This window comes from Paenibacillus sp. FSL P2-0322, assembly GCF_037975315.1.
GTDB classification, from domain to species: Bacteria; Bacillota; Bacilli; order Paenibacillales; family Paenibacillaceae; genus Paenibacillus; species Paenibacillus polymyxa_B.
The window spans coordinates 1,546,200-1,776,885 of the sequence record NZ_CP150243.1; the positions used below are offsets into that span (position 1 = coordinate 1,546,200).

Below are 230,686 nucleotides of genomic sequence, written 5' to 3' on the forward strand. Positions count from 1 at the left end.
ATACATGCTGCTCGTCATGGCTGTGAGTTATGGAGTGATACTGCTGTTTGTACGCTGGTGTGATGCGCAGACCTCTAAAGGAGGACGAAGAGGATGATCGTTATACTTGGGCTTACGGCTATTGTGTTTATGTATTTAATCTACGCACTCCTGAACCCTGAAAAGTTCTAGTCAGCTATAGGGGATAGAGCGGGCGGGAACAACAGATCTGAATATTAAGCATCATAGGTAGCGGGTTTTCGCAAACGTGTGCACACAATTGGTGCTCTGGAAGCAGGTCTGTTGTTCCAAACGCAGGAGCATTTTGAAGGAGGAATAAAGGATGGAGCTGCTTCAAATTGGAATTGTGATCGTCATATTGCTGCTCTTGGTAAAGCCAGTGGGCACCTATATGTATCATGTATTCTCGAATGAACCCAATCGGACGGATCGGATTTTTGGCGGAACAGAAAAGCTGATTTATAAGATAGTAGGATTGAAGAAGCTGGAGAGCATGCGTTGGACTACGTATGTTATGAGTTTCATTGCAACGAATGTCGTGCTTGTGGCGATCAGCTACTTGCTGTTGCGTTTACAGGGAATGCTTCCTGGTAATCCGGCTGGAAACAGTAATATGGAAGCATCACTAGCTTTTAATACGGTAATCAGCTTTATGACGAATACGAATCTCCAACATTATAGCGGAGAAAGCGGGCTTACGTATCTGACACAGATGGCGTTCGTCACGATGATGATGTTCACTTCGGCTGCTTCCGGTTTTGCGGTTGCTGCGGCTTTTATGAGAGGATTGACGCGGCGCGGTGAAGGGATGGGCAATTTCTTTCAAGATTTTATTAAAGCCATTATAAGGATTTTCCTGCCGCTGGCCTTTGTGCTTACGCTGGTGCTGGTTGGATTGAAGGTACCACAGACGCTACAGCCTACGGCGGATCTTACGACGCTGAGCGGAACACAGCAGCAGATTTCTATGGGGCCCATTGCTTCTCTGGAGTCCATCAAGCATTTGGGGACGAATGGAGGCGGTTATGCGGGAGCTAACTCTGCGCATCCTTTTGAAAATCCAAGTCCTTGGACGAACGTGTTGGAAATTTTGGCAATGTGGGTAATGCCGGCTTCGTTGCCGTATACCTTTGGATTGTTTGCCCGTAATCGTAAGCAGGGCTGGATTATTTTTAGCTCCATGATGGTATTGTTTCTTATTTTTCTATCTATTACGTACGTGTCTGAAAAGACAGGTAACCCGTTAATCCAGACACTGGGTGTGGATGCTTCTCAAGGAAGCATGGAAGGGAAAGAGGTTCGTTTCGGCATTGGACAATCGGCTTTATTCACTGCGGTCACAACAGCGGCAACGACAGGTTCGGTCAATAATATGCATGATACACTAACCCCACTGGGTGGCATGGCTGCTTTGGGAGAAATGATGCTAAACGTCATTTTTGGCGGCAAGGGTGTCGGGCTGATGAATATGCTGATGTATGCGATTCTGGGTGTGTTTATATGCGGACTGATGGTCGGGAGAACTCCGGAATTTATGGGAAGGAAAATTGAAGGCAAGGAAATGAAGCTGATCGCGATTGCCATTTTGGTACATCCGTTCCTCATTCTCGCCCCAACTGCGCTTGCGTTTATGAGTCATTGGGGATACGACGCGGTCACTAACCCTGGCTATCACGGGTTGACTCAGGTGCTCTATGAATATGCGTCATCTGCTGCAAATAACGGTTCGGGATTTGAAGGTCTTTCGGATAACAACGTATTCTGGAACATGACAACGGGGCTGGTTATGTTCTTCGGACGATATGTATCTATGATTGCATTGTTGGCTGTGGCGGCTTCATTGAATGCCAAAGCACCGACTCCGGTGACGACGGGGACACTGCGTACGGACAACAAGTTATTTGGAGCCATTCTGATCGGGGTCGTGCTGCTGATTGGTGCGTTGACCTTTTTACCCGTTATCGTATTGGGACCTGTTGCTGAATTTTTGACCATGTGAAGAAGAAAATGAGAATGGATGAACGGGGTGTTTGATCATGAAGGAACAACGCAAACACATGCTGGACAGAAGCATCTTGAAGCATGCGATCAAGGATAGCTTTATAAAATTAAATCCGATGATTATGATGAAGAATCCTGTCATGTTCGTCGTGGAGATCGGTACATTGGTCGTGCTGCTAATGTTACTGCTTCCCGGTTATTTTGGAACTGGCAAGGAAATGGGCTTTAACCTGGCCGTGTTTGTTATTCTGTTGTTTACGTTGCTTTTTGCTAATTTTGCCGAAGCGCTCGCGGAGGGGCGGGGTAAGGCACAAGCTGCCTCTTTAAAAAAATCCAAGCAGGATACGCAAGCTAACAAGCTCATCGGAAATGACATTCAGGTGGTTAGCTCAACCGAATTGCGTAAGGGGGACGTGGTTATTGTCTCCCAGGGCGAAATGATCCCAAGCGATGGTGAGGTCATTGAAGGTCTGGCTTCGGTGGATGAATCTGCAATTACGGGCGAATCGGCTCCGGTCATCAAGGAATCGGGTGGTGATTTTTGCTCGGTAACCGGCGGGACGCGAGTGGTCAGTGACCGGATTAAGGTGCGGATTACGACAGAGCCGGGCGAGACATTTATTGATAAAATGATTTCGCTCGTGGAAGGCGCACAGCGGCAAAAAACGCCGAATGAGATTGCACTGAACACTTTGCTGATTAGCTTAACGATTATTTTTCTAATTGTAGTGGTTACGCTAGCGCCGATTGCCCGTCATTTTAACATTGATTTGCCTGTTCCTGTGCTGATTTCGTTGCTAGTCTGTCTGATTCCAACCACGATTGGAGGACTGCTGTCAGCCATCGGGATTGCCGGTATGGACCGGGTCACCCAGTTTAACGTGCTGGCCATGTCAGGCAAGGCGGTAGAAGCTTCTGGGGATATCAACACGATGATTTTGGATAAAACAGGTACAATCACCTTCGGGAACCGAATGGCGAGTGAATTCGTGCCTGTAGAGGGCGTGGAGAAGGCAAAGTTAGTGAAGTGGGCAGCGATTAGCTCTATGAAGGATGAGACGCCAGAGGGTCGCTCGGTTCTCGAGTTGATGCGCAAACAGGAGCATACGCTGGATGCATCCTTGGCAGCAGGTGGAACCTTTATCGAATTCAAGGCGGAGACCCGGATGAGTGGTCTGGATCTGGCCGATGGACGAAAGGTACGCAAAGGCGCGGTGGATTCTGTTCGGCAATGGATCGTCTCGCAAAACGGCAGTGTTCCAGCTGATCTGGAGGAAATAGCGAATCAGGTAGCCTCTGAAGGAGGTACACCGCTGGCAGTCGCGCTGGATGATCAGATATACGGCATTATTTATCTGAAGGATACAGTGAAGCCAGGCATGAAGGAACGGTTTGATCAGCTCCGGGAAATGGGTATCCGTACGATCATGTGTACCGGAGATAATCCACTGACAGCAGCTACAATTGCACGAGAAGCGGGTGTGGACGACTTTGTAGCTGAGAGCAAGCCGGAGGACAAAATAGCGGTTATCCGACGTGAGCAGGAACAGGGTAAGCTGGTTGCTATGACCGGAGACGGCACCAATGATGCACCTGCGCTGGCGCAAGCGGATGTCGGTCTTGCCATGAATAGCGGCACAGTCGCGGCCAAAGAAGCGGCTAATATGGTGGACTTAGATTCCGATCCGTCCAAAATTATTGAGGTGGTCGCGATCGGCAAGCAGCTGCTTATGACGCGCGGAGCATTGACAACGTTCAGCATTGCAAACGATGTTGCCAAATATTTTGCCATCATCCCGGCGATGTTCATGCTGGCCATTCCACAAATGGGCGCTTTGAACGTCATGGGGCTTGGCTCCCCGCTGTCCGCTATTTTGTCGGCGCTGATCTTTAACGCGGTTATTATTCCGCTTCTGATTCCGCTGGCCATGAAGGGCGTGAAGTATAAGCCGATGAGCTCGGATCGCCTGCTGGGACGGAATTTGCTGATTTACGGTCTGGGCGGTATGGTCGTACCGTTTGTTGGCATTAAGGCCATTGATTTGTTGGTGCATTTGTGGATTTAGCGCAGAAAGGGTGAACGACATGAGTGGTTTTTATCGGATGATGTCTGGACGCAGATTTGCTGCGCACGAAAAAGCCGAATCTGGCGGGCAAGGTCATAACAAACGTACAGGGACCGGGACAGTGTCGGAAGGACAACCGGAGAGACAAGAGATGCGAGGAAGTACAGTTATTGGAGTGGCTTTACGAACTTCAGTGCTGATGATTCTCTTGTGCGGTTTGGCATATCCGCTAGTCAGTACAGGAGTAGCACAGGTTCTGTTTCCACAGCAAGCAAACGGCAGTATGCTTCGTGACGCGGAGGGGCGGGTGGTCGGCTCCGAACTGATTGGGCAGTCCTTTGCCGATTCGGCGTTTTTTCAAGGTCGGGTATCGAGCGTTGATTACAATGGGGCTGGTTCAGGCTCAAGTAACTACGCGCCATCGAATCCAGTCTTGATACAACGAGTCAAGGACTCTATTGCGGATTGGCAGAAGCATAACCCGGATGTACCCGTCAGTCAGGTTCCGGTGAACCTGATTACGAACTCCGGCTCCGGTCTGGACCCGCACATCTCGCCACAGGCGGCACGGGTGCAAATTCCGCGTATTAGTGGCTTGACGGGTATCCCGCAGGATCAACTGAGAGCACTGGTGCAGGAGCAGACAGAAGGCCGCAGCGCCGGGGTGTTCGGCGAGCCGCGTGTGAACGTGCTCAAGCTGAATCTCGCGCTTGAGGCGCAAATGAAGGTAGAGCAGCCTGCCAAGCCATAGATGGATCAAAAAAAAGGTATTCCTGAGCGATAAGCTTGAGGGATACCTTTTTTTCAGGAATTGGAATGCTCTAAAATAGAAAAATATACAAGAAAATGTTTTATTCCTTATGAGGATATGAATTCTTGTTCACTTATTTACTTAGCTTTACATTGCTTGATGAATTTTTGGCTTTCTTTAAGGCTGAAGCGAGTACGAACATGTATATAAATACAATAATACCTATGATTAAATAAGAGAACTTAATATTCATTAGATCCGTGAGAGTACTGCTCAAAATAGGGCCGATCATTAGGCCAATTGAGTATGCCGTGTTATAGAGTGCAAAAGTAATTCCATAAGAATGAATTCCACTTCGTTGAGAGATATCAGCAAGTTGAGGTAAGCAGGGAGCAAGGACCATACCCATGCTAACTCCTAAAACAGCTAAAATAACAGCTTGAAGCGATAATATTGCTGGAAGTACAGTCAGAGGAAGTGCAATGGATACCATAAGTAGACCGAGGAGAATTCCATTTTTATAGCCGATTTTACTAGAAAACTGTCCTATAAAAGGTGTTGCCAGGCCATAAGCAAGCGTGGGAATAGCAAATAATAATCCAATAATTCCTGGGTTAGCGCTAAAATTGTGCTGTAGGTGTAACGGTAATGTTGGCTCAAGTACGCTTGGGATGGATGCGCCGATAATCACCACTCCAATAACCAAAAGCAAATCTTTATTTTTCATGAACGAGAAAGGGGAAATATACTTTTCATTTTTCGCTTCCGGAATATCATGCAGGAGAATTAGTCGAAGTACAGCATCGATGACGGCCAAGGAGATGGCAAAGTAAAAAGGAAGCTGGTAACTTCCCCATTGATACAACCAACCGCCAATTGTCGGTCCAAGAAGGGTTCCGGCGGCTTGACCGGATAATGCCAAGCCCATGGCTTTACCACGTTCTTCAGAAGGGTATAGATCAGCCAAGAGAGCGAGTCCTGCTGTCCAGGTCATTGCGGCTGCAATTCCCTGAAAAGCGCGTGCCACTACAAGCAGCCAGAACGTGTGGGCTATGGCAAACATTAAAGTGGAGGCTATGAGTCCAATTAACCCCCATAATAGAGGTGTCTTTCTCCCAATCCGATCTGTTAATAGGCCAAAAACAGGTGTAGCTATAAATAATGCGATTGCATAACTGCTGAATAAAAATCCTATTTCAGTTTGAGTTGCGCCCAGAGAATCTGCATATCTTGGCAAAATGGGAACGACTAATCCATAGATTAACATATCAATGAATACAGCTAATCCGACAACAATTAGTGCAGCTTTTTGCTTATTTTGTGCTCCTTTACTCAGTTTCATTATTACATCCTCCTCATAAATTTCTTCTGATTTCCTCTTTAATTTGTTTAACAAATTTTAATTGAAGCTCGCATTGATCATAAATATTTCTGAAAATTAACATGACGTTTACGGGGATATCCATAATTTCAGCTTTTTGTTCTTGCCCTAGTTTCATTTCCTTATAGATTTTTTCGATGGCTTGCTGCTGAAAACTTAAAGCTTCTTCAATTTCATGGAGCCCAGCCTCATCCATAAAAGTTAAAGCTGTGTACAGTGCTGTTGGAAACACAACAGAAGATTCTTTAAATGATTCGATTAAAAGCCGACTAAACTCATTTTTTCCTGCCTTCGTGATAGCATATATAGCTTTGGACCGGTTCCCTGTCTGTTCTAATGTTTCTAACTGTACAATTCCTTCTGAATCCATTTTTTTTAAGGCATGATATATGGAAGCTGGTTGCACATAAGCCCATTTATCCGTTTGTGCTGATTGCATTTTCTGCTGTATTTCATATCCTGACATTGCTCCATATTGTAACAAGAGCCCAAGAACCATTACACGTGTCGTACTCAAGATGACATCTCCTCCATAACTTTATTGCTAAATGTTTTATACTAAATATTTAGTAAAGGATTATAGTCGGATTATATCATTACAATCTAATGATGTAAAGGTTTATTCCCTACATACATTCCTCACTGTACCTCATCAAAAGGAGAGCCATACTAACGAAATTAATCGGCTTTGGCCTTGGAGACACTATGGTTGGCCTCAACATCGGAGTTAGATAAGCGGTCCAAATAATCCCTTTATTATAGGATAGTTTTTTACTGATAAAGTCTGATGAATTTATAATAGTTTGCGAATATAAATTTAACCTGGAAAACATTAAATTCATATTTACTTTACGAAAATATGGAGGTAGAATATTTCTTGTGAAACATACTAAATATTTAGTATTTTATGTTTTTTAAAAAATGTATAGTTATTAATGTTTTCTATTAGAAAGGAGGGAACATATGAGCAGTTTATAATGATGCTTACATTTACATCGGAAAGGTACTTTCTGCAAGGGGAGTGATCCGAAATGTTAAGCAAGGTGATCAAGGATATCCGCTTTATTAGAGAAATGGATCCAGCAGCACATAGTTGGATTGAAATAGTATTATGTTATCCAGGTTTTCATGCTTTGATAGTCTATCGTTTATCCCATTTACTTTTTGAGGTTCATTTGTATTTGTTTGCACGAATATTATCTAATTGGGGCCGTTTTTTTACGGGAATCGATATACATCCAGGTGCGAACATGGGGGATGGGATTTTTATAGATCATGGTATTGGAGTTGTAATAGGTGAAACCGCTGTAATAGGGAACAATGTGACAATATACCAGAATGTTACTTTAGGAGGCACTGGGAAAGATGTGGGGAAAAGACACCCTACTATTGGAAACTGGGTTGTCATAGGTGCTGGGGCCAAAGTGTTGGGCCCTATCAAAATTGGCGATTACTCAAAAATAGGAGCAGGTGCAGTAGTATTAAAAAATGTTCCCGCCAATTGTACCGTTGTTGGTGTTTCGGCAGGCATAGTGAAATGGAACGGATATTCAATCATAAAAAACAACCAGCATATTAAGTCAGTGGTCAGATATTTTAAATGATCATATTTAGAGGAGGAACTATGATGCATAAGCAAATCCCTGTTCAATTGTCTAAATTAATCCAGGATGAAGCTGATTATTTCTGGTCTCCATCCGTTCGTTGGTGTAAAACAGAGGACGCCGTTGAAATTGAGCATTCAGTATTCTCTGGTATAGCACTTGAACTATTTCCTGAATTGTACTATATAACGCAAAAAGGTATAAAGCTGGAATCTCTTATCGAGCATTATTCTCATTTAAATCAGGAATTTCTTGTTGATTTTATTAAACATCTAATTAATGAACGTATATTAGTAAGTTCTATATTATCCCCTCAAGAGCTTCTTTATCCACATAATTATCTCGTACACAACCCTCACCACGAAGACACTTTCATCGATCCGGAACGATACAATCGCTTCAAACAAAAAAAGCTTGAACGCACATTTTCGAATGTTATGGAGTACGATCTTCCCTTAGAGGATGTTTCTTTTCCGGAAGAAATTGTAAATCGTAGATCTTTTCGTAATTTTGATATAAACCGTAAACTTCCATTTAAAACATTTTCAAAGCTAATCTCTGTTTTTAAACAGACTATAACCGATCGGGAGATTCGCTATTTCTATGCAACCGATGGCGGCCTATATCCAATTGATATATTCATTTATGTAAAAGATGCCCGGATAGAAAAGGTGAAGGCTGGTTTATATTACTATAATCCTGTACGTAATATGCTTCAAATGGTAAGCAGCGCCTGTGTTATCACACAGGAAGCGCATTATGCCCAAAATCAAGAAATATTTAGCACATCGGCTTTTTCTGTATTTATGGTTTATAACAGCGAGGTTACAATGCCGAAATATGGTGGAATGGGCTATTTGTATGCCGCTATTGACTGTGGAATTATGGTGCAACTGTTGACCCAAGTAGCTGAGCTGGAGCAGGTGGGGTTGTGTTCTATTGGTGATATGAATTTCCGTAAAATTAAAAAATATTTCAAACTAAATTCCAGTCAGGTTATGCTGCATTCCATTGAAGTTGGGCTCAAGTAAATAGAACGATGGAACCTCGGCAGGGAGGAAAAACAATATGACTATCCACAGTCTATTTGAAAAGCAAGTAGTAGCTAATTCAGATCGTCTCGCTGTTGTCAGTTGTGAAAAATACCTAACTTATCGACAATTAAATGAAAAGTCCAATCAATTAGCTGAAATATTGGTTGAGCACAATGTTAGTACTGGTTGTATTGTCGGAATTATGATGGAACGATCCGTCGATATGATCATTGCAGTATTAGCAGTCCTTAAATCTGGAGGAGCTTATTTGGCACTTGATCCAGGGTACCCTGAGGAGAGAGTTGAATTCATGCTGAGTGACAGCAATGTGAAGTTGCTACTTACACAACAGCACTTAAAATCTCCTAATCATCCGGGACTAAGTAAATTAACAGTGACTGAACAGCTGTATTCCAATTGTTCGACCAACAATTTGGAGCGGAATATTTGCTCAAGCGATCTCGCCTATCTAATCTATACATCAGGCTCAACAGGGCAGCCTAAAGGAACCTTATTAGAACATAAGGGAATTGAAAATTTACAGTCAATTTGGGCAAATAAATTCCATATTACTTCAAAGGATCGAATTGGTCAGTTCGCCAGCTTTTCTTTCGATGCCTCTGTTTGGGAAATTTTTATGGCACTTTTTAATGGGGCAACCTTATATATTATTCCTCAGGAAATAATACATCAGACCCTCGATTTTGAGTCCTATGTTTTAGAAAATATGATTACTGTACTAACATTGCCTCCAAGCTATGCTGTTTATTTGGAGGCTTCGCGTATTACGAATTTAAGGTTGATGATAACAGCAGGATCGTCATCATCCGGTAATTTGGTAAATCAATGGATTCCGTATACAACTTATGTGAATGCATATGGACCCACCGAAGCGAGCATATGCGCTTCTTTATGGGTGGCTCCTTCAGCATTTTTTGAAGGTAATTCGGTTCCTATAGGCTTGTCATTGCCGAATACGAATTTTTATATTCTTGATGAGCAACTGAAGCCTGTTGATTGTGGAGAAATTGGAGAACTTTTCATAAGCGGGTGTGGGCTAGCAAGAGGCTATTTGAATCGTCCAGAGCTTACAAAACAAAAATTCATCCAACATCCAACAATTCCAGAAACAACAATATATAGAACCGGAGATTTAGTACGGATGCTTTCTGATGGAAATTTGGAGTATCACGGAAGAACGGATCAGCAAGTAAAAATACGTGGGCATCGAATTGAATTGGAAGAAATTGAAGTCATCCTTCTTAAACACAAGGAAATCACAGAAGTAGTGGTGCAGACTATTCAGGGCGAGCAGGATCAGTTGCAGTTGTGCGCGTATTATGTAGCTCGAAATGCGATAAACACAACTGAGCTGCGTCAGTTTATCAAGCAAGAATTGCCGATTTATATGATACCAACCTATTTTGTTTATTTATCTGAACTTCCTATGACCATTAATGGAAAAGTGGATCGAAAAGCTCTTCCCAGTCCAACTAGGGATTTATCGGGGCAACTTAATCATCAGCAGCCTCGCACTGATTTAGAGAAACTTTTATGCTTACTAATGAGTGAGGTTCTTGGTGTAGGCCAGGTGGGCATAAATGATAACTTTTATGATTTGGGTGGTGATTCAATTAAAGCCATTCAATTATCTGCAAAGTTGAACTCTCATAATCTAAAGCTCAGTAGCCATCATCTTTTAAAACAACCTACTATTGCACAATTTGGTCAGTCCATTCAACAGATTCTCCGTAAAGGTGACCAAGGTAAAGTTTTAGGGAATGTCCGCTTTACCCCTATTCAGCATTGGTTTTTTTTAAAAAAGTTAACTGATAAACATCATTGGAATCAATCTGTTCTGTTTTATAATCCAGCACGTTATGAACCAGAGGTTTTGTTCAATGTTTTGAAAACGTTGGTTGAGCATCACGATGCGCTTAGAATGACTTACCAAATGGAGGGTGGCATTCTAAAGCAGATGAACATGGACATGAATCCTGAAGTATTCAGCTTCAATATACTCAACGTGCCGCATGAGGATGAAGAACAATTTATTATCAACCAAATCTCGGAGATTCAAGGGAGTAAAAATCTAGAAAGAGGTCCATTAGTACATTTAGAGTTGTTCAGATCCAAGGTAGGAGATCATTTGCTGCTGTCCATACATCATTTAGTGATGGACGGAATTTCACTGCGTATATTAATCGAAGATTTGACAAAGTCCTATGAGCAACTTATTGAGGGGAGACAGGTTGTACTACAGGAGAAGACAGATTCATTTCAAAGATGGGCTGAGGCATTAGAAAATTATTCATGTAGTGAGGAGGTAGTAAAACAAATTCCCTATTGGCTGGATTTTGAAGCAAGAGTTAATCAGGAATCGATACTGTGGAAGAGAGAACTAGTACAGAGGTCAACACAAAGGAACAAACGTAATTTAAAATTTGCTCTATCAAAAGAAAATACAAAATGGCTTCTTGGTCAAGCTCATCATGCGTATAACACCGATATAAATGACGTTTTGATATCTGCTTTAGGAATGGCTTTGCATGATTGGCTTGAAATCAGGCAGATTGTAATCAATATGGAATCCCACGGTCGTACTGATATTTTACCTGATATGAATATTACTCGTACAGTCGGTTGGTTTACATCTCAGTGCCCCGTACTTCTATGCATGCATGATCCTGACGATTTGTCTGAGTGGATTACAAAAACCAAAGAGAATCTTAGAACTATTCCAAATAAAGGATTGGACTATGAGGTACTAAAATATCTTAGCCCGGAACGTCTGAGAGCACCTTTAATATTTTCTATTGAGCCAGAAATTAATTTTAATTATTTAGGTCAACTTGACCAAATCTCGAATTCTCCATATTTCCAACTCTCTCCTTACAGTAGTGCAGCTTCCTTTGGACCTGAGGGATTAGGGAATATCAGTCCTAATAATGAACTGTGTTATGCACTTGAAATAACAGGATATGTCGAGGGAGATCAATTGCATCTTTCTATCGGCTATGATAGTGCACGAATTAGTGTACAAGAAATCCAACATTTGGCGGAAGGATATGAAAAGCAGCTTATCAGGATTATTCAGCATTGCATAGACAAAAAGGAGCAGGTGCGTACTCCAAGTGATTTTACATTGAAAAATTTAAAAGAAGAGGATTTAAATATGATTTATGATGTGCTTCTCAATTCGTTAAATATCTAAACCACTAGATTAGGCGGGTGAATAGAATGAATCCGTTTTCGAAAGAACAAATTCAGGATATATATGCGTTGTCACCTATGCAAGAAGGCATATTATATCATTCTCTATCAGATGCTGAGCCTAACACTTATGTAGTACAGCTGATCCTAACTATGGAAGGTCATCTTAATGTTGAACTTATGCGGCAAAGTTTTTCGACACTCATCCAACGGCACAATGTATTAAGAACAACTTTTTTATTGGAAAAAGTCAAACAACCACTTCAGGTAGTGCTAACGGAAAGGCCTCTTCAATTTGTTTTTGAAAGCAGAGCTGATATATCAAGTCTGGATGAAAAACGGTGGATTCAGCAATATTTAGAAAAGGATCGTCAGCGAGGATTCAACTTGACGAGAGATCCGCTCATTAGGCTATCGATGCTGCAAACAAGCCCTAGGGAATATATTTGTGTACTCACTTTTCATCATATTCTAATGGATGGATGGTGTTCAGATTTACTCCTTTGCGAATTATTTGAGATCTATACTTCTCTAGTTGAAGGACAAAGCAAATTCACTTATATGGAGCATTCTTATAGTCAGTATATAGAATGGTTGGAAAAACAAGATCAAGAAAGTGCACTTAAATACTGGAAAGACTATTTAAACGGATTTGAAGAATGCTCTGTCCTGCTAGGTCAAACACATAGTAATGGAAAAAAATCTATTCAAGATTATAGCTTGGGTAAATATTCTATTCAATTGGAGCATCCGCTGTCCGAATTTTTAAAAGAGTTGGCCCGAAACAATCAAGTCACATTAAACGCAGTCTATCAGAGTCTGTGGGGGATGGTGCTACAAAAATATAATAATAGTAACGATGTTGTATTTGGTTCTGTTGTAGCAGGAAGGCCCCCGGAAATATCAGCAGTTGAGCAAATGATAGGATTGTTTATTAATACAGTTCCTGTACGTGTACAATCAGCGGGGGACCTAACTTTTGTTTCACTAATGCAGCAAATTCATCATCTAAATTTAAATTCCCAGCCCTACGAGCATTTGTCACTATCACAGATTCAAAATCAGTCGATTGGACAAAGCTTGTTTAATCATATTTATATGTTTGATAATACGCCTTTAAGTTCCACATGGAAACATATGTTAGCTGAAGTAAATGTAAACATTAAGGATGTTGATGTTATAGAACATACTAATTATGACTTAAGTATTACAGTGCTTCCGGGTGATGAAACAAATATAACGTTTATCTATAATTCCAATATTTATTCTGAAGATACAGTGAGAAGAATGGCAAATCATATGTATAATGTTGCAATGAAAATTTGTAGTGAGCCTTCCGTTTACTTGAAAAATATTTGTATTTTGAGTGCTGAAGAGGAGACCGAAATTATTGCATTGAATAGTGCAAAGATTATGGAGAGTAACGGAAAAGAAACACTTGCAGATTTATTTGAAAGGCAAGTTGAAGTTTCGCCACTTGCAACGGCCCTTACATGTAGAGAAACACATATATCTTATGGAGAGTTAAATAAGCAAGCCAACAAGCTTGCCTACGTTTTACAAGATATGGGTGTTCAACCTAATCAACTAATTGGATTACTTACAGAGCGTTCACCAGAGATGATTAGTGGGATACTAGGCATCTTGAAATCAAATGCAGGCTATACACCTCTTGATCCGGAAAATACAATCGAGCGATTAAAGGTTATTGTACAGGATGCTAACTTATCAATCATTGTAGTTTCGCAATCGAATCTTTCTTTAATTACAAAGCTAATGGAACAACTGGAGGGTTCCGCAAGACGTCAGATTTTAGTTCTTGAGGACGTACTGGAACAAACAAATGATCGTGATAAGAGTAATCCACTACGCATATCAGAGGCTAACCATTTGGCTTATGTGATGTATACTTCCGGTTCGACCGGTATACCTAAAGGGATCATGATTGAAAATATCAATGTGATGAGAATTGTGAAGGGCTCGGATTATGTACAAATTGCACCACAAGACACTATTCTTCAATTGTCTAACTTTGCTTTTGATGGTTCTGTTTTTGATATATTTGGGAGTCTTTTGAATGGAGCAAGACTTGTTTTAGTAGACAAAGAGACAATGCTTAATGCATCTGAGTTAGCTCAGTTAATTTTAAAAGAGAATGTCTCCGTTTTTTTTGTGACAACTGCTCTGTTTAACACACTCGTTGACCTTGAAATTCATTGCTTGACCAATGTAAGAAAGGTGCTTTTTGGTGGCGAGCGAGCATCAGTAGCACATGTAAAAAAAGCATTTCAGTTAATGGGGAAAGATAAAATTATTCATGTATATGGCCCGACAGAAAGTACGGTTTATGCGATGTATCATGAAATTCAAGAAGTTAATGAGGATATGTATACAATTCCGATCGGGCGACCCATTAAGAATACGGAGGTGCTTGTTCTTAATGGGGAAAATCATCAACAGCCGATTGGGGCAATTGGGGAACTGTGCATTGCTGGAGAAGGTCTCGCACGAGGATATCTTAACAATGACCCATTAACTCAAGAGAAATTTTTCTATCTGTACGAAAAACGATTATATAAGTCAGGTGACTTAGGACGACGGCTTGCAAACGGAGAAATTGAATTTCTGGGGCGTAATGACCATCAAGTAAAGATTAGGGGATTCCGAATTGAATTGGGTGAAATTGAAAAGTGTATTCTTGAAAATCAAGCTGTAAAAGAAGTATTCATCATGGAGCAGTCAGATAAACAAGGGGATAAGCGCTTATGTGCGTATTTTGCTGCAGATCAAGAAATGAATACCGAAAAAATCAGGCATTGGGTTGCTGAAAGACTGTCGAACTACATGATCCCTGCCTTTTTTGTACAAGTTAAGAAGCTACCTCTAAACGCAAATGGCAAAGTGGATCATAAGAAACTTACAATGCCCGATACAAGTCAGCTCTTTCAGGATCAAGCTATACTTCCAAGAAACAGCACTGAAGAGACGGTGGCTCACGTATGGGAAACGGTGTTGGGCATTGGGAACGTAAGCGTGGTCGAAGACTTTTATGCATTGGGAGGGGATTCAATAAAAGCTATTCAAATTTCAGCGCAACTCCGAGCGAAAGATATTAAAGTAACTACCAAAGATATATTTCAGCATCCAAGTGTAGCAGACTTAAGTACCTTTATTATAAAAGGACAATCGAAGCAGATGCAGTCTGTGAATGCTGCTGCGATTCAAAATGGCTATGACGAATTAGGGATTTCTGCAAGTGATCTGCACGAACTTCAAATAGAGTTGAATTCTAAGATCAATTAACAGGAGGGAACTAGTCATGTCGTCTAAACAACTTTTACAAAAGATTTATTCGCTAACACCAATGCAGGAAGGAATTCTGTACCATACATTGCGTGAAGAAAATCAGGGTAATTTTATAGTTCAGCTTTTTTTCAGTGTGGAAGGGCCTCTCTCACTAGACATTATGAATAAGAGTATGCAATTGCTTGTACAGCGACATGATGTTTTCCGTACGCTTTTTAATGTTGATAAAGCGAAGCGACCCATTCAAATGGTCGTAGACCATCTGGAAAATAGAATGATTTTTCAAGATTTGACTGAAATGAATCATAATAGTCAGATGGAATTTATATCTCATTATGCTAGTGAGGAAAAAATTAAAGGTTTCGATGTAACTGCTGAAATGCTTGTTCGGCTTACTGTATTTCAGACGGACCTGCAACATTTTCGGTTACTTCTAAGCTTTCATCATATTATTGTGGATGGTTGGAGCTTGAGTGCGATAGTACAAGAGCTTTTTGAAATATATAGTGCCTTATCTGCACAACGATCACCTGATCTAAAGGAAATCCACTCTTTTCAAAATTATATCGAATGGCTTAAACAACAGGATCAAGATTCTGCAAGTTTATACTGGACCCAGTATTTAGAGGGGATTGAACAGTCCACTGGTTTACCATGGAAACCAAAACAGAAAAAGGAAGGTTATTTGCAGGAACAAGTTAAGTTTACCTTCGATCGGGAAATGACTAAAAAACTTAAGGAATTGGCACTTGCCTATCGTGTAACGATGAACGCTGTTATTCAAGCAATCTGGAGCATCGTGCTAAAAAGATATAATAATACCAATGATGTGGTTTTTGGGACAGTCGTTTCAGGAAGGCATGCAGCGGTTTCCGGAATCGACCAAATGATCGGAATATTTATCAATACCAATCCAGTAAGAATAAAGTTCGAGCAAGATATCCATTTTGAAGACCTGTTGTCATTAATCCATGAGCAAATGATTGAGTCCCAAGAGCATAGTCATTATCCTCTGATGAAGATACAAGCGCCTACGCCTCTGAAAGAGAATTTAGTTAATCATATTGTAGTTTTTGAAAATGTACCTTTGGAATTCAATTTATTAGACGGACAGCATGTACATGAGTTGAAAATCTATGATTTTGAATTAAAAGATCAGACAAACTATGATTTCAATATCATTGTGATACCCTCTGAGGAAATATCTGTATGCTTAAAATATAATGCATTTTGCTATTCAAATGAAGATATTCAAAAGATTGCTGGACATATTCGTGCGGTCACAACTGCCATCACTGAAAATCCACATATACTTGTTAGAAATATTTCAATTCTCACACCAGATGAAAAAGAACGCATATTAACAGAATTCAACAACACAGAACATGTTTTTTCTGACCTGAAAAATTTACACGAATTTTTTGAGGACAGAGCTATAGCTTATCCTGACAAAACCGCCCTGATCCTTGGTGAAGAAAATATGAGCTATGAAGAGGTTAATAAACGTGCCAATCAATTAGCCAGAATACTACGACGCAAGGGAGTATGTAGTAACCAGAGCGTTGGAATAATGGTTGAAAGATCATTTGAAATGATCATAGCTATATTGGCGATTCATAAGGCTGGTGGTGCTTATATACCTATTGATCCCGACTATCCCAAAGACCGTGTTCGTTATATGCTGCAAGACAGTGGAACTAACCTTGTCTTAACAAAGACAAGATGGAATGAACGCCTTGTAGGTTTAGAAATAGAAATCCTGCTCATGGATATAAGTTTGTCTGATAACGAGGATAACACCAATCTTAATTGTGTTAATCATCCTGATGATGTGGCCTACATCATATACACATCAGGTTCTACCGGCAAGCCGAAAGGGGTAATAGTTCAGCATCGGTCCGTTGTCAACAATATGTTGTGGATGCAACGAAAGTATTCGATCACAGAAGCGGATGTTATCATGCAAAAAACAGCTTACACTTTTGATGTGTCCGTGTTTGAATTGTGCTGGTGGTATTTTCAGGGCGCAGCGACTCTATGTTTGTTGGAGCCTGGAGCTGAAAAAGATCCTGAGAGCATAATCCATACAGTTGAACAAAAAAAAGTAACTGTAATCCACTTTGTTCCATCCATGTTACATGCATTTTTAGACTATTTGGAATATGGGGAAGGACATATTCAGCGTTTATCATCTATACAAAAAGTGTTTACCAGTGGAGAAGCACTGACATGCAGGCATGTTCAACGGTTTAACGATGTATGGAGAAGAGATAAAAGCATTGTTTTCTCTAATCTATATGGACCGACTGAAGGTACTATACACGATTCTTATTTTGATTGTCCTTCTGATTTTAAGATGGATTCCATCCCAATCGGCAAGCCGATAGATAATATTCAAATGTATATTATAGACCAGGATGATCAATTACAGCCAGTTGGTGTAGCAGGAGAATTATGTATTTCGGGTACAGGCGTAGCAGCAGGATATGTGAATCTTCCTGAAGCAACAGAAGAGAAATTTGTAAGAGATCCATTTAGAATCGGTCAACATATGTACAAAACAGGCGATTTAACAAGATGGATGAATGATGGAAATATTGAGTACATGGGGAGAAAAGACTTTCAGATCAAAATTCGGGGGTACCGAATTGAAACTGGAGAAATAGAAAACGTTCTACTACAATATCCAGGTATTCAGCAAGTATTAGTTACATTATGTATGGATGACAAAAATAATGGATATTTATGCGCATATATTATTGGATCTCAATCTATTGATGAAAATGATATAAAATACTATCTTATCCATTACGTTCCAGATTATATGGTGCCGTCTTATTTTATAAAGTTAGACAGATTTCCACTATCGCAAAGCGGAAAGATTGATCGTAGGAATTTACCAATACCGGACATCACAGTAAAGGTATCTACAGGCTACACACCCCCAAGAAATCATATTGAAAGAGTGACATCAGAGATATGGAAAGAAGTTCTGGGTGTAGAAAAAGTGGGTATTCACGACCATTTTTTTGCGCTTGGGGGAGATTCTATCAAAGCCATTCAAGTGTCATCACGTTTACAACGTCATAAGGTGCATATCGGAATTAAAGATATTTTTGCGAATCCGACGATTGCACAATTAACTCAGGTGTTGGCTGTACAAACAAAAGTTGTAGATCAGAGTGTCGTTGAAGGGATCGTTCCGCTTACGCCTATTCAAAAGTGGTTTTTTGAACATCAGGGGATACAACGGCATCATTGGAATCAGTCTTTTATGTTGTATAGAAAAGAAGGATTTGAACCTGACATCCTTCAAGAAACGATGAATTATATTATTTATCATCATGATGCTCTGCGTATGATGTATGCAAGCGAGCAAGACTCTATTGTACAAACAAATCAGGAAATGAAAGGGTCAGCTTGGTTGCAGGCTGTAGATCTATCAAGTGAAGTTGATGTAAGGGATCGTATCGCAAATTTTTCAGAAAAGATTCATATGAGTATGGATTTAACTACAGGCCCTCTACTGAAATTGGGACTATTCCAAACCATTGAAGGGGATCATCTCCTTATTGTTGCGCACCATCTAGTAATCGACGGTGTTTCTTGGCGAATATTGCTGGAAGATATCACACAGGTTTATAAACAGCTTAGTTCTGGAGAAAAGCCTTCATTACCGTATAGGACGACTTCCTATAAGAGCTGGGCTAGCGCACTGGAGGAGTATGCGAACAGTCCGGTATTACTTGATGAGATTCCATACTGGATGAATATGGATCAGCGGCATATTGAGCCTCTGCCTAAGGATCACACATGTTCAACCAACTTTATCAAGGATACGAGATCGATTAATATGCAACTATCCAAGCAGGACACAGACAATCTGCTTCGTCATTCCAACCAGGCTTACAATACGGAAATTAATGATATATTGTTAGCCGCATTAGGGAGTGCATTCCGAGAGTGGACAGATCATACCCAGATTCTTATCGGTTTGGAGGGGCATGGGAGAGAAGATATAGTCCCTGATAATAATGTCTCTCGGACGATCGGTTGGTTTACAACAATGTATCCTGTAGTAATTGATCTTCCGTTATCTTGCTCTGTACAGGATACTGTTCAACATGTAAAACAAACATTGCGCCAAATTCCGAAAAAAGGGATCGGATACGGTTTATTAAGATATGTTACTGCTCTGGAACACAATAAAGTAATGAAGTGGAAACTTCGTCCTGAAGTTTGCTTTAACTATTTAGGTGAATTTTCCCAAAGTATAGATCAGGGAGTTTTTACTCTTTCTGATATGTCTCAGGGACAAATGCTTGATCCGCAATCAGAGCGAAGTTATTCCATTGATATAACGGCAGCAGTCATGGAGGACGAGCTAAGAATTTCTTTTATATACAATAAGCATGAATATGATGAAGATACACTGACCGAAGTTGCCCTGAATTTCAAGAAACATCTCTTAGAAATTATAAATCATTGCATAACATGTGGAACAAGAGAGCTTAGTGAAAAAATATACCCGACAGCGCTTCCCGATTTAGCACAAATATACGCTCCTTTTGCGCTAACTGATATTCAGATGGCATATTTTCTAGGTCGAAATGATGAGCTTGAAATGGGCGGCGTTTCCACTCATGTGTATACCGAGGTGGAGACTGACGTTGACATAGTACGTTTTAATCAATGCTTGAATAAAGTCATTCAGAGACACCCGATGCTAAGAGCAATTATCATGCCAAGCGGCGAGCAGGTTATTCTTAAAGACGTGCCTGAATATCAAATGGCTATAGAAGATCTTCGATTCCTGACAAGAAGAGAACAAGAGGAACGAATTCATCTGGAACGAAGCCGGATGTCACACCATGTGTTTGTTCCTGAACAGTGGCCGATGTTCGAATTTAAGGCTTTTCAGCTTGAGAATAATAAATGTCTATTATGTATGGGCAGGGATTTACTCATTGCTGATGCAGCAAGTATGGATATTATCGGTCGTGATCTGATGTATTTCTATCACAATCCGAATGCCGAATTGCCCCAATTGGACTTCAGCTTCCGCGATTATGTTCTTGCTTATTTAGATTTGAAGCATTCTGAAATATATGAGCTGGATCGAAAATACTGGCTTAATAAAATTGAAGATTTTCCATTAGCGCCTGTTCTCCCTTTACAATGTAATCCAGAACAAATAACAGCACCAAAATTTCAAAGAAAAGAGAAGATATACAATCAACAACAGTGGATTTCTTTAAAAAAGCTGGCTTTACAAAATGGAGTGACCCCATCTGCTTTGCTCGCGACCATTTATTCATATCTTCTTTCCATGTGGGGGAATCAGGAAAATATATCCATTAATCTTACAGTCTTCAATCGGTACCCTTTTCATGAACAGGTAGAACATATTGTGGGTGACTTTACATCAAACCTGTTGCTCGGCATTTCATTTAAACCTGGTACGTCATTGTGGGAAAAGGCCAAAGATGTTCAGTCTGTATTAATTGATGCATTGGAGCATCGCCACTATGAGGGTGTTGAGTTTATTAGGGATATTGTGAGACATCATGGGATTAGACATGGAAAGGCTGTAATTCCGTATGTTTTTACCTCTGTGCTTTCTGAAAATAAAACAGAACGCATACCCGGTCTTGAACAATTAGGAAACTTGAAAACAGGAATAACGCAAACCTCACAGGTCTATATTGATTTTCAGGCTACGTTAGTAGCGGATGAATTATGGTTATTTTGGGATTATGTAGAGGAATTGTTTTCGCCAGAAATGATTGAAGGTATGTTCAGACAGTTTACGCAAATCATTGATTCTCTTTTGATAAAAGCTATTTATTCTTCAAATCTGGAAATTGAAATAGAGAATGAGGAAGCTATCCGATTATACAACAATACGAACAAGGCTTTACCGCCTAGCACCTTGCATGGGTTGTTCGAGGAGCAGGCAACGCGTACTCCAGAAGCAGTGGCCTTAATGCATAAGGATGAATGCTTTACGTATGGAGAACTGCAGAAACGTTCAAATCAAATAGCTCGTTACTTACAAGAGCAGGGTGTATGTCGTGGTGATTATGTTAGCGTATTGGCGAGTCGGAGTATAGCAACTGTTGCTAACGTTATAGGTATTTTAAAAGCCGGAGCAGCTTATGTACCGGTGGATCCGGACTATCCGGAAGAACGGCGCCAATACATTCACGAGCACAGTCAATGTAAGCTAACTGTAGAACCGGAGTTGTACGATACAGCCGGCGTAGCAGGATATTCAGACGAAGCTCTTCCAATGGATTATCATCCGGACGATGTGGCGTATGTGATCTATACATCGGGCAGCACAGGCCGACCGAAGGGCGTGATCACAACACACGGAGCAGCAGCCAATACGATTCAGGATATTAATCATAAATTCGGCATCCATGAGCAGGACCGAATGATAGGTTTGTCCTCCATGTGTTTTGATCTGTCTGTATATGATCTGTTCGGTGCCTTGGCAGCCGGAGCGGCATTGGTATTGATTGACGATCAACGGGATGTTGATGATGTCATCTACACGATAGAGCATCAAGGGATCACCCTATGGAATTCCGTACCGGCTATTATGGAAATGGTGCTCGCCAACGTCACGGCTAACTTTTACAATAATGGAATTCGAACGGTGTTGCTCAGTGGGGACTGGATACCGCTACAGCTGCCTGAGAAAATAAAGCGACATTGTCCGCATGCAGAAGTGATTAGCTTGGGAGGAGCAACAGAAGCCTCAATTTGGTCCATCTACTACCCAATCGAGGAATGGGATGGACAGACCGCCTCGATACCTTATGGCAGACCGCTGGCGAACCAGCAGATGTATGTGCTGAACTATGAGTTAAAGCCTTGTCCGGCGGATGTACAAGGGGAACTGTACATTGGTGGGATGGGGCTTGCGGCAGGTTATCTAAATGATGAACGGAAAACCCAGGAATCGTTTGTGGAACATCCAGAGCTGGGCCGATTATACCGAACCGGAGATTATGGAGTATGGCGTCCGGCAGGCTATATCGAATTTCAGGGACGAAAGGATCAGCAGGTCAAGATCCGGGGGTATCGGGTAGAGCTGGGAGAAATTGAAGGACGCCTGCTGGCACATGAATTCATCAAAAATGCAGTGGTGATGGAACAAAGGGATGACCGTAATCACGCATTTCTATGTGCATACTATGTTCCAGATGAGGAGGAAGTGACCCCGGAGGAACTGCGAATATATTTACAACGGGAACTGCCGAATTATATGGTGCCGTCGCATTATATGGAACTGGAGAAACTACCGTTATCTCCTAATGGCAAGGTGAATCGAAGAGAGCTGCCGATCCCGGATGTGGAGCAGCAAATGGATTCGAAATACGAAGAAGCACGAAATGAAACAGAGCAGAAACTGACGGAAATATGGAAAGAGGTATTGGGAGTCGAACGAATTGGAATCCATGATCATTTCTTTGAACTGGGTGGAAATTCGATTCTGATGGTGCAAATCCGAACAAGAATAAGCAGGGAAATGGGAAACGATTTGAATCTACGAGACTTTCTGCAGCATTATACCATAGCGAAGCTGTCAGAACGGATGAAGGAAGGTGTAGATACACAAGCGGCCATCGTGTATCCGGAGTTAATACCTGATCCGGAGCATATGTATGAACCGTTTCCGCTAACGGACGTGCAAATGGCCTATCTGATGGGACGCGAAAACCATTTTGAGCTGGGTGGAGTGTCAACGCATGGATATACTGAAATCAAAACAGACTTTGATTTAGACAGACTTAATTGTGCATTACAACAGGTCATTAAACATCAACCCATGATGCGCGCAGTCGTATTTCCTACCGGAGAGCAGGTTATTCTGGAGAACGTACCGGAATATCGAATAACAGTGGTTGACCTTACCCATTTGAGTTCGTCTGAGCAACAAGAACGGATAGTGTCAGAAAGAGAGAGAATGTCTCATTATGTATTTCCAACAGACCAATGGCCGCTCTTTGAATATAAAGCTTTTAAATTATCTGAAGGAATTCATTATTTGTTTGTCAGCTACGATATGTTGATTACGGATGGAGCAAGTATTCAGCTGATCGGCAAGCTGCTGGTTAAATTCTATCATGAGCCCAATTGGATGCCATCACAGTTACAGAGCACATTCAGGGACTATATTTTGGCATTGCAGCATTTTAAAAATTCAGAAACCTATACAAAGGACAAACTGTATTGGTTGAATAAATTGGAGGATTTTCCTTCAGCTCCGGAACTTCCTTTGAAAGCGGATCCGTCCGGTGTGACTAAGCCTCGTTTTTGCCGTCTGGAGCAAGAAATCGATAGAGAAACCTGGGAGAAAATTAAAAAGCAGGCGTATCAGTACAATATAACGCCTACGGCCGCTCTTCTTACTGCTTATGCAGAAGTGATGGCTTTTTGGAGTAATCAGCCTCATTTAGCCGTGAGTTTGACCGTTTTCAACAGACTGCCGTTTCATCAAGATGTAAAAGACATGATTGGAGATTTTACTTCCGTAATTTTAATAGAAATTGATTTCAGATCCGAGAAAGGGTATTGGGAGAGAGCTAAACGGATCCAGGAACGCCTTTTAGAATCACTTGAGCATCGGCATTATGATGGTATTGAATTGATACGGGAAATATCTAAATACCATAATTATGGTAATCGTGCTGTTATGCCTGTTGTTTTTACAAGCATGCTGCTGGGGAGCAAGGAAAGAGGCGAAGTTAGTTGGTATGAACTAGGTGAGATACAATTGGGGGCCGGACAGACGTCTCAAGTGTATTTGGATCATCAACTTTTTGAGGACAATGGTTCGTTGAGAATCGTTTGGGACTATGTTGAGCAACTATTTGATGAAAATGTAATTCATTCAATGTTCAAGCAATATATTGATACACTAACTCTGAATACTAATTGCATGAGAATTACTGAACAAGAAACGAAGTTGATGGAGAGCTACAATAATACAGAGAAACCGATACCATACACTACCTTGCATGGCCTGTTCGAGGAGCAAGCAGTACGCACTCCAGAAGTAGTAGCATTAATGCACAAGGATGAATGCTTTACGTATGGAGAACTGCAGAAACGTTCAAATCAAATAGCCCGTTACTTGCAAGGGCAGGGTGTATGTCGTGGTGATTATGTTAGCGTATTGGCGAGTCGGAGTATAGCAACTGTTGCTAACGTTATAGGTATTTTAAAAGCCGGAGCAGCTTATGTACCGGTAGATCCGGACTATCCGGAAGAACGGCGCTACTACATTCACGAGCACAGTCAATGTAAGCTAACTGTAGAACCGGAGTTGTACGATACAGCCGGAGTAGCAGGATATTCAGACGAAGCTCTGCCGACTGAGTATCATCCGGACGATGTGGCGTATGTGATCTATACGTCGGGCAGCACAGGCCGACCCAAGGGCGTAATCACAACTCATGGAGCAGCAGCCAATACGATTCAGGATATTAATCATAAATTCGGTATTCATGAGCAAGACCGGATGATAGGTTTGTCCTCTATGTGTTTTGATCTGTCCGTGTATGATCTATTTGGTGCTTTGGCAGCCGGAGCGGCATTGGTATTGATTGACGATCAGCGGGATGTCGATGATGTAATATACACGATAGAGCATCAAGGCATCACCCTATGGAATTCCGTACCGGCTATTATGGAAATGGTGCTCGCCAACGTCACGGCTGACTTTTACAATGATGGAATTCGAACGGTGTTGCTTAGCGGGGATTGGATACCGTTGCACTTGCCAGAGAAAATTAAGCGACATTGTCCACATGCAGAAGTGATTAGCTTGGGAGGAGCGACCGAAGCCTCGATCTGGTCCATCTACTACCCAATCAGGGAATGGGATGGACAGACCGCCTCGATTCCTTATGGTAGACCGCTGGCGAACCAGCAGGTGTATGTACTGAACTATGAGCTAAAGCCTTGCCCGGTCCATGTACAAGGGGAACTGTACATTGGTGGGACGGGGCTTGCAGCAGGTTATCTGAATGATGAACGGAAAACCCAAGAATCTTTCGTGGAACATCCAGAGCTGGGCCGATTATACCGAACCGGAGATTATGGAGTATGGCGTCCGGCAGGTTATATCGAATTTCAGGGACGGAAGGATCAGCAAGTAAAGATTCGGGGGTACCGAGTAGAGTTAGGAGAAATTGAGGGGCGTCTGCTAGCACATGAATTCATCAAAAATGCAGTGGTAATGGAACAAAGGGATGACCGTAATCACGCATTTCTATGTGCATACTATGTTCCAGATGGGGAGGAAGTAACCTCAGAGGAACTGCGAATATATTTACAGCGAGAACTACCGAATTATATGGTGCCGTCGTATTATATCGAACTGGAGAAAATACCATTATCCCCAAATGGCAAGGTAAATCGAAGAGAGCTGCCGATGTCGAATGTGGAGCAGCAAATGGAGTTGAAATACGAAGAAGCACGAAATGAAACGGAACAGAAACTGACGGAAATATGGAAAGAGGTATTGGGAGTCGAACGAATTGGAATCCATGATCATTTTTTTGAATTGGGTGGAAATTCGATTCTGATGGTGCAAATCCGAACAAGAATAAGTAGGGAAATGGGAATAGATTTGAATCTACGAGACTTTCTGCAGCATTATACCATAGCGAAGCTGTCAGAACGGATCGAGGAAGGCGTAGATACACAAGCGGCCATCGTGTATCCGGAGTTAACACCTGATCCGGAACATATGTACGAACCGTTTCCGTTAACTGATGTACAGATGGCTTATCTGATGGGACGCGAGAACCATTTTGAAATGGGTGGAGTGTCGACACACGTATATATTGAGTTAGAAACTTCATTGAACATGAATCGGTTTAATCGAGCTCTACAAAAAGTTATTGAACGTCATACTATGCTTCGGACGATTATTTTGCCGAGCGGACAGCAGAAAATATTAGATCATATGCCAGAATACCAAATTGAGATTATCCCGATTGAGGATCTCTCCAAGGAAGCTCAGGAACAGAGAATACTGACGGAAAGAGAGCGCATGTCTCACTACATTTTCAAGACTGATCAGTGGCCTCTATTCGAGTATAAGGCTTATCAATGTTCTGCAGAAACGTTTTATCTTTTTATTGGTTATGACATGTTAATAACGGATGGGGCGAGCTTTCAATTTATTCACCAGGAAATTATGAAATTTTACCATGATCCAGACTTAGATCTGGCAGGTGTGGATATTACTTTCAGAGATTATATGATGGCTTATACGGCATTCAAATCTTCGGAAATATATAAGAGGGATCGGCAGTATTGGATGAACAAATTGAATAACTTTCCTGATCCACCTTCCTTGCCGTATATTTCCTTTCCAAGCATGATTGTACAACCGCGCTTCAAAAGGGCAACCAAACACTTAAATAGGGAACTATACGAAAAGCTAAAGCAAGTTTCACAAAAGAATCACCTGACACCAACTGCAGTACTATGTACTGTATTTGCCAAAGTGTTGTCTTACTGGAGCAATCAATCTCAATTAGCGCTCAATTGTACTATTTTTAATCGTTATCCATTTCATAAAGATGTATATAAGATGATTGGCGACTTTACGTCTGTTATGTTGCTTGACATCACGCTTGAAGGAGGGAAATCTTTCTGGGAGCAAGCTGAATCCGTGCAAAACGTGTTGATGGAGGCGCTCGAACATAGACACTACGACGGAATTCAATTTATCAGAGAGATTATACGCCAACGTGGTGCTGAAACCCATAAGGCAGCGATGCCCATCGTATTCACAAGCATGTTACTGGATACAGGAAAAGGTACAGATGAGTCTATTTATTTTATGGGGGATGTAAAGACAGCGGTTTCTCAAACCTCTCAAGTTTTTTTAGATTATCAGGTTCTGGAAGTAGATGGCGGACTCACGATCACTTGGGATTATGTTGAACAACTGTTTGATTCGGAATTAATTAAAGCGATGTTTGACCAGTACTTTATGCTGCTGGAATTTTCCTTAAACTCAGATGCGGCAAATAGGTTCCCATGGGGACGTGAAAATCATCATCTGATTTCAGCTTTTAATGATACTTGTGAAGAAATTCCAAGCTCTACACTCGATTCCTTGTTTGAACAGCAGGTTGTTCGTTGGCCAGAGGCATTTGCGGTGATTTATAAGAACAGCCACATCACTTATCAGGAGTTAAATGAACGTTCGAATAGGGTGGCTCGCTATTTACATGAACATGGCGTGTGTCGTGGAGATTTTATTAGTGTATTAGCCAATCGGAGTATTGAAACCATTGTGAATATAATAGGTATATTGAAGGCCGGAGCGGCTTATGTGCCGATTGATCCTGATTATCCGGAGGAACGTCGTGAATATATTAGGGATCACAGTGGTTGTAAATTAACGTTGGAACCGGATCTATACGTTAAGGAAGGATTAGCAGTTTATTCTGGTGAAGCACTCCCGGTCGAACATGATCCTGATGATGTAGCCTACGTGATTTATACTTCAGGCAGTACAGGCCAACCTAAAGGAGTCATTGTTACACATGGGGCAGTAGCTAATACGGTGCAGGATATTAATCGTAAATTCAATGTGAATGAGCAGGATCGTATAATTGGATTGTCATCCATGTGTTTCGATTTATCGGTTTATGATCTATTTGGAGCGTTAGCGGTTGGAGCGGCTATCGTACTTATTGATGATCAACGTGATATTACTGAAGTCGCCAAGACACTTGAGGAACATAAAATTACAATTTGGAACTCCGTACCAGCTATAATGGACTTGATGTTGAACCATGTGCTTGGAGAAGAAGAGGAAAGATGTTATTACTGGAATAATATCCCTTCGTCGTCTGGATCGCGTAAGAAAAACAGTTCTTTGCGTTTGGTCATTCTTAGTGGAGACTGGGTACCTCTCAGTCTACCGGATAAAATTCGCAGACAATATATTCACGCGAACGTAGTAAGTATGGGCGGGGCAACAGAGGCTTCTATTTGGTCCATTTATTATCCTGTATATGAAGTACATGAAGACTGGGCCTCCATACCTTACGGTATGCCATTAGCTAACCAAACTTATTATGTATTGAATTACGATCAGGAACTCTGTCCAGTAGGTGTAAAAGGTGAGCTTTATATTGGAGGCGCTGGTTTAGCCAAAGGTTATCTTCACGAAGAAGAAAAAACGGCATCTTCATTCTTAAATCATCCGAAGTTTGGCAGGTTATATCGCACTGGAGACCAAGGAATTCTGAATTCAAAAGGATATGTTGAATTTTTGGGACGTAACGATCAGCAAGTAAAAATCCGTGGTTATCGTGTAGAGCTTGGCGAAATCGAAAATCAAATTCTTCAAATTATTGGAGTAAAGGAAGCAGTGGTTTTGTATACCCCGGATTCGAGAGGAAATAAAATACTGTGCGCGTATATTGTGACCCAACCAAGTTTGAGCATCCAGGATATTAAAGAAGGTATTAGTCGTACATTGCCAAATTACATGGTGCCTACCCATTTTATTGGTCTTGAACAAATTCCTTTAACACCTAATGGTAAATTAGACCGAAAAGCACTGCCAGAGCCATCGGCTAAAACCATATTTCAAAAGAAATATGAAGCTCCAGTGACGGAGATGGAGTGTATTATGGTACGAATCTGGGAAGAGATTTTAGAGTACAGTTCCATTAGCATAGACGATTCTTTATTTGAACTGGGGGTGGATTCGACAAGTGTAATTAAATTTGTGGCGAGATTAGCTACAGGGCACGGAATAGAGCTTCCAATTCGACAGATATTTGTGACACCAACTATTCGAGAGATGGCGTCCCTAGTTTCTTCACCTGAGACGCAGATTAGTGACCTTTCTAACGAAAGAATGTTGTTTAATCCACAGGGAGAAGGAGACCGAAACATATTTTGTTTTCCGCCGGTAGTTGCTTTAGGGGTTGTATATCAAAGGCTTGCTGAATTCCTTGGTTCCTATCGATTGTACAGTTTCAACTTTCTTGAGATCGAACAGAACCGTCTCATTGCAGAATATATCCGTCTTATAAAAGAAGTTCAGCCAGAGGGACCTTACGTATTTCTAGGGATTTCAGCGGGAGGCAATTTGGCTTTTGAAATTACAAAAGCTCTTGAAAAACAGGGGGATAAGGTTCGCCAGCTCATTTTATTGGACTCATTTTACATTACAGAAATAAATTCAGAGCGGCTTACAACGGAAGAGAGTCGTAAATATGCGAAAGAAACGGTAGATCTTATGTTAGAAAAATATCCACAATTGCAAAGTGAAGGAGATTTTTTCCATCATCATGTTGGCGAGAAGATTCAAAGATACTATGCGTATTTGGATAATTTAATGAATTCTGGACAAGTTGCCGCTCATATTCATGTTATTAAATCTCTTCAGAGTCAAAGTAAACATATACGTGGAGATATCCGAATGTGGGAGCATTCTACAAGTGGAGAGTATTCCATTTGTGATGGTTATGGAGATCATGAAAGCATGCTTGATGCTACATTTGTTGAACAGAATGCAGAGTTGATTCTAAACACATTGGAAAAATAAACGATAAAAAAAGAGGTGTTCCTTGGCTGTTTTGGCCTGTGGAATACCTCTTTTTAATGGTTGTATCCAAACGGTCTGTCAACCTGATATCGTTTGTACAATGAGCACTACATTCAAGATGATAATGACAGCGGTCACGATCCAGGTTAATACTTTTTGCCACATTTTATTTGCGAATTCACCCATAATTTTTTTGTCGCTGGTAAAGAGAAGTAATGGAATGATAGCAAAGGGAAGCTGGATGGACAGGATGACCTGGCTCAGCACAAGCAGTTCCTCCGCACCTTTTTCCCCTGCGATGGCAGTGACGATGACCGCTGGAATGATCGCGATGAGGCGGGTCACCAGACGACGCAACCAAGGTGAAAGACGAAGATTGAGAAAGCCCTCCATCACGATTTGTCCAGCTAAAGTGCCTGTAACGGTTGAATTTTGACCTGAGGCGAGTAACGCCACCCCAAATAGTATGCTCGCCAGTGTGGTTCCCAGTAGTGGCGAAAGCAGATAATAGGCATCACTAATTTCGGCTACATCTGTTCTTCCTGCCGTATGGAATACAGCAGCTGCCACGATCAAGATGGCGGCATTAATAAATAAAGCGAACATCAGCGCTATACTGGAATCCCAAGTTGCAAATGTAATAGCTTCCCGTTTACCTGCTGAAGTCTGCTCAAATTTGCGAGTTTGTACAATAGAAGAATGCAGATACAGGTTATGCGGCATTACCGTAGCACCCATAATACCGATGGCAATATACAGCATGCTTGGATTCGTCAAAATTTGCGAGTCAGGTACAAAGCCGCCCAATACGCCGCCCCATTCCGGTTGTGCCAAAAGGAGATTAATGCCAAAACAGCCGGCAATCGTCGCCATCAGCACAATGACAAGTGTTTCCAATGCCCGAAAACCTTTGTTTTGCAGCAGTAAAATGAGCATAACATCAAATGCTGTAATGATAACTCCGTATAGTAACGGTAGACCGAACAGCAACTTCAGCGCAATGGCTGAACCGATGACCTCGGCCAAATCCATGGCTGCAATGGCAATTTCGCACAATAGCCATAAGCCGATCGCGACAGGACGACTATAGGCATCACGGCACATTTGAGCTAAATCTTTACCTGTGGCGATGCCAAGCTTGCCAGATAAGGCTTGTAACAGGATGGCCATCAGGTTGGAGATTAGAATGACACTAAGCAGCGTGTAGCCGAATTTCGATCCGCCGGCGATGTCTGTGGCCCAGTTGCCGGGGTCCATATAGCCGACTGCGACCATATAGCCGGGTCCAGCAAAGGCAAGAAACTTCCGAAACCAGGTCCCGTCTTTCGGGACGCTCAAGGAACGATTCACTTCCGACAGTGAAGCGATTTCCGCGAAGTTGCCCTTTGTATTTTTCATACGCTTCACCTTCTTTATTGATGTTGAAATATATTATTAGTGACATAACGATTGTGTTATCCCTATTGTACACCCACAATAGTTTTTGTCTAGTGCAACTTTTGTGTGGTCAAGCAAGTTAATCGTATTTTTGAAGCAATATAGCCATCGTATAAAGCTGAACAATAGAAAAACCAAACTATATCACTCTGATGGGAGCAGCTTGGTCGTTTTGGATTTTTTTTAAATTACATCTTTTAAATATTGCGGGAGAGCCGTGCAGCCAGTTCCTCAATTTCTTCCGAGGATAGTCCTGGGGAGAACATTTCTGGCTTTTCCTCCAAATCGGGGATGGGAGCTCCTTCGGGAGGACCGTCTTTAACATACAAAGGTTGTCCATCTTCCGGGTGAACGCCGTTCCATATTTTATCAATTTCCTTGTAGTCATTCGGACTGAAACGATAAATAGCCCAGTGCAATCCTTTTTCTTCGAATTTACGCGTTTCAGAAAAGGCTTTATTCTCCAAGTTCGGAATCGGAAGCATTTTGGTCATTTCTACGCCTGTAAGCTTTTCCAACGCTTTGACCTAGGCCATCACATGGACTTCACCCCGCACCAGCAAGTAGCCTACGATCTCGCGTGCGACAGGGGTGTCAGTCATGGAAGTCTGAGCAGATACAATAAAATGATGCGAGTAAACCTTCAAGACACATGTTGACAGCCCATCAAGTTAGGGGCTTATAACATATAGTGTAAACAAGGTGAGGTGGAATTAAACGGTAAATAAATCAGTCAACTTCCATGTTTTAAATGATTCATTTTGTGTAGTTCGTTTAAAGTACATACGAGAAGGTAATCATGTCTTAACATGACGATGGATTCCTGCGAAAAGCAAATGTTATAGAGAAGGAGAGATGAAATCATGGAAGCATTATACACAGCATCAGCAACGGTACATGGTGGAAGAGACGGTTCAGTCGCTTCATCTGATGGGGTTTTGAAGCATAAGCTCAGTACGCCGAAGGAACTGGGTGGCGCAGGTGGAGAAGCTACGAATCCGGAGCAATTGTTTGCGGCAGGTTATGGTGCCTGCTATGAGAGCGCATTGGCTAACGTGGCCCGAAAGGCTAAGGTGAAGGTGGATAATGTTGAGGTCACCAGCCACGTATCTATCGGCAAGGACCCAAGCGATGGCGGCTTCCAGCTGGCGGTACGTCTGGATGTGAAAATACCTGGTATTGAACGCGCCCAGGCCGAAGATTTGGCACGCCAAGCACATGATTTTTGTCCATACTCCAAAGCAACACGCGGTAACATTGATGTCGAGCTCAATGTCATTTGACTGCATTTCTATAACTTTTACACTCTGGCCGCCGATTTATTGGCGGCTTTTGCACATAGATCTTGATTAGCTGAGATTCGCGACCATTTGACATCATCGCCAAAATTCATTAAGATGGCTTAGGTGATTCTGGTCATCAGGTACGAAACAAATTTGAAAAATACGGGTGATATGATGTCTTACAGACCGAATATTGTTAATTTCACGCTGGCTGGCAGCAACGAAAAAGAAGGGCTTTATGAGTTTAAAATGAGTTTGGCCGATGGAACGGAGTGCCGCGTTTTTTCTCAACGTAATCCGGAGTGGACCTTGACGAATATTAGTCGACTGCTAACGACGCCTTGCCCGGTATGCCATAAGGATTTTATCTGCAAGTGTATGGATAAGTTCCATGAGGAGTTTTTAGAGCAAATTAATACGAAACAGCTGTTTGAGAAAGCATTGAGCTAGTTTTTCGAACAGGTAAAGACTATACATTTCTAAACAAGCGTCGGATACTTTCGGCGTTTTTTTGTTTATATTCATATGGTTGCGTTGCTGGTATTCATGCCGTTGATTTCTCTGGAGGTGAAATGCATTTATGAACCAGTCTGATCATGCCCATTCAGATCATTCCATTGTGTTGGTGGATGGGGTATGCCACTTTTGTCAGGGAGCGGCCCGCTTTATTATCAAGCGTGACCCTAAGGGAACATTTCATTTTGGTTCCCTGCAATCTGAGGCAGGACAAGAACTATTACGTGCAGGAGGACTATCTACAGATCAGTTGGATACGTTCGTGCTGATTGAAGACGGTACGTATTATACAAGGTCAACCGCAGCTTTGCGAATTGCCAAACGTCTTCGTTTTCCATATCCGCTGGCCTATGTGTTCATCCTGGTTCCCCGCTTTGTGCGCAATGCAGTCTATAACTGGGTGGCGCGTAACCGATATCGTTGGTTTGGCAAGGATGAAGAGGATCAATGTCAGATCCCCCCACCAGAAATTAGACAACGATTTTTTTAGAGGTTGTTCAAAAAGTCGTCTTTCCATAACGAAGCTAATCAAGAAGCGGATTCGACGTCGAATCTTGAATTCAGCCGGGCCTTCCGTTGCTCACGTAGATCTGTCTACGCTCCGCTACTCAGTCCCTAGCTTCATCCAACCTTCTCGGTCCTGAAAAGCCGACTTTTTGAACACGCACTTTTAGTTGCTTTTTTAAGTTTCTTTTTTGGAGCGATGTCTACGAATTAGTAAGATCACAGCGATCACGATCAGTATCAGGCTCGTAACAGCTACATACACGATATGTCGTACATTGGGTACGTTAACAGACAATTTTAGCTCGTTAGATTCCAAAGGAGCAATGTCCCAATATAGTGTTTTTCCGTCTTCCGACACACGGTCCGCATTATTGGTAGCAGGTTGGATGGGTAAGGATAGGCTGAAGTTAAGATCCAGCTGCCGCTCCAGTAATTTGCGCGCAAACACATTCATTTGCTCAAATTTGTCACTCAGTCCTTGAGCTTCTTTAGGAAGCATCCGTGGTAGATCGAGCTTCATGGTAAGATCAATATTCGTTGTGAAAAAATGTTGACTCACAGCACGCTTTATTTCTAATCCCTCAGGTAGATTTAATCCCTGACTGGGATTTTTTTTGTTTGTGCTCCAATCTCCTTGATAATGTCCCTTGATTTGATATCCCTTTCTTCCCTGTTCAGCTAGCGGCTGTACATCTACATTGTTGCTTTGAATACGCTTGACTAATCGATCTAGCAGCCCGGGATTGTCCAACATCATCAGTGTCTGGTTGTTTACACTGAACGTTGCATCCATATCTACACTTTGATCGAGATGAACATCTACATGGATGTCACCTCGAGCACAGGAAGTTAGGGCAAGCAGACAGCACACCAGCATAAAAATGAGCAGTATTTTTCGTATCCGAACTTGCCGACGTTTGTTCCGATAAGGGCTGTATCCTGTTGGCTCCATGACCTGCACCTCTTTATATGTATTCTTTGGTTTAATGACTGGATATCTTCTATATATTACACATTGGGAGAACGAAAATCGAACGGTATAACGAAATACACAAGAATTATATTTTATAAAATGTTTCCCTAGGTAAAAACTTTAGTGTATACTCTAAAATATAGTATTGATAAAAAATAATTGAATCAAGGAAATAGTTTGTCCCAAAACGAATATTCAAAGGAGGATTTTAAAACATGAACAAGCAGTTTAAGAAGGCTTTGCCGCGATGGGTAACGACGGTTGGAGTGTTGTCTCTAGCTCTAGTTCTAGCGACTGCATGTACCGATGCTAAGAAGAAGGAACAGGGAACTGCGAGAGAGGCGGGACAAAAAATAAAGGCTACGGCTACCATCGGTATGATCTCTGACATTGTCGGCAAGGTCGGCGGTGATCATGTGGAGGTCACGGGAATTATGAAGTCAGGCGTTGACCCGCATTTGTACAAGGCTTCTCAGGGAGATATGCGCAAGCTGGATCAGGCCGACGTTATTTTTTATAACGGGTTGCATCTGGAAGGAAAAATGCAGGACATTCTGGAGAAAATCAGCAAGCAAAAACCCGTCATATCCGTGTCCAAAAACATCGCCCAGGATCACTTGCGTGCAGGTAGCCCGGAAATGGGATCTGAGCATGATCCACATATCTGGTTTAACGTACAGAATTGGATGTCTGCGGTAGAAACCGTCAGAGATGAATTGTCGGCGCTAGACGCTGTTCATGCGGAGGAATATAAGGCCAACGCAGAAAGCTATCTTACTGAGCTGCGAGAGCTGGATGATTACACGAGAGAGCAGATTGCCAGTATACCGGAAGCCCAGCGCGTGCTTGTCACGGCACATGATGCTTTCGGCTATTTCGGAGATGCCTACCACATTCAAGTGAGAGGACTTCAAGGTATGAGCACAGAATCAGAAGCGGGTTCTCAAGATGTGACCAAGCTGCGAGATTATCTGGTCGAACATAAAATCAAGGCTATATTCGTAGAATCTAGTGTTCCGAGAAAGGCTATAGATGCGGTTATTCAGGGGGCCTCTCAGCAAGGTCATATAATTAAGGTGGGTGGCGAGCTGTATTCGGATGCCATGGGTGAAGAGGGCACAGAAGATGGAACATATATTGGAATGGTCAAGCATAACGTCAATACGATTGTTAAAGCTCTTAAATAAGGAGGCAGAGATACATGGGGCATTCACCACTTGTTGTTCGTGATTTATCGGTAGCTTATCAAAAAAAGCCCGTTTTGTTCGATGTTTCCTTTGAAGTGCCGGAAGGCAAGCTGATTGGTATTATCGGTCCGAACGGGGCTGGGAAATCTACGCTGATTAAGGCAGCGCTTGGACTGATTCCAAAGCTTAGGGGCGAGGTGCTGGTCTATGGCAAGCCCTACAAGCAACAGCTACTCAAGGTTGGCTATGTACCACAGCGGGAGTCGGTGGATTGGGATTTTCCGACGAACGCATTGGATGTGGTTATGATGGGACGGTATGGCAGATTAGGCTGGTTTAAGCGTCCGGGAGCAGCAGATCGTCAGGCTGCGATGGAGAGTTTGGATAAAGTTGGAATGAGCAAATATGCAGACAGACAGATTAGTCAATTGTCTGGCGGTCAGCAACAACGTGTTTTTTTAGCCAGAGCACTCGCGCAGGATGCTCAGCTTTATTTTATGGATGAACCGTTTGTCGGTGTGGACGCTGCAACAGAAAAAGCCATTATTTCATTGCTCAACGATCTGAAACAGCAGGGTAAAACCGTGCTTGTCGTTCATCATGATTTATCTACAGTCACGGATTATTTTGATCAGGTTATGCTGTTGAACGGGCATCTGATGGCGTTTGGAGAGACGACAGATATTTTTACCGAGGAAAATCTGCAGCGTACGTATGGCGGGCGTCTGAGTATACTCAAAACAGGCCCAGATTCCGGTACGATACTCGGAGTGAGGTGAGCAGTATGACAAGCTTGGCAACGCTTTTGACCGACCCAAACATGCAGTGGATTTTGCTGGGCTGCATTTTGCTCGGTTTAAGCAGCGGGGTGATTGGCAGTTTTATGTATTTGCGCAAGCAGTCGCTCATGGGAGATGCTTTGGCACATGCGGCTTTGCCGGGGGTATGTGTGGCTTTTATGATCACAGGTACAAAATCAGTGTTTGGATTTATGATTGGGGCCGCTATTGCGGGGATTGTTGCTACCTTTGCCATCAGTGCATTAACCCGGTATTCACGAATTAAAAGCGATTCCGCGATTGCAGCGGTGCTGTCGGTATTTTTTGGCTTCGGCATTATGTTGTTGACCGAAATTCAGCATAGTGGCGCAGGCAACCAAAGCGGATTGGATAAATTTCTATTTGGTCAAGCTGCGGCAATGGTATTGTCTGATGTCTATACGATGGCGGTAATTTCGGTGGTACTCATCGGAATATGTATATTATTTTTCAAGGAATTTAAGCTGCTCAGCTTTGATCCCGGCTTTGCCCGCGGACTTGGTTTTCCGGCAGGTTTGCTGGATAAGTTGTTGATGCTAATGATTGTCATTGCGGTGGTTGCTGGCATTCAGGCCGTGGGAGTCATTATGATGGCTGCCCTGCTGATTACCCCGGCCGTGTCGGCAAGATACTGGACAGAGAAGCTGGGTGTCATGGTATGCCTATCAGGCTTGTTTGGTGCTATAGCAGGCCTTGGTGGGACGGTCATTAGCTCTCTGGGACAAAATCTGCCTACAGGACCGTTATGCGTGTTGTGTGCGACTGTGGTGTTTGGAGTGAGCTTGATTTTTGCGCCGCAGCGCGGGATGATCTCCAAGGCTATCGTTCGGTTGAACGCCAGAAAAAATCTGGAGCAGACAGTCGGAACACAGCCAAGGGAGGAGCGTGCCCTATGAGTTCATTTTATGTAATTTTGACGGGAATGTTAGTGGCAGGGGGATGTAGTATCGTTGGGTGCTTTCTCGTGCTCCGAAAAATGGCTATGATCGGTGATGCAATCAGTCATGCGGTATTGCCGGGGATTGTCATTGCCTTTCTCATCAGCGGATCGAGGGATTCGGTGTGGATGATGTTTGGTGCGGCTGTGCTGGGTCTTCTAACGGTGTACCTGATTCAGCTATTCCAACAAAGCGGTCTGCAAAGTGATGCTGCCATTGGCGTGGTGTTTACGACATTGTTTGCTATCGGTGTTTTGCTGATCAGTGTGTTTGCTTCCAATGCCCATCTGGATATGGATCACGTTTTGTATGGGGAAATTGCTTATGTGCCGTGGAATACGTTAGAAATAGCCGGCTTCGATGTCGGTCCGAGGGCTGTGTGGATTACGGGCGCGATGTTTTTGATCAATTTGCTCGTGATAGGGGGCTTTTTCAAGCAATTTAAAATCACTTCCTTCGATCCCGCCTTGGCAGCTTCATTAGGCATTCCAGTTGTTTTATTTCATTATCTACTGATGAGTCTCGTCTCACTAACGACGGTGGCGTCATTTGAGAGCGTGGGTGCAATTCTGGTGGTTGGCATGCTCGTTGTACCGCCTCTTACCGCTTATTTGCTGACGGAGAAGTTGTCCCATATGATTGTATACAGCGTCGGATTTGGGGCGATCAGTTCGGTCGTAGGCTTTTACACAGCAAGTGTATTGGATGCTTCTATTGCAGCATGTATGCTGTGTGTATCGGGTGTGTTGCTGCTTTTAGCTTTTCTCTTTTCCCCGTCTCACGGTGTGGTATGGCAAAAGTTATTTCAACAACGGGGGCTCGTTGGCGAAGATAGCAAGTGATTGTAGGAAGTGATCCCATATGAGTTACCCAAAATAGCGTGCATTCAGGCATAAGAGACCTGAATGCACGTTTTTTTGCGCTTATACTGCCCTGTGCGGCTTTTTTTGGGGCAAGCTTGATTGATCATCTTGAATTGATTGGGACACGGGAGTACATTCATTACAACCATATAAGAATGGACGGAACAAACAAGCGGCACGCTGTGGGGAGGAACGAAAGTGGAGAGCTTCAAACGTAAATCACCAGAGGAAATACTGGATTCGATTAACAAACTGCATCGAGGCAGACTCAAAATATACATGGGTGCGGTCAGTGGCTCGGGCAAGACGTATCATATGCTGCAGGAGGGACAATCGCTGCAGCATGAAGGTATTGATGTTGTGATTTGTGCGGTCTCAACCATGCAGCGGCCTGTGACCGTGGAACAGGTCGGCACGCTGGAGCGAGTGCCTAGCATTCATTGGATAAAAGATGGTGAGGAGCAAAAGGATCTGAATGTGGAAGCTTTGGTGGCACGAAATCCCGAGGTGGTACTGGTGGATCATTTGGCACATCATAACCGGAAAGACGCCCTATTTCCAACACGGCTGGAGGATATTCGGTATTTGCTGGAGCAGGGAATTAGCGTCATTACGACGGTCAATGTTTATGAACTCGAGGGAATTACGGAGTGGGTGTATCAGCTGACAGGCTTTGAAGCGGAATATACGGTTCCGGTTGATACACTGGAGCTGGCGGATGAAATTCGTCTGATTGATGCTACCCCGGAAATGATTTTGGAACGGCTGGCGAAAGGCTACATGCATACGCCGAATCCTGAGATGTTTCACCGGGGAAATCTGGGTAAATTGCGTGAGCTTGCCCTGCGATTGGTAGCAGAGGATGTGAACGATTCGCTGGAACGGCACCGGGAGGAGTTAGGCTTACACGGGGCGTCAGGAGCAGCAGAGCGTATTTTGGTACCTGTCCAATATCATTGGAATGGGTCCATTTATGTACGTAGGGGGGAACAGGTCGCCAAGCGGTTGGGTGGAGATATGCTAGTGGTCTCCTTTGTCAGCTCGAAGCGCAAACTGTCCAAGGAATCAGCTGCCTTCAAGCGTTCAATTGAGAAATTGGCTGACAAGATCGGATCAACATTTGAAGAAATCCCGCTTTTTTCCCGCAGAAGGTTGCCTCGTCAACTGATTCATTATGCGGTGACGCACAATGTTACCCGAATTGTTATGGGGCATTCTCGGCAGACGCCGTGGCAGGAGCTGATGAAAGGATCGCTTGTGAACGGGATTTTAAAACGAATGAAAAATATGGATTTGCTGCTGATTGCGGACCGGGCCGAGCAGGAGGGTGAGCGGATTTTGCCAACAATGAGACAGGAGGAGGGAGATAACGATCCGTATCATCGTTTGAGCGTTGAGGAAGCACAGGCTGAGGCAGCCAAAATCCTGCGGGGCAAGCTCAAGGTATACATTGGCGCTGCTCCGGGGGTCGGCAAAACATACACGATGCTGAGAGAGGGGAATGATCTGCTGGAGAGTGGGATCGATGTAGTTATCGGATTGCTGGAAACGCACGGAAGAGCAGAAACACTGGCACAAGTAGGCTCTCTGAAGATGATACCCCGTCAGTCCATCGAGCGCCATGGCGCACACTTGGAAGAAATGGACACGGAATCCATTCTCAGGCGTAATCCCGAGGTGGTGCTTATTGATGAGCTGGCACATACCAACGTTCCCGGAAGTATGAGATCTAAGCGCTATGAGGATGTGCTTACCATTTTGGAACAAGGTATTTCTGTGATATCCACAATGAATGTACAGCATCTGGAGAGCTTGAATGATGCGGTAGAACAGATTACTGGTATACGAGTGAGAGAGACTGTTCCCGACCATATGATGCGTCTGGCCGATGAAGTACAGCTTGTTGATGTGGCTCCCAAATCGTTGCAGCAGCGTATGCGTGAGGGCAAAATATACGATCCTGCGAAGGTGGAACAGGCACTTAGCCATTTTTTTAAACTGGGCAATCTGATTGCGTTGCGTGAACTTGCTTTGCGGGAATTGGCAGATGACGTAGATGAGCGGCTGGAATCCTGGGATCGACACGAATCACTTCGGGGACCGTGGCGCAGGGAGGAAGTGATCTTCGTAGGCGTGACGCTAAGCGAAAATGCTGAAAGGCTGATTCGCCGCGGTTTTCGTATCGCCTTTCGTCTGAAGGCTGTGTGGATTGTGACTTATGTTCATGTCGGTGAGCGTATGCCCGAGAGACTGAACCCTCGTCTGGAACAACTAAAGTTGCTGACCCACCGACTGGGGGGAACCTTTGAGATACGGCTTGTTTCCAGCCGAAGCGAGATTGCCGACATTTTGATTGCTCCAGTGGAAGGATATTCAGGTACGCAGCTCATCGTGGGGCAGTCTTCCCGAAGTAGCCGTTGGGGGAAGGCTGCGGTTGTGCCGAGGATTCTCCGTCAAGCACGTCATATGGATGTTCTAATTGTGGCGGATTATGATCCGGATATTAAGCTGGAGGTAGATCGTTAATTCGCCCAGTAAATTCATAAATAGTCATATGATGGTTACCGATGGTTCGCTGCTTCCATAGTATATTCTATCTCAAAGAAATGGAGGCGAATTAAAAATGTTTAAACATTGTCATTTGCGTAAGCCAAAAAAACGTATCTTTAAGAAGATCATTAAGGTGACTGTCATTAAGTTTAAACCTAAATTTAAACATGATCACCGGAAACATGAAGATTTTGATAAGAAATGTCATTGCCGGAAACGTCGCCATCACCGCCATCATCGTCATCATGACTGTCATCGTCGTCACCACAAATTCTACTAAGATGAAGATGCTAGGAGGCGGGGCTAGACTGCCCGCCTTCTCCTAGTACGAGGATTTTGGAAGATACTTGCACAAAAAATACTTGCTCTAATATAAGCGCTATGCTATTCTACCAGTAAATAGATTGCACGTGACGGAAGCACCGTTCACCAACCGTATGTACTTACGGATGGATGAACGGTGCTTTTTTGCGTTGTTGTGTTAGGGAAAGGGATGAGCGTTATAGTTCCAGTGAAAGTGGTATTGGCCGTAGAAAGCCGGGATTATATTGAGCCGCTGCTGAATTATGTTCACGGAAGCGAGTACGCCAGAAGGCTGAGAATCACGGCTTTTTCGCAACCGGAGGCATTTCATCAATACATGATGGAAACCAGTGGAATGAAAAGACCGGATGTGGTGGTAGGTGAAGCGGCTTTTTTGAATCTATGGACAGACAGGGAAGCTGCTGATATTCCTTGTTTGGTATTGCATGAGGGAGAACAAGTGAGCGAATATGGACAGCCTTTATTAAAGTATCAGCCTTTATCTGAGCTGGTCGGTTTTATTTTGGAAACGGCTAGACAGAGGTCGAACGGTCGGAAAAGTGTAAACAGTCGGGAAGGTGGAATGATTATCGGCATCGTAGCAGCTTCCGGTGGACTAGGCAAGACAACGGCCGCACTCAATATGTCCAAACAGCTGGGGAATGAGGGATATTCGGTATTCTATCTGAATCTGGAGACGGTGGATTCAAGCTCGTTGTTCACTGGTTCAGGCAGTGCTAGCGGAGCAGAAGGAGAAGGGCTGTCCAGGCTGCTCTATGATCTCAAGGCGGAGGGGAGTGAGGACACTCCATTATCCATGGCTTCCTACTGTATTCGTCGCCCTGAAATTCAGGCGGATACTTTTCAGCCTGTCTATAATCGCAAGGAGCTGACGGACATGACTTGTGATGAAGCGAAAGAGCTGATTCGAACGGTTGCCGAAAGTGGGCAGTATGATGTAGTGATCGTAGATGGCGATTCTGAAAAAGGTGATCGGGCTCAAGCCGTGCTTGAAGCTAGTCATAAGCTGATTTGGCTGCTGGCAGACGATTTAATGAGCATGCACAAGTGCGGATTATGGCTGGATGTTTTAGAAACCACGCAGCCTGAAGGGCTTGAAGACATGATATGCAAAACCAGCTTTGTGGTGAACCGCTATATGGGAACTATGATCAACTCATTACCTCGTGACTTCATGGAGCTAAACGGAGCGTTACCCTATATACCTTCATGGAAGCAGATGCAGCACCATGAGCTACTGCTTAGTTCACCGATTTATCAGCGGGAAATTCGTCATCTGTGCCACGAGCTGCTGAATGTGGACAGTGTAACACATCCGCCCGCCGTTTGGTCTTAAAAGGGGCTGATGAACATGAATGAGGAACGGTTTAAGGCATTGCGAGCAGATATCCGAAACGGGCTGGACGTAACGTCTTCGGTAAAGGATGCAGATCTGGTACTGCATATTGAAAATCGAATTTTACACGATGTAGAGCTGGTGGGCTTAACTTCCCGTGAGAAGCATGCACTCGTCCGCAAGATTTTTAACTCTTTCCGTGGGCTGGATGTACTCCAGCCATTGATTGATGACCCGACCGTTACGGAAATTATGATTAACAGTCACCGGGAAATTTTTGTGGAACGGGCTGGTGAAGTGATGCAGGTACCTGATCAATTTGAGTCCCGCGAGCGGCTGGAGGATTTAATCCAGACGATTGTAGCCGGGGTGAACCGAATTGTGAATGAGGCTTCCCCCATTGTGGATGCCCGGTTAAAGGATGGGTCACGCGTAAATATTGTGTTGCCTCCAGTTGCTCTCAAGGGTCCGACGATGACAATACGGAAGTTTCCCGAGCGTCCTATGACGATGGATGACTTGATACAAATGGGTGCGCTTGATGCAGAAACCGCTGCTATGCTCAAGGACTTGGTACGTAGCAAGTACAACATTTTTATAAGCGGAGGAACGGGGTCTGGTAAAACAACTTTTCTGAATGCATTATCCCAGTTTATCCCGTCGTCTGAACGGATTATTACCATTGAAGACTCAGCAGAGCTGCAAATTGTGACGGTCCCTAATCTAGTTTCCATGGAAACACGGAATGCGAACACCGAGGGGAAGGGAGAAATCACAATTCGTGATCTGATTCGTTCCTCCCTGCGTATGCGGCCCAACCGCATTGTGGTGGGTGAGGTCCGGGGAAGTGAGGCATTGGATATGCTGCAAGCGATGAATACAGGACACGATGGATCTTTGTCAACTGGGCATGCGAATAATATTCGCGATATGGTCAGCCGGCTGGAAACGATGGTGCTCGGAGGGGCAGAGCTTCCGCTTGGAGTAGTACGGCAGCAGATCAGCTCGGCCATTGATATATTCGTTCATCTGTCACGGATGCGCGACAAATCCAGACGAGTACTGGAAATTAGCGAAGTGATTGGTTTTGAAAATGGTGAGGTGACGCTTAATCCCCTTTATCGTTTTCAGGAACGAGGAGAAAGTAAGGGGCGAATCGTAGGAGGTCTGGAACGTTGTGGCGAGGGTCTGCAACATACTTTGAAGCTGCAAATGGCCGGGATCAATCCGGAAAGCTGGCACAGGGGAGGAGTATCAGCGTGAAGCCAGGAAAAACGACTGCCAAGCAAGTATCACATGAGATCCCTTCTCTGCCAGATTATACGGTGTATACATTATCGACAGTACAAAAAAGTCTGTGCATATTGTTTAGTGGCGTGCTGTTTGCGATGATCGGCTATCTATTTTATCACCAATGGATATTATCGTTGCTGTGCGCTGCCGGGGCTGGGGTGACGCCTCGTTATTTTAGGCAATTTTTGCTGCATCGACGCAGGTCTGCTCTAAGCATCCAATTCAAGCAGGCTTTATATTCACTCTCGTCTTCTCTTTCAGCGGGAAGGTCGGTGGAGAATGGTTTTCGTGAGGCTGTAGAGGATTTGAGGTTGCTTAGTCCGGATGGAGATCACGACCTGATTTTTGAATTTAACATTATTACCGCCTGTCTCGAAATCGGACAGCCTGTAGAGGCTGCTTTGCAGGATTTGGCCCGTCGGGCGCAAATGGAGGATATTACGAATTTTGCGGACGTATTTGCGGCTTGCAAGCGAACCGGAGGTGATCTGGTGGAAGTTGTACGACGAGCTTCAAGTGTCATTGGTGAGAAGTTGGAAATTCAGCAGGAGATCGGTGTAATGATTGCACAGAAACGTTTTGAATCGAGGGTTATGTTTGCGGCGCCTTTTTTGTTTGTATTGTTTATGACGATGACAGCGGGTGATTACATGATGCCCTTATACAGCGGTACAGGTATGATTTTATCAACCTTTTGTTTATTGGTGCTTGGTGGGTGTCTTGTGTGGATCAACCACATTATGAAGATTGAAGTGTAAGGAGAGATGGGTGTGGTGATGTTGGTTTGTCTGGTCATGCTGGTTCTGCAAGTGGGAGGTTGGGTGGTGCTGAACCAGATGCATGGTGCTAAGTATGCGCATTTTCGCCATATGAAGCTGGAGGGACTGCGGCTGCAAAGACTTTCAGTCCCATTTGTACACATGATTCATGCTTCACGTGCTACTCACAGGCTGCCTTTGCTGATGTTCAAGCTCCAGCGTTCGGTGCAGAAGCTGTATGGTATGCGCAACAGCGGAGAAAAAACGATGCTTTTTCTGGCAGAAATGTTGGGTTACGGATATATGATGGCTGCTGGTGGAGTTATAATATCGCTCTTGATGGGTGGGGATGCGACCGGGCTGGTGCTCGGATTGGGACTTGGCATTCTGGTACCCATCGCGCTGATCAAGGATTTGCATGGGAAAGTACAGAAGCGGGATCAGCAAATTTTAATGGAATTGCCTGAACTGTTGAGTAAAATGATGCTTTTAGTAGGTGCAGGTGAGACGGTACAACGGGCATTGCTCCATTGCGTGGAACGTAAAGGGGCGGATACGGAACATCCGTTGTATCGAGAACTGAGGCAGACGGTGGCGGAATGGGAAAGTGGCTTTTCCTTTCAACAGGCATTTGAGCACCTGAGCAAACGTTGTGGTATTCAGGAAATGACAGTATTTACGACGACAGTTTTGTTGAATATGAGGCGCGGCGGGAGCGATTTTGTGATGGCTTTACGTGAGTTATCCCAGACATTATGGGGCAAGCGGACTTCAATTAGCCGCACAAGAGGGGAGCAGGCTTCATCTAAGCTAGTATTCCCGATGGCGCTGATTTTGCTAACGGTAATTGTGCTGGTGGGCGCTCCGGCTTTAATGATGATGAATATGTAGGAGGAATACAACGATGATGACATTAGTAACAGGCAGTATTCGTAAGTTGTACAAGGATGAGGATGGTCTGGGTACGTTAGAAATGATCCTGATCATTGCCATTCTGATTGCGGTGGCAATTATTTTCAAGGATCAGATCAAGAAAATTGTAGAAGGGCTTTTGAAAAAGGCGGATAAAAAAAGTAACGATTTTATGGATTCATAATGCTGCGCAAATTGGCACAAAAAGAGGACGGGAGCTTCTCCTTGGAAGCTTCCCTCGTCTTTCCCATTCTACTGCTGGTCATTTTTGTGATGTTATTTTTTTGCCTGTACATATATCAAAAATCTATATTGGTGCAGGTCGCTGCTACTGCTTCGGAAAGGGCCGCTTACAGTTGGGATAACAGCTTCAAGGACCCACGTACGGGAGCATTTACACAAGGGCAACGGGATTCTCTCTATTGGCGCCTGAAGGATGATGGTATGCTGGGAGCCCTGTTTGGCTGGACCGGAGCCAACAATCAGGAAAGTGTACAGGTTCCGGGCGGCAATGGCGGAGGCTCGTTACCTGCTCAGAAGCTGTCCAATGCAGAAAATAGAATGCCTGCGGGCATGCAGGGGCAGATGACATATGAGAACAGTATGATTCACCGTAAGGTGACCACAAAGTTAAATAAGATAGTGAAGGTACCTTTGTTGAATCAGTTTTTAGATCAGACAGATTTGCAAGGGAAAATGAGCTCTGGCGTGGTCGAACCTGTGGAATGGATTCGTACGGTGGAGTTGGTCCGTTATTATGGTGCGAAGTTTATGGGCAGAGGATCAGGTGAAAAGGTAGATTCGGCAGTTGTAGGGAAAGTACTGATGCAATATGGTCAAAACGGTCAGTGAGAAGTAAGTAACGGGAATGTAACTGGAAAGGAGGAAGCAGGTGTTTGGTAAGGGACACAATACAAAGGACAGGGAATCAGGTGCTGTCACGGTCTTTTTAATTCTGATTCTGGCGGTCATGTTCGGTTTTATTGCTGTATTTATTGATTACGCGAGAATTGCTGCATTGCATGTGCAGACCGAACGGCTGACCCATGCGGCGGTTCGTTCAGTGATGTCTGCTTATGATCCGACATTACAACAGGAGTACGGTTTGTTTGCTTATGGCGAAGGCGGCGGAGAACAAATTATGGTTAAAGTGCTGAATGACAGCGCGCGGCGTACGGCACACGCGGATACACTCCCGCTGATGAATACGAAGCTGGATTCAAGTTCCCTGCAAATGGAAAGAGAGCTTGGTAAATATGCCATATTTAACGAACAGATCCGTGAAGAGATGAAGTATAAAGCACCTGTCGATTTTACGTTTGAAGTGCTCGAAAAGCTAAAGCCGCTCTCTCAAAACATGAAAGAGGCTTCTCATACGGTAGATTTGCTGAAAAGGCTGCAAAAGCTGTACGACAGACGAGAGGCCCAACTGGATGACATGCTGGAGAAGCAGCGTAAGGCAGGAGCTTATATGGAAGAGGTTCGCAAGCGGATTATTAAACAGAGGGGCACCTATATGCCCAGTCAGTATATATGGGACCCGCTTGAGGTTGTAGCCGATATTGCCGCTCAATATAAGCATTACGTACATGTATATGAAGACAATAAGAAGAGTGTGGACGACGTTAAAATCATGCAGATGGAAAAATATGCACGTAGAGCGAGGGCAGCGCTTGATCGCCTGCGTCAGATCATGGTTCAGGCTGGAGAAGAACATGATAAGCTGCTTCTGGAAGCCAAGGAACCGTTAAATGAGGCCCGACAGATTAATGAAGAGATGCGCAAAGTCATTGCCCAATATAAGCAGAGGGCGGCCAATGCAGGCTACGATGAGGTTTCAGCAGCCCCTACTCCAAGCGGAGCAGGCTCCAACGCAGATCCGTCGGTAGGAAGCGCACGGCAAAAAGCAGAGGATTTGTTGATTCCAGATAAGGAATTTGAGCAATGGGAAGCAGAAATCGAAAGGCAACGGACTTCTATAAATACTGCTAACAATAGAATAACGAGCATGATGCGTACCTTATCTTTTTATACAGATCCATTTTTGAATGCAGACATGCTCAAGCAAGAAGTCGCATCAACGCTCAAAGAGATAGATAAATACTTGAATGCGTATGCTTGGGCGGGACCTGCCAATGTACTCGACGGTGAAGCCAAAATGATGGATACGCGACGTGGACCGGACAAAGAACGCAAGAAAATGGAAAAAGAGGCGAAAAACAAGCTCAAACAAGCCTATCGGATCATTGAGGTTCTTTCCAAAGGTAAACAAAGTGCAGAAAAATTCCAACATCTGGAGCGCTATTACAATGAAAGTATTTCGTTTAACCAGTCTACATCCAGTCCATCTGTATCCGCTGATTTGCCCTATGACACCTATGATGCAGCGGGAGCTTCAATGGATAGTATGGATGGTCTATACGGGTCGGCATCCAATTTACTGACTCAACTGGGAGACGAGTTTTACCAGAATGAATATGCGCTATCTTACTTCCATCATGTGGATTTTAGCCGTTTTGGTAGCTTGACCGGATCGGGTGGAAATGTGGGAAATGCTGCACAGATTTTGGGAGATCAGCTGGAGGTGAATAATCAGGAAGTTGAGTACATCCTGTATGGGTTCCATAATCCGACGGGCAATCTGGCATCCGCCTATGGAGAAATTTTCGCTATGAGACTTGCCATTCGAACAATGGAGGGATTGGTTAAAAACAGCTCAAAAGGTAATCCGCTGGTCGTTTTGGCGGCGGCTTTGTTATATGGAGTAGAAAAAGCAATAGAAGATATGATTATGCTGGCACAAAAGGGGGACGTGCCATTGTCTGATTTTCTGAAATTTCGAATGACATACAAGGATCATTTGCGATTGTTCCTGATGCTCCATAGCAATAATGAACGAAAAATGTCCCGTATGCTTGCTCTGATCCGCCTGAATACAGATGTCAATCCTGCTGAGCGGCAAACGTATGCAACGGTTGAGGTCAAGAATGGAATGAGGCTGTGGTTTCTACCTGGGGTAATGAAGATGCTCGGGACCGCCTCAAAAGAAGGCGAGAGTATTAAGGGAAGTGTGTACTATGTCACGAAAACAGCGCATTTTTCCTATTAATCGGTGTTTACGGAAAGTTTGTGGGCAGAAGCAATGTGAACAAGGGAGTATTGTTTTAGAAGCGTCACTGGTGTTGCCAATGTTTCTGTTTTTTATTATTTTTCTCATTTATATGGTTCAGATGACGCTGGTATCCACAGCCTTGCAGAACACCGCTTCAGAAGCGGTCAAGCAGGTTTCGACTAAAATCTACCCAGTTTCTCTAGCCGTGGAGGCGGCGTCCGCGAAAATAGATGCAGTCCGTGAACCGCTGGATGAATTGCCCAAGTTATCTATGAGTGAATATGCAAGCCAATTCGCTGCCCAGTTGCCACCTCCAATTGGCGATTGGGTAGAAAGCGCTGTTCAGGGCGGTCAAAAGCCGATGGAGGAACTGCGGGGGCGATTTACGGAAGCTGCACTCGATCCTGTTCTGAAGCCGATGCTAAAGCCTTTTATGGAGGAAAGCATTCTGGAGTATGACCGTATTCATATAACGAGCGTACATGTACCTGCTCTTACAGGAACTAAGGACCCTTATTTTAGAGTAGAGCTATCGTATGAACTGCCGATGAAGGTCCCCTTTTTGTATCGCAGCATTGTGCTTCAGGCAGCGGCAGAGGAACGTCTCTGGATTGGGAACACAGGGGAGGGGACAGGTACAGGAGAGGCAACAGCGGATAAGGATGCGCAGCATTCCATACAGTTGCTCGTCAAGCCTGAACCTGCTGTGAAGGGTGTGTACAATTTGATCAAGGCCAAGATTGAGCCTGGGACGACTGCTAATCTTTCTGTACTTTATAAGTCGGGCCAAAGCACGGCCCAGCATTTGGGCTGGACCTCTGCCAATGCGGACGGGATTATTGAATGGAACTGGTTTGTGGGAACGAACACAACACCCGGTCAATGGAGCTTTGTGATTGAAACAGAGGATGGTCAACGTATAGAAGTTCCGTTTACCGTGGAAAAGCCAGCTGATGGATAGATAGAATCGACTCGACATAGACGGACAGGAATACCTACGATGGAAAGTGATTTGGTAGTCTGCTAGTTCTATTTTATAAAGGGGGAAGATCGCATTGACGTGGATGTATATTGTATGCGGAGTTCTGCTCGCGATCGCGTTAGTTACGGATTTACGTAGCATGAAAATCCCTAATAAGCTTACATTGCCCGGCATAGTGGTAGGCTTGGTGTTCAATACTCTGTTTGGAGGGTGGCACGGTTTTTTATTTGCTGTTGCTGGACTGGGTACCGGATTTGGTTTCATGCTGATTTTGTACTGGATGGGAGCTGTTGGTGCAGGGGATGTAAAGCTGTTCGGCTTGATTGGAGCATGGACAGGTGCCGCTTTTGCATGGCAGTCAGCTTTATATTCGATTTTTTTTGCAGGTATTATTGGCATAGGAATTTTGCTATGGAAGAGAGAAACCATCATGAGACTGCGGCGCGTGGCTTTTAATTTAGGAGGATTTTTTCTATTTCGCAGCGGCAAAGCGCTGACCAGTGGGAATGAAGCACACCTCAGGTTTCCTTTTATGACGGCAGTCATTCCGGGAGCGATCAGTGCTTATCTTTACTTCTTGCCATGACATGTCCGCTGGGGGAGATCATGCTACCTCTCGGAGATAGGAAATTGTTAAGGAGGTCATGAATTGTTTGGTTTAAGCAGGGATTTTGCCCGGAACGGCGGGACATTTATGATTCTAAACAAGGAAGACGGGCTCAAGACCGATGATTTAAATTCCGTACAGACCGGCATGATGACTGGTAATCGGATTCCCGGTCTGCTGGAACTTAGAATAAAAGAAGTCGATTTTCAGATAGAGTTACATTACGACATTTCGGGGCAACGCATGCTTTCCCAGTTATGGAAAGGTGGGAGCGTGTCGACTTCTGATTTCTACCGGATTCTTTTTGAAGTGGCAGATGCCCTCCATCGCAGCCCGCAATATATGTTAGATATCCGCCAGTTTATTTTGCACGAGGATTATATTTTTCTAAGTGGTTCAGGTACAAGGGAAACCGCCAGTTTAACCTATGTTCCTTTACGCAGTGTACAGTATACAGGGCAAACAGGCAGTCAATTTAAGCAGATGGTTATTCGTTTAATGACTCGTGTAGCCCACTTTCAGGGAGAATATATACAACGCATTCTCGATCTGTGTGATAGAAATGAATTTGAATTGGGCTTGCTAAAGGAACTGCTATTGCAAGGAATGAAGACTGGTACAGAGAGTGCTAGCGTGAAGGGAGAAAGTATGGAAGGGCGAGCTTTTTCATCAGCCGACCCTATCATATCTGCTCATACATCTCATACCTCACAGGGGAATTATACTGATCGTGGCGGAACATACGGGCAAGAGCATAGGGAGACTCTGCAGGAGATTCAGGAGCTTAAACGGATCAATCGGCTCAAACCGTCCGTGAAATCAGAGGAGAATTCTGAGCTTGTAACAGAAAACGAAGTAGAAGATGTGGAGCCTGGATTGCGAAAATATAAAACCTACATTACTCTCGGATGTCTGCTCGCTTCGGCCATCGTGTGGCGTTATATTTATCTGGATCATCCAGAGACGGTACCGTTGATCATTTCCGTTGTGCTGACCTTGGTACTTGCCGTTGTTGCTTATATAAGCTGGACGGGGAAATGGGAGCGCAATCGAGCTTCATCTCATATGTACAGCGATTCAGTACCTGTATTGGATTCGGAATGGTTAGGAACTACTTCTTCCCCAGCACAACGCAAAAATGATCGTTATCAAGTAGATAAGCTGACCGGGTTTGTAGCGGGACGTCATCATCAAGACAAGCAATCTTTCGATTCGAGTGATCAAGGGCAGGAGAGCTGGAGATGGACTTTTCCAAACTCAGAATCGAAAAGCGTGGGAAACCGAGTTACGGAAGATAGGGAGAACACTTCAGCAAACTATGACCTACACGAGCCATCGTGGAAAGGTGCGGAACGAGGAAATGAATTGGAAGCCAGCGATACCAGTGAGGCTTATTATAAGTCTCTCTCTGGGGTAACGGAGCTGCTAAATGCTGTATCTAAGCAGGAAACGATGCTGCTTCGTCCAGATCAAGAGATACAGATTTCACCTGTTCAGCAATCACCGATTGCTTGCCTGGATCGCAAGCCACCAGGTAGTGGAGGGACCGAGCGCATCCGGTTGCAGCCAGACCAATTCGTTGCAGGCAGCTTTATCATCGGGAGAGATCCGCAATTGGTCCAGTTTGTGGAGCATACGGATGGAGCTTCCCGTTCTCATATTGAGCTTTGCATAGTTACAGGAGAACATAGCCACATTGTTAAGGATTTATCCTCGACGAACGGAACTGTTCTGAATGGAGAGCCTATGGTGCCTTATAAGGAGTACACAATGAAGGATGGAGACACTTTTAAAATTGCCGGAGTCTCTTATACTTATCGGTTGGATTCTTTTAAATCCTCCAATGCATCATAAATGAAGGTTAGACGGAATTGTCCGTCTAGCCTTTTTGAATTGTATGAAAAAGCTTGCTAACTGCATTGTCGAGCTAGAAAGGATTTATGGTTGAGGAACATAATGTGAAGGCGATGATTACTACTACTACGCTGATAAAATGTATCTTATAACAAGGGTTATAATACTTTAGGCATAGCAAATCTGATTATCTCAGTCCAATTGTCACAGAATATAAAAAGGGAATTTCAGGATAATAGATGGATGTCCCTAAACATCTCCTTCTGATAAGATTATTTCCATCAAAATTAAAGTGGGCGTGGTAGAATGGGGAGAATATTAGTTCCACCTGACAAGCTAATGGAAGTGGCTGACCAGTTCTTGCATGGTAAACACGAAATGGAACGGATGTTGAATTTACTGAATGGAAGAATTGATTTTGTCCAACAAGGCTGGGCTGGTGCTACCCGAGAGAGGTTTTTCCAAGATTTTCAGGTCTCTAGACAATCCATGGGTGTGACGCTTGAACGGCTTTCTACGGTTGCCCAAGAACTCATCTTTATTTCAAAAAACTTCACACAGGTAGATGGAGAAAAAGTAGTACTTGATGTGCCCGGGAATGGTGTGCCTGTTAAAACGGCATCAAGCGGTGAAGGTTGGTTACATAAAATTTTTGAACAGATCGGAAAAGCGGAGATCACCAAGGCTGAAGCCCAGATGGAAGCTAGCAAGCTTCAAGGAGAAATTTTGTGGGATACTGCTCAGGGAGCGAAAGGTGCTATTCAGGAAGATCTAACCTTAGGGATGCTGCCTGACAAAGACCGTGACTATGATCATCCTATGGCTGCTAAAGTAGGTGAAATTCTCGGTCACGTAGCTACGACATTGCAGGGGGCTGGTGAGGTAGTAGCTGGAATAAGTGGAGAAGGATTATCAGTTGCTGTTTCATCCACGGGAGTTGGTAGTATTATCGGAATACCTGGATTGATTGGCTCAGCAGCTTTAGCGGCACATGGAGGTACAACCGCAGTTAAAGGAGCAAGCGGAATAGGGAAAAGCTCAGCGGAATTGTGGCAAATGGCGAAAGGGGAAGGTGGAGGCTCATCTAAATCTACTCCATCTTCGGGAGCTAAGGCAGAAAGTACGACTCCTCATCAGGGAAAAGGTGAAACTGCACAGGTTGGTGATACTTTTGGAAAGTCAGGGACGCTGGTTGAGAATCCGGGAACACAAATAAATTGGTCTAATTCTTCAAATCATGCTTTAGAAAGAATGCAAGAGCGCGGCGTAACAAAAGAAATGGCAGATTCTTGGGTGGAAAATGGGAAGTCCCTTTCCCAGAATAATGGCAGTAAACATTTGTTCTTTTCAAAAGAAGGTGCTGCCGTAGTTGCTAACGATGGGACACTTGTTACAGTTATTCCTAAGAGTAAGTATGATGATGCATATAAAGCACTATCTAAATCGTTATTTGGAGAGTAGGAGTGTATAAAAATGAACAATGATATCGTACAAATGATTAATGAATGGAATCCAATCGAGATACATCCTCTATTAGAAGATGAATATTATTCAGAAATAAGTAAAATCTATGAAAAAAGTAAGATAACAAATTCTGTGGAAGAATTAGCGGAGCAGATTCATTTTGTATTTGCTCATTCTTTTAAAAAGGAATTCGATAAAAGTATTGAAGAATGTCGATTAATCGCTGAAAAAATAATTAATGTTACAAAATAATTAATCCACGAAGCTTGCTTCTTTAACTATAAAAATGGGAGCGATCTTTTTCATCAGCCAACCCTAGCCTTTCTGCTCGATCCTCTCATACCTCACAAGGGAACTATACAGAACGTGGCGGAACGTACGGGCGAGATCACCGGGAGACTCTGCAGGGAATTCAGGAACTTAAACGCATCAATCGGCTCAAACCGTCCGTGAAACCAGAGGAGAATGCAGAGGTAAAAGCCGAATTCGAGATGGAAGATGTGGAGTCTGGATTGCAAAAATATAAAATGTACATTGCTCTCGGATGTCTGCTCACTTCGGCCATTGTGTGGCGTTATATTTATCTGGATCATCCAGAAACGGTACCGTTGATCATCTCCGTGGTGCTGACCTTAGTACTTGCAGCTGTTGCTTATATAAGCTGGACGGGGAAATGGGAGCGCAATCGAACTTCGTCTCATATGTACAGCGATTCAGCACCTGTATTGGATTCGGAATGGTTAGGTCCTACTTCTCCCCCAGCACAGCGTAAAAATGATCGTTATCAGGTAGATAAGCTGACCGGGTTCGTAGCAGGACGTCATTATCAAGACAAGCAATCTTCTGATTTGAGTGATCAAGGGCAAGAGAACTGGAGATGGACTTTTCCAAACTCAGAATCTAAAAGCGTGGGAAACCGAGTTACCGAAGATAGAGAGAAAACTTCAGAAGTGGACTATTCAAAAGAATAAAAGAGGCATCTTAAAAACTTGCAGTCTGCTTGATAGATTGTGTCTGACTAAAAAAATGAACCCTAAGCCGGTAGTGATACTACCTACCAGCCTGGAGTTCCTCTTTTTAAATTCAATGCTGTTTTTGGGAAGAATGGAGTTCCTCTAGAGCGTCCTTCAATGAAGGATAGTTAAACTTAAATCCGTGCTCCAGCGCTTTGCTCGGTATTACCTTTTGACCATCCAATACAAGCGTGCTCATCTCACCAACTAGCTTTGAAACGAGAATGCTGGGGACGGGAAACCAGTGCGGACGGTGATATACCGTAGCTACTGTCCTCCCAAACTGGTCGTTCGTCATTGGGTATGGTGATGATGCGTTCACTGCCCCGACGATTTCCTTCGTATGGATGCAGTACGTGATCAGACGAACAATATCCTCAATATGAATCCAGCTCATCCATTGATGACCGCTGCCTATTTTGCCGCCGAATCCGAAGCTATAAGGTATCTTCATGAGTGGGAATGCCCCTTTTTTTCTGTCCAGCACAAGGCTAATGCGTAACTTAATTAAACGGGTATCAGAAGGGTAGGCATTAGCGGCTTCCTCCCATTGCTCAACCACCTGAGACAAAAAATCTTCCGAACGACGCGGGCTCGTTTCATCGAATGTTTCGGTCAGGGATGTACCATAGGCGGCAACAGCCGAAGCCTGAATGATAACTTTCGGTTTTTTCTGTAGAGCATTCAATGCTTCAGCCAACCGGGCAACAGATAGCAGTCGTGATTGAAGAATTCTTTGTTTGGACTTATCCGTCCAGCGCTGATTCAGCGTTTCACCTGCTAAATTAACGACCGCATCTGTGCCTTCCAGTACTTCAGGCTTTTGTTTTAATTCGTTCCAACTCATATATTGCAAGCGGGGGCTCGCTTCGTGTCCTACCAGTGGCTTGCGGGTAACGACTTTCACGGTGTATCCGTCGTCTAGCAGGCTTTTGACCAGTGCACTCCCCACCAATCCAGTTCCTCCACATACGATGATGTTCATGGAGCCAGCTCTCCTTCCAATTCACAAAAAAATACATCTGTTATAGAATATAACCCTTTTTGAGAAAAAAACTTCATATGAGAATCAATTTCATAATACCTTTAGCTGCTTCAATCAAAACTAGAAATAGATCAAAATGATTCGATTTGTCTATATCTAGTTACAACCACCAAGCTTTAATGAGTTATGAAATTGATTCATGAATGTACCTTTATACGGTTAAGGATGTCAATCCATGATTTTATTTACCCTCGTTTGACTAACATATATTCTGATGTGTACTTTATCTACGTGTTCCCTTAATAGAGTCATTTAAGAAAGCTGCCATAAAAGCTATGTTGTTTGATTTCAATAATCACGTTAAAATGATTAAATTAAAATAAGACAAGCATAACAGGATAAGGGGATGAATCAGGATCATGCTGAAAATTGGTTCTCATGTGTCCTTCTCGGACAAAGGTCTGCTCAGCGCTACAAAAGAAGCGTCTTCTTACGGGTCCAGCTCCTTTATGATATACACGGGAGCACCGCAAAACACGCGTCGTAAGCCGATGGAGTCCATGTATTTGGAGGAAGGCAAGCAGTTAATGGCTGAGAAGGGAATGGAAGATATCGTGGTGCATGCCCCGTATATCATCAACCTTGGCTCTTACAAAGAAAATACCTATGAGCTTGCGGTCAGCTTTCTTCAGGAGGAAATTCGACGCACACACGCGATTGGTGTGAAAAATATCGTGCTGCATCCAGGCGCTTTTACCGATAAGGATGCAGAATACGGAATCGGGCGTATTGCGGATGGTTTGAACGAGGTACTAAACGGCGTGAAGGAGACAGATGTTAACATTGCGCTTGAAACGATGGCAGGCAAAGGAACGGAAATGGGTCGTAGCTTTGAGGAGATTGCCTCCATTATAGATAAAGTAGAGCATAACGAGCGTCTTACGGTTTGTATGGACACCTGTCACATTCACGATGCGGGTTATGATATCGTAAATGATCTGGACGGTGTATTGGAGCAATTCGACCGTATTGTCGGCTTGAACCGCATCGCAGTTGTTCACATCAATGATAGTAAGAATCCGGTTGGCGCTCATAAAGACCGACATACTCCGATCGGATCAGGCTGGATTGGCTATCAGACCATTCATAATGTGGTGCATCATGAAGCACTTCAAGGACGTCCGTTTATTTTGGAGACGCCATGGATTGGTAAGGAAGCCAAAACTCAGCGTCCGATGTATGAGGTTGAAATTGCCCTGCTTCGCGGAAATGTAAAGGAGCGCTTTGGGGATGAGTTTTTGGGTCAGGTAGAGCAAGTGCATTCGTTTTTCAAAAAACAGGATGTGGATGTCCGCAGATTTGTGCTGGACACCTGGGCTCTGCTAAAAAATGATGCCAAAGCAAGAAAAGCCGATCCACGTGAGCCGTTGGAGCGTCTGTATGACATGATAACGGAAGCAGCACTATTTCCAGATTTGAGCGAAGAACACATTAATCAACGGTTGATTGCCTGGTTTGCCGGCAGTCATTTGCCAGTGACGGTATAAGCTAAGGGGGATTAATAGCCACATGGAAATTCACGTAAAACATCAGCCAAATAGCACTCTATCAGCCCATGAAAATCGCGCGCGTATGCTTGTATCTTGTCCAGACGGACCAGGTATTGTAGCGGCCGTGTCCCGTTTTTTGTACGAGCATGGGGCCAATATCGTTCAATCTGATCAATATACAATGGACCCGTCCGGCGGTATGTTTTTTATGCGGATTGAATTTGATCTACCGAATTTGAGTGCAACCCAGCCACAGTTGGAGCAGGATTTTGCCGCTGTTGCTGAGCAATTCCGTATGGAGTGGACGATTTCTGCGGTTAGCCGCAAGAAAAAACTGGCTATTTTCGTTTCCAAAGAAGATCACTGCTTGGTAGAACTGCTGTGGCAATGGCAGGCAGGAGATCTGGACGCGGATATTTCATTGGTGGTTAGTAATCATCCGGATATGAAGGAGTATGTGGAATCATTTGGCATCCCGTATCACCATATTCCGGTAACAGCCGATACTAAACCGGAGGCGGAGCGCCGTCAACTAGAGGTCATTGGCGAAGACATTGACGTTATCATTTTAGCCCGTTATATGCAGATTATTTCACCCAAGTTTATTGAGCATTATCGCAACCGGATTATCAATATCCATCATTCCTTTCTGCCGGCATTCGTGGGTGGGAAGCCATATGCCCAAGCCTATAATCGCGGTGTGAAAATTATTGGTGCTACTGCGCATTATGTAACTGAAGAATTGGACGGCGGCCCGATCATTGAGCAGGACGTGCAGCGTGTAAGCCACGGAGATGATGTAAATGAGCTAAAACGGATCGGTCGCACCATAGAGCGGGTCGTTTTGGCAAGAGCCGTGAAGTGGCATGCAGAGGATCGTATTCTGGTTCATGAGAACAAAACGGTCGTTTTTAACTAATCTTAAAATTTTAGAAAAAATTTGTGAGTATATATTTTTTGTTGAACAAAGCCCGCTGTATAACGGGCTTTGTTTTTTTATGTAAGGATTTTGCAAAATCCTCATGTGAGTTACTCGCCTTAATAAACAGTCAGTACATAATATTTTTTTGTGATTTTATAATTTTTTAAATGAGGTTAATACATTACGGGTATATTTATATGAGGACTCGGTACTACATTTCCACAATCATCTTTATAAACGATCTGGCAAACTTTCACGGCAGATGGTACAATACTTAAGAATGTATAAGTCATATTGAAACATTCAAGCAGATTCACTCACTTCAATAGACATCGTTTCTATATCGGACGGTGATGTTGGAGAGTATGACCGAATGCAATTGACATACTTTATACAATATGAGGAGGCAAACCATGACTGACCAGAACCAAGCGATTCAAAAGGATGAAAACTCCACGATCGACAATTTGTCCATCACAACTATTCGTACGTTGGCAATTGACGCCATCGAGAAAGCAAACTCGGGACATCCTGGGATGCCGATGGGCTCCGCGCCAATGGGATACCAACTTTTTGCTAAAACGATGAATCATAATCCCGATCAACCTACATGGGTTAACCGTGACCGTTTTGTATTGTCCGCAGGACACGGTTCCATGTTGCTATACAGCCTTCTGCACCTGAGCGGCTATGATCTTCCTATGGAAGAACTGAAACAATTCCGTCAATGGGGCAGCCTTACACCCGGACACCCTGAGTTTGGGCACACTGCTGGTGTAGATGCTACAACTGGACCTCTGGGACAAGGTCTCGCAATGTCCGTAGGTATGGCAATGGCTGAAGCTCAACTGGGTGCAACATATAATAAAGACGAATTTAAAGTTGTAGATCACTTCACGTATGCAATCTGCGGCGATGGCGATCTGATGGAAGGTATTTCCCACGAGGCTGCTTCGCTGGCTGGTCGCTTACAACTGGGCAAGCTGATTGTATTGTTTGATTCCAATGATATTACACTGGACGGCAAGCTTAATCTGTCCTCTTCCGAGAGTGTTGCCAAACGCTTTGAAGCTTACAACTGGCAAGTACTGCGCGTAGAAGATGGTAACGACCTTCCAGCCATCCAAAAAGCCATTGAAGAAGCGCAAGGCGACTCGACACGCCCTACGCTGATTGAAGTGAAAACAGTTATCGGCTACGGAAGCCCGAACAAACAAGGTAAAGGCGGACACGGTGGTACTCATGGTTCCCCGCTGGGATCAGAAGAAGCCAAGTTGACTAAAGATTTCTACAAATGGGTATACGAAGAGGACTTCCACGTACCACAAGAGGTTCGCGAGCATTTTGCTAAAGTAAAAGAGCGCGGTATCGCGGCGAACAAAGCATGGAATGAACAGTTCGCGAAATACAAAGCTGCTCACCCTGATTTGGCAGCGCAGTTCGAAACAGCTGTAAACGGCGATCTTCCAGAAGGCTGGGATCGTGATCTTCCGAAATACACGACTGGAGACAAAGCCGTTTCGACTCGTGTAGCTTCTGGTAATGCTCTAAACGGATTGGCTCCAAACGTACCTTTCCTGACAGGCGGATCTGCCGATCTGGAGAGCTCCACGATGACACATTTGAACAACCTGACGAACTTTACGCCAGAAGACTACGCCGGCCGTAACATCTATTTCGGTATCCGCGAATTTGGTATGGCTGCTGCGATGAACGGTATGGCGTTGCACCAAGGTGTAAAAGTATTCGGCGGTACATTCTTCGTATTTACAGACTATCTGCGCCCAGCCGTTCGTCTGGCAGCTCTGATGGGATTGCCTGTAACCTACGTTTTGACTCACGACAGTATTGCTGTGGGTGAAGATGGTCCGACTCATGAGCCGATCGAACAATTGGCTTCCCTGCGTATTATCCCGAACCTGACAGTAATTCGTCCGGCGGACGGTAATGAAACTTCTGCTGCTTGGGCTTATACACTGGAAAACAAGAAGAACCCGGTTGCTCTGGTATTGACTCGTCAAAACCTGCCAATCCTGGCTGCTAGTGCTGAGCATGCACGCGAAGGTATCAAACGCGGTGCTTATGTGGTTGCAGATGCAACAGACGGCAAACCGGTTGCTCAAATTCTGGCTACAGGCTCCGAAGTACAATTGGCTGTTAAAGCTCAGGAAGCACTGGCAGAACAAGGTATCCAAGTACGTGTTATCAGCTTCCCAAGCTGGGATCTGTTCGAAAAACAAGACAAAGCATACAAAGATTCCGTTCTGCTGCCAGAAGTGAAAGCTCGTTTGGCTGTAGAAATGGCGTATCCACTGGGCTGGGAAAAATATGTTGGCGACCAAGGCGACATTCTCGGTATCAGCACATTCGGCGCATCCGCACCTGGCGACCGCGTGATTAAGGAATACGGCTTTACGGTAGAGAATGTTGTTAGTCGTGTGAAAGCTTTGTTGAAATAAAACACCTAGCATCTAAAACAGACAGTCGTAACCTGAGAAAGGCTTACGGCTGTTTGTTTCATACAGTTGATGTTTTGTAAAAAAATCACTATTGAATTCCAGTGTATAGCATACGGTGATACAGTGTGTATTTTCATACTGAAGCTGGAATCAAATCTATGTTATGATGCACAATATTCATTCAACCATTGAGAGCAGATGAGGGGATAACGAATGACACAGTTCGATGGAGTAAGCGTAGTTAAAAAAGCAAATGTTTATTACGATGGTCAGGTTACAAGCCGTACAGTCATCCTGGGTGACGGCAGTAAGGTTACACTGGGTATTATGCTGCCAGGAACGTATGAGTTCGGCACGGATTCCCGTGAGATCATGGAGATTTTGGCAGGGGATTTGAGAGTGTTGCTTCCAGGTACTGAGGAATGGCTGGAAATACAAGGGGCGGCAACCTTTCACGTACCTGCAAAGTCATCATTTAAGCTGGAAGTACGAAGTGTAACTGATTATTGCTGTTCTTATCCCGAATAATAAGCCAAAACGGGTAAGCACACTCAGCTTTCAAGCCAAGTGTGCTTACCCTAAAGCTATGCCATATGTACACAAGCACAGCCGTATGGTTACAAAGAAAGGTACAGCTTATTCGAGAGGTTGACCACCAATGGTGCGGCCAATCCATGCTTCGTATGTCTTCACGACAGCGGATAGATCCTCGTCGCCGTAGCCTTGCGTTTGCCCGGCTTGAAACAGGCTTTTGGCAATGGATAACATAGGTGCAGGGATGGACAGGCTGTCTGTTAGTGAGGAAGCAAGCTTCAAGTCCTTAAGCATCAAGGCAAGTGAGAACTGGTTGCTAAAATCATGTTCAATGATTTTGCGCCCTTTCAGGTCAGCGGCCTTGCTGCCTGCCGATCCGAGTTGTACCAATTCAAGGAAGCTGTCTGCCGGGATACCGGATTTAGCCGCGATAGCAAAGCCTTCAGCCAGAGCGAGGTTATGAATACCAACCATCGTATTATGAGCGAGCTTGGCTACGGCTCCGCTGCCATTAGGTCCCATATGAAGTACCTTTTTGCCCAACGTATCAAAAACATCTGATTGTGCCGCAATGGCTTCTGCATCACCGCCAACCATGAACACGAGTGTGCCGTCTACAGCGGCGGGCTTACTGCCTGTTACGGGTGCATCAATGAAGGAACAGCCCAGCTTGTCCGCTTCGGCGGCCAGTTGTTTAACCAGCTCAGGTGAAATCGTGCTGTTGTCCATCACAGTCATGCCAGCCGTAAGACCGGCAAACACGCCGTCTTCGCCGTAATAGATGTCACGAATGGAGTGATCATCGCTGACCATGGTAATGACCAAGTGCTGACCTTCAGCTGCTTCACGAGGAGTTGAAGCTGTACGTGCGCCTTGCTCTGCCAGTGGTTCGCAGCGCGAAGCGGTACGATTATAAACTGTGACTCCGAATCCCTGCTTTAGCAGATTGGATGCCATCGGGGCGCCCATGGTGCCCAGTCCGATAAATCCGATGTTTTTCATTGCTAATCACCTTTCTTGTTGGAAGTTGCCGTCCGATGCAGATTGCGAGTTCGGCTTGAATTGAATATTGAAACAGGTTGATCTCAGTTAATTGTAGCATGGGCATGCTACCCTATCTACAAGAAGGGCTGTCAAGCACAGGATACACAGGTAACGCAAGCTTGTCAGGCCCAGCAAATTAAAGTATCCTATTCCTAAGTCCTTATGTTCGTATTCATGGTCTTAGTAATACCAAACAGGAGGTTCCAAACATGTCTAAAAAAGTTATTTTTGATTACACTAAAGCACTCTCCTTTGTAGGTCAGCACGAAATTGATTATTTTGCAGAGCCTATCAAGTTGGCTCATGAGCAACTGCACAACCAAACCGGTGTAGGTTCCGATTTCTTGGGTTGGATTGACCTGCCTACTAATTATGATAAAGAAGAGTTTGCGCGCATCCAAAAGGCTGCTGCTAAAATTCAAAGCGATTCCGAAGTACTGATCGTAATCGGTATCGGCGGTTCTTACCTTGGAGCACGTGCTGCGATCGAAATGCTGTCGCATTCTTTCTACAATGCGCTGCCTAAAGATCAACGCAAGGGTCCAGCTATCTATTTTGCAGGCAACAACATCAGCTCTACATATGTAAATCATCTGTTGGAACTGATTGAAGGAAAAGACTTCTCAGTGAACGTCATTTCTAAATCAGGTACGACAACAGAGCCAGCTATCGCATTCCGCGTATTCCGTGCAGCTCTGGAGAAAAAATACGGTAAAGAAGAAGCACGCAAGCGTATTTATGCAACGACGGATAAAGAACGTGGCGCTTTGAAAAAACTGGCTAACGAGGAAGGATACGAATCCTTCATTATTCCTGATGATGTGGGTGGTCGTTACTCCGTGCTGACAGCAGTAGGCTTGTTGCCGATTGCTACTGCAGGCATTAACATCGAGGAAATGATGCAGGGGGCGGCAGACGCTTCCAAAGAGTACAGCAACCCGAATGTAGCTGAGAACGAGGCTTATCAATATGCAGCTGTTCGTAACGCTTTGTACCGCAAAGGTAAAGCAATTGAAATTCTCGTAAACTATGAGCCGTCTCTTCATTTTGTATCCGAGTGGTGGAAACAGTTGTACGGAGAAAGCGAAGGCAAGGATTACAAAGGCATTTATCCTGCTTCTGTTGATTTCTCGACAGACCTGCACTCCATGGGACAATTCATTCAGGAAGGCAGCCGCAACATTTTCGAAACGGTAATCCAAGTTGAAAATGTACCTAGTCACATCACCATCGAAGCAGATGAGGATGATCTGGACGGACTGAATTTCCTGGCAGGCAAAACTGTGGATTTTGTAAACAAAAAAGCATTCCAAGGTACATTGCTGGCTCACACAGACGGACAAGTACCGAACCTGATTGTAAATATTCCTGACTTGAGCCCTTACTCTTTCGGCTATCTTGCTTATTTCTTCGAAAAAGCTTGCGGCATTAGCGGCTACCTGTTGGGCGTAAATCCGTTCGATCAACCGGGCGTAGAAGCTTACAAGAAGAACATGTTTGCGCTGCTTGGCAAACCAGGCTTCGAAAAAGAAAAAGCTGAGCTTGAAGCGAGATTGTCTGAATAAGAGTGCTGTAATCTCTGATGCGAAACAGGATTTCGGTCAGAAGTGTTATAGTGTATAGCATCAATTAAAGTACAGGAAAGCAGTTCACCAGCTGCCAGAAGCGGGGGACTGCTTTCTTGTAAAATGAAGTAAGGAAGGTTATACGTGTATGTTGGAACAATACCGAACCGTACGCGGTGCCGGCAACAAGGAAATTGTGATCCGAAAATCCCGTTTTATCGGTCATATTCAGCCTGTTCAAACTGAGGAAGAAGCAACTGCTTTCATAGAACGTATCAAAAAAGAGCATTGGAACGCTACCCATAATTGTTCTGCTTACATGATTGGGGAAAGAGACGAAATCCAAAAGCAATCGGATGACGGAGAACCGAGTGGTACGGCTGGAAAGCCTATTTTGGAGGTGATCCGCAACCAGAAGCTGAAAAATGTCGCTATTGTTGTTACCCGTTACTTTGGTGGGATTTTGCTGGGAGCAGGCGGTCTGATTCGCGCATATTCAGATGGTGCTGTTGCAGCAATCGAGGCAGGGGATGCAATTACGCGTGTGCTGCATCGCGAAGTTTTTGTAGAATTGGATTATACCTGGTTGGGCAAAGTGGAAAATGAATTACGCAATCGCAGCATCCGCACTGGAGAAACAATGTTTACGGATAAAGTTACCTTAACCTGTCTGCCGCTGGCTGGTGATGCGGAATCCTTCAGCAACTGGATAACAGACTTGACGCAGGGGCAATCGCTTGTGTCGGAGGGAGAGCAGCTTTACTTTATTGAAGGGGAATAAATAATATGGCTAGAAGAGCAGTAGAACAGGAGTTGTCAAGAGGGCGGATTCTGGAAGCGGCCAGGCACTTGTTTATTACCAAGGGCTACCGTGCGATTTCAATGCGCAGCATTGGCCAGCATCTGGGTTACAGTCATGGTTCGTTATATTATCATTTTAAAGAGAAGGCTGAACTGTTCTATGCCATTGTGATTGAAGATTTTAATACATTGCGTGGGATTCTACTGCAAGCAGCAACAGGTACGTCTGATGATGGCTTGAGCAGACTGGAGTACTTGATGCTGGAATTTATCCGTTTTGGTTTGGAAAATCCATATCAGTACGAAATTATGTTTATGATGCACGATGAAGAACTATTTGCATACTGTCGCACAGAGCAAAATCGTTGTGTGGAACTATTTGCGTCTATGATCCGTCAAGAATTGAGTGGTCAGGGGCACTCGGAGGAAGATTGCTCAAGGGTACCGAAAAGCCTGTTTTTATCCATGCATGGCTTTGTATCCTTTTATATTCAGGACGGTTTAACATTTGAAGAAATTAGGCCCGCTGCTTTAGCACATGTAAAGCTGCTGTGCAGACACCTATGAGCGTACCTGCATTCACACGCTTCAGCCATGAACATGTAGGGCGCTTTTCTGGGTGTATGCACTTCATGACGGTAACTTATCATTACGGTACTTTGCGAAAGCGACTAAGGATTTAACAGACGATGATGCATCCAGTAGGAAAACATCATGGTCTGTTTTTTTTACCCGGTCCTTTAGCCCTCCATGATCTTTACATGGTATTGGCGTCTGCGTGGTCCGTCGAATTCACAAAAATAAAGTCCCTGCCATCGTCCGAGCAACAGCTTTCCATCATGGATGATGATTGTTTGTGAGGGGCCTGTCGTAATGGATTTTAAGTGGGACGCTGTATTTCCCTCCATATGGCGATATTGGGGATGCTCCCACGGATAAACTTCATCTAGTCTTAACATCACATCATGTTTGACATCTGGGTCTGCATTTTCATTAATGGCGATGCCGGCTGTCGTGTGTGGACAATAAACAAGTGCGGTTCCTTGTTGTACCCCGCTTTTTTCGATCAATGAAGCAACCTCTCGTGTAATATCGCGCATTTCATCTCGCCGTGTAGTGGATAATTCTAAAGTATGCAGCAATGACTCCATCTCCTTTCTTCTTAATACTTTACCCTTTTAATTCCTAAGATAATATATAGAGTTGACGAAAATTACTTTCCTTTGATAAAGTATCACATAAGAAAAAACAAAGTATATGCATTGGAATAATTAAATGTTTCAAATGAGGTACGTGCTTTGCGGTAAGCAAGGCTGCTGCTGTGCCTGAACAGGTCCAGAAGCGGAAAGGAAGTGTACGAATATGCATGTGGAAGTAAGAGGATTAAACAAGCATTTCGGTAATTTTCATGCAGTAAAGGACGTATCTTTTGATATTCAGGCGGGCCATCTTATTGGCTTACTCGGTCCAAGTGGTGGGGGGAAAACTTCCATTCTTCGCATTTTGGCGGGTCTGGAGCAACCGGATGCGGGAGAAATTCATTTTCATGGAAAAAGGGTAAACGAGCTGTCCCCGCAGGAACGTGGAATCGGATTTGTATTTCAAAACTATGCTTTGTTCAAGCACATGAGCGTCTACGACAATATTGCCTTTGGCCTGAAAGTGAAAAAAAGCTCCAAAACCCGCATCAAGGAACGGGTCACAGAGTTGGTCGAACTAACGGGGCTCAAAGGTTTTGAGCATCGTTATCCGCATCAGTTGTCAGGTGGACAACGACAGCGGGTTGCTTTTGCGCGTGCTTTGGCACCAGAGCCTCAACTGTTGCTGCTGGATGAGCCTTTTGCGGCTATTGATGCCAAGATTCGTCAGGAGCTGCGCACCTGGCTGCGAGAGTTGATTGAGCGGGTGGGCATTACTTCAATTTTTGTCACCCATGATCAGGATGAGGCGATTGAAGTAGCGGATGAAATTATGGTGATTAATCAGGGACGACTGGAGCAGAAAGGAACGCCTTGGGATATTTATAAAAAACCGGGTACCCCGTTCGTGGCTTCCTTTATTGGGGAATCTACAGTGATTGAACAGGCAGGCAGTCTTAGAGGCTTCGAAGAAGCTGCTGGAGTGGGAACACGTGCCTTGATCCGTCCGGAGTATATTGATGTCGGGCCAAGCGAGGAATTTACGCTTCTGTCGGCGACCGAGGAAGGCATAGTGAAGCATTTGCATTTTCGTGGAAGTGAGTGGATGGTTGAAGTACAGGTCGGGGATCATCGTCTCATGACATACCGCTCACTGGAGAAGTCTACGCTGGAACCTGGTCAGCAGGTGCGAGTGTTGGTGCATCGAGCCTATCTCTATAATGACCAGTCCAGCTGGATGGTGGAAAACCGCCTGAAGGAAGATCCAATGCCTATCATCATCTAAAAATAAATACGATCACGCATGAGGGGATGTCTAGCCTGATTTCACGGCTTTGGGCATGCTCCTTTTGGCGTTGGACGCTGGAAGGATTTACGCAGATGATTTACGTAGAATCGGTCTGTTCGTTATAATAGTAGTAAAAAGACCCATATAGATAGGAGTTAAACCATGAATCGGCTTATTTTTCTTGGCACGGGGGATGCAATGGGGGTTCCGCGTGTATATTGTGATTGTCTCGTATGCACAGAAGCTCGCACGACAGGGGCGAATGTAAGATTGAGATCGTCTGTGCTGATCGAAAGCGCGACGGAGGACTTTATGATTGATTGTGGCCCGGACTGGCGCAGACAGCTAGAATTGCGCGGTCTGCGTTATATCCCTACGATCCTTGTGACACATGCACATTTTGACCATATTGGAGGATTACCAGAATGGGCAGATGCCTGTCGCTGGACTGGGAACAGAGGTCGCTTGTACGCGCCACAGGAAGTGATTGACACGATCTTGTGTCAATTTTCCTGGCTCTCTGGAAACTTGGATCTTATTCCAGTAGACCAGGGAGCCCAACTTGGCGGATGGAATATCCGGGGATGGCGTGTGAATCACGGGAAGAACGGATATGCCTACGCTTATCGTCTGGAAAAGGACGGCTTCTCGTGGGCTTACTGTTCGGATTCGATTGGATTGAATGAGGCGGAAATTCTGCCCTTGCACAATCTGAATTTGCTCGTCCTGGGAACGAGTTTTTATCATGAGGAGGCCGAGTATGCCACCCGTTCCGTATATGACATGCTGGAGGCTCAGGAGCTTATAGGAAGGCTTAAACCCGAAAGCACAGTGTTTACACATATGTCCCATGATGTGGATGTCACACGCAACTATGGGCTTCTGGAAGGGATTAGCTTGGCACACACCGGCATGAGTTTGCCGTTAGAATAGCCTTTACATCGTTTGACTGATACGTAGAAGTGTGGAGATTCCTTCTTTGATTTGTAGCTCGTTGGCGTATGAATAAGACAGCCGTATATGCGTTTTACCCTCTGCGCCGATGGGATCAAACACATTGCCGGTGACAAAGGATACGGACTCTTGTATACCTTTGGCAAGTAATTCATTAGGTTTCAACGTAGAAGGCAGCTGGAGCCACAGGTTGAGTCCCCCTGCCGGGCTGGTCCACGTCCAACCGGAATCGCGGAGACTGTCTTCCATCGTTTCCTTACGAATCTGGAGCGCGATACATAGCTTTTTAATATGCTGCTGCATACGTGGAGATTGAAAGTATTCTAAAAACAGCTTTTGATTCAGCAGTGGCGATCCATTGTCCACTAACGCTTTGACGTTCAGCAGGCTGTTCATGAGCTGTGGTCGGCAGGTCACGGCTGCGATTCGTAGACCGGGTGCGACATATTTACTGTAACTTCGAATGTAGACGACGCTTCCCGAAACATCATAGGCGAAAATCGGAGAAGGGGGCTTTTGCCCAAAGCTAATGTCATAGGTGCTGTCATCCTCAACAATAAGGCAGCCATAGCGCTCGGCTAGTTCAGGCAGTCGTTTGCGCTGCTCATCGGGGACCGTAAAGCCCGTCGGGTTGTGGAATGTTGGATTCATATAAAAGAGGCGTGGTTTTTCCGTTTTCATGCACCACTCAATCTGGTCCATATCATAACCTTCTGGTCGAATATCAGTCATAGTCAGACGTGCGCCTAGTCTACGGAATATTTCCATAGCGGGGCCATAGGCAGGGCGTTCGATTAATACACGGTCTCCTGTACGGAGCAGAGATCGGGCAATTAAATCAATGGCTTGCTGTGCTCCGGAGGTAATCAGCACTTCATCCGGTGATAAAGCAAAATGCTTATCCACGCTAAAATGCTGCGCCATGGCCTCCCGAAGCTCGGCATCACCTTGCACAGCGGAATAGGTGGCCGCTACTTTCGGATGCTTTTCAAATACCTGTATCATCAGCTCTCCCCAAAATCGATTGGGCAGGAGAGAGGGGTCAATCAGCGCTTTGGAAAACTGGAAATTCGCATTTACCGATTGAACGCGGCTAAGTCCATCCATTCCTCTCCAGGCTGAAACTGACGGATCATCTGCCGCATGGGCAGATTCGGAGTGAATCGTGAGGTCAATGGACGAATGTCCCGAGTAGCCAGCATATTTTGCATGCCCAGTCGCTTGGGAAGCATGAACGTAATATCCTGATTTGTCCTTTACATAGACCAGTCCCCGTTGCTTCAACTCCTGATATGCCCGGAAAACAGTTAGCCGATGTACACCCAGCTCCTGAGCCAAGCTTCGTACGGACGGCAGCTTCATGTCTGTTTGCCAATCCCCGCGATCAATCCGCACAGTTACATAATGGATAACCTGCTCATACAGCTTTAAGGCATGATCGGCTGGAAAGAGTAGTTCGCTGTTGTTCTTCCCCATGCTATCCACGCTCCTTTCTGTGTATTGTACTATATAGCACTTCAAAAACATATACAACTGTTCTGTAGTTATACATCTGTTCTGTTCGTCCCCCTGTATGCTTAAAAGCAACTGAAGGGAGAGGGACGTATCATGATAGGTATCGCGTTTACAGTAATGTGTCTTATTTTTGGCACAACGTTTTTGGCCATAAAAGTGGGAGTGGAAGCCGGACTTCCACCATTCCTATCGGCAGGTGTACGTTTTTTCGCGGCAGGGGCGATATTGTTCATTGCTATGAAGCTGACCGGAAAAGTACGATGGTCGTTATTATGGCGTAAGGAAATGTTGCTGATTGGAGCAGGAACGACCTTCGGTACATTTTCGGCCTTGTATTGGGCAGAGCAATATGTCAGCTCGGGGATCGGAGCTATTTTGTCAGCTACCGGGCCGATGATGATCGTCATTTTGCAATCTGTACTGCTACGGCAAAAAACGTCACGGATTACGGTCGTTGGCTGCATGATCAGCTTTCTTGGTGTGGTGCTGGTTGTGCTGCCCGGATTGGCGGTTCAGATCAGTGGTCTGTGGCTGGCGGGATGCCTTGTCATTTTGCTGGGGGAGCTGTGTTATTCCGGGGGAGCTCTTTATTCCAAGCGAGTGATGGATGTATTTCGTGAAACGAACCCAATTGCCCTGAATGCGGCGCAAATGATCCATGGGGGATGGATGCTGCTGTTACTGTCTGCGATCACGGAACCGTGGAGTTCTGAGGGGTGGCAGTACCTTCCTGCCATGGGGTCTTTACTTTATCTGATCCTGTTTGGTTCAATGATTGCACATACACTGTTCTACTGGCTCATGGAGCGTACAAATCCCCTGTTTCCGACGACGTGGCTGTATATATCACCGCCGATTGCGGTGGGCTTGGGAGCGTTGTTGTATGGAGAGCATGTAAGCTGGTGGATGCTGGCTGGGGTGCTGCTCATTGTGACCGGACTAATCCTTATGAACAATGGAATTATCCGTCTGGTGAACAGGCGCAAGGTACGTTCTGCTGCCTGATATTTTATAGCGGTCAGGTTATTATATGATCTGACAGAAAAGGCCTCCAAACTGTCGTATGTTACTGATCATGCGACGTTTGGAGGCTTTGTTGTTGTATTACTTTATTCAAGTATTATGGGAGCAGGCACTTTTTGCTTATTCAACATTGAGTACGAATTTGTCGATGGCGTGCTTAACACCGTCTTCGTTATTGCTACGAGTGATGTAATCAGCCAGCTTTTTCAAATCAGGAATGGCATTCTCCATCGCTATGCCGAGACCAGCACATTCAAGCATTTCATGGTCGTTCCAAGAGTCGCCGATAGCAATCGTTTCCGACAGTTCACAGCCAAAATGGTTTGCAAGGAAGGTAAGCGCATGGCCCTTGGTGCCTTCATGATGCATAATTTCCAGAAAATGAGGCTTGGATTTTGTAATGTGAACTTCATTGCCAAGCAGTTCGCGAAGTTCAGGAATTAATTCATCCAACACTTCCGGCTCGTCGATGATCAGCAGTTTAGGAGCCGGCTGCTCTATAACTTTACTGAATACAGGCTCTACAAAATATTCCGTGTTGTTCAGTTCCGTGTAATCTTTGATTTTCTGATTATCTTCACGTGTGTACAATTTGTCATCTATATACGTTTGCAGATGCAGATTGCGTTCTACGCAGAATTCATACAGGCGACGTGCAGCCACGAGTGGAACATAACGCTCATACAGCACGTTTTCGTCCAGCAGGTTTTTAACCAAAGCTCCTTGGTACGTAATGATTGGCACGTTCAAACCAGTCTGACGAGCAATTTTATGTGCAGAGGCATAAGCTCGTCCAGTAGCGAGGGTAACCACCACACCTTTCGCTACAGCAGCTTCTAATGCCTGTTGTGTCGCCGGTGTAACTTCTTTCTGGTCGTTAATGAGTGTATCATCAATATCAATGGCAATTAATTTATACATATCGGTATTCTCTCCTTTATCTCTATCATGGGGCAATGTTAAAATTGTATCTTATAATATTCAAAATGACAATATCGCAATGAAAAGGGGACGGCCCCTATAAGAGCCTGTCCCCTTATAACCACTGAAGTATTGGCTTGAAACGATGGGAAAAAGTAACGGTTAGTCTTCCAAAAATACAAGTCCAACAAAATCGTCCAGCTCAATATTACCAAAATAGTGCTTCAAATCGAGAGAGGATAAGGCTTGACGTACCTCACCTTCATCATAGCGCTTGCCACGCAGGATATTTTCAATATCAGCAACGTCACCCACGCCGAAGAAATCCCCATAGATTTTAATATCACGGATATAGCCTTCCTTAAGATCCATGCGGATATCAATAATGCCGACCGGAAATTTACGTGTGTGCTTGATATTGCTCTCGGGGGATAGACCGTAGTTCCAATCCCACGATTGGTAGCGTTCTTTGGATATTTCATGGATTTTGGCCCAATCGGTATCGGTGAGCTTATATTGAGGTACCTGATCCAATTCTGCACCGAATATGAAACGCAGCAGTTCCTCGCGAAATTGCTCTATGGTCATCTCACGGTCCATCAGTTCGCTGATGTTAGCCACGCGACTGCGGACGGATTTAGTGCTTTTGGATTTGAATTTTTCGGGATTGGCATGCAACGATGCAGCCACATTGTCCAGATTCAGGTTAAACATCAATGTACCGTGGCTGAACATCCGTCCGCGTGTGGCAAATTGGGCGTTTCCTGAAATTTTACGTTCTCCGACCTGTAGATCGTTGCGGCCTGTCATTTCAGCTTCTACTCCCATTTGGCGCAGAGCATCAATCACGGGTTGCGTAAATTTGAGGAAATTATGAAAGGATTCCCCGTTATCCCTAGTAATGAAGCTGAAATTTAAATTACCGAGATCATGATATACAGCCCCACCGCCGGACAGGCGACGAACGACTTGAATATTGTTATCTCTGACAAACTCGGCGTTGATTTCTTCAATAGTGTTTTGATGCTTGCCTATAATAATAGAAGGCTGATTAATGTAAAACAGCAAATAGCTGTCGTCCAGCGGTAGATGCTTGAGCGCGTATTCCTCAATGGCAAGATTAATGGCTGGATCGTGTATCCCCTGGTTGTCGATGAACAGCATGTCCATTCCTCCGTATATAAACTGTGTAATTTATGTGTGCCTCCTTCTATTGTAACCCAAGTGAGCCATGTACAAAAGCTCATTTGCATTGACGGGACGCAAAAAGCAGCCTCATAATGGAGCTAAATGATTGGAAACGGCCGGAAAGGATGAGAGGTAATGATAGAGGTTTACGGTCATGGCGGGGACAGGGAAACAGCTGCGGCGACATTCGGCGGAGCTGCTGCGGATTTTGTAGATTTTAGTGCAAATATTAATCCGCTTGGTCCACCACCGGAGGTGCTTGAGGCGCTGCAACACTCATTTGACACTGTGATTCGCTATCCAGATCCTGGGCATCGGAATTTTAAAAATATGCTCGCACGGCGACTGCATGTTCCACCGGAGTCGTTAAGTATCGGAAACGGAGCGGCTGAAAGTATGGCGCTCCTGCTATTGGGACTGGCTCCTAAGCGTGTGGGTACAGTGGAGCCGTGTTTTTCAGAATATGCGGAGCTGGCTGGCAAATTCGGAGCTGAGATCAACCGGGTGTACGGGAAGGCCTCGCTTCAATGGAAGGCGGACGTGGAGGACATCCTTCAGCTCATGGAGCAGGTAGATGTTTTGTTTCTTGGGCAGCCGAATAATCCAAACGGTGTGCAATATGGTAAGCAGGAGCTGTGCGAACTGGCAGAAGCGGCTGGCAAAACGGGTACCGTGCTGGTGGTGGATGAAGCATTCATTGATTTTATCCCGCTGGAACGGCGAATCTCACTACTGCCTGTGCTGGATCGTTATCCTCATGTGATTTTGATCCGGTCAATGACCAAATTTTATGCCATTCCTGGCTTGCGATTGGGCTATGCGATTGCTCATCCAGATTATATCCGGCGAATGACGGCCAAACAGGTGACCTGGAGTGTGAATGGATTGGCGTTGCTGGCTGGGGAGGCATGTTTGAGAAGTGGGCAAGCATATGAGCACCAAACACAGGAGCTGATTGCTACGGAGCGCAACCGCCTGTTGACCGCCTTGGCGGAATGGGGCTGCGGTGTCGTTCCCGGCGAAGCCAATTACGTGCTGGCAAGGGCGCCGGGTACGTGGAGCGCATCGGCGATTCAGCAGGCGCTTGGACAACGCGGAATTCTTATACGTAGCTGTGCTATGTATCCGGGACTGACGACGAGCCATTTTCGAATTGCGGTCAAGGATGCAGAAGCCAACGACAGGCTGCTGTCTGTATTGGGTGAAGTGCTGGAGGAGGAGCAGCGGCGTGACAGTTAGCTTGATTATCCTGGCAGCCTATCTTTTGGACAGGCTGATCGGTGACCCGAGGTGGTTGCCGCATCCAGTCATCGGTATGGGACATGCCATTTCAGCATTGGAAAAAGTGATTCGCCGCCAGGCCCGAAGTGACCGGGGGTTGAAACGTGCGGGTATACTGCTTCCACTCATTGTGGCGGGAGGCTCCTTTACGCTCGCCTGGGCGCTATTGCACTTGCTTGCCTGGATCCATCCGTGGTTGTCTGTCGGCGTAGAAATGGTGCTGATTGCGACCACGATTGCTTCCAAAGGACTAAAGGACGCAGGAATGGCAGTATACCGAGCGTTGCAGGCGGATGACCTGGCTGCGGCACGGCGGGAGCTGGGCATGATAGTTGGGCGGGATACGCAACAGCTTGATGAGCCTGAGATTGTACGCGGTACGGTTGAAACGGTCGCTGAAAATATCGTGGACGCGATTATTTCCCCGCTTTTTTATGCCCTGATCGGGGGAGCACCCTTGGCGCTGGCTTATCGTGCTGTGAATACGCTCGATTCCATGGTTGGCTATAAAAATGAAAAGTATCTGCATTTAGGCTGGGCTTCAGCACGTCTGGATGATGTCGCTAACTACATTCCGGCACGCCTGACAGCGGCAATGCTTGTGGTAGCGGCGTGGATGTACAAGCGAGATGCTGCAAGAAGCTGGCGCACAGTCAAGCGAGACGCTCGTCTGCACCCAAGCCCGAACAGTGGCTTCCCGGAATCGGCTGTTGCTGGTGCACTGGGGATTCGTCTTGGAGGCTATAATGTGTATCATGGCGTGCGCTCCTTTCGTGCATACATGGGCGATTGGATACGACCGCTAGAGTCGAAAGATATACGGCATACGATCCAGCTGATGTTCGCCGTGTCCAGTATGTTTGTAGGATTGTGTTTGTTAGGAGCCGCAGGTTGTTTTGCCTTGGGATGGGTGCGGTGAGGAGTGACACACTGAATAATGATCGAGCAGGAAGTGACATTTCTTGAAACAAGATATAGCAGCAAAAAGGAGAGTAGAATACGCACAAAGTCCGAACTCACAGGAGGATAAGGTGCCGTATGATGCTAAAGAAGATCTGCATTGGGACATGGAACTCGTGTTAGTTCGTCACGGCACAACCTTATGGAACAAGGAACGTCGATATCTGGGACACTCCGACTTAGGTTTGCTACCGGGAGCAGAGCAGGAATTAAAGCCTTTGCAAGAAAAATTGCAAGGGCAGTCCTTTGCTCGAATCTATTGCAGCGATTTAATGCGATGTCGCCAGACCTTGCAGATCATTGTGCCAGAATCAGAATTGACGTCTGGAGATTCCCTATCTACTATGTCTCCTATGATGGAACCACGTCTGCGAGAGCTTCATTTTGGCGAGTGGGATGGAAAAACGTATGACATGCTCAAGGATGTGTCTTTGTATCGCGCTTGGATTGATGAGCCACAACGGATAACCCCTCCTGGAGGAGAGTCTTGGACAGATTTTGTGAATCGTCTACGGAAATTTCTTGACTCTCTGTATGAATGGCGTGTTGCTATGGAAGTTCAACCCATGGGTTTGACTGCTGCGCCGCTCTCTGTTTTGGTCGTTACGCATGGTGGCGTAATTCGTCAGTTGGCTTGCATGCTGATACCGGGTCATGATTTTTGGAGTCTGAATCCGAGGCCGGGAGAAGCATTTAGGATTCAATTGAGGCTGGCAGGACGGCACAATTACATAGCAGAAATGCTTCCTCATTAGGTTAGACACCTGCGGATAAAGAGGCTGTTTGGGTTGTAAGCCGCCTCTTTTTAACCTATAATCATCAAGTAAAAGAACGGCTTGACTACCACTTATCAAATATCCAGCAGACGAGGTCGGCGCAGCGTGATGAAACTATGGTTTCCCTTGCCTGCGCTGTTAAAAGGGAAGTCGGTGTGAGTCCGGCGCGGTCCCGCCACTGTAAATGGAAACATGCCCGTTAGTCCTGCTTTATGTGCTACTAAGCATATGAAAGAATTTCAGGACATGCATTTTACCATAAGTCAGGATACCTGCCCGTCCGCCTGTCACCATAGTCCTTCGAGGAAAGGATGACGTGTTCGCAGTGACTGTCCATGCGGAAAGAAGCTGCCGCCTGCGCACGATCTGCGCTAACGTGACCCCTGTGTCCTGATATGAGGATGCGGGGGTTTTTTGATAGGAAAAGAAGGCTGGATTTAGAAGATATCTGATGATGTTCAAGTAACGCTCTTAACGATTTTTTTTATGAAGGGGTGCAAATCATGGCAGGAAAAAAAATAAAGGTTTGGACAACAGGTCTATTGGTTCTGATTTTGGCAGTTGTGCTGAGTGCATGTGGCGCTAATGGGAAAAATGCTGAAAATAAAGAGAACCAGAATTCTTCACAGCAGCCGGGACAGACCGTAACCGCACAAGAGCCTCCGGGCAAAACAGTTTACCCACTCACAGTTAAGGATGCAACAGGACAGGAATTTACATTCAAAAAAGCGCCGGATAAAATCGTTTCCGTCTCCCCGGCAGAAACCGAGGCGCTGTTCGCCATCGGGCTGGATAAGGAAATTGTCGGTGTCTCCGACTACTCTGATTACCCAGAAGCAGCTACGAAAAAGCCTAAAGTGGGCGGTATTATGAAACCGAACGAAGAGGCGATCATTGCTGCTAACCCGGAAGTCGTTTTTGCAGGGATATCACTTAGTGAACAGGCTACGACCAAGCTGCGCGACATGGGAATTATGATTTTTAAAACGGAACCGAAGACAGTTGAAGATGTCATGGCTAACATCGAATTGTATGGGAAAATCACCGATCATCAGAAAGAAGCGAGAGCGGTGACTGACAAGATGAGAGCAGATGTAGCTGAAGTGAAAGAAGGAATTAAAAATATCGGTAAAGGTCAGAAGCTGCGGGTATACGTCGAGTTTTCACCAGGCTGGACAGTTGGTAAAGGCGAGTTTATGGACGAGCTGATCACGTTAGCGGGCGGCGAAAATGTAGGTGCCACGCAGAAGGGGTGGTACCAAATTAGTGAGGAAAATATTATTGCTGCGAACCCTGACGTGATTTTGTACAGCAAAAGTGTCAAGGACGACAAAACTGGTCAAACGCTCGGCGAAATCATTAAAGCTCGCAGTGGATGGGATCAAATATCGGCTGTTCGCCACAACCGGGTGTTTGCCGTGGATGATAATTTGATCAGTCGTCCGGGTCCACGTGTAACGGAAGGTCTCAAGGAAGTGGCCAAGGGCGTGTATCCTGAAATTTTCAAATGAACCGTAAACTGATCGGCTTTGGAGGAACAGGTCTTGTCCTGCTGTTACTGACGCTGCTGCTCTGTCTTGGCATCGGCTCGGCCAAGCTTCCGGTCAGCCAGATCACGGGCATTCTGGTTAACCACCTTCCATGGTTAGGCGATACGTTTACACCGGATTGGAATACATCCTCAGAGCAAATTATTTTGAAGGTCAGATTGCCACGAGTGTTACTGGGAATGTTGGTAGGAGCAGCGCTGGCGCTGGCGGGAGCCGGATTTCAGGGTGTGCTGCGTAATCCTTTGGCTGATCCGTATACACTGGGGGTATCCTCGGGGGCTTCGGTAGGAGCGGCAGTACTGATTTATTGGGGCCTTCAATTTTCATTTGTTGGCATATGGACGCTGCCGTTAGTGGCATTTACGACCGGAATGCTGACGCTGTGGATGGTGCTGACGTTGGCACGGGAAGGTAGAAAAATCCCGACACAAAGTCTCATTTTGTCGGGTGTGGTGATGCAATCCTTTCTGGGGGCGGTTGTTTCCTTTCTGACAGCCATGTCGAAGGAGACGGTCAATGAAATATTGTACTGGACGATGGGAAGTCTTAGTCTGCGCGGTTGGTCATATACAGGAATCCTTTTACCTTATGTGGTCATAGGACTGGTATTTCTATGGAACCGGGCACGTGTGCTGAATATTTTGGCTTTGGGTGAACGTCAGGCGGCTCACATGGGAGTTCATGTAGATGCGACGAAGCTATCTGTTCTGATCATTTCCACGCTGCTGACAGCAGCCGCTGTCTCGGTATGTGGAGTGATTGGCTTTGTGGGACTCGTTGTACCGCATATCATTCGTCTGGTGACAGGGCCTGATTACCGGATGATTGTTCCATTATCTGCGCTCGGTGGAGCTATTTTTATGGCTTGGGCAGATACGGCGGCTCGCACGTTGTTAGCCCCCACGGAAATTCCTCTGGGCGTGATGACGGCCTTTGTTGGGGCACCGTTCTTCGCATATCTCCTGTACCGGAACAAGAAGCTGCGCAGGGGGGAAATGCTGTGACAGAACAAAGTGAATCACAGAAGGTACGTGATCGGGCGTTAGAGGTATCGGGTCTAACACGTGCCTATGGAGAGTTCCATGCGTTAAAGAATATAAGCTGGAGCGTCGACGAAGGAACTTGGTGGGGGATTATTGGTCCGAACGGCAGTGGAAAATCCACCTTGCTGCATTTGCTTTCCGGTGTAGATCAGCCAACTTCGGGAAACGTTCATATCTATGGCAAAAAGGTCGGTAGCTACAGCAGAAAAGAGCTTTCCCGACTCATAGCCGTACTCCAACAGGAAGGGCTTCCTCCAGTGGGATACACCGTCAGGGAAGTCGTAGAAATGGGACGTTTTCCTCATCAGGACTGGCTAGGCAGGGAAAAGGGTGTTGATGTGGAGGCGATCACGAATCGCGTGCTGGAGCGATTGGGTCTTACCACGTTGGCGGACAGAACATTGGACCGCTTGAGTGGGGGACAGCGACAGCGTGTAGCTTTGGCAAAAGTAATGGTGCAGGAGCCACGAATATTGCTGCTGGACGAGCCTACGACCTATCTGGACTTGCGCTATCAGCTTGAATTTATGGAACTGCTGGCAGATTGGCGCCAAGAAACGGGTGTGACGATCATTGCTGTCCTGCATGATCTTAATTTGACGGCCCAGTTTTGCGACGATTTGCTTGTACTTAAGGATGGAATGGTTGAAGGTTTGGGAGCTTCATCGAAGTTATTAACCGAGGATCGGATTCGACGAGTATACGGTGTTGAGCCTGTGATGCTTCCGCATCCCGATAGCGGTGTGCCGCAGCTCTTGCTGCGCAGGAGTGCTTCGGATACAGCAGATTAAATAAACGATGAAACACACTTAAAAAGAGCAGGGAGTGGAAGTTATGAACAACAAGCTGCGTCAGCTGATCGATAGCATTGCCCAGCCGGATGGGGTGGCGGCCTCGGCAGCTTCAGCCCATTTGGACCAATTAACAAAGCCACCGGGAAGTCTTGGAAAGTTGGAAAGTGTGGCCATCAAGCTAGCAGGAATTACAGGAGTGGACAAGCCTGAATTTGATCGTAAAACGGTTATGGTCATGGCTGCGGATCACGGGGTGTGTGAAGAGGGAGTCAGTGCCTTTCCGGCTGAGGTTACACAGCAAATGCTGTATAACATGCTGTCAGGTGGCGCGGCAATTAATGTGCTGGCACGCCATGCGGGCGCAGATGTCAAGGTGGTAGATGTTGGCGTGAATGCGGATGTCGCTCACGCGAATCTGGTGGACCGTAAGGTACGCATGGGTACTTCGAATATAGCTAAAGGGCCAGCGATGCTGCGTACAGAAGCGGAACAGGCGGTTTTGGCCGGAGCAGAAGCCGTAGCAGAAGCGGTCAAAGGTGGCACACGGCTATTCGTTACCGGAGAGCTGGGCATCGGGAATACGACAGCCAGCGCTGCGGTCGTATGTGCTCTCACCGGACTGGAGCCGGAAGTTATCGTAGGCCGGGGGACGGGTGTAGATATGGCTGGGCTTACCCGTAAAATATCGGTTGTCTGCCGCGCATTGGACGTGAACCAGCCAGATGCAAATGATGCGCTCGACGTGCTCACTAAGGTCGGCGGTCTGGAGATTGCCGCCTTGGCAGGAGTCATCCTCGGGGCAGCCGCACATCGCTGTCCAGTCGTGTTGGACGGCTTTATTTCAGGCGCAGCCGCCCTCGCAGCGCGTGCACTTGCGCCTGCTAGCGCTGCGTACATGCTCGCTTCGCACGCCTCGGACGAGCGCGGGCACGCGGCGGTGCTCCGCCAGCTCAAGCTGGAGCCCATGCTTTATTTGGACATGCGGCTCGGGGAGGGCACAGGCGGTGCGCTTAGCTTGCACCTGATTGATGCGGCGTGCCGCATTATGCGCGAAATGGCGACCTTTGCCGATGCAGGCGTATCGGACGGTCAGGGAGCCGCGCAGCGATGAAAGCGCTCGTGACTGGCGGGGCACGCAGCGGGAAAAGCGGCTTTGCCGAGCGATTATGCATGTCGCGCGCGCCTGGCGCCTGCTACATTGCAACGGCACAAGCCTATGACATGGAGATGAAGGAGCGCATCGCCCTTCATCGGGTCCAGCGCGAGTCTGCCGGATACGACTGGCAGACGCTGGAGGAAGCGAAGGCGCTGCCGGAGCTGCTGCGACGGCTTGGCGGCGATCAAGCGTCGCAGCCATCACCCGCGCCTATGGTGCTAGTCGACTGCCTGACCCTGTGGCTGTCGAACGTGCTGCTGGCCGCAGGCGAGGACGGCGAAGCTGCGTCCAGAGCTGCCATTAATGAACTGGCGGCAGCTGTGGAGCAGTATCCGGGGCAGCTCGTCATCGTGACCAACGAGGTTGGTGACGGTATTGTGCCCGAATATCCACTTGGTCGGCTGTATCGGGATTTGAGTGGGGTAATGAATCAGCGGATTGCCCGTCTTTGTGATGAAGTATTTTTGGTGACGGCGGGCATTCCCGTAGAACTCAAACAGTTGGAATATAAGCTATGAGCCGCGAACGTCAGGCTGTTGCTGCGGCTTTTCAATTTTTAACGCGTCTTCCGGTGAAGGCGGAATTGGATTTTTCCCCGGATTTGCTTAAACGCAGTGCAAGTTATTATCCGCTGGTCGGAGTGGTTATTGGCATCATTGTCTGGGGCTTTGCGGCGCTTACTTCTATGGTGTTGCCGCCGTTGCCGTGTGCGATTCTTACGCTTGTTGTCTGGGTTTGGTTGACGGGCGGATTGCATTTGGACGGGTGGATGGATGCGGCTGATGCCTTGTTCAGCTACCGATCCCGTGAGCGGATGCTGGAGATTATGAAGGATAGCCGTGTAGGAGCAATGGGCGTTATTGCTTGTGTGTTGCTACTCATGCTCAAGGCTTCTTTGCTGTATACAGTGTTGGTTGAACGGAATGTGTCTGGCTTACTGCTGCTTCCGATGGTTTGGAGCCGCTGGTTTATGGTACATGCAATGAAGCGCTGGCCTAAAGCCCGTAATGATGATGGGCTGGCTGCGCGTTTTGCTGATATGAGTGGTGGCCGCGTAGGGTTAGCCGTATTCTGGGCTGTATTAGTGACCCTGAGTGCTGCCGTAGGACAATATCTTCTGGCAGGTTTGGCTACAGCAACAAGGGATACTGGGAATCTGTCGTTGGCAGGATCAACCATACAGACGTTCCTTTCATATTCTGAGAGCCTTCCAATCTCGATAGGTTTTGTGTTGATTCCTGTCTTGGCTTACGGTGTTGGAACCTTCACGGCAAACCGTATTAACCGCCGCTTGGGTGGACTTACGGGAGATATATACGGAACTTTAAACGAATTGCTGGAGACTGTTTTATTGTTGTTTATTGTAATTTTGTACGGGTTGTGACCAGATTTGAAATGAATTCGTTAAAGGGGAAGAGGCAATTGTCAACTTTCGAACCGTCCTGCACGAACCCGGCAGCCGTATTGATGCTTCAAGGAACAGCGTCGGATGTGGGCAAAAGCGTGGTGACAACTGCGCTTTGCCGTATTTTTACGCAGGACGGATATCGTCCCGCACCGTTTAAGTCGCAAAATATGGCGTTAAACTCTTATGTTACCGAGGACGGCAAGGAAATTGGACGCGCTCAGGGTGTGCAGGCTGAGGCCTGCGGTATTGAGGCCACGACTGACATGAATCCGATTCTGATTAAGCCAGTCAAAGATATGCACTCACAAATTGTTGTACACGGTGTACCTTATGCCTATATGAGCGCCTCCGATTACCGGAAGGATTTTTTGCCAAAAGCCAAACAGACCGTTATGGATGCTCTGAATCGGTTGCGTGATACCTATGATATTGTCCTTATGGAAGGGGCAGGCAGCCCGGCAGAGATTAATTTGAAGGACCGAGATATCGTAAATATGAATTTGGCAGGTTGGGCGGATGCACCAGTGTTGCTTATTTCAGATATCGACCGGGGCGGTGTTTTTGCCTCTCTCGTAGGAACCATCGAGTTACTGGAACCCCATGAAGTACAGCGTATCCGCGGATTTATCATTAACAAATTCAGAGGTGATCTGTCTCTGCTTCAACCGGGATTAGACTGGCTGGAAGAACGGACGGGCATTCCTGTACTCGGTGTATTGCCCTATCTACCAGACATTCGCATTGAAGCAGAGGATTCGGTAGTACTGGACAAGAAGCCCAAGCAATCTGCAAAAGGTAAAGAACTGGATATTGCGGTGATACGATATCCGCGGATTTCCAATTTTACGGACACGGATGCTCTGGCCGCAGAGCCGGATGTGAGTGTTCGTTATGTCACAGAAGCCGGACAGTTGGGCGTACCGGACGCCATTATCTTACCGGGGACCAAAGACACTATTGGAGACCTGCTGGAATTGCGTGAGAGAGGTCTGGAGAAAGACATTCGGCAGGCTATGAATACTGGACGCACACAGCTAGTTGGCATTTGTGGAGGTTATCAGATGCTGGGTACAGCGCTATTTGATCCCGAAGCCGTCGAATCTGGGTTGCCGCAGCAGGCAGAAGGGTTAGGTTGGCTGGCTCTATCCACGACCTTTTTAAAGGAAAAGCAAACCGTACGCGTACTGGGAACCCTGTCTAATCATTGCCCGCTTTTGCTTGCGCCTGATTCGGGTTCTGCCTCTAAGCCAAGCATTGAAGGCTATGAAATACATATGGGCGTTACGGAGTATGTTACGGAACCATACGCACCTATAGATAAAACTTTAAGCCTAAGCGAAATGAAAAGGCTATTCCATATCCGGCGTGGCGAAGGAACAGCTTTTGAGGAAGGCTGGGGTACGACAGACGGTAAAGTATGGGGAACCTATTTGCACGGTGTGTTTGATAATGACCGTTTTCGCCGGTGCTGGCTGGATGGATTGCGACAAGCTAAGGGCTTGGCACCTTTAAAAAGCACTTTTACTGTACGTGAAGCCAAGGAACGAGAGTTTGACCGTGTCGCAGAGGTGGTACGGGCTCATTTAGATATGGAGCAAATTTATCGTATTATGGGAATGAATTCATAAACTTCATGGATGATTATTAAAATCACTTTTAAAAAATAAAGAGGTATCTCTACAGCCATTTTCAAGACTGTGAGATACCTCTTTTTATTCAGGATTTTGCAAAATTCGATTCCAGTCGCTCTGAAGTGCAAGATATAGACGAACTAAACCATTTCGATCTACATCTTGTCCATTGGAAGTCGCTTATGGGATTTTTGCAAAATCCTCTATTGTATCGGCTTACGTAATTTTAAATTTTTGAACTGCCTTTTGCAGCTCGGTTGCTTGTTTGCTTAATTGGCGAACAACCTCGCTGTGGCTTTCCATTTCATTTAGTTGCTCATCGGCGTTAAAACCGATTTCTTGAATCATATGCTGTGCATTGGCAGCGATGAGAGCTGTCTCTTCCACGGAAGCAGATACTTCCTCCGAGCTGGCGGATACTTGCTCCGTTGCTGCAGATACCGTTTGAATCGTAGCATTGATCTTTTGCATAAGCTCACTTAGCTGGTTAAAGGCTGAGCTCGCTTGTTGAACCATTTCCGTTCCCGAATGAATTTCACGGCTAACCTGGGTCACAGAGTCCACAGATTGTTGCGATACTTCTTGAATGGTAACCAAATAGTCAGAAATTTCTTGTGTGGCTTCTTTAGATTGCTCGGCAAGCTTGCGTACTTCTCCAGCTACTACGGCGAAGCCCCGTCCATGTTCGCCCGCACGGGCAGCTTCAATGGAGGCATTCAGGGACAACATTTGAATTTGCTTCGTAATATCGAAAATAGCCGAAACGATACTGCCAATGGCTTCTGAGCGCTCATTCATACTATGGATGTATCGAAGCGATTCATCGGCAGCATGTCCTACCTGTGACATTTGAGCTACAGCTTTTTGAGCGAGCGTATTACCGTTAACCGTTTCTTTCGTTGCTTCACTGATTTGATCGGATACATCATTGGCAGAGGAGGCGATGTGCTGAACACCTTGAGCGATTTCCTCCATAGCCTGTGCATTTTCAGCAGCAGTTGTAGCTATGCTGGTACTGCCCTTTGCTACTTCCTCTGCGGCAACTGTAGAGTCCTGCACTTTTACACTCATAGCCTCAGTCCGACGAAGCAGCTCGTCCGATCCTTCAACAACCGCACCGGATGTAGAAAGCACATGGCCGATCATTTCTTTCAAGTTATGAGACATTGATTGGAAGCTGCGGGCAAGTTGGGCAATTTCATTGACTCCATGAACCTTCGCTTCTTGTGAAAGATCACCTTGAGCGATTTTTTCGCTATGACGAACCAATTCAGCAATGGGTTCTACAACTTTACGTATCACGAGGGTAGAAATAATTCCGCCCAGCAGGAGCGTTGCCACTGTAATACCTATGCAAATCCATAAAATTTGTTGGGATTTTTCCTGTACGAATCCGACATCTTCGTTCACGCCCAGAACTAGATTACTACCCGATATAGCAAAGAAGGCGGTTTTGTGTACTCCGTACGAATCGCTGTAAATTTCACTGATATTCATCTCGCCTTGTTTTGCTTTTTTAATATCCTCTACAGGAATGAGTGCATCCTTGACCTTGTATACTGATTTTACATTCCTTGCGACGACTTCGGCTTTACCATCCTTTACTACCGCGATATATGCCGATTCTAATTTGAGAGTGTCGACCTTGTCCTGAAGATAGGATTCCATCTGTATAGCGGAGCCGGAATCAGAACCGCTTCCTTGTTGGGCCTGAACCGCTAAGGAAATATTGAGATCCTGATACACATTTTTAGCTCCAGTTTCTAGTAATTGGTCTACTTGAGGCATGACACTGTTATTAATGATACTCATGGATATTGCATAGAAACTGATGCTGAATAAAAGGGATGCAAAGAGCTGAATCAGCAAAAACATAATTCGTAATTTCGCGCCAATGGAACGATTAAAACTCTTCATGAAAATTCTCCTCTCACATGATGGTAATAAAATCAGACGAATTTCCCTGCTTGATGTAGGCCGCTTGTCCAATAAGATACTAGACACGCCATGATCTACTTGTTTTCCTCTCCTTGCTTGAAGAAAAGACTGAAAATGTTCGGATTCTATGTATATTTCAGCTGTATTCAAGGGACAAGAATGTGAAAGGGAAGTAATCCATGATTTACTAAAAAGTAGGTTAGACCTATTTTACATAATTAACAGGCGGTTGAATAGTCATATTTGCCCAAAAACAAACAAAAAATATATAACTATGGTCTTAGGTGTTTAGATGTAAGTTAGATGTAAATTATCAGGTGCATAAAAACGAATAAATTACTCCTTCTTTAAAACTATTGTAAAAAAGAAGTAATATAAGTAGCATAAGGAATACCGCTTTTATTACAATATTCTTCTAAGCTTGGTTTGGTAAGTTCGAAAGTGGTCTTCAATATACATATAAAAAGGGGAAAAGGTAGTTATGAATCGGGATTTACTTTCCAAAGAAATGATTTCGCAGGTCAGGGGAGAAGATGAACAGGAGCAGACTTCCGGAAGTTACAGAGCTGCCACAGGGAGAAATCCGATAAGTCGTCTATTAGATTATGTATCAGGCGTATTCACTCCGATCTTGCCGGCAATGATTGGGGCGGGAATGATCAAGGTATTAATATCTATTTTCATGTCCTTAGGTTTTTTGTTTTCAGACCAACAGGTATTTACTAGTTTGTTATCTGATCAACAGGCGTATACCATTTTATTGGTTATCAGCGATGGGGTATTCTATTTTTTGCCCATTCTATTTGCGGCAAGTGCGGCAAGAAAGCTGAACAGCAATATGTTTGTTGCGGCTGCCATCGGAGCATCAGTATTGCATCCCCGCCTGACAGAGTTGTTCCAGTCTGGTGAGGAGGTTCGCTTTGGCGACTTGTCAGTCATAGACGGGCAGTCTGCTTCTTCCATAATACTAATGCTTGTTGTCGTTTGGATGGCGTCGTATGTGGAAAAATGGTTAGACAAGCATACCCCCTATTGGCTTAAAGTAGTGGCTGTCCCGACTTTGACTCTGATGATTTTTATACCTTTGATGATGTTCGTTCTTGGCCCGTTGTGGGGGTATCTCGGTCAACATTTATCGGATGGACTCGCATGGTTATTTGATAATGCAGGAGTGTTTGCAGGGCTGCTGCTCGGGGGCGCGATGTCATTGCTTATTATGGCAGGTATGCAATATATAATGGTACCGATTATGATCAGCTCGCTTGCAACACTGGGCTACGATCATGTCTTTCCTGTGGTAGTGGCAGCGGTACTTGCTCAGACAGGTGCAGCATTTGGCGTGTTTTTTAAATCCAAAAATGTCAAAGTGAAAACGCTGGCCTTTTGGACAGGCTTGCTTGCCATGATGGGGGTGGTTGAGCCGGCGATGTATGGAGTCACAATGCGCTTTAAGAAGCCTTTTGTTGCGGCGTTGATCGGAGGGGCTCTCGGTGGTGCATTTATGAGTTTATTTGGAACTGAAGCAACGGCTATTGGTGGTATATCAGGTCTGCCCAGCTTGGGATTATTCGTCGGTCCTACATTTATATATGCTATTTTGGGAATGTTAATCTCATTAGTTACAGCTGGCGTAATTACGTATTTTATGGGCTTTGTGGATGAAAAAGATGAGCATTCGCAAGTAGTGTCCACATCTGGCATGAATGCTTCTCCGAACTCGGTTGTGGAAAAGAGCCCTGGCAGCTAAGGCGTGCCAATGCCCAAAAGCCTCATGAAAGTGTTTACAAAAAAACTTGTCACCTCAGTCTTTATATGATATTATGGTGTCAGTTATTCAAAACTGCACAATCGTGGATTGTTACTGAGCGTATCGGGCAAAACCATAAGCAGGCACTATGTGTCAGTTTTGGTATTGCCTTTTTTTACTACTCCAAGCGGCTTAAGGTGATGGAATGAAGATAGCAAAGGTGCTGAATAATAACGTCGTAACGGTCACTGATGAACAGCAGAAAGAATTAGTCATTATGGGAAGAGGAATTGCTTTTAAAAAAAACACAGGCGATGAGATTGAAGAAGAGAAAATCGAGAAAATTTTCAAACTTGAAAGTACCGAGGTTTCCCGCAAACTCATGACCCTGATGTCTGATATCCCTATTGAATATGTTGAAATTTCTGATGAAATCATCCAATATGCCAAAACGATACTTGGTGTAGAGTTGCATGACAGCATCTATATTTCGCTGACGGATCATATCCATTTTGCCATAGAGCGTTATCGCTTGGGTATGGATATCAAAAATGCACTTTACTGGGAAATCAAGCGAATGTACCGTAAGGAATTCACGATTGGGACCAAAGCACTGCACATGATTCAGGACAAGCTGGGAGTTACACTTCCAGATGATGAAGGAGCATTTATCGCCTTACATTTGGTGAATGCACAGCTTAATAGCGAAATGCGCGAAACGATAACCCTGACTAACATTGTCAAGGATATCATAAATATTGTAAGTCGCTTTTTTGTAATGGATCTGGATGAAGAGTCGTTAAGCTATTACCGCTTTATTACACATCTCAAATTTTTTGCTCAACGGGTAATGAATGGGACCCCTGTACAAAATACAGATAATTCCCTTCATGATATGGTTAAGGTTCAGTATAAGAATGCTTACGCCTGCGCGGAAAAAATAAGAGATTATACCACTAAAATCTATGGTCGAAGCTTGTCCCAGGATGAGATGTTGTATCTCACCATTCATATCGAGCGTATCATTAAAAATCAATGATTTTATGTATGATCAGGGATTTAGGATTGCTACTTCTAAACCAGAAGGCAAAACCTGAATGCTGAAAGAAGATTGGCTTTTTATAAAGCTGTCTGCTTTCTGTATTCAGGTTTTTTATTGCCCATTTGCGCATTTTATTTTATACCTTAAAAGAAAAGAGGAACACCTCATGGATCGAAATCAATTATCCAAAGAGATACTTACACTGGTTGGTGGTGAAGAAAACGTAGAGCAGGTCATTCACTGCATGACCCGCTTGCGCTTCAACCTTCATGATGATAAGAAAGCTCAGAAAGAGCAGTTGCAGAAAACGGATGGCGTCATGGGAGTCATGGAGAGTGGCGGCCAGTTTCAGGTTATTATCGGTAATGACGTAGCTAACGTGTACAAATCGTTGGTGAGCAACATGTCCAAGGCTCCGCAAAGTGACTCAGGAGCAAGCACTGCATCTAAGAAAAAACAAAACCCGATCAGCAAACTGTTCGACTTTATTGCGGGTATGTTTACACCGATTTTGCCAGCGATCACCGGCGCAGGTATGATCAAAGGGATCATTGCTCTTTTAGTGGCAATGAACTGGATGTCCGATAAGAGTCAAACCTATACGATTTTAGCGGCAATAGGTGACGGTGCGTTCTACTTCCTGCCTATTATTCTGGCTGTCAGTGCTGCTAGAAAACTCGGCAGTAATATGTTTATTGGTGCGGCGATTGGTGCTTCCATTTTGCACCCGACGATTACAGCTTTACTGGCATCTAACGTGAAGGTTAGCTTTATTGGTCTTCCGGTGACAGCGGCCACATATTCTTCGACCGTGATTCCAATCGTTATTGCGGTCTGGCTGGCATCTTATGTTGAAAAATTCATTGATAAGTATACACATGCATCACTGAAGTTGCTCGTTGTTCCGACATTGACTTTATTGATTATTGTACCTTTGACTTTGGTTGCTGTAGGGCCGCTCGGCTCCATTATTGGTAATGGCCTGTCAGGCGGTATCTCTTGGTTGTTTGAAAATACAGGTGCACTTGCAGGTCTGCTGCTAGGCGGTACCTTCTCCCTGATCATTATGACAGGTATGCACTATGCGTTGGTTCCTATTATGATTGGATCGATTGCAACGTTGGGCTTTGACTACATGATTCCAATTATGGGAGCAGCCAACTTGGCACAGGCTGGTGCTGCACTGGGTGTATTCTTAAAATCAAAAAATGCCAAAGTCAAAACAGTGGCTTTCTCTACGAGCTTGACAGCTATTATGGGTGTAACCGAGCCTGCAATGTATGGTGTAAATATGCGGTTTAAAAAACCATTTACTGCTGCGTTGATCGGCGGAGCCGTCGGCGGGGGCTTCATGAGCTTGTTTGGTACAAAAGCGTATGTCATGGGTGGATTGGTTGGTGTGCCTGGTCTGGCGATGTTTATTGGACCGACTTTCTTATACGCAATCCTGGGTCTTATTATTGCATTTGTGGTTGCTACGATTGTTACCTATTTGATCGGCTTTACAGATGAAAAGAACGAAGAAGCACCACAAGCAACAACAGACGCTGGCGGAGACATCTCCACTGATGAAATAGCACAATCTGCTGTGTCCTCACTGCCGAAAGGTGAGAAAATCCCGGTATACAGCCCGATTATGGGTGAAGTTAAGCCGCTCAGTGAAGTCAATGACCCTGCATTTTCTCAAGAAATCATGGGTAGAGGTTGGGCTATTGAACCATCCGAAGGCCGGGTTGTTTCCCCAGTGGATGGCACAGTGTTCTCCATTTCCAAAAGTGGGCATGCTGTTGGATTGGTGAGTGATTCAGGACTTGAAATGCTCATTCACGTTGGGATGGATACGGTTAAACTAAAAGGACTTCATTTTACGCCTCATCTTAAAGCAGGAGATCGCGTGAAGGTAGGAGACCTCGTGCTGGAGTTTGATCTGGTGGAAATCCGCAAGGCTGGTTACGAAACGATAACGCCTGTTATTGTTACGAATGTAGCTCAGTTTAGCGAGTTGGAGTCCGCTGATAATCAGCATAAAGTGGTTAAGGAACAGGAACTGCTATACACAGTGATCGTCTAACGGCTGATAAAGATTTTACGCCTAAGTTGAATACATGTCGTTGTGTTCAGGACAAAAAACAGCAAGCCTTCGAAAGATGAAGGCTTGCTGTTTGGCATTTTCAATAAAACCCAAAGTGGAAGCTGCTTAACTATTTTATTGTAATAAAACCTACAAAAATAGTTGGTTTTGTGATATAGTAATCTTCGGATTGAAGGATCACCTTATAAAACATATTAAGTATAAGTTTGGAGGAAATAATACATGGATACCTTCTTTATTATTTTAAATGTAATCGTGCTGCTTTTGCTGCTAGGCGTATTGGTCTGGATGCAGAAAAAGCACATCTCCTTCACAAAAAGGGTATTTGCCGGACTTGGCTTCGGACTGATCTACGGGGCTGTTCTACAATATGCCTATGGTGCAGGCTCAGAGGTCATTACAAAATCAGTTGATTGGTTCAACCTCGCAGGTAATGGTTATGTCCGTTTGCTGCAAATGGTAGTTATTCCGCTTATCATGGTGTCGATTATTTCGGCTATTATGAATTTGAAGGGAAGACAGAACCTTGGCAAAATCAGCGTGTCCATTATTGCAGTACTACTGATTACAACGGCAATTGCTGCTTCAGTTAGTATTGTAACCAGCTTGTCGTTTGATCTAAAGGCAATTGAGATTCAAGGTGGGGAGAAGGAACAAGCACAGGGCTTGAAGATGGAAGAGCGCCTTGGAACAGTTCAGGACATGACCATTCCACAGCAGGTGCTGGAATTTATTCCTTCAAATCCTTTTGAGGATATGACGGGAGCACGTCGTACGTCGACGCTGGCGGTGGTCATTTTCTCGGCCTTTATCGGTGTGGCTGTGCTCGGATTGGATCGTAAAAAACCAGAACAGGCGCAAACCTTCCGTAAAGTGATCGATGCAGTGTACGCTGTAGTGATGCGGATTGTAACTCTGGTGCTGAGATTGACTCCTTACGGCATTTTAGCACTGATCACTAAAGTAGTAGCTACGACCAATCCGGATGAAATTTTGAAGCTAATCAAGTTTGTGCTCGCTTCTTATGTGGCTCTGTTGGTCATGTTTATCATTCATCTTATTTTGCTGGCCTTGTTCGGCTATAATCCGGTGACGTATGTGAAAAAGGTATTGCCTACATTGGTTTTTGCTTTTACTTCTCGTTCCAGTGCAGCGACCATTCCGTTAAATGTTGAAACACAAACGAAAAAGCTTGGTGTGTCCGACGGCATCGCGAATCTGTCTGCGACCTTGGGAGCGACTATTGGGCAAAACGGCTGTGCTGGTATTTATCCGGCAATGCTGGCGGTCATGATTGCTCCAACCGTGGGTATTGATCCAACGAGCTGGGATTTTATCCTCACGCTTATTCTGGTCGTTACGGTCAGCTCGTTTGGCGTGGCGGGTGTAGGCGGTGGTGCCACTTTCGCTTCCCTGATCGTGCTTTCCACCATGAATCTTCCAGTGGCATTGGCAGGATTGCTCATCTCAGTCGAACCGTTGATTGATATGGGACGCACAGCGTTAAATGTCAATGATTCTATTACCGCAGGTCTCATTTCAGGCAAGGTGCTCAAGGAGAACGATCAAGACGTGTTCAACAATCATGGCATGGATTTGGATGCAACGGCACACTCCTAAGTAAATGATAAACGAAAGGTGTACGATGCCTTCCCCTATCGCATCTGTAGCCTATATAACACACGTACAGAATGTACTCAATACAAAGAGCCGGCCATAAGGTCGGCTCTTTGTATTGAGTTTAGGACAGTGTAAATTATAGCTGTTCACGAATCCTAATCTATGATACATTAAAATAATGTTTTTCCGGCTTGCTTCGGATGAACCGCGGTTCGCAACCATCCCGCGCTATCAAAACTAGGAGGATTTCATGTTTAATCTGTTATGGGGGGCAGCTTTTGTCCTCGTCAATTTTATGTTCTTTTTGTTATGTTTTCGGTTGTTCGGTAAAAAAGGGCTGTACGCCTGGATTGGTGTTGCTACTGTACTAGCCAACATTCAGGTAACCAAAACGATTGATCTGGTCGGTATTACCACGACATTGGGAAATACGATGTATGTTTCTATGTATATGGCCAGTGACTTACTGAATGAAAAATATGGGCCTAAAGAGGCGCGTAAAGCTGTGTGGTTCGGCTTTTTTACTCTGATTATGACGACGATAACGATGCAAATGGTGCTGCAGTTCCAGCCTACTGCAACGGATTTTGCCCAGACACCGATGCAACAGCTGTTTGGATTGTTGCCAAGGCTTGCGCTTGCCAGCTTGACAGCCTATGCGGTCAGTCAATTGCTGGACGTGCGTCTGTATGCCTGGATTCGTAAGTTTTTTCCGGAACGTCATCAGCTCTGGATTCGCGGCAATGGCAGCACGATGATCAGCTCGTTTATAGATACGCTCATTTTCTGTACTATTGCCTTTTACGGTTATGCGTGGGGGATATGGCTCGAGATATTATTCACCACCTACATCTTAAAATTTGTACTGACCGCGGCGGGTACACCCATTTTGTACATCGCACGCAATTTCCGCTTTATAGAAGAGGAGGAGCAAACCCTCAAGCCATAATGGCTTGGGGCTGCCCCTCCTTTTTTCATACTTTTTACATACCGATATAATGAATAGCGATGTTTTTATCCCAGCACTGTCAGTTCTTTTGGAAAAGAGGTAAGCACTTCAACACCATCAGAGGTGACCAGAACGTCATCTTCAATCCGCACACCGCCGAGGCCTGGCACATAGATGCCGGGTTCGATTGTGAACACGAAGCCTTCATGAAGCAGATCACTATTGCCTCCGTGTACAGATGGATATTCGTGAACACTCATGCCAAGGCCGTGTCCAACTCGATGGTTAAAGGCAGGGCCATATCCAGCGGCTTCAACAACAGCCCGTGCTGCCTGATCTACGGATGCGCAGGAAACTCCCGGGCGAATGGCGGCAATTCCCGCTTCGTTCGAGCGAAGAACCGTATTATAAATCGTTTCCAGCTCAGTCGATAGCTTTCCAAAAGCAAAAGTACGTGTAATATCCGAAGCATAGCCATCGGAGTATACGCCCATATCAAACATGAGCAGATCGCCATGCTGTAGCTTGCGGGTGCCTGGAACACCATGAGGCAAGGCTGTTTTGGGTCCAGACAGCACTGTTGTGTCAAAGGACGGGCCATCTGCGCCAATCTTTTTCATCTGGTATACGATTTCTGCCACCAGCTCAACTTCCGTCACCCCTTCGCGCACATGGGTGAGACCGTGACGAAGAGCATCTTCTACCAAACGAGCTGCATGTTTCAGACGTTGTACTTCCTCAGGAGTTTTTCTCACACGCATTTCTTGAAGCACTGGACCTAGATCCACATATTGAGCCGCGCCAATGGCAGTATGTAGCTGTTCGTAACGGAGGACGGAGACGTGCTCCTTTTCCAGCGCGAATGCTTTCACACCGGTGCCTGTACGTTGACGCAGCAGATCATATGGATTGTCCGTATCGGTGTGGGTGGATATACGAGTCACAGAAGAAGCAGCTTGGGCGGCTTCTGCATCCAGGGCGGGTACGATCAGTTCTGGTTCTTGGTCCCGAAGCAACACCAGACCCAGAAAACGCTCATGCGGATCACTGGCAAAGCCCGTCAGATAGTAAATATGTTTAGGATCGGTCACAAGCAGGCCGTCCCAAGACTGTGACTTCAGTTCATCATACAGTCGGGTTATTTTCTCATTCATAAAGTCTCATTCCTTTCTGTCTATTTATTCATTATAGCTCTTCATACATAATTATTTATAGCATTGAATGACTTATTCTCTTTCCTGACACAATGTTTGCAGTCGTGCCTGTACATTCTGATCATAGTAACCACCATGGTAGCAGAGTACCTTCTCGACATCCAATACAGTTAGTTTATCGAGGCTCTTCAGGGCCAGCGGCATATCCGGCGTAGCCGACTCTGCAGGACCGACCAGTTCACCTTCGACTACCAGCAGTTCATCTGCTGCCAATAGTAGCTTTTGTGCGGGCACATACAAGCTTATATGCCCGGGCGTGTGACCGGGTGTATGAATAATCTGTATGCCCCCACCATAAGGCAGATGCTCACCGTCCTCAAGAATATGAGCAAAGCGCAAATCTGGCAGGCGGCGAATCATATCCTCTGCTTGCTGCTTGAGCACAGTATCCATTTGTTTAATCCGTTCGGGCGTCAGCTTCACAAACGGTCGCTCTCCTGTCATGTAAGGAACGTCATCCTTATGGGCTAACAGGGCAGTATTCGGCAGCAGATCCAGCAGTGCATGAACATTTCCGATATGGTCAATATCCTGATGTGTTAAAATAATTCTTTTCACGCGGCTGATATCCTCACCCACATCTGAGATAGCCTTGCGTAATGGCTCCAATTGGCCGAGCATTCCCGTGTCAATCAGTGTAAGTCCATCCTCGTCCTTGAGCAGTACAGGATAAATAGTCGTTTTTCCAAAAAAAGATTCCATAGGTATTTCCAAAATCAAGAGTTGAGTTCCAATATTCATATTAAGCTGCTTCAGAATCCCTGACTCCGAAACATACCTCCCGTCTCATCGTGTTAAATCGCTTTCCCCGTTTTTATTTTTCCTTATCTTCAAGCTCTATTATAAAACCCTTTGGGACTAATCCGCAAAACAACTCGATATGGCTGATCGGGCGCTTGTCTTGTACAATAAATAAATCACACAATAGGAGGCGGATACGAATAATGAATCAGGACCAATCTTTTTCCATTGAATTTGCGTGCAGAGAGGATCTTCCCGATATTGTGGACATTTATAATTCTACGATCGCAGGACGAATGGTCACGGCAGATCTGGAACCGGTGACAGTGGAGAGCCGTATTCCATGGTTTGAGGCTCATCAGGAAAACCACCGCCCTTTGTGGGTATTAAAACAAAAGGGTGCAATTGCCGGATGGGCCAGCCTTCAGTCCTTTTATGGGCGTCCAGCTTATAACGGTACAGCAGAAATTAGCATATACGTCCATGAGGATTCTCGTGGAACAGGAACAGGAAGTCGACTGGTACAGCACTTGCTAAATGAATGTCCGAGACTGGGGATTACAACGTTGTTGGGATTTGTTTTTGGTCATAATGAGCCAAGTATTGGGCTGCTGCAGAAGTTTGGTTTTGAGCAATGGGGATACTATCCGCGTGTAGCTGTGCTCGACAGCATAGAGCGAGATTTAGCGATATTGGGTAAGCGAGTGGATGAATAATAGCTTATGACAGTTAAATATTCTTTGTAATGTGTACAGAAAAAGGCTGTTTCCAAAATCTTCTCAAACACTGCGGTTGATTTTAGGAGCAGCCTCTTTTACTTTGCTATTTTCATCGCTTTTAGCGCTGTGGTTTAAAACGTATGCTGTGAAAAATTTGATTAAGCACCTCAGACAGCACCAAACCGACAGCAATAGCACCTGCGATCATCAGCGTGCTCATGGCCAGCTCCAGTGCCTGAGGATAATGTTGTTGTACGAACTGGCGCATGGCATTATAGGCCATTCCCCCTGGAACGAGCGGAATCATGCCTGCCACACTGAAAATAATCACAGGCATTTTGTACAGCCGCGCAAAGCCTTGACTGACGATGCCGATGAGAATCGTTGCCAAAAGGCTGGCGCTCACAGGCCCCATGCTGTCCGTGGTTGAATAATAGACAAGCCAGCCTAGCATACCAACAAAACCGCATTGCAGTAGTGAACGCCGGGGGGCATGGAAAAGTATGCCGAAAGCAGCGGTGGCAATAAAGCTTGTGAATAATTGTGCAAGCATAGACTTGAATCTCCTCCGAATCACATATAAGAAATGATAACCGCAACGCCAGCTCCAATGCCGAAAGACGTCAGGCAAGCATCGGCTCCCTTGGAAAGACCCGAAACAAGGTGCCCGGACATTAAATCACGGATGGCATTTGTAATTAGCAAGCCTGGAACCAGTGGCATGACAGAGCCAATAATAATTTTATCCATCATCTGTCCCCAGCCTACTATCGTTAATAGAGCCGCCAGCAAGCCGATTAGAAAAGATGCAGAAAACTCTGAGAAAAACTTAACCTTAACGAGCCTGTGAAAATACTGTACAGCTGCAAATCCGATACCTCCGCATAACACAGCTGCGGGGAAATCTCGCCACACTCCACCAAACATGATCATAAAGCAACCGCTGGCCAACGCAGCAGCCATCAGCTGTACACGGTTGGAATAGCGGAGGGGGCCACGTTCAATCTCCGAAAGCTCCTTGACGGCAGCGCGAGGAGACAAATCGCCTGTGCTGATTTTACGTGAAATGGAATTGACCTCTGTCACCTTGTGCAAATCGGTGGTCCGCTCTACGATGCGGATGAGCTTGGCAGGCTCCGAATCATTAATGGCAAAAAAAATCCCAGTTGGTGTTACATAGCTATGGGACTGGGATATGCCATAGGCTGAAGCAATGCGGGACATCGTGTCTTCAACACGATAGGTTTCGGCTCCATTTTGCATCATCAGTTTGCCCGCCAACAGACAAACCTCAATGATTTCAGGAGTAGGATAGGAATGATTATTCATACTCGCTCTCTTTCATTCGTACCGGGCCGTTCGGCCCTATTATTTTCATTTATTGTAGCACAAAAAGCCGCCTTTTCAGAGGCGGTTATGTTAGGCGGAAGCCAAGGATTTCGTCATGATTCTATCATATCGGGAATAACGGTGTAGTAGGACTCTTCCAGATATGTTGCGGCCTCAGACAGACCCATCAACTCAAGCTGTCCAGCTACAAAAGCACGAAGAGCAGAATGGGTGAACAAATGCCGTGTCTGGGCATCCCGAATAAAAGCCAGCCTGGCTTCACGCGAACCGTTGTGGAACAACTCACGCACAGCTTCGCCTTGTTGTTCCCAAAGGAAAGGCTCCGTTACGGTCAAGAGGGCACTCTCCATAGAAGAGCTATGCTTCGCAGAAGAAGATAACTGAATGCCCAACCCGTTTAGCGTAGGAGCTGCTTCATTGTGCTTCCGTTCTGTTCGCAAGCTGTCGATATACGCAGCCATATCCTGAATCGGTTCGATACCAAAGCGTTCGCGAAAGCATTCGCGTACAAACGCGGTGCGTTCATCTACAATCTGAGGCAGTCGCTGACCTGCATGTCCAGAATAGTCATCTCCACTGGCATAGTATCGTTTTAATGAACTGTTCTCTGTATAAACAACGCTTAAAAAATCCTGCAAATGACGGGCAACCACCCACACACCCGTCCAATCGACGGGAGATACACATACTATAGGGGCCCGGGAAAGGTCCTTTTCAAGCCCAAAATCCGTTAAAAAGCCATAATGTATTCCGTCCACCCCTGCGTGGGCAAAAGGAACAACATCTGGTGGTGTAGCCATATATCGTGGCGCGCGGCCCTGCTCCATAATCAATCCCAAATCAAAACTCAGAGAATGCCGGTTCGCTTCGAGCTCTTTTTCAAATTCTATAAGTGCCTCAATCAAAGGTGTAGCTGATCCATAGGCTAGGTTAGAACCGGAATCCATCGTGTATGCCTCCCTTATCCAAGTACATCCGTAAAGCGTTCATCCCTAAAAGGTACGTGATTTTACACGAAATGTAAACCTGTATGACGAATATTTTCAAAAATGTGACCTTTTACCCGTGTGTTGTCAAATAAAACGCTTTCGGGCAAAGCAGGACAAGATACCTATGTTAGCTCGGTAGAGAAGTAAAGTGAGTTTGTGAAAATGCGGTCTTTTCAGTGTATGTTAGCAAACGTGAAGTGTGATTGCAGGATGCGCAGTTGAAGGACAAGGTGCAACGTAACAGGCCAACGGGTATAATATCAGGACAAGGTGAAAAGGAGCGTCATCCGAAGATTTAACAGAAAGAAGTGGGCATATGAATTTGCAAAAGAAGGCTGTTTTTTTTGATGTAGATGATACGATGTACGATCATTTGCACCCTACACGCGATGCATTGCGTACAGTATTAGGATTGAGTGAGCGTTTTCCTTATGAGAAAGCCTACCATCGTATTCGCTATTACAGCGATGTACTATCGGCTAAAGGAGGACTATTGGAGGGGAAGGCAGGGCCGGATGAACTGGATGAGATGAGGGAAGGCCGTTTCATTCTGGCTTTACAAGAATTCGGGGTAGAAATTACCCGTGAGCAGGCAGTACATGTTCAACAAGAATACTTAGATCGTCAGTACCGAATTGAGCCTTTTGAGGGGGCGATCTCGTTAATAAATGATTTGAGCTCGGCTGGCTTTTTAGTTGGATTAATTACAAACGGTCTTGAGGAACACCAGATGAGCAAGATCAAGGCCATGGCACTGGAAAATCATGTTGCAGCAGAGCATATCTTTGTATCTGGGACCGTTGGCTATGCCAAGCCTGATCCGCGCATTTTCGAAGTAGTGAACGAACGGACAGGAACGTTAGCAGAGCACTGCTGCTACATTGGGGATTCCTGGCGTAATGACGTGGCGGGAGCTATAGCTGCGAATTGGCAGGTGATCTGGTTCAATCACAGGAACGCTCCCCCGGAGACTGACGTGTTGGGGATCTATAAAACAGCAGCAAGCTATGCAGAGTTAAGAAGGTTGCTTCTGCCGGACGCTCGTTAGACACGGTACATACCGTATTTATAAAAGAATCAACCTATTTTGAAGCCATTCCAAAAGATAACCCGTAATACTATTTATCTGTTATAGAACTAACTTTATTGGTATTGGTTTAGAACAGAGAAGGAGGGGATCGCGCATGGTAGAACAATGGAGGCAGGCAGAAGACATCATAAGTCAAGTGACCGTATACAGTACGGAGGATAATGATCCGGTTACCATTAAAACAGGCACTCAAGACGTCCGCTGTATTGGCATCGGGACAGATGCGGCCGTATTTACGCTCGATACGTTGCCAGGCTACGCGTTCAAGGTGTACTCAGACATGGCGATCGAGAAGAAAGATGCGGAGGCCGACGTATATGAGCGTTTGCGAGGGTCTGACTTTTTTCCTCATTATTACGGAAAAGGCGACAAGTATATTGTCATAAGTTATGAATCCGGTATTACGCTGCTGGATTGTCTGCTGCAAGGAATTCCTGTGCCAGAGCAGGTCATTCTGGATGTGGAAAAGGCGAGGGAATTTGTCCGATCCAAGGGGCTGAATCCCCGTGATATTCACCTCAAGAATGTACTCATGCAAGACGGACGTGCCAAGGTATTGGATGTATCTGAATACGTGAAGGAAGGCGATGACAAGCGCTGGGAGCATTTGGTGTGGGCGTATCATACGTTTTATTCCGGTATCTCGGAGGTTAAGGTTCCCTCATGGATTTTGGATACGATTAAAAAATGGTACTACAAGCTGGACAACTCCAACTTTAATCTGGAGGAGTTTGCCCAGCGTGCCAGTCAATTGTTCTCTAAATGGAGGTCATAACCGCTGTAAAGAAAACGGATATGCAGACTGACCTTTCCATAGCAAAAAGGATTGCACCCGTATTTAGGGGAGCAATCCTTTTCTTTTATCTGAAATCCCGAGGCACTCTTCTGGCTGTACCGCTCGCAATCGCGGCTTGAATCACCTTTTCACGCACCCGTTGAACTGCACTCTCGTTAAATACACCAGGGATAATATACAGCTTGTTTAGTTCTTCAGGACGGATCGTGCCTGCGATGGCCTCTGCGGCCGCCAGCTTCATCTCTTCGTTGATTTCACGGGCACGGCAGTCGAGCGCCGCTCGAAAGATGCCAGGGAAACAAAGCACATTGTTAATTTGGTTAGGATAGTCCGAACGTCCGGTGGCGATGACACCCGCAATGTCCTCGACGTCCTCTGGCGCAATTTCGGGAACCGGGTTAGCCATAGTGAACAGCACCGGGGCTTCTTTCATACGTTTCACGTCTTCTCGTTGCAGTAGTCCACCTGCCGACAGCCCGATAAACACGTCAGCATCCTTCAGAACCTCGGACAGCGTGCCGGACAGCCGATCAGGGTTGGTATGCTGCGCATACCAGTTCCACATCGGATGCTCGTATGTTTCATCAGCTGTAAGCGCTCCGTGACGATCTACGCCAATGATGTTGACTGCTCCTGCAGATAGCAAAATTTTCGTACAGGCCACACCCGCAGCCCCGATACCACAGACGACAATTTTGACGTCAGACAGGGCTTTGCCGACAACCTTGAGCGCATTGATCAGCCCTGCGTATAAAACGACAGCTGTGCCGTGCTGATCGTCATGAAAAACAGGTATGTCCAGCTCTTTACGTAACCGCTGTTCAATCTCAAAGCATCGTGGCGACGAAATATCCTCCAGATTAATCCCGCCAAAAGCTGGGGCCATTTGTTTAATGGCCTTAATGATCTCTTCGGTGTCCTGCGTATCCAGACAGATTGGAAAGGCATCGACGGAGCCGAGCTGCTTGAACAGCATGGCTTTGCCTTCCATAACCGGCATGGCTGCATAGGGACCGATGTTACCTAGCCCGAGAACAGCGCTTCCGTCAGAGACGACAGCGACCGTGTTGCGCTTGATCGTCAAGCGGAAAGCTTTGTCCGGTTCCTCGTGAATCGCCATGCATACGCGTGCCACATCGGGGGTATATACCCGGGATAAGTCATCGCGGTTTTGAATTGGGACTTTGGGCTGCATTTCAATTTTGCCCCCGAGGTGTAATAGGAAGGTACGATCAGAGATGGATAATACCTTAACACCTTGTGCTTTTTTAATCCGAGCAATCATTCGGTCGATTTCTGCTGGATCGGCAATGGTAACTGTAATATCCCTCACAGTGACCTTCTCAGAGGTGCTAATGACGTCAATGGCAATCACATCTCCGCCATGTTCGTTTACCAGCGTAATCAATTGACCAAATTGGATGTGTCCGGTGGAAATTTCCAATCGCAAAATGATGTTTTTACCGCCAATACCGCCTTGCATACAAATTCCTCCTTTGTCTTCCATAACAAAATCATACTTAGGATCAATTGATTGCGCTTACAATAGGAAACGGATGTAAATCTATGCTGATATTTTAAATTAGTGGTTTCTTCCCCTATCATAGTGAACAATCTCTCGCTTGTACAGATCAAGTTGAGTAATATCTATTATTTTGTATTTAAAAAAGGACGAAAGCCCGGCTGTATTCCAGTCCAAGCGATCATCCTTTTTTCAATAAAATGATCTATTTTATTTTCACGCATTCGATCTGTTACGTCATATTTTTACCGTAGTAAATTTCGTCCATTTCGATCTTGAGACGTGTTGATATATTTTGTTGCTCTTTTTCACTCAGACTTTCCTTGGTGTAGCCGAACAGGTAATTGTCCAGATCGAATTGTTTTAGCTTACATTTGGTATGGAAAATATTTTCCTGATACACATTCACGTCGATCATGTCATACAGACTGCGCACTTCGTCCGGAATATAGTTTTGAATGGAGGCGATATCATGGTCGATGAAAAGCTTATGTCCATTCGTATCACGTGTGAAGCCGCGTACCCGGTAATCAATCGTCATAATGTCGGTGTCGAAAGAATGAGTCAAATAGTGGAGTGCCTTGAGCGGGGAGATTTCCCCACAGGTAGAGACATCAATATCAGCTCGAAACGTACTGATCCCCTCGTCTGGATGATATTCCGGGTAGGTGTGCACCGTAATATGGCTTTTATCCAGCTGTATCACGACAGATTCAGGCAGGGGGCCTGGTGACTCGGCATAAGATTCAGTCGGTACCTCCACAATGGGTCCTTCTGATATAAGTACTGTTACGCTGGCTCCTTGAGGTACATAATCCTGCTGGGCTACGTTGAGTACGTGGGCGCCGATAATGTCAGATACATTTTTTAAAATAGCTGTCAGCCGATCTGAGTTGTATTGTTCATCAATATATTCAATATACGCCTCGCGTTCTTCTTTGGTTTTGGTGTAACAAATATCGTACATGTTGAAGCTCAATGATTTGGTCAAATTGTTAAATCCGTGCAGGGTAATCCGCTGTTCCGGTGTTATGGTCATAGGCTATTTCCCCTTATAGTCGCAGTATTCATACATAATATTCCCAACACTCCTTTTCATATACCGATTCATAAAATCAGTTCTGTAGCTGTTAGATTAAAGCCTTGAACAAGTATGTCTTACCCGTTTGGCATAATTAAAAACAGGCAGGGGAGCGTCTTTGTTTTTACATGTATGGAAATTTTAACGTATATATACTTTATTTCTTACTCAGCGATTTTTAAGTAACAGGACTTATAATGTAGACTATGCATAGGGCGAAGGAACTGAATGGACAGAGGACTCGTAGTAAAACATAAGAACCGGGTTAGTAATTCATTAATTTAATGTGTGTCACCTTCACAATGCTGAAAGCTTAACCGAATATGATTATAGACCCGAAAAAATAGTGATTTTGTATATTGCGTAAATCGAGAAAAGCAACTTCAGCTAATAATGTGCGTATAATGAAATAAACGTAAGAAGCTGAGAATTATGAAGTTAAAATGAATTTTGATAGCAAAATTTAATTTACAAACCGATCCCATGTTACTGTCAGGATTTTGCAAAATTCGATTCCAGTCGCTCCGAAGTGCAAGATATAGACGAACTAAACCATTTCGATCTATATCTTGTTCATTGGAAAGTTCATTGGAAGTCGCTTATGAGATTTTTGCAAAATCCTCTACTGTAAGAAAAACGGTGAAAGGAGTATCAAGATGCTGGCTTTGTCCGATCCGGCCTGGACTCTGCTCCAAGGCCCCTACGGTTCTTCTCAATACGTCCCAGAAATGTTGAAGCAGCTCCAAGCCGGATATGACGGCGAAATGGCTGACACCTTGTATTGGGAGGAACTGTATCACCAAAATACGTTGTATACTTGTACATTTGCGGCTGTACCTTACCTTGTAGACATTGCGTTAAAAAGTTCTGATATAGGGATTCGTGCAGATATATATAACATTTGCGGAATATTCGAAGCGAAGAATAACAATCCTCTACATACCAAAGTTCCATTGGAATTTACAAGGGATCAGGTGAAAGTGGATTCTAGTCTGGCTGAATATATTTATGCGCAATATCGGAGTGCCATTGTCCGACTTGCAGAATTGACTGAAGAAATGGTGCTCTATGCGAAGGAACACGAAGGAGATATCGGTAAACGCTATGTTCTGGCTGCGGGTGCTGCTTTTCAGGGTTATCGCTGCGTAGCTTATATGCTACAAAGCTTCGATACAGGTGACGAATATACGCTGGATTGTCCGCATTGCGGTACCCCGCTCTATATTTGGCCTGATGAACAGAATGACACCCTGGTTGTCTATGATAAAGATCCTGTAAATTCAGACAATCTGGTTCCCCATCCGATCAGCCCCCGTTCATTGGACCGTAGAGGTGCTAATATGCAGTGGTTACACGAATATGCCCAAAAAATTGAAGAGAACAAGCTGCTTGCCCAATTACCCTATTTAAACGGTTGGGTAGATTGTCCAGTGTGTAATACGCCCATATATATATGGGATGAGTTGATGAAAATGGCTGATGGTGTTCGGAGGTATACCGCTTAATCAATCAAAAAAGGGTGCTGTCTTCTACAGCCCCCTCATTTCCTCTTATATTTTTCCATCTAATCTCCGTATGCTTTGCCAATTCTACTCCCGAAACGGATTCAAAAAGGTTTTAGGAATGTCGGATTCAAAACGCAGCAATACTCCGGTGACGGGATGAATAAATGACAATACCCTCGCATGTAGGCCAAGACGCCCAATCGACTTGGATTTGGAACCGTATTTTTTATCTCCAACAATTGGATGGCCGATATCCTCCATATGTACGCGGATTTGATTTTTGCGTCCGGTTTCCAAACGTACTTCCAGCAAAGAAAAATGCCGATTGGCTTGAAGCAGCTTGTAATGAGTGACTGCGTGCTGTCCGTCATTCGGATAAGGACTGGAATACATTTTTAGCGTCTTGCTTTCTTTCAGCCATGAAGTGATTGTACCCTCAGCTTTTTTAACTTGTCCTTCGACAAGAGCAATGTATGTTCGTTCATACACAACTTCCTTCCACGCTTTTTGCATTTCCTGCTGTATGGCTTCACTTTTCGCAAACATCATCACTCCTGATGTATCACGATCCAAACGATGCAGTACAAAAATACGATTGTACGGATGTTCGCGCCTCACATGGGCCGTAAGCTGGCGATATGCTGTTACTTCCTGCTCCTGCGCTGAAGCCACGGACAGCAACCCGGCATCCTTATGGATAACGATAATGGCTTCATCCTCATGCAAAATACGTAGCCCAGTCAGTGGTACGACGGGAGTTATTTTTTCCTTGGAAAGAGCGACAGTCTGACCTTGCTCCAGTGGAAAATTATGCACGGTACGCGGAATGCCGTTGACGGACACCTGCCCACGAGCCAGTGCTGATTTAATGGAGTTACGACCCATGCCAGTCACATGTTCTACTAAAAAGCTCAATAGCTCGGCAGGCTCCTGGACGATGTATGTTTTGGCAGGGGCTTTATCTAAAGCATTCGTTCTCCGTTGAGCTTCCGGTTTATGGGAGCCAGATCTTCCGGCAGGTTTATGACTGCGTTTGGAATGGCTTGCGTTTGACGTAGATTTTGTATGATTTTTCCGTTGGGGTTTCCGATTGTTCATGGATTCTTTCTCCTTCTTGGAACCGTGTCTCTTCATAGTTATGGACAAATTTGCGGCACCGTGTTCACTATATCATGAGAAAACAGCGAGCGCCATAAGGGACTAAACCAGATTGGCAGTCTTCTAGCGGTTGAACATTACCCTGAACCCCGGTAAACTAAAGGTAACGAAAGAAAAGCCGATATGCGTCAAGGACGCTAGAAATATGAGGAGTTTTGAAACTATGACTGTACAAGCACCAACATTGGAACGGGCGCAGGACTTGCTGCAAAAATTTTATGGCTATCCCGATTTCCGGGAGGGACAAAAGAAAATTGTGGCCAGTATGCTGGAGGGCAACGATACGTTGGGCATCATGCCGACAGGAGGCGGAAAATCGATATGCTACCAGATCCCCGCGTTGTTGCATGAGGGGCTGACCATTGTCGTGTCACCGCTCATCTCGCTGATGAAAGACCAGGTGGATGCGCTGACCACAATGGGGATTGCTGCTGCCTACATCAATAGTACGTTGAGTGGTCGAGAAGTGAATGACCGCATACGAGCTGCACGAAATGGTGACTTGAAGTTGCTGTATGTCGCACCGGAACGACTGGAACTGGACTGGTTTCGCGATGAAATGGCTCAGTTGCCAATTTCCTGCGTTGCGGTAGATGAGGCACACTGCGTATCCCAGTGGGGCCATGATTTCCGTACCAGCTATCTGGCTGTGGCTCCATTCGTGGACGGGCTGTATGAACGCCCAATCGTGGCGGCGTTTACGGCAACGGCGACACCGCAGGTCATGGATGATATCGTGCGCCTGCTTCGTCTGCGCTCACCGGAGACGTTCGTTACAGGCCTTGGGCGGCCCAATTTGGCGTTCAGTGTGCTGCGCGGGGAAGACAAACGTAGCTTTTTACTGAATTATGCCCGTGAGCATGAGGGGGAATCGGGCATTATTTATGCGGCGACACGTAAGGACGTGGACGATTTGTACCAACGGCTGCGTGACGCAGGCATGGCAGCCGGGCGCTATCATGCCGGGATGACAGATCAGGAACGTGCAGATAGCCAGGAAGGGTTTTTGTACGACGATATCCGTGTCATTGTAGCAACCAATGCCTTCGGCATGGGGATAGATAAATCGAACGTACGCTATGTCATTCACTACAACATGCCTAAAAATATGGAGGCTTACGTGCAAGAGGCGGGACGCGCAGGACGTGATGGCGACCCGAGTCAATGTATTTTGCTGTTCGGACCGCAAGATATTGTGACGCAGAAGTTTCTGATTGAGCAAAATCCACAGGATGAAGACCGCAAGCGCAACGACTACCGCAAGCTCCAGCAGATGGTTGATTATTGCTACACGACTCGTTGCCTACGTACGGCACAGCTTGAGTATTTCGGAGAAGCGGAAGAGCATGAAGCTTGCGGTATATGTAGTTCATGTACAGATGAGCGGGAACTGGTTGATATGACCATAGATGCGCAAAAGATTTTTTCGTGCATTCATCGCATGCGGGAGCGTTATGGGGTCTCGATGGTCGCCTCGGTCTTGAAAGGCTCGCGTAACAAAAAAGTACTGCAGTATGGTTTTGACAGCCTGCCAACCTATGGCGTGATGGGCAACCGGACGGAAAAAGAAATTGCTGAAATTATCAATGTTCTTGTTTCGGAAGGCTATCTGATGTTGTCCGAGGGACAATATCCGGTCGTACGCTTGCAGCAGCTTGCGGCTGAAGTGCTGAAAGGCCAGCGAGAGGTCATGCAGCGTGTGGTGCGACATGCCACGGCTTTTGCAGGTGGAGCAGGTTCACGCGGACGACAGGGACGCGATGCATACCCGGCTGCAGTCAACGAAACCGTGTTCGAGCAATTGCGCCTGATTCGTCGCGATCTGGCCGCTCAGGAGCATGTACCGTCTTATATCATTTTCAATGATGCGACGCTGCGTGAGATGAGCGTAGCGAGCCCGCAATCCGAGGCAGACATGTTGCGGATCAAGGGTGTCGGCGAAGTGAAGTTCCGCAAGTACGGCAAGCCATTTCTTGATTTTTTTCAAAATCAGGGGAATATCGGGGGAACGGTAAGCGAGGACGAAATTTATGCAGACGATGTGTACGAGGATTTTGAATAGCTATACTAAGGTAAGGATAGAACAGTTCATGCAAACTATAAAAGGTTGTGACCTATGAAAGTCATTTTATCAACATTAAATGCAAAATATATTCATACCTCGCTGGCAATTCGATGCCTCAAAGCCTACAGTGAAAAGGACTTTGATATCGAGCTGGCGGAGTACACAATTAAGGACCCGGTGATGAACATCGTATCCGATTTGTTTCAACGGGGGGCAGATGTTATCGGCTTTTCCTGTTATATTTGGAACATTGAAGAGACGATTAAAGTCATTGATGTGTTGAAAAAAATTATGCCCGAGGTCAAAATTGTTCTGGGTGGTCCGGAGGTATCCTACGATACGGATCACTGGATGAAGCGTTTGGCGAATGTGGATTTTATCGTGGTTGGTGAAGGAGAAGAAACATTCCATCAACTGCTGCAGGAGCTGGAAGGGGATCGCAAGTTCCATTTTGTATATGGACTGGCTTACCGTAAGGGAGAAGAGGTTATTCAGATGCCCGGCCGCCCGAAAGCGGACTTGAACGAGCTGCCGTCGCCCTATCGTTTTGCAGAGGATATACCGGAACTCGGGAAACGGGTTGTTTATTTTGAAACGAGCCGGGGCTGTCCGTTCAGCTGCCAGTTTTGTCTGTCCAGCATTGAGGTTGGGGTACGTTATTACGATATTGAGCGCACAAAGTCAGATATTTTGTATCTGATCGACAATGGGGCCAACCTAATCAAGTTCGTGGATCGGACGTTTAATATTAAACGCGATTATGCACTGGAAATGTTCAAATTTTTGATTGAAAATCACCGTGGCTGTGTCTTCCAGTTTGAGATTACGGCAGATATTATGCGTCCTGAGGTGTTGGATTATTTGGCGGAAAACGCGCCACCGGGCGTATTTCGATTTGAAATCGGCGTCCAATCAACGAATGATCCCACCAATGAGTTGGTTAAGCGTCGCCAGAACTTTACCAAACTTTCCCGTACTGTTACCAAGGTCAAACAAAGCGGTAAAATCGACCAGCATTTGGATTTGATCGCCGGATTGCCCTTGGAGGACTACAACACATTCCGTAAAACGTTTAATGACGTTTTTGCGCTCGGCCCGGAAGAGCTTCAACTTGGCTTCCTCAAAATGCTGCGTGGCACCGGACTGCGTATCGACGCAGACAAGTATAACTATACGTATATGGATGTTGCGCCGTATGAAATGCTGAGCAATGACGTCCTTTCCTTTGCCGATATCGTCCGGCTCAAGCGCTTGGAAGATGTATTGGAGAAATACTGGAACTCTCATCGTATGGATCATACAGTCAACTATCTGATTGAGCGTGAATTCTCGTCCGCTTTTGATTTCTTTCAGGAATTCGGAGACTACTGGGAAGGACAGGGCTGGCAAAAAATCGGACATCAGCTCGAAGACTTGTTCACGCGTCTCCAGTCCTTTCTGGAATCGCGTGGAACAAAGCGAATGGATATGGTGCTTGGACTGATGAAGCTTGATTATTTCCTGAACCATAAATACAAGCCGCGTAAAATCTGGTGGGAGCATACCTTGGAGAAGGACGATTGGTCCAGCTACATGAAAATGATTCTCCAGCACCCGGACGCGCTGTTGTCACCTGCGGTTGCAGATTTAGTGGCAGATGCGAGCAAGGAGAGTACAGGTGAGGCGAATCTAGGCAATCAACAGCCTCAGCCATACCGCGAGATTATTCCAGCCTTTGCTTCATTGAAGCTGAGTGAAAAGGAACTGCAAAAGCACGCGGTGCTGGATGTACTGCCATTTAGTCTGGATCATATCCTGAGTGGGGGAAGTCCATTGACAGCCGAAGGCCGCACGCTTCTGCTTGTAGTCTATCAGCAAAATGGACAGCAAAAACCGCTCTACTACACCATGCCGATCGGCAAAAATATCGCCGCCATTTAAATATAGACGCCAGAGGGCATCGACTTTGATAAACCAAGAGTCGGTGTCTTCTTTTGTTTTATAAAAAACAGGTGGTCACTCCAAATTTTACATTCGTGTAATCTTTTGCTTTACGATGCTTTACAAAGCAGATATATGATTACTTTATCATATATGAATATTAAATTTATTGGAGTGTGACCTTGTGAAAAAGCGTTCGATGAAAAAGAGTATCCTTGCTTTCGGTGCCATTACCGTTTTGAGTGCGCCATTGTTATCTGCTAATATCCCTAACGCTTTTGCAGCCTCATCTAGTACCAAGTCTACTACCGCACAGGTATCCAAAGGACTGAAAACCTCGTCAGCGAAAGTCGATGCTCCTAAGAATGTCATTCTCTTTATCGGCGATGGTATGGGAGAAGCAAGTCGCAACGCGATTCGCTTGGCGACGGTAGGGAAATCGGGATTACTTGAAATGGACAACATGCCTGTAACCGGCTTGGTTAGCACAAGTTCAGGGGATAATCTTGTTACGGATTCCGCCGCCGCTGCGACTGCAATTGCAACAGGTGTGAAAACGTATAACGGCGCGATCGGAATGGATTTGAATAAAAAACCAGTGACAACGATTATGGAGCTGGCTAAAAAGGCAGGCATGTCTACAGGTGTTGTGACGACAAGCCAAGTGACAGACGCAACCGGGGCCGCCTTTGGTGCGCATGTCGAAAAACGCTCCGCTCAAAGCGAGATTGCCAAGCAGTATCTGGAGAAAAGCAAGGTGGATGTTATTCTGGGCGGTGGTGAGGATTTCTGGTACCCTGCAGGAACAGTAGGCAAACATCCAGATGCTCCGGCAGAAGATCCTGAGGAAGCTAGTAAGGGAACTCAAGGAAATTTGGTAGAACAAGCGAAGAAGCTGGGTTATAGCTATGTGACAGATCAGACAGAAATGAAAGCAGCTAAAGGTTCTAAGTTGTTAGGGCTGTTCGCCAATGAAGAGATGTTTCAAGCTCACAACAAGCTGGGTAACTCTTACAACCCAACGGTTTCTTTACCGGATATGACGGCTAAAGCGATTGATGTTCTTTCCAAAAACCAAAAAGGTTTTTTCCTGATGGTAGAGGAAGAAGGAACGGATGAGATGGCGCATGACAATGAAGGTGAGTTAACGATTAAGGCTGGGCAACAGCTCGATAAGGCCGTTAAAGTAGCTAAAGAGTATGCCAAAGCGCATCCAGATACATTAGTGTTGGTGACGGCAGATCATGAAACGGGCGGTTTGGCGATTGAAGGCGAAGATGCGGAGGATGAATCCGGTGAAGGCGTCTCCAAAGAGGATGGTCCTTTTACTGTAAAAGGCTCTAATGAAAAGTTTTATATCGACTGGACCACAGGAGGACATACATCTGTTGATGTGGCGTTAACCGCGATGGGCCCCGGATCTTCTCAGTTTAGCGGGAATTACCCGAATACTGCCATTCATGACAAGCTGGTTAAGCTGCTTCAATTAAAGAAGTAACGTAGGGTGAAAGCTGCCTCTTAAAAAGATTTTCCATATTGGCAATATGGTTTTTCCTGTGATAAACTAAAGCTAATAAGTATATACTAAAAAAGAGTAAGGATGCTACCAACATCCTCACTCTTTTACAACAGCCGCTTATAAGGGCGGTGGCTGTAGGGTTGGATTAGTAAAATAGACCGCTAACCTTTTCCGGAGGGCGGTCTATTTCTTTTTGTTGAAGGAAATAATCAAGATCACCAACGTTGCAAATTGAATCATCAACATTAATGTATCTTTAACCTCCACAGGCATCACCTCCTTTGCAGGAGACTAGCCGACCGCCCATCTAAGCCATTCTGTTGTTAGTTTATAGTATATCATATGGATAGTATTGCTAAAAAGGACAAAACCAAAGGTAACTTTTAAATTCGCTTATATTATGGACATGCAGAATATACTCAACCTTTACTCCTCCGTTGTTTTCTTCCCCCACACAAATTTCATTATAAAAAATATAATTGTCAGCATGATGAGAAGCAATGCCATCTGCAGGCCATAACGATGGATCAGTTCTCCTGCTGCTTGTACATGATCGCCAAAGATACGTCCGAGCAGAAAGAAGATTAGCGTCCAGATCAAGCCCGTTGAATAAGAGAAGAGGGCATAGCGCTTGAAGCTCATTTTATTGATTCCGACAATATATGGAATAATGTGACGGACGATCGGTAGCAAATAACTGATGCAAATAGTGAAGTTTCCATACTTATGTACTAATTTTTCCGAAAACGTAATGTACTTGTCCATTTTTTTCTTCCGGCGCAAACGTTCTAGAATCGGTGTACCCACGGTTCTCCCCAATACATAACCTAAGGACAAGCCTGATATAACCCCAAGATATACAATTAAAAAAGCGGGTAACGGGTGAAGTATGCCCATGCTTGTTACAGCCCCGCCAGTCATCACAATGACTTCGTCCGGGATGGGCAGACCCACAATTCCGAGCCATAGAGAAAAGAATAATGCTGCATAGCCGTATTGTTCGATGATGGAAATTAAATATTCCACGTCCATACGCATACTCCTTTCTTATGCTTTCTTTCGGCATACATATACGAATGCGGGTGGAACGTTCATAGGCACAAACTTGATTTCTTCAATATCAAACCATTCACCTAACTGCTGCTTCATCTGTTTAGAGTATTGAAAGGCGACAAACATTCCTCCATCCCTGAGTGATAGATGAATTTGTTCTATAATTTGATTTCGCATCTCTTGTGGAAAATTGAAAAATGGCAGCCCGCTAATTATGCAGTCAAGCTGTTCTATTTGGGCATTTTTCATAGCAAGCTGAAGCTCACGCGAGTCGGAATAGCACAGATAATTCGGGAATCTTCTTTTTAAATTCTGCTGCATGGCCTGGTCCTTTTCAAAGAGTAAAACCCTGGGTTGAAATTCAGCAGCAGAGGGGATGTATTGAGTAATTGCCCCCGTGCCAGCACCAAGCTCGGCGACAGCATGAACTTCACTCCATGGAATGGATTCTATCATATTTTTAGCTAAAAATCTGGAACTTGGTGTTACACTACCCACATATGCAGGCGAGTACAAAAATTTGAATAGGAACATAAGTCTCTCGTGAACCAAATGGCTAATACGGATCATACATCATTTCCCTACTTTCAATTTTTAAAATACGTTCATTTATTCTTTGCTAAGAGTAACAAATTATCCCTTTACTTACTCCTGTCTCGAGTAGGGTTAATCCCCCCGTCCTGCGGAGGGGATTTTCCTTGACTATGGTCTAGGAAATAAAAAAAGAGTGGTATTAATGAGTCTGTATTTATTCAGTTATCATTCAGCATCCCCTCAGGTTGCATTCAGATTTGCTGCCGATGAAAGGTAGGTGGGCAGCTAAAAACATTATGTACACTGAGAGGGGATCTACTTTGTCACTATCCATTAACAGGCATCTCATCACGACTTCCTATGATCAATCGAATACGGTGAAGTCAAATGAGAATGGACTAAATACCACGGGTCATACCACACACAAGAAATCTAACGATTCACTCGAATTGAGCAAGGAATTTATGGAATACACGGGAGGAATGCAGGCTCCGCTTCCTACGGAAAACTACAGTAATGATTACAAGTACGACGACCAGGATACCATTGCACTAACTACAGACCAACAGAAAATGCTGTTGTCTGATCTGCAAAGTTATCTGATGTCTTCAAGTGCTTCCTCTGATACAGATGAACTCACCAATAGCACGAAGAATCCATTGGCTTCGGTTAACGATTTATTAGCCGGTGTGGATCTTTCGACGGCAACAGATGAGGAAGTATCGGAGCTATTCGATAAGATAGCAGAAACGATCCAAAATAATCGTCCTGCACCGCCGCCTGAAGGAGACCCGTCCCATCCTCAAATGGATAGCAGTGGTCTGCCTCCTATGATGCAGGCAATGGGTGGAATTATGCCTCCATTCGCATGGAATATCCAAGAGACTTCCAATCAAGAGGATAACAGCACTACATCTGAGAAAGAGCTTACAGTAGATGAAAAAAGATCCTTGCTGAGTGATTTGCAAAGCGTTCTGAGTTCCAGTCTTATATCCGGGTCAACAGCTTCGGACAAAGATCAGGAAACAGATCTGCTTTCTACATTAAAAGACGCGTGGGGAAATACAGACAAATCGAATGCCACAGATGAAGAAATATCGGCTTTATTCGATGAAATCGCTAAGATTTTTGAACAATCTGTATCATCGTCGTCTTAGTCATTAGAGTGCAATACCATAGCTTAGAACCGGTTAGCCCACACGTGTAAACTCATACTTTTATAAAGGGGAAATCTCGTATGAACATTTCATCCACATCCAGCAGTTCTATATCTATTGCAAGCACTTCGTCTTCATCCAGTACCAACGATACAGCTAGTCTGGAAAAGCAAAAAGCTCAACTTGAAGCGGAGTACTACAAGGTACAGCAAAGTAAAGATAATAAAGATACAAAAGAAACAAAAATGAAGCAGCTTCAACAGCAAATTAAACAGATTGAAGCTCAAATTGCACAGCAAAGTTCGCAATCCAGCAGCACGTCAACTCCAAAAATGGAAAAGCCCGCTCCAAGTAACATGGAAACGACTCGTATCAACAGTGCTAACAGCAGTGATATTACAGGAGTTGGGAAATCACTGGATATTTCAATTTAATCATCCCATCTTTTTTCCTGTAGGACAGACGATGGATACAAACGATAGCAGGCTCTCCGTTTCAGAGGGGCCTGCTTTTTTCGTTTACTAAATATTTTGCATGAATCCAGGGAGCGACTTTCAATCAGCGATATTTAGATTAGAATAATTCTGTCCATCTAAATTGAATCATGTGACTAAACATAGAAAAGTATATACAATATATAACAGTAGGAAGATGAAAGTATTTTAACCCTATTATTTTCTATATTTAAATCAGTAAGTGCTAGTAATCATTTTAAATTGGAGGATTTATGCCATGACGCTGGAACCTCAGATGAATCGAAGTAGTAGAGATGAAGCGCGTTTAGTCAGAAACAAGTTGATTGAGTTTAATGCGAAACACGTCCCAGCAGATATTCGAACCCGATACGAAGAGATTAATCTTACGCTCAAAGATGAAGATGGTCAGGTGATCGGCGGTCTCCTAAGTGTACTATGTTGGAACTGGGTGGAGGTTGATATTTTGTGGGTAGATCAGCGCTACAGAGGAAAGGGCTACGGTTCACAACTGCTTGGTGAAATCGAACAAATTGCTAAAGATAAAGGGTGTAATTTTATACAACTTAATACCTTTACTTTTCAAGCGCCCGAATTCTATGAAAAGCATGGCTATGAAGTCGTTGGTGTCATTGACGATGCTCCAAGAAGCTTTAAACACTATTATTATAAGAAAAGTATCTACTGAGGACTCTATATATGCGCGTACAGATCAAGGAAATAAATAAAGATCATCATATCATCATTCGTAGTATTGGCAAGGAAAAAGTATACGGCTACTGGACATATTTTTGGCATGAACTGACTTCTGGATATGCGTATGTTGTTCCGTATGAACAAAGCTTGAATAAGATGATTCCCGGCTGTGTCATTTCGGTCGAGACTTCTCAATCCAGTATAGAAGGGTTCAGAAGGCTGAAGTCTACTGAAGAGACAGGGATTTTTCGACCTCAACCCAAGCTAGGCGACTACTGGATTCAAGGAACGATACATCAAGTGATGCAGGGCGAAGCAGGCGGGATAGAATGTCTGGAGATTGTAATAGGAGACACTACGTTTATTTTGGATTCTGAAGAAATGAATGGTGATGTCAACGTTAAAGTGGGCGATGGTGTCGCCTTTGAAATCATAGGCCTACAGTTGTTTGACGAGGGACTGTGATCGCTCCAGGTTACCCCGCTAATCTAGTCTATGGTTAGAGTTATTGCGCTCTACAAAATAACGAGTTAAAGTATGAGAAATACCATATTTAACCACAGTTTGTCGGTGTGAAAGTAAAGCTAGATTATAGTGAATCGTGAATAAAGAAAGGTATGATCGGATTGACAACAGAAGTGACACACAAAATATATACCATGTGTATGATTCAAGACGGAAGCAAGGTATTGCTTATGAATAGACCCAATCGAAAGGGGTTTCCGGGTTATATTGCGCCAGGAGGAAAAGTAGAGTTTCCAGAAAGCATTGTGAATGGGGCCATTCGTGAAGTAAAGGAAGAAACAGGCTTAACCGTTAAGGAAATTGTATTTAAAGGAATCGACGAATATTGTGACCCAAGTCAAGGGCTGAGATATATGGTCTTTAACTATTTGGCTACAGCCACTGAAGGTGAGCTATTAAAAAATCCCCCTGAGGGAGAATTGCTGTGGGTGGATATGAAGGAGGCGCTAAATCTGCCGATGCAGGATTGGTTTAAGCGGAGATTTCCATTATTTTTTGAGCCGGGAACGTTTGAGGTTAGTTTCGTTTGGCTGGCGGATACAGATGAAACCCTGGAAGCAACGATTAAGAGCTACGGTGTGTAGAGATGACGACGACATTTGGAGAACGGCGAAGAAGAGTTGGCAAAGGGTTTTCTTACTGCTTACGCACAAGGGATGGAAGCCAAAGAAGGATTTACTGAGCGTTTCCGGGTGCATATGCTGCATCAGCAGATTCTAAACTGGGGATGTGCCAAAGCGATGAAGCGAGTCACTTGGGATAATAAGCTCTCTTTTGCAGATTGGGCGCAAAAATTCATGGATATTGAAATATAAGCAATAGCAGATGAATTGAACGTTTAAAGAGGAGGCCGTGAGTGGATGCAGACCGTCAGATTGGTACAGCCGGATCAGGACTGGAATGAAGCTTATCTTTCATTTTATGAGGAATGGAAACAGAGCCAGGAGCATATGGTGCCTTGGGTGATCTCTGTAGAGCCGTACGATTTTGAAGGTATGTTGTCGCTTTTAAGTAATCAGGAAAATGGAATCAACCTGTCTGAAGGCTGGGTCAAAAGCTCAACATACTGGCTTGTGAATGCGAATGAACAGGTCGTGGGAGCAGTGAATATCAGGCATGACCTTAACGAACACCTAATGAATGCCGGAGGTCATATCGGTTACGGTATCCGTCCTTCTGCACGAGGGAACAGGTACGCTGTTACAATGCTGGCCTTGGCGTTAGAAAAAGCAAAAGAGCTGGGGATTTCCCGAGCCCTGGTCGTATGCGACTCCGATAATATTGCCTCCAAAAAAACAATCATACAAAATGGCGGAACGCCGGACAAGGATTACATAGAGGAAGACGGAAACCGTGTAAACCGGTTTTGGATCGAACTGTGAGTGAGAAAGAAGGGAACGCGAGAAGCTCATGAAATTATGGCCTGAATATGCGCAAAACATCATTGTTGGTGTTATCTTTGAAGGGGAATGGAATTGGTATGTGACGGAAAGAGAGTATTGGTTTTTGAATACCGAGATGGAGGAACGGTTTGGTATCCCTATTTTGGATGAAACCACAGTGGGAGCATTTTTGGATCACATCTGTGAATATAAGGTGGCTACTGGGGAACTAACTTCAATGCTCCAGTTGCTTGATGGTGCTATTCAGCATCAGGATGAAGTGTTGGAGTTCTGTCCTGCTCTGTATGTTAACTTTGATGAAAAAGTTCTCTATTCGCTATTTCCTGAGCCAGCCTCGTTTGAACACTATGTCTCAGCGGGGTGGAAAGGGGAATATCAAAACTTTTTGAACGAGGTACCTTCACCTGAACAGTATTGGATGATCGAGGGAAGTAATTTTTTTGAGAAATTCACTTGATAGGACGAAGGAGGAAATAAATATATGGATTCTTCTATGCATGAGTTTAAAATCATATCCAAGCACAGAATGTACGATCAATATTTGGTAAAGTTGCGGGCATGCATTGTGCTTTTGGATGAACAGGTGCTATGGCGAGTAGGTGAGACGGAAACGAATAGCATTGGTGGGATCATCAACCATATCATGGTACATGTGCGCAGAAACGCAGCCAAGCTCATAGATCCGACGATTACATACAAGCAAGGAATGGAGGATAGCTTTATACCTTCCATGCAAAACAAGGAACAACTGATGGATGAGGTAGAAGAAGCTTTTTCATCCTTCTGTGCAGCATTGGACCATACGGGGGCGATAAATATGTATGACGTATACCATGTGGTGGAGCATACGGCTTATCATCTGGGGCAGATCATAGACCGAGTTCAGAAATTGGCAGATCACCGTTTTCAATTTGTACAGACAGGACTTAATGAAAAAGCATTGCATGCGATAGTGCAGCAATCCTTGCATAATCTACGAGAATAATGGAAGCAGTAGCTATATAAACCTATAAAATGTAGTTCTAAGGTCACAAAAACCTCTGTAATGGTCATGTTTTTATTTCTTAATTGATATTGATAATTATTATCACTTATAATAGGAGCAGACATATTACGTTATGATAGGGAGAGTTGCAGAGTGACAGTGTCCTTGGAATTATATGATGTAACGATCATCGGCGGTGGTCCTGCCGGTATGTATACCGCATTTTACAGTGGAATGAGAGATATGAAAACCAAGCTGATCGAAGCCAAGCATGAGCTGGGCGGACGAATGCGCATATACCCAGAGAAGATGATTTGGGATGTCGGGGGGGTTACCCCGGTTTTATGTGAAAAGCTGATTGATCAGCTGGAGCAGCAGGCGCGGACGTTCGAGCCTGCCATTGTGCTGGGACAGCAGATCACTGGTTTGGATCGGCAAGAGGATGGCACGTTCCTGCTAACTTCTGCCACAGGGGAACAGCATTGGACACGCACGATCGTTCTGGCAGTAGGCTATGGTATTCTCAAAATGGCTAAGCTGGAGATTGAGGGGGCGGACCGCTATGAGGTTACGAACCTGCATTATACTGTACAAGAGCTGGAGCCATTCCGGGGCAAGCACGTCCTGATTTCTGGTGGAGGCGACTCGGCAGTGGATTGGGCGAATGAGCTGGAGTCTATTGCGGCGAGTGTGACTGTCGTACATCGTCGGGATCACTTTGGCGGACATGAGAAAAATGTAGCTCGTATGAAATCATCCTCGGTCCGTGTTCTCACACCATACGCGGTGAGTCAGCTACATAGCAACAACGGAGAGACGATTGAACAGGTTACGATCAGTCATGTGGATACGGGCGAAATACAGGTGTTGAATGTCGATGCCGTCATCGTGAATCATGGACTTAAATCCGACTTCGGCCCGCTTCGGGATTGGGGACTGGATATGGGTGAGTGGCATGCCCGAGTGAGCGAAAAGCTGGAAACGAATCTGCCAGGGATTTTCGCAGCAGGCGATTTTGTCGAGTACGGAAGCAAGCTGTATCTAATTGCCGGTACGTTCACAGATGCCGCCCTTGCACTGAACAGCGCCAAGCTGTACATTGATCCAGCAGCTGACAAAGCGGCATATGTATCTTCTCATAACAGCCGATTCAAGGAAAAAAACCGCGAGCTTGGTGTCGTGGAGTAAGAATACGGAATAAGTTATATAGGATTAGAAATAGGGCAGGGAAAATGTAAAAGAACTTCCGCGACTACAATTCATGTGGTTTTGGAGGTTCTTTTTTTGTCAGGTTACTGACTTCTCGTTCTAAAGGTTGGATAGCATACACCATATAGAATAAAATGAAGAAAGCCTGTCCTTTTCGGTTTTATATAGTAGATTTTGAGTAGAGAAGATAAGGAGCGTGAAAAATGAGCTTACAAGAGGTACTTGAACGGCTAGCAATTCATCTGCCAGACGACATGGTGGAAGCTTTGCATGTACATAGCAAGGAACGAGAGGGACGGAACGTTCAGCTTCAACTCATGAATGAGCAAGAGCTTGCCGAGGGCATCAAGTGGATGGGGCAGATCGAGGTATTTAAACATATCGTCCCTCTATGGACGGATGACCATTCTAATTATGTTGGCATATATGTGGAGGGGCCGTTAGCATATAAGTTGTGTTATATAAGTCACGAGGAAACGGATTTGTCACCGGCGTACAGAAGTGCGTTTTCTCTGATTGCAGAGTTGGAGCAAAATCCAGCACTGGAGTGGGAACAGCTACGTAAGGATTATCCGTCCGGCGAGGACATTAGCACAGAACAATTAGCGGAAGATATTCGTTGCATGAATGAACTAAGAGCCTTGCTAGAAAAGGATTCACCTGTGGATGATGATGTGAGATGTCAGCATCTTTATAGCTTAATGGCGATCACGCCTACCTGCGAACTAGACTCATTGCTTCCCTATTTGGACGATGAGGATATGTATGTACAGGAACGAGCATGTGTCCTTTTAGGACATCATGGATATGAACCAGCGACCGAATTATTAAAAGAAGTGGTGAAGCACGGAAGCCCGAATGGGAAACTGGCAGCCCGTAAGGCGCTCTCAATGATTCGCAGTAAGCAGATGGCCAAGCATTAAAAAATTAAACGAACCTACCATAGAAAGTATGGACGGGATTGAAAGGTGACATATGGAGAGACGAACGGAGCAACAGGAAGCGATTTTGGCAGATATTATTCAAAAGGCGGAGCCCTTTGTACAGCAGCAGTTGGAGCATGATCATAGTGGTCACGATTGGTGGCATATAGACCGGGTGAGAAAGCTGTCCCTTAAAATTGCTGCCAAAGAGGGCGCAGATTCGTTTATTTGTGAACTGGCAGCACTGCTGCATGATGTAGCGGATGAAAAATTAAATGATTCCAAGCAAGCGGGCCTGGATAAAGTAGAGCAGTGGCTGCTTCTGCATGTAAGTGATCCAGATGTGATCACGCACGTGATGACTATTATAGCTACGATGTCCTACAATGGTGGACAAAACCCGCCTATGGAAACGCTGGAAGGTCAAGTTGTGCAGGATGCGGATCGGTTGGATGCTCTTGGAGCGATTGGGATTGCAAGAACCTTTATGTATGCTGGCTCAAAAGGCAGTATGATGCATCACCCGGATAAAGACTTTTCACAGCATGATTATCGTGCCGCAGGTAAAAGTGCCATATACCATTTTTACGAAAAGCTGCTCAAACTCAAGGATTTAATGAATACCGCTTATGCCCGAGAGCTGGCGGAAGTTCGGCATCAATGGATGGAGATGTACTTGGAGCAATTTTATAGAGAATGGAATGTGGATGATAAATAAAGTGTTTCAATAAGGCTGTTTCCTCTAACCGAGCATATCGGAGGGGAAATGGCCTTTATTTTTTTATAAATGTCATATTGATATTATCGAAAATGTGTGTTATTTTATTGTTAATAACAAAATGATAATAACAAAATATTATAAACTATAAAGAAAGTGAGGAAGTGGCTATGTTTGGATTTAATTTTGTTAAATTTCAGCCCAGTGAATATGTGATGAAGGTGAAAAACGGGAAGGTGGTTCGGGAGGGTGTTGGATTATCTTTTTATTACTACGCCCCGACCACCTCGGTTGTTGTCGTGCCCGTCTCTTCCATTGATGCGCCGTTCATGTTTGAGGACATGACGAATGATTTTCAGGCGGTGACGGTGCAGGGGCAACTAACTTATCGAATTGTGGATTATCGGAGAACGACGCAGATTTTAAACTATACGTATGACTTGAAGGAACGACGCTACATTTCGGATGATCCGAGCAAGCTGGCCCAACGGGTGATTAACATCGCCAAGGTGCTTACCAAAAAGTATTTGGAGCGTGTCCCGCTCAAAGAAGCTGTTCAGTCCAGTGAACGTCTGGCCCAAAATATGACGAAGGATATTGCACAGCATACGGAAATGGAAAAGCTCGGCATTGAGGTTATGGGACTGTCGATTTTGGCGATTCTACCCAATAAGGAGACGATGAGAGCGCTGGAGGCTCAAGCGAGAGAAGAGATTCTTCGCAACGCGGATCATGCTTTGTATGAGCGTCGTAATGCATCTATTGAGCAAGAGCGGCGTGTGAAGGAAAACGAGCTGAACACTGAGATTGCAGTAGAGACGAAAAAGAAACAAATCCGCGAAACTCAACTCGATGCCGAGCGTTCTGTGAAGCAAAAGCAAAGCGAGATGAAAGAGGAGCAGCTACGATTTGACACAGCCTTGGAGGAGAAAAAACGCGAGCTGATTGAGCTGACTGTAACAAATAAAAAGGCGGAAGCCGATGCCAAGGCCTATGAGCTGACAGCAGTCATGAAATCGTTGCAGGATGTTGAGCCGAACGTACTTCAAGCTATGGCCAACATGGATATGAGCCCGGATAAGCTAATTGCGATTGCATTCCAGGAGCTTGCAGAAAATGCAGGCAAAATCGGTCAGCTGAATATTACGCCGGATCTGCTGCAAGGTCTCATGTCAGATACGGGAGCTAGCGGATCAGCAGGATCGAGAGGGTCTGGAGGAAGAACACGATGAGCAGCCGAATGACAGAGCAGAAGATCATTTTGGTGAAGCGTAAAACGCGACTGGAGGAACTGATTGTCCGATACAATACGGTGCAGCAGGCTCGCTTCTTTATGGAACGGTTGGGTGCGGATTTCAGTGATTATGTGCTGGAGGACGAAAATTACCGCAGGGCGGTGGCAACGGCAACGTCGGAGTTAACAGCCTTGGGTCGTGTTCAGATTGTGGAGCGGGAGCATGTGCCGAACTTTATTTTTGGTGAGCAGGATACAGTGGTGGTGTTGGGTCAGGATGGGCTGGTAGCCAACACGTTAAAATATTTGACCGAGCAGCCACTTATCGGTGTGAATCCAGATCCATTGCGCTGGGACGGGGTATTGCTGCCGTTTACTGTATCCGACCTGCGCTGGGTGGTGCCGGATGTGTTCGTGCACAGACGGCCAATTAAGGAGGTTACGCTGGCTAAAGCCCAATTAAATGATGGCCAATCCTTGTATGCTGTAAATGATTTGTTCATTGGGCGCAAAACTCATGTCTCCGCGAGATATGAGCTAAGGCTGGAGGATCAAGTAGAACAACAATCATCCAGCGGCATTATCGTTTCAACCGGATTGGGAGCGACAGGCTGGCTGACCAGTGTGCTGGCTGGAGCGGCCGGAATTGTCGGCAGTGCTACACGGCATCCAATCTCGCTGACTCCAGGCCAGCTGATGCCCGGTGTAGCCTTCACTCAGGAAGAGGCAGCAGACGGAATGAGTCATGATCATCGTGCAACTTGGAGTTCGCCATCGCTTTATTTTACGGTGAGAGAACCATTCCCCAGTCGAACGACTGCTGCGGATCTCGTGTTTGGTCAGGTAGCAGCCGAAAAACCGCTACGGATTGCATCGCAGATGCCGGAAAATGGAGTTATTTTCAGCGATGGAGTGGAGAGCGACTTTCTGGAGTTTAATGCTGGCATTGAGGCGACCATTGGACCGGCGGAGAAAAAAGGGCATCTGGTCGTGTAGAGGTTTGTACAGGACGGCAATGGGTAATTATGAGTAAGGTACAACCATCAGATGAAATTAAAAAAGGAGGAATCAACATGAGCGACCACACTCAAGACGAAGCGAAAATCCGCAACAAGAAGGACGAGGACGGAGATTCCTTGATGGAGAAAACGAAGCTGGAAAATGGCGTGGATATCGAGCCTGAGGCTGATGAATGGATTGCGAAGCCCTCACCAGTGTCATACGATGATACGAACTCCTCTTCGAAGAAATAAGGCTCTTGCGTCCAAATAGAGCAGTGATGCAAAGACAGATGATCCCTAATCGGGTCATCTGTCTTCTTTACATAGGTTAATTGAATCTAGAATATACCTTCCATACTAGCTCACGACGGCTGCTTACATCTGTTTTCAAGAAAATCGCTTTCAGATGATCCTGCACCGTGTAGGCAGTAATATGAAGTGCGCTAGCCAGCTCCTTGGTCGAAAAGCCCTGAACAATGAGTTGGACAATTTGTCTCTCTCGTTCGGACCATGAGTACACCTCGGTCATAAGCGGTAGCATGTCAGTTGCTTTAGCAGCCTCAAACCATACGGCTAGCTGCTTCTGACCCGTATGCTCCTGTCCGCCTTGCAGAAGGGTGGCTCTGATGGTTACCCATGGGGTGCCTGCGTCTGCGGAAGGGATACATAGTCGGGCTGGTGCAGTGGCAGTGGATAGCGCTCGCAGGCATACCGCCCGGACAGGAGCCGGAAGGCTGTCTTCATGGATTCCCTCCTGCTGCCGAAGCAGCTGTAGCCACTGCTCTGCTACTGTATTGGACGAGATCGGTTCTAGCTTATCGGAAAGCATTAGAATCCCTGGCTCAAGTTCATTTTCCGTGATCATGGCAGGGGCTGGAGATAAACCGACACTGGCCTGACGCAGATGGTAGGCTATGGACGGCGCTAATGCTTCAAGCAGTTGTTGCTCTTCCTCGCTGAATACAGGCTTTCCATGATGACGGAACAACGTAAGAAATCCCCAACAGCTCCCTTTGTACATAAACGGAACACGCAGCTCATCCCCGAATCCGGCGGGTTGCAAAACATCTCTATATCGTGTGCTCCGATCCGGTTGGCCTTGTGTAGACCCATGTAGCGTCGCTACAGACTGTCCTTCTCGCACCAACTGATCATATTTCATCATATCGTCGTGCAGATATTCGTATTCCAGCAGTTTGTTATGAATGTCCTCCACACCCGACTCTGTAAATGCCCCCGTGGAAAGCAGCGTACGCGGATCTACTGAGGTGCAGCACGCCGCATCGAAAGCAATCTGAGTACGCAAGCGGTCGATTAGGGTGTGCTTGTACGTTAGGGATGAGGGTGCTTTTTCCCCCAGATCAATGATTTGCTGTCGGGCGTCCTTAAGCTGTGCAAATTGCGTGTAGTGTGCGTTCATCATTTACTCCTATCGTGAAAGCTGGAGATTCTCAAGCGCGCTTATTAAATCCCACATTTATGGGATGGTGGATATTCGTATTGTCTTTATAATTGAGAATGATTCTTAATAAAATCTACAATAAACGAATGGTCTGAGAAGATCAAGGCTAAATGTTTGGAGGAAAGCACATATGAGACATACCCCTATTGGAAATACGGACTCAAACCAACCTATGAGCTGGAATCATCCGAATGTGCATAAGTACGCGGATACGATTGCTTTAAAAATACCTGGATATGCTCATTTGTATGAGATGACAGACTGTCTGATAACCGCACAGCTTGAGGCACAAGCTCATACTAGAAATATAGATCCAAATGTGCTAATTGTCGGTGCTGGAGGCGGTCAGGAATTGATAACACTCGGAGGGCGCCATGAAGCATGGTCCTTTACGGCAGTCGATCCCTCTGAGCACATGCTGGATTTGGCACGTAAGCGTGTGACACATGCGGGCATCAGTTCAAAAATATCGTTTGTTGCAGGTACGTTGGAAGAGTTGTCTGGAGAACAGCCTGAAGAACAGCACGAAAAGCACGGCGAAGAGTCATGCAGAGAACCGGTCTATGACGCTGCTACCTGCCTGCTGGTGCTTCATTTTCTTCGGAGCTTGGAAAGTAAACAGGCATTGCTACGCCAGATATCCGCTCGACTCAAGCCGGGTGCACCTTTTTGTCTAGCTTCTATTAATGGGAATCCGCAGGAGCCTTCTTTTTCCATCCAAATGCAGGCATGGAAAGGTCATATGCTGAGTCAGGGCATTTCACTCGAGGATTGGGAACGATTCGCTGCTTCCATCGGTCGTGAGTCAAACCCGGTGTCCAATGCGGCAATACAGGAACTGTTGATAGAGGCAGGCTTTACCCACATCACCCGGTATTATGGCGCTTTTTTAGTAAATGCATGGTTTGCGGTTAAAGAGGGAGAGACGACTTATGACAAAGGATAACATCATCATCATTGGCGGGTATGGCCATGTTGGAAAAATTATATGCACGGAGTTAAGTGAAATGTTTCCCGGCAAGGTATTTGCCGCAGGTCGTAGCCTGGAGCGTGCCACTGAATTTAGTAGACAATCGAATGGTAAGATAAAGCCCCTGCAGCTTAATATCCATGAGCCGTTGGACCCGTCGATATTAGAGCAAGCCAAAATGGTGATCATGTGTCTGGATCAGGATAATACGACCTTGGTACGTGCCTGTCTACAACATGGGGTGCATTACATGGATATTACAGCGAATGCGGACTTTTTGAGTCAGGTGGAGCAGTGTCATCAGGAGGCCCGAGCTTATCAGGCCACAGCCCTGTTAAGTGTAGGATTAGCTCCGGGACTGACCAATCTGTTGGCATTGCAAGCGACACAGCTCATGGATCAGACAGATGAGTTGAACATATCTTTGATGCTGGGCTTGGGAGATCAACACGGTCAGGCTGCCATTGAGTGGACAGTAGATCAGATTCATGCCGATTTGGAGGTTATAGAACAGGGACGCCCTGTGACTCGAAAAAGCTTTACCGACGGAATAGTAGCAGACTTTGGTGCAGGAGTGGGTCGTCATCGGGCGTATCGATTTCCTTTTTCGGATCAGCAGACACTTCCTCGTACGCTCAAAGTTCCTACGGTTAGCACACGCCTTTGCTTCGATTCGCGCTTGACCACCCGGCTTCTGGCAGGGCTTCGAACGATAGGAGTATCAGGTTTACTCCGACAGAAAACTGTGCGTGATGCTGTAGTTCGCAGCTTTGGCAAGATACATCTAGGAGGGAATGCTGTAGCGGTCAAGGTAGATGCCCGAGGAACGCTCAATGGCAAGGAGACGAAGGTCGAATGTCGGCTGAGGGGGCACCATCAATCTGATTTAACCGCTAAGGCAACCGTCTTTGCAGCGCTCGCCCTGTACCGTTCAGAACTTCCATATGGTGTATTTCACATGGAGCAGGTTTTTTCGTGGAATCGCATGCAGGCTTGGTTGGGGCAGCAAGTAGCCGTAGATGTTCAGGTGAACGGACAGCAAGTATAGAAGTCATATATTATAATAAAGGACTCTCATATAATCCAAGCTTATTCAGCAATGTATTGCGGATAGGTCTTGGATTTCTTTTCCTATTGAATTACACTAGAAAGAAGTACATATTTTTGGAAAAGACCTAAGGGGATGATATGAAATGTGGAACCCCTATGAAAATAGCAGACAGCATACGCACGATTTTACAATAAAGTATCGATTTTACACGCCGGAAGAAGGAGGCAGGAAACAGCTGCCTTTTCAGGGGTACCGCTGCGATTTTGCCTATGAGAGCGATGATATCACGACGACGGGGATTTACGCCATACATCCTGAGTTTGAAGATGGAGATGGTCAATTGATCATGGATACCGAGCGTCCGGTTCACCGGGAAGGACAGGCGAGAATGTGGGTTTTGTTTGGAGAAATGAGGGAAAAGGTACACCGACACCGGATACGGGTAGGAACAAGGGGATATTTTATGGAAGGCCCGCGCCGTGTTGGTGAAGTTGAAGTTACAAGCCTGGTAGGCCTCTTGACCAATCCGGTCAACTAGCTAGCTGCTGAGGAGTCGATAAGAGATGGATATCGCTTATATCATAGATTTATTACGTAAACACGATGTGACCTTAGCTCCAGGCTTATCCATGCAGGAGGTTACCGACGTCGAAGGCAGGTATGATATTCACTTCCCACCCGATTTGCGGGAGCTTCTGATGAGCGTTCTTCCCATCGGTAAAAGCTTTATTCCTTGGAGAGATACGTCACCACAGCGGATGGGGGTAATTCGGCAAAGGTTGAATTGGCCGCTGGAAGGTATGATTTTTGATGTAGAGCAGCATATATTCTGGCCTCCCGAATGGGGCGAAAAACCGACAGATTCGGCGGAAGCCGTTGATATATGTAAACGTGAGTTTTTACGTGTGCCCAAGCTAATCCCGATCAACGGACATCGATATATCCCAGAGCAGCCATCTGAAGAAGGAAATCCGGTATTTTCAGTGTATCAAACGGATATTATCGTGTATGGGGAATGTTTGCAGGAGTATTTCAAGCTGGAATTTGGGGAGAAGCCTTATGAACAAATTGATTTTAATGCCGTAAAAAAAGTGCGTTTTTGGAGCAACTTGTGTGAGTGAGTGTCAGGAAGATGAATAAGTCGAAACGAAGGAAGGGGAGCATGATGTGAAGGTGGAGCAGGATTTGGAAGAAATCAAAGAAAGGTTGACCCAGATCGAGATCAAACTGGAACAAAAGTCGACCTCCAAGAGAATCTTGAAGTACATGATCATCGTTTTCTTGTCTGTTTTTTTTCTTTTATTTCTAATAGGAATTATTCAATTTGTTTCAGCCTAATCGGTGCAAGAAGATGAAGGAAGGGAGCTATTTATGTCCATAGAAGCGATTATTTTTGATCTGGATAATACTCTTATTCATCGTAAACAGGCGTTTGCGGCATATACAGAGCGCTTTATTGAACGATTTATTGTGGCAGAAGAACCGGCGAGCCGCGCGGCTGTTGTTGAACAGATACGTTTGGCGGATCAAGACGGGTACCGGGATAAGAGGGAACTGTATACCGAGCTGCATGCAGACTTGGAACTGAAAAATCCCGATACGTCAGTACAAGAGATGCTGGGCTTTTGGTATGGTGAATTTCATAAGTTTACGGTGTTGATGGACGGGGCCAAGGAAGTGTTGTCCGAACTGCGGTCGCGTGGCTTGAAGCTGGGTATTATTACCAACGGCTCACTCCGCACGCAGCAAGCGAAAATCGACCGAGTTATGCTGAGGGATTATGTGGATTCTATTATCGTATCGGGCGGCGTCAACATCCAGAAGCCTAATCCTCGAATTTTCGAGTTGGCTCTGAATGAGCTGGACATTGTCGATCCCGGCCATGCCTGTTATGTAGGCGATCACCCGACAAATGATATTCGTGGTGCACAAAGTGCAGGATTGCATACCATCTGGCTGGAAGGCTTTATGACGTGGCAGGAAACAGGCATTGTACCGGACTATCAGATTGGGAGTTTGCGTGAAATTACAGGTTGGCTGGATCGTCGCAGTTATTCAACGAATAAGGAGGAGGGTGCATCATGAGTATGGAGCAGCAACCGAATCCCATTCTCTTATCGTTCCCTGACCAATTCCAGACGGAGCGATTGACCATACGCGCTCCGCAATGGGGGGATGGGGCGGCAGTCAATGAGGCGATGAGAGAGAGTGCGAATGAACTGCGGCCTTGGCTTCCGTTTGCAAGAAATCTTCCTACGGCAGAGGAATCTGAAATCCGTTCGCGCCAAGCCAGACTTAAATTTCTGGATCGGTCTGATATGATGTTGTATATATTTGATACGGTTTCGGGAGAATTTGTAGCCAGCAGCGGTCTGCATCGTATTGATTGGGATGCACGAAGATTTGAAATTGGGTATTGGCTCAGAACATCATGGACCGGAAAAGGCATTATAACAGAGGCGGTGCACGGTATTACGGATTTTGCCATACAGCATTTGCATGCCAATCGGGTGGAGATTCGTTGTGATTCCAGAAACACGCGCAGCGCCAAGGTAGCGGAACGTGCAGGTTTTACACTGGAGGGGATTTTAAGAAACGTCGAGTATGATGAAGAGGGAAGCATGGTACACCAAATGGTTTTTGCCAAGGTGCGTGGTATTGAATTTTAGTATCCTCACACGAACAGTTTGGAAGTTGCTGATACGTTTGTACGATATTACGGAGGCTCATTATGATTAATTATATTATGAAAAATACAGACAAGTTGGTGTGCATACAATATGACATCAGCAAAAGGTTCAGCAATCTTGCAAGCGCTATCCAAGAGAGTATGCTTTACGAATTTCCAGCAGCTTGGCGGAGATGTCCCAGCATTAGGACAGGTGATTTAGCATGAGGAGCGTTCGTAAGAGCGTCATTAGGAAGGCCAATCGGGAAATAAAGGCGAAATTCCGCTGGAAGGCTCGCGCTGCGTACCTAATTGCTGTGCTGGTCACGATTTTGTTGGGTTTGGGAAGCCGAGTTTACTCCTCCCGGTTGCCTGAATTCGTTGCTGATCACTTTGGGGATGCCTTGTGGGCGTGTATGATTTATTTTGGGCTGAGAATGTTGTGGGTGAATCGTCAATTGTCTGTAGCCCTGTGGGGCAGCTTGCTGTTTTGCTTCGCCATTGAGTTCAGCCAGATGTACCAGGCTCCCTGGATTAACCACATTCGGGCAACGACGCTGGGCGGCTTGGTGCTTGGGAAAGGGTTCCTGACCGCGGATCTGATCAGGTACACGGTTGGCATTGTGGTATCTTGGGCGCTGGATCAAGGTTGTCAAAAGCTGGCGGGGAGCAATACACGTAGAGACAATGACAAACCACTCAAATAACCTGAAAAGCGAGGGTTGCGCTTGAAACAAAAGGGAAAGCGTCACAGGTTGTTCGGTAAGATGATTGGATTATGCGCAGGGTTCAGCTTGTTGTTTGCAACCATACTTATCCCAGGGCAGGCACTGGCCGAAAGACAGCTTGCGGTGCCTCTTCGATTTGACTTTGGCCCTGGGAACGTAGCTGACGGCTACACCCAAGTCACTGCCAAGGATGTTTACACGCCTGAGCGAGGCTATGGATTTACCGATCTTTCCAAAGTGAATGAAGAGGATCGTGGTGGAAGTGATGCTATACGCTCAGATTTTGTTCGTGTTCAAGGATCATCATTTGTCGTCAATTTACCACCTGCGGATTACACGCTTTCTCTAATTGCCGGAGATACTGCCGGAAACACAGACATTACGGTTAAAGCCGAGTCCATCGTCAAGGTAGAACCTACTGCCAAAACAGCAGGACAATTTGTCGAGGCTGGATTTGAACTTGCACTCATCGATGGTCAGCTCGAATTGTATTTCTCAGGTAATGAAGCGAAGATTAACGCTTTGGTTATTACTCCAAAGGATGCTCGAACGGCTGGAGAACACCCTTCGGTATACCTTGCGGGAGATTCTACGGTTCAAACCTATAAATCCGCGATGAAGCCTCAGGCGGGCTGGGGGCAAAAGATTGCTCCGTTCTTCACAGATGAGCCTATTTTTGTGAACCGTTCTATTGGTGGACGAAGCACGAAAACCTTTCTGGTACAAGGGCGGTTAGATGATATTTTACGCAATATCCGTCCAGGAGATTATCTGCTCATACAGTTTGGGCATAATGATGCCGCGATCAACAACCAAGAGCGTTATGTTTCACCCGCGGATTACAAAGTTTACTTAAAAACCTACATCCAAGGAGCCATCCAACGCGGTGCAACACCTGTGCTAATTACTCCTGTTGGCCGCCGGGATTATGATGCGGCAAGTGTCTCGTTTCGAATTAGTTTCCCGGAATATGTGCAGGCCATGAAGGAAACAGCATCGGAGACAAATGTTGCACTGGTCGATCTTAGCCGCTTGAGTGTAGCGTACTATGATACACTTGGCCTGGAAGGAACACTCCCGTTATTTTTACATGTGGAGCCAGGGGTGTATCCTGCATTTCCTGATGGAGTGAAGGATGATACACATTTTCAGGAATACGGTGCGGAGCAAATAGCTCGGCTGGTAGCTCAGGGAATACGTGAGTTGAATATTCCTTTATCCTCTTATGTACAGGCGGAAGATTCGCAATAAAACATTATTTCCATAGTCATGGTATACTTAGAAAATAAGCTGGCCCTACCCAAAGATAGCATTGCTTAGGCTTGGGTAGGGCTTTAATGTTCTGGATCTTAAGGAGGAAGCGAGAATGACAGTCGCTCAACTTCATAATCTTATTAACGATCAACTCCTGTACAATCAGCATCGGAGTTTATTTTATATGCGCGAGGGTTCTGTTCTGTTAGGACCTTCAACGGAAATGACGTACTGGCTGACGCAGAGAAGCTCGGAACTGATCCTCATGCTTCAAAGCTTGAAGCGCCAGCATACGTATAATGCTTTTGTGACGGATGTAGCGGCTAAAATACTGTCCCAGTTTGTAATTACCAATCAGTATCTACATTTTCACACAGATCATGCGAGGGAGCTTACGGAGCTGTATGATCGACTTTTCACCCGGATTGAAAAGTTGTTCCAGAAGAAATTCATAGATAGAGCAACCCTGGACTTGCTGCTCCAGCAGCATTACGGGCATTTGAGAGATTTTTTAACTCGTACCAATGGACGTGAAATGTTTGCTAAGTATGCAGAGTGTGAGTATACCTTTTGGATACCTTGTGAGGAGTATACGCCAGAGTTGCAAGCCAATCTACTGGGATTGGACATTGCTCGTTTGCAAGAGCCTGTTCTAGACGTGGGTTGCGGATCTGAGGCACGGTTAGTTACTTATTTACGTGCCTGTGGAATTGAGGCTTACGGAACAGATCGGTTGGCTGAAACAGAAGGTTGTGTCACTCAAGGAGATTGGTTAGAGATCACCTTTGGAGAACGTGCATGGGGGACGATCATTTCACATATGGCATTCTCCAATCATTTTATACATCATCATCTGAAGGCAGATGGTAATATTCATGAATATGCTCGCAAATATATGGAATTGCTTAGAGCCATTCGGCCAGGAGGGAGTTTTATTTACAGTCCGTGCCTTCCGTTTATGGAAGAGCTTTTGGATGCCCGAAGGGGTTATCAAGTAGAGTATATCCAGTCATCTGAAGGTTACAGGGCCACGAAAATAACGCGTATACATTCATAAGCGCGAGTAGTAGTCTATTCATTTGTCAGATTCATTCTTGGAATGGTAGTATAAGGATAGATATTACTCTATTTGGGATTCTGTTAATGATAGAGATTCTCATGACGCTAATTTGACACCATTAGAGGATGATCATTAGCAGCATGGCTGCCATGAATAATAATGATTAGCCTACGGATAACGGAATTTTCAGGAAAGATTAAACCATATTTTCCTAAAAGCCGATATATGGGAATGAGGCGAGAACATACTGTTATTATACCCGCCCGAAAATGGATGTATATAATTTGGGTTAGGAGAGTAGAAGAAGTGTCAGATCTGTATACGAAAAAAGAAGTAGAAGATTATGTAACGAACGTGGTTTTCGAACGACCTTTAGGTGTAAGCATTTCAGCCATTTTATTGATCTTTAATGGAGCACTTCTGTTGGTGACCCAGCTATTGACGCTTAATGCATTAAATGAGGCTTCTACGTTAGTAGGCATTTGTAGGGGCATGTTTCAAGGGTTTATCGCGTTACTCGGTTTGGCAGGGACGACTGCCGGTGTCGGCATGTTATTTGGTAAGAAGTGGGCTTGGTGGCTGGCAGTATTTTATTTTACATATGAGACCATGCGTTATACGTGTGCAATTCTGTTTATTCCGGATGTCCCTCCAACGTTGGGCGGTGTACAGCTAAACCCTGCTCTATACTACGTAAAATATGGTATGCGTATTATTTGGAATTTGTTGTTTACGTTGTTCATGTGTCGTAGTAAAGTGACTGTTTTTTTTCAAACAAGTGAAAGCAACAAGTGGAGAGCATGTATTGTATTATTCTTCATAAATGGAGTGATGGTTGGGATTGGCTGGTGGCTGATAAGATAGGTTCTTCGATGTGAAGGAGATGGATAATGTCAATGGAAACGTTTCCGATTTTAGAAACCGATAGGCTTCGTTTAAGACAGCTTACAGTAGGGGATGCGGAGGATGTGTTCGGCTATTTCTCCAAGGATGAGGTCACACAATATTATGACTTGGAAAGCTTTACAGAGGTAGAGCAAGCCGAAAAATTTATTCGTTCGATGCTAACCAGATATGAGAAGCAAGAGGGCTTTCGTTGGGGGATTACGTTAAAAAAAGCTCCTGAGCGGATCGTGGGTACAATTGGATTTCATAACTGGCAGAAGAAGCACTCCCGTATTGAAATCGGCTATGAGCTGGCACCGGAATATTGGCGGCAAGGTCTGATGACGGAGGCGATGAAGGTGGTCGTGGATTATGGCTTTCATTTGCCGCAGGTTCACCGTATAGAAGCCTTCATTGATCCAGATAACGAAGGCTCCAAACGGCTGCTACTCAAAAGTGGCTTTACTAAAGAGGGTCACCTGAGAGACTATTTTTATGAAAAAGGTCAATTTGTCGACGCTGTTATTTTTGGATACCTTCGGGAAGAGCATCCCGTGGATCGGTAAGTTTACAAATACCCTTTGTCCCCGTAAGGCTGGAGTCGATCAAGCCAGGTCTGCTCCAGCTTTGCTAGTGCATCTTTGACATCAAAGAACGCTGAGTCCTTTTTCTTCAAAACGTCCAGCACTTCAAATTCAAACGAATCTTCGCCATACTCATTCCATTCCTGTTGTAGTTGTTTATTCTTAAATCCACCCATGTTCAGCTCAAAACGCCGTCCATTCAGCGACTTTAAATTCAGCGTGGAAGAGACGAAAATTTTCCCATTACGTGTATTTCGAATGCAATAGATTCCTGCCTCTGTCTTCATCTCCATGTACTGCTGCACCAATTCTTTTCTTCGATTCATTGTCGAATCCTCCTATTTGAGCATTTTGCATAAATCCCAAGAGCATTTTCAAATCAGCAATGTATAGATCGAAACGATTTAGTTCGTCTATATATTGTACCTACGAGCGTTGGGAATCGAATTATGCAAATTGCTGATTTCATAAACGTTGAGATTCAAGATTCCTTCAACCAATATTCACTGCCATCCGGCTTACGATCCAATAGATTGTATTCAATCATATATCTTCGCACCGTGACATAATCGTCATATACTTCCTGTAAAATCGCATTGATATCTTTCTCAAGATATATTTGTCCCTTTACAAAACGGTCCGCAATTTCACGCAGCACAATCAGCTTGTGCTTTTCTTGCATTTTAAAGGTTTTCAGGCGTCCGTCCGTACCATTCGGAAAATACTTCGTGAGTACCTTTTGCCGCTCGTTTTCCGTAATGTTGTAGCGTTCGTCCACCATCCGTGCTCCTATGGGTACTTCTACAATGGCGGGAGCGTGGCGGTCCTTCTCCTTTAGCAGCTCCATTAATGTGAGAAATACCTTGGCCTGCCGTTCTTTTTCTTTGAGACCAAAGCGATGATTACGTATGGTGGATGCGCTACCGATTCCAGTTTCCTTTTGAATATCCGCATCGCCCATGCCTTGATAAAATAACTGAAGCAACCGATTCTGATGATCCGTCAGTCCAGTCAGCTTTTTGTCCAGACCGATCAAATAGTCAAAGACCGAACCGTACGTCCGCTCAATATGAAGGCGCATGTACCTCTCGGCGTCATAAAATACCCCTTGATCCTGATATATAATGCCTTGCTCATATGGCTGTCCGTCCAACAGGCAAATGACCTGCTCTCCTTGACGAATATATCCACGCTTCAGTTCTTCGATACCAGCATTCCAGAATAGTTCGGAATGATCCATTTTAGCAAACACCTCAATTAAATGATGATTATTTTATAGACAATATAACATTTTGTTTATTTTAAATCAATAAGTGGGATGATTCTTAAAGTATACTGGATATTCAAATTCATATAATGTTTAAAAAAGGATGTTATTGTTTTAAACATAATTTATGGCAATTTAAAAATATTTATATATTTTTCTTTATTTCGACAATCTTCGCTATATACAAATTTAATACGACATTGTTATCATATGTAAATCAAAATACATTTTTCTGAAAGAGGGCGAAATATGATTGAATTATAAATTATTTTTAATTTTAGTATTCTTCTAACTAGCCATTATCACTATATGCAGGAGGATGATTTTAAAAATGCAATTTTTTTTAAACGAAATGAGGCAGCGAGGGAAAGGAAAGAATGCTAAACAATTCTTTTTAATCATGCTTTGCTTATTTGTTTTTTTATCTCCGTGGAGCGTAGCTGTGTTTCCTCAAACAGTAGTGTCAGCAGCATTTACGGGTGGAATACCAGATCTGTATCCACCACCAGACAGAGGAGGATCAATTGGGCCTCCTGAAGAAAAGCCAACGCCTTCAGAACCATCGTCTACACATGAAACTGTAACGTTATCGGATGGTTCGATTGTACATGTACAGGCGAATTCTTATTACATAAGCCTGACTCGCAACAATGTCGTCATCTATTTTAAGGATCTTGGGGCCGCATTATCAGCTAAACTTTACAGTGCTTCTGCATCTTCCAATAACGCCATAACAGTCTATTACTTTTACATTAATGAGAATAATGGAGCCAAATCCTCGGGAAGTTTTACATACTCAGGAATTGTCTTAACCACTCCAGCCAGTCCACACATAAGTTCCAATATTACAGGGATGACGAATCAAAATGTTCTTATCCAATTGGATAGTGTACCTGCTAATTCTAAAAGCGAGTACAAAATCGGTGTGAACGGTCCGTGGACTCCATATAGTAATCCATTTCAGGTGTCTGAAAACACTACTATTTTTGCTCGTTATACAGATAAATACGGAAACCTCAGCACTGAGAATTCATTGGTGATTAGCAACATTGATAAAACACCACCTGCCCCACCGTCATTTAGTAATAGCCCTCCGAATGAAGTAGCAAATAATATCAGAGTGACAATCAACTATCCTACTGATGCAGCGAGAAGGGAATACCGTGTCAATCAAAGCGAATGGAAGGTGTATAACTCTCCCATTGATGTCAATGAATATGGAACGCGAATACAGGCACGCGCAACAGATAGTGCCGGAAATGTGTCGCAAGTTACGGAATCGGTAATAAATTTGATTAATAGAACGCCAGTAACGATTAAGGGCATTCCAGCTACCACGATTGAAATGGATGAGGGAGCCTCAAATAAAGATTTATCCGAATATTTTACAGACCCTGACCAGCAGCAGCTTCAATATTCGGGTACAAATTCCAACTCAGTCGTAGTCATCCACCAATTGGTCAAGGACTCAAGGGGGAATACCTCACTACTGAATTTGCAGCCCCAAAGTTCGGGAGAATCGACGATAACCATAACAGCTACAGACCCGTTAGGTAAGTCTGTATCGCAGAATTTTGTTGTAAAAGTTTTGGATACCAAATATATAGAACAATTGGCCAAAGCTGAAGCAGCGGTGGCACAAGCAGAGACAACCCAATTACAGACGGATGTAAATACAGCTATAGAGTTAATAAACAAACTTCGTGATCAGGACAAGGGCAAGCTTGTTGAAAGAGTAGTAGCAATACAAAAAATCATTGATACAAAAGCTGCCTATACTGAGCAATTGGCGATAGCTACGCACGCAGTTGAAAAAGCGGAAGCTTCAAAATTACAAACTGAGATTAATATGGCCCGAGCTCTAGTAATAAATCTCAATGATGCAGACAAACAACAGCTTAACGACCGATTAGATCATATACCAGCTATTGATGATTTGCCTAAGGATATAACAAGTCCTTCCAAACCTAAGAAATTAGTAGGCTCCAGACCTACGCCGAACAGCATTGTTTTAACCTGGGAAGCATCTACAGATGATGTTGGAGTCGTTGGCTACGATGTTTATCGTGATGGTCAAATGATAGGCAATACCAAGGAATTAACCTTTCAAGTAAACCAGCTAGAGCCTCAGAAAATTTACAGGTTTGCAGTAAAAGCCAAGGATGCGGCTGGTAACTATTCGGAATTTAGCAATAGTGCTAAAAGCGGCTTATCCAGAAAGTATAAATATATTTATGACGCTAATGGAAGGCTTGAGCATATCGAACAGGAGGGTCAGGTTGTTTTCCAATATCAATATGACTCTAATGGTAACCTGATAAAGATTATAAAAGTGAGCAGCTCCAAATAAATGATAAGTAATTTAATTTAAAGTCGGGAATGGAGAGAAGAACTTGCGATTTAGAACAGTAAGACGTCATATAGCGATAATCATGATTATTACATTTATTTTTGGCACAATTAGCGGCCTTGTTCCTCCAAATGTATTCGGTGCAGGGAAGGACAATTCGCAATATTCGGCGGATCAAATGGCTGCCCGATTTGGAGTCACATCATCTTTTCTTTCGGAACAGTTAAAGAAAGGTTATTCATTAAATCAAATTTATACAGCGTTATATATGGCTGAACAGGATCATATAAGCTACGATCAGGCAGTAGCTTCGTTATTTCCTTCAGAGGAAAACCAATCACAGACTGTAACAAGTGACGTATATAATAAGCTATCGGATGCTCCACTAGATAACCTGATTTCTCATAGTGTTACAGATGATGTTTATCCAACTGATGATTCTGTTCCTACGAACAAAGTCACTGAAGATGTATATAAGACGGATTTCCTGAAACTAAATCTCATGGCGAATGTGCCACAGCTTCCACCTATTAGAGAGGAAGCGCCCGTTTACAATAAATCTTCCTTTAATGAAGCACCTTATTCTGTTGGCGACGATAAAGAATCAATATCCACTTTATCAGGTAGCTTATCGCTGCAAAACACAGATTTAACTCTGCCTGGACGAAACGGACTGGGCTTTTCTTTGACGCGTCAATATGATACAAATCGTGCTCAATTTTTTGACAAAGGCGCTGAAATTGTTGACAACAGTGCTGCTGTGCAAAATTATTATGTCTACTTTAAGGCGATGATGAAACCTGTTACCAAGTCGTACAAGGTAGCCTATCAGCAAAAAAGATGGGTGCAAGAGGACACAGACGGTGATGGGAATGTTGATGTGAATACCTATAATCTTCAGCCGGAAACCAAAGTTATAGGCACATACACAACTTATGAAGCTGCTAGTCAAGCAGCGGGACAAAAAATAACCTATACTACAGCTCCAGAGTCCAGAGTAGAAAAGGACTCTCAAACGGGAAAATGGGAGAAGGCTTTTCCTGATTCAATAAAGTACAGCAAAGATGGATTTACGGGAACCTTAAACAAAGATGGTCAAGCCAGAGTCATCAAGGGATCTTATACAGGTCCTAGTTCTAAAAATATATTCTGGGAACAATGCAGCGTTATGAATACATTCTACTATGATAGTGCTGGTAACGCTTCGCGATACTTTCCAGGTAGCCCGGCATGTGGAGACTCTAAAATGCATTATGACAGGGATTCATATGTAGGGGATTTAAGTTTATCATCTATGCTGGTTTATCCAAGATGCCCCAGTTACGCTCCTGGTAGAGTAATGTGTACCGAATCAGGAACGGCGTATTATTCAGGAACAGTGTTCAATCAGGGAACTGCTGATACCCGAGAATGGAGGCAAGATTATAGCGGAACTGTTACCAAGCCCGGTTATACTAGCGATATTGGTTATAGCGAGTGGACAAGTAATGGAAAAGGTGGAAGGACAAGAACGGCCTTTACCATGGAAGGATCGCCGCAAATTGAAACGATTGTCTCAGAGGGTCTCGAAACGGCTGTTCGCCGACAGACAGCACTATTTACAACTATTGCTGAGGCTGAACATTACAGGGATTTAATTAACAGCAATCCTCAGACTGAAATTCCGAGTGACGATGGGAATAAATATTATATTGCAGCAGATGCGGATGCTACCGTTTTTGCCGAGATTGTAGCCTATCAACCTTCATTTATCTTTCAAAACCGTACCTATCCTGCCTTAGAAGATCAATTGAATCCTCTTGGCAAGGGGTGGTCCTGGAATTTACCTTATGTAGAAACCAAAGAGGGCAAGCAGTACATACACTTGGGGGATGGTGGCAGCTATGAAATTGAGGGTGACCAGCTCAAAGGTTACGACTGGAAGGGACTGAGCTTCACTCCTGATACTTCAGTAACAGTTAATGGAGAAAATTCATCATATGCATTAACTTCTGTGGATGGAACGAAAAAACAATATTTCTCCAAAGATGGGCAGTTGCTGCAAATTGAAGATGCATACCATAACACGATAAAGTTCAATTATGAACTCAATGCTACTTATAAACGCAAATTGCTTAGTAAGGTAGAAGACGCGATCGGCAACTCGATTGATATTCAATATACGGCTTCAGACGTTACTTTGTCTAAAGGAAACCGCACAGTTGTCTATCATAAACATACAGAACAAGGTGTTGAATTACTGGATTCAGTTACAGATGCCGAAGGCAGAAAAACGACATATTCCTATACATTGGCACCTGCCAAGTTTAATTTGAGTGCGTCACATCCAGAAAGACAAATCTCTAATCCGTACGCTTTGTTAACCAAAGTATTTCATCCTACTGGAGCCTCTACTTTGTATACTTACGAAGACCAGCCAGTAAAACGCTATATTGGCTCCAATTCGGTAAACGAGGCATATCGAGCGGTCTCACGTGTAGATCAAATCACATATCAAAATAATCAAACGGAAAACTATAATCAGGAAACGATTCATTATAATTCTGATATGGGTGAGAGCTACGTGAAAGATACTTCGTTCTCTACTGTAACAGACAATGGATTAGTTCGTTCGACCTTCAATTATACTAAAAAGTTTATTAGTGCAGACACGCCACCACAGTATTACCTGGATCAATCTGTGGTTAAAGCAGGAGATTCTGAAAAGAGCACAGCTTATCAATACGGTAAGCAGGTGACAGGCAAAGCCTATACCGTACCTGTTCCAACGCGTACCTCGTCCAGCAATAATCAAAATGGAGACGTTTTGACAACTGCTGCTGAATATGATGATTACGGTAATATGACAAGCTCAGTGGATGAAAAAGGTTCACAAACTGCGTATACGTATGACGACAAGCATAGGATTAAAACCATTACAGAACCGATTGATTCTAACAGCACTGGAGTTACAGAGTACACTCGAAACCCACAAGGGAAAGTAACACAGGTCGTCGTCGCCAAGGATCATTCCGGGGGAGAATTACTACAAAAAGTAAATTATTCGGGTATTGATGCTTACGGAAATACAACCGTTCAGACGATTGCGAATGGTAATAAGTCCGTGACTACAACAACGGAATACAGCGGTGGCTACGATCATGCTTTTCCAACGAAACAAAGTGTGGAGGTTACAAATATTGATGGAGAAAAATCTACGGTAACCATTCAGTCAGATTATGATAAGTCAACTGGTTTAATCACTTCCTCGCTGGATGGGAAAGGTCAGAAAACTGAGTATCAATACGATGCTCTTGACCGCGTAAAGGCTGTAACTTATCCGGACGGTAAAAGTATCCATGTAGCCTACGATGATCTCGAGAACACCGTAACGGTTACGAATGAGCTGGGGATACGAACAAAAACACGTTACAATGCTTTAGGCTGGAATATCGAGTCGGGGCTGTATGAAGGTAACGATTACGTAATTAAGTCCAAATCAGCTTATGACGCTAACGGAAGATTAGTGTCCAGTGAAGATGCACTTGGGCATCTGACACGATATGGCTATGACGCTTGGAGCCGTACAACCTCGACAGCCTATGCGGACGGTTCAGAAGCAGGAGTTAAGTATGATGATGCTCTACGTCAAGTAACTCAGCGAGATGGTGAGCTTAATGAACAAATTCAAATCTACGATAAATGGAACCGTCTGGTGCAAAATAAAGAAAAATCAGCAATGGACGGTAACGAGAAAATAACTTCCAAGATAGAGTATGATGCTGTCAACGACCAGATTTTAAAACAAACCGATGCCAATGGTAATGAGACTCAATTTTCATATAATGCCTTGGGTGACCAAACATCTGTGACGGAGCCCAACGGTGAAACGACGAAGTACACTTACGATATGCTGGGCAATCTCACTCAGATCACATATCCGGATGGTCATGCCAAGGTGAAGGCGTATGATGAATTGGGTAGAGTGATTCAAACCAAGGATGAGAAAAACCAGGTAGAGAAGCGTTATTTTGATACCAATGGGAACTTATCCAAGAAAACAGATCGCAACGGGAACGTCACTTCATTTGAATACGATAGCCGTAATCGCTTGAAGTCGCGTATAGGAAAAGATGAGACGGTCAGCTACGTATATGATGCTGCGGGCAAACGCCTAAGCATGACAGATCAGACGGGTACAACATCCTATGCATATGATCCGTATACGGAGCAATTAGATACCTTGTCTTACCCGGATGGTCTAAAGCTCTCCAATCAGTATGATGCTAATGGGAATCGAGCTGAAATGACAGGACCATTTGGCGAGCAAGTAAACTACACGTATGATCAATTGAACAGATTGAAAACTGTAGGCAATATAAAAGATAAGCCTGTTTCGGAATATTCCTATACCAAAAATGGATTGCTGGATTCAACAGTATCTGCAAATGGTTATCGCCAGCAAAACAAATATAATGGGATTGAGTTAGTTGAATTAAAGCACACACGATCTGATGCGGAAACGAACAGCTTTCAATATAGCTACGATCCAGGTAAGAATATTACGAAACGTACTCAAAATGGTGTAGAGGATACCTTTACTTACGATAAGCTGAATCGGATTGCTACCTCCACCGAAAATCAGGATGCTTATTCGTATGATGCCAGAGGGAATCGTCTTACGATGGAAACGGAGAGACCTCCTCACACTAAGCAACGTGAGAACAGCTTTGACGATCAGAACCGTTTGACTCAAGTCAAGGTTGACGGAAAACTCGTAGAGTACCGATACAACGGGGATGGATTGCTGACAGACCGTATACAGGATGGCGCTCATACCCGATACTACTACGATGGAAACAGTGCCCAAATCATAGCAGAGGCTACGATTGAAAATGGAAAACCTGTTTTAAAAGCCAATTATATTCGCGGTCTGAAATTAGAGGCTATAGCCTATGCGGATCAAACAGAAGCCTATCCCGTCTATAATGGTCACGGAGATATTATTGAAATCAGAGATTCATCTGGAGCCTTGCTGAATCAATATCAATATGATATCTGGGGCAATGAAGAGGTCAAGGAAGAGAAAGTTCACAATCCATTCCGTTACTCTGGCGAATTATGGGATGATACAACGGAATTACAATACCTGCGCGCTAGATGGTATGATCCTGATAGTGGAAGGTTTATTAATGAGGATCTATATGAAGGAGAAACAGAAAAACCATTAAGTTTAAATTTGTATACCTATGTAACAAATAACCCGCTAATATTTACTGATCCAAGTGGACAAGACCATGTATTTAGTCAAAATTATTACAATTATCTTATGCATGTTATGGAACACGGATCAAAAGGTAACTCTCAATGGGCGAATGCTCGATTAGATGAAGAAAGATATTATGTCGATCCGAATAACTCCAAAGATATAGTGTCGTATAATGAATTAATTCGTGCTGATGCAAATGCAAGAGAAGATTATACTTCTGAGTTTATTATGGATACCATAATTAGTGCCGGTGTAGATGGTTTCATTATTAAAGGTGGAACCTCCATAGGTAAATCGCTTGTATCAAGAGTCTCACGTTTATTTACTAAACAAACAGCAATTGAACTAGGCTTTGAAGGAGGAAAGGCTGGTGAACAGTATTTAGCAAAATCACTTGCCTCCAATCAAACGCAAGTATTTTTTAGCACGTCACTAGGAAGACGATATATCGATGTCATGAAGGATGGGATAGCTCATGAAAGTAAAGTCGGATACACATCACTGACTTCATTTGCAAAAAAACAGATTCAAAAAGATATAGAGCTTATTCAGACGAGAAAAATTAAGGGAGCAGTTTGGCATTTTTATAAGAGTGGCATTACGGGGAAAGTAGGAGCAACTAAACCTTTGTTAGACATGCTCGATGCAAACGGTATTAAATATATAATTGAGAAGGTATATAAATAGGAGGCCAAGTAAAATGGACTATAAATTAATGCAACCACCTTTTGAGATGAAAGAATACTCAGAAATGAATAAAAAAGAAGCGAAAGAACATTTTGATTGGTTTAAACAACAAATACCTTCGCGTTTAGAGCAACTTGGTGCATTTTCACAGATACATCTGGATTATAGTGATCGTTCGCTTATAGATATTTGGGATTGGTATCTAGCAAATGTACAGATTCAGAATAAAAGTACATCAGAATTAAAAGAGGAGTATTCAAAATCTTCTAAATGGATGAAAGAATATATTAATGACAAAAAGGTTAGTACCCAATCCAAAGCTTTTACACTAGACATCGGAATTTATTTAGGGGAAGTTGTAAAAAGTAATCATAGTGGGTTGGACTGGGGTATTATTTTTAAACCAAAGTCTTATATTAGCGTAAATCGCCCTGTTATCACTGGTTTGACTAGGCAAAAAGATATGGATGTGATCATGATCGTAACGAATGAAATGTATCTGGTTTTAGACGGTGAGCGTAATCCTAATGCTCTATTCGACATTTATCAGACGTGGGAGAAATATATTTAAAATAGTAAGATTTTTTATAAATAATATAACGAAAATTGCAAAAATTATATTAACCACATGTAAAAACCTCTTACATGTGGTTTCTTTTTTGAAGCTTAGTCCAACAAGTACTAATGATTTTCTAAGGAGAATGTTGTATGAAAATATCAAAGATTATTAAACAAACCATCGGGAAGAAATTGGCTGCTTTAAACTTTGCTTATGAGCATTTAAATAATACTTGGTTTTTTACAAGAGTAGTCAATGGATTTAAGGAAACAATCCAAATCGATAAAAGTTATTGGACAGAGAATGCAATACGCATTACTTTTATGACTGAGTCCGAATCAGTTAATAGTTTTTTTTTCATTGATGGATCAGAGATGGAGAAATTTCATTATTATGAGGATGAAGAGTCATTACGAGATATATTTATCACCCTAGAAAAGATTATTGATCAGTGTGCTCTAAAATGGTTTGAAGAGAATGTGCCTAAAGATACGCTTCCTCCTGCTAACTTTTTAGATAAAGGATGGTTTGAGAAGCTACAGAAATTTGTCGAGGTAAATAATCTGAACTTTAAAGATGAAAATTCATTAAAAACCATCGAAGCTTTGCTAAGTTCAGAACCGACGGAGGAAAACGTTCTGTTATCAAGCTATTTCTTAGGAGAATTTTTTATCCATACGTTAGACGGTGAGTGGTATTACGATCAAAATTATGGTCCTTCTATTAAAAATATAGGTGGAATTAGTAATTTTAATAGAGAACCTTATCAAATCTCTAACAGTTTTGCTTCTAATCCTCAAAATAACTCAATTATTAATCACTATCAGGCCCTTGCTGGAACTGTAAAGAATCTTCAAGGTAATAGGAAATAATAATGTTAATTGAGAGCAAAAACATGTTCCGATTTTATTATTCGGTCTAAGATGATTCTTTAATAGTGAGTTTGCACTCCAACCACATGGAATAATTCTGTGTGGTTTTTCTTTTCTATGGGTTTAAGAGGAGTTGTGATACTGTATCGACTGTACAAGTTTATACAGGATAAAAAAGGAGTGAAAGGAGGGAAATATATAAGTGAACTATAAATTAATGCAACCACCTTTTGTCATGAAAGAATACTCTGAAATGAGTAGGAGAGACTGTAAAAAATTAATCACAGTGGGTTGGATTGGGGAGTTATTTTTAAACCAAAGGTCTTATATTAGCGTTAATCGCCCAGTTATTATTGGATTCAGGAACAAGAAATGGATGTGAGCAGGATTGCATCGAATAAAATGTTTGCAGTATTAAAGGGAAAACGTAACCCTAATGCTTTATTTGACATTTATCATACATGGGAAGAGTTTATTTGAAATCACGGATAGGAAGGGATTACGATGTTCGAATCTAATTGAGTGGGAAGATCGGTAAAAAAGCATTTTAAATATTATATAAAGAACTGAGAGCCGTAAGCAAGTTAACGGCTCTCTTCTTCGTCTTCTGGCAAGTATTCGATCAGTTCACCAGGGAGTACGCCAAGGGTTCTACAAAGTGTATTCAAGGTTGGAAAGTCAATTCGGGCGTTTGCGTTGGAGGCCAAAGCTTTAACCGTGTTCCTATTAATTCCCGTAATAGAAACAATATCTTTCTGTTCTAGTCCACGGTCTTTCATAATTTTATCAAGAGAAAATCTAATCACAACAATTCCTCCAAAAGTAATCAAGTAAACTAGTTGACAAGTGTAGGTTAGGGATATATATTTGTAAATAAGTAATCTAGTTAACAAGATTATAAGTAAACTAATTTAATGCCTTCATAGTATCAAAATGCTTTAAATTTAGCAACAGTCACTATTTTGATAATCCTAAAACAATTAATGCGAGAGGAGGGGAAAATAAACGGAAGGGATCTAGTCTGTATCATCCTCTACATACTCGATAACATCTTGAACATGGCAGTCTAGAGCTTTACAGATTTTATCTAGCGTATCAAATTTCACACCGTCTGTTTCTTCGTTGTAAAGTTTGGTGATTCCGTTTCTATGTAATCCAGTCATGCGGGAAAGCTCAGCAATATTTATTCGTTTTTCGCCCATAATACGGGAAAGATGAATCTTTATCATATTTTCCTCCAGCTAAATGCATTCTATAGTGTTAAAAAGCAACATCAAAGTATTGACAATAAACACTGTTCGATGTATTTTGAAAACAACAAAAATAACACTGTAATGTGCATTTGGTTTATTGAAATGTTATTTGTGAACGTCGTAGTAATATGCTTATCGTACCAAAACGTTTTACAATTAGCAATTAATTATCGTTCAACCACCTAGTTTGAAAAACTACCTGTAGAAGAAAGTATATTGGCAAATAAGAAACTTTGAACAAAGGAATGGAGCGAGGATATATGACAGAATGGGTAATGGGATTGGAACGGGTATCCATGGTTCAGGGGCCATATGATTTACCTTATATGTATGAGATATGCGAAGGGGTTCTTTATGACCATCAATACTTCTTTTACCTCGAAAATGGCATACTGTGTTTGCGCCATGTGAAGAAGGTGGAGCAATCATTTCATACACATCTTTACCTAGATGGAGAGAGCGGAGGATTGCAACTGGCAGAGGGTGTACAAGGGGAAGTTATGCAAGTTGTCACGGAGATCATCGAACGCTTACGCGCTAAGGATGGACTGACATTTTTATTCGATGAACTGCTGTGGCTACATGGTAGGGGACCCATTGAATTAAACCTTTTCAATAAGAAGGATGCAGTGACCCTAAGTGGCAGACAACTTGCGACGAAATAAATGAATTTTATGCTCTATATCATGGAACTTGTATAAAAAAATTATGATTTCAATGAATGTACCAGTTGTTGACTGATAAAAATGAGCGGATACCGAATCAATATGGTCAATTCCACCACAACAGCATCACCAGAGGGAGTAAATCCAAAATCACCTCCCAATAATATGTTTTGCTGCTGCTTTGATGAAGGAAATTCCGGTTCATCCAAGCCATAATGTTCTTTGAATCTCTCTTTCGTTTCATGATCTATGACAAGGTTATCCTGTGCAAAGGTATAGCACATAGGAACACTTAACTGTATTAAAAGAAGTAATGCAACGGGTATAAGCACTTTTTTGCTTTGCATGGTTAGCTCCTATGATCTCTGTTTTTGACCTCTTAACTTTTGTATCTACCATAATTGTATGTACTTGTCGAGCATTTGAGAGGAGATATGGATAAAGCCACTTCTGCACTGGATTCGGAGGCAGAAGTGGCAATTCAACAATCGCTGGCGGAATGGTCTGCTGTATGACTTTTTTAATTTGCCTATAAAGATTCCTGAAGGGTCTTGGAAGAAGTGCTGTAATCAGCATAACGGGGAAGCACAATAGTGTAGTATATTCCTACAATAACGGTACAGACCCCAACTAATAAAAACAAGAGCTCAATTGGAATAAATGAAGGGAAGCTTAAAGCAATGAAACCTAATGTAAGAGACTGGGACAGCATCATTAACGGATTAATCAAACCTTGCACTCGTCCCATCATTTGAGGATCTACAATACGAGGAAGCCATCCTCCTATACCAATGTTAATGAACGGAAGTATCAGTGCAATGACAAAATTGATAATCAGAAAAGCATAGAGGTGGTTAACAAATCCAAGTGTGCACATACCCATTCCGGCTACCAGAACTCCCGCTGCAATCATTTGGTGTAGCTTTAGCTTGGCGGAGATGAGAGATGCGATTAGGGTACCAAGCAACACACCAGCTCCAAAAATAATACCTGTCCATACCATATACTGCTCATAGTTGTCTGGAGCTAGCTTATATTTAAGAATAAACATCGGTAAAACGCTAAAACCACCATTTAAAATACCGAACATAAAAAAGCCTGAAACCAACCAAAGCAATAGTCTGTTGCGTAATATGTAAAGAAACCCCTGTTTAAAATCGATCATGACAAGTTTGAATTTTAATTGTTTGAATTGATGTGCTCCGTTCGGAAGGCGTACTTCCTTTGGAATTTTGCAGGAACGAATAAGCAGTGCAGACACAATAAAAGAAACAGCATCAATTAGGATGGCTCCAGTAATTCCAAAGTGCCAGTAAACGACGGCCCCTAGAGTTCCTCCAAATAACATGAAAAGACTCCCCATCATTTGATTGAGGCCTGCGGCAATGGTGTAATCATCTTCGTTTAATATCCCCTGTATAATGGCACTTTCGGCTGGGAAGAAAAATTTGGAGGCAGCACTACGGATGAAGAGGAGGGCAAATATCAAAGGAATCGAATCGACCCAAATAAAAATAAGCAAACATAAGGATAAAAAAGCGCTGATCCAGTCACAATTAACAGCAATTTTTTGTCGGTCCATCCGATCTGCTAGCACTCCAACCACGAGAAATACTACCAGCATCGGAAGCGAATACATTAACTCGGCAAGCGTTGCATAGTATGGCTGATTTGTAAACCGTTTCAACAAATAAAACATGAATGCAGTAACCCCGATAATTCCTCCCATTTGTGAGGCGAAGGTTGCCAGAAAAAACCTGACATAATTCTTGTTTCTGAGTACTTGTTTTAATCCAGTCACAGTTCCATCCCTTTCGCTTTCAAAGCGGTTTTTAGATGCCTAAGTAAAATAATAGTGAAAAGTAGGAATATTGTACAGAAAAGTGACTTTAATGTCACTTTAAGTTTGAATTTGCATCGTATCGGACCCTCTACCTTTTAAATTCTGCTGTTAACGTAATCATATTGGGGTGGACTGGGAAGTTGTTTTCAAAATGGTTTGGCGTAGTATGAGGAGCAACATAAACTTAAATAACCAGCCGTCGGTTGATATCTGACGGCTGGTTATTTAAGTTGCCAGGTGTTTGAGTCTGACTCACAAATGGGTGTCAGTCTTCAATCTTAATGAAGCTAAATCCTCGCCATTTGTAGTGATTACTTTTTTATACCAGTCAAAGCTTTTCTTCTTTTTGTGGAATGGCCTCTTTTAATTGTCCGATATGTTGTCTGAAATAATCCATACGGTAATTGTCTATAATGGGAGGGAGAATTACAGAATAGCCCGATTCATCTCATTTACGCATGGATATGTTGAGAAAAAGGAAATGCTCATAGCTAGAAAACTTTATACAATGGAAGAGGAATAAGAATTGTGAAATTCGACTTTTGATGAAGGATTTCATATAATGTGAGCATATTGTGAACAACTTAAATTGAAGACTTAATAAAAAAATGAAAATGATTTCCGTCCAGCTATGAATTTCAAAATTTGACGGAGGGAACGAGATGACAATGGAAGAGAGCAGCAGACAGGTACCTTGGCAGGCGTATTACGGACCTAATCTAGGTTATGTGCAGGACCAGTATGAAAAGTATGTAGCGGACCCCGGAACAGTTGATCCGGCTTACCGCGAGCTGTTTGATCAATGGGGTGAGCCGCCACAATCCGAATACTCGGCTGCTTCCATGATAGACAACAAATTGCAAGGCCCCCCCACAAGTGCTTTGGGGCACCTTGACTCGAACACATTGCAGAAAGCGGTTACAGCAGGGAAAATGGTGTGGAATATCCGTGAATACGGACATTTAGCCGCCCAAATCGATCCGCTGGAACTGGATGCAGAGCAGGATACACGCTTGCTTAATCCAGCATCTTACGGTTTAACTGAACAAGACTTAAAGGCTTTTCCAGCCTCTTTAATATGGGATAACGCTCCTGCGGGAACACTTAACGGATGGGAAGCCATTCAACGGTTACGTGTAGCATACACAGGTCCGATTGCCTATGAATTTAGTCATATTCATAACGAGGAGGAACGCCGCTGGCTGAACAGCTATGCAGAATCCGGCTGGTCCTCCAAGCCACTCACAACACAGGAACGCAAGTCGTTGCTGGGCAGATTGGTAGAAGTAGAACAGTTCGAAGAGTTTTTGCATAAAACATTCGTCGGACAGAAACGTTTTTCGATTGAGGGTAATGATGTGCTTGTCCCTGTACTCGACGAGATTATTCGTCTAACCACAAATGCAGGAGCAAGTCATGTCCTGATGGGTATGGCGCATCGCGGCCGTTTGAATGTACTGGCTCATGTGCTGGGCAAGCCTTACAGTAAAATTTTCTCTGAATTTCATCATTCGCCGAATAAAGATTTGATCCCGTCGGAAGGTTCCACAGGAATTAACTACGGCTGGACTGGCGATGTGAAATATCATCTGGGTGCTGATCGTTTTGTAAAAGATGGGGGAGCGGTGCAGGCCCGTCTGACATTGGCGAATAACCCAAGTCACCTGGAATATGTGAATCCAGTGGTACAAGGATTTTCACGAGCTGCACAGGAAGACCGCAGTGAGGCTGGTTATCCGAAGCTGGATGTGAGCAAGGCAGCTACAATTATTATGCACGGTGATGCGGCTTTCCCAGGTGAAGGTATCGTGGCAGAATCACTTAATTTCACCAATTTGCGTGGCTTCCGTAATGGCGGCACGGTCCATATTATTGTGAATAATCGTCTGGGTTTTACAACGGAAAGTGTCGATTCCCGTTCGACCCGTTATGCCAGTGATCTGGCTAAAGGCTATGAAATTCCAATTGTGCATGTGAACGCGGATAATCCCGAAGCTTGTATTGCAGCAGCTCGTATGGCTGGCGAATACCGCAATCGTTTCAAGAAGGATTTTCTGATTGATCTGATTGGTTACCGTCGTTATGGTCACAATGAATCCGATGACCCGGAAACAACACAACCACTGGTATATCGTAAGGTGAAGAATCATCCGACGGTGAGCAAATTGTATGCTCAAAAACTGATGAAGCAGGGAATTGTGGATGAAGCGTTTAGTGCCGGCCTTATTGAAAAGGTCCAAACCAGACTGAAGGAAGCGCATGAGCATGTGAAGAATCAACCGGAACAAGAGCCGGAAATGACTCCTGTGAAGGCGAAAAAGAATCAGAGTTCTATGGTACGTACTGCAGTGGAATTGAAAAAGCTGCGCCAAATCAATGAAAACTTGCTCAAATGGCCACAGGCTTTTCATGTATATCCGAAGCTGGATCGAATTTTACAGCGTAGAAAAACCGCTCTGAACGAGGGAGAAAAGGTAGATTGGAGCTTGGCGGAGACGCTGGCTTTGGCCACCATTCTCGCAGACGGCAAGCCTATTCGTATGACAGGTCAGGATGCGGAGCGAGCTACATTTGCTCACCGTAACCTCGTGCTGCATGAGCCTGAAACAGGCCGTACACATTGCCCGTTGCATACTTTGCCGGAAGCACGTGCTTCGTTCAGTATTCATAACAGTCCATTGTCTGAGGCATCTGTCCTCGGCTTTGAATACGGCTATAACGTGTATTCTCCTGAAACGTTAGTGATTTGGGAAGCGCAATTCGGCGATTTTGCCAACTGTGCACAGGTTATTTTTGACCAATTCATTTCTGCGGGCCGTGCTAAATGGAGACAGAAATCGAGTCTGGTGATGCTGTTACCGCATGGTAGCGAAGGACAAGGACCAGAGCACACGAGCGCACGTCTGGAGCGTTTTCTCCAGTTGTCCGCACAAAATAACTGGACTGTCGCTAATTTGAGCAGTGCCTCTCAGTATTTCCATCTGCTGCGCCGTCAGGCTGCATTAAGCGAAAGTGAGGAAGCCCGTCCACTTGTGATGATGTCGCCGAAGAGCCTGATTCGTAATAATCGTGTCGCTTCGCCTGCTTCTGAATTCAGCGAAGGAGCGTTCCGTCCTGTGTTGGAACAGCCTGGTCTGGGGGCACGTCCGGATCGTGTAGAGCGCATTGTACTGTGCAGTGGCAAGATTGCCATTGATCTCGAAGAAGCATTGGAAAAGGATAAGAATGAGGCAGAAGAGCGTCTGCATATTATTCGTGTGGAGCAGCTATACCCTTTCCCGGAAGAGGAAATTCGGAATATTTTCGGCCGCTTCCCGCATGTTAAGGAGTTCGTATGGGCTCAGGAAGAACCTAAAAATATGGGGGCTTGGAGTTACATTGAACCTCGTCTGCGGAATGTAGTGCCACAGGGAGCGGAAATTCGTTACGCAGGCAGACCAGATCGTTCAAGCCCGGCCAGCGGTTATCAGCAAGTACACAGCCTAGAACAACAGCGAATTATTCAATCGGCGTTGAAGCAGGATTCCAAAAACAATATTACACTTGGGAGGTAGCGGCTGTGAGCGATATTATAGTGCCAGCAATGGGAGAATCCATCACGGAAGGAACAATCTCCAAATGGCTTGTGAAGGAAGGGGATTCCGTAGGACAGGGAGATGTTCTACTGGAGCTGGAAACCGATAAGGTCAATCTGGAAATTAGTGCGGAAGAAGCAGGTGTGGTCCAGAAAATCCTTCGTCAGGAGGGAGATACTGTGGTCATCGGTGAAGCTGTTGGCTTGATCGGAAGCGGCAGTGGTGATGCGGAATCAACCGGTGCTGGAGAAGTTGCAGCGACTCAAGCGCCTGAAGCACCGTCCGTAGCGACTTCACCGTCTTCCGTAGGAGGCGGCGTTAAAGCAGAAGAAAAGTCTGCATTGCCTATTTCATCGAATGGCGACGGGAATGGCCAGACGGCATCACCATCCGCCCGGAAGTTGGCGCGTGAGCGCGGGATTGATCTTGAACAGGTACAGGGAAAGGACCCGCTCGGACGTGTTTTCCAGGAGGACGTAAAAACGCATAACAGCGCTGAAGTGTCACGTGCAGCATCTGTACCTACGTCTCCCGCTACTAGCAAGCCTGCGCCTCCGTCTCCAGCACAAACGGAGTACAGCAAGCCTGTGGAACGCCAGCGGATGTCTCGACGCAGAGCGACGATCGCTAAGCGTCTTGTTGAAGCACAGCAAACAGCTGCCATGCTCACCACTTTTAATGAAGTGGATATGACTGCCATTCTCGATGTGCGTAAACGCCGTAAAGATAAGTTTAAGGAAAAACATGATGTAGGTTTGGGCTTTATGTCCTTCTTTACAAAGGCAGTGGTTGGTGCACTCAAGCGCTTCCCTACCGTGAATGCAGAAATTAATGGCGATGATATCGTACTGAAAAAATACTATGATATCGGGATTGCTGTATCTGCCAAGGAAGGTTTAGTCGTGCCAGTTGTAAGGGATGCTGATCGTCTCGGCTTTGCTGAGATCGAGAAGAGCATTGCAGATTTGGCTGGCAAAGCTCGCTCCAATTCACTTTCTCTGGCCGACTTGCAAGGGGGAACTTTTACTATAACCAATGGAGGTATTTTCGGTTCCCTGCTGTCTACGCCAATTCTCAATACGCCGCAAGTGGGTATTTTGGGAATGCATAAAATCCAACTTCGCCCGATTGCCATCGACGAGGAACGCATGGAAAATCGTCCGATGATGTATATCGCGTTGTCCTACGATCACCGGATTATTGATGGTAGTGAGGCGGTTCGTTTCCTGGTAACGGTTAAAGAATTGCTGGAAGATCCGGAATCATTGTTACTGGAAGGATAAAATAAAGGTAAGTGGATCTTCTCTTTACGTGTATGACAAAAGCAGACTCTTGCGAGTCTGCTTTTTTTCCTGCATAGTTATAACATAAGGCAACTGATATGACAGGCAGTAGATGTAGAGAAGGGCGGGAACTGTTTTGGGCAAAGACTTGCGCTATCCGATAGGATCACTCGTTGTTCCAGATACCATTACAGAAGAACAGCTTATCGCATGGATTCACGATATTGCTGAATTGCCTGCACAACTACGTCAGGCGGTCGAAGGACTGAATGAGCAGCAGCTAAATACGCCTTATCGCGAAGGGGGCTGGACGATTCGGCAGGTAGTTCATCATGTGGCAGACAGCCATATGAACAGCTATATCCGTTTTAAGCTGGCACTGACGGAGGATACACCCACGATCAAGCCATATGATGAGGGGCGTTGGGCCGAAATACCAGACGCCAGGGAGCTTCCACTGGAACCTTCGTTGCAATTGCTAGAAGGACTGCATGAACGGTGGGTGACCGTGTTGCGATCGTTGGGAGAAGATCAGCTACATCGATCGTTTATTCATCCTGAATCGGGCCGGACGATCCGCCTGGAACGAAACATCGGCATCTATGCCTGGCATGGCAAACATCATACAGCTCATATTACTTCCTTGAGAGAACGAAATGCATGGTGATTTTTAAAACTATACCCAAATGAAATATAAAGGAATTAAAAAGAAACCTTCAATCCCACTTTGATCGTGGTTTTAAAGGTTTCTTTTCTTATTTCCTCACAAGGCTGATGACTTGGGCGAGTTTGATTGTTCAGGTGCCTCGAAGGCTCCAGACAATGCGGAAACAGAGGTCACCCCTGTGTTAACATGACGGTCGAGCCAGTCTACGATGTCACTCATCACCTCGTCGCGGTTTGTTTCATGCAGCATCTCATGGCGACCGTCAGGATAGAGGCGATACTCCATGTCCTGAAGCTCTAGGCTTCGATACATTTCCACTAGTGACAACACACCTTTACCGAACAAACCCACTGGATCACGATCCCCGGCAAAAATATAAACTGGCAGTTTGGGATTGATGTGTTTCAGCGAGGAAGGCCAGTGGATTTCTTGCAATAGCCTGAAAAAATCCAGAAAAAAGCCTGTCGTGCAAATAGCTCCACATAATGGGTCATGTACGAACTGATCTACTTCCTCAGGATCACGGGACAGCCAGTCAAACGCCGTACGCACTGGACGAAAGGCGCGGTTAAAGCCGCCAAAGACCATAGCGTTGAGCAGCATGCTGCGATGATCCATTCCTTGCAGCTTGGCTTGCAGTAGAGCAACTTGCTCTCCGAGCTTTAGGAGACCACGTCGTCCGTTGGTTCCCGATAAAATAAACCCGTGATACGTTTGCCTATCATCATACATAATTTTCTGGGTTAAAAAGGACCCCATGCTGTGACCCAGCAAAAAACGAGACTGATCAGGGAATTCCTTAGCCGCAATTTCGCCTAGCTCCAGCATGCCGTTTGCCATTCGATTAAACGCATTAGCTCCCGGCATACCCAGCTTATCAGGATCACCAGCCGTGCGCCCGTGACCGATATGATCGTTGGCATACACACCATAACCGCAACCAGTAAGCTTTTCGGCCAGTCGAATGTAGCGATAGGATGTCTCGCACATACCATGCGAAATTTGAACAATCCCCTTAATGGGCAAATTCTGATCAGGCAGCCAGCGGTAGGCAAAAAGCTCTGTTCCGTCATTTTCAGCGATAGTGAAGGTGTATTCCCGCATAATTAGACATCACATCCTTTAAGCTTTAAGGAAGATAAGATCTAAGTACGGTCATTCCGTCATTCAGCGTGTAACCGCTCAGGTTAGCAGGCAACAGGAAGCAATCTCCAGCTTTACAGGAAAGAGACTCGGTATTATTGTTCCATGTTATGGTCCCACTGCCTTCACAAATCACGAGAATGGTGAAGCTGTCTTCCGTTGTAGAAAGTGCCCAACTTCCATCTACGATACCCTTTTCCACAACAAAATACTCACAGGCAGCCAGCTGGAGCCATTTTCCAGGCTGTAAGCCGTCCGTTTTCATCGTTGTTGCACCTGCACCCTCGTAGGAGGTTACATTGAGGGAATCCTCGATATGCAACTCACGAGGCTTGCCGTCTAGTCCGGGGCGATTGTAGTCATATAAGCGATAGGTAGTATCCGAATTTTGCTGGATTTCAGCAACGACAACGCCTGCACACAGTGCATGTACGGTTCCGGCGGGAATGAAGAACGTATCGCCTGCTTCGACTGGAACCTGGCGCAAACTGCCGAGGATGTCCCCACTTTCAAGAGCTGTGCGCAGACTCTCGCGAGTTACACCTTCGGTCAGACCATAAATAATCTTGGCATCTGGCTTGGCATCAAGCACGTACCACATTTCAGTTTTCCCTAATTCTCCGGCTGGAAGTCCTGCGTAATCATCTGTCGGATGCACCTGAACGGATAAGTCATCATTACAATCCAGTAGTTTGATCAAAAGTGGAAATCGTCCGCCTTTTTCCGATACACCCTTGGCCCCGAGCCAATCCTGCCCGTAGGTCTCACGGATTTCATCCAGTCCTTTGCCTGCCAGCTCACCATTGATGACCGTTGTTGTTCCGTTTGGATGATCGGCAATCATCCATCCTTCCCCGATATGTCCTTCTGGTGGGGTTAGACCAAATTGCTCTAAGGCCCGTCCTCCCCAAACTCTCTCTTTGAACTCAGGTTGAAATTGCAGCGGGTATGGCTTTAGCATAATTTCTCTCCTCCATAATGAGTAATGAGTGCGACCTAACAGAATAGGGAAATCAATAACGTGCCGCTGGGGCAATAAACTGGGATGAATAGCGCCCAAACGAGCTTGAAAAATGATATATGTAAGGCGGCTAAAAAAGCCGCTCATAACCTGAGTTTAAAATCCGACATTATTTCTTTTCAACCGCCACTACGTAAGGCGAAGCGGCTCGTTGTAATTGACGATAAATAATGCTTTGACTGCTGGAGACCGGGAGAGCTGAAGCCCATTGAAGGACGGCTTCTGCTTCTTCGCTGCCTCCAGCATGCCCTGGATAGAGTACGGCAGTCAGAATGCCGCGTGGTCGCAGCAATTGTAAGGCAGCATCAAGTGCGACGAGCGTGCTGTCTGTATGGGTGATGACAGTAGGATCGGCGCCTTCGGAAGGCAAGTAGCCGAGGTTAAACATGACCGCAGCGACTTTGCCATGCAGCATGTCCGGAACGGCCTCCTGCATTTGCTCATGACCTTGTAGCAGTAGCGATACTTCTGCTAATGAAGGCGAAGCGTTTTCTTCCAGTCGACGACGGGCGCAATGCAGTGCTTCTTGCTGGATGTCGAAGCCATAGACACGGCCCCGTTTGCCAGCAGCTTTTGCCAGAAACAACGTATCTGCTCCTGTGCCGACGGTGGCATCTATAGCAGTATCACCTGGCTGCACCCGCGCAGCCACCAATTGATGAGCGTAGCTCAGGACGGATAGGAACCCCATTTAAGGTTGCCTCCAGTATTTTCCCTGCCACGTTTCACGTGACTTCAGTTCATGATCGATGGCATTAAGCACTTCCCATTTTTTAAGCGACCACATGGGTCCTACTAGCAAATCGCGTGGGGCATCTCCGGTTAACCGATGAACGATCATTTCGGGAGGTAAAATCTCCAGCGTATCAACTATCAGCTTAACGTATTCGTCCTTTTCCAGAAAGCGTAGCAATCCCGCTTCATACTGCTTGACCATGGGCGTTTTGCGCATGAGATGCAGCAGGTGGATTTTGATGCCCTGCACATCCATAGCCGCTACTGCACGTCCCGTATCGAGCATCATTTCATGCGTCTCTTGGGGCAGACCATAAATAATGTGGGCGCACACGCGGATATTCCGCTTGCGCAGCTTTTCCACCGCATCCAGATAGCATTGAGTATCATGAGCACGGTTAATCAGCTCTGAGGTCGATTCATGGACAGTTTGCAGACCCATTTCAACCCACAGGTACGTGCGTTCGTTTAGCTCGGCAAGGTAATCCACTACATCGTCAGGCAGGCAATCAGGACGTGTAGCGATGGACAGACCGACAACGCCTGGCTGCTCCAGAATAACCTCAAAGTATTCTCGCAGTTCCTCAACGGGAGCATACGTATTAGTGTAGGCTTGGAAATAGCCAATATATTTGGCGTTTGGCCATTTTAGATGCTGCCGATCCCGAATCGTATTGAACTGGGTGACCAGATCATCACGACGACGCCCAGCAAAATCACCCGATCCGCGTGCGCTACAAAAGGTGCAACCCCCTTTAGCGATGGAACCATCGCGATTCGGACAGGTAAAACCCGCATCCAGCATGACTTTGAACACTTTATTTTGAAATTGCTCACGCATTTCGTAATTCCAAGTATGGAACCGTTTATCTCCCCACAGGAGAGGAGCAGGCAATAAATCTGTTTTCATGGGTGTACTCCTTTTTTTACGATCACCCTATTGTAACAAAAATCAGTCTTCATTGGGAATCATTTGACCGAACAAGTCAATAAAATGTGCGGATTTTATGGCGTTGCGGATTGAAAAAGGTTACACAATGTGTTATATTGTAAGCGGTACCAGACATACAATAAAAGGACTGTTTTCGATCCTGAAGATAAAAGTTATCCGTTGCTAATGATTATTCTTCAGGGAGGCAGCTATGCTGTTTCTATCGCCTGTTTTAGGGTAAGTGCACGTCGGTTCCATCACAAATAACCCGTGAGGTGATCTTTTATGAATGCGCAGGATAAGACGCGTATGGATAAAGTTACTGTTGAGTTAACCTTTGATGAGGCGTTGGCATTGACTGGTGTCCGTTTTGGGCAGGATCGTCAGATTGGAACGACCGCACGTCAAAAAATCAGAGCGGCTTGCCAAAAGACAATTGATTTTTCACCTGCTGATGGGGTAGACTATGAACAATTAAATTAGTTGGACCCCAATCCAAATATATTGAAAAAGGAATTTCATTTCCGTATCTTCAAGCGGGGGTGAAATTCCTTTTTCCTTGATAACAGAGTATATGGAGGAGTAACATGCGTTTACGCGGAAGAAAAGGAATACGGGAAAGTCTGGAAGAACAGCAGGATCTAGTCATCTTGGAGCCGGCACAGTATAAGGGGAAATGGCAGCAGGTTTTTGGTAATGATCGTCCCATTCATGTGGAATTCGGTATGGGTAAAGGGCAATTTATAAGCCAAATGAGCTTCCGGAATCCGGAGGTTAACTATATTGGCTTTGATATGTATGATGAGCTGGTTCGCCGTGCAACAGAAAAGTCTCGTCTGGCCTGGAGTAATTCAGAGGTTGATACGCCGCCTAATATCAAATTGGCACTGGCAAACATTGAACAGATCGAGAATGTTTTTGAACCAGGAGAGATTGAACGCATTTATCTGAATTTTAGTGATCCCTGGCCTAAAGCCAAGCATGCACGTCGTCGTTTGACGCATCCGCGTTTTTTGGACAAGTACCGTCAGCTTTTGAACAGCAAAGGACAAATTCATTTTAAGACCGATTCGGAGACACTGTTTGAGTTTTCTCTGAATTCGTTTGCCGATAGCGGTTTGCAGATGACGAATATTTCGTTAAACCTTCATCGTGAGGGGATCAACGAAGAGCATGTCATGACGGAATATGAACAAAAGTTCATGGGCAAAGGTATGAATATTCATCGAGTCGAGGTGCTGATCGGCAAAGATGCTTTGGAAGAGTACGGAAAAACACGTCTCGAAAAGTATGGGAAATAAAAACAGATCAAACGGATAAAATAAGACAGGGTGCTTCCTTTTAGGAAAGCACCCTGTTCGGTTCCAGTATATCCAGAATACTCTGTGCGCTCTGAAGAGGATAATATCGCGCTACATTATGGACGTGCTCCTGTCGCTTGCGGACGATTTCTGGAAAATCGTGTAGCAGTCGGTTCATCCATTTAACGACAACATCCAGCGAAGTAATCGGTTCTCCGAAGCCTTGAGCCGTAAAGTATTGACAATTTTCCTCCTCCTGTCCAGGGAGAGGTTTGTGAAACAGCATCGGAATCCCTTTGGCCAATCCCTCGGTGCATGTCATTCCGCCGGGTTTGGTGATGAGCAGATTCGATACCTCCATTAATTTGTCGATTTCCCGTGTAAATCCGAAGATATGAATATTTGGATGATTAAACCTAGGATCCAATTGCATTTTACGACGAATTTTATCATTATGCCCCAAACAAAAAATAAATTGAATGTTTTCTCTCCACTGAGTAAGCGAACGATGTATGACTTCGTCATTCATAAGGCCCCAGCCGCCACCCATAACGAGTACGGTCGGGATGGGTTTAAGTCCAAATTGTTCTCTAATTTCATCGTGCCCAGGATGTTCCCAAAAATTTGGATGAACGGGAATGCCGGTCACCTGGATTTTCGAGACGGGTACTCCGCGCGCGCGCAGCTTACGCATGACTTCAGGCGTAGATACAAAGTACCGGTCAACCTCGGGACTAATCCATGTTCCATGTGCATCGTAGTCTGTAATGACAGTACAAAGCGGAACATGTAAACCTAAGCGCTTCAAACGTGAAATTACCGCGCTTGGGATGGGGTGAGTACATACCACCAAATCGGGACGAAGCTGCCGGAGAATGTTTCGGGTCTGCGTGTAGAACAGACGGTGCAAAGCGAGCGTTGTAAGACGGTTTAATGATTTTTTGTACTGATGACGGTAAACCAATCCGACTAGGCGAGGCTGCGATACAACAGTCTTCTTGTATGCTGTAATAATAAGCGGGGCCATTCTTGGATTCAAAAAACTCCCCAGCTCCAGCACTCTTGTCTGCACATTCGGAGAAAGCTTCCGCAAACTGCTTGAGAGCGCGTAGGCAGCTTGAGTATGTCCGGCACCGAAACCTTCCGATAATAATAACACTCGTTTTTTAGCCACTCTCATTTCACCTGTTCCTGCTGGGATGTTCTCAATCATACCATATCGGCTTTAAGGCCAGAATGCAACCGTTCCTATTGCTGCAGACGTTCCGATGACCGCTCCTGCGAGTACATCCGTTGGGTAGTGGAGACCCAGATAAATCCGAGAAAAACCTACAATTGTCGCTACAGGCAACAGCAACAGTGTTAGCATCGGTGACTGTAGCATAAAAGGCACGGTAGCTGAAAAAATAGCGGTCGTGTGCCCTGAGGGAAAAGAATGGTCCGACAAGGGGTTGCGGAATGTATTTGTACCTGGTAGCGCCAAATACGGGCGAATCCGCGGATACAGCCTTTTAACGATAGCTACGGGGATGTGACTGACCCCGAGAGCGATGGCTCCCTTCATACCGGAATCTTTCCACGGATTCGGAGCGAGCCACCAAATAAGGAGTGTGGAGGCTATAGTAAAGGTAGCCCCACCTAAATGTGTGAGATAATAAAGCCAGAAGTTCAAAAAACGGTTGTGTAAGCGTCCGTTGATCCATTTGAACAACTGCTGCTCCAGATTTACAAGTTTTACGACTAGACGTTGCATTTGGTTTCCTCCGGTTGCCGGTTCAGGTCAGTCGGCAAATATTTTGAGTCATTTTGACATAATCAGACCATAAGTAATTATTCTCTTGCTCTCATCATATTTTTAAACGCTGTTCATTTCAAGAATCACTAAAGATTCATAAATTACTTGGTTCAATTCTACACAAAAATGTTAATGGAATATAAGCCGAATTGTATAACTTTCTTTGCGTTCATCCGTCTAATAAGATAGAGTGTTTAGAAGTGGTTGCTAATTGGCCCACAAAAAGGAGGGACCAAAGAAATAAAAAGTTAGCAAATGGATGAAAATAAGACCTAAGCGTCATGAATGAGAAGCCCAGCGCCGCATTCCCGGTTCAAACGGGAGTTTGTTGTGTTTTTTTGCTGCTGAGACCAGTTTAAGGGCTTTGACAAAAGATTGAAAACCAACGAAAATCGTAATGGCATTCCTGTGTCAGCCAAAAGGGGGCTGCGCACAGCCAATGAAGAAAGCAAGGGTCGGGTCAAAAACTACAGAAAAGGCGCGCAAAGCGCCGCAACTTGCGCTACACAGATAGAAAACAAACAAACGCAAGATTTTAAGGGGTATAAAAAGGGGGTAACAAGAGATCATGTTAGACGCTATTTTCGTGACGCTCCAGATCATACTGGCGGTGATCGCAGTCTATCAGTTTGCATTCTCCTTGTTCGGATTGGTTCGCAAGAAAAGGAAAGAGCACGCGGCTCCAGAAAAATCATTTGCCATTTTAGTCGCTGCCCACAATGAAGAACAGGTTGTCGGAGCATTGATGGAAAATTTGAAGCAACTTGATTATCCGAAGGAACTTTACGATGTGTTCGTAATCTGTGATAACTGTACAGATAAGACTGCGGACATCGTTCGCGCTCACGGCATGAATGCTTGTGAACGTACGAACCCGAATCTGCGTGGTAAAGGCTACGCTATTGAGTGGATGCTCAAGGAATTATGGGCTATGCCGCGCCAATATGATGCTATTGTCATGTTTGATGCTGACAATTTGGCGCATACCAATTTCTTGAGTGAAATGAACAATGATCTGTGTACAGGTGCCCGTGTTATTCAGGGGTACATTGATACTAAGAATCCTGAGGATTCTTGGATTACAGCGGCATACGGGGTATCTTATTGGTACATCAACCGTTTGTGGCAGCTGTCACGTCACAATCTGAACATGGCTAATTTCCTCGGTGGTACAGGCATGTGCTTTGAAACAAATCTGCTTAAGGAAATGGGCTGGGGTGCGACAAGTCTGGTAGAGGATTTGGAATTCACCATGCGCTGCACACAGTGCAACGTATATCCAAGATTTAATTACGATGCCAAGGTATATGATGAAAAGCCGTTGACATTCAAGGCCTCGTCAAGACAGCGTCTGCGCTGGATGCAAGGTCACTTCACTGTTGCTCGTCGTTATTTCTTCCCGTTGCTGTGGCAAAGTATCAAGCATAGAAGCCTGATTAAATTCGATATGGCTCTTTATGGTCTGAACGTGTATATCGTACTGCTCACCTTCTTGATGACAGTAGCGATGTGGATAGATATCGCCTTCTTTGGTGGACCTAATATCGAGAACATCTATGTACAGTTACCAGCTTGGACTGGTGTTATAGCTATTGGTCTGAATGTTGCTACTTTTGTGATCGCAATGATTTTGGAAAAGGTCACATTCAAAAAAGTATATCTGTACTTATTGCTGTTCCCGATCTATGCGATTTCGTGGTATCCGATTACGGTCTATGCGTTCTTTACACAGAACAATAAGCAATGGAGCCATACCCAGCATACGCGTGTCGTTCGCTTGGAAGAGGTTCAAAGTAAGCAAGGTTAATTGGACGGTGAAATAGGACTGAAGATCGGTGTCATTCATTTTTCATTAAAGGGTTGACACCACGATTGCACCGTGATAAGATATTCGAGTATGTTAATTGAAAAGATGGATTAACAAGTAGAAGGTCCGACTTCTCACCTGCCCGGTATTGCCGGCTGGTCATGATCCAATGATTTGTGAATTGAACTTTCATGATGAATTGAGTATCAGACAGGGATGTCGGCTGTGTAGTCGTCATCCCTTTTTTGTGCTTAAACACAATACAACAATAACAGGTTCTGGAGGTGGAGGGTTATTAGTAAGGAACATATGATCAATGATGAGATTCGGGTGAGAGAAGTACGTCTAGTTGGTGCAAATGGGGAACAAATCGGGATTACACCGACGCGTGAAGCTTTGCAAATGGCGATTGACGCAAACTTGGATCTCGTGAACGTGGCGCCTCAAGCGAAGCCGCCCGTGTGTCGGATTATGGATTACGGAAAATTCCGCTATGAGCAACAGAAGAAAGAAAAGGAAGCCCGTAAAAACCAGAAGATCGTTGACATCAAAGAGGTATGGTTCCGTTCCAACATCGAGGAACATGACTACCAAACCAAGTTTCGCAATGTGGTGAAGTTCCTGAATGAAGGGGACAAGGTGAAATGCTCCGTTCGTTTCCGCGGTCGTGAAATTACTCATGCTAATGTGGGTCAAAAAATTCTCGAACGTGTGAAATTGGAAGTTGCTGATCTTTGTACCGTGGAGCGCCAACCCAAGCTCGAAGGACGCAGCATGATTATGATATTGGCTCCAAAGAGTCAATGACAAATTAAGGAGGAAGTTCAATGCCTAAAATGAAAACACATAGCAGCCTTAAAGGCCGCTTCAAAATTACCGGTACTGGTAAAGTAATGCGTTACAAAGCTTACAAAAACCATTTGCTTTCCCACAAATCCAAACGTGCAAAACGCGTTCTGGGTACTAACCCTGAGATGGCACCTGGGGACGTTAAACGTCTGAAACAAGGTCTTGCTAACCTGAAATAGCACTAGCACTGCAATGAATGAAGTATAAACATTATTTGGGAGGTCTATTGATATGGCAAGAGTAAAGGGCGGATTCGTCGTTCGTCGTCGTCATAAAAAAGTATTGAAGCTTGCTAAAGGTTATTTTGGTTCCAAACACCGCATTTTTAAAACAGCTAACGAGCAGGTAATGAAATCGCTTGTTTACGCATACCGTGACCGTCGTCAGACGAAACGTAACTTCCGCAGACTGTGGATCGTGCGTATCAACGCAGCAGCTCGTTTGAACGGTTTGTCTTACAGCAAATTGATGCACGGCCTGAAATTGGCTGGTGTGGACATTAACCGCAAAATCTTGGCTGATCTTGCAGTCAATGATATTAATGCATTCAACTCTTTGGCAACTGTTGCTAAAGGCAAAATCAACGCTTAATTATTAATAATGAAGCGTGGAAACCGCGAAAGTGGTAAAAAGGTATCCCAAGCAGTACGCTGTGTAGGGATGCCTTTTTTTGTACATACTCAATGTTACGGTAAAGACTTCGTTTTCTCCAAAATACGAATAAATATGACGTGAGATGGAAGAATGTATGTTTTTTTTAACTTTGTAGCGCTTACATTGATGGAACTTTAAAAAAAATTGACCCAAGGTTATTAATTGTCTAGATTTTAGCCGATCATAATTGTATAATCTCTAAAGTAAGTCTTCTGTACGATCTGTCTCGTCAGTAAATGACATGCATGAGCATGTACATGTTCAAAGAAAAGAGACAGTCCAGGGATCTAACACTAAGGGGGAACAGTATCAGCATGAAGAAAATGTTCAGTATGTCTTTGGTTATGCTGCTGGCGATCTCGGTCATTCTCGCAGGCTGCGGTAACAAAAATCAAGGTGCGTCCAACGCAAATGGTGGAGACACAGGTGGTTCTGCCAAAACATCGAATGTCCAAATTGGCATGGTTACAGATGTGGGTGGAGTAAACGACAAATCGTTTAACCAATCTGCTTGGGAGGCACTACAAGCCACTGAGAAAGAATCAGGCGCTAAAGTTAAATACCTGCAAAGTAAATCCGATCAAGATTATATTCCTAACCTGAACCAATTTGTTAAGGGTGATTTTAACTTGACTTGGGGAATCGGTTTTAATCTGGCGAATGCGATTGGACAAGTAGCGAAAGACAACCCAAGCAAAAACTTGGCGATCATTGACAGTGTCGTGGATGCGCCTAACGTGAAATCGGTTGTTTTTGCTGAAAATGAAGGTTCCTTCTTGGTGGGGGTTGTAGCTGGTAAACTTACCAAAACAAACAAAATTGGTTTTGTGGGTGGACAAGACAGCCCGTTGATCAAACGTTTTGAAAAAGGATTCGAAGCAGGAATTAAAGCTGTAAATCCAAATGCAAAATTGGAAGTTAACTACACAGGTGCATTTGATAAGCCGGACCTGGGTAAAGCAGCAGCTGCGACGATCTATAACAGCGGTGCGGATATTATTTTCCATGCAGCTGGCGGATCTGGTACAGGTGTATTTAACGAAGCACTCGCACGTAAGCAACAAGGGCAGCAAGTATGGGTTATTGGCGTAGATAAAGACCAATCGCTTGAGTTTGGTGACGACGTAACATTGACTTCGATGGTAAAACGTGTAGATGAAGCTGTAAAACGCGTATCTAAAGAAGTGATTGACGGTAAATTTAAGGGCGGTGTCGAGACACTGGCTCTGAAGGATAATGGTATTGGTTTGGCAGACACATCAACGAAAAACGTACCTAAAGACGTGCTTGATCTTGTAGAACAATACAAGCAAAAAATTATTAAGGGCGAAATTACAGTTCCTTCGAAATAAGTTTGGCTTGAAGAACATATAGGTGGCGACAAGGCTGGTTCATAAGACTAGCCTTGTTCTTACGTCTGGAGTTATATGGATTATAACGGGCAAAATCAGCTCATTGGAGCACATACTATAAAGTGTATAAGGGTGATCTCATGGATGCAGCGACCCCCGTCGTTGAGTTAAAGCAAATTACAAAACGATTCCCCGGCATCGTTGCCAACGACTCCATCAGCATCAAGCTGCATAAGGGAGAAATTCATGCCCTTTTGGGTGAGAATGGCGCGGGTAAATCTACGCTTATGAATATTCTTTTCGGACTGTATCAGCCGGATGAAGGGACAATTGAAATCGGAGGTAAACCCGTACAGATTGATAGTCCAAATAAGGCGATTGATCTGGGGATTGGCATGGTGCATCAGCATTTTAAACTCGTACAGCCGTTTACCGTGACCGAAAATATTGTCCTGGGCTCGGAGCCACGTAAGGGTCTGAAAATCAATTATAAAAAGGCTGCCGCAGAAGTACAGCGGTTGTCTGAGCAGTACGGCCTTCAGGTAAATCCGAATGCCAAAATTGAGGATATATCTGTTGGTATGCAGCAACGTGTAGAAATTATTAAAACGCTCTATCGTGGTGCAGATATTCTGATTTTCGATGAGCCTACAGCTGTACTGACACCGCAGGAGATCACTGAGTTGCTGGACATTATGAAACGCTTGGTCGCTGAAGGCAAATCAATTATTCTTATTACTCATAAACTTAAAGAAATTATGCAAATTGCAGATACGGTTACGATCATTCGCAGAGGTCAGGTTATTGATACGGTCAAGACGTCTGAAACAACACCCAATGAGCTGGCTGAAAAAATGGTGGGCCGTCGTGTGTCCTTTAAAGTGGACAAGCAGCTTGCGCAACCAGGACAGACGGTACTGGAAATGAACAATGTAATTTCTAAAAACAAGGATGGCATTAATGTTCTAAATGAGTTGAACCTGCAGGTTAAGGCGGGCGAGATTTTGGGGATTGCCGGAGTAGATGGTAATGGACAGAGTGAGCTGATCGAAGCTTTGACAGGCTTACGCAAGGTGGATGGTGGGAGCATTCGTTTGCTCGGACAAGAGGTGGCCAATCAGCCACCACGCAAAATTTCAGAGGCAGGCGTTTCACATATACCGGAGGACCGTCATAAGCATGGGTTGGTGCTCGATTTTTCTATGAGTGAAAATATGGTGCTGGAGACGTATTACCAGGCGCCTTACAGTAAAAATGGCTTCTTGAACAAAGATGCTATAGAGAAACAGGCCAAAAGTCTTATCGAAAAGTTTGATGTAAGAACACCGGATATTCACACGAAGGCAAGAGCATTATCTGGTGGGAACCAGCAGAAGGCTATCATTGCGCGTGAAATTGATAAAAATCCAGACCTTCTCATTGCAGCACAGCCTACACGCGGTCTGGATGTCGGAGCTATTGAATTTGTCCAGAAACAACTGATTGCCCAACGGGACCAAGGTAAAGCTGTATTGCTCATATCTTTTGAACTGGACGAGATTATGAATGTATCCGACCGAATTGCTGTCATCTATGAGGGCAAGATTGTCGGGGAAGTGCTGCCAGAAGAAACGAATGACCAGGAACTGGGACTGATGATGGCAGGAAGTGCAGTGAAGAAAGGAGTAGAGAATGGCTAATCTATTGAAAATATTCACAAAAGACTCCTTTGTACTGGCGCTGGTCTCTATTATTTTGGGTCTCCTTCTGGGTGCTATTGTGATGCTGATTGGCGGGTATGACCCTATTGTGGCCTATTCTGCTTTGTTTAGCCGTGTATACGGAGATTCCTACAACTTTGGAGAGGCTATCCGTGAGATGACTCCGCTGATTTTAACGGGGTTGGCATTTGCTTTTGCGGCCCGCGCCGGTTTGTTTAATATCGGCGGCGAAGGTCAGTTTCTGGTAGGTATGACAGCTGCTTCGATTGTGGGCATTAAACTTCATGGGTTGCCAGCTATCATTCATGCACCGCTAGCTGTGATTGCAGGTGCAGTTTTCGGAGGTCTGTGGGCTGCGATTGCTGGCTATTTGAAGGCCAAACGAGGCGTTAATGAAGTTATTACATGTATTATGATGAACTGGATCGGTCTGTATTTGGCTAATTTGGTGATCAATCAGTTCGCACTTATGGATGGTGAAAATCGTTCTGTGGATATTCAGCCTTCTGCTTCAATTTCCATCGAATGGCTGTCCCAGATGATGGGGAATGCTCGGGTACATTGGGGCACAGTTATTGCTGTGCTGGCAGCAGTTTTTTTCTACATTTTCATGTGGAAAACAAAGCAGGGCTATGAGCTTCGGGCTGTCGGATTTAATCAGGATGCATCCCGTTATGCAGGTATGAATGTAAATCGTAATATCATAAAAGCGATGTTTATTAGTGGGGTTTTTGCCGGATTGGCAGGCGCCTTTGAAGTGCTGGGAGTATTCCATTATCAATCTGTCATGGCAGGATCACCGGGAACGGGTTTTGATGGTATCGCTGTAGCTCTGATTGGGATGAATAACCCATTCGGTGTGCTGCTCGGTTCTGTTTTGTTCGGAACGCTTACGTATGGTTCTGCGGGGATGAGCTTTAGCGCAGATGTACCGCCCGAGATTATCCGGGTTGTCATTGGCTCGATTATTTTCTTCATTGCGGCCCAAGGTATTGTACGTTGGGTTGTGAAGCCGCTCTACTCCAAGCGGAAGAAAGAGAAGGTGTTGTAAAATGAGTTGGTTAACACTTGGTGAATTAATCCATACAACGCTCGTTTTTGCGACGGCGATTATTTTTGCGTCTCTCGGCGGAGTTTTTTCAGAAAAATCCGGTGTAACGAACCTCGGGTTGGAAGGACTTATGGTATTTGGAGCGTTTGCAGCGGGTGTTGGCGGATTTTATGCCGAGCAAGCTGGACTAGGAGGCACCTCTGCGGCTTGGGTAGGTGTGCTGTCAGCTGCCGTGTTCGGTATTTTGGTTTCGCTAATTCATGCTGTAGCCTCTATTACGTTTAAAGCCGATCAGGTTATAAGCGGTATAGTTATTAACTTTCTGGCAGCAGGTAGTACACTGTACATGGTTAAGCTTTTATTTGAGGGAGATGGTGACACCGGTCGGATTCAGGGTTTTAACGAAATATCCATCCCTTACCTTGTGGATATCCCGATTGCAGGAAAAGCCTTTTTCCAAGCTTACCCAACGACATATTTAGCCATTCTATTAGTTATTATTGGCTATTTTACTTTGTATAAAACACCGTTTGGCTTACGTTTGCGTTCCGTTGGGGAGCATCCAGGAGCGGCCGATACAGTGGGAATTAAAGTAAATCGTCTTCGTTATATTGGTGTTATGATCAGTGGGGCGTTGGCTGGGATTGGTGGAGCTACAATTACTCTGACTACAACCAACATGTTCTCGCACAATACAGTTTCGGGGCAGGGATATATTGCTATTGCCGCTATGATTTTCGGTAAATGGAATCCGCTCGGCGCTTTTGGCGCAGCAGTGTTTTTTGGTTTTTCACAAGCCATTCGCAACTATGTGCAGCTGTTCGCATGGTCGCAAAGTATTCCCCAGGAAATTATTTTTATGTTGCCGTATCTCCTGACGATTATTGTACTGGTAGCGGCTGTCGGACGTTCACGCGCTCCGGCCGCTTTAGGTCAACTTTATGATCCAAGCAAGCGTTAAAACTTATAGACAGCTAATGTGCATGTTTTGAAAAATGTACATTGGTGTGAGGATTTTGCAAAAATCCCATAAGCGACTTCCAGTGAACAAGATATAGATCGAAATGGTTTAGTTCGTCTATATCTTGCACTTCGGAGCGACTGGAATCGAATTTCGCAAAATCCTGGTGTATAAAAATCTGGTATCTGCATGTGCAGGTACCAGATTTTTTTATATTGTGCAGGCATTTAAACATACGCTACTGGCATGAATGGAATAGACTGTGCTATGCAGATTGGACGGGACGCTCGGCCCCTGTCAGCTCCGGTCTATTTTGTGGTGGTGATGAGCTATCAAGGAGCCGTTCAATCTGTCCATCCGTTGAGAAAGAAGGAGGAAATACGATGAAACAGGCAGTAACCAGAAAGCAGGTGGAGAAGCTTGTCGGCAAAGTCATCTTTGCTACTCGCAAGGATGGTTCCCAGGTCAGCGGCAAGCTGATTCGCATTTCGGGTAACCGACTGGTTCTTCAACCAAACCGCAAGAAAAAGGTAAACACGAAGGCGATTATTCCTCTGGTGCTGTTTGACTTGCTTGCCATCGGCACAGCTCCATACATTGGTGCCTATGGTGGGGGATATGGAGGCTACGGTCCAGGTTATGGAGGACCAGGATATGGTCCGCAGCCAGGCCCGTATACAGACGGGGGATACCCCGGAGTAGGATATCCGTATTACCCTAATTTATTTTAGTCATACAAAATTTTGAGCCCGAAAAAGATACTTTTTACAGTGACTTTTCGAGTTCATGGCATCGGCTCAGAGCTACGTATCGCAGTATTTGATATTGATGACGCAGATAAAAATGGATCCCCCTGATATTGTCTTCGTCCACCATAACTTTAGCCCGCTTGCAGCGACGTAGTCGTCCGTAGTGTTCGGCATGCTCCAGCAGTTTTTTTCCGTATCGCATACCTTGATGAGCCGAAGAGATTGCGATCAAATCAATGTATAATAGTTCGCCATGCAGCATAACATGAATGAAGCCAACAACCTGTGCATTATCCGGTCTGCAAGCTACAAAAGTGATGCCCCGGTTTAAGCGCCGGGGTAATTCTTTGCGTATTTGTTCCATTTCTTGGGCACTTAAATGCGATAGGGGGACAAGCTCTTGCTCGATTAGGCGAAAGATGATGGTGTCATCTTGAGAGCTGCGTTTTCGAATCATAAACGGGCCTCCTTTTCTACCCTTTTAACAAGATAAGACGTGGCTTTGGAGGAGTACACTGTCTCACCGTGTGGTCTTTTTTATAATATGCGGGTACCTCTTACAAGCGTGCGACTCTGAGGTGCTTCAGAAAAGAAACATAAATTTTTATGAAATATGGGTATTGACTATCCCAGATGAGAGACATATAATGTGTCTAAACATTTGAAAGAATGACATGAACTCAACGGCAATGAAGAGGACGAAGTGATTAGGGCTCTTTTGTTCAGAGAGTGAGGCATTAGCTGCAAGCTTCACCAAAATCCCTTTTTAACGAGCTCACCTTGGAGCTGTTTTCCTGAAAAGTATTTGGGCCCGATGATATTAACGGTGCGCTGAATCACCTATTAGGGAAAATCGTACGGTCTACGTTACAGACGCCAGATATGGAGATCCTTTGCGATTTCTGTACCTGCCAAGGTTCGATATTGCGAAATATCGGGCAAACACGGGTGGTACCACGGAAGCTACAGCCTTTCGTCCCTCAGTAACAGCAAGTCTGTTCTAGGGATGAAAGGTTTTTTTGTTTTTACAAATGTCAGATGTATGTAAATTTTGTAAAGGAGGATGACCAATGAGTGCACAAATTCCTGAAGTTAGGTCAACCAATGAATTACGTGAAAAGTGGATGAAGCCTGAAGTGATTACAGGTTCGGAAATTTTACTCCGTAGCCTGTTGCTGGAGGGAGTAGATTGTGTCTTCGGATATCCAGGTGGTGCAGTGCTTTATATCTATGATGCCATGTATGGCTTTAAGGATTTCAAGCATGTCCTCACTCGTCACGAGCAAGGAGCTATTCATGCGGCAGATGGTTATGCACGGGCGAGCGGTAAAGTGGGCGTATGTATCGCGACTTCTGGACCTGGAGCGACAAACCTGGTAACTGGTATTGCGACAGCTTTTATGGATTCGGTGCCGTTGGTGGTCATCACGGGTAACGTTATATCTTCCCTGATCGGTACGGATGCTTTCCAGGAAGCCGATATCACGGGAATTACAATGCCGATTACGAAGCACAGCTATCTGGTAAGAGATGTAGAGGATCTGCCGCGAATCATCCATGAGGCATTTCATATTGCCAACACAGGGCGGAAGGGACCGGTGCTGATTGATATTCCGAAGGATATTTCCGCAGCCCAGACGTTGTTCGTTCCACAAACGGGACCAGTGACCATGCGGGGTTATAACCCGAAAGTGCTGCCCAACAAAATTCAACTAGACAAGCTAACTCAAGCTATTTCCGAAGCAGAACGTCCATTCATTCTGGCAGGTGGAGGAGTTGTATACTCCGGTGGACATGAAGCACTTTACGAGTTTGTTCGTAAAACGGAAATTCCTATTACGACAACATTGCTCGGATTGGGTGGTTTCCCAAGTGGACATGAACTGTGGACGGGGATGCCGGGGATGCATGGAACATACACCTCCAATCAGGCGATTCAACAGTCAGATCTGTTGATCTGTATCGGAGCCCGCTTCGATGATCGGGTAACAGGCAAGTTGGATGGGTTTGCTCCTCAAGCTAAAATCGTCCACATTGATATCGACCCTGCTGAAATTGGAAAAAATGTTGCAGCGGATATTCCTATCGTGGGTGACGTGAAGGCAGTGCTGGAATTGCTGAATCAGGATGTGAAACGCGCGGATCGAGCTGATGCATGGAGAGCGCAAATTCAGCGTTGGAAGAATGAGAAACCTTATTCTTATAAGGATTCTGAAACGGTGCTTAAACCACAATGGGTTGTTGAGTTGTTGGATGAAACGACCAAGGGCGGCGCAATCGTAACGACGGACGTGGGACAGCATCAAATGTGGGCAGCGCAGTATTACAAATTCAATCAGCCACGCTCATGGGTCACCTCTGGTGGACTCGGTACGATGGGATTTGGTTTCCCTTCTGCAATCGGTGCTCAGATGGCCAATCCCGACAGATTAGTAATATCGATTAACGGGGACGGCGGTATGCAGATGTGTTCGCAGGAATTAGCCATCTGTGCAATCAATAACATTCCGGTTAAAATCGTTATTATCAACAACCAGGTGCTTGGAATGGTTCGCCAATGGCAGGAATTGATCTATGACAATCGGTACAGTCACATTGACCTGGCTGGAAGTCCGGATTTTGTGAAACTTGCCGAAGCATACGGTGTCAAAGGGCTGCGTGCTACGAATAAGGAAGAGGCACGTCGGGCTTGGCAGGAGGCGCTTGATACACCCGGACCGGTCGTTGTCGAGTTTGTAGTCAGCAAGGAAGAGAATGTATATCCGATGGTGACGCAAGGTTCGACAATTGATCAAATGCTGATGGGGGACGAGTAAAATGACAACAAAAAATACCATTGCTGTACTGGTAAATGATCAACCCGGCGTTTTGCAACGTGTTTCCGGCCTGTTCGGTCGCCGAGGCTTTAACATTGAGAGCATAACTGTGGGACAATCGGAAGAAGTTGGATTATCCCGTATGGTCATTGTGACTGTAGGGGATGAGAACAACCTGGAGCAGATTGAAAAGCAGCTTTACAAGCTGGTTGATGTGATCAAGGTCATTGATCTCAGTTCCAAGCCGATGGTAGCTCGGGAATTGGCGATGATAAAGGTAAAGGCAGAACCGCCTCAGCGGCCAGAGATCATGGGCGTGGTAGAAACATTCAGAGCAGCTGTAATTGATGTTGGAACGACGAGCTTGATCGTACAGGTCATTGGCGATACAGAAAAAATTGATGCCATGATCGAGTTGTTGAAGCCTTACGGTATTCGGGAGTTGACTCGAACCGGGGTTACAGCTATGATACGTGGCAATGCTTAATATGGAGCTTTAACGAATTACCGCTTATAGCGCATTACATCAATAAAGAACCGCCCGCATAAGAGCGGGGGCTCGAAGAGATTTTTAGATACTAATCACGAGGGAAGTCTCTTGGAGTACCCGCTCATTATGAAGGGTCCAATTAAAAGGAGGAAATTAACCATGGCAGTTACAACGTACTACGAAAAAGATGCAGAACTCAGCGTATTGAAAGGAAAGACAGTGGCCGTTATCGGTTACGGTAGCCAAGGACATGCTCAGGCACAAAACTTGCGTGACAGTGGTGTGAATGTTGTTATTGGTTTGCGTGAAGGCAAATCAGCTGATGTCGCAAGAAACGACGGTTTCGAAGTTCTGAACGTAGCTGATGCAACAAGCCGTGCAGATGTGGTTCAAATTTTGTTACCTGATGAAACTCAAGCTTCTGTGTACAAAAATGAAATTGAACCTAACCTGAAAAAAGGCGCAGCTCTTTTGTTCTCCCATGGTTTCAACGTTCATTTTGGACAAATCGTAGCTCCTAAAGATAGCGATGTATTGCTGGTTGCTCCAAAATCCCCAGGACATATGGTACGTCGTACCTATGTAGAAGGGTTTGGGGTACCGGGGTTGATCGCAATTGAGCAGGACGCAACGGGTCAAGCCAAAGAAATCGGTCTTGCTTACGCAAAAGGCATTGGCTGTACACGTGCGGGCGTAATTGAAACCTCCTTCCGTGAAGAAACGGAGACGGATCTGTTCGGTGAGCAGGCGGTATTGTGTGGCGGCGTGAGCGCACTTGTAAAAGCGGGCTTTGAAACATTGACTGAAGCGGGGTATGCTCCTGAGATGGCATACTTTGAATGCTTGCATGAGCTTAAGCTGATCGTTGACCTGATGTATGAAGGTGGATTGGCAACGATGCGTGATTCCATCAGTAATACAGCGGAATATGGCGATTATGTAACTGGACCACGCGTGGTAACGGAAGATACGAAGAAAGCCATGAAGGATGTATTGACTGACATTCAACAAGGTAAATTTGCTCGTGACTTCATCCTTGAAAATCAATCTGGACGTGCATTCCTGACGGCTACTCGTCGTAATGAAGCTAACCATCCGATTGAAGTGGTGGGCGGACAATTGCGTGAAATGATGCATTGGATCAAAAAGTAATAATCTTTTGTACTATGAACTCGACAACATGAATTATTTATAAATATTAATTACAATGCGGCCCTGCTTATTGCGTGAGCCGCATTGTAATTTAAGGGTCCTAATCCTGAGGAGGTGCGTTAGGTTGCGCAAAATATATATATTTGACACAACGTTGAGAGACGGAGAACAGTCACCTGGCGTGAACTTGAATACTCGTGAGAAAGTGGAGATCGCTCATCAGTTGGAGAAGCTGGGAATCGATCGTATGGAGGCTGGGTTCCCGGCTGCTTCTCCGGGTGATCTGGCGGCTGTTAATGCAGTAGCAAAAGCTGTAAAAAATTCGACGGTTATTGGCCTTTCACGTGCAAGGGAACAGGATATTGATGCGGTTCGCGAGGCACTCAAGGGAGCTCAGGACCCGTGTATCCATATCTTTTTGGCAACTTCTCCTATTCACCGTCAGCACAAGCTGCGGATGGAGAAGGCACAGGTATTGGAAACCGCTCGTGCTGCCATACGCTATGGGTTGAAATATTTGCCTAAAGTGGAGTTTTCTTTGGAGGATGCAGGTCGTACAGAGCTTGATTTTGTGGTTGAAATGGTCACTATGGCTGTACAAGAAGGGGCTTCTGTCGTCAATATTCCAGATACGGTAGGTTACTTGACACCCTACGAGTATGGAAATATATTCAAACACATTAAGGAAAATGTGGTCGATGTGGAGAAGATTCAATTGAGTGCACATTGCCACAATGACCTGGGAATGGCTACCGCTAATACACTTGCTGCCATTCTGAACGGTGCGGATCAGATTGAGGGAACCATTAACGGTATCGGTGAACGCGCTGGGAACACGGCCATTGAGGAAATCGCCATGGCACTGGAGACGAGACAGGAATTTTTTCAGGCCAAAACGTCTCTGCAATTGTCTGAAATTGCGCGCACGAGCCGTTTGGTTAGCCGTTTGACGGGGATGGTAGTGCCGGGCAACAAGGCGATTGTTGGAGCCAATGCTTTTGCGCACGAATCAGGTATTCATCAAGACGGTATGCTGAAAGAGAAAACGACCTATGAAATCATGACACCAGAAAGTATCGGTCTGAAAGAAAGCAAGCTGGTACTCGGTAAGCACTCAGGTCGTCATGCTTTCCGTGAGCGTTTGATCGAGTTGGGCTACGAATTGAACGAAGAAGATCTGAATCGCGCTTTTGGGCAGTTCAAGGATTTGGCTGATAAGAAGAAGGAAGTTTCGGACGATGATATTTTGGCATTGCTGGAAGAAAAATTGGCCGATGCACCTGAAGTTTTCAAGCTGGAAACCATCTTTGTTACCTATGGGAACAAGGCTACGCCTTCCGCACAAGTGCGTCTGGTTAACGATGAAGGTCAGGTTATCGAGACAGAAGCTGAAGGAAATGGTTCAGTCGATGCGATCTATAATGCGATTGACCAAGCCAGCAGCGAGAGCGTTGTACTTTCAGATTACTCCATCAAGTCTGTTACCCATGGTAAGGACGCTCTGGGTGAAGTCCATGTAGTACTGACGCAAAACGGACTGTCTGTACAGGGACGCGGGGTAAGCACCGATATTCTGGAAGCAAGTGCTCGGGCTTACGTGGATGCGCTGAATGGTTTGATCGACAAGCGTAAAAACTACAGTAATCGCGTAGATTATAAATCCTAATTTTATGCGGACTTAAGAGTTGGATATATACAGGATCGGGTGTTTCCGGTCCTGTTTTCTTTTTCTCTGATGAAAAAACAAGCTTATAGGCTGTGCCTATTGAATTGATAGATTCTATATCTTGGTCAAAGCCCTGCCATGTATGTTACAAAGAAGGTATGAAAAATACAGTTGTATAGCTGTATAACAAGAGGAGTGTACGTGATGGCAGACGTTAAAAAGATTGCGGTAATAGCGGGAGATGGAATTGGACCGGAAGTGGTCGCAGAGGCAGAAAAAATTTTGAAACGTACGGAAGAAGTGTTCGGCCTTTCATTTGAAACGGAGCATGCGCTGTTCGGCGGGATTGCGATTGATAAGAAGGGCACACCATTGCCAGAAGAAACACTGGCAGTATGTCAAACTGCAGATGCCGTTCTGCTGGGAGCGGTAGGAGGACCACAATGGGACAACAATCCAAAGGAACTTCGTCCTGAAACTGGACTGCTGGGCATTCGTAAAGAGCTCGGTCTGTTTTCGAATCTTCGTCCTGCTGTCGTCTTTGACTGTCTCAAGGACGCATCTACATTGAAACCGGAAGTGTTGGAAGGAACGGACCTGATCGTGGTGCGCGAACTGACGGGCGGCATTTATTTCGGCGAGAAGTTCAGACGAGAAAGTCCTCAAGGTGAGGAAGCAGTTGATACTTGTGCATATAATGTAACGGAAGTAGAGCGTATTGTGCGCCAATCTTTCGAAATTGCACAAAAACGTCGCAAAAAACTTGCATCGGTGGATAAGGCTAATGTACTGGAAACCTCCCGTTTATGGCGTGAAGTAGTTAACCGGGTTGCTGTAGACTACCCGGATGTCGAGTTGGAGCATGTATTGGTCGATAACTGTGCCATGCAATTGCTGCGTCGTCCATCTAGCTTTGACGTCATCGTGACGGAAAATATGTTTGGTGACATTCTCAGTGATGAAGCGGCTATGCTGACCGGATCCATCGGCATGCTCTCCTCCGCATCACTTGGACAAGGCAGCTTCGGCCTATACGAGCCGGTACATGGATCGGCGCCTGACATTGCAGGTCAAGGACTGGCGAATCCCATTGCAACGATTTTGTCCGTTGCTTTGATGTTCCGTCTCACCTTCGGGTACGAGAAGGCAGCTGATGCCATTGAGAAAGCGGTAGCTGAGGTACTGGATGCAGGGCACCGTACGGCGGATATTGCGGTGGATAAATCTCAAGCGATCTCGACAACTCAAATGGGCGATCTGATCGCAGCAGCTATTCGTTAAAAGCTTTGTAAATGTACCCGTTCTGAAAAAAAAAGCTTCCTATTATATAGTAAGGTTATACAGTACAGCCTTTTCTGCAGATGTTTAGCACAGTAGCTCCTGAGCAATCAGGAGCTACTTGTATATTCGAAAGTTCAAAATGTGAATAAGTTGTGAATTTTCGAGCTAGTTTAAAATAATTATAAAAAAGTAATGGTTACAATATTGACTTTGATTTCAGCGAATGATAACATTTATCAAGTAAGTTGTTCATTACAATACAGATGATTGAGGAAAGCACATTCGGTGTTTTTCTTACATATTTTAAAGGAGGATTTCATATTATGGCAGAAAGATTGGTAGGAAGACCTGCCCCTGATTTTGCATTGGAAACAGTGACTGGAGACGGTCAAGAATTTGGTTCGGTGAAGCTTTCCGATTACCGTGGCAAGTGGCTCGTATTTTTCTTCTATCCACTGGATTTCACTTTTGTGTGCCCTACGGAAATTACAGCATTGAGCGATGCTGCTGACCAATTCAAAGAGCTGGATACTGAAATTCTGGGTATCAGTGTAGACTCCGTGCACAGCCACAAAGCATGGATTAACACAGCTAAAGAAAACAACGGTCTGGGCAAACTGAACTTCCCATTGGCTTCTGACATCACGAAAAAAACAGCAAGCGATTATGGTGTTCTGATCGAAGAAGAAGGCGTTGCATTGCGCGGTTTGTTCATCATTGATCCAGAAGGCGAATTGAAATATCAAGTGGTTAACCACAACGACGTAGGCCGCAGTGTGGAAGAAACTTTGCGTGTACTGCAAGCTTTGCAATCCGGTGGCTTGTGCCCAATGAACTGGAAACCAGGCGATCAAAATCTGTAATATAAGCTTCACAAGTTGAAATTAAACAAGCAAGCCCCCAACTAGCGGTTACTCTTCCGTTATTGGGGGCTTGCTTGCCTGCTCTGTGCAGCGGAAGATGTGAGGATAGCCTGTTTGAATGAGACAATACAGAGTGAAGTAACAAATAATTATGGAAATGTTGTTGTGTTCTGGAGGAATTTTGCCTGATGAAAGCGAATAAGGTATTGTAGAAGATAAACAAGGCAGAACAGGTTTTGTTCAGAGGAGGCTGAGCCCGGATGAGTTATTGCTGTGGAGCAAGCATGGTAGGAACCAAGGGAACGCTGAAGCATTACCGCACCCAAGTTCATAATGTTCCTTTGCTGTTTTGCCCGGTATGTCGTCGCATTGAAGTTCATTATAAAGTCGAAAATGAGTATGAAATTTTGGCTGAATATGCACATGGAGATGGGGCAACCGAGATTGATTTTCAGGATTATGTCATGGAAGACGATGATACGATATTTGAAAATTGTGTGAATCGTGAAAGTGAAGATGCGTTTGAAATTGTGAAGCGTCAAATTGACATATCCCTGGATTTATTGATGGTAGCCAAACAGATGAATGATGAAAAATGGCAGGGAGAGCTTAAGAGAAGACTGGCCGTTATGAGCCAAAGACGATCCCGGCTTCAACATAATAAGAGCGGCAGTTGACATCCTACACACCAAAGAAGCTCTCAATTCTGGAGAGCTTCTTTGGTGTGTAGGGCGCTTGTTCCTAACGTAATCTTTCATTTTGGTAATGTTGCGCAGATATTATGACGAAAGAAAACAGGATAAAAATGTGGATTCGACACTTTTTCCGATTGACTGCGATCCTTAATCTTGTCTATCATAAAATAAGACTCGAATTGGAAACAGATGGTCGGATTTCTGTGAAACTGTTTTCTACACCATTGAAGGGTAGTCGATAGATGCCTTTCTCTTCTTCAAGATTATTACGCGTCCGATACGGCCAGTTTGTCATTCCGAAACAAGGGGGAAGCCTGGCATGATCAGTGAATTCCAAGAAGCCTTGCTTGATACCGTGGGAGCTTGTCCTTCCACACAGATCGCCAATAACAAGTATGAAAATGTGCTGGAGAACCTGGATAGTGGTATCATGCTGTTTGACAGTGACGGGGTACTGACCTTTATTAACGTGCAAATGGCGAAATTGCTGGAGCTACCACGGAGTTCGCTAGCAGGTCGCAATTTGATGCAAATTTTGCATCATCCTGAGTTAAGTCGGTTTAAGAAGAAGAAAATCATGCGGATTTATAAAGAAACTATCTTTCATAGAAAGCGCTATCATGAGTTGATTGATGAGTATGGTCGGCATTGGTTGATAACAGTGACCTACGGTGATCAGATGGATGGCGATTTTTTGTTTAGCGTCAAGGATGTGTCGGATTATAAGCAGATTGAGCAGACGGCGTATCAAAACGATAAGCTGGCGATGCTGGGACGCATCTCTGCCTCTATCGCCCATGAAATCCGTAACCCGCTTACCGCAATCCGGGGCTTTATTCAATTGCTTCGACCGCATTTGGTGGAGTTGGGCAGGGATGAGTATGCTCGGATTATATTAACAGAGATTGATCGTGCGAACGACATTATTTATGAGTTCTTAAATTCGTCCAAGCCTTCGGCTCCGCAAAAAACGGCTGTATCTGTGATGGGGCTACTGAAAGAGGTAGTGATGCTGACAGAAAGCGAAGCATTGATGAAGGGTTGCCAGATTGCATTGGATGAAAATGATGAGCTCATGAAGGTTTCCATTGACGTGAAGCAGATTAAGCAGGTTATCCTCAATATGATTAAAAATGCGATGGATGCCATTGAAAGCATCGGTGGGGAACGAGAGGGCTGCATCGATATCCATACAGTGCTTGAGGGCAATTATGTTCACATTTGTATTGAAGATAACGGATTAGGTATGGATCACAATACATTGGCGCGTTTATTTGATCCTTTTTTTACAACAAAAGAAAGTGGAACCGGATTGGGACTGGCTGTGAGCTATCGAATTATCAAAAATCACGGAGGCTTCATACATGTAGACAGTAAACATGGAAGTGGCACACAATTTAAAATTACGCTTCCTGTAGTTTAATATGGGGAGGTTTTCGCAGAGGGGTCCTGTACATACTATTTCTTTTATGTTGTGCAGCGTTGGGGTATAGGTATCACCTTTTTGGAAAAGGTTGTCTGAAGCGCATAATCTGACAAGATGATGCGCTTTTTTGGTGCTGTAAGCTCGGTTATTTGCGTAAATGCGAAAATGAATTCACGAATTTAAGACAAAAAAATGATTCACCTTTCACAGATTAAATGCTATTATATACCAGAATACAACATTATTTTTGATACTATAGACTTAAACAACGGCTTCCAAAGCTGTCAAACGTCTTAGATGATCGGAATCTCCGATATGCAGGGGGCTGAAGAGGCTGAATGAGTATACGGCTGGAAGTAAAAAAAACGATAGGTATCGGCATTGCTTCGATAGTTTTGTTTGTCTTGGTTCAGTTATTTCACGTAACTTTGAATAAGATATACTCCCATAATGTTTTTTTCTTGTTATATCCGATTGTAGGATTTGCCTGTGCTGCGATTTGTTTTTCTATTTTTTATCAATCCTGGTCCGTTTTACTGGAACAGTTATCTTTGCAGAGGCTTCTTATTGCCCCGACGTTTTTGGTGGCTGGTCTGCTTTACCTTGTTCATATTGTTTCGTTTAGTTTCGTAAGCCTGACGGACTTTGCTTTGTCTCCGGGTATTTCGTTATGGCTGCTGTTTGTAAATCGTGCCTTTACCGCTGTCTTGCTCTTATGTGTTTGTTTCCTTCCGTTTAGCAAGACGAAGTCTGAATACAAAACAGTGGCTTTGTGGGCGGGGATAGGCTGCACTTTGCTGATTCTAGGAGTTATTAAGACATTTGGTGCAGGCTTACCGGATCTACGTATACGATACGAAATAGGCAACCTGGGCTGGACGTTAAATCTGGCTGTGATGTTACTGCTTGTGCTCACTTTTATTTTCGGGGTGAGAAAATATCGGAAAGCCCGCCCGGCAGAGTTGGGCATGTTGCTTATTATTCGTGGGATTGGGCTGTGTGTTGTGAGTCAGTTGTTCTATTTATTTGCTGAGCAAATGAGCGATATTAATCACCTTCTGGGACTTTTGACCAACGCGATAGCATTTTATAATATGTTGAGCGGGCTGGTTCGGTTGATGGTTCTGGTTCCTTATCGTGAAAAGCAGGCAGCAGAATCTGAGTTTAATCACATTGCTTATAATGATGATATAACAGGACTCCCCAATCGTCGTCGCCTTTCCCAACGCTTAGATAAAATATTGTGCAAATCATTAAAATCGGATGAGACAATAGCGCTTTTAGTGCTAAATATTGATCGTTTCAAGGCGATTAATGATTCGCTTGGACATATGGCAGGGAATTATTTGCTGTATGCAGTAGGCGAACGCTTGGGGCATTTTAGCCATGAAGGGGAAGCTGTCTTTAGCATGGGCGGAGATGAATTTGCCTTTCTTCTAACGGGATACGAAGATACAGATGCTATGAGAAATCGTATTGATGATATGGTGAAGCTGTTCGATCAGCCTTTCGATATTGATGGAGAGTCTTATCATGTGACGGTGAGCGTTGGTATAGCTTTATACCCGTTGGATGCGAATCAGAGTGAACAGCTTATTCAGCAGGCGGATACGGCTGTCCATAGTGCCAAAGAGCAGGGAGTGAATTTTCAGCGGTATGCCAGCGCGATGCAGATGCGAGCGCATGAAAGACTCCAGCTGGAAAATGATCTGCGGCGAGCACTTGAAAATGAGGAATTTTCATTGGTGTATCAACCACGTGTCCACCTGCAAAGTGGTGAGCTCACGAGTTTGGAGGCGCTGGTGCGCTGGAATCATCCTCATCGTGGGATGGTGATGCCGGGCGATTTTATTCCGGTGGCTGAAGAAAGTGGTTTAATTGTGCCCTTGGGAGAATGGGTGTTACGGGAGGCTTGTCTGCAAAATAAGCAGTGGCAGGAGCTCGGGTACCCACCAATCCCGATTTCGGTCAATTTATCCATGCGCCAATTTCAGCAAAAAAAGCTGGTGGATGTAATTCGGGGCATTTTGACCTATACGGAACTTGAAGCACGCTATCTAGAGCTGGAGATTACCGAAAGTATGACCTTTGATAAGGATCGGGCCTTTGAACAGTTGAAAAAAATAAAGGCTATTGGTGTCGCAATCAGTATTGATGATTTTGGAACTGGCTATAGCTCATTGCATTATTTGAAGAATCTCCCGATAGATCGTCTAAAAATTGACCGTTCCTTTGTAAATGAGGTACTGGTCGACAGCAAAAATGCGGCAATTGTATCTACTATTGCTTCCATGGCTCACCATTTGAAGCTGAAGGTTACGGCTGAAGGGGTGGAAAATGAGGAGCAACTTCATTTTTTGCAGGCACAGGATTGTCATGAGGGTCAGGGATATTACTTTAGTCGCCCCATTCCGGCAGAAGTCTTTGAAAAATTGTTTTTACGTAAACCTATGAATTGGCTGGCTCAGGATAGTTTGTAGTATGCTTGCGTTTTGCTGAAAGGTAAGTTATACTAAATAACATCCTGATTCAGCTGCTTGACGATAGATTGAGCGTGTCATACATAAGAATCGAGATGTTATAAAATGCGGGTGTAGTTCAATGGTAGAACTTCAGCCTTCCAAGCTGATAGCGTGGGTTCGATTCCCATCACCCGCTTACTGTTTTAAGAAGTTCGGAACCCTTGTGACGCAAGGGTTTTTGTTTTGTTTGGAGCTGGATAAATACATTATAGCCGGGGTGCCAACGGGGTATCACGGCTTTTTTGCGTTCTTACGAACTATTTTTACATTGCTGCACAAAATAAAATATAAAATATTTAGCTTATATGCTATAAATAAACAGATAAAAAGAACTATTTACCAATTACTAAAAAATAAGTATAGTCGCATTGTTGGGATTTAACTAAAAAAAGGATGGTGTAGCTGCAATGAGGAAATTTTCTTTTCTGTTTTTAGCATTAACTTTGCTGCTGTTTACTTTTCCAGCAAGTTCTACGTTCGCCGCTGCTGATTTTCCAGATACGTCGACGAATGGAATGACTGGTTTTGCCGGACAGGCTAAAAGTGAAAATGGAACTACGAAGTCTGCCACAACGGGGGGAAAAGGTGGTCAGGTCATCTATATCAATAATCTAAACGATTTGAAAAACCAGTTAGGGGATTCAACTCCTAAAATTCTGGTAATCGAAAAAAATATTTCTGCCTCCTCTAAAACCGTGGTCAACATTGGTTCCAACAAGTCACTCATTGGTTCTTACGCGCAAAACAAGCTGGTTAACATTCATTTGAAAACAACAAATAATTCGGGAAATGTGATCTTTCAAAATTTAACTTTTGAGCACAGTTCCAACATTAACGGTAACGATGACATCCAACTTTATCTTACGGCAGGTACAAATTATTGGATTGATCATGTTACATTTGCAGGTCACAATTATAATGCGAATGGCTCGGATCTGGACAAACTTTTGTACATAGGTCAATCGGCTGATTATGTAACCATTAGTAACTCCAAATTTGCCAATCATAAATATGGTCTCATTTTGGGATACCCTGATGATGGCAATAAAAATTATGATGGTATGCCCCATATCACGATCGCTAATAATTACTTTGAAAACTTGCTTGTACGTGGCCCAGGACTTATGAGATATGGATATTTCCATGTTAAAAATAATTATATTAATAATTTCCAGCTTGCTTACACCATTGCTACGAATGCAAGAATCTATTCTGAGTACAACTACTTTGGAAAAGGTAGTGAAAAGGGCGGTATTCTTGATGATAAAGCCAATGGCGAGTTTAAAGATGTGGGGAGTTTACCCGCCATCAACAACCAAAAATCGCGTGTAACCAACTGGAACCCAAGCAAAAACTATAGCTATCAGGTACAGACTCCTGAATATACTAAAGAGTTTGTAACGAAATATGCAGGTTCGTCCAATACAACTTTGGTATTCGGAAAATAACGCGGGTTATTTGCAAATGTGTTGTGATCTGCTATACTGACTGCAAGTAAGTATCCCATGAAAAGGAAGGTAACCATACGTCCGATGAAGTAAGCACACTGATTTTCCCACTTAACTGCACAGTTACTGGCAGGCGGCTGTAAGCTGCAACGGGAGAAGTGTGTCTGAAAATGAATGTAGGGACGTATGCGTTTATTCCGGAACGGGATTTGGTTTATTCGTTTGCGGTGTTATTTTTCATAAGCGTATGTTCTGAAACGATTCATAACAGTCATTCTATATTCCTTGTATGCAAGCCGCAGCCTTCTGCGGCTTTTTTTATTGCTTCCGGGATCAAAAAACCGGACTGGGAAAGGATGATCGTGGTATGAGAACAATTTTGCGTATTCGCAATGTAGTAAAGGATTGGAACGGGACATCTTTATTTGAGAATGTGTCGCTGGATGTGATGGAAGGAGAACGGCTTGCACTGTTTGGAAGAAATGGAGCAGGTAAAACGACGCTATTGCGAATATTGCTGGGAGATGAGGCACCAACCTCTGGTCAAGTAGAGCATGATTTGCCACTGGAAGAGCGGGGCTGGCTGAAGCAGCAGGATACGGTGGCTTGGTCTCGAACCGCACTGGAGGCCGCACAGCAGGCCAGCCCTCGGCATTGGCGTCTCAAGCAAGCGTTGGGACAGCTGGAAGCTGACCTAGCCGATGCTGGGAAGGATATGGAGCATCATCTGGAGCGTTACGGCGAGCTAATGGATGAATACGAACGCCTGCAAGGCTTTGCCTGGGAGTCTGAGGTGGAAAAGGCGCTCACTCGAATGGGAATGCCTGTCCAGACGTGGTCCATTGCTTATGGTGACCTGAGTGGCGGCCAGAAGACGAGAGTGCGATTGGCCGGACTCATGGTCAGGCAGCCGAAGCTGCTGGTGTTGGATGAGCCGACCAACCATTTGGATGCCGAAAGCTTGCTTTGGCTGGAGCAGTGGCTGTCTACGTATCCGGGAACGCTGCTGTTTGTATCGCATGACAGAGCCTTTTTGGATCGGGTGGCTACGAGTATAGTTGAGCTCACATCGACAGGTATTGGGCGCTATAAAGGCGGCTATAAGGAATATAAAGCGCAAAAGGAGCGGGAACTGCGAGAGCAGGAAGCCAGCTATCGAAAGCAGGAGCTGGCGAAACAGGCGTTGGAGGAAACGATTCGAAATTACAGGGAATGGTTTCATCAGGCGCATCGTGGCGCATCCAAGGTTGAGATGGCCGTTACGCAGAGCTTTTATAAGGCCAAGGCTAAAAAAAATATTTCCCGTTATCATGCGAAGGAGAAGGAACTGGAGCGACTGGAAGCCAATAGAGTAGAGCAACCGCGTGAGGCTGCGTCTTTGCACATGAAATTAAGTGACAGCGGGTTTCAGGCAAAATATTTGCTGCGTGCTGAGCAGGTTGACTTTAGCTACGACGACCGTATCATTGTGAAAAATCTAAATCTGATCGTTGCACGTGGAGACCGTCTGTCTGTTCGGGGGCCCAATGGAATTGGTAAAACCACGCTGCTTCGGTTATTAACAGGTCAACTGGAGCCGCAGACGGGAAAAATCACAGCCAACCCACAGTTGAACATCGGATATTTTTCACAGGAGTTGGAGCAGCTTCCGGAGGATCAAACGTTGCTGGACAGTCTGCTTGCGCTCCCGACGATGACCCAAACAGAAGCGAGAACGGTATTAGGCTGCTTTCTTTTTGCGAAAGAGGACGTGTTTAAAAGGATCGGGACACTTAGTATGGGAGAAAAATGCAGGGTAGCTTTTCTGCGTCTGTACTTTAGTGGAGCCAATCTGCTGGTGCTGGATGAACCGACGAATTATTTTGACATTGAAACCCGTGAAATTGTAGAGGATTCTTTGCGTAACTATGATGGAGCACTGGTGCTCGTCTCACATGATCGGGAGCTGGTGAGGTACACGGCAACTCGGTTACTCGATATGAAGCCGGGGGGCGGATATGAAATCTATGAGGGGACAGCCGACGAAAAGCAAGAAGATGAGCGGAGCCGTCAACGGGAGCCAGAAGACCAGGAGCGGCGTGAGGAACGTCTTCGATTACAATTGCGTCTTACAGAGTTGATGGGAATGACGGGCACGAATGACGAAAATGAGAAGTTGTTGAGCGAAATCAGGCGCATTCGTGCAAATCTGGAGCGGTTGGATGATCTCGATATCTAAAGAAATGAAACGTATGCCCTGCTTGCCAAAGCGCGGTAGTTTGCATATAATAATGAACAATAGTTCGAATTTTTGAAAATGTCTTGATGGAGAAGAGTAGACAGTGTCCGATTGAACAGGGAGGAAGCGCCGTAGGATTGAGAGCGTTTCTGCAAATACTGGGCTGTTGAAGTTCGCTCCGGAGCAGTTCCTTGAACCTCAGGCGCCATGTGAATGGCGAATGTGCAAGTAGGGGATACCGGTTCACGACCGTTACAACGTGCAGAGCGAGACGATGATGCATAGCATGAACAATCACCTGTAACTAGTTGCCGTAAGGCAGAACGCCGGGTGAGCTGAGCTTATTGTCTAACGAGGGTGGTACCACGGTCTTTTCGTCCCTTACCGGGAGAAAAGACCTTTTTTTGTTGTCTGAAAAGCTGGATATGAAGAAAGGGGACTGAACAGGCGATGAGCGAAACCATCCAAATGAAGGAACATTTGCTGGCCTTGAAGGAAGAAGCACTGGAAGTATTGGAGAAGGTGGCAACACCCAAGGAGCTGGCTGATTTACGGGTCAAATATTCGGGGAAAAAGGGCGCACTGACTGAAATCTTGCGCGGTATGGGCAAGCTGAGCGCGGAAGAGCGTCCGGTTGTTGGACAGGTAGCCAATGAGGTGCGCGAGGCGATTGAAGAAGTCGTTAACCGTAAGCAGGACGAGTTCACGAAAGCAGAAACGAATGAGCGTCTGCAAGCGGAAAAGATCGACGTTACGCTACCTGGACGCGCGTTGCCGCAAGGTGGACTGCACCCGCTCAACAAAGTGATTGAGCAAATCGAGGATATTTTTACAGGTATGGGCTATCGAGTGGCTGAAGGTCCACAGGCAGAGACGGATTATTATAACTTCGAAGCATTGAACCTGCCTAAAAATCACCCAGCACGGGATATGCAGGATTCATTTTACCTGACCGAGGATCTGTTGATGCGTACCCATACGTCACCGGTTCAGATTCGTGCAATGGAAGCGATGAAGGGCGAAACGCCTATTAAGGTTATCTGTCCGGGTACGGTTTTCCGACGTGATGATGACGATGCAACGCATTCTTTTCAATTCCACCAAATTGAAGGGCTTGTCATTGGAAAAGACATTCGTATGAGTGATTTGAAAGGAACCTTACTTCAATTTGCACGCGAAATGTTTGGAGAATCGACCGAAATCCGTTTGCGACCAAGCTTCTTTCCGTTCACAGAGCCGAGTGCTGAAGTAGACGTGACTTTTGTGAAGAAAAATGGCGAACGTGTATGGATCGAAATTTTGGGCTGTGGCATGGTCCATCCGAAAGTGCTGGAGATGGGCGGTTTTGATCCCGAGGTGTACAGCGGCTTTGCATTCGGTATGGGTGTAGAGCGGATTGCTATATTGAAATACGGTATCGACGATATTCGTCATTTTTATAACAGTGACCTGTCGTTCCTGAAACAGTTTGCGCGTCAATAAACAACTATATCAAGGGAAGTGAACCCATATGAAAGTATCATTCGAGTGGCTGTCCGAGTATGTATCGCTGGATCAGGTAAGCGCGGAGGAGCTAGCAGAGAAAATCACCCGTTCGGGTATAGAAATTGATGAGGTCGAGCAGCGCAATCAAGGGATTACTGGCGTTGTTGTCGGCTATGTTAAAAGCAAGGAAAAGCATCCAGATGCTGATAAGCTGAATGTATGTATTGTCGATGCAGGTCAGGAGGAAGATCTGCAAATCGTGTGTGGTGCCAAAAACGTGGATGCAGGTCAAAAGGTTCCTGTTGCAGTTGTAGGGGCAAAGTTGCCGGGAGACTTCCACATTAAAAAAGCCAAGCTACGCGGTGTTGTATCTATGGGCATGATCTGCTCGGCCAAAGAACTGGGGATGAATGACAAGCTGCTTCCAAAGGAATTGCAAGAAGGTATTTTGGTGCTGCCTGAGGATGCTGAAATTGGTATGCCAATTACGAAGCTGCTGGCGCTGGATGATCAGGTACTGGATTTTGATCTGACACCCAACCGTTCGGATTGCCTGAGCATGCACGGAGCAGCATATGAAGTGAGTGCGATTCTGGGACGTGACATTTCGCTGGCTGACCCGGCTAAGGATCTGGTGGAAATTAGCGATGCAGCAGCAGATCATCTGTCTGTGAAGGTAGATACTCCTGAACTGTGTACACACTATGCGGCCCGTTATATCACAGGTGTAAAAGTGGCGGCTTCCCCATTATGGATTCAAAACCGTCTGATGGCGGCAGGTGTTCGTCCGATCAACAACATCGTAGATATTACGAACTACGTCATGCTGGAATACGGTCAGCCGCTGCATGCTTTTGATGCGGATAAGCTGGAAAATGGAAATATTGAAGTTCGACTCGCTCGTGCCGGCGAAACATTGATTACACTTGACGATCAGGAGCGTAAGTTGGAGCCGCATATGCTGCTGATTACAGACGGTGTGAAACCAATTGCATTGGCAGGCGTGATGGGTGGAGCCAATTCCGAGGTTACGGATGCGACGGTCAGCATTGCGCTGGAATCTGCGAAGTTTGACGGCGGTACAGTTCGCAAAACGTCTCGTCAACTTGGACTGCGTTCAGAAGCAAGTCTGCGTTTTGAAAAAGAGGTTGATCCGGGCGCTGTTGTGCCTGCTGTGAATCGTGCAGCTGCGCTGATTCAGCGTTATGCGGGAGGCACTGTACACCAGGGCATCGTAGAATCTGCGTCTGCAAAAGCTGAAAACCGCATTATCAAGCTGTCGCTAGATAAAATAAACCGATATTTGGGAACCGAACTGTCTTTGCTTGAGGTGAAAACGATTTTCGGTAGACTTCATTTCGGATGTGGCGACGCAGAGCAAGGGGTACTGGAAGTTGAAGTACCTACACGCCGTGGAGATATTACCATTGACGTGGACTTAATCGAAGAGGTAGCTCGTCTGTATGGTTACGACAATATCCCGACCACGCCGATTGAAGGTCCGACAACTCCGGGAGCTTTGACAGCATCGCAATCATTGCGCCGCTCCCTGCGCAGATTGCTGGCTCATGGTGGTTGGCAGGAGACGATCAGCTACTCTTTTGTACATCCGCAGAGTACGAGGTTATTTAATGCCCTGACAGAAGGTAGCCATCCGGTACGTTTGGCTATGCCTATGAGCGAAGACCGTAGTGTTTTGCGTACGAGTATCATCCCACAGATGCTGGATACAGCGGTGTACAACATGAATCGCAAGCAAGACAATCTGGCGATTTTTGAGATGGGAACAGTATTTTATACAGAGGAACAAACATTAACCCGTCAGCCGCAGGAAATTCAAGTGCTTAGTCTACTGCTGACTGGGGTACGCCGTGAAAAACAATGGAATATTGGTGCTGAAAAGGTTGATTTCTTTGATATTAAAGGCGCGCTTGAAACGGTGTTTGAGTATTTCGGGTTGAGTGCCAGCATTCGTTATGTGGCTGACCAACCGCAAAGCTACCATCCGGGCCGTTCCGCTTCGGTATGGCTGGATGTGAATGGGAACTCTCAACGGATCGGTACCATTGGGCAGATTCATCCGGAGCTTCAACAATCTTATGGGCTGAATGATACGTATGTAGCGGAAATTGCGTTGCAACAGGTCGTTGAACACGCAAACTCTCATATTCAGTTCAGAGAGCTGGCTCGCTTCCCATCCGTGGAACGTGACATTGCCCTCGTGGTAAATAAAGACGTTGAGGCAGGTGAACTGCTTCGTGTTATTCACGCTGCAGGCGGAGAGCTATTGCAGGATGCGCGAGTGTTTGATGTATTTACAGGCAGTAAGCTTGGTGAAGATAAGAAGAGCGTAGCTATCTCTCTGACCTATCGTCATTGGGAGCATACGTTGACGGATGAAGAGATCAATGCGGCGCATACTCCTGTCGTTACGTCTCTGGAACAAACTTTTGGAGCGGAATTGAGAAAGTAGCAGGAAATGCGGGAAGCTGTATCGAATCTTAGTGACAGAGGTTCGATACGGCTTTTTGGCCTATCATCATAGGAGCTCTCTTACTCTGATATTTACCCGCTGCGGGGAAGCCGGACTAATAAGGTTGAACGCTTCACGGAAGGCGGGTTACCATAGTACCGGACACACCTTAGAATCAACATACAGTAGTATTGAAGGAGGGCATAATTGTGACTACACCAGATCGTACTCGCGTCACTGTAGAGATCTACGGTACTTCTTATAAACTCGTCGGCAGCAATACCGATTATATGAAGCAGGTTGCCAATTACGTGGATGAGCGTATGCACAGCATTTCTCAAGCTCATTCGCGTCTGGATATGCCCCGAATTGCCGTGCTGGCTGCGGTTCATATGGCAGAAGAAGCTGTACAAATCCAGGAAATTCAGAGTCATATGAACCGCTTAGCAGCGGAACGAGCAGAGCTCCGGGGAGATCTGGCGCAACTCCAGACGGCTCTAGGGGAACAGCAGCAAAAAAATACAGATATGCATCAATCTCTTATTCAACTAAAGGAAGAAAAGGAAGCAACGCAGAAGAAGCTGATGGAAACCGAATCTGTATCAGCCAAGGAGATTGCCCAATTGAAGGCAAAGCTGGAACAGCAGGAGAAAAAAGCAGCTGAACTTGAAAATGGACAAAAACAAGCTAAACGTGAATTGGAGGAGTCTCGTCAAGAAGCTTCTCGCAAGCTGAAAGAGCAGCAGGAGGCGGCCAATGCTCGTATCCGGCAGATAGAAGAGCAGATGAAGAAGGAAGTGGCTGAAGCAGCTAAACAGGCTGAAGCCAAGCTGTCAGCTGCAGAGAAGACTCATCAGGAGCAAAAGCGTACAGAACTGGACAAGCTGCGATCTGCTTTGCAGCAAGAGCATAGTAAGAAGGTAAGCGAATGGCAGACCAAGTGCTCCGGGCTGAATGAGCAGCTGGAGCAGGAACGTAAACAGGCTGAATTGGCGTTGAATGAAGAAAAGCTCCAGCATCAGGAAGCGCAGAAACGAGCTGATGAAGCTGCACTGGAGCAGGAGATTCGGGTCGAGGAGCTTCAGGAACAATTAGAACAAGTACAGGCAGGCAGTACAGAGCTTTCTTCTCGTCTGGGAGAGGCTCAAGAGCAAGCAAGAGTACTGAAGCAACAACAGTCCGAGCTGGAGTCTGTGCTGGAAACACAGCGACAGGTTGCGATAGAGCGAGAGCAGGCAGATACGCTTGCGCGTGAAGAACTGCAAAGCCGATATGATCAATTAGAAGCTGAAGCCAAGGCTACGCAGCAGCAGACGGCTAAGCTGGAGGAAGAACAGCGGCGGATGCAGAAGCTGCTGGAGCAAGCTCACGTATCTTCTCGCAAGCTGCAAAGTGAGCTGGCTACGCTAGCTGAAAGCGAGAAGTCATGGAAGAAACTTGCAGAAGAACGCCAGTTGGCAGTTGATGAGCTGGAGCTCTCCCTGCTGGAAGCACGTGAACAGAAGGAAGCGATACAGGAGCAATTACAGCACACAGCGGCTGAGCTCGAAGCTATTAATGATAAATTTGCTTCACAACAGCAACGGCTAGTTCAACTCGAAGCGAGAATCAAGGAGCTTTCACCTGAGCTGATTCGTGTTCAGGATGAGCTTGAGAAAGCCAAAGTCCGAGAGCAAGAGGGAGCGAAGGCGTATCAATCGCTTCAGGAGCAATATGGAAGCATGAAGAGCCGAGCTGGAAAGCTGGAGCAAAATATCAAGCAGCTTCAACAGGAAGATCACGAACGGCGGAGTAAGCTGGAACGTGCTGAGGAAGAATCTCTGGAGTGGCAACTTAAATACGATCAGTTGAAGGCAGAAGCGGAACGTCTGGAAGCTGAAGATGCTGCCCGTAAGGAAGAATTTGCATCTTGGGAACGTGAAATAGCGGTAACAGTTGAACAAAAGGAACAGCTTCAGGAGGAGACTCGTTTGGCGGTTGAAGCTGCCAAAACGGCGAAAGCTGAACAGCAGTCCATAGAGCAGGAACGAATGGCCTTGCAGTCTGAATTGGACGAAGTGGGTCAAAAATATGAAATGGCGGCGCATCAGCTTCGTTTGTTACAAGTACAACAGGACGTAGATCGGGAAAATACGGAGAAGATTTCTACAGAATTACGTCAATTACAGGAAGAATACACTAAGCTTCAAACGGAGTACAATGAATGGATTGAACTTATCGAACAGGATCAGTAGATACGGATTATAAATGTATGGCAATCCCCGGCTGCTCATCGCCGGGGATTGTTTGCTTATTGTTCCACTCAGAAGTGTTTATGACAAAAAGCTGTCCTTTGGCAGACGAAATCTGCTTCGGGACAGCTTTGCCGGGAGGGTCTACTGAAATTATTTCCCGTCTTTGCGACCGGCTTCAAACGGTGTCGATACCGGAATGAACAGGTCGATAATCCCGATAACCAATGCAGCGAGCAATGCGCCCAGAACGGAAACACTGACATTGGTCACCACATACTGAGCGATCCAGATAACCAGAGCGCTCACTAGAAAACCTACGATACCGCGTCCAAATGGAGAAACGCGTCGGCCGAACACTGCCTCGATGATGTAACCAACCAAGGCAATGACAATGGCAAGAATCAGCGCGCTCCAAAAGCCGCCTACACTAAATCCGGGAACGATCCAGCTTACGACCATCAGCACCAGAGCGGCAACGATGAAACGTACAATGTGCCCGAGAATGCTCACGGAATAACCTCCTTTGTTTTTTGAATTTACAGGGTTAGACAAAGGTTAGTGTGTGGCATGAAGAGCTTTCTTATGTGTAAAACAGAGTTGGCAAATAGCGTAAGTTTGCTGCTTTCGGTATAATATAGATATAAGTGAAAGGAGTAGTGAAGTTGGACTCTAAAATTTTCAAAACCCTTGAATATCAAAAAATTCTAAATAAACTAAGTCACTATGCCCAAACGGCAACGGGACAACAGACAGCCCTTCGACTACAGCCCAGCGATGATTTGGAGCATATCAAGAAAATGCTGAAAGGCACGGATGAGGCTTATGCTGCTGATCGCCTCAAAGGAGTGCCTTCATTTAACGGAGTAGTAGATATCACTCCGGCGGTGAAGCGTGCCCGTATTGGTGGAACGTTAAGCCCGCAGGAGTTGCTCGGCATTCGGACAACAGTTCAGGCCGCACGCCGTATACAGGTATACGTGACAAGTTTGCATGAGGAAAATCCTGTCGAAACATTGCTGTATTGGAGTGAGCAGCTTTCGGAGCAGAGAGGTTTGGAAAACTCCATTAAAGGCTGTATTGACGAGAATGCAGAGGTGCTGGATTCTGCCAGCACAGAGCTTTCTCAAATCCGTCGGGAGCTGCGCTCGGGAGAAGTGCGTATTCGTGAAAAGCTGGATTCCATGATTCGTTCCTCAACTGTCTCCAAAATGCTTCAAGATCAGTTGATTACGATTCGCGGAGATCGGTTTGTGATCCCGGTTAAGGCCGAATACCGTTCTTATTTTGGCGGAATTGTTCATGATCAATCCGGGTCTGGTGCAACATTGTTTATCGAGCCTGAATCCATCGTAGCCATGAACAATAAGCTGAGGGAAACAAGGCTGAGAGAAGAGCGTGAAATTGAAGTCATTTTACAAAAGCTGACCGCACTCGTCGCAGAACAAGCAGATATGTTGCTGTATGATGTGGACATTTTGGGCAATCTTGATTTTATTTTTGCAAAAGCGCGTCTCGCCCGTGAAATGAAGGCAACCTTACCTTTAATGAATGACCGCGGATATTTGAAGCTGAAAAAGGGCAGACATCCTCTAATTCCGTTGGAGCAGGTTGTTCCCATTGATGTGGAGTTAGGCAATTCATACACCTCTATTATCGTTACCGGACCGAACACAGGGGGGAAAACCGTTACCCTGAAAACCATTGGCCTACTTAGCTTGATGGCGATGTCTGGACTGTTTGTACCTGTTGAGGATGAAAGCCAGCTATGTGTATTTGATGCAATCTATGCCGATATTGGTGACGAGCAGAGCATTGAGCAAAACTTGAGTACATTTTCCAGTCACATGACCAATATCATTAGCATCCTGAAAAATATGACGCCAAAAAGTCTTGTATTGCTTGACGAAGTGGGGGCAGGAACGGACCCCGCAGAAGGTTCGGCTCTGGCTGTATCTATTTTGGAGCATATACATGCCATGGGTTGCCGCATGGTTGCGACGACTCACTATAGTGAATTGAAGGCGTATGCCTATGAGCGCAAAGGAATTATTAATGCAAGCATGGAGTTTGATGTCGCTACATTAAGCCCGACTTACCGCCTTCTGGTCGGTGTACCCGGACGAAGTAATGCATTTGCCATTGCCGAGCGATTGGGATTGCCAGGGCGTATTTTAGACTATGCCCGTGGTGAGGTAACGGAAGAAGACCAGCGCGTTGAGCACATGATCGCGTCACTGGAGCAGAACCGTTTGACAGCTGAGCAAGAACGGGAAAAAGCGGAGCAGCTACGTAAGGAAATGGAAGCATTGCGTAGCCGTCATCAGATGGAGCTGGATAAGCTGGAGTCCCAACGGGACCGTATGCTGGAAAAAGCTGAGGACGAAGCAAGGGTTCTCGTGGATAAGGCTCGTAGTGAAGCAGAGAAAATCATTACTGATTTGCGTAAATTGGCTCAGGAAGAAGGGGCCTCGGTTAAGGAGCATAAGCTGATTGCAGCTCGCAGAGAACTGGATGAGGCTGAACCGAAACAACGCAAAAAAAGTACCGTCAAACGCCCGGCTGCTACGCGTACTCGTTCTATCATGGCTGGCGATGAAGTATCCGTCCACAGTCTAAATAAAAAAGGCCACGTGGTTGAACTGTCCGGTACCAAGGAAGCTGTGATTCAACTGGGAATCATGAAGATGAAGGTCAGTCTGGATGATCTGGAACTACTGCAACCTGCACAAACAACGACTCCAAGAGTTCAAAAACCAGTGACTGGCGTTAAGCGGACACGGGATGATAACGTACGAAGTGAACTTGATCTTCGGGGGGCGAACGTGGAGGAAGCCTTGATGGAAGTGGACCGCTTCATGGATGAAGCGTTTCTGGCCAATCTGGGTCAGGTACACATTATTCATGGTAAAGGTACGGGTGTCCTGAGAACCGGTATTCAGGAGTACCTCCGCAAGCATAAGCATGTGAAAAGCTACCGTATCGGTAATTACAATGAAGGCGGCACAGGCGTAACAGTTGCTGAATTGGAATAGCTAGGGGTTGCCGGCTTTGCCCGGGAACGCTTGGTAGAACGGGAGGGACGAAGTGAAGATGGCGATTGATGAATTGCTGTCACATCCGTTGGGGATGATGCTGGGTTATTTCTCGGTGGCGGTGCTGGAGCTAATTGTATTTTTGTCGTGTTTTGAGCTGGTAACCCGCTATAAATGCTGGGAAGAGATCAAGCGCGGCAATGTTTCGGTAGCCATGGCTACGGGAGGGAAAATGTTCGGTATTTGCAACGTACTCCGCTTTGCAATGGAAGCCAAATCCAGTGTGTATGATACGATGATTTGGTCGTTCGTTGGCTTTTTACTGCTTCTTGCGGCGTACTTTCTTTTTGAGTTTCTGACACCGGTATTTTCTATCGATCAACAGATTAAAGAGGATAATCGTGCTGTCGGCTTGTTCTCCATGATTATTTCCATATCTTTATCTTATGTGATCGGTGCCAGTGTAACTTAACACATCTTGTATACTAGAGCTTGGTATACGCTTGGAACGGAAGGATGATAAAGCTTGGAAATGACTATTTGTCCATGGTGTAACATGGAAATTATTTGGGATGAAGAATTAGGACCTGAGGAAGAATGTCCTTATTGCCATAATGATCTGAAAGGGTACTCTGACATCACCGATGATGAAGATGAGTCTGTTTCTCCACCTGTTCATAGACATGCCGGTGAGCATGGACATGAAGAGACGAAACATGATCATGTGGCTTCTGTAACCCCGGCGCCCCACTCTCATGGAAAAGAAGACCTGAAGGGTTATCGGACATTGAGTATTCAGCTCGGTGATGATGAGGAGCAGGATATTTTATATGAGGCAGATGATGAAATCGTAGTTGAAAAACCGGTTGATGCACCGTTGTTGCAGGATAATGAGTTTCATAAGTTGCCTGTGCTGCATACTTTGCAAAAATTTGAAGAAAGCGGTGCGGATCTGATGGCTTATGAACAAGGCGCTGAACAAATACTCGACAGACAAGATGAGGTTCTTGAATGTTCTCAATGTGGGGAGTACATGCTGCATGCAGGTTCGCAAACCGTAACCAGAGAAGGTTTTGAACCGTCGATGTCTCCAGCGCTTGGCAAGCCCGTTCTGGATTTGCCGTTCGTCTTGAATGTTTATGTGTGCCCTAGCTGCTTCCATGTCCAGCAGACACTGTCAGAGAATGACCGACTGCGGATGCTGGAGAAGCTCAGCGGTATTTCCAACAATTAAATAGCAATTCCCCGGATAGGCCCAAGCTCAATACGGGCATCTTAAATCGAAGAAATCTTTGAACAAGCTGGCTTGAAATAAGCTGATTGGTGATTTTTCGGTTAGGGGGAACTGCATTGAAATCAAACCTGAACGGACAATCCATTCTGCTATTAAGCTTGAATGGATTGTTTGTGTTTGCAGCAGCATTGTCAGGCACATTTCTTAACGTGTATTTGTGGAAAAGCAGGCAGGATTACGCGATGATCGGCTGGTTTAATGTCAGTCAACAAATTGCACTGGGAATTATGGTCTGGGTGGCTGGAAAGTGGGTCAAGGAACATAACAAAATGAATGCCCTACGCGTGGGGACCGCATTATCAGGCCTATTTTATCTGATCGTGTTATATACGGGACCGCAGGCTGTGAACTACATATGGCCGCTCGGGATGCTGCTGGGTGCAGCATTAGGTTTATTCTGGCTGGCGTTTAATGTGATTTTTTTCGAAGTCACGGATCAGGCAAGCCGTGATCATTTTAACGGATGGGTGGGTCTGCTGGGCTCGTTTTCTGGTATAGTGGGTCCTTGGCTGTCCGGTTGGATTATTGCCCGTATGGAGGATGACGCAGGTTATCGCGTGATATTTAGTATTTCCTTGGCCTTTTATGTCGTAGGAGTGGTGCTTAGTTTCTTTCTTCGCAAACGTAAGCCGACAGGAAATTACAATTGGAAAGAGCCCAAGCAACGATTGTCACAAAAAGGGAGTATGTGGCGTCCGTTGTCGTTATCGCTTATTGCCCAGGGCATCCGTGAAGGGGTGTTTGCCTTCCTGATTACGCTGCTCGTATATGTAGCTACCCAACAGGAATGGAAGCTGGCACAGTTTTCACTTATCACCTCGGCGGTATCATTTTTCAGCTTTTGGGCTGTCGGAAAATGGCTCAAGCCACACTATCGTTCGGCGGGTATGCTGTTGGGTGCCGTGTTGTTGGTGATCGCGCTATTACCGTTATTGTGGCGTATGGAGTATAGCACACTACTGATTATGGGGATCGGCACCGCTTTATTTATGCCTTTATATTTAATTCCCATGATTTCTGCGAGCTTTGATTTAATGGGGACGAGTAAAGGAGATGCCAATCAGAGAGTGGAACTGGTTGTACTGCGCGAACTATGCTTAATGGTAGGCCGATTGACCGGAACACTCATTTTCTTGGGTGTCCTAAGTATCAGCAAGGCTCCTACGGCGATGATCTGGTTGTTGATTGGCCTTGCATTGATGCCAGTGCTCGGATGGTTTTTTATGCGAAGTGTGCTGAAAATGGAACAAAAGACGAAGCAGAGCAAATCTCATTCCCATGCACAACGCTGGCACAAGCAAACCGAATAGTTTGAAAATACATTAAAAAAGACCTCCAGACCCAATTAGTAGGGGAAAGAGGTTCTTTTTGTATTCATATGTTAAACCATCGGTTCCGTTGTTTCAGGCGAGGGCTTGGTAGTACGGTTTAGAGAATAAAGCTCCATTTCAGGTCGGTGTGTGCCCGTCAGTTCATCAGCCAATAGCTGTGCGGCCATCATACTCGTAACCGTCCCATTTCCCCCGTAACCCTCCAAAAAATAGCAGTTTGGAAAACGTGGATGTGGACCAATATACGGCAAGCCGTCGTGAGAGGAGCCGAATACAGCCGCCCAAGCATAGTCGATCTGAAATGGAACACCCGGAAAATGCTCCTGTAGCGTTTGCAGCAGCTTTTGCTGTTGGTGTAGCAGCCTGATTTCACGTTGATGGGCGTCCAGTACAGGTTCATCCAAACCACCAATAATGATGCGTCCTTCCGGTGTTGAGCGTATGTACAGATAAGGACGAGTAGTTTCCCAAATCAGACACTGCTCATACCACAAGGGAACATCTCCGATTGGATTGGTGGCGATAGCATAAGAGCTTTCTAGAACGGCTCCGCGATCTGATTTAATCTCCTGTGTTTCATAACCCGTTGCAAAAATGATTTTTTTCGCTCGGATAATTCCACCGCTGGTATAACAAACAACTTCATTTTCATTAAATTCAAAATGCTTGGCTTCCGTATGCTCATATAAGCGTACACCGAGACGGCTGGCGGATTGCAACAGTCCTTGGGCAAACAAAAATGGATTAACCTCGGCATCTTCGTGCGTGTACAAGGCTGCTGATTTTCGAAAAGGAAATCGGGCTGCAATCTGTTGCTCATCCCAGTATTCGACGGGAAATCCAAACCGGGTTAGCTGTTTGTACTCTTCCTGAAGGATCTGCACATCCTCCGATGTACTTGCATAGTACAGGCTACTGCGGCGTATAAAGGACGGATCAATTTCCAGCGTGGTAGACAGTTTTTCCAACTGATCCAGAGCATCTTTGCACATACGGTAAAACAGTACACCGTTCGTTTCACCAAACGTATTGATGAAGGAGGTTAAGGTCTTATCATTGCTATATTGCAGCAGTCCGGTATTGGCCGAAGAACTTCCATGTACCAGCTTGCGTTTGTCAATAACCACGGTGTCTACCTGTCGTTCTCCCAATAGCCGGGAGCAGATGGACCCACCCATCCCGCCTCCGATGATCAGTACATCACAATTTAAATCCTCTGCCAAAGGCGGAAAATCCGATGTTTGCTCCAAGGTACTCGGCCAATACGTATTCCCGCTAATCAATTCCATATAAACAGCACTCCTTATAGGCAATATGTAGTATCTCTTATGTGTACATAGTATTTCGCCAAACGGACAAGATAACCAGCGTGCAACAAAACATTTAAGGAGGCACAGAGACTATGCAATCTACCAACATGCAACCCTTGACAGGCAAAGAGCTGGAGTACATCGTGGACTCCATTTCCAATGAAGAACTGCTGCTCAAGCAATGTACGGCGACAGCAGCATCCATTCAGCATCCAGCCATTCAGCAAGCTTGTCTGCAATTCGCGAGAACTCATGAGAACCACCTGAACCTGCTTTCCAATGCACTTCAACAGCACCAGCAGCTTGCTCCTATGCAACCGCAGCAGTAATTATGGATTAACCAATAAAGGAGGTAATATCACGATGTTTCCACAGAACAATACGTCATTTATGCCCGAAGAAGATTTGCTCTATACCATTCTTGCCGATATGAAACGCACGGTGGGAGAGTATACAACAGCGACAACGGAATCCAATTGTCCGTCTGTGCGTCAGATGTTCACCGACCTTACGAACGATACGCTGCGCCTACAAGGCGATTTGTATCGTCTGATGAGTCAAAACAATATGTACTCCACTTCGTCAAAAGCACTGCGCATCGATTTGGACAAACAGATTCAAGAAGCTCGCAAGACCCAACACGAATGCCAACAGTTCATTCAGCAAAAGTCGTCATCAGCGGGGGGATATGGTCAACCTATGCATCAGCAAGGGCAGCCTACTCACCAAAATAACCCTTACTATATGTAAACGGGATATTCCGTTTTTGAAGCAATTTCCCATAACAGCCGTCCGTCTGCCGGGTTTACCGGGGCGGACGGTTTTTCTTTGCAGGTTTAAAGTGCGTATTGTATGATGTATAGTAATCTCTTTCGATGGAGGCCTTATGTAGAATGACAGAGCTAAATGGTTTGAAATTAAAAGTGCTGGAATTGTTAAAAGAAGATGCAAGAAGAACACCGACTTTGTTGGCTACTTTACTGGGGGTTGACGAGCAGGATGTACGCACCTCAATTAAAGAGCTAGAAGACCAACATGTAATCGTTAAGTACGCCGCCGTAGTCAATTGGGATAAAGTCGACGACGAAAAGGTTACTGCTTTGATTGAAGTACAGATTACACCCGAGCGTGGAAGAGGATTTGAAGGTATTGCAGAACGGATTTATTTGTATCCGCAAGTTAAATCGGTTTATCTCATGTCTGGAGCATACGACTTGCTGGTAGAAGTTGAAGGCCGCAACCTCCGTGAGGTCGCTAATTTTGTGTCGGAGAAACTGTCTCCTATTGACTCGGTCTTGTCCACCAAGACTAATTTTACGCTTAAAAAATACAAGCAGGACGGAATTATCTTTGAGGATCATCAGGAAGATAATCGTCTGGTGATTTCGCCGTAAAGGAAGATCATGATGAATCTCAAAACAGAAGCATTTACCGACAGTAACAAAGCCATGAGTTCCTATTTGTCCCCGTTGGTGCGCGAAATTCCATCTTCGGGCATTCGTAAGTTTTTTGACTTGGTGGGTGGCAACAAGGATATTATTACCCTTGGTGTAGGCGAACCGGATTTTACAACCCCTTGGCATATGCGGGAAGCCTGTGTCTATTCATTAGAGCGAGGTTTTACCAGCTACACGTCTAATGCGGGAACGCCAGAACTGCGTGAAGCGATTAGTGATTATCTGAATGAGCAATTTGAAGTTAATTATGATCCTAAAAATGAGATTATCGTGACCGTTGGGGGAAGCGAGGCGATTGATCTTGCTTTGCGTGCGTTAATTGTACCTGGCGACGAAATTCTCGTGCCCGAGCCGTGCTACATTTCATATTCTCCAATCACTTCAATTGGAGGCGGGATTCCGGTAGGTATTGAAACATTTGCTAAGGATGAATTTAAGCTGACGGCTGAGGCGTTGGAGGCAAAAATTACACCTAAATCCAAGGTGCTGATTTTATGCTATCCGAGTAATCCAACTGGGGCTACGATGACTTATGAAGATTGGCTTCCGATTGCCGAAGTCGTGGAAAAGCATGATTTGATCGTCATTTCTGATGAAATTTATGCTGAATTGAATTATGGAGAGAAGCATGTTAGTTTTGCCGCTATGCCTGGTATGATGGATCGTACGATTCTCGTCAGTGGTTTCTCCAAAGCCTTCGCCATGACAGGCTGGCGTATTGGATATACATGCGGACATCCAGATCTGATTGCGGCTATGCTCAAAATCCATCAGTACACCGTAATGTGTGCGCCTTCTATGGGGCAAGTTGCGGCACTGGAAGGTTTGCGGAATGGTTTGGGTGAGAAAGATCGTATGGTAGAAGCCTATAATCAGCGTCGCCGTCTGATGGTTGAAGGGTTCCGGGAAATCGGCCTGGAGTGCCATGAGCCAAGAGGGGCTTTTTATGTTTTCCCTAGTATTCAAAGCACGGGACTTAGCTCAGATGAATTTGCACAGCGTCTATTGGCAGAGGCTAAAGTTGCGGCTGTACCGGGTAATGTGTTCGGTTTGGGAGGCGAAGGCTATCTTCGTTGCTCATACGCGACTTCTGTTGCTCAGCTGACGGAGGCACTGGATCGGATTGGTCATTTTGTAGAAAAAGTAAGAAAAGAAGGTTAAAATTATTTTTTTATGGGTAATTCATAAAAAATAGTCTTTTATTTCTAAATTTCTATGCTATAATTTGAATTCGAAAGCAGGAAGTTCAATTTTTCAATTGTAGGAGGAATGCTCATGTCATATGTTGGATATAATTCGTCTAGTTCAATAGGATACGACATTTCCCTAGAAGATGAAATTTTGTTCCTGCGCAATGAGATGATGCGGACGTTTCAGGAAGAGCAGTCCTTCACCTCTGATCTTGTCATCGAGATTAGTTGCAAGCTCGATTTGAAAATCAATGAATACATGAAAATGTATGGTACGGAATGCAAGGTTTAACCGTGTGAAGTCAGCCAAAGGTAAGAAGGAGGCCGTAGGGCCTTCTTTTTTTGCGTTCACAACTTATGATATATTAATGGCATGGAAGAGGGGGCGTACATATGAGAACAGGGCTAAAAAGGCTATCGCCATGGATTATCGGAATGTTGACACTTGTATTATTGGCTGGATGTGGGGGACGGGACAAGGACAGCTTCTCCATTTTTATTATGGATAAAGGGGATGCTTCAGTCATCCGTGAAGAGCTGGCACAAAAGCTTAAGGATAAGCTGGGCGAACAGGCTCCGACTATTGAGATTTCAGTCAGTCCGCTGTATAACCAGCAGAAGCTGGTTGTAGAATATGCGGCCGGGGAGCATGATCTGTTTCTTTTGCCGGAAGAGGACATGAAGCTGTATGGACAGAATGGTTCGAATCTGCCGTTAGATGATGCTTTTGACAAGAAGACGTACGCTCGGGGCGTGTTCGAGGGCGGCGTATTTAAGAAGAAGGGGCAGGAGGAAGAAGAAACAGATGTAAGCAAGGAAACTCATTTGTTCGGAATTCCGGTGGAGCAGATGAAGATGTTTAAGGAGCTAAAATATAACTCAAAAACATTATTTGCTACCGTGCCGCCTCGTACAAGCAATAAGGAAGAAGCCATCAAGGTGCTGAAAGCACTTACGGAATGATAAGGGGGATGGAGTAATATGGGGATCTATACCAGAACAGGTGATGAAGGACAAACTTCTGTGATTGGAGGTCGAGTGTCCAAAGATGATGACCGTGTGGAGGCATACGGTACAATTGACGAGCTGAACAGCTTTGTAGGACAAGCGATCAGCTTTGCCGAAGGGGAAAAGTTTGCGGATATTCGGACTCAATTGGAGGAAATACAGCAGGAGCTGTTTGATTGTGGTTCGGATTTGGCGTTTGTTAAAATCAGTGAAAGCAAATATAAGGTGAAAGACGAGCTGGCAGAGCGACTGGAAGGCTGGATTGATGCATGTCAGGAGGAAAATCCGAAGGTGGAGCGTTTTATTATACCGGGTGGTAGCACATTATCCTCAACGCTTCATGTTTGCCGTACGGTTTGCCGACGCGCGGAACGCCGTGCTGTTACACTAGGTAAACATACGGACATCAATCCGGCGGTACGTCGGTATTTGAACCGTCTTTCCGATTATTTCTTTGCCGTTGCTCGCACAGCGAATGTCCGTCAGGGTGTGCCCGATGTCGAATATGTGCGCAGCAAAAAAGTGTTCCGCAAATAAGGAGGCAACCGGGAATTTGTGATGAGCTTGTACTATGAACCTATCGTATATACGATCCCTCCTGAGGAGGAGGGCATGCTGTTGAAGACTATTTTACAAAAACGTATGAACATTTCTCGAAAGTTAATATCCAAACTCAAGCTGACCGAGCAAGGTATTATGCTGAACGGGACACGTGTGTACATCAGCGTAAAGGTGAAGTCCGGGGATCGAGTAGAAATTCGCATGGAGCGCGAGCGTTCTGATGATATTTTACCTGAACCCATTCCTTTTGAGATATTGTTTGAGGATGAACATTTGTTAGTGGTGAACAAGGCGGCGGGTATGATTGTCCATCCAACTCACGGTCATTACACTGGAACACTGGCTAATGGGGTTGTGCATTATTGGCAGGCCAAGGGAGAACTGTTCCGGTTTCGTCCTGTTCATCGTCTTGATCAAGAGACGACGGGTGTGCTGGTAGTAGCCAAAAATCCGTATGTACACCAGCATATTTCTGAGCAGATGATTGCGGGAACGGTGGATAAGCGCTATACGGCTCTGGTGCATGGGCGTCCTGAGCTGCAGGAAGGTAAGGTAGACGGACCAATTGACCGCAGCCCGGATAATCCGCATTTACGTATGGTGACCCCGGATGGTTATCCTGCCCTTACGCTGTATAAGCTGGAGGAAGTGTGGAACGGGGGAAGTCGCATCGGACTAAAGTTGGAATCCGGGCGTACGCACCAAATTCGAGTGCATATGACTTATATCGGTTGTCCGTTGATCGGAGATAAAATGTACCGGATTACACCCGATGATGCTGCGCAACGTGAGCGATATGATCAGCTTGATGCCAGGATGCCTCGACAAGCCTTGCACGCCTCAGAGCTTTCCTTGGAGCATCCTGTAACCGGGGGGCGGCTGACGTTCTATGCTCCTCTACCTGAAGATATGGCTGAAATGCAGGAGCTATTAAGAGCGCAATATTTTTCAGAATAAAATATAAATAAGCTATCAAAACCAAATGGAGGTTAATCTAGCGATGAGCCAACTGAAAGTATATCAGTATTCTAAATGCAGTACCTGCCGTAATGCAGTGAAATGGCTGCAAAACAAGGGACATGAGACGGAACTTATTCCTATTTTTGAACAGCCGCCCGGCCCGGAGGAATTGGAAGATTTAATTCGAAAAAGCGGGCTGGAGCTAAAAAAGTTTTTTAATACAAGCGGTGAGGTGTATAAAGAGTTAAAGCTGAAAGATAAGCTTGGAGACATGAGTCGTGAAGAGCAAATTTCGCTTTTATCCTCGAATGGAAGATTAATCAAACGCCCGATTGTAACCGACGGGAACAAAGTAACGATAGGATTCAAAGAGGAAACATTTGAGGGCACATGGGAAGCTCAATAACGCCCAATTTACACTCACGATATGTTATACTGTGGGGGTTAAATATTATGATGAATGGGAGCAATACAATCTGTGACACAACGCAATGAACAATCCGTAATGCTGGTTGACGGTATGGCCCTGCTATTTCGCGCTTATTATGCAACCGCCGCAAACGGTTATATCCGTCGTACAAAAGCTGGGGTGCCAACGAACGCCATATATGGTTTTATTCGATATTTTTGGGACGCAGTCCAAACGTTTAATCCTACACATGTCATTTGCTGCTGGGATATGGGCGGAACGACATTCCGTGGGGAACATTTTGCTGCGTATAAAGGAAACCGAGCCGACGCACCGGATGATTTGATTCCCCAATTTACATTGATTCGTGAAGTGACGGACAGCCTCGGCATTCCCAACATTGGAGCGGAAGGCTTTGAAGCCGATGATTGTATCGGTACGCTTGCACGTCATTATTCGCAAAATGAGGACATGGATGTAATGATTCTCTCAGGAGATCATGATTTACTTCAATTAGTGGATGAGCGGACACGGGTCATTATTATGAAAAAAGGGCACGGCAATTATATGGTATACACCCCGGAGACCCTGCTGACTGAAAAAGGGCTTAAGCCACGTCAAGTGGTGGACCTTAAAGGCCTGATGGGGGATGCAAGCGATAATTATCCCGGAGTACGAGGTATTGGCGAGAAAACGGCACTCAAGCTGGTTCAGGAATACGACTCTATTGAGGGCATTCTGGAGAATCTGGATCAATTAACACCCTCGGTCCGTAAAAAAATTGAGAGTGATTTGGATATGCTGCATCTTTCACGCAAACTTGCTGAAATTCACTGTGGTGTACCTGTAGCATGTGCTTTGGATAGCTGTCTGCTGACGCTGGATCACGTGCAAATTGTAGACAAGTTTGAGCAGCTTGAAATGAAAAGCTTGTGTACATTGATGGGTGTCGCAACCGGATCTTAATAAAGCTGTTAGGCTTGATACGGACAATTTAAGTAAAGTAAGTAATATAGGGATGCTGACGCTTGGTGCGTTAGTGTCCTTATTTATATACCCATATGTCGACGGAGTTATATAGTCATGTGAAGGATTATATACAATTGCGATAAGGGGATTGACCTCAGGTACATTTCAGGTGAATATAGTGGAGAGAGAACCGGATTATCGAAAGGGGACAACAGCAACTATGACAGTATTGGGAGCAATTGAGGCAGGCGGTACCAAATTTGTATGTGGAATTGGCAACGAACGTGGAGAGGTACTGGAACGGGCGAGCTTTCCAACAACCACCCCAGCAGAAACAATGGAGAATGTCATCGCATTTTTTGAAGGCAAGGGCATTGAAGCATTGGGCGTAGGCTCGTTCGGGCCGATTGATCCTATCGAAGGTAGTGATACATATGGCTATATTACAACAACGCCAAAGCCACATTGGGGAAATTACAATCTGATTGGCAAACTGAAAGAGCATTTTGATGTGCCTATGGGGTTTGACACGGATGTGAATGGAGCAGCACTTGGTGAGTCTATTTGGGGTGCCGCCAAAGGATTGGACAACTGTCTGTATATTACGATAGGTACAGGCATCGGGGCGGGTGCTTTGGTTGGTGGAAAGCTGATACATGGATTATCCCACCCGGAAATGGGGCATATTCTGGTACGTCGTCACCCAGAAGATACTTACGAGGGGACATGTCCTTATCACGGAGATTGTTTGGAGGGACTGGCAGCAGGTCCTGCGCTCGAAAAAAGATGGAAGGTTAAAGGACATGAGCTTTCTGTCGATCACTCGGCCTGGGAAATGGAAGCGTACTATCTGGCACAGGCTTTAATGAGCTATGTATTAATCCTGTCACCGCAAAAAATTATTATGGGCGGGGGAGTGATGAAGCAGGACCAACTGTTCCCGCTCATTCGTACCAAGCTTCAAGAACTTTTGAACGGATACGTACAGCATTCGAGTCTGGCAACAGATATTGAGCAATATATCGTATCTCCGGGATTGGGTGACAATGCTGGATTGTGCGGTGCTCTGGCATTGGCAAAGGAAAAGCTGAATCATTAGAATTTATGGTTGACGGCACTCCAAGGTACGGTTATTATATAGGCAACAGTATAGTACGGCTCAAAAAGGGAAGCACCTTTCTTGCGAATACGCAGGATGGGTGCTTTTTTTTGCGTTTTTGTGTTGTGCGGGACTGTCTTTCAACGATATGAGGGAGGAAGAAATCATGGATATTGTATTTTTAAATCGCTTGTCCAAACGAAATGAACAGGGCTATGAGGACTTTGCTCAGGTATGGATTGGGCAGCATGAAGGGGGATGGAGTGCAGGCTGGAGCACACAGCATGTCCCGGATGAAAGTATAGACGACCTTTGGTATGAGGGCAGCTTGTGGCAGGAATTACTACATGTATACCGTCATGAGCTGGCGCTCAAAATGGCTGAGGGCTATAGGCCCTTAATCCATGGCGTATTTCATGAGCAAGAAGGATCATCAGGACGAGGACAAACGCTGCAAAAGCTGTATTGCTACAGTGATTTGTTTCCACGTGATGAAGTGTATGAGCAGTTGACGATGTGGAGACGGCAAAAAGCAGCAACAGAACGAAAAGCCCCTTATTTTATCGCTACGAATCGGCTGCTTCGACTCATTAGCGTCTATCTTCCCCATACCGAAGAAGAACTGTTGGAGCTGCCTGGTATGGGGCAGGGTAAAGTGTCGCAATATGGGACGGAGCTATTGGCTATTACGACACAAAATGACCGGACCACACCATTTCCGTTGAACTGGGTAACAGAGACGCTGGAAGAAGAAGTTTTTTTGTCATGGCTATACAAGCAAAAAGAGAACCAGTACAGGCAGGAACTGAACAAATTCAGCCTAACTAGAACGATTATCGAAGGCATTTCGGACGGTCTTTCACTGGAGCATATCGGAATGAAGACAGGTCTGCATCGTAGAGAGATGATTGAAGCTGTGGAGCATTTGGACAGGGATGGCATTGATATGGAGAAGCTGATCCGCAAGGAGTTGGTGAATGTATCTGAGGAAGAGCAGGCAGCCATCTGGTCTGCTTATGAAGAGTTGGGGGATACGCTGCTCAAGCCCGTCATGCTGAAAGTGTATGGGGAAGAAAAGGCAACCGAAACAGGACTGGATCAAATTTACGAGCGTCTGCGTCTGATCCGTATACGGTTTCGTCATCAGCAGGTACCCGACCGACATGTTGGATAATATAGAACTGATTGAATAAAGCTAAAGTATTAAAGTACTTTCAGGGTTCAACATACTAAAAAGCAGCAGCGAGTTCCACACAGGACACGGCTGCTGCTTTTTATGACCAAGCTGAAAATCGAAAAAAGTATCCAACTCGGTACTTTTTTCCCCTGTTATTTTTAAACCCAGTCTTTCTTGCGGAAAATACAGAACATACTGACACCTAATGCCACCATAATACCAATGACGACAAAATAGCCATAACGTGTATGAAGCTCAGGCATATTATCGAAGTTCATCCCATATATTCCGGTAATGACTGTCAATGGCATAAATACGGTCGTAATTGCCGTAAACACACGCATAATTTCATTGGCACGGTTGGCGATACTGGATTGATAAGCTTCTCGAAGGTTACCCATCAAGTCGCGGTAAGTTTCAAAAGTCTCCGAAATTTTCACAGCATTTTCATAAATGTCGCTGAAATATTTTTGCAATTGATCGTCGATGAGCCGCAAATCCCGTTTGTTCAGGGTATTGATGACTTCTTTTTGTGGACCCAGCACTTTTTTCAGCCACAGAATCTCACTTCGTAAGCCGATGATTTCGTTCAAATGCGACTTTTTCGTATGCATTAGAATATCTTCTTCCAGCTTCTCAATGCGGACCTCAATCCGGTCACCAACCAGAAAATAGTTGTCAACAATCAAGTCGACCAACAGATACATAAAACGGTCAGGCTGGCTGACTTCTTGCTCCCACAGCATAGGCTTGAGGGTACGAAGCTCATTTATTTTCTGCTTGGTCACCGTAATGATAAAATGGCGGCCGAGAAAAATGTTCAAAGCTCGCAAAAATATTTCTTCATCATCAAAACGAATGCTATTTACAACGATAAAATAATGGCTTTCATAAATTTCAATCTTCGGACGCTGTTCTTCTTCACTCAAACAGTCTTCTACTGCAAGATCATGCATGGAAAATAAAGGCTGGAGCACTGCCAAATCATCGACATCGGCATCAATCCAATAAAAACCTTCTGCCGGTGCAGTAAGCGCCATTTCAATTTCTTCGACAGGGGTAAAAACCCCGTTGTTGACCAAACGGATTTTCATATATGTCACTCCTTATGCTCCGTCGTAACGGAAATACGTTTACCTTAAGCATAAGGAATGGACTCAGTTAGCCAGTTAGCCGGTGCGGGTAAGCGTGCACTCCCATCAAAAGCCGGAGGCTTTTGGAGCATGCAGAGCCTGGCGTCCCGTCTTTCGGCAAGCTGAAGTCATTCCTATGCTGTTGTTCAGGGATCGCCGCCTATTCGGACTCGGGTCGCCTTCCATTCCGGATTCACCTCTCAAATGTTCTTTTTTAGATTGCCACAGTATCGCAGGAAACACTCAAATCTGCACTACTACTCCATATTTTTGCCTAATAGCACTTGTATAGTATAACGCTCGGCCTACGGCCTTTCAAGCGCAAAATCATGGGCTAAATCAACAGTAGTGGCAAGAGCTTCAGCGAAAGGAGGGATATGATTTAACCTATGGAAAAGGTAGACAAAATGTGAATGCAGGGTACAAATTTAAAAGTCCCATCTTGACGAAGCCCAGCCGATGCATTAAAGTGAACAACAAGAACTTTGTGAACCTAAAATGAATATAGCGAAATCTTATCAAGAGCAGGTGGAGGGACTAGCCCGATGATACCCGGCAACCGGCGATTTTAATCGCACGGTGCTAATTCTTGCAGGACGCGCGCTTTGTACAAAGAGCGTTGCCCTGACAGATGAGAGAGGCGCATATGGATACAAATATGACCTTTCTCTAACCTGAGAAAGGTCTTTTTATTATATGCCCGGCATCTCAACAAGACGATTTTCGCAAAACTTACCGAACAAGGAGTGAGTTTACATGCCGATTAAAATCCCAGACACGCTACCTGCCAAGGAAGTGCTGGAGGGCGAAAATATTTTCGTAATGGATGAAAGCTTGGCTTATCATCAGGATATTCGTCCGTTGCGTATCGCCATTTTGAATTTAATGCCTACAAAGGAGACGACGGAAACCCAACTGTTGCGCTTGGTCGGCAATACGCCGCTGCAAGTGGACGTCACGCTGGTGCACATGAAATCTCATGTATCCAAAAATACATCGCAAGAATATTTGAACATGTTCTATAAAACGTTTGACGAGATCAAGAACAGTCGTTTTGACGGCATGGTCATTACAGGAGCCCCGGTTGAACAGCTTGAGTTTGAGGATGTGAACTACTGGGAGGAGATCCAGCAAATCTTTGAATGGACGAAAACGAATGTAACTTCGACCATGCATATCTGTTGGGCCTCACAGGCAGGCTTATACCATCATTTCGATGTCCCTAAATACGGGCTCGACTACAAATGCTTTGGCGTATTTCCACACACCGTGATTAAACCTAAAGTAAAATTGCTACGCGGCTTTGATGAATTGTTTTATGCTCCTCACTCCCGACATACTGAGGTTCGGCGGGAAGATATTGATCATATTGCCGAATTAGAAGTTTTATCCGAATCCGAGGAAGCTGGAGTGTACCTCGTAGCCACGCTTGACGGTAAACAAATTTTTGTAACTGGGCACTCTGAATATGACCCGCTTTCCCTGAAATGGGAATACGACCGCGATGTGGCCAAAGGAATGGATATTGAAGTCCCCAAAAATTATTTTCCTAATGATGATCCCAAGCGCACACCACCCTCAATCTGGCGGGCACACGCCAATTTATTATTCTCGAATTGGCTGAACTATTATGTATACCAAGAAACACCTTACGATATCGGGCCCCAGATTTAAAAAGGGGCTTGTAGTTTACCCTTGTACAGTACCACCTTGCAGTAGCGCAGCAGTATAGTCTTTGACATCCATTTTTGCAGGATATGTTATAGCACCCACTATGGAAGTTAACAGGAGGATTCATATGAGTGAGAAACAGTGGAAAATCGAAAGCAGATTGGCACAAATCGGTTCAGTAGAGGAGCCAGTAACCGGGGCTGTTAATTACCCGATTTACCAATCTACGGCGTTCCGCCATCCCCGTCTAGGTCAAAGCACAGGATTTGATTACATTCGGACGATCAATCCTACGCGAAAGGTACTGGAAGAGGCTTCTGCTGCACTTGAATCGGGTGATGCAGGTTTTGCATGTAGCTCAGGTATGGCGGCGCTGCAAACGGTATTTGCATTGTTTGGACAGGGAGATCACCTCATTGTATCGCTGGATCTGTATGGCGGGACATATCGCTTGCTGGAGCGTATTTTATCTAAATTTGGTGTAACAGCAAGTTATGTGGATACGAATGATCTTGAAGCACTCGAACAGTCATGTCGACCGAATACCAAAGCTGTATTCATAGAAACACCTACAAATCCGTTAATGATGATCACTGATATTCGAGCGGTTGCCGAGTGGGCATCACAACATCAGTTGCTTACCATTGTAGATAATACGCTGCTAACCCCATATTTCCAGCGGCCATTGGAGCTGGGCGCGGATATTGTGGTACATAGCGCAACCAAATATTTGGGCGGACACAACGATGTGCTGGCAGGGTTGATCGTAACCAAAGGCAAAGAGCTATCAGCTGAAATTTCCTTCCTGCACAATTCCATAGGGGCCGTGCTTTCCCCGAGCGACTGCTATCAGTTGATGAAGGGGATGAAGACGTTAGCGCTGCGTATGGACCGACATCAGCATAATGCAACAGTGCTATCTAACTATTTACTGACGCATCCGGCGGTGGCGGAAGTATTTTATCCAGCTCTCGAAGGCCACCCAGGTCGTGAGATTCAAAATAAACAATCCAGCGGAAATACGGGTATCTTCTCCTTTAAAGTAAAGGATGCTCGTTATGTGGAGCCTTTGCTTCGTCACATTAAGCTCATTGCGTTTGCGGAAAGTCTCGGCGGTGTGGAATCGCTAATGACCTATCCCGCTGTGCAGACACATGCGGACATACCAGCAGAAATTCGGGATGCAGTCGGGGTAGATGACAGGCTGTTGCGTTTCTCCGTCGGCATTGAGCATACAGACGACCTAATTGAAGATTTGCGTTCGGCGCTGGAAGCGGCACGTCAAGAAGTAGAAGGAGGGGAGCAGCAATGATAGAGGATGCGAGAAGGATCGGCCAGGATCTGGACAAAGAGCGGAAGTTCGCTACCAAGCTGCTGCATTTCGGCTCTGAAATTGACAGTGTTACGGGGGCTTCGAGCGTCCCGATCTATCAAGCTTCTACCTTTCACCATCATGATATTTTTAATCCTCCACAGCATGACTATAGCCGTTCAGGTAATCCGACACGACAAGCTTTGGAGGATTATATCGCCTTATTAGAAGGCGGAGCTAGCGGTTTTGCCTTTGCATCAGGTATGGCGGCCATCTCTACTACATTTATGCTCTTGTCTGCTGGAGATCATGTCATTGTTTCCGAGGACGTATATGGAGGAACATATCGACTGCTGACCTCCATTTTGAAACGGATGAATATCGAAACGACCTTCGTTGACATGACGGACCTCAACCATGTGAAAGAGGCGTTGCAGGAGAATACAAGGGCTGTATATATGGAAACCCCGTCCAATCCGACACTCAAAATTACCGATGTAGCAGGAATAACCTCTTGGGCACAGGATAACGGACTTTTGACGTTATTGGATAATACTTTTATGACACCTTATTATCAACGTCCGATTGAGCAGGGTGTCGATATTGTATTGCACAGTGCGACCAAGTTTCTGGGCGGACACAGCGATGTGCTGGCAGGACTTGCAGTAGCACGTACCGAATCGCTGGGGAGACAAATCAAGCAGCTCCAAAATGGACTGGGTACCGTGCTGGCTCCGCAGGAGTCATGGTTGCTCATGCGCGGTATGAAGACACTGGAGGCTCGTATGGCTCACAGCGAAAAGAGTGCAGCAAAGCTCGCCAATTGGCTGAACGAGCGCAATGACATTGAGGCGGTGTACTACCCGGGTCTGGAGAATCATCCAGGACGTGAAGTTCATGAGCGTCAATCCAGCGGTTATGGTGCAGTGATATCGTTTGATGTGGGTTCTGGTGAGCGTGCAAAAGAAGTCCTCAGTCGCGTACGTATTCCAATTGTAGCGGTGAGTCTGGGAGCTGTGGAAAGCATCTTGTCGTATCCGGCGATGATGTCACACGCGGCTATGCCCCATAGTGTACGATTGGAGCGCGGGATTACGGACGGATTACTTCGTTTCTCCGTAGGTCTGGAGGATATTGACGACCTGATTAGTGATCTGGATGAGGCGCTGCGCTAGAGCGTTAGCACATCAGTAGTATCTTTGTCGTTTTCAGGCAGGGAGCAAATATGTACAGTACTAAACAGCAAGTTTCCATTCATTCAGGAGGCTTGCTGTTTTCTATAAGAATGACATGAAGGACAGTGTGAAAAAATGCACTTTTCAGTTCTGTTTTCCTATTTCTTGTCTATATGCAATGTTGAGATAAGCTTGGCAGTTGCCTGTTTTCCTAGGTGAAAAGCAGAAAGAAGCGGGAATAAGTATGGTTCCTTACCTAAAGATATGTTAGTATTATCATTAGGTTTTACTATGCTAAATAGCACAGACAACATACAAGGCCAGTCATGAACATACATTACGGCAGGGTTCGAACGCAGGTTTGTGAAAGCATTCTCGTTCATAAGTCCTGTCTTTCATTTCGTCGCCCTGTGACAGCGAAGGAGGATACACCATGAGTGTAATCGACCATATTTTAGATAAAGCCCTACGCGGCGAACGCCTGAATTTAGAGGATACCGTTGCTTTGTTCGAATCAGATGAGGTAGAAAAAATAGGTCATGCGGCGAATAAAGTTATGAATCGCATGCACCCCGATCCCATTAAAACCTTCGTCATCGGACGAAATATTAACTATACGAACGTATGTGACGTATATTGTCGCTTCTGCGCTTTTTACCGTAGACCGGGTTCTGATGAAGGTTATGTTTTGCCGGACGAGGTGATCTTTCAGAAGATCAAGGAAACGCAGGATGTAGGTGGCACCGAAATTCTAATGCAAGGCGGTGTGAATCCGAATCTGCCGTTCAGTTATTATACGGATTTGCTGAAAGCTATCAAGGAGCGTTTTCCCGATATTACGATGCACTCCTTCTCGCCAGCTGAAATTCACAAAATGAAGGAAAAATCCGGTCTATCCATGGAAGACACGATTCGAGCCATTCATGAAGCTGGATTGGATTCGCTTCCGGGTGGAGGCGGAGAAATTTTGGATGACCGCACACGCCGCAAAATTAGCCGTCTCAAAGGCTCTTGGCGTGATTGGATGGATGTGATGCAAACGGCTCACAAGGTTGGGATGAACACGACTGCTACGATGGTTATCGGCTTTGGCGAGTTGATGGAGGAGCGTGCGCTGCATTTGTTGCGTGTTCGTGATGCTCAGGACGAATGCATTGAAAACAAATATAATTCTGAAGGATTTTTGGCCTTTATTCCTTGGACCTTCCAGCCAGACAACACCAATCTGAAGAAGGAACGCCAGACGCCGGAGGAATATTTGAAGACCGTTGCGATCAGTCGTCTTGTATTGGATAACATCAAGCATATTCAGTCTTCATGGGTAACGATGGGACCTGAAATCGGTAAAAAATCGTTGTACTACGGTTGCGATGATTTTGGCAGCACCATGATTGAGGAAAACGTAGTTTCCGCTGCAGGCGCAACGTATAAGGTTAACATTGAATCCATTTTACAGTTGATCCGCGAGACGGGTCACGTTCCAGCACAGCGCAATACCCGTTATGATATTATTCGTACTTTTGACAGTGCCAGCAGTATTGAACATGATTTTATCATGCAAAATTAATATCCGTTAATATATTATTAATTACAAAACGCTTATCCATCACTAATCTATGTACAAGGATTAGTGTAGATAAGCGTTTTTTGATGTGTTACTTTGCTATGCTTTCCATCGTTTCATATGCATGATCTCAGCCTGCGGGTCTGCCATTTGGATGACTGCCTTAAAGCGCTGCAAATCCAACAGATGAACGCTGTAAACGATGACCATTTGTTCTTTTTTATCCTCAGATTCGCTTTTAATCTTGCCCTCTATCTGGGCAGAGTCTACAACAGGCGTGCTGTGTATACGCAGCCTGCGATATATGGCATCCTCGACGGTTTGCTGTTTCTTGCTGACAACACAAACCATACGCGTCAGACCGGTAAACATCAGCCGGGTCGTTTCATAGGCGGCGAGGCAGGATAAGGCTGAATAGAGAGCTGGCTCCCAGCCTAGCACAAAGCCAGCCGTAATGAGCAGCAGACCATTACACAGCATAACAATCTGTATTAACGGAATCTTGCGATGTGTTAGCAATAATGTGGATGGACGGCCATCGTCTGACTCGTTAAGTCCTAGTGAATCGAGCAGACCACCGTGACGAGCTGCCAGCCCTGCGCCAAGCCCTATACAGATTCCGCCGCCCAAAGCACATACGACCGGATGGCCGCTCACTGCCGGAAAAGGCGAAAGAATGATGGCTGAGCCCGAAAAGGCGAACAAGCCGGGTAGTGCACGGAGCAACATGGGTTTGTGAGTAGACAGAGAATACAGCAGCATGAGTGGCAAGTTCAAAACGAATAGCAGTAACCCAAAATGCTCTTGTGTATAAAGCGACATGAGTCTAGAGATCCCCGTGACGCCTCCAGCGATCATATCATGCGGATGCAAAAACAATTCCAGACCGACGGATGCCGTAATTCCGCCAATCACCGTATAAAAGACAGGGAACCTGCTAGCATCTCCTGAAGCGGGCTTGACAAGCCGCCTCATAGAGTTTCGGCATGTTTTACAGCGTGCGGCATAGCCTTCCCTCCTATGGATTGTCGTATCCAGCTTTTACAGTTACGCCGAGTTACTTTCTTCCTTTCGTAGGCGGGGGTCCTTGAACTTAAATATTTTGTTTAACATATTAAAAATAGGTTTTGACTGCTTTGTCAGAAGTGGTCCAAGAATCGCCAGTATGAGTACATAGATGGCTGCAAAGGGTTGAAGAATATCAAGCAAACCGCCTTCTTTCCCCAAGTTGGCCATGATAATCGAAAATTCACCCCGTGCCACAATGGTCAGGCCGATATTTGCTGACGCTTTGGGAGATAAGGAGGCCGTACGCCCAGCCAGCATTCCTGCCCAAATGTTACCAAACAACGTGAGGACGACTGCTGCCAGTGCAAGCCATATCGCGTTTCCTCCCAGGGACAGTGGATCAATGGATAATCCAAAGCTGAAGAAAAACAGGGCGCCAAAGAAATCGCGGAAAGGAACAATTAAATGCTCGATACGTTTGGCATGTTCCGTTTCGGCCAGTACCAGACCGACTAACAGGGCGCCGATAGCTTCCGCCACATGAATCGTTTCCGAAAAACCAGCCACCAGAAATAGAGAGCCGAAAACAACAAGTCCGAATACCTCATTGGAGCGAATACGGAGAATCCGATTTAACAGAGGGACGGCCTTACGGCCGATAATAATGACTGCAAGCATAAAGCCTAGCGCGATTAGCGCTGATAGCAGCACACCACCGAGCGAGGATGAATCGCTAAGAACCAATCCGGAGAGGATGGAGATGTATACGGCGAGGAAAACATCCTCGAACATAATAATGCCCAAAATCATTTCAGTTTCAGCATTGGCGGTCCGCTTGAGATCTACCAGCACCTTCGCAGCAATAGCACTGGATGATATTGTTGTAATTCCGGCGATAACCAGTGTCTCTGCTACAGGAAAGCCGCTCAGGAAGCCAAGAGCCAGCCCCAGTGTAAAATTGATGCCAATATAAATGGTTCCGCCCACGGCAATGGAACGGCCTGATTTAATTAACCGACCTACTGAGAACTCGAGACCCAAGTAGAAGAGAAGAAACAGCACTCCGATTCTTCCCATAAAATCAATAAATGGGGCGCTTTCGATAAAGCGAAAATCAAAATGCCATAGCTCCATCGCATGTGGCCCAACTGCCATTCCGATCAGGATATAAAAAGGGATGACCGAGAAGCGCAGTTTGGAGGAAATAAGTCCGGCTGCAGCGATGAGAGCAATAGCCAATCCAACCTCAAATACCAGATGATCCATCCAATCACCCGCTTCCGTTCATAAGGATTTGTTTAAAGCGTTTTTGCTGATCGCGTTCCCCAACAACGACTACAGTGGCATCATCGTTAATCATCACTTCAGGACCAGGATTTACATATTTCTTTCCTTTTTTCTCCACAATGGCAATAACAGTGGCTCCCGAATTTTGCCTTACATCCAGCTCACCGATGGATTTGCCGACACTTGCATAATGAGATTCCACTCTATACCATTCGATAATAAAATCGTCAAACGTCATTTCTACACTTTCAAGCTGTTTGGGCTTATAGGTCATACCACCGATGATGGAGGCTACCAATCGCGCTTCCTGATCATTCAGGGTTGTCATAGAAATACTTTGTTCCAGATCCTCGTAATCAAAGTGATACAACTCGCGCCTGCCATCATCATGAATAATAATGACAATTCGGTCGCCACTCTCTGCATCTATTCGATACTTAATCCCGATTCCTGGCAAAATAGACTCTCGAATATCCATTTGTAAAGCCTCCTGTATGATACGTTATTTAAATGAATGGTATGGGAAATAAATCACATACTTTGGGAGTGACATGGAAACTTTCTTTTTGTATTAAATTTTATAAATTAACATAAAAAACCTGATAAATAGACTTTACGTATTACACTTATTGGGACAGGTTAACAAATAGACATGCAAATGTGGTGATGTGCATGCAAAGGGAGGTTAAGCCACATAACTAGAGGTGAATTTGATGGGGAACAAGTACAATTGCTTCTTTAGTTTGCAAATGACAGGAATAAAAGGCAGACGTAGTTTAGGGATGCTCAATAGCAGCACAAGCGCTATCAAAATGACAAAGGGAAGTGATTTGGCCGCAGCGATCACCAGATGAAGTAAAGGGGAGGACTTGCGTATAGCTGGTTTGGAATGATGCTCCAGACCGTGAGAGTCTGTTTCTAACGAGGAAATATCAGCATGAGGCATAAGAGAAGATCCCGCCGTAAACTGAAGGGATTGAGTGGTGTCTTCCGCATGAAACGTCACAGGAAGGGACAAAATCTGAACGAGGCTCAATATGACGATCATGAATGTACGCAGCATGTTCAGCATCGTTGACATCTTATCTCCTCCCTCTTGTGAAAAATTCATATTACTATAACCTTAACATACCCCACCCTAAATATTCAAACGTCTTTCGGTTTTTTTCCTATATCACAGTAATGTTTATAACACGCCAACCGGCTTTTTGAAACCAGATCATCCTCTTTTGAATATGTCTTTCTGTTTCCAGTCGTTCACTTCGTATAACCCTTCAGAGGCCGCCATATACTGAAAGCAGTGATCGAAAGGAGTGAGCCAATGGAACTGTTTACAGTGTGGACCAATACAGACGGAGATCAGGAAACCGACCGGTTTTACGAAGTGGTCAAAAGTAGAACAAAGGGACTACATATGTCACGGCGCGGATTTCGATTCACTTTCAGACAGCTGGATAACAAAGTGGCATGGACCTGCAAGGGCACAGAAAGCAATTCGGCGTTTGAAAGCTTTCTCCCCTGTGTATACAGCATCATGTCTTCGGCAATAGCGGATTATATTATCGAAGTCAAGGAGTGGGGGCTGCTCAATCTCATTCTCACCAAAGCCTGTTCGTTGCTGGAGAAAGAGGATGCAGAGCAAATTCGCAGTATGATTCGTTCACTGTTAAACGATGATGGCCCCAGAGGTCGTTTGAAGCGTCAGGGTAAGCTGACTACTCTCCTGGAGAAGGATTTCAAGGAGCTTCGTGTGATCAATTTGGAAGGGCTGATTCAATTTAGGCTCCATGCGTATAAAAAAGAGCTTGAAGAAATCGTCGACTATGCTATGGAAGAATTCTGGGCAGATCGGCAATACGAAGAATTTATGGGGCTGCTTAAATATTTTGTTTTTTTTCAGGAAAGCAAAGTTCCGCTCGTACACGTACTTCACCAAGGCGGACATAATTTTACGATTCTGGATAGTGCCATGGTGCCCATACCGATTCCTGATGCAGATGACATCATTGTCGAGATGCCAGGCATTGAATTGGAAATGGAGGTCGAGGATCGAATCGTGAGCACCCTTATTTCGATTTCTCCTGCTTCCATTATATTGCACACAGACGATGAACACACCCCCATAGTGCGGACACTCCTGCATATTTTTGAAGATAAAGTGAAACTGAGCAGACTTTATCCAGGTCAGGATGTTCAAAAATAATAATCTGTTCGTATAAACTAATGGATTTCTGGAAAGCCTTTGCCTCAAGGGGAGGTTTTTTATGAGATCCATGTTGGTATGGAAACGGATTTTGGGAACCGTGTTAATTGCAACCTGTCTGGTATTGCCCGGCAATGAAGTTTACGGTCACAAAGAACCGGTCCAGCATAAAAAATGGCAGTCCACACCTGTTTTAGCTCCACGCGAAGAGCAGGTTATTACGACCATGACGGTCACGGCAACAGGATATACAGCAGGCTATGAATCGACTGGCAAACGGCCAAGTCATCCCGGTTACGGTATTACGTATTCCGGTGTAAAAGTGCGTCGTGACAAGAACACACTGTCTACGATTGCGGCTGATCCCAAAACGTTTCCTTTGGGAAGCATATTGTACATTCCAGGTTACGGATACGGGATTGTAGCAGATACAGGTTCTGCGATTAAGGGCAATAAAATTGACTTGTATTTTAAAACAACCCGGCAGGTGTATTCTGAATGGGGCAAGAAAGATGTGGATGTTCAAATTATAAAAAAAGGGAACGGAAAATGTACAGAAAAGATGGTCAAATCGCTCCAAAAGGCGATAGAAACGCATAAAACTATTCCGACCGCGACACTGGATGCTTCCATATAATCCTTGAATATTGTTTTTTCCAACATCACATACTATGTTGCGGGATGAGCTTATCCCGCAAAACATACTGGGAGGTTGAGAATTATGCCAAATCAAGGCGGAAGTTCTTTCACGAACAAAGGCTTCAAGGCAAGCGCAGGAAATCAGTTCAAAGCGGAATTTGCACAAGACAATACGGTTGGTGTCGTTTCACAAAAGGTAAAGCAGTCTGAACAAAATAAAATTCAAGACAACTTTCAGACACCAAATGAGAAGTATGATGAAGAATTTGCAACAGAACAAGGCGGTACAGGCGCTGTAGCTCAAAAAGTTCAAAACTCCAGTCGCAACAAAGTTCAAAACAATGCTCAAACACCGAACGAAAAGTTCGACGAAAACTTTAACACGAAATAAAAAAGCATATACAATTGATAATGCTCCGGATTATATCCGGGGCATTTCGTTTTAAGTGAAAGTGAATAGGTACAATAGGTCTAAGGTTTTATCTCCTTTTTAATTGTTTTTAAGGTGGAATTAAGGTTTAAAGTGCAAAATAAAGTCAGTTAAACAACACCACCTTGAAGCATAGGGTTTGGGAGGAGATATACAATGGACGAATTTAAAAATAATAACTCCGGACGCCGGAACGACAACGATCAGGTTGATACCGATAATGCAACTCGGCAAAACGATTCGAACGGTTCCTCATATTATTATTCTTACGGCCCTTTTTCTTCAGTTCAATCGGACGGACAACGTAAGGAAGGGCAGTCGGTGGAAAAGGATGTTGAGATTACGCCACCACAGGCAGTGAGACCTCTTCCTCCCTCATACCATCGCGCTATGCCTGAGCAACAGGATGGTTCGGGTCGGAATGGTGGCAACTGGCAATTCAAACCGAATAAGCCCAAGTCGCAGGTGAAAACAATTTTCTTATCTTTTTTGGCTGGGATGCTGGTCATTACGGTATTGATGTACACAGCTGACCGAACAAATATGTTCACACCCGAGACGGCGTTAACTTCGGCGGCAGCTGAAAGTGGAGAAACGACTAATTCAGGAACAACCGGCTCGACTCCAAGCGCAGTTCCGGCTGTGATGCCTTCAGGTACCGCTGATGTTCAATCTGTTGTGGCCAAGGCTGGTCCGGCAGTCGTCAAAATCGAAACGCTTGCCAAACAAACCAGTGGCAGCAGCGGCAGACAAAGCAGCCCTTATTACAATGACCCGCTGTATCAATACTTTTTCGGTAATCAGTATGGTGACAGTGGCAGCAGCGGTAACAGTAATGAAAATGAAGGTAGCAACAGCGGGCAGCTGACTCCGCTTGGTATTGGTTCCGGTTTTATTTTTGATAAATCGGGTTACGTCCTAACCAACAACCATGTTGTTGAAGGCGCGAGTGTGGTTCAGGTTACAGTAGAGGGAACTAATAAGCCTTACGAAGCCAAAGTCTTGGGCAAAAATGCTGATCTTGATTTGGCGGTACTTAAAATTGAAGGCAAAAACAACTTTCCGACAGTAACTTTGGGTGACTCCGATAACGCTAAAGTCGGCGAGTGGATGGTCGCAATCGGCAACCCTGAAGGCTTTGAGCATTCGGTAACAGCCGGGGTGCTAAGTGCGAAAGAACGTACGATCACCATTAATAGTGAATCGACTGGAAAACCGACGCAATACAAGCATCTCATTCAGACGGATGCGTCCATTAACCCTGGTAACTCTGGCGGACCGCTGTTAAATCTGCAAGGGCAGGTTATCGGTATGAACGTAGCTGTTAGTGCAGACGCACAGGGAATCGGGTTTGCGATTCCGTCCAATACAATTTTGGAAGTCGTCGATAAGCTGAAAAATAACCAGCCTATCCCGAAAGAACCTGTACCTTTCATTGGTGCAAGTCTGTTAAATTTGAGTCCTGAAGTAGCCAAAGAATTGGGCACATCCCTAACCGAAGGCTCGGTAGTACGGGATATTATATACAAATCGCCAGCTTATCAGGCCGATCTGCGTCCTTACGATGTGATTATCGGAGCCAATGGCACGCCTTATAGCACATCACAAGAGCTGATCCAGTTCATTCAAAAACAAAAAGTGGGTACAGCACTGACGCTTAACATCGAACGAGCTGGGCAGAAAAAAGATGTTCAGCTGAAAATAGGCAACAAAAATGACTTTAGCTCGACGCTTCAGCAATAAGCTGATAACTCTACAAAAATGAACATGTGCACGCAAGAAACGGAAGGAAGATCCCTTCCGTTTCTTGCTGTATGGAGCAGCCAGATGCTACACGCGTCTACTCCTGCTACAATAGAGGGAAAAGAAGAGATAAAGGAGTTCGATCGTGTATGCGTTCTACTATTCTGATTATTGATGACGATGAAAAAATTGTTTCCATGCTACGCAGAGGGCTGGCATTTGAAGGCTATGAAGTGCTGACAGCCGCCAATGGAGCAGAGGGATTAAATAAAATGCTGACAGCTGAGCCTGATGTGGTCGTGCTGGATGTAATGATGCCGCAGGTCGATGGTTTTGAGGTATGCCGTCGCATGCGGGAGGGTGGAAGCACGGTACCTGTCCTGATGCTTACAGCCAAGGATGAGGTTGAGAATCGGGTTAAGGGCTTGGATCTAGGGGCCGATGATTATCTCGTCAAGCCGTTTGCTCTGGAGGAGCTGCTGGCGCGAGTGCGAGCGCTTTTGCGGCGTAAAACCGAACAACAGGACAATAACGGAAATCGGCTTACCTTCGAGGATTTACAATTGGATAACGAATCCCGTGAAGTGGTTCGTGGCGGCAAACGCTTGGAACTGACAGCCAAAGAATTTGAACTGCTCCATTTGTTCATGCAAAACCCCAAGCGTGTTCTGTCGCGTGATCTGATTATGGACAAAATTTGGGGCTATGACTATAGCGGAGAATCGAATGTGCTGGAAGTATATATTGCCATGCTACGACAAAAAACGGAGCAGGATGGCGGTAAACGGCTCATTCGTACAATTCGGGGAGCTGGCTATATTTTAAGAGGTGATGTGTAATATGTCTATTCGGTGGCGGCTGACAGCTTGGTATTCGAGCATCTTGGCTATTGTACTTGTCATTTTTGGTCTGGCTATTTACGGACTAGTATATTACTACACATATAATGAAGTGAAAAGTCAGCTTATGACTCAGGCGCCACAGATTAACAAGCAATTACGCCTTATTATTAAAGGGGGATTGTTTGAAGTCCCTAACCTGGATTTAGGATTGGAGCAGGGGCGTGGAATAGATGACTCACAGCTATATGTACAAATTTACAATTATACGTCCGGGGTTACCAAAACCACCCAAAATATGAAAGACCTCAATATCACCTTCCCTGTTCCATCTACAGCGGCAGGAGCAGTTCAAAATGAGGGGATTCGACGTGTGAACGTAAATGGGGATTCCTTTATGATTTATCAACAGCCCATTAAGTCCGAGGAGTTGGGGTTGGTGGTCGGGTTGCTACAGGTAGGACAATTCACGGGCTCTCAGGATCGACTCATGAACAGGTTACAAAATGTGCTTGTATACGGTTCGTTGTTTGCATTACTCGCTGCTGCGACCTCAGGTCTCTTTCTGGCTCGCAAGTCTATGAAGCCGCTGGTCAAGGTCATTGAGGGGGCAAATCAGATTCAATCCAGTAATGATTTGAGTGTACGGATTGAATATGACGGACCACCAGATGAAATTGGACAATTAATCGGGACGGTTAACAACATGCTGGGGCGTACAGAGGTGTTTTACAAGGAGCTGGAAGATGCGTACGGTGCACAGCGTCGTTTTGTGGCTGATGCTTCCCATGAGCTTCGTACGCCGCTAACGACGATCCGTGGCAACGTTGATTTTTTGCTCAAAATGTGGACTACCGAACCAGGAGAGCGACCGAATATGGATGAAGAGATGATTCGCGAGCTTTCTATGGAGGCATTAAATGACATGGCGGATGAAGGCAAACGGATGAGCCGTTTGGTGAGTGATATGTTGTCACTCGCGAGAGCGGACACAGGGAAAACGTTCGATAAGACTCCCGTTGCGTTGGAACCGCTTGTAAGTGAGGTTGCCCGTCGTGCTCAGTTTTTAGAGCGAACGGCCGAATGGAATGTGGGAGATTTTTCGTTGCTGAATGGTATTTATATGGATGGCAGCAAGGATTATTTGCAGCAAATGCTATTCATTTTCATTGATAATGCATTCAAATATACACCTGAAGGCACAGTCCGATTTGATGCCATTATTTATCAAGGACAGGTGGGGCTACGGATCAGTGATACGGGCATTGGAATGGATAAGAGTGAGGTTCCCTTTATTTTTGACCGCTTTTACCGGGCAGATGAGTCACGCGGGGTGACGGAGGGAATTGGGTTGGGGCTATCTATTGCCAAGTGGATTATTGATGAACATCACGGGTCTGTGGAAGTGGTTACGCGCCAAGGAGAAGGAACGACATTTGTCATCTGGCTTCCGGTCAGCTTTTCCGCGCCTTTGGAATAGGCTATAATAGGAAGGCAACTACATCATAGAATTGGCCGGTAGAGGCGTGGAAGCCCACAGCTACCAGTTTTGGAGCTGTATACTGTGTCGAAGAAAGCGGGGGCTCATTTTGGAAGTACTCAGAATTTCGCCCCGGGGTTACTGCTACGGCGTAGTCGATGCCATGGTATTGGCACGTCAGGCAGCCAGAAATCTGGACTTACCCCGGCCTATTTATATATTAGGCATGATTGTGCATAACAGTCATGTCACCAATTCCTTTGAAGACGAAGGGATTATTACACTGGACGGCCCGAACCGTATGGAGATTTTAAGCAAGGTAGAGAGCGGCACTGTTATCTTCACTGCTCATGGCGTATCACCAGAGGTTCGCAAGCTGGCACGAGACAAGGGGTTGACTACGGTAGACGCGACTTGCCCTGACGTCACAAAAACGCATGATCTGATTCGGGAGAAGTCTGCCGAAGGCTATCAGATTGTTTATATTGGCAAAAAGAATCATCCAGAGCCGGAGGGAGCTATCGGTATTGCTCCTGACCATGTTCATCTGATTGAAAAGGAAGAAGAAATCGACAGTCTTACGTTACCAGCTGGCAAAATCCTTATTACGAATCAGACGACCATGAGTCAATGGGACATCAAGCACATTATGAAGAAGCTGCTGGAGAAGTTCCCAGGTGCTGAGATACACAATGAAATCTGTTTGGCGACGCAGGTACGTCAGGAAGCGGTAGCTGAGCAGGCTGGACAGGCGGATCTGGTGATCGTTGTCGGTGATCCGCGCAGTAACAATTCAAACCGATTGGCTCAGGTTTCGGAGGAAATTGCTGGTACAACAGCTTATCGTATTTCTGATGTGACCGAGCTGAAGAGGGAGTGGCTTGAGGGCGTAGTCAAAGTGGCTGTGACTTCTGGGGCTTCCACGCCGACACTGATTACCAAAGAGGTTATCACGTATTTGGAGCAGTATGATGCGGCTAACCCGGATACGTGGGAGATTCAGCGAACCATAGATATGAAAAAACTGCTGCCTCCTGTACGGGAGAAGTCAAAAACGACGAAATAGTTTGTGATTGATTACAGCCGTTATTCGGATACAACCATCCGGATAGCGGCTTTTTAAATTGTTTTAATTTATAGATATTATTCGGTTAGCTTCACTAAGTTAGAATATTGAATAATTCGGGATAATTAAGCCTTGACGAGTATAGCTAAAACAGGTATAGTTGCTTTAACGAATAAAAGCTTAAAAGCGAACAAGCGTCTAAGTGTCATAATATCAATCTATAATGGGTTAATAAAATATGTGTCATAGAGAGGAAGAAAAAAATGATCGTTATCGCTGGTGTTCAAACACCTGAAGAACATATTCAAGCTATTGTTGAAGTTATTGAGAAAGAAGGATTGCAGGCTCATGTATCAAGGGGATCGGATCGCACGATCATCGGACTGATTGGTAGCGTAGAGCCCAAGCTGGCTGAACATCTGCGTCAAATGAAAGGCGTAGAAAATGTGGTTAAAATATCGAAGTCCTACAAATTGGCCAGCCGTGATTTTCATCCGGAAAATACGGTTATCTCCATTAAAGGTGTAAATATCGGCGGGGGCGAGCTTGTCATTATGGGTGGACCATGTGCCGTTGAATCTGCTGCACAGATAGATGAAATTGCTGGATTGGTCAAAGCAGCAGGTGCGCAAGTTCTCCGTGGAGGTGCTTTTAAGCCGCGTACAGGGCCTTATAGCTTCCAGGGAACTGGTGTAGAAGGTTTGATCATGATGGCTGAAGCAGGCCAAAAGCACGACCTCCTGACCATCACAGAGGTCATGACACCTGAATACGTAGACATTTGTGCGGAATATGCCGATATCCTGCAAGTAGGTACACGGAATATGCAAAACTTCGATCTACTGCGTAAGTTGGGTACTTGCGGCAAGCCAGTGTTGCTCAAACGCGGCTTTAGCTCGACTTATGACGAGTTCTTGAATGCTGCCGAGTACATCTTGGCAGGTGGCAATCCGAATGTTATGCTGTGTGAGCGCGGTATCCGCACATTTGAAACCTACACCAGAAATACACTCGATTTGTCTGCGATCCCTGTGTTGCAACAGTTGAGCCATTTACCGGTTATTTCTGATCCTAGTCATGGCACGGGTAGACGTGAATTGGTTGTTCCTATGACGAAGGCTTCGGTCGCTGCCGGAGCAGACGGACTAATTATTGAAATGCATACAGATCCCGATAACTCGATGACGGGGGATGGTGTACAATCCCTGTTCCCAGATCAATTTTCAGATTTGCTGAAAGATTTGGAAATATTGGCTCCTGCTGTGGGGAAAACATTTCACACGCCTAGTACCATTGCTTAAAACCAATGTTTAACATTAATGCATAAAAGTTTTGCTGCAACGCAGTAATGAGATTTAAATTACCTAAAAGCCCGATGTTTCGGGCTTTTTGTGCTATTCAAATGTTATCAAGGGCGTAAGCATATCTAACATTAGTTTAAAAAATACCTTACATAGCTATTGACCCGTGTCATGTTTGAGATTTATAATGACGACAGAAAAAAACATTCGATCATGAACATTTCAGGGTTGTATAAGACTTAATGTTCGGAAAAATTGGGAGGAAGAAGACATGTCCGTTGAAAACGTATTGAAAACAATTCAGGAAAATAATATTGAGTGGGTAGATTTTCGTTTTGTAGATTTGTCTGGTCGTGCTCACCATATTTCATTGCCAGCTTCCGAAGTAGATGCAGAAACATTTGTTAACGGTGTTGCTTTCGACGGTTCTTCCATTCCCGGCTATCGTGGCATCGAGGAATCCGACATGGTTATGCTGCCCGATCCAGAAGCGGTTTTTATCGACCCTTTCACTCAGCATCCTACACTGAATATTCTGTGTGACATTGCTACGCCAGATGGCGAAAAATACGACCGCGATCCTCGCGGCATTGCAAAAAAAGCTGAGGCATTTCTGCAATCCGCAGGAGTGGGCACAGCAGCATTTTTTGCACCTGAGTCCGAATTTTTCATCTTTGATGATGTTCGCTACGAAAGCGGCATGAATAGCTCCTCCTTCTTCGTAGATTCCGAGGAAGCAGCTTGGAACACGAACCGTAAGGAAGAAGGCGGCAACCTGGGCTTTAAAGTGGGAGTGAAGGGCGGATATGTACCTGTAGCGCCAGTAGACACCCAACAAGATATCCGTAGTGAAATGTGCCGTTTGCTTGAAGAAGCAGGTCTGAGAATTGAGCGCCATCACCATGAGGTAGCTACGGCAGGCCAAGCGGAAATCAACTTCCGTTTTGACACACTCAAGAAAACAGCAGATAACCTGCTCGTCTATAAATACATTGTACACAACACAGCTCGTCAATATGGTAAAGTGGCAACATTCATGCCGAAACCAATTTTCGGGGACAACGGAAGTGGTATGCACGTTCACCAATCCATTTTCGATGGTGACACTCCTTTGTTCTACGAAAAAGGTGCTTATGCTAATCTGAGCGAAATGGCTCTTCATTATATTGGCGGTATTCTGTACCATGCACCTGCATTGATCGCTTTGACAAATCCAAGCACAAACTCGTTCAAACGTCTCGTTCCTGGCTACGAAGCACCAGTTAACCTGGTATTCTCCAAAGGTAACCGTTCTGCGGCTGTACGTATTCCAGTAGCGGCTGTTACTCCAAAAGGCTGTCGGATCGAGTTCCGTACACCAGACTCCACTGCTAACCCTTACCTTGCCTTCTCAGCGATGCTGATGGCGGGTCTGGATGGTATCAAGCGCAAATTGAACCCAATCGAATTGGGTTATGGTCCACTTGACACCAACATCTACGAGCTGTCTGACGCTGAAAAAGGTAAAATCCGTAGCGTACCTGGTTCATTGGATGAGGCTTTGGATGCTCTGGAAGCTGACTGCGAATTCTTAACTGAAGGTGGCGTATTTACGAAGGACTTTATTGATAACTATGTAGAGTTCAAACGTTCTGAAGCTAAATCGGTGAACATCCGTGTTCATCCACACGAATATAGCCTGTATTTTGACTGCTAATAACTTGATTGCTTAGCTGCTTTGAATAACAACCACTAGCTTACGGGTAACAGTTGTTATTCAAGATAGGTCTCCGGTCTTATGCCGGGGACCTTTTAATATTAAAGTGAAAATTACAAAATAAAGATGTTAAATACGTTAACATTCACAACTTTGTCACATCATAAATGAAATTGAAAACATTTTTATACAAGTCTTGAACGCATTTATGAATACTGCTATCATAGCGATAATATCCACACCAGAGTAGAGAAGGGATGGGAATTTGTTGAGTAAGAGAGCCTACAATTTTAATGCAGGACCAGCGGCATTGCCGCTTAAAGTACTGGAACGTGTACAAGCTGAATTCGTAGATTTCCAGGGAACAGGGATGTCGATCATGGAAATGTCTCACCGTGGAGCTGTGTATGAATCTGTTCATAATGAGGCGCAGGAACGTCTGTTATCTCTGCTGGGCAATCCACAAGGCTACAAGGTGTTATTCCTACAAGGGGGCGCAAGTACGCAGTTTGCAATGCTGCCTTTAAATTTCTTGCGCGAAGGACAGACTGCGAGCTATGTAATGACAGGTAGCTGGTCGGACAAGGCATATAAAGAAGCCAAGCTACTGGGCAAGGCTCATATTGCCGCATCCTCCGCTGATGAGAAGTACATGCGTCTTCCGAATGTGGATTCCTTGGACTTGCCTGAGAATACTGCTTATGTGCATATGACGTCCAACGAAACGATTGAAGGTACACAATTTAAGCAATTCCCGGATACGGGGTCCGTACCATTGATTGTGGACATGTCCAGCGATATTTTTTGCAAGCCTTTTGATGTTACTCAATTTGGATTGATTTATGCTGGCGCACAAAAAAATCTGGGACCTTCTGGTGTGACGGTCGTGATTGCCCGTGAAGAGTTGCTGACTTCCTCACCGGACAATATTCCTACGATGTTGCGTTATAGCACATATGAAAAAAATAACTCTCTCTACAATACTCCCCCATCCTTTGCCATATACATGGTGAATGAAGTGCTGAAATGGATTCAGGAAGAAGGCGGTTTGGAAGGCATTGAGCGTGTGAACCAGCAGAAAGCTGCTTTGCTATACGACCGTATTGACAGTAGCGAAGGCTTCTATCGTGGTTGTGTGGACAGCGCTGATCGCTCTATCATGAATGTAACCTTCCGCCTCGCGAATGAGGATCTGGAAAAACAATTTATTAAGGAATCCGAACAGGCCGGATTTATCGGACTGAAGGGACATCGCAGTGTAGGAGGGCTTCGGGCCTCGATCTACAATGCTGTTCCACTGGAGAACTGTCAAGCATTAGCCGAGTTTATGGACGGATTCAAGCAACGTAACAGTTAATTACGCGGACATATATTTCGATACACGATATTTAAAATCGAAAAAGTAAATGTAGAGCCTTCCCTGAATGTGTATAGGGGAAGGCTTTTAGTGGTGTGGGTTGAAATTTTTGTCGTTTGATGTTCATATCTGTCTGATTTTGTTAAAATAAAAGAATGTGTATGTTTTTAATGTATACACTTTGGTTAAACTGTAGGTTATTTGTCTGATGAATTTAATGATGAAGGGAACGAAACGTGATGCCATTACATATTGTGCTTGTCGAGCCGGAAATCCCGGCTAACACAGGTAATATTGCCAGAACGTGTGCTGCAACCGGAACTCATCTGCATCTGGTGAAGCCACTGGGCTTCCGTACCGACGATGCCACGTTAAAACGGGCTGGACTTGATTATTGGTATGCTGTCCACATTGAATATCACGAGTCTTTTGCTGAAGTGCAGGAGAAATATCAGGAAGGCCGCTTTTTTTATGCGACGACCAAAGCGAATCAGCGATATAGTGATATTGCATTTCAGGATGGAGACTTCTTGGTATTTGGTAAAGAAACGAAAGGTTTGCCTCCAGAGCTGCTAGCTGCTAATCCAGATACATGTATCAAGATGCCTATGTCTGATAAAGTAAGATCTCTAAACTTGTCGAATTCCGCTGCGATTATTGTATATGAAGCGCTGAGACAAATGGATTTTCCGGATTTATCATAAAGAGCATCGAGTGAACAAGTATAAATGCGAATAAAGAACCAGGACCTTAGTTGCTAATAAGAGTTTCACCTTTGTTGCTCAAAGGTACATGACAGTGGAGCTTAAATAAAGGTTGTATGGTCGAAAATTTGCGAAATTTCTCAGCGAGGGCTAATGATAATTGGCTTTCCGGTCGATAAAAATATTATAGACATTCTGTACCATACTTTGATATGGTTCATGATTTTATGAAAAAATGTAATAAAATTTCCTGTGATCAGCAGGATTCGACAAAAAGACAGCGAATACTACATAAAGAATAGTGTCTTTGTACCTAGTTTTTCGCATGGTAAGAAATTTGTAAGTTATTACTCAATAGGAGAGGTGTACGATCACGATGAAACCTGCCG

General features: G+C 45.0%; 194 protein-coding genes, 1 tRNA gene, 2 pseudogenes and 2 riboswitches (1 of these 199 running past the window's edge). Of the genes and pseudogenes, 153 read left to right on the plus strand and 44 right to left on the minus strand.

Going from position 1 to position 230,686, the window contains the following annotated elements; translation table 11 throughout:
* Window positions 1-322: 322 nt before the first annotated feature.
* Genes kdpA through kdpC form a run of 3 tightly spaced genes read left to right on the plus strand, consistent with a single transcriptional unit; the run spans window position 323 to window position 4,818 of the window.
* Complete coding sequence (gene kdpA, locus MKY24_RS06840; protein WP_068939857.1) at window positions 323-1,999, plus strand: potassium-transporting ATPase subunit KdpA; 1,677 nt, start codon at window positions 323-325, stop codon at window positions 1,997-1,999.
* Between the two features lie 37 nt (window positions 2,000-2,036).
* Window positions 2,037-4,067 (plus strand): potassium-transporting ATPase subunit KdpB, encoded by a 2,031-nt coding sequence (kdpB, locus tag MKY24_RS06845; RefSeq protein ID WP_023987606.1) that lies wholly within the window; start codon window positions 2,037-2,039, stop codon window positions 4,065-4,067.
* 19 nt (window positions 4,068-4,086) lie between these two features.
* Window positions 4,087-4,818: a potassium-transporting ATPase subunit KdpC gene (gene kdpC / locus MKY24_RS06850; RefSeq protein WP_339201639.1), complete on the plus strand. Its 732-nt coding sequence runs from the start codon at window positions 4,087-4,089 to the stop codon at window positions 4,816-4,818.
* Window positions 4,819-4,951: 133 nt separating this feature from the next.
* On the opposite strand, the gene MKY24_RS06855 is transcribed toward kdpC, so the two are convergent.
* Together MKY24_RS06855 and MKY24_RS06860 are read right to left on the minus strand one after the other, a co-directional pair.
* Window positions 4,952-6,160 (minus strand): MFS transporter, encoded by a 1,209-nt coding sequence (locus MKY24_RS06855; protein WP_071639947.1) that lies wholly within the window; start codon window positions 6,158-6,160, stop codon window positions 4,952-4,954.
* A gap of 13 nt (window positions 6,161-6,173) precedes the next feature.
* The gene (locus tag MKY24_RS06860; protein ID WP_071639948.1) at window positions 6,174-6,716 is read right to left on the minus strand and encodes a PadR family transcriptional regulator; all 543 of its coding nucleotides are present in this window, start codon (window positions 6,714-6,716) and stop codon (window positions 6,174-6,176) included.
* Between the two features lie 514 nt (window positions 6,717-7,230).
* On the opposite strand from MKY24_RS06860, the gene cysE reads away from it, so the two are divergent.
* From cysE to MKY24_RS06885, 5 genes are read left to right on the plus strand one after another with little or no spacing between them, the layout of a single operon-like run.
* Window positions 7,231-7,803 (plus strand): serine O-acetyltransferase, encoded by a 573-nt coding sequence (cysE, locus tag MKY24_RS06865; RefSeq protein ID WP_071639949.1) that lies wholly within the window; start codon window positions 7,231-7,233, stop codon window positions 7,801-7,803.
* Window positions 7,804-7,823: 20 nt separating this feature from the next.
* Window positions 7,824-8,834, plus strand: coding sequence for a SagB/ThcOx family dehydrogenase (locus MKY24_RS06870; RefSeq protein WP_211201801.1), 1,011 nt, complete (start codon window positions 7,824-7,826; stop codon window positions 8,832-8,834).
* 37 nt (window positions 8,835-8,871) lie between these two features.
* Window positions 8,872-12,051: an amino acid adenylation domain-containing protein gene (locus MKY24_RS06875; protein WP_339201640.1), complete on the plus strand. Its 3,180-nt coding sequence runs from the start codon at window positions 8,872-8,874 to the stop codon at window positions 12,049-12,051.
* A gap of 26 nt (window positions 12,052-12,077) precedes the next feature.
* Complete coding sequence (locus tag MKY24_RS06880; RefSeq protein WP_339201641.1) at window positions 12,078-15,353, plus strand: amino acid adenylation domain-containing protein; 3,276 nt, start codon at window positions 12,078-12,080, stop codon at window positions 15,351-15,353.
* Between the two features lie 16 nt (window positions 15,354-15,369).
* The gene (locus tag MKY24_RS06885) at window positions 15,370-29,961 is read left to right on the plus strand and encodes an amino acid adenylation domain-containing protein (RefSeq protein WP_339201642.1); all 14,592 of its coding nucleotides are present in this window, start codon (window positions 15,370-15,372) and stop codon (window positions 29,959-29,961) included.
* A 78-nt stretch (window positions 29,962-30,039) separates the two neighbouring features.
* Here MKY24_RS06885 and MKY24_RS06890 read toward each other — a convergent pair whose 3' ends face one another.
* Together MKY24_RS06890 and MKY24_RS06895 are read right to left on the minus strand one after the other, a co-directional pair.
* Complete coding sequence (locus MKY24_RS06890; RefSeq protein ID WP_104496430.1) at window positions 30,040-31,359, minus strand: Nramp family divalent metal transporter; 1,320 nt, start codon at window positions 31,357-31,359, stop codon at window positions 30,040-30,042.
* 236 nt (window positions 31,360-31,595) lie between these two features.
* A pseudogene (locus MKY24_RS06895) lies at window positions 31,596-32,000 on the minus strand (manganese catalase family protein); the annotation flags it as partial.
* Window positions 32,001-32,261: 261 nt separating this feature from the next.
* On the opposite strand from MKY24_RS06895, the gene MKY24_RS06900 reads away from it, so the two are divergent.
* The 3 genes from MKY24_RS06900 (at window position 32,262) to MKY24_RS06910 (ending at window position 33,687) form a co-directional block, all read left to right on the plus strand.
* Window positions 32,262-32,681 carry an organic hydroperoxide resistance protein gene (locus tag MKY24_RS06900; protein ID WP_013309264.1) on the plus strand — a complete coding sequence of 140 codons (420 nt, stop codon included), beginning with the start codon at window positions 32,262-32,264 and terminating at the stop codon, window positions 32,679-32,681.
* A 123-nt stretch (window positions 32,682-32,804) separates the two neighbouring features.
* The gene (locus MKY24_RS06905) at window positions 32,805-33,131 is read left to right on the plus strand and encodes a hypothetical protein (RefSeq protein WP_025722703.1); all 327 of its coding nucleotides are present in this window, start codon (window positions 32,805-32,807) and stop codon (window positions 33,129-33,131) included.
* Window positions 33,132-33,261: 130 nt separating this feature from the next.
* A complete protein-coding gene (locus MKY24_RS06910; RefSeq protein WP_023987611.1) occupies window positions 33,262-33,687 on the plus strand; it encodes a thiol-disulfide oxidoreductase DCC family protein in 426 nt (141 codons plus the stop codon).
* Window positions 33,688-33,879: 192 nt separating this feature from the next.
* On the opposite strand, the gene MKY24_RS06915 is transcribed toward MKY24_RS06910, so the two are convergent.
* Window positions 33,880-34,656: a DUF3153 domain-containing protein gene (locus MKY24_RS06915; protein WP_075153921.1), complete on the minus strand. Its 777-nt coding sequence runs from the start codon at window positions 34,654-34,656 to the stop codon at window positions 33,880-33,882.
* Between the two features lie 236 nt (window positions 34,657-34,892).
* Between MKY24_RS06915 and MKY24_RS06920 the strand changes: the two genes are divergently transcribed.
* From MKY24_RS06920 to MKY24_RS07005, 18 genes are all read left to right on the plus strand, one after another.
* The gene (locus tag MKY24_RS06920; protein ID WP_023987613.1) at window positions 34,893-35,864 is read left to right on the plus strand and encodes a zinc ABC transporter substrate-binding protein; all 972 of its coding nucleotides are present in this window, start codon (window positions 34,893-34,895) and stop codon (window positions 35,862-35,864) included.
* Between the two features lie 14 nt (window positions 35,865-35,878).
* Window positions 35,879-36,643: a metal ABC transporter ATP-binding protein gene (locus MKY24_RS06925; RefSeq protein WP_023987614.1), complete on the plus strand. Its 765-nt coding sequence runs from the start codon at window positions 35,879-35,881 to the stop codon at window positions 36,641-36,643.
* A 5-nt stretch (window positions 36,644-36,648) separates the two neighbouring features.
* The gene (locus tag MKY24_RS06930) at window positions 36,649-37,578 is read left to right on the plus strand and encodes a metal ABC transporter permease (protein WP_023987615.1); all 930 of its coding nucleotides are present in this window, start codon (window positions 36,649-36,651) and stop codon (window positions 37,576-37,578) included.
* Entirely contained in the window at window positions 37,575-38,462 is an 888-nt protein-coding gene (locus MKY24_RS06935; RefSeq protein WP_069080976.1) for a metal ABC transporter permease, read from the plus strand. The genes MKY24_RS06930 and MKY24_RS06935 overlap by 4 nt, the downstream gene beginning before the upstream one ends.
* Window positions 38,463-38,681: 219 nt before the next feature.
* Entirely contained in the window at window positions 38,682-41,009 is a 2,328-nt protein-coding gene (locus tag MKY24_RS06940) for a histidine kinase (RefSeq protein ID WP_028543032.1), read from the plus strand.
* 517 nt (window positions 41,010-41,526) lie between these two features.
* Complete coding sequence (locus tag MKY24_RS06945; protein ID WP_339201643.1) at window positions 41,527-42,693, plus strand: ParA family protein; 1,167 nt, start codon at window positions 41,527-41,529, stop codon at window positions 42,691-42,693.
* Window positions 42,694-42,708: 15 nt separating this feature from the next.
* On the plus strand, window positions 42,709-43,956 hold the full coding sequence (locus tag MKY24_RS06950; RefSeq protein WP_339201644.1) for a CpaF family protein: 1,248 nt from the start codon (window positions 42,709-42,711) through the stop codon (window positions 43,954-43,956).
* Complete coding sequence (locus MKY24_RS06955; RefSeq protein WP_053324906.1) at window positions 43,953-44,744, plus strand: type II secretion system F family protein; 792 nt, start codon at window positions 43,953-43,955, stop codon at window positions 44,742-44,744. Before MKY24_RS06950 ends, MKY24_RS06955 begins: the two co-directional genes overlap by 4 nt.
* Window positions 44,745-44,750: 6 nt before the next feature.
* On the plus strand, window positions 44,751-45,635 hold the full coding sequence (locus tag MKY24_RS06960) for a type II secretion system F family protein (RefSeq protein ID WP_339201646.1): 885 nt from the start codon (window positions 44,751-44,753) through the stop codon (window positions 45,633-45,635).
* Between the two features lie 13 nt (window positions 45,636-45,648).
* Entirely contained in the window at window positions 45,649-45,840 is a 192-nt protein-coding gene (locus tag MKY24_RS06965; RefSeq protein ID WP_013309278.1) for a Flp1 family type IVb pilin, read from the plus strand.
* Window positions 45,840-46,508: a TadE family protein gene (locus tag MKY24_RS06970; protein WP_339201647.1), complete on the plus strand. Its 669-nt coding sequence runs from the start codon at window positions 45,840-45,842 to the stop codon at window positions 46,506-46,508. Before MKY24_RS06965 ends, MKY24_RS06970 begins: the two co-directional genes overlap by 1 nt.
* A gap of 40 nt (window positions 46,509-46,548) precedes the next feature.
* Complete coding sequence (locus tag MKY24_RS06975) at window positions 46,549-48,765, plus strand: hypothetical protein (protein WP_339201648.1); 2,217 nt, start codon at window positions 46,549-46,551, stop codon at window positions 48,763-48,765.
* A complete protein-coding gene (locus MKY24_RS06980; RefSeq protein ID WP_339201649.1) occupies window positions 48,734-49,729 on the plus strand; it encodes a TadE family protein in 996 nt (331 codons plus the stop codon). The genes MKY24_RS06975 and MKY24_RS06980 overlap by 32 nt, the downstream gene beginning before the upstream one ends.
* 94 nt (window positions 49,730-49,823) lie before the next feature.
* Window positions 49,824-50,336, plus strand: a complete 513-nt coding sequence (locus MKY24_RS06985) for an A24 family peptidase (protein ID WP_025722689.1) — start codon at window positions 49,824-49,826, stop codon at window positions 50,334-50,336.
* Between the two features lie 63 nt (window positions 50,337-50,399).
* The gene (locus tag MKY24_RS06990) at window positions 50,400-52,211 is read left to right on the plus strand and encodes a DUF6382 domain-containing protein (RefSeq protein ID WP_339201650.1); all 1,812 of its coding nucleotides are present in this window, start codon (window positions 50,400-50,402) and stop codon (window positions 52,209-52,211) included.
* Window positions 52,212-52,517: 306 nt separating this feature from the next.
* Window positions 52,518-53,672, plus strand: coding sequence for a WXG100 family type VII secretion target (locus MKY24_RS06995; RefSeq protein ID WP_339201651.1), 1,155 nt, complete (start codon window positions 52,518-52,520; stop codon window positions 53,670-53,672).
* Between the two features lie 12 nt (window positions 53,673-53,684).
* On the plus strand, window positions 53,685-53,927 hold the full coding sequence (locus MKY24_RS07000) for a DUF1871 family protein (protein WP_069080969.1): 243 nt from the start codon (window positions 53,685-53,687) through the stop codon (window positions 53,925-53,927).
* Window positions 53,928-54,124: 197 nt separating this feature from the next.
* The gene (locus tag MKY24_RS07005; RefSeq protein ID WP_339201652.1) at window positions 54,125-54,646 is read left to right on the plus strand and encodes a hypothetical protein; all 522 of its coding nucleotides are present in this window, start codon (window positions 54,125-54,127) and stop codon (window positions 54,644-54,646) included.
* Between the two features lie 112 nt (window positions 54,647-54,758).
* On the opposite strand, the gene MKY24_RS07010 is transcribed toward MKY24_RS07005, so the two are convergent.
* Complete coding sequence (locus tag MKY24_RS07010; RefSeq protein ID WP_069080968.1) at window positions 54,759-55,673, minus strand: TIGR01777 family oxidoreductase; 915 nt, start codon at window positions 55,671-55,673, stop codon at window positions 54,759-54,761.
* 419 nt (window positions 55,674-56,092) lie between these two features.
* On the opposite strand from MKY24_RS07010, the gene MKY24_RS07015 reads away from it, so the two are divergent.
* From MKY24_RS07015 to MKY24_RS07030, 4 genes are all read left to right on the plus strand, one after another.
* The gene (locus MKY24_RS07015) at window positions 56,093-57,220 is read left to right on the plus strand and encodes a deoxyribonuclease IV (RefSeq protein ID WP_069080967.1); all 1,128 of its coding nucleotides are present in this window, start codon (window positions 56,093-56,095) and stop codon (window positions 57,218-57,220) included.
* Window positions 57,221-57,242: 22 nt separating this feature from the next.
* Complete coding sequence (gene purU, locus MKY24_RS07020; protein WP_023987631.1) at window positions 57,243-58,142, plus strand: formyltetrahydrofolate deformylase; 900 nt, start codon at window positions 57,243-57,245, stop codon at window positions 58,140-58,142.
* 416 nt (window positions 58,143-58,558) lie between these two features.
* The gene (gene tkt / locus MKY24_RS07025) at window positions 58,559-60,604 is read left to right on the plus strand and encodes a transketolase (protein ID WP_069080966.1); all 2,046 of its coding nucleotides are present in this window, start codon (window positions 58,559-58,561) and stop codon (window positions 60,602-60,604) included.
* Window positions 60,605-60,817: 213 nt separating this feature from the next.
* Complete coding sequence (locus MKY24_RS07030) at window positions 60,818-61,132, plus strand: pyrimidine/purine nucleoside phosphorylase (protein ID WP_023987633.1); 315 nt, start codon at window positions 60,818-60,820, stop codon at window positions 61,130-61,132.
* Window positions 61,133-61,240: 108 nt separating this feature from the next.
* On the opposite strand, the gene MKY24_RS07035 is transcribed toward MKY24_RS07030, so the two are convergent.
* On the minus strand, window positions 61,241-62,140 hold the full coding sequence (locus tag MKY24_RS07035; RefSeq protein WP_028543020.1) for an NAD(P)-dependent oxidoreductase: 900 nt from the start codon (window positions 62,138-62,140) through the stop codon (window positions 61,241-61,243).
* 251 nt (window positions 62,141-62,391) lie between these two features.
* On the opposite strand from MKY24_RS07035, the gene MKY24_RS07040 reads away from it, so the two are divergent.
* The 3 genes from MKY24_RS07040 (at window position 62,392) to MKY24_RS07050 (ending at window position 65,115) form a co-directional block, all read left to right on the plus strand.
* Window positions 62,392-63,747, plus strand: coding sequence for a glucose-6-phosphate isomerase (locus MKY24_RS07040; protein WP_013369975.1), 1,356 nt, complete (start codon window positions 62,392-62,394; stop codon window positions 63,745-63,747).
* Between the two features lie 148 nt (window positions 63,748-63,895).
* A complete protein-coding gene (locus MKY24_RS07045) occupies window positions 63,896-64,528 on the plus strand; it encodes a YigZ family protein (RefSeq protein WP_023987635.1) in 633 nt (210 codons plus the stop codon).
* Window positions 64,529-64,533: 5 nt separating this feature from the next.
* On the plus strand, window positions 64,534-65,115 hold the full coding sequence (locus MKY24_RS07050; RefSeq protein ID WP_023987636.1) for a TetR/AcrR family transcriptional regulator: 582 nt from the start codon (window positions 64,534-64,536) through the stop codon (window positions 65,113-65,115).
* A gap of 173 nt (window positions 65,116-65,288) precedes the next feature.
* On the opposite strand, the gene MKY24_RS07055 is transcribed toward MKY24_RS07050, so the two are convergent.
* On the minus strand, window positions 65,289-65,690 hold the full coding sequence (locus MKY24_RS07055) for a secondary thiamine-phosphate synthase enzyme YjbQ (protein ID WP_023987637.1): 402 nt from the start codon (window positions 65,688-65,690) through the stop codon (window positions 65,289-65,291).
* 220 nt (window positions 65,691-65,910) lie between these two features.
* Here MKY24_RS07055 and cysA point away from each other — a divergent pair, with 220 nt between their 5' ends.
* Together cysA and MKY24_RS07065 are read left to right on the plus strand one after the other, a co-directional pair.
* Window positions 65,911-66,972: a sulfate ABC transporter ATP-binding protein gene (gene cysA, locus MKY24_RS07060; RefSeq protein ID WP_023987638.1), complete on the plus strand. Its 1,062-nt coding sequence runs from the start codon at window positions 65,911-65,913 to the stop codon at window positions 66,970-66,972.
* A 165-nt stretch (window positions 66,973-67,137) separates the two neighbouring features.
* Entirely contained in the window at window positions 67,138-67,908 is a 771-nt protein-coding gene (locus tag MKY24_RS07065; protein ID WP_339201653.1) for an MBL fold metallo-hydrolase, read from the plus strand.
* 3 nt (window positions 67,909-67,911) lie between these two features.
* Here the strand turns inward: MKY24_RS07065 and MKY24_RS07070 are convergent, their stop codons facing one another.
* Window positions 67,912-69,405 carry a PLP-dependent aminotransferase family protein gene (locus tag MKY24_RS07070; protein WP_339201654.1) on the minus strand — a complete coding sequence of 498 codons (1,494 nt, stop codon included), beginning with the start codon at window positions 69,403-69,405 and terminating at the stop codon, window positions 67,912-67,914.
* 132 nt (window positions 69,406-69,537) lie between these two features.
* Between MKY24_RS07070 and MKY24_RS07075 the strand changes: the two genes are divergently transcribed.
* The gene (locus MKY24_RS07075; RefSeq protein ID WP_013309297.1) at window positions 69,538-70,449 is read left to right on the plus strand and encodes an EamA family transporter; all 912 of its coding nucleotides are present in this window, start codon (window positions 69,538-69,540) and stop codon (window positions 70,447-70,449) included.
* Window positions 70,450-70,587: 138 nt separating this feature from the next.
* Here the strand turns inward: MKY24_RS07075 and MKY24_RS07080 are convergent, their stop codons facing one another.
* Both MKY24_RS07080 and MKY24_RS07085 read right to left on the minus strand, forming a co-directional pair.
* Window positions 70,588-71,388: a Cof-type HAD-IIB family hydrolase gene (locus MKY24_RS07080; protein ID WP_023987642.1), complete on the minus strand. Its 801-nt coding sequence runs from the start codon at window positions 71,386-71,388 to the stop codon at window positions 70,588-70,590.
* A gap of 162 nt (window positions 71,389-71,550) precedes the next feature.
* Window positions 71,551-72,552 (minus strand): lipoate--protein ligase, encoded by a 1,002-nt coding sequence (locus MKY24_RS07085; protein ID WP_076158228.1) that lies wholly within the window; start codon window positions 72,550-72,552, stop codon window positions 71,551-71,553.
* Between the two features lie 159 nt (window positions 72,553-72,711).
* On the opposite strand from MKY24_RS07085, the gene cobD reads away from it, so the two are divergent.
* From cobD to MKY24_RS07135, 10 genes are all read left to right on the plus strand, one after another.
* Complete coding sequence (gene cobD, locus MKY24_RS07090) at window positions 72,712-73,815, plus strand: threonine-phosphate decarboxylase CobD (protein WP_076158160.1); 1,104 nt, start codon at window positions 72,712-72,714, stop codon at window positions 73,813-73,815.
* Entirely contained in the window at window positions 73,805-74,776 is a 972-nt protein-coding gene (gene cbiB, locus MKY24_RS07095; RefSeq protein ID WP_023987645.1) for an adenosylcobinamide-phosphate synthase CbiB, read from the plus strand. The genes cobD and cbiB overlap by 11 nt, the downstream gene beginning before the upstream one ends.
* A gap of 43 nt (window positions 74,777-74,819) precedes the next feature.
* Window positions 74,820-75,572: a histidine phosphatase family protein gene (locus MKY24_RS07100; protein ID WP_339201655.1), complete on the plus strand. Its 753-nt coding sequence runs from the start codon at window positions 74,820-74,822 to the stop codon at window positions 75,570-75,572.
* 121 nt (window positions 75,573-75,693) lie between these two features.
* A riboswitch (cobalamin riboswitch) is annotated at window positions 75,694-75,888 on the plus strand.
* A gap of 208 nt (window positions 75,889-76,096) precedes the next feature.
* The gene (locus tag MKY24_RS07105) at window positions 76,097-77,104 is read left to right on the plus strand and encodes a cobalamin-binding protein (protein WP_220027336.1); all 1,008 of its coding nucleotides are present in this window, start codon (window positions 76,097-76,099) and stop codon (window positions 77,102-77,104) included.
* The gene (locus MKY24_RS07110) at window positions 77,101-78,147 is read left to right on the plus strand and encodes an iron ABC transporter permease (protein WP_264454043.1); all 1,047 of its coding nucleotides are present in this window, start codon (window positions 77,101-77,103) and stop codon (window positions 78,145-78,147) included. Before MKY24_RS07105 ends, MKY24_RS07110 begins: the two co-directional genes overlap by 4 nt.
* Window positions 78,144-78,977 (plus strand): ABC transporter ATP-binding protein, encoded by an 834-nt coding sequence (locus tag MKY24_RS07115; protein ID WP_339201656.1) that lies wholly within the window; start codon window positions 78,144-78,146, stop codon window positions 78,975-78,977. The genes MKY24_RS07110 and MKY24_RS07115 overlap by 4 nt, the downstream gene beginning before the upstream one ends.
* Before the next feature lie 43 nt (window positions 78,978-79,020).
* The gene (gene cobT, locus MKY24_RS07120) at window positions 79,021-80,091 is read left to right on the plus strand and encodes a nicotinate-nucleotide--dimethylbenzimidazole phosphoribosyltransferase (protein WP_068939920.1); all 1,071 of its coding nucleotides are present in this window, start codon (window positions 79,021-79,023) and stop codon (window positions 80,089-80,091) included.
* The gene (gene cobU / locus MKY24_RS07125) at window positions 80,088-80,654 is read left to right on the plus strand and encodes a bifunctional adenosylcobinamide kinase/adenosylcobinamide-phosphate guanylyltransferase (protein ID WP_023987651.1); all 567 of its coding nucleotides are present in this window, start codon (window positions 80,088-80,090) and stop codon (window positions 80,652-80,654) included. Before cobT ends, cobU begins: the two co-directional genes overlap by 4 nt.
* Window positions 80,651-81,520: an adenosylcobinamide-GDP ribazoletransferase gene (gene cobS / locus MKY24_RS07130; protein WP_023987652.1), complete on the plus strand. Its 870-nt coding sequence runs from the start codon at window positions 80,651-80,653 to the stop codon at window positions 81,518-81,520. The genes cobU and cobS overlap by 4 nt, the downstream gene beginning before the upstream one ends.
* 38 nt (window positions 81,521-81,558) lie before the next feature.
* Window positions 81,559-83,172: a cobyric acid synthase gene (locus MKY24_RS07135; protein WP_034094997.1), complete on the plus strand. Its 1,614-nt coding sequence runs from the start codon at window positions 81,559-81,561 to the stop codon at window positions 83,170-83,172.
* 219 nt (window positions 83,173-83,391) lie between these two features.
* Here the strand turns inward: MKY24_RS07135 and MKY24_RS07140 are convergent, their stop codons facing one another.
* On the minus strand, window positions 83,392-85,092 hold the full coding sequence (locus tag MKY24_RS07140) for a methyl-accepting chemotaxis protein (protein WP_023987654.1): 1,701 nt from the start codon (window positions 85,090-85,092) through the stop codon (window positions 83,392-83,394).
* A gap of 502 nt (window positions 85,093-85,594) precedes the next feature.
* Here MKY24_RS07140 and MKY24_RS07145 point away from each other — a divergent pair.
* From MKY24_RS07145 to MKY24_RS07165, 5 genes are all read left to right on the plus strand, one after another.
* The gene (locus MKY24_RS07145; protein WP_069081077.1) at window positions 85,595-86,860 is read left to right on the plus strand and encodes a PTS transporter subunit EIIC; all 1,266 of its coding nucleotides are present in this window, start codon (window positions 85,595-85,597) and stop codon (window positions 86,858-86,860) included.
* Window positions 86,861-87,065: 205 nt separating this feature from the next.
* Window positions 87,066-87,899 (plus strand): PRD domain-containing protein, encoded by an 834-nt coding sequence (locus MKY24_RS07150; RefSeq protein ID WP_068939930.1) that lies wholly within the window; start codon window positions 87,066-87,068, stop codon window positions 87,897-87,899.
* 169 nt (window positions 87,900-88,068) lie between these two features.
* Complete coding sequence (locus MKY24_RS07155; RefSeq protein WP_053324917.1) at window positions 88,069-89,973, plus strand: beta-glucoside-specific PTS transporter subunit IIABC; 1,905 nt, start codon at window positions 88,069-88,071, stop codon at window positions 89,971-89,973.
* A gap of 243 nt (window positions 89,974-90,216) precedes the next feature.
* Window positions 90,217-91,614, plus strand: a complete 1,398-nt coding sequence (locus MKY24_RS07160; protein WP_025724316.1) for an L-cystine transporter — start codon at window positions 90,217-90,219, stop codon at window positions 91,612-91,614.
* A gap of 250 nt (window positions 91,615-91,864) precedes the next feature.
* Window positions 91,865-92,563 (plus strand): queuosine precursor transporter, encoded by a 699-nt coding sequence (locus MKY24_RS07165; RefSeq protein WP_023987659.1) that lies wholly within the window; start codon window positions 91,865-91,867, stop codon window positions 92,561-92,563.
* Between the two features lie 65 nt (window positions 92,564-92,628).
* Here the strand turns inward: MKY24_RS07165 and MKY24_RS07170 are convergent, their stop codons facing one another.
* Complete coding sequence (locus MKY24_RS07170; protein WP_339201657.1) at window positions 92,629-93,717, minus strand: Xaa-Pro peptidase family protein; 1,089 nt, start codon at window positions 93,715-93,717, stop codon at window positions 92,629-92,631.
* A 72-nt stretch (window positions 93,718-93,789) separates the two neighbouring features.
* Window positions 93,790-94,518, minus strand: a complete 729-nt coding sequence (locus MKY24_RS07175; protein ID WP_028543006.1) for an MBL fold metallo-hydrolase — start codon at window positions 94,516-94,518, stop codon at window positions 93,790-93,792.
* Window positions 94,519-94,721: 203 nt separating this feature from the next.
* On the opposite strand from MKY24_RS07175, the gene MKY24_RS07180 reads away from it, so the two are divergent.
* Window positions 94,722-95,234, plus strand: coding sequence for an N-acetyltransferase family protein (locus tag MKY24_RS07180; RefSeq protein WP_339201658.1), 513 nt, complete (start codon window positions 94,722-94,724; stop codon window positions 95,232-95,234).
* 121 nt (window positions 95,235-95,355) lie between these two features.
* Here MKY24_RS07180 and MKY24_RS07185 read toward each other — a convergent pair whose 3' ends face one another.
* From MKY24_RS07185 to MKY24_RS07195, 3 genes are all read right to left on the minus strand, one after another.
* A complete protein-coding gene (locus MKY24_RS07185; protein WP_013309318.1) occupies window positions 95,356-95,790 on the minus strand; it encodes a threonine/serine exporter family protein in 435 nt (144 codons plus the stop codon).
* Window positions 95,791-95,810: 20 nt separating this feature from the next.
* The gene (locus tag MKY24_RS07190; protein WP_013309319.1) at window positions 95,811-96,566 is read right to left on the minus strand and encodes a threonine/serine exporter family protein; all 756 of its coding nucleotides are present in this window, start codon (window positions 96,564-96,566) and stop codon (window positions 95,811-95,813) included.
* 113 nt (window positions 96,567-96,679) lie between these two features.
* Window positions 96,680-97,534, minus strand: a complete 855-nt coding sequence (locus tag MKY24_RS07195; RefSeq protein WP_339201659.1) for a hypothetical protein — start codon at window positions 97,532-97,534, stop codon at window positions 96,680-96,682.
* Between the two features lie 358 nt (window positions 97,535-97,892).
* Here MKY24_RS07195 and MKY24_RS07200 point away from each other — a divergent pair, with 358 nt between their 5' ends.
* Together MKY24_RS07200 and MKY24_RS07205 are read left to right on the plus strand one after the other, a co-directional pair.
* Complete coding sequence (locus MKY24_RS07200) at window positions 97,893-98,624, plus strand: HAD family hydrolase (RefSeq protein ID WP_076158147.1); 732 nt, start codon at window positions 97,893-97,895, stop codon at window positions 98,622-98,624.
* Window positions 98,625-98,760: 136 nt separating this feature from the next.
* Window positions 98,761-99,441, plus strand: coding sequence for a serine/threonine protein kinase (locus MKY24_RS07205; RefSeq protein WP_023987697.1), 681 nt, complete (start codon window positions 98,761-98,763; stop codon window positions 99,439-99,441).
* 85 nt (window positions 99,442-99,526) lie between these two features.
* On the opposite strand, the gene MKY24_RS07210 is transcribed toward MKY24_RS07205, so the two are convergent.
* The gene (locus tag MKY24_RS07210) at window positions 99,527-100,945 is read right to left on the minus strand and encodes an NAD-dependent malic enzyme (RefSeq protein ID WP_028543003.1); all 1,419 of its coding nucleotides are present in this window, start codon (window positions 100,943-100,945) and stop codon (window positions 99,527-99,529) included.
* A 271-nt stretch (window positions 100,946-101,216) separates the two neighbouring features.
* Window positions 101,217-102,023 (minus strand): adenosylmethionine decarboxylase, encoded by an 807-nt coding sequence (gene speD / locus MKY24_RS07215; protein WP_053324922.1) that lies wholly within the window; start codon window positions 102,021-102,023, stop codon window positions 101,217-101,219.
* Between the two features lie 698 nt (window positions 102,024-102,721).
* Between speD and MKY24_RS07220 the strand changes: the two genes are divergently transcribed.
* On the plus strand, window positions 102,722-103,570 hold the full coding sequence (locus MKY24_RS07220) for a hypothetical protein (RefSeq protein ID WP_023987699.1): 849 nt from the start codon (window positions 102,722-102,724) through the stop codon (window positions 103,568-103,570).
* Window positions 103,571-103,654: 84 nt separating this feature from the next.
* Here the strand turns inward: MKY24_RS07220 and MKY24_RS07225 are convergent, their stop codons facing one another.
* Window positions 103,655-104,668 carry an RluA family pseudouridine synthase gene (locus MKY24_RS07225; RefSeq protein ID WP_023987700.1) on the minus strand — a complete coding sequence of 338 codons (1,014 nt, stop codon included), beginning with the start codon at window positions 104,666-104,668 and terminating at the stop codon, window positions 103,655-103,657.
* A 223-nt stretch (window positions 104,669-104,891) separates the two neighbouring features.
* Here MKY24_RS07225 and recQ point away from each other — a divergent pair, with 223 nt between their 5' ends.
* The 3 genes from recQ (at window position 104,892) to MKY24_RS07240 (ending at window position 110,211) form a co-directional block, all read left to right on the plus strand.
* The gene (gene recQ / locus MKY24_RS07230; protein ID WP_023987701.1) at window positions 104,892-106,790 is read left to right on the plus strand and encodes a DNA helicase RecQ; all 1,899 of its coding nucleotides are present in this window, start codon (window positions 104,892-104,894) and stop codon (window positions 106,788-106,790) included.
* A 54-nt stretch (window positions 106,791-106,844) separates the two neighbouring features.
* A complete protein-coding gene (locus MKY24_RS07235; protein WP_339201661.1) occupies window positions 106,845-108,713 on the plus strand; it encodes a B12-binding domain-containing radical SAM protein in 1,869 nt (622 codons plus the stop codon).
* Window positions 108,714-108,897: 184 nt separating this feature from the next.
* Window positions 108,898-110,211 (plus strand): alkaline phosphatase, encoded by a 1,314-nt coding sequence (locus MKY24_RS07240; protein WP_023987703.1) that lies wholly within the window; start codon window positions 108,898-108,900, stop codon window positions 110,209-110,211.
* A 447-nt stretch (window positions 110,212-110,658) separates the two neighbouring features.
* Here the strand turns inward: MKY24_RS07240 and MKY24_RS07245 are convergent, their stop codons facing one another.
* Together MKY24_RS07245 and MKY24_RS07250 are read right to left on the minus strand one after the other, a co-directional pair.
* On the minus strand, window positions 110,659-111,264 hold the full coding sequence (locus MKY24_RS07245) for a DedA family protein (protein ID WP_023987704.1): 606 nt from the start codon (window positions 111,262-111,264) through the stop codon (window positions 110,659-110,661).
* A gap of 15 nt (window positions 111,265-111,279) precedes the next feature.
* Window positions 111,280-111,855 carry a phospholipid methyltransferase gene (locus tag MKY24_RS07250; protein ID WP_028542997.1) on the minus strand — a complete coding sequence of 192 codons (576 nt, stop codon included), beginning with the start codon at window positions 111,853-111,855 and terminating at the stop codon, window positions 111,280-111,282.
* 284 nt (window positions 111,856-112,139) lie between these two features.
* Between MKY24_RS07250 and MKY24_RS07255 the strand changes: the two genes are divergently transcribed.
* The 15 genes from MKY24_RS07255 (at window position 112,140) to MKY24_RS07325 (ending at window position 122,395) form a co-directional block, all read left to right on the plus strand.
* Window positions 112,140-112,976, plus strand: coding sequence for a hypothetical protein (locus tag MKY24_RS07255; RefSeq protein WP_076294969.1), 837 nt, complete (start codon window positions 112,140-112,142; stop codon window positions 112,974-112,976).
* 80 nt (window positions 112,977-113,056) lie between these two features.
* Window positions 113,057-113,410 (plus strand): FlxA-like family protein, encoded by a 354-nt coding sequence (locus tag MKY24_RS07260; protein ID WP_339201664.1) that lies wholly within the window; start codon window positions 113,057-113,059, stop codon window positions 113,408-113,410.
* Window positions 113,411-113,708: 298 nt separating this feature from the next.
* Window positions 113,709-114,137 (plus strand): GNAT family N-acetyltransferase, encoded by a 429-nt coding sequence (locus tag MKY24_RS07265; protein WP_053324927.1) that lies wholly within the window; start codon window positions 113,709-113,711, stop codon window positions 114,135-114,137.
* Between the two features lie 11 nt (window positions 114,138-114,148).
* Window positions 114,149-114,610, plus strand: coding sequence for a hypothetical protein (locus MKY24_RS07270; RefSeq protein ID WP_339201665.1), 462 nt, complete (start codon window positions 114,149-114,151; stop codon window positions 114,608-114,610).
* A 152-nt stretch (window positions 114,611-114,762) separates the two neighbouring features.
* Window positions 114,763-115,254 carry an 8-oxo-dGTP diphosphatase gene (locus MKY24_RS07275; protein WP_053324929.1) on the plus strand — a complete coding sequence of 164 codons (492 nt, stop codon included), beginning with the start codon at window positions 114,763-114,765 and terminating at the stop codon, window positions 115,252-115,254.
* A gap of 15 nt (window positions 115,255-115,269) precedes the next feature.
* Window positions 115,270-115,485: a hypothetical protein gene (locus tag MKY24_RS07280; protein WP_339201666.1), complete on the plus strand. Its 216-nt coding sequence runs from the start codon at window positions 115,270-115,272 to the stop codon at window positions 115,483-115,485.
* 45 nt (window positions 115,486-115,530) lie between these two features.
* Entirely contained in the window at window positions 115,531-116,052 is a 522-nt protein-coding gene (locus MKY24_RS07285) for a GNAT family N-acetyltransferase (RefSeq protein ID WP_028542991.1), read from the plus strand.
* Window positions 116,053-116,080: 28 nt separating this feature from the next.
* On the plus strand, window positions 116,081-116,530 hold the full coding sequence (locus tag MKY24_RS07290) for a hypothetical protein (RefSeq protein WP_028542990.1): 450 nt from the start codon (window positions 116,081-116,083) through the stop codon (window positions 116,528-116,530).
* A 24-nt stretch (window positions 116,531-116,554) separates the two neighbouring features.
* Window positions 116,555-117,058: a DUF1572 family protein gene (locus MKY24_RS07295; RefSeq protein WP_053324932.1), complete on the plus strand. Its 504-nt coding sequence runs from the start codon at window positions 116,555-116,557 to the stop codon at window positions 117,056-117,058.
* Between the two features lie 153 nt (window positions 117,059-117,211).
* Window positions 117,212-118,246: an NAD(P)/FAD-dependent oxidoreductase gene (locus MKY24_RS07300; protein WP_076294967.1), complete on the plus strand. Its 1,035-nt coding sequence runs from the start codon at window positions 117,212-117,214 to the stop codon at window positions 118,244-118,246.
* Window positions 118,247-118,470: 224 nt separating this feature from the next.
* Window positions 118,471-119,190, plus strand: coding sequence for a HEAT repeat domain-containing protein (locus MKY24_RS07305; protein WP_028542988.1), 720 nt, complete (start codon window positions 118,471-118,473; stop codon window positions 119,188-119,190).
* A gap of 52 nt (window positions 119,191-119,242) precedes the next feature.
* On the plus strand, window positions 119,243-119,908 hold the full coding sequence (locus tag MKY24_RS07310) for an HD domain-containing protein (RefSeq protein ID WP_053324935.1): 666 nt from the start codon (window positions 119,243-119,245) through the stop codon (window positions 119,906-119,908).
* 170 nt (window positions 119,909-120,078) lie between these two features.
* Window positions 120,079-121,140, plus strand: a complete 1,062-nt coding sequence (locus tag MKY24_RS07315) for an SPFH domain-containing protein (RefSeq protein ID WP_013309343.1) — start codon at window positions 120,079-120,081, stop codon at window positions 121,138-121,140.
* Window positions 121,137-122,138 (plus strand): sugar kinase, encoded by a 1,002-nt coding sequence (locus tag MKY24_RS07320; RefSeq protein ID WP_053324936.1) that lies wholly within the window; start codon window positions 121,137-121,139, stop codon window positions 122,136-122,138. The genes MKY24_RS07315 and MKY24_RS07320 overlap by 4 nt, the downstream gene beginning before the upstream one ends.
* A 77-nt stretch (window positions 122,139-122,215) precedes the next feature.
* On the plus strand, window positions 122,216-122,395 hold the full coding sequence (locus tag MKY24_RS07325; protein WP_013309345.1) for a hypothetical protein: 180 nt from the start codon (window positions 122,216-122,218) through the stop codon (window positions 122,393-122,395).
* Window positions 122,396-122,471: 76 nt separating this feature from the next.
* Here the strand turns inward: MKY24_RS07325 and MKY24_RS07330 are convergent, their stop codons facing one another.
* Window positions 122,472-123,563 (minus strand): LuxR C-terminal-related transcriptional regulator, encoded by a 1,092-nt coding sequence (locus tag MKY24_RS07330; protein ID WP_053324937.1) that lies wholly within the window; start codon window positions 123,561-123,563, stop codon window positions 122,472-122,474.
* 172 nt (window positions 123,564-123,735) lie between these two features.
* On the opposite strand from MKY24_RS07330, the gene MKY24_RS07335 reads away from it, so the two are divergent.
* From MKY24_RS07335 to MKY24_RS07385, 11 genes are all read left to right on the plus strand, one after another.
* Window positions 123,736-124,551: a class I SAM-dependent methyltransferase gene (locus tag MKY24_RS07335; protein WP_053324938.1), complete on the plus strand. Its 816-nt coding sequence runs from the start codon at window positions 123,736-123,738 to the stop codon at window positions 124,549-124,551.
* Complete coding sequence (locus MKY24_RS07340; RefSeq protein WP_053324939.1) at window positions 124,538-125,623, plus strand: saccharopine dehydrogenase NADP-binding domain-containing protein; 1,086 nt, start codon at window positions 124,538-124,540, stop codon at window positions 125,621-125,623. Before MKY24_RS07335 ends, MKY24_RS07340 begins: the two co-directional genes overlap by 14 nt.
* A gap of 145 nt (window positions 125,624-125,768) precedes the next feature.
* Entirely contained in the window at window positions 125,769-126,164 is a 396-nt protein-coding gene (locus MKY24_RS07345; protein WP_338533397.1) for a hypothetical protein, read from the plus strand.
* Window positions 126,165-126,189: 25 nt separating this feature from the next.
* Complete coding sequence (locus MKY24_RS07350) at window positions 126,190-126,747, plus strand: hypothetical protein (RefSeq protein ID WP_053324940.1); 558 nt, start codon at window positions 126,190-126,192, stop codon at window positions 126,745-126,747.
* Between the two features lie 250 nt (window positions 126,748-126,997).
* Window positions 126,998-127,711, plus strand: coding sequence for an HAD family hydrolase (locus MKY24_RS07355; protein WP_013309351.1), 714 nt, complete (start codon window positions 126,998-127,000; stop codon window positions 127,709-127,711).
* Window positions 127,708-128,295: a GNAT family N-acetyltransferase gene (locus MKY24_RS07360; protein WP_053324941.1), complete on the plus strand. Its 588-nt coding sequence runs from the start codon at window positions 127,708-127,710 to the stop codon at window positions 128,293-128,295. Before MKY24_RS07355 ends, MKY24_RS07360 begins: the two co-directional genes overlap by 4 nt.
* 223 nt (window positions 128,296-128,518) lie before the next feature.
* Window positions 128,519-129,001, plus strand: a complete 483-nt coding sequence (locus MKY24_RS07365) for a DUF2809 domain-containing protein (protein WP_053324942.1) — start codon at window positions 128,519-128,521, stop codon at window positions 128,999-129,001.
* 60 nt (window positions 129,002-129,061) lie between these two features.
* A complete protein-coding gene (locus MKY24_RS07370) occupies window positions 129,062-130,273 on the plus strand; it encodes an SGNH/GDSL hydrolase family protein (RefSeq protein WP_053324943.1) in 1,212 nt (403 codons plus the stop codon).
* 115 nt (window positions 130,274-130,388) lie between these two features.
* Window positions 130,389-131,333 carry a class I SAM-dependent methyltransferase gene (locus MKY24_RS07375; RefSeq protein ID WP_053324944.1) on the plus strand — a complete coding sequence of 315 codons (945 nt, stop codon included), beginning with the start codon at window positions 130,389-130,391 and terminating at the stop codon, window positions 131,331-131,333.
* A gap of 309 nt (window positions 131,334-131,642) precedes the next feature.
* Window positions 131,643-132,200 (plus strand): hypothetical protein, encoded by a 558-nt coding sequence (locus MKY24_RS07380; protein WP_023987734.1) that lies wholly within the window; start codon window positions 131,643-131,645, stop codon window positions 132,198-132,200.
* A 26-nt stretch (window positions 132,201-132,226) separates the two neighbouring features.
* A complete protein-coding gene (locus MKY24_RS07385; protein ID WP_310167649.1) occupies window positions 132,227-132,787 on the plus strand; it encodes a GNAT family N-acetyltransferase in 561 nt (186 codons plus the stop codon).
* Window positions 132,788-132,789: 2 nt separating this feature from the next.
* On the opposite strand, the gene MKY24_RS07390 is transcribed toward MKY24_RS07385, so the two are convergent.
* The gene (locus MKY24_RS07390) at window positions 132,790-133,131 is read right to left on the minus strand and encodes a GIY-YIG nuclease family protein (RefSeq protein WP_053324945.1); all 342 of its coding nucleotides are present in this window, start codon (window positions 133,129-133,131) and stop codon (window positions 132,790-132,792) included.
* 155 nt (window positions 133,132-133,286) lie between these two features.
* Window positions 133,287-134,045 (minus strand): DUF2087 domain-containing protein, encoded by a 759-nt coding sequence (locus MKY24_RS07395; protein ID WP_339201671.1) that lies wholly within the window; start codon window positions 134,043-134,045, stop codon window positions 133,287-133,289.
* A 346-nt stretch (window positions 134,046-134,391) separates the two neighbouring features.
* Between MKY24_RS07395 and MKY24_RS07400 the strand changes: the two genes are divergently transcribed.
* The 4 genes from MKY24_RS07400 (at window position 134,392) to MKY24_RS07415 (ending at window position 143,788) form a co-directional block, all read left to right on the plus strand.
* Window positions 134,392-136,422 carry a fibronectin type III domain-containing protein gene (locus MKY24_RS07400; protein ID WP_245240428.1) on the plus strand — a complete coding sequence of 677 codons (2,031 nt, stop codon included), beginning with the start codon at window positions 134,392-134,394 and terminating at the stop codon, window positions 136,420-136,422.
* A gap of 82 nt (window positions 136,423-136,504) precedes the next feature.
* Entirely contained in the window at window positions 136,505-142,357 is a 5,853-nt protein-coding gene (locus tag MKY24_RS07405; RefSeq protein ID WP_256026505.1) for an RHS repeat-associated core domain-containing protein, read from the plus strand.
* Window positions 142,358-142,370: 13 nt separating this feature from the next.
* Window positions 142,371-142,928 (plus strand): hypothetical protein, encoded by a 558-nt coding sequence (locus tag MKY24_RS07410; protein ID WP_069080683.1) that lies wholly within the window; start codon window positions 142,371-142,373, stop codon window positions 142,926-142,928.
* Window positions 142,929-143,065: 137 nt separating this feature from the next.
* The gene (locus MKY24_RS07415; RefSeq protein WP_069080682.1) at window positions 143,066-143,788 is read left to right on the plus strand and encodes a hypothetical protein; all 723 of its coding nucleotides are present in this window, start codon (window positions 143,066-143,068) and stop codon (window positions 143,786-143,788) included.
* Between the two features lie 584 nt (window positions 143,789-144,372).
* Here the strand turns inward: MKY24_RS07415 and MKY24_RS07420 are convergent.
* Together MKY24_RS07420 and MKY24_RS07425 are read right to left on the minus strand one after the other, a co-directional pair.
* Complete coding sequence (locus tag MKY24_RS07420; protein WP_256026504.1) at window positions 144,373-144,567, minus strand: helix-turn-helix transcriptional regulator; 195 nt, start codon at window positions 144,565-144,567, stop codon at window positions 144,373-144,375.
* Window positions 144,568-144,804: 237 nt separating this feature from the next.
* A complete protein-coding gene (locus tag MKY24_RS07425; RefSeq protein WP_023987741.1) occupies window positions 144,805-145,017 on the minus strand; it encodes a helix-turn-helix transcriptional regulator in 213 nt (70 codons plus the stop codon).
* A 284-nt stretch (window positions 145,018-145,301) separates the two neighbouring features.
* Between MKY24_RS07425 and MKY24_RS07430 the strand changes: the two genes are divergently transcribed.
* Window positions 145,302-145,706 carry a hypothetical protein gene (locus tag MKY24_RS07430; RefSeq protein ID WP_339201674.1) on the plus strand — a complete coding sequence of 135 codons (405 nt, stop codon included), beginning with the start codon at window positions 145,302-145,304 and terminating at the stop codon, window positions 145,704-145,706.
* A 41-nt stretch (window positions 145,707-145,747) separates the two neighbouring features.
* Here the strand turns inward: MKY24_RS07430 and MKY24_RS07435 are convergent, their stop codons facing one another.
* The 3 genes and pseudogenes from MKY24_RS07435 to MKY24_RS07445 form a co-directional block, all read right to left on the minus strand.
* The gene (locus tag MKY24_RS07435; protein WP_023987743.1) at window positions 145,748-146,053 is read right to left on the minus strand and encodes a hypothetical protein; all 306 of its coding nucleotides are present in this window, start codon (window positions 146,051-146,053) and stop codon (window positions 145,748-145,750) included.
* Between the two features lie 182 nt (window positions 146,054-146,235).
* Complete coding sequence (locus tag MKY24_RS07440) at window positions 146,236-147,507, minus strand: MFS transporter (protein WP_339201677.1); 1,272 nt, start codon at window positions 147,505-147,507, stop codon at window positions 146,236-146,238.
* 294 nt (window positions 147,508-147,801) lie between these two features.
* Window positions 147,802-147,964, minus strand: a pseudogene (locus MKY24_RS07445) (hypothetical protein); the annotation flags it as partial.
* 247 nt (window positions 147,965-148,211) lie between these two features.
* Between MKY24_RS07445 and MKY24_RS07450 the strand changes: the two are divergent.
* The 3 genes from MKY24_RS07450 (at window position 148,212) to MKY24_RS07460 (ending at window position 153,074) form a co-directional block, all read left to right on the plus strand.
* Window positions 148,212-151,103, plus strand: coding sequence for a 2-oxoglutarate dehydrogenase E1 component (locus MKY24_RS07450; protein ID WP_075153957.1), 2,892 nt, complete (start codon window positions 148,212-148,214; stop codon window positions 151,101-151,103).
* Between the two features lie 5 nt (window positions 151,104-151,108).
* A complete protein-coding gene (odhB, locus tag MKY24_RS07455) occupies window positions 151,109-152,407 on the plus strand; it encodes a 2-oxoglutarate dehydrogenase complex dihydrolipoyllysine-residue succinyltransferase (protein WP_071558987.1) in 1,299 nt (432 codons plus the stop codon).
* A gap of 136 nt (window positions 152,408-152,543) precedes the next feature.
* On the plus strand, window positions 152,544-153,074 hold the full coding sequence (locus MKY24_RS07460) for a YfiT family bacillithiol transferase (RefSeq protein WP_339201680.1): 531 nt from the start codon (window positions 152,544-152,546) through the stop codon (window positions 153,072-153,074).
* A gap of 96 nt (window positions 153,075-153,170) precedes the next feature.
* Here the strand turns inward: MKY24_RS07460 and MKY24_RS07465 are convergent, their stop codons facing one another.
* The 4 genes from MKY24_RS07465 to MKY24_RS07480 form a co-directional block, all read right to left on the minus strand.
* Window positions 153,171-154,178, minus strand: coding sequence for an alpha/beta fold hydrolase (locus MKY24_RS07465; protein ID WP_023987748.1), 1,008 nt, complete (start codon window positions 154,176-154,178; stop codon window positions 153,171-153,173).
* A 25-nt stretch (window positions 154,179-154,203) separates the two neighbouring features.
* Entirely contained in the window at window positions 154,204-155,178 is a 975-nt protein-coding gene (locus MKY24_RS07470) for a type I phosphomannose isomerase catalytic subunit (RefSeq protein WP_023987749.1), read from the minus strand.
* Between the two features lie 169 nt (window positions 155,179-155,347).
* Window positions 155,348-155,929: a class I SAM-dependent methyltransferase gene (locus MKY24_RS07475; RefSeq protein ID WP_339201682.1), complete on the minus strand. Its 582-nt coding sequence runs from the start codon at window positions 155,927-155,929 to the stop codon at window positions 155,348-155,350.
* Window positions 155,930-156,883 carry a TIGR01212 family radical SAM protein gene (locus tag MKY24_RS07480; protein WP_028542970.1) on the minus strand — a complete coding sequence of 318 codons (954 nt, stop codon included), beginning with the start codon at window positions 156,881-156,883 and terminating at the stop codon, window positions 155,930-155,932.
* Window positions 156,884-157,189: 306 nt separating this feature from the next.
* Here MKY24_RS07480 and MKY24_RS07485 point away from each other — a divergent pair, with 306 nt between their 5' ends.
* Window positions 157,190-157,387, plus strand: coding sequence for a hypothetical protein (locus MKY24_RS07485; protein ID WP_013309373.1), 198 nt, complete (start codon window positions 157,190-157,192; stop codon window positions 157,385-157,387).
* A 104-nt stretch (window positions 157,388-157,491) separates the two neighbouring features.
* Complete coding sequence (trmB, locus tag MKY24_RS07490) at window positions 157,492-158,205, plus strand: tRNA (guanosine(46)-N7)-methyltransferase TrmB (RefSeq protein ID WP_023987752.1); 714 nt, start codon at window positions 157,492-157,494, stop codon at window positions 158,203-158,205.
* A gap of 40 nt (window positions 158,206-158,245) precedes the next feature.
* Here the strand turns inward: trmB and MKY24_RS07495 are convergent, their stop codons facing one another.
* Together MKY24_RS07495 and MKY24_RS07500 are read right to left on the minus strand one after the other, a co-directional pair.
* Window positions 158,246-159,418 (minus strand): UDP-N-acetylglucosamine--LPS N-acetylglucosamine transferase, encoded by a 1,173-nt coding sequence (locus MKY24_RS07495; RefSeq protein WP_025722413.1) that lies wholly within the window; start codon window positions 159,416-159,418, stop codon window positions 158,246-158,248.
* Window positions 159,419-159,430: 12 nt separating this feature from the next.
* On the minus strand, window positions 159,431-159,958 hold the full coding sequence (locus MKY24_RS07500) for a phosphatase PAP2 family protein (RefSeq protein WP_013309376.1): 528 nt from the start codon (window positions 159,956-159,958) through the stop codon (window positions 159,431-159,433).
* A gap of 610 nt (window positions 159,959-160,568) precedes the next feature.
* On the opposite strand from MKY24_RS07500, the gene MKY24_RS07505 reads away from it, so the two are divergent.
* The 9 genes from MKY24_RS07505 to MKY24_RS07545 all read left to right on the plus strand — a co-directional run bounded on the left by MKY24_RS07505 (window position 160,569) and on the right by MKY24_RS07545 (window position 169,105).
* On the plus strand, window positions 160,569-161,807 hold the full coding sequence (locus tag MKY24_RS07505; RefSeq protein WP_023987754.1) for a glycosyltransferase family 2 protein: 1,239 nt from the start codon (window positions 160,569-160,571) through the stop codon (window positions 161,805-161,807).
* A gap of 309 nt (window positions 161,808-162,116) precedes the next feature.
* A complete protein-coding gene (gene infC, locus MKY24_RS07510) occupies window positions 162,117-162,614 on the plus strand; it encodes a translation initiation factor IF-3 (RefSeq protein ID WP_013309378.1) in 498 nt (165 codons plus the stop codon).
* A 20-nt stretch (window positions 162,615-162,634) separates the two neighbouring features.
* Window positions 162,635-162,835 (plus strand): 50S ribosomal protein L35, encoded by a 201-nt coding sequence (rpmI, locus tag MKY24_RS07515; protein WP_013309379.1) that lies wholly within the window; start codon window positions 162,635-162,637, stop codon window positions 162,833-162,835.
* Window positions 162,836-162,887: 52 nt separating this feature from the next.
* Window positions 162,888-163,247: a 50S ribosomal protein L20 gene (gene rplT, locus MKY24_RS07520; protein WP_007429517.1), complete on the plus strand. Its 360-nt coding sequence runs from the start codon at window positions 162,888-162,890 to the stop codon at window positions 163,245-163,247.
* Window positions 163,248-163,624: 377 nt separating this feature from the next.
* Window positions 163,625-164,662, plus strand: coding sequence for a BMP family protein (locus MKY24_RS07525; protein ID WP_023987755.1), 1,038 nt, complete (start codon window positions 163,625-163,627; stop codon window positions 164,660-164,662).
* Window positions 164,663-164,802: 140 nt separating this feature from the next.
* A complete protein-coding gene (locus MKY24_RS07530; protein WP_023987756.1) occupies window positions 164,803-166,341 on the plus strand; it encodes an ABC transporter ATP-binding protein in 1,539 nt (512 codons plus the stop codon).
* A complete protein-coding gene (locus tag MKY24_RS07535) occupies window positions 166,334-167,413 on the plus strand; it encodes an ABC transporter permease (protein ID WP_013309382.1) in 1,080 nt (359 codons plus the stop codon). Before MKY24_RS07530 ends, MKY24_RS07535 begins: the two co-directional genes overlap by 8 nt.
* 1 nt (window position 167,414) lies before the next feature.
* Window positions 167,415-168,374 carry an ABC transporter permease gene (locus tag MKY24_RS07540; RefSeq protein WP_010349245.1) on the plus strand — a complete coding sequence of 320 codons (960 nt, stop codon included), beginning with the start codon at window positions 167,415-167,417 and terminating at the stop codon, window positions 168,372-168,374.
* A gap of 383 nt (window positions 168,375-168,757) precedes the next feature.
* Entirely contained in the window at window positions 168,758-169,105 is a 348-nt protein-coding gene (locus MKY24_RS07545; RefSeq protein ID WP_023987757.1) for a hypothetical protein, read from the plus strand.
* A 34-nt stretch (window positions 169,106-169,139) separates the two neighbouring features.
* Here MKY24_RS07545 and MKY24_RS07550 read toward each other — a convergent pair whose 3' ends face one another.
* The gene (locus MKY24_RS07550; RefSeq protein ID WP_068940002.1) at window positions 169,140-169,580 is read right to left on the minus strand and encodes a GNAT family N-acetyltransferase; all 441 of its coding nucleotides are present in this window, start codon (window positions 169,578-169,580) and stop codon (window positions 169,140-169,142) included.
* Window positions 169,581-170,193: 613 nt separating this feature from the next.
* Here MKY24_RS07550 and ilvB point away from each other — a divergent pair.
* The 15 genes from ilvB to zapA all read left to right on the plus strand — a co-directional run bounded on the left by ilvB (window position 170,194) and on the right by zapA (window position 191,892).
* Window positions 170,194-171,939 (plus strand): biosynthetic-type acetolactate synthase large subunit, encoded by a 1,746-nt coding sequence (gene ilvB, locus MKY24_RS07555; protein ID WP_339201689.1) that lies wholly within the window; start codon window positions 170,194-170,196, stop codon window positions 171,937-171,939.
* A gap of 1 nt (window position 171,940) precedes the next feature.
* Entirely contained in the window at window positions 171,941-172,426 is a 486-nt protein-coding gene (gene ilvN, locus MKY24_RS07560; protein WP_023987760.1) for an acetolactate synthase small subunit, read from the plus strand.
* Window positions 172,427-172,588: 162 nt separating this feature from the next.
* Window positions 172,589-173,581, plus strand: a complete 993-nt coding sequence (gene ilvC / locus MKY24_RS07565; protein ID WP_013309387.1) for a ketol-acid reductoisomerase — start codon at window positions 172,589-172,591, stop codon at window positions 173,579-173,581.
* A gap of 124 nt (window positions 173,582-173,705) precedes the next feature.
* Window positions 173,706-175,247: a 2-isopropylmalate synthase gene (locus MKY24_RS07570; protein ID WP_025724101.1), complete on the plus strand. Its 1,542-nt coding sequence runs from the start codon at window positions 173,706-173,708 to the stop codon at window positions 175,245-175,247.
* 204 nt (window positions 175,248-175,451) lie between these two features.
* Window positions 175,452-176,528 carry a 3-isopropylmalate dehydrogenase gene (leuB, locus tag MKY24_RS07575; protein WP_023987762.1) on the plus strand — a complete coding sequence of 359 codons (1,077 nt, stop codon included), beginning with the start codon at window positions 175,452-175,454 and terminating at the stop codon, window positions 176,526-176,528.
* Between the two features lie 323 nt (window positions 176,529-176,851).
* Entirely contained in the window at window positions 176,852-177,391 is a 540-nt protein-coding gene (locus MKY24_RS07580; RefSeq protein WP_023987763.1) for a peroxiredoxin, read from the plus strand.
* Between the two features lie 260 nt (window positions 177,392-177,651).
* Window positions 177,652-178,068 carry a hypothetical protein gene (locus tag MKY24_RS07585; RefSeq protein WP_013309391.1) on the plus strand — a complete coding sequence of 139 codons (417 nt, stop codon included), beginning with the start codon at window positions 177,652-177,654 and terminating at the stop codon, window positions 178,066-178,068.
* Window positions 178,069-178,405: 337 nt separating this feature from the next.
* Window positions 178,406-179,509 (plus strand): ATP-binding protein, encoded by a 1,104-nt coding sequence (locus MKY24_RS07590; RefSeq protein ID WP_023987764.1) that lies wholly within the window; start codon window positions 178,406-178,408, stop codon window positions 179,507-179,509.
* A 341-nt stretch (window positions 179,510-179,850) separates the two neighbouring features.
* Entirely contained in the window at window positions 179,851-181,992 is a 2,142-nt protein-coding gene (locus MKY24_RS07595) for an EAL domain-containing protein (protein WP_339201694.1), read from the plus strand.
* A gap of 107 nt (window positions 181,993-182,099) precedes the next feature.
* Window positions 182,100-182,170: transfer RNA gene (locus tag MKY24_RS07600), tRNA-Gly, on the plus strand.
* Between the two features lie 271 nt (window positions 182,171-182,441).
* Entirely contained in the window at window positions 182,442-183,482 is a 1,041-nt protein-coding gene (locus MKY24_RS07605) for a pectate lyase (protein ID WP_053325021.1), read from the plus strand.
* Window positions 183,483-183,849: 367 nt separating this feature from the next.
* On the plus strand, window positions 183,850-185,700 hold the full coding sequence (gene abc-f, locus MKY24_RS07610) for an ABC-F type ribosomal protection protein (RefSeq protein WP_053325022.1): 1,851 nt from the start codon (window positions 183,850-183,852) through the stop codon (window positions 185,698-185,700).
* 450 nt (window positions 185,701-186,150) lie between these two features.
* Complete coding sequence (pheS, locus tag MKY24_RS07615) at window positions 186,151-187,182, plus strand: phenylalanine--tRNA ligase subunit alpha (protein ID WP_269321413.1); 1,032 nt, start codon at window positions 186,151-186,153, stop codon at window positions 187,180-187,182.
* A 28-nt stretch (window positions 187,183-187,210) separates the two neighbouring features.
* Window positions 187,211-189,658: a phenylalanine--tRNA ligase subunit beta gene (pheT, locus tag MKY24_RS07620; RefSeq protein WP_339201697.1), complete on the plus strand. Its 2,448-nt coding sequence runs from the start codon at window positions 187,211-187,213 to the stop codon at window positions 189,656-189,658.
* Between the two features lie 209 nt (window positions 189,659-189,867).
* On the plus strand, window positions 189,868-191,892 hold the full coding sequence (gene zapA / locus MKY24_RS07625) for a cell division protein ZapA (protein ID WP_076294953.1): 2,025 nt from the start codon (window positions 189,868-189,870) through the stop codon (window positions 191,890-191,892).
* 150 nt (window positions 191,893-192,042) lie between these two features.
* Here the strand turns inward: zapA and MKY24_RS07630 are convergent, their stop codons facing one another.
* Window positions 192,043-192,402: a phage holin family protein gene (locus MKY24_RS07630; RefSeq protein ID WP_023987773.1), complete on the minus strand. Its 360-nt coding sequence runs from the start codon at window positions 192,400-192,402 to the stop codon at window positions 192,043-192,045.
* Between the two features lie 152 nt (window positions 192,403-192,554).
* Here MKY24_RS07630 and MKY24_RS07635 point away from each other — a divergent pair, with 152 nt between their 5' ends.
* From MKY24_RS07635 to MKY24_RS07650, 4 genes are all read left to right on the plus strand, one after another.
* Window positions 192,555-194,924: an endonuclease MutS2 gene (locus tag MKY24_RS07635; protein WP_023987774.1), complete on the plus strand. Its 2,370-nt coding sequence runs from the start codon at window positions 192,555-192,557 to the stop codon at window positions 194,922-194,924.
* Window positions 194,925-194,982: 58 nt separating this feature from the next.
* Complete coding sequence (locus tag MKY24_RS07640) at window positions 194,983-195,396, plus strand: DUF350 domain-containing protein (protein WP_013309402.1); 414 nt, start codon at window positions 194,983-194,985, stop codon at window positions 195,394-195,396.
* A gap of 54 nt (window positions 195,397-195,450) precedes the next feature.
* Window positions 195,451-196,158: a hypothetical protein gene (locus MKY24_RS07645; RefSeq protein ID WP_339201700.1), complete on the plus strand. Its 708-nt coding sequence runs from the start codon at window positions 195,451-195,453 to the stop codon at window positions 196,156-196,158.
* A 116-nt stretch (window positions 196,159-196,274) separates the two neighbouring features.
* Window positions 196,275-197,528 (plus strand): MFS transporter, encoded by a 1,254-nt coding sequence (locus MKY24_RS07650; RefSeq protein WP_023987777.1) that lies wholly within the window; start codon window positions 196,275-196,277, stop codon window positions 197,526-197,528.
* A 71-nt stretch (window positions 197,529-197,599) separates the two neighbouring features.
* On the opposite strand, the gene MKY24_RS07655 is transcribed toward MKY24_RS07650, so the two are convergent.
* Window positions 197,600-198,838, minus strand: a complete 1,239-nt coding sequence (locus MKY24_RS07655; protein WP_028542960.1) for an FAD-dependent oxidoreductase — start codon at window positions 198,836-198,838, stop codon at window positions 197,600-197,602.
* Between the two features lie 113 nt (window positions 198,839-198,951).
* On the opposite strand from MKY24_RS07655, the gene MKY24_RS07660 reads away from it, so the two are divergent.
* The 12 genes from MKY24_RS07660 (at window position 198,952) to MKY24_RS07715 (ending at window position 207,686) form a co-directional block, all read left to right on the plus strand.
* Window positions 198,952-199,188 carry a hypothetical protein gene (locus MKY24_RS07660; RefSeq protein WP_013309406.1) on the plus strand — a complete coding sequence of 79 codons (237 nt, stop codon included), beginning with the start codon at window positions 198,952-198,954 and terminating at the stop codon, window positions 199,186-199,188.
* Window positions 199,189-199,222: 34 nt separating this feature from the next.
* A complete protein-coding gene (locus MKY24_RS07665; protein WP_339201703.1) occupies window positions 199,223-199,609 on the plus strand; it encodes a spore coat protein in 387 nt (128 codons plus the stop codon).
* A 143-nt stretch (window positions 199,610-199,752) separates the two neighbouring features.
* A complete protein-coding gene (locus tag MKY24_RS07670) occupies window positions 199,753-200,253 on the plus strand; it encodes an Lrp/AsnC family transcriptional regulator (RefSeq protein ID WP_023987779.1) in 501 nt (166 codons plus the stop codon).
* 12 nt (window positions 200,254-200,265) lie between these two features.
* Window positions 200,266-201,477: an aminotransferase class I/II-fold pyridoxal phosphate-dependent enzyme gene (locus tag MKY24_RS07675; RefSeq protein WP_023987780.1), complete on the plus strand. Its 1,212-nt coding sequence runs from the start codon at window positions 200,266-200,268 to the stop codon at window positions 201,475-201,477.
* A gap of 114 nt (window positions 201,478-201,591) precedes the next feature.
* The gene (locus tag MKY24_RS07680; protein ID WP_023987781.1) at window positions 201,592-201,798 is read left to right on the plus strand and encodes an aspartyl-phosphate phosphatase Spo0E family protein; all 207 of its coding nucleotides are present in this window, start codon (window positions 201,592-201,594) and stop codon (window positions 201,796-201,798) included.
* A gap of 101 nt (window positions 201,799-201,899) precedes the next feature.
* Entirely contained in the window at window positions 201,900-202,469 is a 570-nt protein-coding gene (locus MKY24_RS07685; protein ID WP_023987782.1) for a hypothetical protein, read from the plus strand.
* 18 nt (window positions 202,470-202,487) lie between these two features.
* Window positions 202,488-203,051 carry a cob(I)yrinic acid a,c-diamide adenosyltransferase gene (locus MKY24_RS07690; RefSeq protein ID WP_028542959.1) on the plus strand — a complete coding sequence of 188 codons (564 nt, stop codon included), beginning with the start codon at window positions 202,488-202,490 and terminating at the stop codon, window positions 203,049-203,051.
* A gap of 21 nt (window positions 203,052-203,072) precedes the next feature.
* Entirely contained in the window at window positions 203,073-204,032 is a 960-nt protein-coding gene (locus MKY24_RS07695) for an RluA family pseudouridine synthase (RefSeq protein WP_028542958.1), read from the plus strand.
* A 43-nt stretch (window positions 204,033-204,075) separates the two neighbouring features.
* Window positions 204,076-204,441, plus strand: coding sequence for an arsenate reductase family protein (locus tag MKY24_RS07700; RefSeq protein ID WP_023987785.1), 366 nt, complete (start codon window positions 204,076-204,078; stop codon window positions 204,439-204,441).
* 72 nt (window positions 204,442-204,513) lie between these two features.
* The gene (locus tag MKY24_RS07705) at window positions 204,514-205,410 is read left to right on the plus strand and encodes a 5'-3' exonuclease H3TH domain-containing protein (protein ID WP_013309415.1); all 897 of its coding nucleotides are present in this window, start codon (window positions 204,514-204,516) and stop codon (window positions 205,408-205,410) included.
* Between the two features lie 223 nt (window positions 205,411-205,633).
* The gene (locus MKY24_RS07710; protein ID WP_023987786.1) at window positions 205,634-206,512 is read left to right on the plus strand and encodes an ROK family protein; all 879 of its coding nucleotides are present in this window, start codon (window positions 205,634-205,636) and stop codon (window positions 206,510-206,512) included.
* A 166-nt stretch (window positions 206,513-206,678) separates the two neighbouring features.
* The gene (locus MKY24_RS07715) at window positions 206,679-207,686 is read left to right on the plus strand and encodes an HRDC domain-containing protein (protein WP_028542957.1); all 1,008 of its coding nucleotides are present in this window, start codon (window positions 206,679-206,681) and stop codon (window positions 207,684-207,686) included.
* Window positions 207,687-207,847: 161 nt separating this feature from the next.
* Here the strand turns inward: MKY24_RS07715 and corA are convergent, their stop codons facing one another.
* Window positions 207,848-208,783, minus strand: coding sequence for a magnesium/cobalt transporter CorA (gene corA / locus MKY24_RS07720; RefSeq protein ID WP_023987788.1), 936 nt, complete (start codon window positions 208,781-208,783; stop codon window positions 207,848-207,850).
* 551 nt (window positions 208,784-209,334) lie between these two features.
* Window positions 209,335-209,460: riboswitch (SAM riboswitch) on the plus strand.
* Between the two features lie 118 nt (window positions 209,461-209,578).
* On the opposite strand from corA, the gene metA reads away from it, so the two are divergent.
* The 4 genes from metA to mqnC all read left to right on the plus strand — a co-directional run bounded on the left by metA (window position 209,579) and on the right by mqnC (window position 214,547).
* Window positions 209,579-210,496, plus strand: a complete 918-nt coding sequence (metA, locus tag MKY24_RS07725; RefSeq protein WP_053325031.1) for a homoserine O-succinyltransferase — start codon at window positions 209,579-209,581, stop codon at window positions 210,494-210,496.
* 124 nt (window positions 210,497-210,620) lie between these two features.
* Window positions 210,621-211,805 carry a PLP-dependent transferase gene (locus MKY24_RS07730; protein WP_023987790.1) on the plus strand — a complete coding sequence of 395 codons (1,185 nt, stop codon included), beginning with the start codon at window positions 210,621-210,623 and terminating at the stop codon, window positions 211,803-211,805.
* Window positions 211,802-212,980 (plus strand): aminotransferase class V-fold PLP-dependent enzyme, encoded by a 1,179-nt coding sequence (locus tag MKY24_RS07735; RefSeq protein WP_053325033.1) that lies wholly within the window; start codon window positions 211,802-211,804, stop codon window positions 212,978-212,980. Before MKY24_RS07730 ends, MKY24_RS07735 begins: the two co-directional genes overlap by 4 nt.
* Window positions 212,981-213,413: 433 nt before the next feature.
* On the plus strand, window positions 213,414-214,547 hold the full coding sequence (gene mqnC / locus MKY24_RS07740) for a cyclic dehypoxanthinyl futalosine synthase (RefSeq protein WP_023987792.1): 1,134 nt from the start codon (window positions 213,414-213,416) through the stop codon (window positions 214,545-214,547).
* 96 nt (window positions 214,548-214,643) lie between these two features.
* On the opposite strand, the gene MKY24_RS07745 is transcribed toward mqnC, so the two are convergent.
* The 4 genes from MKY24_RS07745 to MKY24_RS07760 form a co-directional block, all read right to left on the minus strand.
* Window positions 214,644-215,519 (minus strand): YitT family protein, encoded by an 876-nt coding sequence (locus tag MKY24_RS07745; protein WP_339201708.1) that lies wholly within the window; start codon window positions 215,517-215,519, stop codon window positions 214,644-214,646.
* 72 nt (window positions 215,520-215,591) lie between these two features.
* Window positions 215,592-216,818 carry a cation:proton antiporter gene (locus MKY24_RS07750; protein ID WP_339201710.1) on the minus strand — a complete coding sequence of 409 codons (1,227 nt, stop codon included), beginning with the start codon at window positions 216,816-216,818 and terminating at the stop codon, window positions 215,592-215,594.
* A 4-nt stretch (window positions 216,819-216,822) separates the two neighbouring features.
* Window positions 216,823-217,317 (minus strand): cation:proton antiporter regulatory subunit, encoded by a 495-nt coding sequence (locus tag MKY24_RS07755; RefSeq protein WP_023987795.1) that lies wholly within the window; start codon window positions 217,315-217,317, stop codon window positions 216,823-216,825.
* Window positions 217,318-217,524: 207 nt separating this feature from the next.
* A complete protein-coding gene (locus tag MKY24_RS07760; RefSeq protein ID WP_025723301.1) occupies window positions 217,525-217,920 on the minus strand; it encodes a hypothetical protein in 396 nt (131 codons plus the stop codon).
* A gap of 240 nt (window positions 217,921-218,160) precedes the next feature.
* Here MKY24_RS07760 and MKY24_RS07765 point away from each other — a divergent pair, with 240 nt between their 5' ends.
* The 12 genes from MKY24_RS07765 to MKY24_RS07820 all read left to right on the plus strand — a co-directional run.
* Window positions 218,161-219,042 carry a putative sporulation protein YtxC gene (locus tag MKY24_RS07765; RefSeq protein ID WP_023987797.1) on the plus strand — a complete coding sequence of 294 codons (882 nt, stop codon included), beginning with the start codon at window positions 218,161-218,163 and terminating at the stop codon, window positions 219,040-219,042.
* Between the two features lie 61 nt (window positions 219,043-219,103).
* Window positions 219,104-219,679, plus strand: coding sequence for a 3D domain-containing protein (locus MKY24_RS07770; protein ID WP_013309429.1), 576 nt, complete (start codon window positions 219,104-219,106; stop codon window positions 219,677-219,679).
* An 84-nt stretch (window positions 219,680-219,763) separates the two neighbouring features.
* Entirely contained in the window at window positions 219,764-220,072 is a 309-nt protein-coding gene (locus tag MKY24_RS07775; protein ID WP_023987799.1) for a hypothetical protein, read from the plus strand.
* Between the two features lie 195 nt (window positions 220,073-220,267).
* The gene (locus tag MKY24_RS07780; protein ID WP_023987800.1) at window positions 220,268-221,854 is read left to right on the plus strand and encodes a trypsin-like peptidase domain-containing protein; all 1,587 of its coding nucleotides are present in this window, start codon (window positions 220,268-220,270) and stop codon (window positions 221,852-221,854) included.
* Between the two features lie 149 nt (window positions 221,855-222,003).
* Entirely contained in the window at window positions 222,004-222,693 is a 690-nt protein-coding gene (locus tag MKY24_RS07785; RefSeq protein WP_013309432.1) for a response regulator transcription factor, read from the plus strand.
* Between the two features lies 1 nt (window position 222,694).
* The gene (locus MKY24_RS07790) at window positions 222,695-224,173 is read left to right on the plus strand and encodes a HAMP domain-containing sensor histidine kinase (RefSeq protein WP_013309433.1); all 1,479 of its coding nucleotides are present in this window, start codon (window positions 222,695-222,697) and stop codon (window positions 224,171-224,173) included.
* A 109-nt stretch (window positions 224,174-224,282) separates the two neighbouring features.
* Entirely contained in the window at window positions 224,283-225,239 is a 957-nt protein-coding gene (locus MKY24_RS07795) for a 4-hydroxy-3-methylbut-2-enyl diphosphate reductase (protein ID WP_071558978.1), read from the plus strand.
* Window positions 225,240-225,502: 263 nt separating this feature from the next.
* The gene (aroF, locus tag MKY24_RS07800; protein WP_023987802.1) at window positions 225,503-226,540 is read left to right on the plus strand and encodes a 3-deoxy-7-phosphoheptulonate synthase; all 1,038 of its coding nucleotides are present in this window, start codon (window positions 225,503-225,505) and stop codon (window positions 226,538-226,540) included.
* 271 nt (window positions 226,541-226,811) lie between these two features.
* Window positions 226,812-228,236: a type I glutamate--ammonia ligase gene (glnA, locus tag MKY24_RS07805; protein ID WP_028542951.1), complete on the plus strand. Its 1,425-nt coding sequence runs from the start codon at window positions 226,812-226,814 to the stop codon at window positions 228,234-228,236.
* A 265-nt stretch (window positions 228,237-228,501) separates the two neighbouring features.
* Window positions 228,502-229,593 carry a 3-phosphoserine/phosphohydroxythreonine transaminase gene (gene serC, locus MKY24_RS07810; protein ID WP_028542950.1) on the plus strand — a complete coding sequence of 364 codons (1,092 nt, stop codon included), beginning with the start codon at window positions 228,502-228,504 and terminating at the stop codon, window positions 229,591-229,593.
* A 239-nt stretch (window positions 229,594-229,832) separates the two neighbouring features.
* The gene (gene trmL / locus MKY24_RS07815; RefSeq protein WP_023987805.1) at window positions 229,833-230,297 is read left to right on the plus strand and encodes a tRNA (uridine(34)/cytosine(34)/5-carboxymethylaminomethyluridine(34)-2'-O)-methyltransferase TrmL; all 465 of its coding nucleotides are present in this window, start codon (window positions 229,833-229,835) and stop codon (window positions 230,295-230,297) included.
* A gap of 376 nt (window positions 230,298-230,673) precedes the next feature.
* Window positions 230,674-230,686, plus strand: the beginning of a protein-coding gene (locus MKY24_RS07820) for an AbrB/MazE/SpoVT family DNA-binding domain-containing protein (protein WP_013309439.1). The gene runs 236 nt beyond the window's last position; 13 of the gene's 249 nt are visible here — the first part of the coding sequence; the start codon lies at window positions 230,674-230,676; its stop codon lies off the right edge, out of view.

What these genes read in the sequence shown, in the direction of transcription:
- MKY24_RS07640 (WP_013309402.1), top strand. Translation starts at nt 194,983, where the DNA reads ATGGCGATTGATGAATTGCTGTCACATCCGTTGGGGATGATGCTGGGT.
- MKY24_RS07235 (WP_339201661.1), top strand. Translation starts at nt 106,845, where the DNA reads ATGAAAGTCATTTTATCAACATTAAATGCAAAATATATTCATACCTCG.
- metA (WP_053325031.1), top strand. Translation starts at nt 209,579, where the DNA reads ATGCCGATTAAAATCCCAGACACGCTACCTGCCAAGGAAGTGCTGGAG.
- MKY24_RS07375 (WP_053324944.1), top strand. Translation starts at nt 130,389, where the DNA reads ATGACAGTCGCTCAACTTCATAATCTTATTAACGATCAACTCCTGTAC.
- MKY24_RS07525 (WP_023987755.1), top strand. Translation starts at nt 163,625, where the DNA reads ATGAAGAAAATGTTCAGTATGTCTTTGGTTATGCTGCTGGCGATCTCG.
- MKY24_RS07660 (WP_013309406.1), top strand. Translation starts at nt 198,952, where the DNA reads ATGCAATCTACCAACATGCAACCCTTGACAGGCAAAGAGCTGGAGTAC.
- infC (WP_013309378.1), top strand. Translation starts at nt 162,117, where the DNA reads ATGATCAATGATGAGATTCGGGTGAGAGAAGTACGTCTAGTTGGTGCA.
- MKY24_RS07745 (WP_339201708.1), bottom strand. Translation starts at nt 215,519, where the DNA reads ATGAGGCGGCTTGTCAAGCCCGCTTCAGGAGATGCTAGCAGGTTCCCT.
- MKY24_RS07500 (WP_013309376.1), bottom strand. Translation starts at nt 159,958, where the DNA reads ATGCAACGTCTAGTCGTAAAACTTGTAAATCTGGAGCAGCAGTTGTTC.
- MKY24_RS07605 (WP_053325021.1), top strand. Translation starts at nt 182,442, where the DNA reads ATGAGGAAATTTTCTTTTCTGTTTTTAGCATTAACTTTGCTGCTGTTT.
- trmB (WP_023987752.1), top strand. Translation starts at nt 157,492, where the DNA reads ATGCGTTTACGCGGAAGAAAAGGAATACGGGAAAGTCTGGAAGAACAG.
- MKY24_RS07760 (WP_025723301.1), bottom strand. Translation starts at nt 217,920, where the DNA reads ATGTCAACGATGCTGAACATGCTGCGTACATTCATGATCGTCATATTG.
- MKY24_RS07680 (WP_023987781.1), top strand. Translation starts at nt 201,592, where the DNA reads ATGTCATATGTTGGATATAATTCGTCTAGTTCAATAGGATACGACATT.
- leuB (WP_023987762.1), top strand. Translation starts at nt 175,452, where the DNA reads ATGGCAGACGTTAAAAAGATTGCGGTAATAGCGGGAGATGGAATTGGA.
- kdpA (WP_068939857.1), top strand. Translation starts at nt 323, where the DNA reads ATGGAGCTGCTTCAAATTGGAATTGTGATCGTCATATTGCTGCTCTTG.
- MKY24_RS07345 (WP_338533397.1), top strand. Translation starts at nt 125,769, where the DNA reads ATGTGGAACCCCTATGAAAATAGCAGACAGCATACGCACGATTTTACA.
- MKY24_RS06925 (WP_023987614.1), top strand. Translation starts at nt 35,879, where the DNA reads ATGGGGCATTCACCACTTGTTGTTCGTGATTTATCGGTAGCTTATCAA.
- recQ (WP_023987701.1), top strand. Translation starts at nt 104,892, where the DNA reads ATGACTGTACAAGCACCAACATTGGAACGGGCGCAGGACTTGCTGCAA.
- MKY24_RS07315 (WP_013309343.1), top strand. Translation starts at nt 120,079, where the DNA reads ATGTTTGGATTTAATTTTGTTAAATTTCAGCCCAGTGAATATGTGATG.
- MKY24_RS07310 (WP_053324935.1), top strand. Translation starts at nt 119,243, where the DNA reads ATGGAGAGACGAACGGAGCAACAGGAAGCGATTTTGGCAGATATTATT.
- MKY24_RS07065 (WP_339201653.1), top strand. Translation starts at nt 67,138, where the DNA reads ATGAATCGGCTTATTTTTCTTGGCACGGGGGATGCAATGGGGGTTCCG.
- MKY24_RS07780 (WP_023987800.1), top strand. Translation starts at nt 220,268, where the DNA reads ATGGACGAATTTAAAAATAATAACTCCGGACGCCGGAACGACAACGAT.
- cobS (WP_023987652.1), top strand. Translation starts at nt 80,651, where the DNA reads ATGAGCCGCGAACGTCAGGCTGTTGCTGCGGCTTTTCAATTTTTAACG.
- MKY24_RS06980 (WP_339201649.1), top strand. Translation starts at nt 48,734, where the DNA reads ATGTCACGAAAACAGCGCATTTTTCCTATTAATCGGTGTTTACGGAAA.
- MKY24_RS07715 (WP_028542957.1), top strand. Translation starts at nt 206,679, where the DNA reads ATGGATATTGTATTTTTAAATCGCTTGTCCAAACGAAATGAACAGGGC.
- aroF (WP_023987802.1), top strand. Translation starts at nt 225,503, where the DNA reads ATGATCGTTATCGCTGGTGTTCAAACACCTGAAGAACATATTCAAGCT.
- pheS (WP_269321413.1), top strand. Translation starts at nt 186,151, where the DNA reads ATGAGCGAAACCATCCAAATGAAGGAACATTTGCTGGCCTTGAAGGAA.
- MKY24_RS07425 (WP_023987741.1), bottom strand. Translation starts at nt 145,017, where the DNA reads ATGATAAAGATTCATCTTTCCCGTATTATGGGCGAAAAACGAATAAAT.
- MKY24_RS07785 (WP_013309432.1), top strand. Translation starts at nt 222,004, where the DNA reads ATGCGTTCTACTATTCTGATTATTGATGACGATGAAAAAATTGTTTCC.
- MKY24_RS07675 (WP_023987780.1), top strand. Translation starts at nt 200,266, where the DNA reads ATGAATCTCAAAACAGAAGCATTTACCGACAGTAACAAAGCCATGAGT.
- MKY24_RS06910 (WP_023987611.1), top strand. Translation starts at nt 33,262, where the DNA reads ATGAACCAGTCTGATCATGCCCATTCAGATCATTCCATTGTGTTGGTG.
- MKY24_RS07405 (WP_256026505.1), top strand. Translation starts at nt 136,505, where the DNA reads ATGATTATTACATTTATTTTTGGCACAATTAGCGGCCTTGTTCCTCCA.
- MKY24_RS06995 (WP_339201651.1), top strand. Translation starts at nt 52,518, where the DNA reads ATGGGGAGAATATTAGTTCCACCTGACAAGCTAATGGAAGTGGCTGAC.
- MKY24_RS07290 (WP_028542990.1), top strand. Translation starts at nt 116,081, where the DNA reads ATGAAATTATGGCCTGAATATGCGCAAAACATCATTGTTGGTGTTATC.
- MKY24_RS07105 (WP_220027336.1), top strand. Translation starts at nt 76,097, where the DNA reads ATGGCAGGAAAAAAAATAAAGGTTTGGACAACAGGTCTATTGGTTCTG.
- MKY24_RS06885 (WP_339201642.1), top strand. Translation starts at nt 15,370, where the DNA reads ATGTCGTCTAAACAACTTTTACAAAAGATTTATTCGCTAACACCAATG.
- MKY24_RS07540 (WP_010349245.1), top strand. Translation starts at nt 167,415, where the DNA reads ATGAGTTGGTTAACACTTGGTGAATTAATCCATACAACGCTCGTTTTT.
- MKY24_RS07150 (WP_068939930.1), top strand. Translation starts at nt 87,066, where the DNA reads ATGAAGATAGCAAAGGTGCTGAATAATAACGTCGTAACGGTCACTGAT.
- glnA (WP_028542951.1), top strand. Translation starts at nt 226,812, where the DNA reads ATGTCCGTTGAAAACGTATTGAAAACAATTCAGGAAAATAATATTGAG.
- cobD (WP_076158160.1), top strand. Translation starts at nt 72,712, where the DNA reads ATGATAGAGGTTTACGGTCATGGCGGGGACAGGGAAACAGCTGCGGCG.
- MKY24_RS07755 (WP_023987795.1), bottom strand. Translation starts at nt 217,317, where the DNA reads ATGGATATTCGAGAGTCTATTTTGCCAGGAATCGGGATTAAGTATCGA.
- MKY24_RS07190 (WP_013309319.1), bottom strand. Translation starts at nt 96,566, where the DNA reads ATGAATAATCATTCCTATCCTACTCCTGAAATCATTGAGGTTTGTCTG.
- MKY24_RS07475 (WP_339201682.1), bottom strand. Translation starts at nt 155,929, where the DNA reads ATGGGGTTCCTATCCGTCCTGAGCTACGCTCATCAATTGGTGGCTGCG.
- trmL (WP_023987805.1), top strand. Translation starts at nt 229,833, where the DNA reads ATGCCATTACATATTGTGCTTGTCGAGCCGGAAATCCCGGCTAACACA.
- MKY24_RS07395 (WP_339201671.1), bottom strand. Translation starts at nt 134,045, where the DNA reads ATGGATCATTCCGAACTATTCTGGAATGCTGGTATCGAAGAACTGAAG.
- MKY24_RS07355 (WP_013309351.1), top strand. Translation starts at nt 126,998, where the DNA reads ATGTCCATAGAAGCGATTATTTTTGATCTGGATAATACTCTTATTCAT.
- MKY24_RS07505 (WP_023987754.1), top strand. Translation starts at nt 160,569, where the DNA reads ATGTTAGACGCTATTTTCGTGACGCTCCAGATCATACTGGCGGTGATC.
- MKY24_RS07465 (WP_023987748.1), bottom strand. Translation starts at nt 154,178, where the DNA reads ATGCGGGAATACACCTTCACTATCGCTGAAAATGACGGAACAGAGCTT.
- MKY24_RS07170 (WP_339201657.1), bottom strand. Translation starts at nt 93,717, where the DNA reads ATGAATGAGAAAATAACCCGACTGTATGATGAACTGAAGTCACAGTCT.
- MKY24_RS07350 (WP_053324940.1), top strand. Translation starts at nt 126,190, where the DNA reads ATGGATATCGCTTATATCATAGATTTATTACGTAAACACGATGTGACC.
- MKY24_RS07260 (WP_339201664.1), top strand. Translation starts at nt 113,057, where the DNA reads ATGAACATTTCATCCACATCCAGCAGTTCTATATCTATTGCAAGCACT.
- MKY24_RS07695 (WP_028542958.1), top strand. Translation starts at nt 203,073, where the DNA reads ATGAGCTTGTACTATGAACCTATCGTATATACGATCCCTCCTGAGGAG.
- MKY24_RS07040 (WP_013369975.1), top strand. Translation starts at nt 62,392, where the DNA reads ATGTCTAAAAAAGTTATTTTTGATTACACTAAAGCACTCTCCTTTGTA.
- MKY24_RS07200 (WP_076158147.1), top strand. Translation starts at nt 97,893, where the DNA reads ATGAATTTGCAAAAGAAGGCTGTTTTTTTTGATGTAGATGATACGATG.
- MKY24_RS07340 (WP_053324939.1), top strand. Translation starts at nt 124,538, where the DNA reads ATGACAAAGGATAACATCATCATCATTGGCGGGTATGGCCATGTTGGA.
- MKY24_RS07655 (WP_028542960.1), bottom strand. Translation starts at nt 198,838, where the DNA reads ATGGAATTGATTAGCGGGAATACGTATTGGCCGAGTACCTTGGAGCAA.
- kdpB (WP_023987606.1), top strand. Translation starts at nt 2,037, where the DNA reads ATGAAGGAACAACGCAAACACATGCTGGACAGAAGCATCTTGAAGCAT.
- MKY24_RS06870 (WP_211201801.1), top strand. Translation starts at nt 7,824, where the DNA reads ATGATGCATAAGCAAATCCCTGTTCAATTGTCTAAATTAATCCAGGAT.
- MKY24_RS07270 (WP_339201665.1), top strand. Translation starts at nt 114,149, where the DNA reads ATGCGCGTACAGATCAAGGAAATAAATAAAGATCATCATATCATCATT.
- MKY24_RS07205 (WP_023987697.1), top strand. Translation starts at nt 98,761, where the DNA reads ATGGTAGAACAATGGAGGCAGGCAGAAGACATCATAAGTCAAGTGACC.
- MKY24_RS07175 (WP_028543006.1), bottom strand. Translation starts at nt 94,518, where the DNA reads ATGAATATTGGAACTCAACTCTTGATTTTGGAAATACCTATGGAATCT.
- tkt (WP_069080966.1), top strand. Translation starts at nt 58,559, where the DNA reads ATGACTGACCAGAACCAAGCGATTCAAAAGGATGAAAACTCCACGATC.
- MKY24_RS06965 (WP_013309278.1), top strand. Translation starts at nt 45,649, where the DNA reads ATGATGACATTAGTAACAGGCAGTATTCGTAAGTTGTACAAGGATGAG.
- MKY24_RS07185 (WP_013309318.1), bottom strand. Translation starts at nt 95,790, where the DNA reads ATGCTTGCACAATTATTCACAAGCTTTATTGCCACCGCTGCTTTCGGC.
- MKY24_RS07080 (WP_023987642.1), bottom strand. Translation starts at nt 71,388, where the DNA reads ATGTATAAATTAATTGCCATTGATATTGATGATACACTCATTAACGAC.
- MKY24_RS07245 (WP_023987704.1), bottom strand. Translation starts at nt 111,264, where the DNA reads ATGGACGTGGAATATTTAATTTCCATCATCGAACAATACGGCTATGCA.
- cysA (WP_023987638.1), top strand. Translation starts at nt 65,911, where the DNA reads ATGCATGTGGAAGTAAGAGGATTAAACAAGCATTTCGGTAATTTTCAT.
- MKY24_RS07420 (WP_256026504.1), bottom strand. Translation starts at nt 144,567, where the DNA reads ATGAAAGACCGTGGACTAGAACAGAAAGATATTGTTTCTATTACGGGA.
- MKY24_RS07665 (WP_339201703.1), top strand. Translation starts at nt 199,223, where the DNA reads ATGTTTCCACAGAACAATACGTCATTTATGCCCGAAGAAGATTTGCTC.
- MKY24_RS07210 (WP_028543003.1), bottom strand. Translation starts at nt 100,945, where the DNA reads ATGCAAGGCGGTATTGGCGGTAAAAACATCATTTTGCGATTGGAAATT.
- MKY24_RS07580 (WP_023987763.1), top strand. Translation starts at nt 176,852, where the DNA reads ATGGCAGAAAGATTGGTAGGAAGACCTGCCCCTGATTTTGCATTGGAA.
- MKY24_RS07035 (WP_028543020.1), bottom strand. Translation starts at nt 62,140, where the DNA reads ATGAAAAACATCGGATTTATCGGACTGGGCACCATGGGCGCCCCGATG.
- MKY24_RS07385 (WP_310167649.1), top strand. Translation starts at nt 132,227, where the DNA reads ATGTCAATGGAAACGTTTCCGATTTTAGAAACCGATAGGCTTCGTTTA.
- MKY24_RS07595 (WP_339201694.1), top strand. Translation starts at nt 179,851, where the DNA reads ATGAGTATACGGCTGGAAGTAAAAAAAACGATAGGTATCGGCATTGCT.
- MKY24_RS07140 (WP_023987654.1), bottom strand. Translation starts at nt 85,092, where the DNA reads ATGAAGAGTTTTAATCGTTCCATTGGCGCGAAATTACGAATTATGTTT.
- ilvN (WP_023987760.1), top strand. Translation starts at nt 171,941, where the DNA reads ATGACAACAAAAAATACCATTGCTGTACTGGTAAATGATCAACCCGGC.
- MKY24_RS07545 (WP_023987757.1), top strand. Translation starts at nt 168,758, where the DNA reads ATGAAACAGGCAGTAACCAGAAAGCAGGTGGAGAAGCTTGTCGGCAAA.
- MKY24_RS07590 (WP_023987764.1), top strand. Translation starts at nt 178,406, where the DNA reads ATGATCAGTGAATTCCAAGAAGCCTTGCTTGATACCGTGGGAGCTTGT.
- MKY24_RS07335 (WP_053324938.1), top strand. Translation starts at nt 123,736, where the DNA reads ATGAGACATACCCCTATTGGAAATACGGACTCAAACCAACCTATGAGC.
- MKY24_RS07775 (WP_023987799.1), top strand. Translation starts at nt 219,764, where the DNA reads ATGCCAAATCAAGGCGGAAGTTCTTTCACGAACAAAGGCTTCAAGGCA.
- purU (WP_023987631.1), top strand. Translation starts at nt 57,243, where the DNA reads ATGGAAATTCACGTAAAACATCAGCCAAATAGCACTCTATCAGCCCAT.
- MKY24_RS07470 (WP_023987749.1), bottom strand. Translation starts at nt 155,178, where the DNA reads ATGCTAAAGCCATACCCGCTGCAATTTCAACCTGAGTTCAAAGAGAGA.
- MKY24_RS07535 (WP_013309382.1), top strand. Translation starts at nt 166,334, where the DNA reads ATGGCTAATCTATTGAAAATATTCACAAAAGACTCCTTTGTACTGGCG.
- mqnC (WP_023987792.1), top strand. Translation starts at nt 213,414, where the DNA reads ATGAGTGTAATCGACCATATTTTAGATAAAGCCCTACGCGGCGAACGC.
- pheT (WP_339201697.1), top strand. Translation starts at nt 187,211, where the DNA reads ATGAAAGTATCATTCGAGTGGCTGTCCGAGTATGTATCGCTGGATCAG.
- MKY24_RS07220 (WP_023987699.1), top strand. Translation starts at nt 102,722, where the DNA reads ATGCTGGCTTTGTCCGATCCGGCCTGGACTCTGCTCCAAGGCCCCTAC.
- MKY24_RS07685 (WP_023987782.1), top strand. Translation starts at nt 201,900, where the DNA reads ATGAGAACAGGGCTAAAAAGGCTATCGCCATGGATTATCGGAATGTTG.
- MKY24_RS06920 (WP_023987613.1), top strand. Translation starts at nt 34,893, where the DNA reads ATGAACAAGCAGTTTAAGAAGGCTTTGCCGCGATGGGTAACGACGGTT.
- MKY24_RS07225 (WP_023987700.1), bottom strand. Translation starts at nt 104,668, where the DNA reads ATGAACAATCGGAAACCCCAACGGAAAAATCATACAAAATCTACGTCA.
- MKY24_RS07770 (WP_013309429.1), top strand. Translation starts at nt 219,104, where the DNA reads ATGAGATCCATGTTGGTATGGAAACGGATTTTGGGAACCGTGTTAATT.
- MKY24_RS07710 (WP_023987786.1), top strand. Translation starts at nt 205,634, where the DNA reads ATGACAGTATTGGGAGCAATTGAGGCAGGCGGTACCAAATTTGTATGT.
- MKY24_RS07320 (WP_053324936.1), top strand. Translation starts at nt 121,137, where the DNA reads ATGAGCAGCCGAATGACAGAGCAGAAGATCATTTTGGTGAAGCGTAAA.
- MKY24_RS06930 (WP_023987615.1), top strand. Translation starts at nt 36,649, where the DNA reads ATGACAAGCTTGGCAACGCTTTTGACCGACCCAAACATGCAGTGGATT.
- MKY24_RS07790 (WP_013309433.1), top strand. Translation starts at nt 222,695, where the DNA reads ATGTCTATTCGGTGGCGGCTGACAGCTTGGTATTCGAGCATCTTGGCT.
- MKY24_RS07195 (WP_339201659.1), bottom strand. Translation starts at nt 97,534, where the DNA reads ATGGATTCCGGTTCTAACCTAGCCTATGGATCAGCTACACCTTTGATT.
- MKY24_RS07010 (WP_069080968.1), bottom strand. Translation starts at nt 55,673, where the DNA reads ATGAACATCATCGTATGTGGAGGAACTGGATTGGTGGGGAGTGCACTG.
- MKY24_RS06900 (WP_013309264.1), top strand. Translation starts at nt 32,262, where the DNA reads ATGGAAGCATTATACACAGCATCAGCAACGGTACATGGTGGAAGAGAC.
- MKY24_RS07285 (WP_028542991.1), top strand. Translation starts at nt 115,531, where the DNA reads ATGCAGACCGTCAGATTGGTACAGCCGGATCAGGACTGGAATGAAGCT.
- MKY24_RS07670 (WP_023987779.1), top strand. Translation starts at nt 199,753, where the DNA reads ATGACAGAGCTAAATGGTTTGAAATTAAAAGTGCTGGAATTGTTAAAA.
- ilvB (WP_339201689.1), top strand. Translation starts at nt 170,194, where the DNA reads ATGAGTGCACAAATTCCTGAAGTTAGGTCAACCAATGAATTACGTGAA.
- MKY24_RS07075 (WP_013309297.1), top strand. Translation starts at nt 69,538, where the DNA reads ATGATAGGTATCGCGTTTACAGTAATGTGTCTTATTTTTGGCACAACG.
- MKY24_RS07325 (WP_013309345.1), top strand. Translation starts at nt 122,216, where the DNA reads ATGAGCGACCACACTCAAGACGAAGCGAAAATCCGCAACAAGAAGGAC.
- MKY24_RS07295 (WP_053324932.1), top strand. Translation starts at nt 116,555, where the DNA reads ATGGATTCTTCTATGCATGAGTTTAAAATCATATCCAAGCACAGAATG.
- MKY24_RS07550 (WP_068940002.1), bottom strand. Translation starts at nt 169,580, where the DNA reads ATGATTCGAAAACGCAGCTCTCAAGATGACACCATCATCTTTCGCCTA.
- MKY24_RS07765 (WP_023987797.1), top strand. Translation starts at nt 218,161, where the DNA reads ATGGAACTGTTTACAGTGTGGACCAATACAGACGGAGATCAGGAAACC.
- MKY24_RS07730 (WP_023987790.1), top strand. Translation starts at nt 210,621, where the DNA reads ATGAGTGAGAAACAGTGGAAAATCGAAAGCAGATTGGCACAAATCGGT.
- MKY24_RS07160 (WP_025724316.1), top strand. Translation starts at nt 90,217, where the DNA reads ATGGATACCTTCTTTATTATTTTAAATGTAATCGTGCTGCTTTTGCTG.
- MKY24_RS07250 (WP_028542997.1), bottom strand. Translation starts at nt 111,855, where the DNA reads ATGATCCGTATTAGCCATTTGGTTCACGAGAGACTTATGTTCCTATTC.
- rplT (WP_007429517.1), top strand. Translation starts at nt 162,888, where the DNA reads ATGGCAAGAGTAAAGGGCGGATTCGTCGTTCGTCGTCGTCATAAAAAA.
- MKY24_RS07000 (WP_069080969.1), top strand. Translation starts at nt 53,685, where the DNA reads ATGAACAATGATATCGTACAAATGATTAATGAATGGAATCCAATCGAG.
- MKY24_RS07305 (WP_028542988.1), top strand. Translation starts at nt 118,471, where the DNA reads ATGAGCTTACAAGAGGTACTTGAACGGCTAGCAATTCATCTGCCAGAC.
- ilvC (WP_013309387.1), top strand. Translation starts at nt 172,589, where the DNA reads ATGGCAGTTACAACGTACTACGAAAAAGATGCAGAACTCAGCGTATTG.
- MKY24_RS07165 (WP_023987659.1), top strand. Translation starts at nt 91,865, where the DNA reads ATGTTTAATCTGTTATGGGGGGCAGCTTTTGTCCTCGTCAATTTTATG.
- MKY24_RS06855 (WP_071639947.1), bottom strand. Translation starts at nt 6,160, where the DNA reads ATGAAACTGAGTAAAGGAGCACAAAATAAGCAAAAAGCTGCACTAATT.
- MKY24_RS07585 (WP_013309391.1), top strand. Translation starts at nt 177,652, where the DNA reads ATGAGTTATTGCTGTGGAGCAAGCATGGTAGGAACCAAGGGAACGCTG.
- MKY24_RS07275 (WP_053324929.1), top strand. Translation starts at nt 114,763, where the DNA reads ATGATCGGATTGACAACAGAAGTGACACACAAAATATATACCATGTGT.
- MKY24_RS07530 (WP_023987756.1), top strand. Translation starts at nt 164,803, where the DNA reads ATGGATGCAGCGACCCCCGTCGTTGAGTTAAAGCAAATTACAAAACGA.
- cobT (WP_068939920.1), top strand. Translation starts at nt 79,021, where the DNA reads ATGAACAACAAGCTGCGTCAGCTGATCGATAGCATTGCCCAGCCGGAT.
- MKY24_RS06970 (WP_339201647.1), top strand. Translation starts at nt 45,840, where the DNA reads ATGCTGCGCAAATTGGCACAAAAAGAGGACGGGAGCTTCTCCTTGGAA.
- MKY24_RS06875 (WP_339201640.1), top strand. Translation starts at nt 8,872, where the DNA reads ATGACTATCCACAGTCTATTTGAAAAGCAAGTAGTAGCTAATTCAGAT.
- MKY24_RS07050 (WP_023987636.1), top strand. Translation starts at nt 64,534, where the DNA reads ATGGCTAGAAGAGCAGTAGAACAGGAGTTGTCAAGAGGGCGGATTCTG.
- MKY24_RS07045 (WP_023987635.1), top strand. Translation starts at nt 63,896, where the DNA reads ATGTTGGAACAATACCGAACCGTACGCGGTGCCGGCAACAAGGAAATT.
- MKY24_RS06950 (WP_339201644.1), top strand. Translation starts at nt 42,709, where the DNA reads ATGAATGAGGAACGGTTTAAGGCATTGCGAGCAGATATCCGAAACGGG.
- MKY24_RS07085 (WP_076158228.1), bottom strand. Translation starts at nt 72,552, where the DNA reads ATGCTGTTCATCGACAACCAGGGGATACACGATCCAGCCATTAATCTT.
- MKY24_RS07700 (WP_023987785.1), top strand. Translation starts at nt 204,076, where the DNA reads ATGAGCCAACTGAAAGTATATCAGTATTCTAAATGCAGTACCTGCCGT.
- MKY24_RS07390 (WP_053324945.1), bottom strand. Translation starts at nt 133,131, where the DNA reads ATGAATCGAAGAAAAGAATTGGTGCAGCAGTACATGGAGATGAAGACA.
- MKY24_RS07145 (WP_069081077.1), top strand. Translation starts at nt 85,595, where the DNA reads ATGAATCGGGATTTACTTTCCAAAGAAATGATTTCGCAGGTCAGGGGA.
- rpmI (WP_013309379.1), top strand. Translation starts at nt 162,635, where the DNA reads ATGCCTAAAATGAAAACACATAGCAGCCTTAAAGGCCGCTTCAAAATT.
- MKY24_RS07485 (WP_013309373.1), top strand. Translation starts at nt 157,190, where the DNA reads ATGAATGCGCAGGATAAGACGCGTATGGATAAAGTTACTGTTGAGTTA.
- MKY24_RS07750 (WP_339201710.1), bottom strand. Translation starts at nt 216,818, where the DNA reads ATGGATCATCTGGTATTTGAGGTTGGATTGGCTATTGCTCTCATCGCT.
- MKY24_RS07410 (WP_069080683.1), top strand. Translation starts at nt 142,371, where the DNA reads ATGGACTATAAATTAATGCAACCACCTTTTGAGATGAAAGAATACTCA.
- MKY24_RS07690 (WP_028542959.1), top strand. Translation starts at nt 202,488, where the DNA reads ATGGGGATCTATACCAGAACAGGTGATGAAGGACAAACTTCTGTGATT.
- MKY24_RS06935 (WP_069080976.1), top strand. Translation starts at nt 37,575, where the DNA reads ATGAGTTCATTTTATGTAATTTTGACGGGAATGTTAGTGGCAGGGGGA.
- MKY24_RS07360 (WP_053324941.1), top strand. Translation starts at nt 127,708, where the DNA reads ATGAGTATGGAGCAGCAACCGAATCCCATTCTCTTATCGTTCCCTGAC.
- MKY24_RS07480 (WP_028542970.1), bottom strand. Translation starts at nt 156,883, where the DNA reads ATGAAAACAGATTTATTGCCTGCTCCTCTCCTGTGGGGAGATAAACGG.
- MKY24_RS07435 (WP_023987743.1), bottom strand. Translation starts at nt 146,053, where the DNA reads ATGCAAAGCAAAAAAGTGCTTATACCCGTTGCATTACTTCTTTTAATA.
- MKY24_RS06880 (WP_339201641.1), top strand. Translation starts at nt 12,078, where the DNA reads ATGAATCCGTTTTCGAAAGAACAAATTCAGGATATATATGCGTTGTCA.
- cobU (WP_023987651.1), top strand. Translation starts at nt 80,088, where the DNA reads ATGAAAGCGCTCGTGACTGGCGGGGCACGCAGCGGGAAAAGCGGCTTT.
- speD (WP_053324922.1), bottom strand. Translation starts at nt 102,023, where the DNA reads ATGACCATAACACCGGAACAGCGGATTACCCTGCACGGATTTAACAAT.
- MKY24_RS06915 (WP_075153921.1), bottom strand. Translation starts at nt 34,656, where the DNA reads ATGGAGCCAACAGGATACAGCCCTTATCGGAACAAACGTCGGCAAGTT.
- MKY24_RS07370 (WP_053324943.1), top strand. Translation starts at nt 129,062, where the DNA reads ATGATTGGATTATGCGCAGGGTTCAGCTTGTTGTTTGCAACCATACTT.
- MKY24_RS06960 (WP_339201646.1), top strand. Translation starts at nt 44,751, where the DNA reads ATGGGTGTGGTGATGTTGGTTTGTCTGGTCATGCTGGTTCTGCAAGTG.
- MKY24_RS06945 (WP_339201643.1), top strand. Translation starts at nt 41,527, where the DNA reads ATGAGCGTTATAGTTCCAGTGAAAGTGGTATTGGCCGTAGAAAGCCGG.
- MKY24_RS07330 (WP_053324937.1), bottom strand. Translation starts at nt 123,563, where the DNA reads ATGAACGCACACTACACGCAATTTGCACAGCTTAAGGACGCCCGACAG.
- MKY24_RS07030 (WP_023987633.1), top strand. Translation starts at nt 60,818, where the DNA reads ATGACACAGTTCGATGGAGTAAGCGTAGTTAAAAAAGCAAATGTTTAT.
- MKY24_RS07400 (WP_245240428.1), top strand. Translation starts at nt 134,392, where the DNA reads ATGATTTTAAAAATGCAATTTTTTTTAAACGAAATGAGGCAGCGAGGG.
- MKY24_RS07070 (WP_339201654.1), bottom strand. Translation starts at nt 69,405, where the DNA reads ATGGGGAAGAACAACAGCGAACTACTCTTTCCAGCCGATCATGCCTTA.
- MKY24_RS07015 (WP_069080967.1), top strand. Translation starts at nt 56,093, where the DNA reads ATGCTGAAAATTGGTTCTCATGTGTCCTTCTCGGACAAAGGTCTGCTC.
- MKY24_RS07495 (WP_025722413.1), bottom strand. Translation starts at nt 159,418, where the DNA reads ATGATTGAGAACATCCCAGCAGGAACAGGTGAAATGAGAGTGGCTAAA.
- corA (WP_023987788.1), bottom strand. Translation starts at nt 208,783, where the DNA reads ATGAAAATCCGTTTGGTCAACAACGGGGTTTTTACCCCTGTCGAAGAA.
- MKY24_RS07180 (WP_339201658.1), top strand. Translation starts at nt 94,722, where the DNA reads ATGAATCAGGACCAATCTTTTTCCATTGAATTTGCGTGCAGAGAGGAT.
- abc-f (WP_053325022.1), top strand. Translation starts at nt 183,850, where the DNA reads ATGAGAACAATTTTGCGTATTCGCAATGTAGTAAAGGATTGGAACGGG.
- MKY24_RS07110 (WP_264454043.1), top strand. Translation starts at nt 77,101, where the DNA reads ATGAACCGTAAACTGATCGGCTTTGGAGGAACAGGTCTTGTCCTGCTG.
- MKY24_RS07430 (WP_339201674.1), top strand. Translation starts at nt 145,302, where the DNA reads ATGACAGAATGGGTAATGGGATTGGAACGGGTATCCATGGTTCAGGGG.
- MKY24_RS07450 (WP_075153957.1), top strand. Translation starts at nt 148,212, where the DNA reads ATGACAATGGAAGAGAGCAGCAGACAGGTACCTTGGCAGGCGTATTAC.
- MKY24_RS06890 (WP_104496430.1), bottom strand. Translation starts at nt 31,359, where the DNA reads ATGAAAAATACAAAGGGCAACTTCGCGGAAATCGCTTCACTGTCGGAA.
- cysE (WP_071639949.1), top strand. Translation starts at nt 7,231, where the DNA reads ATGTTAAGCAAGGTGATCAAGGATATCCGCTTTATTAGAGAAATGGAT.
- MKY24_RS07415 (WP_069080682.1), top strand. Translation starts at nt 143,066, where the DNA reads ATGAAAATATCAAAGATTATTAAACAAACCATCGGGAAGAAATTGGCT.
- kdpC (WP_339201639.1), top strand. Translation starts at nt 4,087, where the DNA reads ATGAGTGGTTTTTATCGGATGATGTCTGGACGCAGATTTGCTGCGCAC.
- MKY24_RS07735 (WP_053325033.1), top strand. Translation starts at nt 211,802, where the DNA reads ATGATAGAGGATGCGAGAAGGATCGGCCAGGATCTGGACAAAGAGCGG.
- MKY24_RS07155 (WP_053324917.1), top strand. Translation starts at nt 88,069, where the DNA reads ATGGATCGAAATCAATTATCCAAAGAGATACTTACACTGGTTGGTGGT.
- MKY24_RS07265 (WP_053324927.1), top strand. Translation starts at nt 113,709, where the DNA reads ATGACGCTGGAACCTCAGATGAATCGAAGTAGTAGAGATGAAGCGCGT.
- MKY24_RS07365 (WP_053324942.1), top strand. Translation starts at nt 128,519, where the DNA reads ATGAGGAGCGTTCGTAAGAGCGTCATTAGGAAGGCCAATCGGGAAATA.